This is a genomic window from Pseudomonas fluorescens, from assembly GCF_019212185.1.
GTDB lineage: Bacteria > Pseudomonadota > Gammaproteobacteria > Pseudomonadales > Pseudomonadaceae > Aquipseudomonas.
Window position 1 is genome coordinate 866,233 of sequence record NZ_CP078138.1, and the last position, 230,686, is coordinate 1,096,918.

Below are 230,686 nucleotides of genomic sequence, written 5' to 3' on the forward strand. Positions count from 1 at the left end.
GCTCAGCCAGGACCTGGAGCTGGAAGAAACCGCGCTGGATGCGCAGGGCGAGGTGTTGATCTCCCTGGATAGCAAATGGGCCGAAGCCAGGTCGCCGTTGCAGTTGATTGTCCAGGCCAGTTTGCAGGAGTCCGGCGGCCGTCCGATCACCCGCCGTGTGGTGCAGCCGGTGTGGCCGGCCGAGCGCATGCCGGGCTTGCGCGGGCTGTTCGAGGGTGAAGAAACCGATGGCGATGGTCCGGTCGAGTTCGAGCTGCTGGTGGCCGACAAGGAAGGCCACAAGTTGGCCGCCGACAACCTCAAGGTGCGCCTGGTCCGCGAGCGTCGCGACTACTACTGGAACTACTCGGATAACGACGGCTGGAGCTATCACTTCAACGAGAAGTTCCTCAACCAGGCCGAGGAAACCCTCAGCATCAAGGCTGGCGACACCGCCAAGGTCAGCTTCCCGGTGGAGTGGGGCCCTTATCGGGTGGAAGTCGAAGATCCGCAAACCGGCGTGATCAGCAGCGTGCGCTTCTGGGCCGGTTACCGGGCCCAGGACAACGCCGAAGGCGGCGCGGTGCGTCCCGATCAGGTCAAGCTGGCGCTGGACAAACCCGCTTATGGCGACGGCGATACCGCCAGCGTCACAGTGACGCCACCGGCTGCCGGCAAGGGTTACCTGTTGCTGGAGTCGGCGGACGGCCCATTGTGGTGGCAGGAAATCGACGTGCCGGCGCAGGGCAAGAGCTTTGCCATCAAGCTCGATCCGAATTGGGCGCGCCATGACCTGTACGTCAGCGCACTGGTCATTCGTCCCGGTGAACGCAAGGCCAATGTCACGCCCAAGCGTGCCGTGGGGGTGCTGCACCTGCCGCTGGAACGCAGCCAGCGCAAGCTCGGCCTGAGCCTCACGGCGCCGGAAAAAATGCGTCCCAAGCAGCCGCTGAAGGTGCAGATCCAGGCGAAGAACGCCGACGGCAGCGTGCCGAAACAGGTGCACGTGCTGCTGGCCGCAGTCGATGTCGGCATCCTCAATATCACCGAATACCCGACGCCGGATCCGTACTCCAGCCTGTTCGGGCGCAAGGCCTACGGCGCCGACCAACTGGACGTCTACGGGCAGTTGATCGAAGCCGGCCAAGGGCGCCTGGCGAGCCTGGCATTCGGTGGTGACGCGGCGCTGGCCAAGGGCGGCAAGCGCCCGGACACCAGCGTGACCATCGTCGCCCTGCAAAGCGCGCCGGTGACCTTGAATGAGCAGGGGGAGGGCGAAGTCAGCGTCGATATCCCGGACTTCAATGGCGAGCTGCGGCTGATGGCGCAAGCCTGGACCGATGAGCGTTATGGCATGGCCGAAGGCAAGACGGTGGTCGCCGCCCCGCTGATCGCCGAACTCTCGGCCCCGCGCTTCCTCGCCGGTGGCGACCAGACCACCTTAGCCCTGGACCTGTCCAACCTGTCAGGCAAGGCGCAGACGCTTACGGTGCAACTGAGTACCGAAGGACAGTTGGCATTGCTCAATGAGACCGCGCAAAGCGTGCAACTGACTCAGGGCCAACGCACCACGCTGCGGATTCCGGTGCACGCGCTCGGCGGATTTGGCCAAGGCAAAGTCAAGGTGCTGGTCAATGGCCTCGACCTGCCGGGCGAGAACCTGCCGCCCTTCAGTCGCGAATGGACTCTCGGGATTCGTCCGGCCTATCCGGCCTTGCTCAAGCATTACCGCGCAGTGCTCAAGGACCAGCCATGGAGCTTGCCGGAAGGGGCGCTGGCGCAGTTCGAACCGGCCGGGCGCGAGGCCTTGCTCAGCCTTTCCAGCCGACCACCGTTGAATCTGGGCGAGCAGATTCGCGCGCTCAAGGCCTACCCCTATGGGTGTGCCGAGCAAACCACCAGCGGCCTCTATCCGTCGCTCTATGCCGATGCCGCGAGCCTCAAGCGCCTGGGCCTGGAAGGCGAGCCGGACGCGACGCGCAAGCGCAAGATTGAGTTGGGCATCGAACGTCTGCTGGGCATGCAGCGCTACAACGGCAGCTTCGGCCTGTGGGGCGCCGACGGTGAAGAGGAATACTGGCTGACGGCTTACGTCACCGACTTCCTGCTGCGCGCTCGGGACCAGGGTTATGCCGTGCCGCCCGAGGCGCTGAAAAAGGCCAGCGAGCGTCTGTTGCGCTACTTGCAGGAGCGCAACCTGATTGAGGTCGATTACAGCGAAAATGCCGAGCACACGCGCTTCGCGGTGCAGGCCTATGCCGGCCTCGTCCTGGCTCGCAGTCAGCAGGCGCCGCTGGGTGCGCTGCGCAGCCTGTTCGAGCGCCGCAGCGATTCCCGCTCCGGGCTGCCGCTGGTGCAGTTGTCGATCGCTTTGCAGAAAATGGGCGATCAGCCGCGCGCCGACCAGGCCTTGCTCGCCGGGCTGGCCAGCACCCGCCAGGGCAACGACTGGCTGGCCGATTACGGCAGCCCGTTGCGCGACCAGGCGATGATCCTGGCCTTGCTGGAAGAGAATGACTTGGCCAAGGGCAAGCGTGAGGAGCGGCTGTTCGAGCTGTCCGATCTGCTCGCCAGCAACCCGTGGTTGTCGACCCAGGAACGCAATGCGCTGTTTCTCGCCGGTCGCGGCCTGCTGGGCAAACCCGAGACTGCCTGGAAGGTCGTGTTCGACGGCAGTGGCGGTGAATACCCGTTGAGCAACGAGCAGCCGGCGTTGGCCCTGGAAGGCCAGTTATTGTCGTCGGACATGAGCCTGCGCAACCAGGGCAGCGAGCCGGTCTATCAACAGCTGACGATCTCTGGCTACCCCGCGCAGGCGCCGCTGCCTGGCGGTGAAAACCTGAGCATTCGTCGCGAGTACCTGGGGATGAACGGCCAGCCTCTGGACCTCAAGGCACTCAATAGCGGTGACCTGGTGCTGGTGCACATCGCCGTGAATGCCAAGCAACGGGTGCCGGATGCGCTGGTGGTGGACTTGCTGCCGGCCGGCCTGGAGCTGGAAAACCAGAACCTGGCGCAAAGCGCTGCCAGCCTGGAAAACGCCAGCAGCAAGGTCAAGGAGTGGCGTGAATCGATGCAGAACGCCAGTCTCAAGCACCAGGAGTTCCGCGATGATCGTTATGTCGCGGCGCTCAACCTGGACGGCTACGGCACCACGCACCTGCTTTACCTGGCGCGGGCGGTGACTCCGGGGACCTACCGGGTGCCGCCGCCGCAAGTCGAGTCGATGTACCGGCCGAACTGGCAGGCGCTGGGTGAAACCGCGCCGCAGATGGTGATCAAGGGTCGCTGACGGCAGGCTGGGTGATCAATGGATCACCCAGCTCAACACCCACAAGCCCAGCACCAGCCAGATCACCCCGGCGATAATCGATGCACGCATGAAGGCGCGGATGGCCGAGTACAACAGAAGTAGGCCGACCACCAGGCTGATGATGCTGATCACCGAGGTGTCCATGCCCAATGCCTGCGACAGCCCTTCGACAAAGTTGCCGCCGGCGTGGGTCAGGGTATTGAACAAGCCACTGAGAATCTCGACGATAAAGCGGATGACCGATCCCAGTGCCTGGCCGAGCCATTCAAAAAAGCTTTCTACCTGCATGTGTGCGTCCTGATCAAAGAGTGGGTGTTGCCGTCGCTGCCGAGGCTTTGGCTGTGGTGTGAGCGGCCAAGTTCCCGAAGCATAGAGGTTTGCGCGTTTGAATTTTGCAAAAGCGGCGCGGCGTTTGTCTGTCAGCCGATTCCTGCGTCGGTTGATCGCTGGCGTGCTCCTGCTGGTGGCGCTGCTGTGGCTGGCCGATCGAATCTGGCCGCTGCCCTTGCCGAAGGACGACCTGGCGCGGGTGGTGCTGGCCGAAGACGGCACGCCGCTGTGGCGCTTTGCCGATGCCAATGGGGTGTGGCGCTACCCAGTGCGCACCGATGAAGTCTCGCCGTATTACCTCGACGCCCTGCTGACCTACGAGGACCGCTGGTTCTACCAACACCCCGGAGTCAACCCGCTGGCGCTGGGACGGGCGGCCTGGCAGAACCTCAGTGGCGGGCGCGTGCTGTCCGGCGGCAGCACCCTGTCGATGCAGGTCGCGCGTTTGCTCGATCCCCATTCGCGGACGCTGCCGGGCAAGCTGCGACAACTGTGGCGCACCGGGCAACTGGAGTGGCACCTGTCCAAGGAACAGATTCTCAACCTGTACCTCAATCGCGCGCCGTTTGGCGGCACCTTGCAAGGGGTGGCGGCGGCCAGCTGGGCCTATCTGGGCAAGTCGCCAAGGCACCTGACTCATGCTGAGGCGGCCATGCTTGCGGTACTTCCCCAGGCCCCCAGCCGTCTGCGTCCGGACCGTCACCCGGCACGAGCGCAGATCGCCCGGGACAAGGTCCTGCGCCGCCTCGCCGAGTTCAACGTGTGGCCGCAGGCGGCAGTCGACGAAGCCCTGGAAGAACCCTTGCTCCTGGCGCCCCGCCTGGAACCGAGCCTGGCGCCGCTGCTGGCACGGCGCCTGAACCGGCCGGACAGCCCGCCACTGATTCGCACCACCCTCGATGCCACCTTGCAACGGCGCCTCGAAGATTTGCTGCTGGGCTGGCGCGCGCGTTTACCGGAGCGCACCTCGGCGGCGATTCTGGTGGTCGAGGAGCAGACCATGGCGGTGCGCGCTTACCTCGGTTCGGTGGACATCAACGATGCCCGACGTTTTGGTCATGTCGACATGATCAGTGCCCTGCGTTCGCCCGGTTCGACACTCAAACCGTTCCTCTATGGCATGGCCCTGGATGCCGGGCTGATCCATTCCGAGTCGCTGCTGCAGGACGTGCCACGACGCTACGGCGATTACCGACCGGGCAACTTCTCCATGGGCTTCAGCGGCCCTGTGCCGGCCAGCAGTGCGTTGTCGACTTCGCTCAACCTGCCCGCCGTGCAATTACTCGAAGCCTACGGGCCGAAACGCTTCGCCGCCGAGATGCGCACCGGCGGCATGCCGCTGGCCTTGCCGGCCATGGCCGAGCCCAACCTGTCGTTGATCCTCGGCGGTGCGGGCAGTCGCCTTGAAGACCTGGTCAGCGGCTACCGCGCCTTCGCCCGTGGCGGCAAGAGCGCCAACATCCGTTTGCAGCCCGACGATCAACTGCGCGAGCGGCCCTTGCTGTCGCCCGGCTCGGCGTGGATCGTGCGGCGGATTCTCAGCGGCCAGGCGCGCCCGGACCGCGACCCGCGCGCCGAACTGGTTCAACGTCCGGTGCTGGCCTGGAAGACCGGCACCAGCTACGGCTTTCGCGATGCCTGGGCGATTGGCGTGGGGCCGCGTTATCTGATCGGCATCTGGATCGGTCGCCCGGACGGTACCCCGGTGCCGGGGCAGTTCGGCTTGGCCTCGGCGGCGCCACTGATGCTGCAGGTGCACGATGTGTTGACCAACCGCGACAGCCAGCGCGGCATTTCTGCCGCTGTGCAACCGGTGCCGGCCAACGTCTCGGTGGCGGCGATCTGTTGGCCCCTCGGTCAGCCCATGAGCCGCAGCGATCCGAACTGCCGGCGCCAGCGCTTCGCCTGGACCCTGGACGGCACCACGCCGCCGACCCTGCAGGCCATGGACCAACCGCTGGGCACCGGGTTGGTGGAAAACATCTGGGTCAACGCCAAGGGCCTGCGGGTCGACGCCAAGTGTCCGGGCGCAATGCCGCGTGAAATTGCCTTGTGGCCAGCAGCGCTGGAGCCCTGGCTGCCCAAGGTCGAACGGCGCGAGGCACGCTTGCCGGCCAATGACCCGGACTGCCCGGGGCCGATGCTGGCGCCATCCTCGCCGCTGTCGATCGTCGGCGTGCGCGACGGCGACCAACTGCGCCGCCCGGCGGCCAGCCAGGAGTTGCTGCGTCTTAAACTCTCGGCCCTGGGTGGCAGCGGCCGGCGCTGGTGGTTCGTCAACGGCACGCCGCTGGGCGACAGCGCCCATCAGGACAGCATCAACGCCACCTTCGAGCAGCTTGGCCGGGTCGAGTTGAGTGTGCTGGATGAAGGCGGACAGACGGCGCGGGTCGAGTTCAATGTTGTCGATTGAATGCCTTGCTTGATTGGCCAAATCGCCCGAAGCTATACGCCTTCTGGAGAACCCGATGAACCTTGTTGAACTGACCGAACGCCTGCACAGCATCCGCGACCGCAATGACTGGCGGCAATTTCACAGCCCGAAAAACCTGGCCATGGCCGCCAGCGTGGAAATGGCCGAACTGGTGGAAATCTTTCAGTGGCTGAGCGAAGACCAGTCACGCCAGTTACCCGCCGACAAACTCGCCCACGCCGGCCAGGAAGTGGGGGACATCGTGCTTTATCTGTTGCTGCTGTGCAGTGAGTTGGGATTGGACATGGAACAGGTGGTCCGCGCCAAACTGGCTGACAGCGAACGGCGGTTCAGCTGATGAGCGACCGTCATTTCGATCAGTTGGCGACCCGTTTCGCCGAAAAAATCTACGGCGGCGCCAAGGGCGCTATCCGCCTGGCGGTGCTCCAGGCCGACCTCGCGGAGTGCCTGCCGGACCGTCCGCTGCGGGTGTTGGATATCGGCGCGGGCCTTGGTCACATGTCGTTGTGGCTGGCCGAGCGTGGGCACCAGGTGACCCTGGCGGAACCGGCCGAACCGATGCTCGAAGGCGCCCGTCAGCGGTTCGCCGAGGCCGGTCAAAGCGCGACCTTCATCCAGGCGCCATGGCAGGAGTTGCTTGGACAACTCACCGAACCCTACGACCTGGTGCTGTGCCACGCGGTGCTGGAGTGGCTGGCCGAGCCCCATGCGATCCTGCCGGTGCTGCATCAACTGACCGCCGCGCAAGGTTGGTTGTCCCTGGCCTTCTACAACCGCGACGCGTTGATCTACCGCAACTTGCTCAAGGGCCATTTCCGCAAAATGCGCAAGAACGACATGGCCGGCGAGAAGCAAAGCCTGACCCCACAGATGCCCCTCGATCCACGGGAACTGGCGACGCAACTGCAGGGCCTGTGGACGGTCCAAAGTCAGAGTGGCGTACGGGTTTTCCATGACTACATGCCGGTGGAGTTTCAGGCCCGCGCCGAACTGCTCGACCTGCTGGAAATGGAACTGGCCCACCGTCGTCACCCGACCTTTGCCGGGCTCGGTCGTTACCTGCACTGGATCTGTCGTCCGGCCTGATCCCCGGACCTCTGGAGAGCACCATGAAACGCCGCTTGGGATTGATCCTGCTGTGCCTCGGGCTTGGCGCCTGCCAGGGCAGCAATCCGTATGTCGCCAGCTCAAAACCGTTGCCGCCGGCACCGCCAGAAGCGGCCAAGACCTTCGATCGCAGCGCCTATCCAGCCGCCCCGCGGGACTATGGCAAATACCGCAGTTGGACCTGGCTCGACGGCCGGGCGCCCAGCGGCTCGGCCTGGGCGGACTCGGCGCAGATTGCCGAAGTGGTGAGTAACGCCCTCGATCAACGCGGCTTGCGCCCGCTGCATGCTAACCAGAAGGCCGATCTGCTGGTCAGCGCCAACTTGCATCAGGAGACTCGTTTGCAGCAGGTACAGGATGACTACGGTTACGGTGCCTATGGTGGATACAACCGCTATAACAATGGCTACGGCAGTGGCGTTGGCATGTACAACAGCGTGCCGGTCGTGCGCACTTATCAGGTCCAGGTGTTGGTCGTGCAGGTCGAACTGTACGACGCCGCCAGCGGGCAACCGGTCTGGAGCGCCAGCGCCGAGACCAGCGTCAACGGCAATGAACGCGAGCGCGGTGATGCGTTAAGAACAGCTGTGGAAAAGGCAGTAGCGGCGTATCCTCCTTCTTAATGACTCGCATTCGTGTGCGGGTCTGAACCGGAGAATCATCATGTTCCGCCGACTCGCCTTGCTGGCCTGCGCTCTCTTGCTCAGCGCCTGCCAGTCCAACCAGATCAACAGTGATTTCGACGCCAGCCGCGACTTTGCTGCCTATCGCAGCTGGACCTGGAAAGAGCCCGCCCTGCAGTACCGCCCCGATGATCCGCGGATCAAGAGCGACCTCACCGAACAGCGCATTCGCCAGTCCGTCGCCGATCAACTCGACCAGCGCGGCCTGCGCCCGGCGGCGGGCAGCAGCCATGGCGATCTCGAAGTGCAGACCTACCTGATCATCGAAGAGCGCCAGCAACAGGTCACCACCAACTATGGCGGCGCCTGGGGCAATCCGTGGAACGGCTACTGGGGCGCGCCGATGTACAACGAAACCCGCAATATCAGCTACAAGGTCGCGACCATCCAGATCGACCTGCTCGACGGCAAGGACGGCAAACTGGTCTGGCGCGGCAGCGATGAGCAGATGCTCAGCAACTCTCCTGACCCCAGCAGCCGCAGCAACGCGATTCGCGAGACAGTCAGCCGCATCCTCAGCAACTACCCGCCCAAGCATTGAGATCGCAATCGCTAGCAGGCTCGCTCCTACAGGTCCTTGACGGCCGCTCACAAGACCGGCATCCACTCAGCGACAGCGCTGGCAACTAGCCAGCGCTGTCGCTGTACCTTGTCTACACTGCGATGACGATTGGAGGAAGCAAGGAGTGCTCGATGTCTCCCCGCTCGCAGTTTCGTGGCCCGGCGCACCAGCGCGGGGCGATTGGTCTGATGGCCGCCGCGACCTTTGGCCTGGCGCTGTTGTTTGCATTGTTGGTGGTCGACAGCGGTCGGCTGTACCTGGAGCAGCGCAAATTGCAGCGGGTGGCCGATACGGCGGCGCTGGAGGCGGTCAGTCGCGGCGGCACCTGCCTGCCGGGCCTGAGTGCTGCTACCTATGCCGGGCAGAGCGCGGTACGCAACGCCTTCATTGTTGGGCCGACTACCACACTGACCACCAGCTGCGGCACGCTGGTCACCGCCGCCAACAACCTGCGGACCTTTGCCCTGGATGCCAGTCAGTCGGCGGCGATTCGAGTGGTCGCCACCAATCGGGTGTCGACCAGTGTCGCCGGCGCACTGTTCGGTTTGTTCGGCGGCGGGGCAATCAGCGTCAATACGCAGCTGACGGCGACGGCGGTGGCCGCTAAACCCAAGCCGACCCTGGCGCAATTGAGCATCCGCAGCACCCTGCTGAGTGTCGATACGGCACGCTCCAATACTCTCAATCCGTTGTTTTCCGGCTTGCTCGGCGGCAACGTCAATCTCACGGCTGCGGGCTGGGATGGCCTGGTCAAGACCGACGTCAATCTGCTCAAGTTCATGGATCAACTGGCGATCAAGTTAAAGGTCACGGCAGGCGACTACACCAAATTGCTGACGACCGAGGGATCTGTCACTGACTTTCTCGAGGTCGCCGCGACCGTGGCACCGATCAACGGCGCGACGGCAGACGTCCAGGCCGCGCTGGCCAAGCTGCAGATAGGCGCGATCAACGCGCCCCCGATCAAGCTGGGAGACATCCTGCAACTGCAAACCGGCACCACGGCGGCTGGCCTGGATGCTGCGGTGCAGCTGTTTCAGTTGGTGCAGGCGTTCGTGCAACTGGCCAACAAAAATGCGGCAGCGGTGGCGGTACTACCGGTCAATGTGTTGGGGCTGCTGGGCCTGACCACCACGGTCAAAGTGATCGAGCCGCCGCAGTTTTCAGCGGTGGGTGATCCGGCGTTGGCCAAGGTCGCGGGGGAGTTCGGGGTTAACCGGATCTATGTGAAGACGGCTCAGGTGCGGGTGTTGAGTTCGGTGGATTTGTCGTTGGTGAGCAATTTGCTGAAGCTGGTGACAGACCTGTTGAACGGCGTCCTTGGCCTGATCGACACCTTGTTGGCGCCCGGTTGCCTGCTGGGTGGAACCTGTACCCAAACTGACCTGCAGGTGTTGCCCAACGCCAAGCTGGATGTGGGGCTGGAGGCCGGGGTGGGGAAAAGCTACGTGACGGATTACACCTGTGATCTGCCCAACACCAAGAGCCTGACGGCTACCACTGAGATCGCGGCTGTCAGCGTCAAGATCGGTCATATCGATCCGGCGATCTGGTTTTCGAGTTCATCCAAAGAACCATTAACGCCACTGACTCTGGTCGATGTGGGCAGCCAGTCGTGCAAAGGTCAACCGACAGGGTTGCTTTTGCCACTGTTCACCATCGCCTGCGGCACGCGCACGCCGTTCACCGGCGGCGGTGCCGAAATCATGATCAACAGTCCGATCCTCGGCACCAGCGACCCCAACTACCCCTACAGCAACCCGAAGGACGTTAACCTCACGCCTTCGCCGCTGCACACGGTGTCGGTCTCCGGAGTGGTGGGTGGCTTGAGCGCGACGCTGGGCGGGGTCAAGTTGATTACCCATGACCCGTCGCTTGGCTTCAGCTTGATCGGTGCATTGCTGGCGACGTTGAACGGGGTGTTGACCCAGGTATTCAATCTCCTGATCGCCACAATCAACGGCCTCCTGGCTCCCCTTGTCGACCCGCTGGTAAACGCCTTGCTCTTCAACCTCGGCATCGACGTCAACAAGGTCGACGTCGGCTTCAACCTGACCTGCGGCCAAAAGGGCAAAGCCTATCTGGTGATCTAAACCACCCCCACAATCGGCAGCTCAATACAAAACCGCGCCCCCTCAGCCGCGTTGCTGACGCTGAGGGTCCCGCCCATGTTCTCGACAATCCCATAACTCACCGACAGCCCGAGGCCGGTGCCGACGCCCACCGGCTTGGTGGTGAAGAAGGGTTCGAAGATCCGTTCCAGCAGGCGCGAGTCGATACCGCCGCCGTTGTCTTCCACCCACAGCCGGACCGAGCGCTCATCGCAGTCGGCTGCCAGGCTGATCCAGGGCGCAAATGCCGGATCCGTCTCGCGTCTGGCCAGCAGCGCGTCGCGAGCATTCACCAGCAGGTTGATCAACACCTGCTCCAGCTGATCGGCGTGGCCGCGCACCTGCACCGCAAAGCCGAACTCGCGGCTACGCAATTCCACACCCTTGCCCTGCATGCCCTCGGCCAGCAATGCGAGCGTACCTTCGACGGCCTGGGCCGGATCGAACGGCTGCTGTTCGATCTCCGAGCGCCGGCCGAATACCCGCATGTGGTCGACCACCCGGGCGGCACGCTGGATCTGCGAGTCGATGCGGGTGAGCTTGTCCTGCAGATAATCAATTTGTACGTCACCGTTGCTCAAGCGCTTGAGGGTGTTGACCACCGCCATGCGCATCACATTCAGCGGCTGGTTGAGTTCATGGGCCAGGCCTGTGGCCATTTCGCCGAGCGTCGCCATCTTCGCGCTTTGCAGCAATTGTTGCTGCGAACGCCGCACCTCGGTGTTGTCCCGACCCACGGCCTGGATCTCGACCAGCCGGCCGCACTCATCGAACACCCCGCGATCCGACCAGACCCACCAGGCGTGTTCGCGCCCGGGCAGTTGCAGGCTGATTTCCGCAGTGCTCACAGGAAACTCCGGGCTCAATTGCGCGATCCGCTGCACAAACGCTTCGCGCTGTTGCGCCGACAGCCATTGACCCAGATCGGCGCCGGGCAATTGCTCCGCAGCGGTTTCCAGGTACACCGCCAAGGGCCGGTTGGCGAAGGTCAGTGTCAGGTCGGGGCGGTAGCGGCAGATCATCGCCGGTGAGTCTTCCACCAGAATTCGGTAGCGTTCCTCGCTTTCCCTGACCTGCTCGGCGGCCAGGGTCGCTTCGGTGACGTCGAGCCACAAGCCGACCGCTTCCACCGGCAAGCCCAGGTCGTCGCGCAGCAGCCGGGCCTCATCGAGCAGCCAGTGGTAGTCGCCCTTGCGGTCGCGCAGGCGGTAGCGGGCGCGTACGTTGCCTTCGCGCAGCAGTTGCCGGCTGCGCTGGAAATACAGCTCGCGATCCTCGGGGTGAACCCGTTCGATCAAGGCGCTGTCGCTCAGATCGCTCAGTTGCCAGCCCAGCAGCGGCAGCAAGCTGGCGCTGAAAAAACTGGGGAGCAACGCGCCCTGGTCATAGCGCTGGACGTAGATCACCGCAGGCGAACTGGCGACCAGATTGTCCAGCCGGGCATGGGCGGCGGCGGCCTGCTGTTGCTGCTCCTTGATGTCGCTGATGTCGAGCATGAAACCCATCAGCCGCCGTTGCTTGCCGCTGCCCCGGACCTGGCCTTGCACGCGATACCAGAGCCCATCGGGATGTTGCAGGCGCACGCACATCAGCAATGGCGTGCCGTGCTGCTGGAGCATTTGCAGGCGGCTGGCGAGCTCCGGGCGATCGACCGGATGCAGCAGCGCCAGCCACTCATCCAGTGCCAGACGCGCATGGGGCAGGCCGAGGGTCTGGGCCAGGTGCGGAGCGAGGTGTATCTCGTCTGTACCCTCCGGGCATTCCCACCAACCGCTGCCGAGCAAGTCCTGCAAGGCGTCGAGACGTTCGAGCTGTTGCAGGTGCTGTTGCTCGCGCAAACGGCTGAGCAGCGGTTCGGCCAGGGCCGCGATCAGATGCAACCAGTCGCGCTCACCGAGCTGTGGCGCGCGTTGCAACACCGGATAGAAGCCGCAGAGCAGCCAGGCACTGGTGCCCCGGGCGTCGCGGTAGGGCACCAGGAAACCTTCGTGGTGGCCGAAGATGTCCAGCAGACGCGGGTCCTGGTCATCACTGTGGGCTGCACTGAGGTGCTGCGGGGTATGGCCGGCGAAACCCTCGAGCAGCGTGCCCAGGGGTTGTCCGTTGTGCCATAGATCGGCTGCATCGTGAGCGCGGTACTGGCTGAAAATTCGCCACCCGGGCGCGTCCTGATTCGGCAAGGCCAGGGCCACGCAGGGAATACGCAGCAGTTGGGCCAGGCTTTGCAGTTGCTCCAGCAGCACCTCGGGCAGACGCGATGTACTGCACAGGCGCAGTTGCTCAGCCGACTGTTCGGCAAACTGCTGACAGGCCACCCGGCCCTGTACCTGCTGGCGCTCACGCAACAGGTCGCCGATGTCCAGCAGTTGCAGGAGCCAGCCGTCGGGGTTCGGCTGGGTCCAGCCACGCAGATGCAAGGTGTCGCCCGCCGCGCGGGGAAAGTCCAGGTCCAGGCTTTGCCCCTGCCAATCCACGGGCACGCCTTCGACGGCCTGGCGACTGTGGGGCAGCAAGTAGTTCGCCAGGTGCCCGGCGCCGTCAGCAGGCAGATGCCGGGACAGCAGGTGGCGCAGCGGCCCGCTGAGGTCGACCACATGCCCCTGATGGTCAAGTTGCACATGCAGGCCAATGTTCTGCATCACCAGGCTGTGGGCGGTGGCCAACTCGGTTGAGGGTGGACGCCCGAGCAGGCGGGCGAAGAGCTTGTCCCCGGCCTTCAAAATTGCAGGCTCGATTGCGCGCTGAGGTTCACCGGCAGGCTGGGGACGCTGCCGACGCCGGGCAGGACCAGAAACGGAATCACCTGGTTGAGCTTGCTGGTGGGGTAATTGACGCTGGCGGTGAGCACGCCGGCGCTGTAGACCGCCTTGGCATCGCCGCCGTTGCCGTAGGTGATATTGAAGGCGTTGGGTACCCAGGACAGTTGTTGTTGCAGCACGCTGTTGGCCAGGGCGACCAGCGCCGTCGGGTAGTTGTTGGTATTGGGGTCGAGGGCGACGCTGCGGCGCACCGCTTCGGCGGTGGCTTCATTGAACGACTGCATGAGTAACAACGGAATGCTGTAGCTGACGATGCCGTAGAACACCGCGAAAAAAATACTGAAGACCAAAGCGAACTCAATCGCGACGGCGCCTTTTTGCTTGCGGGGGAGGTGTCTTCTCATGAGTGCGTCTACCCTGACATTTACTACGTGCTATCAGCATAGAATCATTCAGCCAATACGGACGGTTTATGCAGAGTTTTGTCTTACTGCTATGGCTGGCGCTCTGCGCGGCACAGGATATTCAGCAACGGCATATCGCCAATGGATTGACCCTCGGCGCGGGCCTTATCGCCCTGCTGTACATGCTCACCAGTGGCACCACCTGGCTGGGTTCGCCGGCCGAACAGGGAGGCTGGGCGCTGGTGCTGGCACTGCTGTTTACCCTGCCTGGTTACGCCACCGGGCGCATGGGCGCCGGTGATGTGAAACTAATGGCGACGATCGGTCTGGCCTCGGACCCTGTGCATTTATTAGGCAGTTTCATCGGCGCGGGTGTGTTGGGTGCGTTGTGGCTGCTGTTGGCGCCAAAGGTCTGGCCATATATGCCTCAAGGACTTAGGAAACGTATCCCACAGTTGGCACCCGAGCTGTCAAAAAAACCACCTTTTGCGCCTTTCGTCCTGATCGGGTTTTTGTTGACCATGGCGTGGATTCCTTAGGGCTGCCCTAACTTTTTAGTTATGTACAGAGTGATAAAGAGCGACTACTTTCAATGCAGAATTTGGACTGTTTTTCAGTCGATACTGGAACGATCAGTTCTCGGCCTGGACATGGAGTTGCGAGTGAACAAGTCCCTCTCTGCAGTAAAAGTATTGGTAGTCGACGATGAACCGCTGATCGTCGAAGAGCTTTGCGAATTCCTCGAAAACAGCGGCTATCAGTGTGTGCCTTGTGAGTCTGGAAAACAGGCGTTGGACAAGTTCTGTGAGGACCACGACATCGGTCTGGTGCTCTGCGATTTGCACATGCCTGACTTGAGTGGCATTGACCTGGTGCAGGCCCTGCAACACCTGGCGGGCAAGGAACGGATCTTCGAGGCGATCATGCTGACCGGGCGCGCCGACAAACAGGATGTGATCAAGGCCCTGCGTGCCGGTATCGCCGATTATTACCAGAAACCGATCGACCTCGATGAGCTGCTCGAAGGCGTGCAACGTCAGGAAGCGGCCTTGCAGGAACGGCAGAAAACCCTGCAACTGGGGCACCTCAACCAGAAGCTGCAAACCCTTTCCGAGTCCATCGACGACCTCTATCAGGATCTCGACAAAGTCCGCCGCACACCGTCCAGCGAGTCCGCCAGCGACAGCGCCGGCGATGTCGATCAGGTCGAGATTCCGGCCATCTTCAATCAGCTTTCACCCCGCCAGCTGGACGTCGCGCGTCTGGTCGGCAAAGGCCAGACCAACTATCAGATCGCCTGTGAATTGGGAATCACCGAAAACACCGTGAAGTTGTATGTCTCGCAGGTGCTGCGCCTGACCCACATGCACAATCGCACGCAGTTGGCGCTGGCCCTGTCGCCGAGCAACTCGGGAATACGCCAGCGGGTCACCGCGCACTGAAAGCTCGGGCACCGATGGCGCAGTGGCTCAATTGCTGCTCTGGATGTGCCCTTCCTGACCCTGCTCGAACAGGTCCGGAATGTCGTAGTTGAATTTCCTCAGCCAACGTTGCATCGCCAATTCGCGTTCGGTGGCCGTGGCCGTCTGCGGGATTGGCGAGGCGGCCTGATTGCTGATTTGCAGCTGCAACCAGCCTTCGGTTTCGGCCTGCTGAGGCGATGATGGGCCGGCCTCCAGGGCCATGGCTGGCAAGGGCAGGCCCAGCAGCCCGAGGCAGGCGAGAATCGGCAGTCTGTTCATGATCCTTCTCCGCTGCATTACTTGAGATGGCTGGTCTGGGTTTCGGCCACGGCGGCGACTTGATCGCCGGCGGTGGCCCTGGCTTTTTGCGGTGCCTTGAGCTGTTCGGCGCGGTCCTGGGCGATGCTGAATTGCTCGCGGCTCAAGCCTGACTGGCTGACCACTTCGGCGGCCTGCTGCCAGTTGTCCTGGTAGATCAGCAGGGTCACCAGGTTGATCGATGCCAGTTGGTCGCTCTGCTTCAGTTCAATGGCGGTGAGGAACTCAAATCGGGCCTCTTCCAGGCGCAGTTGATTGAGGTACACCACGCCCAGGTCGTTGCGGATTTTCTCGTTGGTTGGCGCCAGGCGTGCCGCGCGCTGCAAATGGGCCTGGGCTTGTCCATTGTCACCTCGCGCCGCGTACAACTGTCCGAGGCCTTGTTCGGCTTCGGCGCTGACACAGCCGCCCACCAAGCTGCGGTACAGCGGTTCCGCTTCGCTGCGCCCGAGCAGGCGGTAGACCCGGGCCTTGCGCAGGCGCACTTCGCTGAGGGAGTCCGGCAGCTTCTCCAGATTGGCCAGGCTGGCGTGCAGCTTGCCGTCATTGGCCATGTCATCGGCGAGGTTCACCGCCAGCTCCTGATCGGAACTCAGTTTGGCGCAACTGGCGCCGCCGCTGATGGCCGCCCAGGGCGTCTGGCCGTTGCTGGCGCAGCCGCTGAGCAACAGCAGGCCGGTTGCGATAATCAGTGCTTTCATCAGTTTTCCTCTAGGACGCAAAGGCCCGGGCGATGGCAGTGAAGGCCGGCCCGGCCAGGACAATCAGTAACGCCGGGAACAGGAACAGCATCATCACCACCGACATCTTGGCGGACATTTTCGAGATGTATTCCTGCAGGCGGGTCAGGCGTCGGTCGTCGAGCAACTGCTTGAGCGCCAGCAGCGATTTCATCGCGCCGCCGCCTTGCTGTAGCAGTTGCTGGAGGATCACGCAGGTGTCGGTGTACTCGTCCACCGCCAATAGCGCGGCGGATTGATTCAGCTCCTGGCCCAGCTCCAGGCCGGAGTCGACCCGGGCGAGGATCAGGCGCAATTCGCTGGTCAATTCCGGCAGCAATTTCCGTGCTTCGCTGCCGAGCACCCGCAGCGACTGCTCTACGGCCATACCTGACTCGAAAAGAATTCTGAGCAAGGGAATAAAGGTCGAGATCTCCAGGGCGATCCGTTTCTGCCGGCGACTCACGGCGTAGGCCAGCCAGCGCTTGGGCAGCAGATAACCAACACCGGCAGCCAGCACCGGCGCAATCCAGCGATTCTGCGCGCCGGGGAACAGCACTTCCTGGAGAAACAGCACCAACGCCAGCATCAGGAACGGCGTGCCGATCTGAAACGCGGCGAACAGCGAGCGCTCACTGGCCGAGCGCCAGCCAAGACGGGCGAGCAGGGTCTGGGTTTCGCCATCGATGCTCACCGAGCGCTGACCGAACCTGCTGTCGCCGAGGTGGCGCATCCAGGTTTCCAGGCTGTTGTCCCGCGACATCTGACCCTGCAGGCGACGGGCAACCTGGCGTGTCCGACGGCGCTGCGCAAGCAGATTGCCGAGGAGCAGCGCCACGGCGGCCAACAGCAGGATGATGCTCGCCAGGATCGCCATCTCAGATACTCCGCAACATGCGCGACAGCGCCAGGCAGCCGAAGACTTCCAGGCTCACGGCGGCAAGCAGCATGTGCTGGCCGCTGCTGTCGTTCCACATGCCCAGCAGGTAGGCGGGATTGGTCAGCATGAACCAGCCGGCAATCAACACCGGCAGGACACCGAGGACCCAGGCGGTCAGGCGGGTTTCGCCCGTCATTGCGCGCAGTTGCCGGGCGCCTTGCTCACGCTCGCGAATCAGTTTGATCAGGTTCTCCAGCAGCTCACTGGCATTGCCGCCGTAGCGGTGGTTGACCTTGAGTCCGAGGGCCAGCATGCGCAGTTCGTCCTGGTCGTAGAGCTCGGCAAAGTCGTTCACCGCATCCGGCAGATTGACCCCCAGTTGCACGTTGCGCTGGACCCGGCCCATGGCGCTTTTCAGCGGTTCGACGCTGCTGTCGATGCCGCCTAGCAAGGCATCGGCCAGCGTCCGCCCGGACTTGAGACTGCGAATAGTGTGATCGAGCATCGCCGGCAATTGCCCGATCATGCGTTTGAGCCGCAGCCGATAACGCAGGGAAATGTACAGGCGCAGCCCAAGCGGTGGCAGCAGGATCAGCAACAGCAATCCCGGCCAGTTACCGAGCAAAAAGCCCAGCAGGATGGCGCCTGCCCACAGCAGCAACCACAGGCTCAGGCGATCCGTGGGGGCGCCCAGTCCGGCGCGCAGAAATGCCCGTTCAAGGCCATTCCACGCCGGTTTCTCGACGATCAATTGTGGCTGTCCTGCGGCAAGGCGGTTGAGTACGCGCTCGGTGCTGGACTTGCGCATCCCCTGGTAAAACAGGCGGATCGACAAGCCCAGCAACAGCAGGCACAGCAGGCTGAGCACCCAGGCTCCCATGATCCGCCTCCTCAGGTCAGTTGCGCGTGAATGCTGCGCCGCAGCTTGTCGCCCGCTGGATTGACCGCTTCGCGCAGAAAGCCGAAGCCGGTACGCCGGTCCAGGCGGAACAGGGTATTGGTGACATACACGTCGTCGCGGATGCCCACCACCTCGACCACCTCGCTGACGCAACGGCGGCCATCGGGCATGCGAGTGAGTTGGATCACCACATCCAGCGCGGCGCAGATCATCTGCCGCAGGGTGCGCTCGGCAATCTGCCGACCGGTCAGGCCCACCAGGGTCTCCAGGCGCAGCAGTGCATCCTGGGCGTTGTTGGCGTGCACGGTGCTCATCGAACCGTCGTGGCCAGTGTTCATCGCGGTCAGCACGTCGAGCACTTCGACGCCACGAATCTCGCCGAGGATGATGCGGTCCGGGCGCATCCGCAGGGCGTTGCGGATCAGGTCGCTGGCCTTGACCTCGCCATGGCCCTCGGCATTTGGCGGGCGGGTTTCCAGGCGCACCACGTGTGGGTGATTCAATTGCAGTTCGGCGATGTCTTCGATCGTCACCAGGCGTTCGTGGGGGTTGATCAACTGGCTGAGAATGTTCAGCAGGGTGGTCTTGCCGGTGCCGGTGCCGCCGCTGATAAGAATGTTGCAGCGTCGTCCAACGGCTTCCTGGATAAAGTCGAAAATCGCCTGGTCGATGGTCTGCATCGCCACCAGGTCGCTGCTCTTGAGCATGTCCTTGCGAAACTTTCGAATCGACAGGCAGGGGCCGTCGAGGGCGATGGGCGGGATGATCGCATTGACCCGGCTGCCGTCGGGCATGCGTGCGTCGACCATCGGCGAAGACTCATCCAGGCGCCGGCCGAGGGGCGCGAGGATGCGTTGCATGACTCGCTCGACGTGGTGCGCGTCGATAAAACGCAGGTCGCTCTGGTGCAGCACACCGTCACGCTCAATGAATACCCGGTGCGGGCCATTGACCAGAATCTCGGTCACCGCCGGGTCGCGCAGCAGCACTTCCAGTGGGCCGAAGCCGGTCAATTCGTCGACGATTTCTTCGGACAGGCGCTCCATTTCGTAGCGGGAAATCGCCAGGTGCAGGCGCGCGGTGTACTCGGCGACCTTGTCCATGACGAACTGGGTCAGGACCAATCTGGAACCTTCCAGCAGGTTTTTCCCCGACTCTTCGATGGCGTCGATGATGTGCCGGTGCAGCACCAGCTTCAGGCTCTCGTGGTCGTGGCTGCCACCCGATTTCCGGGATTGCGCGCCGAACAGGTTGTCGCCGTTCATTTGCTGCCTCGCAGACGGTTCAGCCAATTGACCTTGGGTTTTTCCTGGCCGGCGGAACGCTTGGCCAGGCGCGTGCCGAGAGTGCGCAGGTGTTGGGTGAGGTTTTCCCGTGGCGCCAGTTCAAACAGGGTCAGCCCCTGGTTCTTGGCGTTGAGCCGGACTTCCGGGCTGTAGGCCAGGGTGGCGATGATTTCCAGGCCATAGGTCTTGCCCAGGGTGTCGGCATCCGGTGCGACGTTGCGCAGATAGCGATCCACCAAAAGCTTGGCGTGCTCAAGCTTCATGCCTTTTTCCCGCCAGCGATTGAGCACCGCCAGGTTGCGCCGGCAATCGAGCACGCTCTGGTCGGTGTACCAGAGGAGCTTGTCGCAATGACTCACAAAGGTGCGCACGGCTTCGCTGTCGGGTTGCCCGGCCAGGTTCACCACGATGTGCTGGAAGTGCTGGCGCAACGCGCTGAGCAACATGTACAGCTCGGCGGCGCTGGTGCGCTCCAGTGGCTCGTCGTTGTCGGCGTAGGCCAGGATGCGCAGGCCGGCGTCGGCGCTGGTGAAGGCGCTGTCGATCAGGGTCGCATCGAGGCGCCGCAGATGGCGCAGGGCGTCGCCGAAATGGAACGAACTTTCCAGCCCCAACAACGCCAGGCTGTCGCCCCGTGGCAAGCCGAGATCGAGCAGCAGGGTTTGCTGGCCGCTTTGCTGTACCACCAGTGCCAGATGGCTCGACAGTAAGGCACCGTCGGCGCTGCTTTGCGCGCCGTACAGCACGGTCAGACCGCCCAGTTGCGTATTCGGCGCGACTGGCGGCAGGCGCTTGCTCAGGCGTCGTACCAGCCCGGACACTTCACTGGAGCGTGAGCCATAGGCGACAAAATCCCGCGCCCCGGCGCGCATGGCATTGAGCACCAACTGGTTGTCCATGCCGTCGCCGAGGGCGACGATCGCCAGCATTGGCTTGGCCTCCAGCGCGCTCTCGATCATCGCGCACTGGGCCACCAGATGTTCACGGTCGAGACCGACAAACAGCAGGCTGGCGAAGGTCACGTCTACCAGCGCCAGCAGTTCGTCGAGGTTGTCCGTGCTGGTGCCGACCACCTGCCCCAGCGGCGCCAGTGCACCTTGCAGCCACTCCAGATCAGTGTTGTTGCGAGTGATGGCGAGGAAAGTCTGGCTCAGGCTCTGGCTCATCGCGACAGCCCGCTGCGTTTATCGAAGTCGCCGTTCTCGAGGAAAAACATGCGGTAGAAATTCGGGTCGTAGTTACGCAGTTTTTCGCCGGGAAGGGACGGCAGTTGGGCGTCGGCTGCCAGCGGCTGGACCAGGTGCGGAGTGACGATCATCAGCAACTCGCGCTCTTCGCGATTGATCGTCGAATCGCGGAAAAACGCGCCGAGCACCGGAATGTCGCCGAGCCCGGGGAATTTGTTGACCTGGGAGCTGTTGCGACTGCTGATCAAACCGCTGATGACGAAACTTTCGCCATCGGCCAGCGAGACGCTGGTGTCGGTGCGGCGGATAGTCAGGGCCGGGACGGTGGTACCGGCGATGACCACCGCATTGCTGAAGTCCAGTTCGCTGACTTCCGGCGCGACCTTCAGCGAGATCCGGTTACGGCCGACGATGGTCGGCGTCAGCGTCAGGCGAATGCCGAACTCCTTGTACTCGATGGACACGTTGTCGCTGCCGGAGCTGGGCACCGGAATCGGCACTTCACCGCCGGCGAGAAAGCTCGCGCTCTGGCCGCTCAACGCCACCAGGCTGGGCCGTGCCAGGGTGTAGGCAAATCCGCTGCCTTCCAGGGCGTTGATCATGACCATGGTCTTGCCGCCAATCCAGGAGAAGTTGAACTGGTCGTTGTTCACGGGCAGTCGTGGCTGAACCACGCCGTCAATGGTCGGCAGGGTTCTGGGAGAACCAAACAGAAAGTTGCCACGGGTACCGAAGATCGAGGCCGAGGCTTCCTTCAATTTGGTGCGGCTGACTTCGACGAAGCGAATATCGGTCTGCACCTGGCTGGGCAGCGACTCTTCCTCCGAGGGCAGGGTGCCGGTTAAGGCGACGCTGGCCTTGCCTTTGACGAACACCATGCTCTGGCGTGGCGCAGTCGCGCAGGCGGTCCAGACCATCAGGCTGGTGGCGCCCGGGGCAATGCCGGTGAGCAGGAAACTGCTGTTGCCGCTGGTTTGCACGTCGGCGATTTTCGGATCGCCAATGGCCAGGCGAGTAATGGCCACCGGCGACTGGATCTGTTGTTGCAGGCCTTCACCCACTTCGAGGGTGGCGGGCATTTGGTTCAGGGCGCTACAGGAGCTGGCGGCTGCCATCGCGATGTCGATGGGCAAACTGGCGAGCAACAGGGCGCAGCTGGCGCGACCAAGCAATGGCATGAGGCGACTGGACATCTCTGTGGATCCTTGCGCAATCAGGGAAGTTGTTGGGTGACCTGGTTGCCGCGGATCACTTCGATTCCGCGACGGGGGGCTGTGGTCGGCAGTGCGCTCACGGAGTTTTTCGGGGTGCTGGCAAAGGCCAGTTGGTTGAATTGCAGCAGTTGGCTGCTGGCCGCATCGAGGCGTGCGGGCGAGTCGCTTTCGCCGGCCCAGTAATGGGCCAGGCGTTGTTCTTCGCTGCTGCGCACGGCCAAACGCAAGGTACCGGCCTGGGCTGCCAGCATCAGGCGACTGAGCAGTTGCTCCGGCACGGCCAGTACCACGGTGCGGGCGGCGCCGCGACGTTGTTCCTGTTTGAGCTTTTCTTCCGCGTTCAGCGCCGGATTGGCGGGCTTGCCGTCGTTGGTCAGGCCGAGCTGATCACCGACCGCCAGTACGCGCATGGCCGGGATGGCGATTTGTGCCGATTGCTGCAGGTTGATGTTGTCCTGGCGCAGAAACAGCAGGACGTCGACGTAGTCGCCCGGCATCAACTGGCCGCCAGCCCCGATCACTTCGTCCACGGCCACCGCCAGTGCTCGTTCATCCTTGCGAATCATCCGCGCCAACGGGCCGCCGGCGTCGAAGCTGGCATCGCTCAGCCAGGTGCCGGCGCTGAGTGGGCGCCAAGGCGTGCGGCCGATGGCCTGGTCGAGAGTGTTGAGGCTGCCGGCGGGGGCGGTGTGGAGTTTTTCCACGGTCAGGTCGGCGGCGGTCAGGGCGGTGTAGGCGGGCACGTCACGGGCCAGGACCACGACGGCCTGACGCGTCTGATCCTCGGCACTGGCCACGGTCTGTTCCACCGCGCTCACTGCTGTTGGCGTCACGGGGGCGGCAACGGGTTCGGAAGAAGTTTGCGGGGAGTGACTGAGCACCAGGCCCCAATACCCCACAACAACGGCGGCGACCAAAAGCAGGCCAGCCAATCCCATGGTGACACGACTGTTCATGACGGCTCTCCCTATCCTGCTGCACGACTTGTCGTTGGCTTTCAACGAGTAAGCTCGCGTCCAGGCAGCTATGAACATTCAACTATTTCGCTATCTGACGTTAGCGCAGCTATTTCAAAATGCCATTACCGGTCAAAAAAATAACTCACGGGTTTATGACGCGCGTTGTTTTGCTGCGTATTTCTGGCGTCAAAGGAGCGTATATCACTTTGTGATTAGTCCTTTCTTACAGTTGCTGGTGTGGGATTTGTTAACGATGCTCCGGTGGCACAAAGCAATCACGTGTTTCCCGATGACGGTGCGCCCTGGCGCAAAGGAGTAGTCATATGAGCCTTAACTTCAGCTGTTTATTGGATGCTAGAGACCAGGGCAGCACCTCGCGAAACGGCTACCACGCTGGGGGGACGTCTTGACGATGCAGGGACGTGCAACTCAACCCCGGCCTATTTCCTGACAGGAATCGTACATGAACGCTTCTTCATTCCTGCGCCAACAACTGCTTCTGGTCGACGATGAAGAAGACGCGTTGCAGGAACTCGCGGAGTTGTTGGAGGGTGAGGGCTTTTGTTGCTTGCTGGCCACTTCGGTCAAGGTCGCTTTGCAGCAGTTGACCCGTCACCCGGATATCGCCTTGGTCATTACTGATCTGCGTATGCCGGAAGAAAGTGGCTTGGCACTGATTCGTCGCTTGCGTGAGCACACTTCGCGTCAGTATTTGCCAATCATTGTTATCTCCGGGCATGCCGCCGCGGAGGATGTCGACGAATTAAGGCGTATGCAGGTGTTAGGCCTGTTTCGCAAACCCATTTACCACGTTCGTTTGTTGGAGACCCTGAACACCCTGTTCCCTCAACCGATTTTGCATGTAGCGAATCTTTAGAACCTTTGAGCGTTTCTTTCCAGGCAGGAGAAGTCCCTATGTTGCTTAACTTCGTGCGTTATCTGTTCATCCGGGTGCAACTGTTCATGCGTCGTACCGAGGGTGCGTCGGCTATTGAGTATGCGTTGATTGTTGCGATGGTTGCGTTGGTTCTCGTTAATTTCGGCTCGGAGATAGGTACAAAAATTAACGATATCCTTACATCGGTATCCTCTGGATTGACCTCGGTGACGGGGGGGGGAACGAAGTAACGGCTTAGCGCCCCCCCTCCCAAACGACCCGCCACAAGCGGGTCGTTTGCCATCTACCCCCCCCTACAACTGATAACTGAAACTGACGCTATACCGAGGCCGCCGGTTGAAGGTATCCAGCGCTTCATCCGACATCGCCTTCCCGGCCTCCAGCGCAACGTTGTAGTACTTGGCATCGCCAAAGCGCAGGCCCAGGGCCACGGAGGACAAGTCGCTGCCCTGGATCGGCAACGTGTTGAACCAGGTTTTCGCCCGGTCCAGTACCACGTAGGGCTGCAGGATCCGCAGCCAGTTGCTGTCGCGATTGAAGCTGTAGTTCACCTCATAGGCCGCGCCCCAGCCCTTGTCGCCGGAGGCCTGGTCGTCGGGGTAGCCGCGCCCGAAGTTCTGCCCGCCGAACACCGCGCGTTCGCTGTCGGGCAACGTATCGTCACTCCAGTACAGCGCCGCCGACAGCACCCCTTGCCAGTGCTCGAAGAAGCTGTTGCTTTGCACCCCGGACAACCGCAGGCGGAAGAAATCCAGGTCGTAGGTCGGGTCGTCTGTGTGCGCGCCCATGCCGTCGGTGCCCTGGTAAAGGCCGGCGCTGATGATCTGCAGTTGCCGGGCATCGGCCTTGCGCCAGTCGCCTTCAAACGCCAGCGCACGGATGTCGGTCTTGAGGCTGATCTGCCGTGGGTCGTCGACCACTCGGTAGCGGGTCTTGTCGTCCACCGCATACAGCCGCGCTCCGGCGTTGAGTTGCTCGGTCGGCGCGGCGATCAGCGGGTGGTTGAAGCCTACGGAGTAGCGATCATTCTCGCGATGGGACTTGAGCTGCAGGCCGTTGTCCAGGCGCAGCAGGGTGGCCGGGTCGGCGCGATAACGCGAGCCGGACACCAGCAGTTGCGTGCCTTCGGCATTGAGGAATTGGCTGTAGTCCAGGCGATAGTATTTTTCCTCGTCGTCGCCCGGTGGAAACAGGCCGCTGAGGCTCAACTGTTCACCCATCGAGGTCTGTGAATTGCTGCTGACACCGAACAGCGCCTGGGTGCCTTTGCGGTTGTCGGCGGTGGTGCTCATGCTGCTGGTCCAGGGTTTGCGGCTGGCCTCGGCCACCAGGTAGGTCGCGCCATCGGTGGTGCCCGGCGGCGGCACCTGGGCTTGCAGGGTGACCCCGGGAATGCGGTTCATCAGGGTGGTGTAGCGCTCGAAGGTCTTACGCGTCAGCGGTCGTTCGGCGCTGAGTTTGGCCACCAGTTTGTCGAGCAGCGCCTTGGAGCGGCCGATGTCACCCTGCAGTTGGTAATCCTTGATGTAGCCCTCCACCAGCACCACGCGCACCAGGCCTTGGTCGAACGATTGCTGGGGCAGATAGGCATAGGACAGCAGGTAGCCGTCGTCCTGATAGCGCCGGGTGACGCTGCGGGTCGCCTCGATCAATTCGGCAACGGTTATCGGATGGCCCAGCAGCGGTTGGTAGACCTTGCCCACTTCGCTCAAGGGGTAGCGGGTACCGCCCTCGATCTGCAACTTGCGAATGGTCAGGGTGGTGCCCATGGTCAGCGGCTCGTCTGCACTGGCTGAGGGCTGCGGCACCTGCAAGGGCGCGGCGGCCGGACGGTAGGCGTCGGTGGGCAGGTTGGGAACTGGCAGGTTGCGGGTGGTCTGGTTGGTGTTGAGGTAACTGGGCAGGGAATCAGCGTGGGTGTAGCTGCAGCAGGTGAAAACCAACAGGCAAGCAATAGCGCGCATAGGACACTCCTTGGTCGAAACGGCAGCCTCGCCAGAGGAGCTTCAGTCCATTGATCCCTCAAGCGATTGGGAGCAACAGGCCCCTTGAAGAAAAGGTGGAAAGCCTTTGCGGCTTTCCACCTGCAACCAAGCGTAGGCGCTGAAAGGGCGGCCGGCGAACCGGTCAGGTGCAGCGTTAGTGTCTGTTGCCGGTGAGCGCACCGAGTCCGCCCGCCAAGCCACCGTTACCGGTGCCATTGGTCAAAGTGCCGACGGCGCCCAGGGTGTTGCCGACGGCCGCAACGGTAGTGCCGACGGCCTGGGTTACCGGGTTGGGCGCAGCGGCGGCGATGTTGGCGCCGACGCTGCTCACTGCGGCCCCGGCTTGAGCGGTGAGACCGGCGACTGGAGCACCAAGCCCGGTTGCACCGCCGACGGTCTGGGTCACGCTGGCGACACCACTGGTGACCGGATTGAGCGCGGTACCGATGGCATTACCGGCAGCGGCCAATGGTGCGGTGGCGGCGGTGTTGGCCAAGCCGGAGCCGCCCAGTACCGGACCAACCGTGGCCACTAGCGAACCGCCCGTACCCGCGGTGACGGCTGCCGAACTGACCAGCGCATTGTTGTTGCCGGCGTTCAAGCCATTACCCACATTGAGCACTGCGCCGCCGACGGTTTCCAGCAGGCCACCGCCATTGCCGCCATTGCCGGGCGCCGCCACCAGGCCGGTGGAGGTGTGCAGGGTGGTGGCGACGTTGGTCAGCACGGTGCCTGTGGTATCGGTCAGCGGATTGCCGTTGCCCGCCGTCTTGACCTTGCCGCCCAGATCAGCGACGCCACCGCTGACGCCGTTGAGCAGGCCGCTGACCGGAGCGCTCAGGCCGGTGGCGCCGGCGACTTTGCCGGTCAGGCCTTCAGTCAGGGTCACCACCGGCACCAGGACTTTGTTGCCGGCCTGATCGCTGAGCGAGCCCAGTTTTCCTGTGCTGGTGACAGTGGTCAGGGTGTCGCCAAGCATGCTGACTTTTTCACCGACGCCGCCGAGCACGGGGTCGACCTTGGAGATCACTCCGTTCACCAGTGGAATGCTGCCGGTGGCGGTAGTCAGCTTGCCGCTGAGGTCGGTCACGCCGTTGCCGACATCGGTCACCACATGGCCGGCCACCGCCGTGGTTTTGCTCACGGCCTGGGGATCGCTGCCGAGTTTGCCCAGGCCATTGCTCAGGTCGTCGCCCACGCTGCCCACCACATTGCCGGTGGTGTTGGTCACGCTTTGCACGACGCCGCCGACCACCGGCACCGCGGCGGCACCGTTACCAATCTGGGTCACGCCATCGCCGATGCCACTCACGGTTTTGCCGACGTCGCTGATCACATCGCTGGTGGTCAGTCCTGGCGTTGTTGTACCGCCACCGTTGCCGCCGCCAGGATTATCCGTGCCACCGCCAGTGCCACCGCCGGTGCCGCCACCCGTACCGCCGCCGGTGCCTGCGGTGCCATCACCCGCTCCGCCGCCAGTGCCGCCACCTGTGCCACCGGTCCCGGCCGTGCCATCGCCGCTGCCGCCCGAGCCACCGGAGCCACCGCCGTCTGCTGCACCCGCAGCACCGTCGGGCGATGAGCTGCCGGAGGTGCTGTGATGGCCGCCACCGCCACTGCTGCAACCGGTCAGACCCAAGCTCAAGACCAGGGCCAATGCTGTACTTGCCTTCAACCAAACGCGCGTGTTCATGAGGATATCCTTGCACCTATTACCACGATCACTGATTCGATGGCCTGCCGGTTCTGAATGCCGGTAATGCCTCGTCCGTCGCATACAGTTCTAATCCTCGTAGTGTTGTATTCCACTCTGCAGTTGGTATTAGGTCTTTCGATAATGGAGGCCGGTGGTGCGGAAAAAACCGCTGTAAATCAGGGCGCTGGATAAACCGCTGAGGACTTTCCCCACTTAAGTGATAAGCACAATTAAGCAGCCGGCTGCGGACGCTATACTGCGCGCCATATCTTTTCGTTGGAGAACAGCATGCCGGCACCTGTCTGGTGGTTACTTTGTCTGCCGTTGATTGCCGGGGCGTTTTTGCCGCTGCAAGCCGGTATTAATGGTCAGTTGGCCAAGCAGGTCTCCAGCGTGCTGGCCGCTGCCCTGATCTCGTTTTTTGTCGGCACCCTGGCCTTGCTGGTGCTGATGCTGATCCAGCGCGAAACACCGAGCCTGAGTGCGCTGAAGGGGCTGACCTGGTGGCATTGGAGCGGTGGCCTGCTGGGGGCGTTTTTCATCACCACGGCGGCGTTCGCTGGCCCGCGTATTGGCGCCATGCTGTTCATGGCGCTGGTCCTGGCCGGGCAATTGGGCATGGCCTTGGCCCTGGATCATTTCGGCTGGGCCGGGTTTCGCGAGGCGCCCATCAGCGCCGGCAAGATTGCCGGGCTGGTGTTGGTTCTGGCGGGGGTGTTCCTGATTCGTCGCGGCTGATTCGGCTCAGGGCAATGCTTGCCAGGTGCCGCGCATGTGTTCCAGATCACCGTGGCCGAGCAGTTGCACATCGCCCTGGGAACCTGCTGCGCTGCTCTGCAAAATGACTTCGCTGGGCAGGCGCACCGGCTTTTTGAACTGCACGGCAATCTCGAAACCACTGCCGGGCAGGTGCCCGCTCAACGCCGCCATTACCCGTGCCTTGAGCCACAGCCCATGGGCGATCGCCTTGGGAAATCCGAACAGACGGGCGCTGGCAGCGCTCAAGTGAATCGGGTTGTAGTCCCCCGAAACTCGTGCGTACTGCCGGCCAATATCGGCCGGTGCCCACCAGCGTGTCAGCTCATCCAGCGCCAGCGTTGCCTGCGGCAAGGGTTCGGCGGGCTCGCCATCGAGCTTCACACCTTTGCACAGCATCTGGCTTTCGGCCTGCCACAGTGGGCCAAGGGCATCCTCCAGGCTTGTCACCAGATCGAAAGTTGCTCCCTTGGCGTGGGGCTGCAGGTTCTGCACGTGGACGCTCACCTGCACCCGGCTGATCCCGCCGAGCGGTCGTATGACCCGAATGCGGTTGGCCAGGTGCACCAGTCCCAGCAGTGGAAAGGGGAAATCCTTGCCCGTGAGCAATTGCATTTGCAGGGCAAACGCCAGGACATGGGGATAAGTCGGCGGCAGCAGCGCGCTGTCGGGAAAACCGCAAACCTTGCGATAGGACGTCACATTCCGTGCATCGACCTCGACCCACGAGCGCAAGCCGTCATTCGGCAATTGCGTGCCGGTGATCTTGCGTCGGGTTGCCGCGCGCCAATACAGGCCGGACAGATGAGGGGTGCGGTGAAGTTGATGCCAGTCCGTGGTCATGTTCAGGCTCCCAGCACGCTTTGGCCGCAGACTCGCAGCGCCTGTCCGCTCACTGCACCACTGCCGGGCTGCGCCAGCCAGGCCACAGCTTCGGCGACGTCCTGGGGCAGGCCGCCCTGGCCCAGGGAACTCATGCGCCGCCCGGCTTCACGCAGGGCGAAGGGGATGTGGGCGGTCATCTGGGTTTCGATGAAGCCCGGTGCCACGGCGTTGATGCTGATCTCGCGTGCTGCGAGCGAAGGCGCCCAGGCCTCGGCAAGGCCGATCAGCCCGGCCTTGCTCGCGGCGTAGTTGGTTTGCCCCCGGTTGCCGGCGATACCGCTGATGGACGCGAGCAGGATCACCCGGCCGTTGTCGTGCAGGGTGCCGCTGTCGAGCAGGGCCTGGGTCAGCACTTGCGGTGCATTGAGATTGACCGCCAGCACCGCGTCCCAGAAGTCCGGGGTCATGTTGGCCAGGGTTTTATCGCGGGTGATCCCGGCGTTGTGCACGACGATGTCGATGCCCTCGGGCAACTGTTCAATCAGGCGGCTGGCGGCGTCTTCGGCGCAGATATCCAGGGTGATGCTCTTGCCGCCAAGGCGCGCAGCCAGGGCCTCGAGATCGTTTTTCGCCGCAGGCACGTCAAGCAGCACCACGTCGGCGCCGTCGCGGGCCAGGGTCTCGGCAATCGACGCACCGATGCCCCGAGCAGCACCGGTCACCAGCGCCTTGCGCCCTGCCAGTGGCCGGGTCCAGTCTTCGACTTGGGTTGCGCAGGCGTCGAGGTGCAGCACCTGGCCCGAGATGTAGGCGCTTTTCGGCGAGAGGAAGAACCGCAACGCGCCTTCCAGTTGATCTTCGGCACCGGCGCCGACATACAGCAGCTGCAGGGTACCGCCGCTGCGCAGCTCCTTGGCCAGCGAGCGGCTGAAACCTTCGAGGGCGCGCTGGGCGCTGGCGGCGAATGGGTCGCTGAGGCTTTGCGGGGCGCGGCCGAGAATCACCACATGGGCGCTGTGGTCGAGGTTTTTCAGCAGCGGCTGGAAGAATTCGCGCAACTGCTTGAGCTGCCCGGTGTGCAGCAGTTCGCTGGCATCGAACAGCACCGCCTTGAGCTTGGGGCCGTGCCCGGGAATCCACGCCTGGGCCACCAGCGGTTCGGGGCCGTAGCTGTAGATTTGCTCGGTGAGCTTGTGCGCGAACGCGCCGACGTTGCGCGTCAGGGCGCCGCCACCGATCAGCAACGCGCCATCCACCGGCCGCAGGCGCCCGGCTTGCCAGCGCTCCAGACGGACCGGCGAGGGCAGGCCAACGGCTGCGACCAGGCGATGGCCGAGGGACGAATTGGCGAAGTCGATATAGCGGTCAGACATGGAACGCGCTCCAAGAGTCGGGGTTCAAAGTGTGGACCACGGATTGTCATCAGTCGTTCGATCCGCGAGATAAGGCCTACGCTTGTGGGTCATGGCTGTCACAGAATAGGAGCTTTTCATGACCCAGTTGCGCCGCGTCGCGATCATTGGCGGTAATCGCATCCCTTTTGCCCGGTCCAACGGACCTTACGCCACGGCCAGTAACCAGGCGATGCTGACAGCGGCGCTGGAGGGCTTGATCGAGCGTTACAACCTGCACGGCCTGCGCATCGGTGAGGTGGCGGCGGGGGCGGTGCTCAAGCACTCCCGGGACTTCAACCTGACCCGTGAGTGCGTGCTCGGTTCGCGCCTGTCTCCGACCACTCCGGCCTACGACATCCAGCAGGCCTGCGGCACCGGGCTGGAAGCGGCCTTGCTGGTGGCCAACAAGATCGCCCTGGGGCAAATTGAGTGCGGCATTGCCGGCGGCGTTGACACCACCTCGGATGCGCCGATCGGGGTCAACGAGGGTCTGCGCAAGATTCTCCTGCAAGCCAATCGGGCGAAAACCACCGCCGACAAACTGAAAACGTTCCTGCAACTGCGGCCTCGGCACCTGGTGCCGGAGTTGCCACGCAACGGTGAACCCCGCACCGGTTTGTCCATGGGGCAACACTGCGAGCTGATGGCCCAGACCTGGAACATCCCGCGTGCGGAACAGGACCAACTGGCGTTGGAAAGTCATCAGAAAATGGCCGCCGCTTACGCCGAGGGCTGGCATAACGATCTGCTCACGCCCTTTCTCGGCCTGACCCGTGACAACAATCTGCGCCCGGACCTGACCCTGGAAAAACTCGCGGCATTGAAGCCGGTCTTCGAAAAAAGCGCCAAGGGCACACTGACCGCCGGCAACTCGACGCCACTGACCGACGGTGCTTCCCTGGTATTGCTGGGCAGTGAGGCTTGGGCGAAAGAGCGCGGGCTGCCGATCCTTGCCTACCTGCGCGATGGCGAAGCGGCGGCGGTGGATTTCGTCAACGGTGCGGAAGGTTTGTTGATGGCGCCGGTCTACGCGGTGCCACGCTTGTTGGCGCGCAATGGCCTGAGTTTGCAGGATTTCGACTACTACGAAATTCATGAAGCCTTCGCCGCGCAGGTGTTGTGCACGCTCAAGGCCTGGGAGGATGCCGATTACTGCAAAAGCCGCCTGGGACTGGATGCGCCGTTGGGCTCGATCGATCGCAGCCGGCTCAACGTCAAGGGCAGCTCCCTGGCCGCCGGCCACCCGTTCGCCGCGACCGGCGGACGCATCGTCGCCAACCTCGCCAAGCTGCTGGAGACGGCAGGGCAGGGCCGCGGCCTGATCTCAATCTGCGCCGCCGGCGGGCAGGGGGTGACCGCGATTATCGAACGGTGATACCCACAGGGATTGGCGGCGGTCCCGATATCCGGTGAACCTGTGGGAGCTAGCCTGCTAGCGATTGGGTCGGCACATTCGACTACTGCAGTGGCTGACACTCCGCTATCGCCAGCAGGCTGGCTCCCACAAGGGTGAACCCGGTTTATGTGCGGAACCGACGCACCAACCCATCCAACTCATTCGACAACCCCGCCAGGCTCTGCGAATCCAGGCGGGCCGAGTTGGCCAGTTCGGCCACCAACTGCGCGTCGCCATGGATCTGGCTGATGTGCCGGTTGATGTCCTCAGCGACTTGATGCTGCTCTTCGGCGGCGGTGGCGATCTGGGTGTTCATGTCGCGGATCACGTCCACCGATTCGCGAATCTGCCCGAAGCTGTTGCGCGCTTCGCCGATGCGGCTCACCGACTGTTGCGAGACCTCGAGGCTGGCGTGCATTTGCTGGGTCACTTGGCTGGTGCGCTTGGCCAGGTTGCCCAACAGGCCATCAATCTCTGCGGTGGAATCGGCGGTGCGCTTGGCCAGGGCTCGCACTTCATCGGCAACCACGGCGAACCCACGGCCCTGTTCGCCGGCCCGCGCTGCTTCAATGGCGGCGTTGAGCGCCAGCAGGTTGGTCTGTTCGGCAATCGAACGAATGGTGCCAAGGATCGACTGGATATCGTTGCTGTCGCGCTCCAGTTGCTGCATCGACTGCGCCGATTGCTCGATCTCTTGGCTCAGGCGATCGACGCTGCTCACGGCCGCATCGATCTGCAATTGACCCTCATGCGCCTGGCGCTGACCGCTATCGGCCGAATCGGCGGCCTGGCTGCAGGAGCGGGCGACTTCGTTGGCAGTGGCGACCATTTCGTGGAACGCGGTCGACACCATATCCACCGCCTCGCGCTGGCGCCCGGCGGCTTCGGCCATCTCGCCGGAGACTTGAGTGGCGTTGTGGGAGTTGGCGAGGATCTTGGTCGCGGCACCGCCGATGTGCTGGATCAAGCTGCGAATCGCCGCGAGGAACTGGTTGAACCAGTTGGCCAGTTGCGCGGTTTCGTCGCTGCCACGGATTTGCAGGTTGCGGGTCAGGTCACCTTCGCCCTGGGCGATGCCTTCCAAGCCACTGGCAACGCTGCGGATCGGCCGCACGATGAGGCTGGCGAAGCTCGCGCCGACCAGCGCAAATATGACCGCCAGCACAGCGGCGATGATTGCGATCAACCAGGTCAGTTGGGTCGCCGAGCTCATCACATCGGCCTGTTTGATCAGGCCAATGAAGGTCCAGCCCAGTTGCTCCGACGGCCAGACGTTCGCCATGTAGCGCTCGCCGTTCAACTCGACTTCCACCAAGCCCTTGCCGGCCTTGGCCAACTGCGCGTAGCCGTCACCCAGGCTGTTCAGTGGCTTGAAGTTGTGCTCCGGTTGCTTCGGATCAACCAGCACGGTGCCGTTGTTTTCCATCAGCATCAGGTAGCCGGTTTCGCCGAGCTTGATTTGCTTCACCAGCTCGGTCAGTTGGGTCAGCGTTACGTCGATACTGACCACGCCGCCCTGCGCCCCAAGCTTGTTATCGATGGTTCGCACGGTGCTGACGTAGGTGGTGTTGTTGTCGGTCCAGTAATAGGCTTCGGTGCGCAAAGGCTTGCCAGGGTTGGCCTGGGCGGCCTTGTACCAGGGCCGCTGGCGCGGATCGTAGTTGGTGAGTTGGGCATCGTCCGGCCACGAGACATAACCGCCGGCGCTGGTGCCGACAATGGCGTACGCATAGGCCGGGTGGCTGTTGCCCAGGTTCTCCAGCAGGGCGAATACCTGCTTGTCCATTTCGCCTTGAGGAATGCTCGCCGCGTTGGCACTCATGTACGTCTTGAGGCTGTCGTCGGTGTTCTTGATCAGTGGCAACGAGGCCAGATAGTTGACGTTCTGGCTGATGCCGTCGAAGAACATTTGCATGGCGTTGCTGACCTGGCGGATCTCTCGATCACTGGAGTCGACAAAGCCGGCCTTGGCATCGCTGCGCAGGTTCATGATCACCAGGGTCGCCACCAGCACCACTGGCAAACAGGCGATCACCGCGAACGCCCAGGTCAGTTTTTGTTTGATGTTCATCCGCGCTCCAGAATTTTTCTTATTGGCCGATTGTCAGACAAATCCATGTGTCCCTGAGGACTTCGGCTGCCAGCTGCGGAAATTGAGGGGTTGTATGAAAAAACCTACAAAATAATGGCTGGAGTACCTCGGGTTCTGTCGTAAATGCCTCCTCATCACATCGGCAACATGCGTTGAAGTCTCGGCTATGATCAGCGTCACCCGACAACTGGCCGTGAATTAATTTGGCACAGTGAGTGCATCCACAGGGTTCATAGGTCGGCAACCCCTCCCCGTGTCGAGAGGATTGCCGTATAACGAGTGACATTCGCGTGTTTGGTAATAAAGGACCCACAATAAAAGCTGATGAAGACTCCAAAACGCATTGAACCCCTGATCGAAGACGGTCTGGTTGATGAGGTGCTGCGCCCACTCATGAGTGGTAAAGAAGCAGCTGTTTATGTGGTGCGCTGCGGCAACGAACTACGTTGCGCGAAGGTCTACAAGGAGGCGAATAAACGAAGTTTCCGCCAGGCAGCCGAGTACCAGGAAGGCCGCAAGGTGCGCAACAGCCGTCAGGCGCGTGCCATGGCCAAGGGCTCCAAGTTCGGTCGCAAAGAGACCGAGGACGCCTGGCAGAACGCTGAAGTCGCGGCACTGTTCCGTCTGGCCAGTGCCGGGGTACGGGTGCCCAAGCCGTTCGACTTCCTCGAAGGCGTGCTGCTGATGGAGCTGGTGGCCGATGAATACGGCGATGCGGCGCCGCGTCTCAATGACGTGGTGCTGGAAGCCGATCAGGCCCGCGAGTATCACGCGTTCCTGATTTCCCAGATCGTGCTGATGCTGTGTACCGGCCTGGTGCACGGTGACCTGTCCGAGTTCAACGTGCTGTTGACGCCCGACGGCCCGGTGATCATCGACTTGCCGCAGGCAGTGGATGCGGCGGGCAACAACCATGCATTCAGCATGCTCGAGCGCGACGTCGGCAACATGGCTTTGTACTTCGGGCGTTTTGCCCCGGAGTTGAAGCGCACGCGCTACGCCAAGGAAATGTGGGCGTTGTATGAAGCCGGCACCTTGCACCCGGGCAGTGTGCTGACTGGCGAGTTCGACGATCCCGAAGAACTGGCGGATGTCGGTGGCATCATTCGCGAGATCGAAGCGGCGCGCCTGGACGAGGAACGTCGCCAGGCGATCCGCAAGGCCGACGACGCACCACCGAGCAAGGCCGAAGAGCCTCCACCCCCCTGGATGCAATGATCCACTTGCTCGTGGCGGGCTAGCTCGCCACGGGTTGCGTGCAACAGCCCGACGCCAGTTCCTTGAGGATCGGGCAGTCGGGGCGGTGGTCACCCTGGCAGTGCTCCACCAGATCCTGCAGGGTGTCGCGTAACTGGCCCAGTTCGCGAATCTTCTGATTCAGCTCATCGATATGCTGGCGCGCCAGGGCCTTGACGTCGGCGCTGGCCCGTTGCCGGTCCTGCCACAGGGTCAGCAGCTTGCCGACCTCCTCCAGAGAAAACCCCAGGTCCCGCGAGCGCTTGATGAAGGCCAGATTGTGCAGGTCTTCAGCGCTGTAGATGCGGTAGCCGCTGTCGGTGCGATGGGCTGGCTTGAGCAGGCCGATCGACTCGTAATAGCGAATCATCTTGGCGCTGAGGCCGCTGTGCCGGGCTGCTTGGCCGATATTCATTCGAGCTCCTCCAGTTGTTTCGGCTTCCAGGTCTTGAGCAGCAACGCATTGCTGACCACGCTGACGCTGGACAACGCCATCGCCGCACCCGCCATCACCGGGTTGAGCAGGCCGAAGGCCGCCAGCGGAATACCAATCAGGTTATAGACGAAGGCCCAGAACAGGTTCTGGCGGATCTTCGCGTAGGTCTTGCGGCTGATCTCCAGGGCGGCCGGGACCAGGCGTGGGTCGCCGCGCATCAAGGTAATGCCGGCAGCGTGCATCGCCACGTCGGTGCCACCCCCCATGGCGATACCGATATCCGCCGCCGCCAGCGCCGGGGCATCGTTGATGCCGTCGCCGACCATCGCCACCACCCCGGATTTTTTCAATTCGCTTACGGTCGCGGCTTTCTCGGCCGGCAGCACCTCGGCATGGACGTTGCGAATGCCCAACGCCTCGGCGACGACCCTGGCGCTGCCGCGGTTGTCGCCGGTCAGTAAATGGCTGCCGATCTGTTGTCCGTTCAATTCGCTGATGGCTTGCAAGGCGCCGGGCTTGAGGGTGTCGCCAAAGGCGAATAAGCCGAGCACCCGGGGTTGCGGACTTTGTTCGATCAGCCAGGACAGAGTCCGCCCTTCGGCTTCCCAGGCGCTGGCCGAGGTGGCCAGCGAACCGGCGTTCAAGCCGCTTTCCTCCAGCAGCCGGCGATTGCCCAGAGCCAACTGTTTGCCGTCCAGCGTGCCGGCAATGCCACGACCGGTCAGTGACTGGCTGGCACTCACGTCCGCCACCGCCAGGCCACGCTCGCTGCAGGCGTCGAGCACCGCCTTGGCCAGCGGGTGCTCGCTGCCGCGCTGCAGGGCGCCAGCCTGTTGCAGCAGGCGCGCCTCGTTGCCATCAATGGCCGTGAAGTGGGCGATGCGCGGGGTGCCGGAGGTCAGGGTGCCGGTCTTGTCGAACACCACCACGCTGACTTCATGGGCGCGTTCCAGGGCTTCGGCGTCCTTGATCAGAATGCCGTGGCGCGCCGCGACACCAGTGCCGGCCATGATCGCAGTGGGCGTGGCCAGTCCCAGTGCACACGGGCAGGCGATCACCAGCACCGCCACCGCGTTGATCACCGCGGTTTCCAGTGGCGCGCCGTACAGCCACCAGCCAACCAGGGTCGCCAGGGCCAGCACCAGCACCACCGGGACGAAGACCTGGCTGACCTTGTCCACCAGTTTTTGAATCGGCGCCTTGCCGGCCTGGGCGTCTTCCACCAGACGGATGATCCGCGCCAGCACGGTTTCCGCACCCAGCGCCTGAGTGCGCACCAGCAGCCGTCCTTCACCGTTGATGGCGCCACCCGTCACGCTGTCGCCGGGCTGCTTCGGCACCGGCAGGCTTTCGCCGCTGATCAGTGCTTCGTCGGCATGGCTTTGACCCTCGACGACTTCGCCATCCACCGGAAAACGCTCGCCGGGCTTGACCAGCACCAGGTCGCCGACGCGCAGGGCGCTGATGGCGACGTCTTGTTCGTGACCGTCGATTACCTGAATCGCTCGTTCCGGGCGCAATGCCTCAAGGGCGCGAATGGCGCTGGCGGTCTGGCGTTTGGCGCGGCTTTCCAGGTATTTGCCCAGCAGGACCAGGGCGATGACCACCGCCGAGGCTTCGAAGTACAGGTGGGGCAGGGTGCCGCTGCTGGCGGTGGCCCACAGGTAGATGCTCAGGCCATAACCGGCGCTGGTGCCGAGTGCCACCAGCAGGTCCATGTTGCCGGCGCCGGCGCGTACGGCCTTCCACGCGGCGACATAAAAACGCGCACCAAAGATGAACTGCACCGGTGTCGCCAGGGCGAACTGCGCCCACGCCGGGAGCATCCAGTGCAGGCCGAAGGGTTGCACCAGCATCGGCAGCACCAGCGGCAACGCGAGGATGACCGCGAGCAGGACGCTCCAGCGTTCGCGCTGCAGACGTTGCTGCTGATCATTATTGGCGACGTGTTCGGCTTGCCAGACGCTGGCGCTGTATCCGGCCCTGGTCACGGCGTTAATCAGCGTTTGCGGATCAACCTGACCCAGCAACTCCAGGTGCGCCCGTTCGTTGGCGAGGTTGACACTGACACTTTTGACCCCGGCAACCTTGTTCAAGGCGCGCTCGACCCGACCCGCGCAGGAGGCGCACGTCATGCCGCCGATACTCAGTTCGAGGCTCTGGGCCGGAACGCTGTAACCGGCTTGCTGCACCGCTTCCAGCAGTGCCGGCAAGCTGTCGCGAGGCGCCTCGACCCGCGCCTGCTCGGTCGCCAGATTGACGCTGACGGCGCGGGTGCCGTTGACTTTGCGCAGCGCCCGCTCGACACGTCCGGCGCAACTGGCGCAAGTCATGCCGGCAATCGGCAGATCGAAGGTAGTGGAATCGGACATCGGTCTTACTCCCTGTAGAAATGACCTACAGGATCAACCTTGCCACGCTGGCAAGGTCAAGCGCCATCCTCCACCGCGACTCAGTAACCCAGGCCAGCCTGTTTCAGGTACATGCCCTGGGCGTTCATGGCAATGCGGTATTTCTGGATATCGCCGGCGCGCAGGGTGATGTCCTGGGAACCCGGCGCGAGCATTCCAGGATTGCAACCGGGTGCCTGACCGGGCAACAGTTTCAGGCGCAGGGAAAAGCCGCCTGGGGGCAGGTTGAACGAGGTGCTCTGTTCCTGGAACAGGCGAGCCGACAGCTGATCCTGAATGTACACGCCGATTTCGCAGGGTGTCGCGACCTCCAGGCGTTCGCGGGAAATGATTAACACGCCATAGTCTTGCGCACTGGCCGGCGGGGCTGCGACACATAGACTGAGCAGGGCAAGTAGGCTGAAAGCGTGCCAGCGCATGGCTGAGTCTCCTGTTTCGATGTCATGAAGGGCCAAGCTTGGACGAGCGTGTCGCGTTATGCCAGCCCGGCAGCTGTGCAAAGAACTTGACCTTGCCACAGTGGCAAGCTCAAGACTGCTCGCAACCTCATAAAGGAGACGCCTCATGCAAGTATTCAACGTTCAGGGAATGTCCTGCGGTCACTGCGTTCGGGCCATTACCCAAGTGCTGCAAGCCGAGGACCCAGCGGCCAGTGTGCGCGTTGATCTCGCCGCCAAGGAAGTGGGTGTGGAAAGTCGGTTGACTGCCGAGCAGGTGATCAGTCTGATCAGCGCAGAGGGCTACGGGGTCCAACTCGCCGGGTAAAAAATAATAGTTAGCGACCTATCGGAATGTTCAAGGCGTCCCGGCACGGCTAGACTGTCGGGCTGTTGACTGATGTGAGCTGGACGCCTGATGAATTTTCGCACCATCCTGATTCTGGGCGCCTTGAGCGCTTTCGGGCCTTTGGCCATCGATTTCTACCTTCCGGCCTTTCCGGCGATGGCGGCGGCGTTCGGCACAGACGAACAGCACGTGCAGCTGACGCTGGCCGCGTACTTTCTCGGCCTGTCGATCGGGCAACTGGCTTACGGTCCGGTAGCCGATCGTTTTGGACGGCGTATTCCCTTACTCATTGGCGTGGGGCTGTTTACCCTGGCCTCGCTGGTCTGTGCCTTCGCCCCGAGCCTGGATTGGTTGATTGCCGCGCGGTTCGTGCAGGCTCTGGGTGGCTGTGCCGGGATGGTGATTTCCCGGGCGGTAGTCAGCGACAAATGTGACGCGGTGGGTTCGGCGAAGGTCTTTTCGCAACTGATGCTGGTGATGGGCCTGGCGCCGATTCTCGCGCCGATGCTCGGTGGTTTGCTGGTCAATCTGCACGGCTGGCAGTCGATCTTCATTGCCTTGACGGTGTTCAGTGCGGCGGCAGGGCTGGCGGTGGCCATGGGGCTGCCGGAGAGCATGCCGGCCTACCAGCCTCGACAACCCTTGTCCGGTGCGTTGCGCCAGTATGGGCGGTTGCTGTCGGACAAGGTGTACCTCGGGCACGCGTTGACCGGCGGAATCGCGATTGCCGGGATGTTTTCGTACATCGCCGGTTCGCCGTTCGTCTTCATCAAGCTGTATGGCGTGCCGGCCGAGCATTTCGGTTGGCTCTTTGGGGTCAATGCGGCTGGTTTCATCCTTGTGGCACAGATCAACGCTCGCCTGCTTTCCCGACGCGGACCGGCGTTCCTGCTGACGCGCACCGTGTGGCTTTACCTGGTCGCGGGTCTGGCGTTGCTGGCTGTCAGCGCGCTCCACACCGAGCATCTGTGGCCGCTGCTGATTCCGCTGTTTATCTGCATCTCCAGCCTGGGCTGCATCCTTCCGAATGCCTCGGCCTGTGCCATGAATGGTCAGGGTGCGCGCGCAGGCAGCGCTTCGGCGTTGCTCGGCTGCCTGCAATTCAGTGTCGCCGCCGGTGCGGCGGCGTTGGTCGGCGTGTTGCATGATGGCACCGCTGTGCCGATGGCAATGGTCATCAGCCTGTGCGGGATTCTGGTGGTGAGCGTGGCGATGCTCACCCGTCGCCTGCAGATTGCCCGGGCGGCGCAAGCCGAGGCTTGATTCAGCTTACGGCGCGTTGTGGCTGGAGCTCGGGCAAGTAATGAGGGGCGTGAATTCGGGTTTCGAGGGTGGTGGTGAATGCGCGGGCTTCGGCTTCGGAACGGAAGTTGACTGTCTGTTCGTCCAGGCGCACTTGCCACCGGGATTTTGCCATTTCTTTTATCAGGATCTTCATTGCTGACCTCCGTGCGTAAAAGAGTGCATTGCAGAAGCTGCGATTGTAGACCCGGAATTCGCCGACAAATATGACTATGATCAACTGTCGGACTGGTGGCTTAGAAGCAAAAGAGCGCAGGCTGCGCTCTTTTGTTCCAAGGCGGGTCAGAAGCCTTCGAGGACAATCTTGCCTTTCGCGGAACCGCTCTCAAGCAGTTCATGAGCGCGCCGCAGGTTGGTCGCATTGATGGTGCCAAAGTGCTCGCCAACCGTGGTTTTCAATGTGCCGGCGTCAATCAGTTCAGCCACGCGGTTGAGCAGTTTGTGTTGCTCCAGCATGTCGGCGGTTTCGAACAGCGAGCGGGTGTACATGAATTCCCAGTGCAGCGACAAACTCTTGCGCTTGAGCTGAGTGATGTCCAAAGCCTTTGGATCGTCGATCAGCGCCAGCTTGCCCTGCGGTGCCAGGGCTTCCACCAGTTGCGCGAAGTGCAGGTCGGTCTGGGTCAGGCTGGCGACGTGGGTGACGTTGGGCTGACCGGCGCGCTTGAGTTCTTCGCTCAGCGGCTGGCTGTGATCGATGACCAGGTCGGCCCCCAGCGCTTCGACCCAACTGCGGGTCTGCGCACGGGAGGCGGTGCCGATTACCTTGAGTGCGGTGAGTTGGCTGGCCAATTGGGTCAGGATCGAGCCAACCCCGCCAGCGGCACCGACGATTAACAGGCTTTGGCCTTCGGCAGCATTGCCTTCGCTGATCTGCAGGCGCTCGAACAGCAGTTCCCAGGCGGTAATAGCCGTCAGCGGTAGCGCGGCGGCTTCGGCAAAGCCCAGCGACTTGGGCATGTGGCCGACAATTCGCTCGTCGACTACGTGCAATTCGCTGTTAGCGCCGGCGCGGGCAATGGAGCCGGCGTAGTACACCTTGTCGCCAGCCTTGAACAGGCTGACTTCACTGCCTACCGCCTTGACCACACCGGCCACGTCCCATCCCAGTACCTTGGCCACGCCGCCTTCCGGCGAGACGTTCTGGCGAACTTTGGTGTCCACCGGGTTGACCGAGATGGCTTTGACCTCCACCAGCAAGTCCCGTGGGCCAGCGACGGGCTCCGGCAGTTCGATGTCTTGCAGCGCTTGTGGGTCGTTGATCGGCAGACTGGTGTAGTAGGCGATGGCTTTCATGGCGTCACGGACTCGGCTGTTTAGGAGAGGTGACACATGATTAGCTATTTATCTGCGAGATAAAACCGGCTAAAACCACAGTCTCTTTCAATAATTTTTTGATAATTGCAGGTGGCCTGATGCTGCGTTTTGATGATCTGCAGCTGTTTGTACGGGCGGCTGACCTCGGCAGCCTGTCAGCGGCTGCGCGGGGTATGGACATGTCAGCCGCCGTGGCCAGCGCGGCGCTCAAGCGTATCGAACAGCAACTGGGCGCTCGTCTGCTGGCGCGGTCTACCCGCAGCCTGCGCCTGACGGCGGAAGGCGAGGGGTTTGTGGAGTATGCCCGCGCAGCGCTGGGGCAGTTGGATGAAGGTCGGCGTTTGCTGGCGCGCGGGCAAGACCAGGTTAGCGGCGTATTGCAACTCTCGGCGCCATCGGACTTCGGTCGCAATCTGTTGCTGCCGTGGCTCAACGACTTCCAGCGCGAGCATCCCGGCCTCACGGTGCGCCTGTTGCTGGGTGACCGGATCGCCGACCTGTTCCGTCAGCCCGTGGACCTCGCCCTGCGTTACGGCGAACCGGAAGATTCCAGCCTGGTGGCGATGCCCATCGCGCCGGACAATCGGCGGGTGCTTTGTGCCTCGCCGCAGTACCTGGCGCGACGTGGCGAACCGCGTCAGCTGGAGCAATTGGCGCAGCACAACTGCCTGCTGTACATGCTCGGCAGCCGGGTGCATGACCATTGGAGTTTTCACGACGGCAAACGTGAAGTGAGCCTGACCGTCAGCGGCGACCGCTTCAGTGATGATGCCGATGTGGTGCGCCTGTGGGCGGTGGCTGGGGCCGGAATTGCCTACAAGTCGTGGCTGGATGTCTCGGCGGATGTCCTGGCCGGTCGCTTGAAAGTGCTGATGCCGGAGTTGCAGTGTGAGCGCGCACCGCTGAATTTGTTGTGCGCCCATCGCGCTCAATTGAGTAAGCCAGTGAACCTGTTGAAGGAAATGCTCAAGCGTCAATGCGCGTATTTGACCGGTCAATTTTCGACAAAAAATGTCACTGGCGGTTAATCGCAAGAACATAGCGAAATTTCTGTCTACCGCTGTCTCCTTTGGCGCTTTTCCAAAGACAGGATCCGTCGACCATCACGCTTATACTAGCGCCCGCCTGGGTTCGCACCATTGTCAGCGAACGCGTGCCGCCTTGCTCGATCCATGGGTCCGCGTGTGAGTTACAAATGCCCTGGGTCGAGGATTTCGAAGAAGTTTGTCGCTTTAGCTTGTTTTTTAGCCCGGTTTTTGGCGGATATCACGCCTTGGCCGGCACCTCATTACTGGTCAAGATGTTCGCCGAGCAGTAGACAAATGATTCAACAGGGAGTGAAGACATGGAACATGCACCTTGCATCAGCCAAATAGCGACGCTGCTGGCTGACCCGAAGCGTAGCGCGATGATGTGGGCCTTGATGGACGGCACTGCACGACAGTCGGAAGAGTTGGCGCTGCTGGCCGGTTTATCGCCCTCATCGGCCAACGCTCATCTGGGGCGTTTGTTCAGCGGTGGACTGCTGAAGCTCGAGGAGCGTGGACGCAAACGGTTCTATCGACTGGCGGCGCCTGAGGTCGGCGCGGCAGTCGAGGCATTGGCCAGCGCCACGCTGGTCAGCTCGCCAGGCAATATTGCCCCGGTGTTCAAACGCGGCAATCCGTTGGGCAAAACCCAGGCGGTGCCTTCTTCGGTGATGCGCGCCCGGCTCTGTGAGGAGCATTTTGGTGGAGCGCTGGCGGCCGATCTGTTTCAACGGCTGGTGGATGTCCGCTGGCTCGAACAGTCGGACAAATGCGTCAAGGTCACCCACAAAGGGGCCACCCGACTGGCGTCCCACGGCATCTTCATTCAGGCCCTGGCCCATCGCGATTCCCAGGTCGCCTGCGCCTGCCCTGACTGGAGTGAGCGTCGGCCGCACCTGGGTGGCACGCTGGGTGCGGCGTTGCTGCAACTGTTCATTCAGTCCGGCTGGTTGAGCTTGCCTGCTGACTCCCGCGCCTTGCAGGTGACGGCTGCCGGCGCCCGTGAGCTGGGGCGATTCGCCACTGAGACCGAGATGGAGCTTGCGCTCTAGTCATAGCGAACCGGCGGGAGCGAGCAGACTCCCTCCCGCCTGCGCTCAGGGTTTTACCAGGCGGGCATCCAGGCTGTTTTGCGCCAGACGTTTGGCCTGGTCCTGGGTCATGCCCAGGTGAGTGTGCAAGGCGTGGAAGTTTTCCGTCACGTAGCCACCGAAGTAGGCTGGATCATCGGAGTTCACCGTGACCTTCACGCCGCGCTCAAGCATGTCGAGGATGTTGTGCTGCGACATGTGGTCGAACACGCACAGCTTGGTGTTGGACAGCGGGCACACAGTCAGCGGGATCTGCTCGTCGATGATCCGCTGCATCAGGCGCTCGTCTTCGATGGCGCGCACGCCATGGTCGATACGCTGGATCTTCAGCAGATCGATGGCTTCCCAGATGTACTCCGGCGGACCTTCTTCACCCGCATGGGCAACGGTCAGGAAGCCTTCATGGCGAGCACGGTCGAACACGCGCTGGAACTTGCTGGGTGGATGGCCCATTTCCGAACTGTCGAGGCCGACGGCAACGAATGCATCGCGAAACGGTAGCGCCTGGTTCAGGGTTTTCTCGGCTTCTTCCTCGCTCAGGTGACGCAGGAAGCTGAGGATCAGGCCACTGGTGATGCCCAACTGTTGCTCGCCATCCTTCAACGCGCTGGCGATCCCGTTCAACACCACTTCGAAAGGCACGCCACGATCGGTGTGGGTCTGCGGGTCGAAGAAGGGTTCGGTGTGGATCACGTTCTGCGCCTTGCAGCGCAGCAGGTAGGCCCAGGTCAGGTCGTAGAAATCCTGAGACGTGCGCAATACATCGGCGCCCTGGTAATACAGGTCGAGGAATTCTTGCAGGTTGTTGAAGGCGTACGCCTTGCGCAGGGTTTCCACGTCGTCCCATGGCAGGGCGATCTTGTTGCGTTCGGCCAGGGCAAACAGCAGTTCGGGTTCCAGCGAACCCTCCAGGTGCAGGTGCAGTTCTGCCTTAGGCAGGGCGTTCAGCCAATCGTACATGTTCGGTTCTCATCAGATACTTATGCGCAGCATTCTACAGGGGCTAGTGGCAACAATTGGCAAAACCTGACCAAGCCACTCTGGACTAAGGTTCAACGGAACATGTGCGGGGCGTTGCAGTCAGTCGTTCATCGCCCAGGATTTGCCGGTTCCAGGAAAAGGCTGCGTCATGCTCACACTCTTCAAGCAAGAAAAATTCCTCCTGCTGGCCGTGCTGGCAGCCTGTGCCGCGTACCTGCTGGAACACTGGATGCTGAACAGTGGGCAGTTGATTGCGCTGCTCGGCGGGGTCGCGCTGATCGGCTTTATCGTCATTGCGTCGATGCGCGTCGCCCACCATGCGGAGTTGTTGGCGGAAAAGGTCGGTGATCCCTACGGCACGATGATCCTGACGCTGGCCGCGGTGCTGGTGGAGGTGGTGATCCTGGCGATCATGATGAGCAACGAGGCCTCGCCGACGCTGGTGCGCGACACCATTTACTCGGCGGTGATGCTCGACATCAACGGCATCCTCGGGCTCGCGGCGTTGATGGGCGGGATCAAGCATGGCGAACAGTCCTACAACGACGACTCGGCGCGTACGTACAGCGTGATGATCATGACCGCCATGGGTGTTTCTATGGTGGTACCGGAGTTCATTCCCGCAGCGGACTGGAAGATTTATTCGGCCTTCACCATCGGTGCGATGGTGGTGCTGTACACCCTGTTCCTGCGTATGCAGGTCGGCCCGCACAGCTACTTTTTCAGTTACAGCTACCCGCAAAAACGCCGGCGCAAGGAAGCGGTGCAGGAGGAACCGACGATCAGCCTCGGGCTGTCCATCGCGACCCTGGTGTTTGGCGTGGTGGTGATTGGTGCGCTGGCGGAAGTAATGTCCAAGACCCTTGATCTCGGTCTGGAGGGAAGCGGTGCGCCGCCGGTGCTGACGGCGATTGTGGTGGCAGCGATCTCGGCGGCGCCGGAAATCCTTACGGCGTTGCGCGCGGCGCTGGCCAATCGCATGCAGTCGGTGGTCAACATCGCTTTGGGGGCGTCGCTGTCGACGGTGATTCTTACGGTGCCAGTAATGGAAGCCATGGCGCTGTACACCGGTCAGCCCTTCCAGATGGCCATGACCCCGGTGCAAACGGTCATGGTGTTCATCACCTTGATTGTCAGTGCGATTAATCTCAACGATGGCGAAACCAACGCCATCGAAGGGATGACCCACTTTGTGCTGTTCGCGACCTTTATCATGCTGTCGCTGCTGGGGCTTTGAGTGCTGCACCGGCAAACATGCGTCGGCCGGTTCAGCGGGCGGGTCAGAGGTCGTTAATCAACTGGCGCGCGGCTTGGCTGTGATCCGCGATCAGGCCCTTGAGGTCCAGTCCTTCGACCTGACCATCAATGACCCGCCACTTGCCGCCGATCATCACCCGGTCAGCACGATCGGCACCGCACAGCAGCAGTGCGGAGATGGGGTCGTGACTGCCGGAGAATCGCAGCTCATCGAGTTTGAACAGGGCCAGGTCGGCCTGTTTGCCGACGGCCAGCTCACCAATGTCCGTGCGCCCCAGCAGTTTCGCCGATCCCTGAGTGGCCCAACCCAGCACGCCTTCCGGGGTGATTTTCTCTGCGCCGTAGCGCAAGCGCTGGATGTACAAGGCCTGGCGGGTTTCGAGAATCATGTTCGAGGCATCGTTGGAGGCCGAGCCGTCGACGCCCAGACCGACTGGCGCACCGGCCGCAATCAGGTCCAGGCTCGGGCAGATACCCGAGGCCAGACGCATGTTCGAGCTTGGGCAATGGCAGATGCCGGTACCGGCGGCACCGAGGCGGGCGATCTCATCCGGGTTGAAGTGAATGCCGTGGGCCAGCCAGGTGCGTGGGCCGAGCCAGCCGACGCTGTCCAGATAATCGACCGTGCGCAGGCCGAAGCGCTGCAGGCAGAAGTCTTCTTCGTCGAGGGTCTCGGCCAGATGGGTGTGCAGGCGCACGTCCAGCTTGTTGGCCAGTTCGGCGCTGGCGGACATGATTTCCGGGGTGACCGAAAACGGCGAGCAGGGCGCCAGGGCGATCTGGATCTGTGCGCCGTCACCGCGCTCATGGTACTCGGCGATCAGGCGCTGGCTGTCGGCGAGGATCACTCCACCTTCCTGCACGGTTTGTTGTGGCGGCAGGCCGCCGTCTTTTTCGCCGAGGCTCATCGAACCGCGGGTGAGCATGGCGCGCATGCCCAGTTCGCGGACGCTTGCGACTTGCACGTCGATGGCGTTTTCCAGGCCATCGGGGAACAGGTAGTGATGGTCAGCCGCCGTGGTGCAGCCCGACAGCAGCAATTCGGCCAGTGCCACTTTGGTTGCCAGCGCGAGTTTTTCCGGGGTCAGGCGCGCCCAGACCGGGTACAGGGTCTTGAGCCACGGAAACAAAGGCTGGTTGACCACCGGCGCCCAGGCGCGGGTCAGGGTCTGATAGAAGTGGTGGTGGGTGTTGATCAGCCCCGGCAGGATCACGTGCTCGCGGGCATCGAAGACTTGTCCACAGGGTGTCGCGGGTTGTTGGCCTTGCTTGAGTACTTCGACGATCACGCCGTCCTGCACGACCAGGCCGCCACGGGCATCGAGTGCGTTGGCAGTGAAAATCGCAAGGGGGTTTTTTAACCAGATACGGGTCGCAGGCATTTGCCGGCTCCTCTGAAAGTTGGGTTCAGGTTCGCCAGCTCAGTGTTGCCCTGTCTGCTGATCCAGGTTCGTCGCGGGGACGAGGTGCGCAGTGTCGGGCAAAAGGGCTTGGCAGGCAAGCCCGGCCCGACAGGACGAAATTACCAGGGAATGGTTTCGCCCTTGTAGTTGATGAAATGATGGCCGCCCTTGCCGGCATAGGCATTCACTTGGTCAATCAGTCCGCGGGTACTGGTCTGCACATCAAGGTCGGCACCTTCGCCGCCCATGTCGGTTTTCACCCAGCCCGGATGCAGCGACAACACCGTCGGCCGCGACTCGCCCAACTGGCTGACGAAGCTGTTGGTCATGGAATTGAGCGCCGCCTTGCTCGCCTTGTACAGCGCCAGTTCCGGGGCGTCGGGCATGGTCACGCTACCCAGCACCGAACTCATGAACGCCAGCACACCGCTCCCCGGGCGAATCTGCCCGACGAAACGCTGGGCGAGGTTGATCGGCGCCACGGCATTGGTAAAAAACAACTGACCGACTTCGGCCAACGTCGCACCGCCGTTGGGTGTCTGCACTTCCGGGCCCTTGACCCCGGCGTTGACGAACAGCAGGTCGAACACTTGGCCCTGGAGCTGCTGGCTCAAGGCGATCTGCGCCTGCTGGTCGTCCATGTCCAGTTGCTCAATCCGCACGTCGCCCAGCGCCTGCAAGGCTTCGCCTTTTTGCGGGTTGCGCACGGTGGCGGTGACTTGCCAGCCGTCGGCCAGCAGGGTTTTTACCAGGCCAAGGCCCAGGCCTCGGGAGGCGCCGATGATCAGTGCGGTTTTTGCGGTTGTCATGAGTGGCTTCCTTGTAAAAAGTCGGGGGGCAAGGCGTCGCGACTGACGGCGCTACCTGTGGGCTTGACCCTTGAGCATACTCCAGGCTTTGCCATTGACGCTCCTTGCGCAAAGTCACTATTCGACAATGTGGACCACATAGCATTACCAGCGGTTGGTGCGCAAAGGCGCCTGGTTAAAAAATGATCATCGTCCTGCACCCCATGCTGGCTATGCCACTGCGCGACCCATGAACGGCTTATCCACAGCTTGCTCCACAGTATTTGTGTGCAAGCCTAAAGCTTGGGCATAAGCCGGATATGGCTTTGATCCAAAGCTGCTAACGCGCGCTAACTGTTTGTTTTACGGTCGAATCGAGTCGCGTGCGGAGCAATTGGACAAAAACTGAGCAGTGCCCTCAAAGCCACGTGACAGAAGGGTTACAGCTCTGTGTGCTCAGGTTATCCACAGTCGGGTGCACAGCGGATGTGGGCAACTGTCAGTGAATCAGCGCTGCAACAGAATGCGCCCACGACTCAAGTCGGCCAACTGGCTTTGCAACAGCTCGATCTGCGCTTCACCCACGGCCAACTGAAGTTCTACGCCATTGGCCGTGAACTGTTCATCCACCACCAAACCGCCGGCCTCGGCGACGCGCAGTCTGACCAGGGCCAACTCGCTGAATCCGCAGTGGCAACTCAGCGGCTCACGGCTGATCAACTCGATCTTGGCTGCGCCCTGCAGGCACTTGTTGGCACCTCCTCCGTAGGCCCTCGCCAAACCGCCGGTGCCCAGTTGGATGCCGCCGTACCAGCGAATTACCAGCACCACCACCTGGTCGCAGTCCTGGGCTTCGATGGCGGCCAGTATCGGCCTGCCGGCAGTGCCGCCGGGTTCGCCATCATCGTTGCTGCGATACTGGTCGGCGAGTTTCCAGGCCCAGCAATTATGCGTCGCGTCGAGATCGCTGTGCTGTTCGATGAAGGCTTGGGCTTCGGCGGGGCTGGTGATAGGCGCCGCGAGGGTGATGAAGCGGCTCTTGCGAATCTCTTCCTGGTATTCGCAAAAACCGGCAAGGGTAAAGGGCATGGTAACGGTCTTAAATAGCGGGAGTGAGGCCGCAGCCTTTGAGAATGATGCGGATCAGGTTATTACCCGCATCGTCGATGTCCTGTTTGGTCAATTTGCTGCGCCCGGTGACGCGGCAGATCTGGGTGGAGAAGTCGGCGTAGTGCTGGGTACTGCCCCATAGCAGAAAAATCAGGTTGACCGGATCAACCGGGTCCATTTTACCGGCGTCGATCCACGCCTGAAACACACTCGCGCGGCCCTGGAACCAGGTCCGGTAGTCACGGTTGAAATACTCGCTCAGGCATTCGCCGCCACTGATGACTTCCATGGCGAATACCCGCGACGCCTGCGGATGACGACGCGAGAACTCCATCTTGGCGCGAATGTAGCGGGTCAAGGCCTCGGCCGGGTCATCGTCGGCGGTGAGGGTGTTGAAGGTGCTGTCCCACAACTGAATGATGTTGCTCAACACGCCGATGTACAGGCCCAGCTTGTTGGTGAAGTAGTAATGCAGGTTGGCTTTGGGCAATCCGGCGTTCTGCGCAATGGTGTTCATGCTGGTGCCTTTGAACCCATGCCGGGCGAATTCGACTTCCGCGGCCTTGAGAATTGCCTGTTCGTTCTTTTGACGAATACGACCGGCAGGTTTGCCGCTGTGCGCTGGGACTTCAAGGGTCATGGACGATTCCGGGCAGGTCAGTAGGGCATCAGTGCGTTGATAACGCACCAGCAGGCATCCGACAAGCCTTGGTGCGACAAAAAAGCCGGGTACTTCACCGAGTTGCCGCCAGGCTTTCGAGGAAGCTTTCCAGTACCAGGTTCGGGCGCCGGCCCTTGCGTGTGACCGATGCCAGGCTCAAGTCATAGAAGCGTGCATCAGGCTTGAGCGCCCGCAAGCGGCCCTGCTGCACCCACAGGCTGGCGTAGTGGTCGGGCAGATAGCCGATGTAGCGCCCGGTCAGGATCAGGAACGCCATGCCTTCGCGGTCCGAAGCGCTGGCGGTGCAATTGAGCGCCTGGTAATGGGCCTGGATCTCCGCCGGCAAGCGAAAAGTCGGGGCAATGGCGTCCTGAGTGTTGAGGCGCGCATCGTCCAACTGTTTGTCGTCGGCGTAGAACAGCGGGTGCCCGACCGCGCAATAGAGCAGTGAGCGCTCACTGTAGAGCGGCTGATATTCCAGGCCCGACAAGGCACTGGCCTGCGGCACGACGCCGACGTGCAGGCGACCATCGAGTACACCCTGTTCGACTTCATTGGGAGCAATCATGCGGATCTGGATCTGCACGTCCGGCCCACGCTCCTTCAATTGTGCCAGGGCATGGGTGATGCGCATGTGGGGCAGGGTGACGAGGTTGTCGGTCAGGCCGATCGTCAGCTCGCCACGCAGGTGCTGGTGCAGGCCGTTGACCTCGGTGCGAAAACTTTCCAGTGCGCTGAGCAACTGCAACGCCGACTGGTAGACCTCGCGGCCTTCTTCAGTCAGGGAAAAACCGGCGCGCCCGCGCTGGCACAGGCGCAGGCCCAGGCGTTGTTCGAGGTCGCTCATCTGCTGGCTGATGGCCGAACGGCCGATCCCCAGCACGCTCTCGGCGGCAGAGAAACCGCCGGATTCGACGACACTGCGGAAGATCCGCAACAGGCGGATATCAAAATCGCTGACTTGCGCCAGAGGGTCAGGTCGACGGCTGCTCATGGGGCGTGCTCGATAGTTTAGTGGTGATCTGACTAAAGGTTATAAATGTTGGATTTCACCGACTTTATCGCCGTGGCAATTTAGCTGCAACTAAGGTTTTCAATCCCTACGCCGTTTATTGCCTTGCGAGGTTTCGCTCATGAACTTGCCTGAAAACGCCCCGTCGTCCCTGGCCAGCCAGCTCAAGCTGGATGCTCACTGGATGCCTTACACCGCCAACCGCAATTTCCAGCGTGATCCACGCTTGATCGTCGGCGCTGAAGGCAGCTGGCTGATCGACGACAAGGGCCGCAAGGTCTACGACTCGCTGTCCGGTCTGTGGACCTGCGGCGCCGGGCACACCCGCAAGGAAATCCAGGAGGCGGTGGCCAAGCAGTTGGGCACCCTGGACTACTCGCCAGGCTTCCAGTACGGCCATCCACTGTCGTTCCAACTGGCGGAAAAGATCACCGACCTGACCCCGGGCAATCTCAACCACGTGTTCTTCACCGACTCGGGCTCCGAGTGTGCTGACACTGCGGTAAAAATGGTGCGTGCCTACTGGCGCCTGAAAGGCCAGTCGACCAAGACCAAGATGATCGGCCGTGCCCGTGGTTATCACGGAGTGAACATCGCCGGCACCAGCCTCGGTGGGGTCAACGGCAACCGCAAGTTGTTCGGCCAGGCGATGATGGACGTCGATCACCTGCCGCACACCCTGCTGGCCAGCAACGCCTATTCGCGCGGCATGCCGGAGCAGGGTGGTATTGCCCTGGCGGATGAACTGCTGAAGCTGATCGAACTGCACGACGCCTCGAACATCGCCGCCGTGTTCGTCGAACCCATGGCCGGTTCGGCTGGCGTGTTGGTGCCGCCACAGGGTTACCTCAAGCGCCTGCGCGAGATCTGCGATCAGCACAACATTCTGTTGGTGTTCGACGAAGTGATCACCGGTTTCGGCCGTACCGGCACCATGTTTGGCGCCACCACCTTCGGTGTCACCCCGGACCTGATGTGCATCGCCAAGCAAGTCACCAACGGTGCGATCCCGATGGGCGCGGTGATTGCCAGCTCCGAGATCTACCAGACTTTCATGAACCAGGCGACGCCGGAGTACGCAGTGGAGTTCCCTCACGGCTACACCTATTCCGCCCACCCGGTGGCCTGTGCCGCTGGCCTGGCCGCACTCGATCTGCTGCAAAAGGAAAACCTGGTGCAGAGCGTGGCGGAAGTCGCGCCGCATTTCGAGAATGCACTTCACGGTCTGAAGGGCACGAAAAACATCATCGACATCCGCAACTTCGGCCTGGCCGGGGCGATCCAGATCGCACCCCGTGACGGTGACGCCATCGTGCGTCCGTTCGAAGCCGGCATGGCCCTGTGGAAAGCCGGGTTCTACGTGCGCTTCGGCGGCGACACCCTGCAGTTCGGGCCAACTTTCAACAGCAAGCCGCAGGACCTCGATCGCCTGTTCGACGCTGTCGGCGAAGCGCTGAACAAAATCGACTGATTGCACTTACCTTCTTATATAAGCAGGCGTCCTTCAACGGGCGCCTGTGGACAACTTTTCAGGAGCCCTGCATGAGCCTTATCCCACATTTGATCAATGGCGAACTGGTGAACGATAACGGTCGCACCGCCGACGTGTTCAACCCGTCCACCGGTCAGCCGATCCATAAAGTGCCGTTGGCCAGCCGCGAAACCATCCAGCAGGCCATCGATGCTGCCAAGGCGGCGTTCCCGGCCTGGCGCAACACGCCTGCGGCCAAGCGTGCCCAAGTGATGTTCCGCTTCAAGCAATTGCTGGAGCAGAACGAAGCGCGTATTTCGCAATTGATCAGTGAAGAACACGGCAAGACCCTGGAAGACGCGGCCGGTGAGCTCAAGCGCGGTATCGAGAACGTCGAATTCGCCTGTGCCGCTCCGGAAATCCTCAAGGGTGAATACAGCCGTAACGTCGGCCCGAACATCGATGCCTGGTCGGACTTCCAGCCGCTGGGCGTGGTAGCGGGCATCACCCCGTTCAACTTCCCGGCGATGGTGCCACTGTGGATGTACCCGCTGGCCATCGTCTGCGGTAACTGCTTCATCCTTAAACCGTCGGAGCGTGACCCGAGCTCCACGTTGCTGATTGCTCAACTGTTGCTGGAAGCCGGTCTGCCGAAAGGCGTGATGAGCGTGGTGCACGGCGATAAGTCGGCGGTGGATGCACTGATCGAGGCGCCGGAAGTCAAAGCCCTGAGCTTTGTCGGATCGACGCCGATTGCTGAATACATCTACGCCGAAGGCACCAAACGCGGCAAGCGCGTCCAAGCGTTGGGCGGGGCGAAGAACCATGCCGTACTGATGCCGGATGCCGACCTGGATAACGCCGTCAGTGCACTGATGGGTGCAGCCTACGGTTCGTGCGGTGAGCGTTGCATGGCCATTTCGGTGGCGGTGTGCGTGGGTGACCAGGTGGCGGATGCGCTGGTGGCCAAGCTGACGCCACAAATCAAGGCGCTGAAAATTGGCGCGGGCACTTCCTGTGGTCTGGACATGGGGCCGTTGGTCACCGGCCAGGCGCGGGACAAGGTCAGCGGCTACGTCGATGACGGTGTGGCGGCGGGTGCCAAATTGGTGGTGGACGGTCGTGGCCTGAGCGTGGCCGGTCATGAGGAGGGCTTCTTCCTGGGTGGCTGCCTGTTCGACAACGTCACTCCTGAGATGCGTATCTATAAAGAAGAGATCTTTGGTCCTGTACTGTGTGTTGTCCGGGTCAACAGCCTGGAAGAGGCGATGCAACTGATCAACGATCACGAATACGGCAACGGTACCTGCATCTTCACCCGTGACGGTGAAGCGGCGCGGCTGTTCTGTGACGAGATCGAGGTGGGCATGGTAGGGGTCAACGTGCCGTTGCCGGTGCCGGTGGCGTATCACAGCTTCGGCGGCTGGAAGCGTTCGCTGTTCGGTGACCTGCATGCCTACGGTCCGGACGGCGTGCGTTTCTACACTCGGCGCAAGGCAATCACCCAGCGCTGGCCACAGCGTGCGAGCCATGAGGCTTCGCAATTCGCCTTCCCGAGCTTGTAAGGCGAAGTTGTGCAGTAGGCCGCGCCCTTGGGCGCGGCCTTCGCGTTTTTGGGGCGTTTCTGACTTATATGACAGAATTATGAAATTAGTGGTTGACGCGAGTTTTTATCTGTCTATAATTCGCCCCACTTCCGGCGCAGTCGAAACGGAAAACTCCTTGGTAAACAACGAGTTACGAAGTTTTCGGCAGTCAGTGTTTCAGGTCATCGAAGCGCGAAGGAAGTTGAAAAAGAGGTGTTGACAGCAGCGTGTAACGCTGTAGAATTCGCCTCCCGCTGACGAGAGATCGAAAGCGCAAGTGGTTGAAGTTGTTAAGGATTCCTTGAAAACTTCTGAAAATAATCACTTGACAGCAAATGAGGCTGCTGTAGAATGCGCGCCTCGGTTGAGACGAAAGATCTTAACCAACCGCTCTTTAACAACTGAATCAAGCAATTCGTGTGGGTGCTTGTGCAGTCAGACTGATAGTCAACAAGATTATCAGCATCACAAGTTACTCCGCGAGAAATCAAAGATGTAACCAACGATTGCTGAGCCAAGTTTAGGGTTTCTTAAAAACCCAAAGATGTTTGAACTGAAGAGTTTGATCATGGCTCAGATTGAACGCTGGCGGCAGGCCTAACACATGCAAGTCGAGCGGTAGAGAGAAGCTTGCTTCTCTTGAGAGCGGCGGACGGGTGAGTAATGCCTAGGAATCTGCCTGGTAGTGGGGGATAACGTTCGGAAACGGACGCTAATACCGCATACGTCCTACGGGAGAAAGCAGGGGACCTTCGGGCCTTGCGCTATCAGATGAGCCTAGGTCGGATTAGCTAGTTGGTGAGGTAATGGCTCACCAAGGCGACGATCCGTAACTGGTCTGAGAGGATGATCAGTCACACTGGAACTGAGACACGGTCCAGACTCCTACGGGAGGCAGCAGTGGGGAATATTGGACAATGGGCGAAAGCCTGATCCAGCCATGCCGCGTGTGTGAAGAAGGTCTTCGGATTGTAAAGCACTTTAAGTTGGGAGGAAGGGTTGTAGATTAATACTCTGCAATTTTGACGTTACCGACAGAATAAGCACCGGCTAACTCTGTGCCAGCAGCCGCGGTAATACAGAGGGTGCAAGCGTTAATCGGAATTACTGGGCGTAAAGCGCGCGTAGGTGGTTCGTTAAGTTGGATGTGAAAGCCCCGGGCTCAACCTGGGAACTGCATTCAAAACTGACGAGCTAGAGTATGGTAGAGGGTGGTGGAATTTCCTGTGTAGCGGTGAAATGCGTAGATATAGGAAGGAACACCAGTGGCGAAGGCGACCACCTGGACTGATACTGACACTGAGGTGCGAAAGCGTGGGGAGCAAACAGGATTAGATACCCTGGTAGTCCACGCCGTAAACGATGTCAACTAGCCGTTGGAATCCTTGAGATTTTAGTGGCGCAGCTAACGCATTAAGTTGACCGCCTGGGGAGTACGGCCGCAAGGTTAAAACTCAAATGAATTGACGGGGGCCCGCACAAGCGGTGGAGCATGTGGTTTAATTCGAAGCAACGCGAAGAACCTTACCAGGCCTTGACATCCAATGAACTTTCCAGAGATGGATTGGTGCCTTCGGGAACATTGAGACAGGTGCTGCATGGCTGTCGTCAGCTCGTGTCGTGAGATGTTGGGTTAAGTCCCGTAACGAGCGCAACCCTTGTCCTTAGTTACCAGCACGTTATGGTGGGCACTCTAAGGAGACTGCCGGTGACAAACCGGAGGAAGGTGGGGATGACGTCAAGTCATCATGGCCCTTACGGCCTGGGCTACACACGTGCTACAATGGTCGGTACAAAGGGTTGCCAAGCCGCGAGGTGGAGCTAATCCCATAAAACCGATCGTAGTCCGGATCGCAGTCTGCAACTCGACTGCGTGAAGTCGGAATCGCTAGTAATCGCGAATCAGAATGTCGCGGTGAATACGTTCCCGGGCCTTGTACACACCGCCCGTCACACCATGGGAGTGGGTTGCACCAGAAGTAGCTAGTCTAACCTTCGGGAGGACGGTTACCACGGTGTGATTCATGACTGGGGTGAAGTCGTAACAAGGTAGCCGTAGGGGAACCTGCGGCTGGATCACCTCCTTAATCGACGACATCAGCTGCTGCATAAGCTCCCACACGAATTGCTTGATTCCTTGTAGAAGACGAGAACAGCCCTGCGGTACGGGGGTTGTTGTGTGTCGTAAAGCTTAGAAATGAGCATTCCAGCGTGAATGTTGATTTCTGATCTTTAAGATTAGATCGTTCTTTAAAAATTTGGGTATGTGATAGAAAGATAGACTGAACGTTACTTTCACTGGTAACGGATCAGGCTAAGGTAAAATTTGTGTTCTAAATGCAAATTTTCGGCGAATGTCGTCTTCATAGTATAACCAGATTGCTTGGGGTTATATGGTCAAGTGAAGAAGCGCATACGGTGGATGCCTTGGCAGTCAGAGGCGATGAAAGACGTGGTAGCCTGCGAAAAGCTTCGGGGAGTCGGCAAACAGACTTTGATCCGGAGATGTCTGAATGGGGGAACCCAGCCATCATAAGATGGTTATCTTGTACTGAATACATAGGTGCAAGAGGCGAACCAGGGGAACTGAAACATCTAAGTACCCTGAGGAAAAGAAATCAACCGAGATTCCCTTAGTAGTGGCGAGCGAACGGGGACTAGCCCTTAAGTGGCTTTGAGATTAGCGGAACGCTCTGGAAAGTGCGGCCATAGTGGGTGATAGCCCTGTACGCGAAAATCTCTTAGTCATGAAATCGAGTAGGACGGAGCACGAGAAACTTTGTCTGAATATGGGGGGACCATCCTCCAAGGCTAAATACTACTGACTGACCGATAGTGAACTAGTACCGTGAGGGAAAGGCGAAAAGAACCCCGGAGAGGGGAGTGAAATAGATCCTGAAACCGTATGCGTACAAGCAGTGGGAGCCCACTTTGTTGGGTGACTGCGTACCTTTTGTATAATGGGTCAGCGACTTATTTTCAGTGGCGAGCTTAACCGAATAGGGGAGGCGTAGCGAAAGCGAGTCTTAATAGGGCGTCTAGTCGCTGGGAATAGACCCGAAACCGGGCGATCTATCCATGGGCAGGTTGAAGGTTGGGTAACACTAACTGGAGGACCGAACCGACTACCGTTGAAAAGTTAGCGGATGACCTGTGGATCGGAGTGAAAGGCTAATCAAGCTCGGAGATAGCTGGTTCTCCTCGAAAGCTATTTAGGTAGCGCCTCATGTATCACTGTAGGGGGTAGAGCACTGTTTCGGCTAGGGGGTCATCCCGACTTACCAAACCGATGCAAACTCCGAATACCTACAAGTGCCGAGCATGGGAGACACACGGCGGGTGCTAACGTCCGTCGTGAAAAGGGAAACAACCCAGACCGTCAGCTAAGGTCCCAAAGTTATGGTTAAGTGGGAAACGATGTGGGAAGGCTTAGACAGCTAGGAGGTTGGCTTAGAAGCAGCCACCCTTTAAAGAAAGCGTAATAGCTCACTAGTCGAGTCGGCCTGCGCGGAAGATGTAACGGGGCTCAAACCATACACCGAAGCTACGGGTATCATCTTAGGATGATGCGGTAGAGGAGCGTTCTGTAAGCCTGTGAAGGTGAGTTGAGAAGCTTGCTGGAGGTATCAGAAGTGCGAATGCTGACATGAGTAACGACAATGGGTGTGAAAAACACCCACGCCGAAAGACCAAGGTTTCCTGCGCAACGTTAATCGACGCAGGGTTAGTCGGTCCCTAAGGCGAGGCTGAAAAGCGTAGTCGATGGAAAACAGGTTAATATTCCTGTACTTCTGGTTATTGCGATGGAGGGACGGAGAAGGCTAGGCCAGCTTGGCGTTGGTTGTCCAAGTTTAAGGTGGTAGGCTGGAATCTTAGGTAAATCCGGGATTCTAAGGCCGAGAGCTGATGACGAGTTGTCTTTAGACGACGAAGTGGTTGATGCCATGCTTCCAAGAAAAGCTTCTAAGCTTCAGGTAACCAGGAACCGTACCCCAAACCGACACAGGTGGTTGGGTAGAGAATACCAAGGCGCTTGAGAGAACTCGGGTGAAGGAACTAGGCAAAATGGCACCGTAACTTCGGGAGAAGGTGCGCCGGTGAGGGTGAAGTACTTGCTACGTAAGCCCACGCCGGTCGAAGATACCAGGCCGCTGCGACTGTTTATTAAAAACACAGCACTCTGCAAACACGAAAGTGGACGTATAGGGTGTGACGCCTGCCCGGTGCCGGAAGGTTAATTGATGGGGTTAGCTAACGCGAAGCTCTTGATCGAAGCCCCGGTAAACGGCGGCCGTAACTATAACGGTCCTAAGGTAGCGAAATTCCTTGTCGGGTAAGTTCCGACCTGCACGAATGGCGTAACGATGGCGGCGCTGTCTCCACCCGAGACTCAGTGAAATTGAAATCGCTGTGAAGATGCAGTGTATCCGCGGCTAGACGGAAAGACCCCGTGAACCTTTACTATAGCTTTGCACTGGACTTTGAATTTGCTTGTGTAGGATAGGTGGGAGGCTTTGAAGCGTGGACGCCAGTCTGCGTGGAGCCATCCTTGAAATACCACCCTGGCAACTTTGAGGTTCTAACTCAGGTCCGTTATCCGGATCGAGGACAGTGTATGGTGGGTAGTTTGACTGGGGCGGTCTCCTCCTAAAGAGTAACGGAGGAGTACGAAGGTGCGCTCAGACCGGTCGGAAATCGGTCGTAGAGTATAAAGGCAAAAGCGCGCTTGACTGCGAGACAGACACGTCGAGCAGGTACGAAAGTAGGTCTTAGTGATCCGGTGGTTCTGTATGGAAGGGCCATCGCTCAACGGATAAAAGGTACTCCGGGGATAACAGGCTGATACCGCCCAAGAGTTCATATCGACGGCGGTGTTTGGCACCTCGATGTCGGCTCATCACATCCTGGGGCTGAAGCCGGTCCCAAGGGTATGGCTGTTCGCCATTTAAAGTGGTACGCGAGCTGGGTTTAGAACGTCGTGAGACAGTTCGGTCCCTATCTGCCGTGGACGTTTGAGATTTGAGAGGGGCTGCTCCTAGTACGAGAGGACCGGAGTGGACGAACCTCTGGTGTTCCGGTTGTCACGCCAGTGGCATTGCCGGGTAGCTATGTTCGGAATAGATAACCGCTGAAAGCATCTAAGCGGGAAACTAGCCTCAAGATGAGATCTCACTGGAACCTTGAGTTCCCTGAAGGGCCGTCGAAGACTACGACGTTGATAGGTTGGGTGTGTAAGCGCTGTGAGGCGTTGAGCTAACCAATACTAATTGCCCGTGAGGCTTGACCATATAACACCCAAGCAATTTGACTACTCGAAAGAGCATCAGATTGCGGTGTATGAAGACGAAGACACCGAAAGTTTGCAGTACACAAATTGATCACATACCCGATTTGCTGAAGCGTCGAAAGACGGTTCGGTACCCGAATTTCTTGACGACCATAGAGCATTGGAACCACCTGATCCCATCCCGAACTCAGCAGTGAAACGATGCATCGCCGATGGTAGTGTGGGGTTTCCCCATGTGAGAGTAGGTCATCGTCAAGATTAAATTCCGAAACCCCTATCTGCGAATGCAGGTAGGGGTTTTGTTTTTGCGCGCGGGAAAGTTGCCGACTTCCTGCGCTACCACAACCACCTGATAATGCTAAGGTTCGGCCTTGGTTTTGGCATTTCATCAAGGAAGCATTCATGGCGGACGCCTCGCGACTCAGTACTGGTTTCATGGTGGTTCACGGCAATCGCCTGGACGAGCTGCGCAGCCTGGTGGTCAGTTGGATGCGGCGCTACCCGCTGGCTCCCCTGGAAAATGAAATTGCCCTGGTGCAGAGCAACGGCATTGCCCAATGGCTGAAGCTGGCCTTGGCTGAAGACCCAGAGGCCGACGACATGGGCGGCTGCGGCATTGCAGCAGCCATTGATGTGCAGTTGCCCGGCAGCTTCATGTGGCAACTGTATCGGCAAGTCCTGGGCCGCGATGAAATTCCTGCCAAGTCCCTGCTCGACAAGGCGCCGCTGACCTGGCGGCTGATGCGCCTGTTGCCGGAGTTGATCGATCAGCCGCACTTTGAGCCTTTGCAGCGCTTTCTGACCCACGACAGCGACCTGCGCAAGCGCTATCAACTGGCCGAGCGCCTGGCCGACCTGTTTGACCAATACCAGGTGTATCGCGCCGACTGGCTCGAAGACTGGGCCGCGGGCCGACATCAGTTGCGCAACGCCAGGGGCGAAAGTCATCCCCTGACCCCGGCCAACTGCTGGCAAGCCGAATTGTGGCGCGCACTGCTGCTGGATGTCGGCGAGCAGGGCATGGCGCAAAGTCGCGCTGGCGTGCATCAACGCTTCATGGAAACCATCACTCGTCTCGCTGTCGCGCCCGCTGGCTTACCGTCCCGAGTGATCGTTTTCGGGATTTCCTCGCTACCGGCCCAAGCTCTCGAAGCCCTCGCCGGACTGGCGCGATTCAGTCAGGTGCTGCTCTGTGTACACAACCCTTGCCGTCACCATTGGGCGGACATCGTCGCCGATAAAGACCTGTTAAGGCACCAATACAAGCGGCAAGCGCGCAAGAACGGAATGCCGGTGGTGCTTGATCCGAACACCCTGCACCAACACGCCCACCCACTGCTCGCGGCGTGGGGTAAGCAGGGTCGCGACTACATCAACCTCCTCGACAGCTATGACGATCCCAACAGCTACCGCTCGGCGTTTCGCGATGGGCGCATCGACCTGTTCAGCGACAGTCAGCCATGGTCGATGCTCAACCAATTGCAGGACGACATCCTCGAACTGCGCCCCCTGAACGAAACCCGCGAGACCTGGCCTGCGGTCGACCTCGACAAGGACCCGTCGATCCGTTTTCACATTGCCCACAGTGCCCAGCGTGAAGTGGAAATCCTCCATGACCAGTTGCTCGCACGCTTCAGCGCCGATCCCCAGTTGCGCCCGCGTGATGTGATCGTCATGGTCCCGGATGTCGACAGCTATGCGCCGCACATTCGCGCCGTGTTCGGGCAACTGACCCGTGACGACCCGCGCTTTATCCCCTTTACCCTGACTGACCAGGGCCAGCGTGGCCGGGATCCTTTGCTGATTGCTGTCGAACACTTGCTCAAGCTGCCGGACAGCCGTTTCCCGGTCAGCGAGATTCTCGACCTGCTCGACGTCCCGGCATTGCGTGCGCGCTTCGGCATCGAAGAGCGGGACCTGCCGACCCTGCATCGCTGGATCGAAGGCGCCGGCATTCGTTGGGGCATGGATGCCGAGCAGCGTGCCGGCCTCGGTTTGCCGCAAGCGCTGGAACAGAACAGCTGGCGTTTCGGCTTGCGGCGCATGCTGCTCGGCTATGCGGTCGGCAGCGGACAGGCGTGCGACGGCATCGAACCCTACGACGAAATCGGCGGTCTCGATGCGGCGCTGATTGGCCCGCTTGTGGCGCTGCTCGATGCCCTGCAGATCGCCCACGATGAACTCACTCAAGCGGCCTCGCCTGAGCAGTGGGGCCTGCGCCTGCAAGCGTTGATGCAGGTGTTTTTCCTGGCGAGCAACGAGCACGATGATTATGTCCTGGCGCAGCTCGAACTATTGCGCGAAACCTGGCTGGAGACGTGCGAGGCGGTCGGGCTGTATGACGCACTGCCGCTGACCGTGGTCCGTGAAGCCTGGCTGGCCGGACTCGATCAGGGCCGTCTGTCTCAGCGGTTCCTCGCCGGGGCAGTGAACTTCTGCACCTTGATGCCGATGCGCGCGATCCCGTTCAAGCTGGTGTGTCTGCTGGGCATGAACGACGGCGATTACCCGCGTGCGCAACCGCCGCTGGACTTCGACCTGATGGGCAGCGACTACCGCCCCGGCGACCGTTCGCGCCGCGAAGACGACCGCTACCTGTTGCTCGAAGCCCTGCTCTCGGCGCGCGACCAGCTCTACATCAGTTGGGTCGGGCGCAGCATTCGCGACAACAGTGAGCGTCCGGCATCGGTGCTGATCGGGCAATTGCGCGACCACCTGGCCAATGGCTGGAAGCTGGCAGATGAGACAGAAGGGCTGCTGGAGTCGATGACCCAGGAGCACCCGCTGCAACCCTTCAGCGCGCGCTATTTTCATCAAGGCGATCCGCTGTTCAGCTATGCCCGCGAGTGGCAGTTGCTGCATGAGCAACAGGATCACCCAGCCCCCTCGACCTTGCTCGACCCCTACGTTCAGGAAGAACCCCTGAGCCTTGGGCAACTGCAGGATTTCCTGCGCCACCCGGTCCGGCATTTTTTTAGCCAACGGCTCAAGGTGTTCTTCGAAGCCGCCCAAGCGCCCCTGGCTGACGAGGAACCCTTCGTCCTTGATGCGTTGCAACGCTACAGCCTGAGCGACAACCTGCTGGCGGCAGCCCTCAGCGATCTCGACCAGGTCGAGCCGGTGTTGCAGGCGCAGGCGCGACGTCTGCAAGACAGCGGTTTGCTGCCCATGGCCGGTTTCGGTGAGTGCCTGCAACGCGAGTTGATTGAGCCGCTGCCGGACCTGTTGCAGCGCTATCAGCAACTGCTGGTGCTGTGGCCGACCCCGCAAACCAGCGCATTGCCGGTCTCCCTGCAACTGCATGGCGTGAGCCTTGAAGGCTGGATCGGTGGACTGCATCAGCGCAGCGACGGTGGACTGCTGTCGGTGACTACCATTCCCAACAGCATCGGCTCGATCAAAAGCCGCAAGTGGCATCGCCTGATCCGTCCGTGGGTCAATCATTTGGTGGCCTGTGCCAGCGGCTTGTCACTGACCACCGGGCTGGTTGCCAGTGACGACACGCTATTGCTCGATCCGCTGGAGCAAGATGTCGCCGCGCAGATCCTCGGCGACCTGATGCAGGCTTGGCAGGCCGGCATGCGCCAACCCTTGCCGATCGCGGTCAAGACCGCCTTCGCCTGGCTCGGTCAGAGCGATCCGAACAAGGCCGAGGCTGCCGCGCGCAAGGCCTACGACGGCGACGGTCAGAACAGCGAAGGCGAGCGCCGCGAAAGCCCGGCATTGGCTCGCCAGTTCAGCGATTACAACGCGCTGATCGCCGATGAGACGTTCACCCTCTGGTGCGATGCCCTTTACCGCCCATTGCACGCAGCGCCCTGGCGCTCACTGACCGGCGAGGAATCGCACTGATGACCGCGACGCTACCCCTGGCCCTGGCGTTTCCGCTGCGTGGCAGCCAACTGATCGAAGCCAGTGCCGGCACCGGCAAAACCTTCACTATCTCTGCGCTGTACCTGCGTTTGGTGCTGGGTCATGGCGACGCCAGCAGCGGCTTTGGCCGTGAATTGCTGCCGCCACAGATCCTCGTGGTGACCTTCACTGACGCCGCCACCAAGGAACTGCGCGAGCGGATTCGCACCCGGCTGGCGGAGGCGGCGCGCTATTTTCGTGACGAGACGCCCGCCCCCGATAGCCTGATTGCCGACCTGCGCGACGAGTACGAAGCGCAGCACTGGCCTGGCTGCGCCAACCGGCTGGACATCGCCGCACAGTGGATGGATGAAGCCGCCGTTTCGACGATTCACAGTTGGTGCCAGCGTATGCTGCGCGAACATGCTTTCGACAGCGGCAGCCTGTTCACTCAATCGCTGGAGACCGATCACAGCGATTTGCTCGGCGAAGTGGTGCGTGATTACTGGCGCCTGTATTGCTACCCGATGCAGGGCGATGCGCTGAACTGGGTGCGCAGCCATTGGGGCGGCCCGGCTGCCTTATTGAGTCGCGTGCGCGGTTTGTTCGACAGTGAGCGCGACGGCGTCGCAGGACGCGACCCTGCGGAATTGATCGACGAATGCCTGCAGCAGCGCCGCGAGGCCCTGATCTCCTTGAAGGCGCCCTGGATCGACTGGGCCCAGGAGTTGCGCGCGATCTGCCTGCAAGGCATCGCTGACAAGGCCGTCGACGGACGCAAGATGCAAGCGCGCTACTGCGAGCCCTGGTTCGAGAAAATTAGCGCCTGGGCCGCAGATGAAAGCCTCGAAGAATTGGACATCGGGACGGGTTTCACCCGTCTGACCCCTGACGGCATGGCCGAGGCCTGGAAAGGTCCAGCCCCGGACCATCCGGGGCTGGAAGCGATGGTCGGACTCAAGGCGCGCCTCGATGCGCTGCCGACCCCCGACGCGGCGGTGCTCAAGCATGCCGCGCAGTGGATCGGCGCGCGCTTTGAGGAAGAGAAGCGCCGGCGTGCGGAAATGGGCTTTGACGACATGCTGCTGCGCCTGCGTGCGGCGTTGCAGGCCGAAGGCGGAGAGCGTCTGGCGAGCCTGATCCGCGAGCAGTTTCCGGTGGCGCTGATCGACGAGTTCCAGGACACCGACCCGGTGCAGTACCGAATCTTCGAGAGCATTTACCGTATCGAGGACAACAACCCCGAATGCGGGCTGTTCCTGATCGGCGATCCGAAGCAGGCGATCTACGCCTTTCGCGGTGCCGATATCTACACTTACCTGCGCGCCCGCCAGGCCACCAGCGGTCGACTGCACACCCTGGGAACCAACTTCCGTTCCAGCCACGGCATGGTCGAGGCGGTGAACCACGTGTTCCATAGCGCCGAAGTGCGTGAGCAGGGGCGTGGTGCGTTCCTGTTCCGCGAACCGGATGGCGTCAACCCGGTGCCCTTTGCCCCGGTGCAATCCCAGGGTCGCAAGGAGGTTCTGCAGATCAATGGCGCGGTCACACCGGCGCTGAACATCTGGCATCTGGCAAGTGAGCAAGCGCTGTCCGGCGCGGTCTATCGTCAACAACTGGCCGCGGCCTGTGCCAGTGAAATCACCGCGTTGCTCAACGCTGGTCAGCAGGGCCAAGCCGGTTTTGTCCGTGACACGCAAGCGCTCAAGGGCTTGCTGCCGGCAGACATCGCGATCCTGGTGCGCGACGGCAAGGAAGCTCAGGCGGTGCGCAGCGAGTTGTCGGCGCGTGGGGTGCGTAGTGTCTATCTGTCGGACAAGGATTCGGTGTTCGCCGCCCAGGAGGCCCATGACCTGCTGAGTTGGCTCAAGGCGTGCGCGGAGCCCGATGTCGAGCGACCATTACGCGCGGCCCTGGCGAGCATCACCTTGAACCTGTCGCTGGTTGAACTGGAACGCTTGAATCAGGACGAACTGGCCTGGGAATCCCGGGTCATGCAATTCCGTGAATATCGCAGCCTGTGGCGCAGCCAGGGTGTGCTGCCGATGTTGCGCCGCCTGCTGCATGACTTCCGCTTGCCCCAGGCACTGATCGCGCGCAGCGATGGCGAGCGGGTGCTGACCAACCTGTTGCACCTCTCGGAGCTGCTGCAACAGGCCGCCGCCGAACTGGATGGCGAACAGGCGCTGATCCGTCATTTGTCCGAGCACCTGGCGTTGTCCGGGCAAGCCGGTGAAGAGCAGATCCTGCGTCTGGAAAGTGACGAGCAATTGGTCAAGGTGGTGACTATCCACAAGTCCAAGGGCCTCGAATACCCACTGGTATTCCTGCCGTTCATTTGTTCGGCCAAGCCGGTGGATGGCAGTCGCCTGCCGCTGCATTACCACGATGAACAGGGCAAGGCTCAGGTCAGCCTGAACCCGACGCCTGAGCTGATTGCCCTGGCCGACCATGAGCGCCTCGCCGAAGACCTGCGCCTGCTCTACGTGGCCTTGACCCGCGCCCAGCATGCCTGCTGGCTGGGTGTCGCCGACCTCAAGCGCGGCAACAGCAACAGCTCGGTGCTGCACCTGTCGGCGTTGGGCTATGTGCTCGGCGGCGGCCAGGTGTTGGCCGAGTCGGCGCAGTTGCAGCGCTGGCTGCTGGACCAGCAGCAAGGCTGCGCCGCCGTGCACCAGGAGCCGCTGCCCATCGCCACGGCCGAGCGCTACCAGCCGCCGCGCAACACCGCGCAGTTGCTGGCGCCTTTGCTGCCGACACGGCGTGCTGCGGAAAACTGGTGGATTGCCTCCTATAGCGCACTGCGCATCAGCGACAGCCTGGCCCCGGGCAGTGACGAAGCACCGGAAAGCCCGCAGGCGCAGAAACTCTTCGATGACGAGCGACTCGACCCCGATGCGCCCCGTGAAATGCTTGCCAGCGGCGGCGATATCCACCGCTTTCCCCGGGGGCCGAACCCGGGAACCTTTCTTCACGGTCTACTGGAGTGGGCAGGTGAGGAGCGCTTCAGTGCCGAGCCGAAGCTGATCGAGGATGCGATTGCCCGGCGCTGCAACCGTCGCGGCTGGCAGGGCTGGATCACCACCCTGAGCGACTGGCTGCAGCACCTGGTCCAGCTACCGCTGCCGGTGGGTTACGAGCAACCGCCATTGGTGCTGGGGCAGTTGCGCGAGTACCGGGTCGAGATGGAATTCTGGTTCGCCAGCCACAAGGTCGATGTGCTCAAGCTCGATGAACTGGTGCGCCAGTACACCCACGCCGGCGTTGCCCGGGCGGGGGCCGAGTCGGTGCTACTCAATGGCATGTTCAAGGGGTTTATCGACTTGACCTTCGAGCACGCCGGTCGCTATTACGTGGCCGACTACAAATCAAACTGGCTGGGCGCCGATGATTCGGCGTACAGCGAGCAGGCCATGGAGCAGTCGATCCTCGACCATCGCTACGACCTGCAGTACGTCTTGTACCTGCTGGCCCTGCATCGTCAACTCAAGGCGCGGCTGGCCGACTACGACTACGACCGCCACGTCGGCGGTGCCCTTTACCTGTTCCTGCGCGGCACGCGCGCGGCGAGCCAGGGCGCCTATTTCGCCCGTCCGCCACGTGAGCTGATCGAACGCCTGGACCGGATGTTCCAGGGCCAACCAGAGCCCCGGGCCGAAGCCGCCTGGGTGCAGGGTGAACTGCTATGAAACGCTCCTTCGCTGACCTGTTACCCACGCCTTTGACCGACGACAGCCTGGCGCAACTGGCACCGCTGAGCAGCGCCCGGGATTTGTTGCTGCTGCTCGAACGCTGGGTCGAGCGCGGCTGGCTGCGGGCGCTGGACAAGGCCTTCGTCGGCTTCCTCCACGAGCGTGCCCCCGACGGCGATCCGCTGGTGCTGCTGGCGGCGGCGTTGACCAGCCACCAACTGGGCCACGGTCACGTCTGTCTTGATCTGTTCGAAACCCTCAAGGAGCCGGATTTCGCCCTGTCTCTGCCGCCGGAAGGCGATGCCCAGGCCGGCGCTCAGTTGCTGCCTTCGCAATTGCTCGAGGCGCTGGAAGGCGCGCACTGGTGCAAAGTCCTGGCGAGCAGCCCGCTGGTGGCGCTGGCCGTCGATGCCAGCGCCGAAGCCGCGCAACGGCCGCTGATCCTTTCCGGCAAGCGCCTGTACTTGCGGCGCTACTGGGCCTACGAACGACGCATCGATGATGCCTTGCGCCAGCGTCTCTCGGCCGCTGAGCCGACACCGCCTGACTTGGCCGAACGCCTCACCGGGCTGTTCGGCGCGGCGCGTGCCGGTGCGGCGATCGACTGGCAAAAGCTCGCCTGCGCCTTGGCCACCCGTGGTGCGTTCAGCATCATTACCGGCGGTCCGGGCACCGGCAAAACCACCACCGTGGTGCGTCTGCTGGCATTGCTCCAGGGGCCTGCCGTGGAAGCTGGCACGCCGTTGCGCATTCGCCTCGCCGCACCCACGGGCAAGGCTGCCGCACGCCTGACTGAGTCCATCAGCCAACAAGTGCGCACCCTTCAGGTCGCCGCCGAAGTCAAAGACAAGATCCCCAGCGACGTGACCACGGTTCACCGACTGTTGGGCAGCCGTCCCGGCACCCGGCATTTCCGCCATCACGCCGGCAATCGCCTGCCGCTGGATGTGCTGGTGGTCGACGAAGCGTCGATGATCGACCTGGAAATGATGGCCAATCTGCTCGACGCCTTGCCCACCCATGCGCGGCTGGTGCTGTTGGGCGATAAGGACCAGTTGGCCTCGGTGGAAGCCGGTGCCGTGCTTGGCGATCTGTGCCGCGATGCCGAAGCCGGCTGGTACAGCCCGCAGACCCGTGCCTGGCTGGAGGCAGTCAGCCAGGAGTCATTGGCCGACAGCGGCTTGCAGCAAGACCAGGACGGCAGTCACCCACTGGCCCAGCAAGTGGTGATGCTGCGTCACTCTCGGCGGTTTGGCGAAGGCAGCGGCATCGGCCAACTGGCGCGCTGGGTCAATCAGCAGCAGGCCGACGAAGCGCGCAAGTTGCTCGCCGCGCGCAGCCACGCCGATCTGTATTCGCTGGCGCTCAAGGGAGAACAGGACCGAGCGCTGGAGCGCCTGCTGTTGGACGGTCATGGCGAGGGGCCGCAAGGTTACCGGCATTACCTCAGTCGCCTGCGCAGCCAACGGCCATCGCCCCAGGCAGCGGCCGATGATCCGTGCTGGGTCGACTGGGCGCGGGATGTGCTGCAGGCCTTCGACGCATTCCAGTTGTTATGCGCGGTGCGCAAGGGCCCCTGGGGCGTCGAGGGGCTCAACCAGCGGATTACCGCAGCGCTGCTCAAAGCCCGGCTGATCGACAGCGATCAGCAATGGTACGAAGGCCGCCCGGTACTGATGACCCGCAACGACTACGGCCTGGGCCTGATGAATGGCGACATCGGCATCGCCCTCAAATTGCCCGAACGTGACGCTGAGCAAGCGGGGCGGCAGGTGCTGCGGGTGGCCTTCGCGCGCAACGATGGCCAGGGCGGCGTGCGCTTCGTCCTGCCAAGCCGGCTCAACGATGTGGAAACCGTGTACGCGATGACGGTGCACAAGTCCCAGGGTTCGGAATTTACTCACACCGCATTGATCCTCCCGGATGCGCTGAACCCGGTGCTGACCAAGGAGTTGATCTACACCGGCATCACCCGGGCCAAGGACTGGTTCAGCTTGATCGAGCCCCGTGGCGGCGTGTTCGAGGAGGCGGTCAAGCGCAAGGTCAAGCGTTTGAGCGGGCTGATGCTGGAGCTTCACTAAACAGCGGCGCCCGTGGGCTGGCCTCGCCGCTGTTTTGGCGCTGTGCTATCGTTGCGGCATCATTTCGCAACGATCAACGAGAATGCCTGAATGAAGCTGACTGTCTTGATGACAGCGTGCATGGTCAGCTGCAAGCGATGGCTGCTGGCAGGCATTCTCTGTTTGTTCAGCGTGGCGGCCTGCGCCGACTCGTCCGCTCCAGTGAGCATGGCCGAGCAGCGCGCGCTGGCGGTCACCCAAGTGGTACTCGGTATCCTCAGCTACGCCCGCTGGCCGGTAGAGCCTGCGCAACTGCGCCTGTGCGTGATCGGCCCCACCGAATACACCGACGACCTGGTCAAGGGCACGATTCAGGCCACCGGGCGTCCGGTAGTGGTGCGGCGTTTTCTCACCAGCCATCCGGCCATCGCCACCGACTGCGAGGCGGTGTACATCGGCAAACTTTCCCAGCCAGAGCGCGAAACGTTGTTCGCCTCCCTGAGCGGGCGTCCGGTGTTGAGCATCAGTGAAGCGGACGACGCCTGTACGGTCGGCAGCCTGTTCTGCCTGCGGGTCAGCGACGCCCATGTGGCGTTCGACGTCAATCTCGACTCGGTAGCGCGCAGCGGCGTGCGGATTCACCCGAGTGTCCTGCAACTCTCGCGTCGCAAAACGGCGGCGCCATGAGGCTATTCGACAAAGACGGGCGAGCTACCCTGCGTGCGGTCATTGGCCGCGGCAACCTGATGATTGCCTTGGTAGGCGTGACCATGACCAGCTTGAGCCTGACCCTGCTCGGCGTCCTGGCCTTGCGCGCCTACGCCGATCACAACCTGGAACTGATTGCCCGCTCGATCAATTACACCGTGGAAGCGGCGGTGGTGTTCAACGACAACGTGGCGGCGACCGAAGCGCTGGCGTTGATCGCTTCGACTGAAGAGGTGGCGGACGCCCAGGTGTTCGACAGACGAGGGCAGTTGCTGGCGCGCTGGCAGCGACCGGAAAACGGCTGGGTGTCACAGCTGGAAATGCAGTTGGCGCGAGCGGTGTTGGAAAAGCCCATGCGCTTGCCGATTGTCCACGAGGGCCATGAGGTCGGCAGCATTCTGGTGGTGGGCCACGGTGCCAGTCTGCTGCGCTTTCTGCTTAGCGGACTTGCCGGGATCATCGCCTGCGCCGCCCTCAGTGCCTGGGTTGCGCTGTACCTGGCGCGCCACCAGCTCAAGGGCATCACCGGTTCGTTGCGCCGACTCGCGCAGGTGGCGCATGCGGTGCGCAGCGAGCGGGCCTTCGACCAGCGTGTGCCGCCGGCGCGGATAGCCGAGCTGGACAGCCTGGGCAACGACTTCAATGCCCTGCTCGATGAGCTCGAATCGTGGCAGACCCACCTGCAAAGTGAAAACGAATCCCTCGCCCACCAGGCCAGCCACGACAGCCTGACCGGCCTGCCGAACCGGGCATTTTTCGAGGGCCGCTTGATGCGCTCGCTGCGCACCGCGAAGAAGTACGACGAGCGGCTGGCGGTGTTGTTTCTCGACAGCGATCGCTTCAAGGACATCAACGATCAATACGGTCATGCCGCTGGCGACGCGGTGCTGACAGCGGTCGCCACCCGAGTGCGCGCGCAATTGCGCGAAGAGGACCTGGTGGGTCGCCTCGGCGGAGACGAGTTTGCGGTGTTGCTGACGCCGCTGCACAAGGTCGAAGATGCCGAACGCATCGCCGACAAAATCATCGCCAGCATGCAGGCACCGGTGCAATTGGCCGACGGCCAGACGGTGCAGACCTCGCTGAGTGTGGGAATCGCGATCTTTCCGGATCACGGTGCCACACCCGGCTCCCTGTTGCATGCCGCCGATGCGGCGATGTACCAGGCCAAACGCCTCTCCCGAGGCGGGCAATACACGGCAACGTCGGAGCACCTTGCCGCACCTTTGAAAAACAGGAGCTAACCCCCCGTGTCCCCAGTTTCCCAGCGTTCCCTTCGATTGTTCATGTTCTCGCTGTTCATGGCGATGCTCGCCCTGAGCGGCTGCCAGACCGCCCCGCAAAAAGGCCTCAGCCCCGCACAGATCGCGGTGCTCAAGCAGCAGGGGTTCGAATTGACCGATGAAGGCTGGGAGTTTGGCTTGTCCGGCAAGGTGCTATTTGGCAGCGACGTCGACAGCCTGAATGCGCAGAGCAGCGCCATCGTCCAGCGCATCGGCAAAGCCCTGCTGGACGTCGGCATCGACCGAGTGCGGGTCGACGGCCACACCGACGCTTCGGGTAAGGAAGCCTACAACCAGCAACTCTCGGTGCGCCGCGCCAAGAGCGTGAGCACCGTCCTGCAGCAGGTCGGCATGCGTGAAGAAAACATCCAGCTGCGCGGATTCGGCAGCAGCGTCCCGGTCGCCACCAACAAAACCGCCACCGGCCGCTATGAAAACCGTCGAGTGGCGATCGTCGTCAGCAACGACTAATCGGCGAAGTGCATTTCCCGCGTCTGCCCCATCAACAGCGCCTGGTTCTGCTCGGTGACGCTGCGGATGTAATCCCAGAGCAGGGTGATCCGCTTGAGCTTCCTCAAGTCTTCCCGGCAGTACATCCAGAACTGCCGTGTGATGTTGATCTCCTCCGGCAGCACCGGTAGCAGGCGTGGGTCCTGAGCCGCGAGGAAGCAGGGCAGGATCGCCAGCGAGCGGCCTTGCTGGGCGGCGACGAACTGGGCGATGACGCTGGTGCTGCGCAGGTTGGCGCTGGCGCCGGGCAGGACGTTGGCCAGATAAAGCAGCTCAGAGCTGAAGGCCAGGTCGTCGACGTAGCTGATGAATTGATGCCGGGCCAGGTCGGCCGGGCGGCGGATCGGCGGGTGTTGGTCGAGGTAGTCCTGGGTCGCGTACAGCTGCAGGCGATAGTCGCAGAGTTTGCAGCACACGTACGGGCCGTGTTCCGGGCGTTCGAGGGCGATGACGATGTCGGCTTCGCGCTTGGACAGGCTGATGAAGTGCGGCAGCGGCAGGATGTCCACCGAGATCGCCGGGTAGGCGTCGACGAAGTGACTCAACTGCGGAGTGATAAAGAAGCTGCCGAAGCCTTCGGTGCAGCCCATGCGCACGTGCCCGGACAACGCCACGCCGGACCCCGAAACCTGCTCGCAGGCCATGTGCAGGGTACTTTCTATTGACTCGGCATAACCCAGCAGGCGCTGGCCCTCGGCGGTCAGCACGAAGCCGTTGGTCCGCGATTTCTCGAACAACAAGGTGCCCAAAGCGCCTTCCAGCGAACTGATGCGTCGCGACACCGTGGTGTAGTCCACCGCAAGGCGCTTGGCCGCGGTGCTGGCCTTGCGGGTGCGGGCCACTTCGAGGAAAAACTTCAGGTCGTCCCAGTTCAGGGAGCCCAGGGATGTGATGTTTTTTTGCATGTTGGACCGGCTTTTATGTGCGTTCTTATTAGAAGTTTGCACATCTATACTCCAAAAACAGTCCGCTCACCACTTGCGGTACACGCCTCATCTCAAGGCGACCTCTGCGCCTTGGCTCCCAGCATAAATATAAGTACCGGAGACCCACATGAACGCATCGCTCACGCCCAACGAAACCACCGTGCAAACGGCCAAATTGCTGATCGACGGTCAGTGGGTCGAGTCTCAAACCAGCGAATGGCACGACATCGTCAACCCGGCCACGCAGGAAGTGCTGGCCAAGGTTCCGTTCGCTACCGCCGATGAAGTCGACGCTGCAATCAACGCTGCCCAGCGCGCCTTCCAGACCTGGAAACTGACTCCGATTGGCGCACGGATGCGCATCATGCTCAAACTTCAGGCGCTGATTCGCGAGCACTCCAAGCGCATCGCCGTGGTCCTCAGTGCCGAGCAGGGCAAGACTATTGCCGACGCTGAAGGCGACATTTTCCGTGGCCTGGAAGTGGTTGAACACGCCTGCTCTATCGGCACCCTGCAAATGGGCGAATTCGCCGAAAACGTCGCCGGCGGCGTCGATACCTACACCCTGCGCCAGCCGATCGGCGTCTGCGCCGGCATCACCCCTTTCAACTTCCCGGCGATGATTCCGCTGTGGATGTTCCCGATGGCCATCGCTTGCGGCAACACCTTCGTGCTCAAACCGTCCGAGCAGGATCCGCTGTCGACCTTGCTGCTGGTGGAACTGGCGATTGAAGCCGGGGTTCCGGCCGGTGTGCTCAACGTGGTCCACGGCGGCAAGGACGTGGTGGATGCGCTGTGCACCCACAAGGACATCAAGGCGGTGTCGTTCGTTGGTTCGACCGCAGTCGGCACCCACGTCTACGATCTCGCCGGCAAACATGGCAAGCGCGTGCAGTCGATGATGGGCGCGAAGAACCACGCCGTGGTGCTGCCCGACGCCAACCGCGAGCAGGCGCTGAATGCCCTGGTCGGTGCCGGTTTTGGTGCGGCCGGCCAGCGTTGCATGGCGACCTCGGTGGTGGTGCTGGTGGGCGCGGCCAAGCAGTGGCTGCCCGACCTCAAGGCGCTGGCGCAGAAACTCACGGTCAATGCCGGCAGCGAGCCGGGGACCGATGTCGGCCCGGTGATTTCCAAGCGCGCCAAGGCGCGGATTCTCGAGCTGATCGAAAGCGGCATCAAGGAAGGCGCCAAGCTCGAACTCGACGGTCGCGACATCAGCGTGCCGGGCTACGAGCAAGGCAACTTTGTCGGCCCGACCCTGTTCTCCGGGGTGACCACCGACATGCAGATCTACACCCAGGAAATCTTCGGCCCGGTGCTGGTGGTGCTGGAAGTCGACACCCTCGATCAGGCGATTGCCCTGGTCAACGCCAACCCGTTTGGCAACGGCACCGGCCTGTTCACCCAGAGTGGTGCGGCGGCGCGTAAATTCCAGAGTGAAATCGACGTCGGCCAGGTGGGTATCAACATCCCGATTCCGGTGCCGGTCCCGTTCTTCAGCTTCACCGGTTCCCGGGGTTCCAAACTCGGCGACCTCGGCCCGTATGGCAAGCAAGTGGTGCAGTTCTACACTCAGACCAAGACCGTCACCGCCCGCTGGTTTGACGACAACAGCGTCAACGACGGTGTGAACACCACCATTAACCTGCGTTAAGGAAGCCGAGATGAAGATCGCGTTTATTGGTCTGGGCAACATGGGCGCGCCGATGGCGCGCAACCTGATCAAGGCCGGCCACGCGCTGAACCTGGTCGACCTGAACAAGGCGGTGCTGGCGGAACTGGAGCAATTGGGCGGGCACATCAGCGGCTCGGCCAAGGAAGCCGCGCAGGGCGCCGAATTGGTGATCACCATGCTGCCGGCTGCGGCGCATGTGCGCAGCGTCTGGCTGGGTGAGAACGGTGTGCTGGCGGGAATCGGCGAGGGTGTGCCGGCAGTGGATTGCAGCACCATCGATCCGCAGACCGCGCGGGATGTCGCTGCGGCGGCGGCCGCGCAGGGTGTGAGCCTGGCGGATGCGCCAGTGTCCGGTGGCACCGGTGGCGCCGCTGCGGGCACCCTGACCTTCATGGTCGGGGCCACCCCGGAGTTGTTTGCCACCCTGCAGCCCGTGCTGGCGCAGATGGGCCGCAACATTGTGCATTGCGGTGCCGTCGGCACTGGGCAGATCGCCAAGATCTGCAACAACCTGCTGCTGGGAATCTCCATGGTCGGCGTCAGCGAAGCCATGGCCCTGGGCGATGCGCTGGGGATCGACACCGGTGTTTTGGCCGGGATCATCAACAGCTCCACCGGGCGTTGCTGGAGTTCGGACACCTACAACCCGTGGCCTGGCGTGATCGAAACCGCACCGGCCTCACGTGGTTACACCGGCGGTTTTGGTGCCGAGCTGATGCTCAAGGATCTTGGGCTGGCGACTGAAGCGGCGCGTCAGGCGCATCAACCGGTGGTGCTCGGCGCGGTGGCCCAGCAGTTGTACCAGGCGATGAGCTTGCGCGGTGAGGGTGGGCAGGATTTCTCGGCGATCGTTAACAGCTATCGCAAGCCGAAGTAAGCGGATCCAGGGTGGGATTGCAGGAGCTGGCAAGCCAGCTCCTGCAGGTTTTTTGCAGGTTCCGGTATCAAGCAAACACGAAATACTTGCGCACCGTCTCCACCACTTCCCAAGTCCCCTTCATGCCTGGCTCGACGACGAAGATGTCGCCCGCGCGCAGGTGGATCGGCGCCATGCCGTCCGGGGTGATCACGCAGTAGCCTTCCTGGAAATGGCAGTACTCCCACTTCACATAATCGACGCGCCACTTACCCGGCGTGCAGATCCAGGTGCCCATGATCTTGCTGCCATCTTCGCTGGTGTAGGCGTTGAGGTTGACGGTGTGCGGGTCGCCTTCGAGCTTTTCCCATTTGCAGGCATCGAGCACGGGCAGGGGATGGGTATCGCGAAGGACGGTAATCGGGGCGGTCATGCGGACTCCGGGCGTTGGGCAGGAATGAACCTGCACCCTATAGCGCCCGACCCCGGATCAGTTGTCTGGGGTCGACACTCAGCTGTCCAGAAACGCGCTTGCGCTCAGATCCGCTCCAGTGGGCAATCGCTCTGCACCTGTGCCAGGCTGGCCTGCAGTTCGCTCAGTTGGCGGACCTGACGGGTCATCTGCGCGATGCTCGCACTCAGCTGCTTCTTCTTCTCGCTGATCGCCTGCTGGGCCAGATTCCACGGCATGGCCTGGCCGTGGTAGTCCTGGAACATTGCCTGCATTTCCTTGAGCTTGAAGCCCAGTTGCTGGGCGCACTTGATGAAGCTCAGCAGCTCGACGCTCTGTTGGTCGTAGATGCGGTATTTGCCTTGGCGCTGGGCGGGCGGCAGCAGGCCGATGTCTTCGTAGTGACGAATGCTCTTGATGGTGGTGCCCGAAAGCTTCGCCGCTTTACCGATGTACATGAAAAGTCCCTTTTTCGTGGTTGACGCGGCGGATTATCTCCGAGACTTACCCCGCAGCGATAGCCTGGGCTTGCTTGAGCCAGGTTTCCCGTTGCCGTTCGGTGGAGCCGAGTATGGGGCCGAAAGTCAGGGTCTTGCGTGGCCGGATGCCGCAGAAGGCCAGGGTGGTCTTGCGCATCTGATGCAGGCCGGGCATGCGGTACACCCAGCGGTAGTACCAGGGCGGTGTGTCCATGGTCACCAGCAGGTCAGCGCTGCGCCCTCGCAGTAGCTGTTCCGGGAAGGCCTTGCCGGGGCGATACTTGAAGGCAAACCCGGGCAGGAACACCCGATCGAAAAAGCCCTTGAGCAGCGCCGGGATCGCGCCCCACCAGATCGGGTAGACGAACGTCAGGTGTTCGGCCCAGGTGATGTCCGCCTGGGCCTGCAGCAGATCGGCTTCCAGCGGCTGCACCTGGCGGTAGCCTTCGCGCAGGATCGGGTCGAAATCCAGTGAGCCCAGGCGCAGTTCGCGCACCTGGTGCCCGGCATCTTTCGCGGCCTGCACGTAACGCTCGGTGAGCGCGCCGCAAAAACTGTCGTGGGAGGGGTGACCGAGAATCACCAGGATGCGTTTGCTCATGGAAGTATCACTCAAGGACAAAAATGAGGTCCCTGTAGGCGCTGGCTTGCTAGCGATGAAGTTGATGCGGTGTAGCTGACGGCCTCATCGCGAGCAGGCTCGCTCCTACAAATAACCAAAACCGGAGGATAAAGTCGGCCCCATGGGGGAGAGTCAAGGGGCTCTTTCGGTGATTGAAATTTCCATCGCTCAAACTCGGTTTTTTTAGCAGTAAGTGCGAAACATTTGACCAGCGGCGGAGTTTTTCGCAAGAAAGTTCAGGGGTTTCGCTCGTATCATTCACGCGTGAGCAGGCCGAGATCAATACGATGAAAACAACACCCTCCTGGTGGGACATCAGCCCACCCTTGAGTACCGCCACCCCCACGTGGCCGGGCGATACACCGTTTCAGGAAGAGCGCGTCTGGACCTATGGGCCGGAGTGTCCGGTCAACGTCGGGCGCATCACCCTGTCGCCGCACACCGGCGCCCATGTCGACGCGCCGTTGCACTACAGCCCGGATGGCGCGCCCATCGGCGAAGTGTCGCTGGACACCTACATGGGCCCGTGCCGGGTCCTGCATTGCCTGGACAGCGGTGCGCTGGTCGAGCCCGAGCAGCTCGCCGGACGTCTCGGGCAGGTGCCCGAACGGGTGCTGTTGCGCACCTATCGCCGGGCCCCGCTGGCGACCTGGGACAGCGACTTCACCGCCGTGGCCAAGACCACTGTCGATTTGCTGGCGGGCCTCGGCGTGCGGCTGATCGGCATCGACACGCCGTCCCTCGACCCCCAGACCTCGAAAACCATGGATGCCCATAACGCGATCGCCCGGCACGGCATGGCTATCCTCGAAGGCATCGTCCTCGATGACGTGCCTGAAGGTGACTACGAGCTGATCGCCTTGCCGCTGCGCTTTGCCAACCTTGACGCCAGCCCGGTCCGGGCCATTTTGCGTCCCCTGAATAAATTGACACCTGAGGAGGCCGCCCAATGAGCCAATGTCCGTATTCCGCCGGTAACCAGAACGACGAATGGCATAACGCCGAGCTGAATTTTTCCGACTCCATGAGCTATGGCGATTACCTGGACCTGGGGCGCATCCTCAGCGCCCAGCACCCGCTGTCGCCCGACCATAACGAAATGCTGTTCATCATCCAGCACCAGACGTCCGAGCTGTGGATGAAACTGATGCTGCACGAACTCAAGGCTGCCCGCGAACACGTGCGCCTCGGCGAGCTGCCGCCCGCGTTCAAGATGCTGGCGCGGGTGTCGCGGATTTTCGACCAGTTGGTGCATGCCTGGACCGTGCTGGCGACCATGACCCCGACCGAATACCACGCGATCCGCCCGTTCCTCGGCCAATCGTCGGGCTTCCAGTCGTTCCAGTACCGCGAGATTGAATTCATCCTCGGCAACAAGAGCGCGACCCTGCTGCGTCCCCACGCCCATCGTCCGGAACTGCTGGCAGAACTGCAGAAGTCGATCGCCACGCCATCGCTGTACGACGAGGCAATCCGCCTGATGATCAGCGCCGGCCTGGATATCGATCCACAGCGCCTGAGCGTCGATCCAACCCTGCCGACTGCTCACGATGCCTCGGTCGAAGCGGCCTGGCGCGTGGTCTACAAGAATCCGACGCAGTACTGGGACCTGTACCAGTTGGCCGAGAAGTTCATCGACCTCGAAGACTCGTTTCGCCAGTGGCGTTTCCGCCATGTGACCACGGTCGAGCGGATCATCGGCTTCCAGCCTGGCACCGGCGGTACCGAAGGCGTGGGCTACCTGCGCAAGATGCTCGACACCGTGCTGTTCCCGGAACTGTGGCGCGTACGCTCCACGCTCTGAGTCAACAGGCATAAAAAAACCCCGGCATTCACTGAATGCCGGGGTTTTTTATGGGCTGAAGCTTACTGCGCGACCGATACATTCCCGGCGCGCGCCACCCGCAAGCGGTAGGCAACGTACAGGATCGCGATCCACACCGGGATCGCATACACCGAGGCGCTGATGCCCGGGATCATCAACATCACGCAGATGATCATGAACATGAACGCCAGGCACAGGTAGTTGGTGAAGGGCGACCAGAAGGCCTTGAAGCCCGGCACCACGCCTTTGGCCTGCATGGCCTTGCGGAATTTCAGGTGAGTCAGGCTGATCATCGCCCAGTTGATCATCAACGAGGCAACCACCAGCGCCATCAACAGTTCCAGTGCGCTATGCGGCGCCACGTAGTTGACCACCACGCAGAGCAGGGTCACCAGCGCCGACACGCACAGGGCACGGAACGGCACGCCGTTTTTGGTCAGTTTCATCAACGACTTCGGCGCATCGCCCTGGTCCGCCAGGCCGTACAGCATGCGGCTGTTGCAGTAGACGCCGCTGTTGTAGACCGACAGTGCAGCGGTCAGCACCACGAAGTTGAGGATCTGCGCTGCGGTGTCACTGCCGATCAGGGCAAAGATCTGCACGAACGGGCTGCTGCTGTAGGCATCGCCCGAGGCGCCGAGGGTCTGCAGCAGTTGGTCCCATGGGTACAACGACAGCAGCACGGTCAGGGCGCCGACGTAAAAGATCAGCACCCGGTAGACCACCTGGTTGATCGCCTTGGGAATCACTTTGCGTGGCTCGCTGGCTTCGGCCGCGGTGATACCCACCAGCTCCAGGCCACCGAAGGAGAACATGATGAAGGCCATCGCCATCAGCAGGCCGGTGGTGCCATTGGGGAAGAAACCGCCGTGGTCCCACAGGTTGCTCACCGAGGCTTGCGGGCCGCCGGTGCCGCTGAACAGCATGTAGCAGCCGAGGACGATCATGCCGATGATGGCCACGACCTTGATGATCGCGAACCAGAACTCCGCTTCGCCGAACACCTTCACGTTCATGGTGTTGATCAGGTTGACCAGCACGAAGAACACCGCCGCGCTGACCCAGGTCGGCACCTCGGGCCACCAGAACTGGATGTACTTGCCGACTGCCGTCAGCTCCGCCATGCCCACCAGCACGTACAGCACCCAGTAGTTCCAGCCGGACAGGAAGCCGGCAAAACCACCCCAGTAGTTATGGGCAAAGTGACTGAAGGACCCGGCGACCGGCTCCTCGACAATCATTTCGCCGAGCTGGCGCATGATCAGGAAGGCGATGAACCCGGCAATCGCGTAGCCGAGAATCATCGAGGGGCCTGCTGACTTGAGTACGCCAGCGGAACCCAGGAACAAGCCTGTCCCGATCGCACCACCCAAGGCGATCAGCTGAATGTGTCGATTTTTCAGCCCCCGCTTGAGTTCGCCCTGTTGCTGTATTTGTTCCGCCATCTGCTTACCTTCTAGTTGTTTTGGTCCGGCTGTGTTGCACCCCGACAGCTTATTCAATTGGCGCCCGTTTGTGGCCGTCAGACGTTGCTTTCGGTGAATTTTTCGTAATAAAGCTGCACGTTTTGCAGATTTTGCGCGATCAGCCAGCTCTTGATCGATTCGACCATCGGCGGTGGTCCGCACACATACATGTCGGCGGCGGCATCGCGCAGTTCGCTGGCCTCGAAGTGCTCAGTGAGGTAGCCGCGCTTGCCGCTCCATTCTGGCGTCGGCTCGCTGACCACCTCGGTGTAGCGAAACCCGGGAATGCGCTGGGCGTAGGCAAGGATGCGCGCGCGCTCGCACAGGTCGGCGGCATCGCGTACGCCGTAGTACAGGTGCACCGGTTGCTCGCAGCCGCGCTCGGCCATTTCGTCGAGCATGCCGAGCATCGCCGACAGCCCGGTACCGCCGGCCACCAGCAGCAGTGGGCGAGTGATGTGGCGCAGGTAAAACGCCCCGAGCGGTGCTTCCAGCTCGATCCGGTCACCGACCTGGCAGCGCTCGCGGATGTAGTTGCTCATCACCCCGTCGGGCAGCAGGCGAATCAGGAATTGCAGTTGGTTCGCCGCGCTGGGGCGGTTGGCGAAGGAGTACGAACGCTTGCTCTCGGTGCCGGGAATCAGCAGCCGGGCGTACTGCCCCGGGAGGAAGTCCAGCGCCGGGGTGTCTGTGCCAAGGTCCAGGTGCAGGATCGCCGTGCTCGCCGAGACCTGGGTGACCTGGGTCACCGTGCCGCTGAGTTGCGCCGGCCCGGCGGCGTTGCACAGGCTGGAAGCGAAATCGAAATAGAACGCCGCGTCGGATTTGACCCGGGTCTGGCAGGTGAGCATTTTGCGCTGCTGCAGGTCGAGGCTGGAGAGGGCTTCCTCGTCCACATAGTCCTGGCTGTAGTCGCCGGATTCGCAGCGACCCTGGCAGGTGCCGCACACGCCTTCGCGGCAGTCGAGGGGGATCTTGATGCCATTGCGCAGGGCGGCATCGAGCAGTATTTCGTTGGCCTGCACCGGAAAGAACAGCGTCTTGCCGTCGGCAAAGCTGAACGCAACCTTGTGGTTCATGCGCCGGTCTCCTCAGAGGTGGTAGAAATCGAGCACCGAGTTGATGGTGTCGTTGAGCAGCAGCACGTGCTTGCGGGCGATCAGCCAACTGCCGTCATGGGGCGTCAGGTGATAGGTGGCGGTGCCGTAGAACTGTTCGGAAGTGGCCAGGCGATAGAACAGCGTGTGCCAGTTCAAGCGCACTTCCAGCTCACCCTGGGGCAGTTCATTGATACGTACGTTGTTGATCAGGTGCAGGGTGCGCGGCAGCGGTGTGGCCGAGGCGGCCTTGCCGGTGCGCAGGCGGAACACCCGGTCTTCCAGGCCGGAACGGTTGGCGTAGTAGATCAGCGACATCTCGCGCTTGGGGTCCTGGGTATAGACGTGCTCCGAATCCCACTGCGGCAAGTGGAACTCGCTCTGCTCGGCGAACAGCTTGAGGTAGGCGTCCCAATCCTTGGCGTCGCACAGCTCGGATTTACGGTAGAAAAATTGCTCGATCTGGTACTGCAATTGCGCATTCATGGTTACACCTCACGGAGTTTCAGGGATTTCGCGTCCAGGCCGTCGAGCAGGAATTTCTGCCAGTTGGCGTGCTGGTTGACGTAAAGCCCCTCGTGGGTGAACTCGGTGCCGGTCATCGCCGGCTGAATGCCGATCGCCTCGCTGTTGGGCGTAGGGCCGGTTTCCCAGCGATGGCTGCCTCGGGAAATATCACTCCAGCGCTCCAGACGGGCCTGGAAACCGCGTTGGGCTTCGCGGAATTCCACCAGATCGTCCGGCGTGCCGAGCCCGGAGACGTTGAAGAAATCCTCGAACTGGCGGATGCGGTTTTCGCGGTCGGCGGCCGACTCGTTTTTCACCCCCAGGCACTGGCTGATGATTTCGGTCTTGTTCCACGCCACCGGGCGAATAATGCGCAGCTGCGAGCTGATCTGGTCGAGGAAGAACAGGCTCGGGTAGATGTTCAGGTTGCGCAGGCGATGCATCATCCACTCGGCTTTCTGCTGGCCGTATTCTTCGATCAGGCGCGGCATGATGGTCGCGTAGCCGGAGCGCACCGAGGGGTTGGGCATGTCGCTGAACAGCACACTGTGGCCGTTGTTGAAGGCGAACCAGCCGTCGTCGGTGTTGGCATCGCCGGCCCCCAGTTTGCTGTAGTCCAGGGTGCTGCCGTTGCTGGTGCCGTTGTCGCTGTTGACCTGCTGGCGGTGTTGCACGGTGGCCACGTAGTTATAGTGCACGGTGCTGACGTGGTAGCCATCGAGGCCGTTTTCGTTCTGCAGTTTCCAGTTGCCGTCGTAGGTGTAGGCCGACTTGCCGGGCAGCACTTCCAGTTCACCGGTGGGCGACTGGGCAACCATCATGTCGAAGAACACTTTCGAGTCGCCGAGGAAGTCTTCCAGGCTGTTGTCGCCATTGACGTCGAGGCTGATGAAGACGAAACCCTTGTAGCTCTCGATGCGAGCTTTTTTCAGGCCGCGAGTGGCCTTGTCGAAGCCTTCCGGGTATTCGCCCGGCGCCTTGACCTTGACCAGCCGGCCATCGCTTTTGTAGCACCAGGCGTGGAATGGGCAGGTGAAGGTCGACTGGTTGCCCTTGCCGACGCGGGTCAGGGTTGTGCCGCGATGCTGGCAGGCGTTGATCAGGGCGTTGAGCTGACCGTCACCGTCACGGGTGATGATCATCGGCTGGCGTCCGGCGCGCATGGTGATGAAGTCGTGGTTATTCGCCAGCTCGCTTTCGTGGCAGGCGTAGATCCAGTTCTTCTCGAAGATCAGTTCCATTTCCAGGTCGAACAGCTGCGGTTCGGTGAAGATGTCCCGGGCAATGCGGAACACCCCTTCGGCCGGACGGAAGTCCAGGCAGCCTTCGATAAATGATTTCCATTGCTCGACGTTTTTCTCGCCACTCATGGGTGTGTGCCCCTTGTTTTTGTTCAGGCTAATCGGTGCGCCCATTAGAGAGAGTGGGACGGGTGGGGGTCTATCCGCTTAGTCGGCGAAGGCAGTCCATAAAATTCACGGCTGCCTTAGTGCGCATTTTTGGCGGGTAACAACGGGTGCATTTTCTGGGCGGCGAATACTCAATTTCCTGCGCCAGTTGATGAACGGGCGCACTGATGTCGCGCATTGATGTACTGTTTTGCCCAGTCTTGAATGCGCGGGTCGGCTTCTGGGCGTGGCGTTATCCACTTAGTCGGTGATTGCTATCCATCGGCTCAGCGCGCGCGTTCGCTGGTCTGGAATTTGCTCTGTTCAAGCCAGAGGTGCGCCGTCAGAGCGCGCTGAAAAAATATTGCCGTGGGTGCGCCGTGATGAGTAGCAAAGCCGATCCGCAAAGTCGCGATATTCGTATCGATCACTATGACCTTGAAGGGGCCAGGACCTGGATGTCCGGTATCTGCGGCCCGCATCGCCTGGAAACCGCGACGCCAGAGCGGATTCGTTTTCACCACAGCGCAAACGTCTTCAAATCGATGGCCACCACCTTGGGCACCATCGAGTACGGCACCGACGTGACCGTCGATATCGAGGACGCTGAGCACTTCAGCAGCTACAGCCTCAGCCTGCCGTTGGTGGGGGAGCAGGAGCTGCGCAAGAACGGCGCCTTGCTCAGGTCCGATCGTGATCAGGGGGTAATCATTTCGCCCAACGAAAACCAGGTGCTGGCAATTTCCGGAGATTGCCGCAAGGTCCAGGTGGTGATCACCCGCGCGGCCATGAGCGAGTCACTCGAAGGCATTCTGCAACGCCCGCTGGACGCGCCACTGCGCTTCGAGCCGTTGATGGATGCGGTGGACGGTGCCTCGGCGGCGTGGTGGCGGATGGCGCGCTATTTCATCGCCGAGCTGGAGCACAACAGCGCGCTGTTCGATCAGGTGACCTTCACCCGCGACATCGAAAGCTCGCTGATCAAGGGCCTGATCCTCGCCCAGCCGAACAACTACTCCGATGAGCTGCGCGAGGTGCTGGGGGTCAAGGTGCCGCACTACCTGGTCCGCGCCAAACAGTACATCCACGACAACGCCCGCGAAGCGCTGTGCCTGGAAGATATCGAAATGGCGGCGGGGGTTTCGCGCTTCAAACTGTTCGAGGCGTTCCGCAAATACTTCGCGCTGTCGCCAATGGCCTATCTGAAGAAACACCGCCTGAACGCGGTGCGCCAGGACCTGCTGGAACACGGCCAGGCGCGCAACATCTCGGAAATCGCGATGGCCTGGGGCTTCACCCACATGGGCCGGTTCTCTGCTGAATATCGCAAGTTGTTCGAAGAGTCGCCCAGCGCCACGGTGCAGCGCAACGAGTCGCGGCGGATGCGTTGAGTCCGATTCCAACTGAACCCGGGTTTGGGCCCCTGTAGGAGGGGGGTTATTTGCGCACCACTAAATCCAGCAAATCATCACGCTCCTTGATCTTCTGCAGAACGATTTCCGAGCGGATATCGGTGACCCCCGCCGTGCGATTCAACTTGCCGACGATGAAGTCCGAGAAGTGCTTGAGGTTGCGCGCCTGGACCCGCAGTACATAGTTGCTGGCGCCCGTCACCACATAGGCGGTGGCGACTTCCGGCCATGACTGGACCTTCTTGATAAAGGTCTCGTGCCAGTCATCCACATCCTGGCGCAGCGACACATGAACGATCGCCTCCAGCTCCACGCCGAGGCGCTCGGCGCTCAGTTCGGCGCGATAGCCAGTGATGATTCCCTCACTCTCCAGCAAGCGCAAACGGCGCAGGCAGGCCGAGGGCGACAGCGAAACCTTCTCCGCCAATTCCTGGTTACTGATGCGGCCGTCCTGCTGCAGAAAGTGCAGGATCCGCAGGTCTGTCGAGTCGAGTGTCATGGTTTGAATAAATCCGCGTTTTTGTCGGTGGAATTCGAATTTTCTTCGAGATAACTACTATACGGCCTCGCACTTTGCACGAAAATTCTCCAATGCTTCGTTCATTATTTGCTCATCGTGCTGATGCTTGAACGCCTGTGAATACGGCGTGCACCGGCCGCATGACATTTAAAGAACAGGACCGACAATGACCACAAGAAACGATTGCCTGGCGCTCGATGCACAGGACACCCTGGCTCCCCTGCGTGATCAGTTTGCGCTGCCCGAAGGCGTGATCTACCTCGACGGCAACTCCCTTGGCGCACGTCCGAAGGCGTCCCTTGAGCGCGCGCAGGCGGTGATCGCCGAGGAGTGGGGCAACGGTCTGATTCGCAGCTGGAACAGCGCTGGCTGGCGCGACCTGCCACAGCGTCTGGGCGATCGTCTGGCCAGCCTGATCGGTGCCGGTGACGACGAAGTGGTGGTCACCGACACCACCTCGATCAACCTGTTCAAGGTCCTCGGCGCGGCTCTGCGGGTACAGGCCGAGCGTGCGCCGCAGCGCAAGATCATCGTCAGCGAATCGAGCAACTTCCCCACCGACCTGTACATCGCCCAGGGTCTGATGGACCTGCTGCAGCAGGGCTACAGCCTGCGCCTGGTGGATGCGCCCGAAGAGCTGACCCAGGCCATCGACCAGGACGTCGCCGTGGTGATGCTGACCCACGTCAACTACAAGACCGGCTACATGCACGACATGCAGGCCATGACCCAATTGATCCACGAGTGCGGCGCGCTGACCATCTGGGACCTTGCCCACTCGGCCGGCGCGGTGCCGGTGGACCTGCGCGGGGCCGATGCCGACTACGCCATCGGCTGCACCTACAAATACCTCAACGGTGGCCCAGGCTCGCAAGCCTTCGCCTGGGTCTCGCCGAAGCTCTGCAATCTGGTCGCGCAACCGTTGGCCGGCTGGTTTGGGCACACCCGTCAGTTCGCCATGGAGTCGGCCTACGAGCCAAGCCAGGGCATCGCTCGCTACCTGTGCGGCACCCAGCCGATCACCTCGCTGGCGATGGTCGAATGTGGCCTGGATATCTTCGCCCAGACCGACATGCAGAGCCTGCGTCGCAAGTCCCTGGCCCTGACCGATCTGTTCATCGAACTGGTCGAACAGCGCTGCGCCGCCCACGACCTGAAACTGGTGACCCCGCGTGAGCACGCCAAGCGTGGCAGCCATGTCAGCTTCGAGCATCCCGAAGGTTATGCGGTGATCCAGGCGCTGATCGCCCAGGGCGTGATCGGTGACTACCGCGAACCGCGGATCATGCGATTCGGCTTTACCCCGCTGTACACCAGCTTCACCGAGGTCTTCGATGCGGTGCAGATCCTCGGCGAAATCCTCGACCAGAAAACCTGGGCGCAAGCGCAATTCCAGGTTCGCCACAGCGTGACCTGACACCCCCGGGATGCCTCGATCCTGCTGCCGCTTTTGCCGGCAGCGGGATCTTGTCGTCTGAACAAAAGTTCTGTGCAAACACAATAATAAGGAGCACGCAGAATGAAATTGTCCCTTTGGCTCGCCTTGCCGCTCGCCATCAGCAGTAGCCTTGGTCAATGGGCGGTTGCCGCCGACAGCGGTTTCGTCGAAGACAGTAGCCTGACCCTGACCAACCGCAACTTCTATTTCTACCGCAACAACCTCAACAACCCCGGCGGCCAGAACTACCGGGAAGAGTGGGCCCACGGGATCATGCTCGACTACAGCTCCGGCTACACCCAGGGCAGCGTCGGGTTCGGCATCGACGCGTACGCGCAGTTGGGCCTCAAGCTCGACAGCGGCCGTGGGCGCACCGGCACCGGTTTGTTGCCGATCGACTCCGATGGCCGTCCCGAGGATGAGTACTCCGAGGCGGGCGGTGCAGTGAAAGCGCGTATCTCCCAGACCGAACTCAAGTACGGCAACCTGACCCCGCTCAACCCGGTGTTCGGCACCGGCAACGCGCGTCTGTTCACCCAGCATGCCAATGGCTTTCAACTGACCAGCCAGGAGCTGCAAGGGCTGCTGCTCGACAGCGGGCACTTCACCTCGGCCAGTGACAGCAACTCGAGCAACCACGACGGTGCGCTCAAGGCCCTGTACGCCGGAGTGGAAACCCGCAGCGTCGACTACCTCGGTGGTCGCTATGCACTGAGTGACCAGCTGAGCTTCAGCCTCTACGGTTCGGAGTTCAAGGACATCTGGCGGCAGTACTACGCCAACACCAACTACAGTTTCGCGCCCGGCGAAAACCAGTCGCTGAACGTTGATTTCAACCTGTACCGCACCGACGACACCGGGCAAAGCCTGGCCGGGAAAATCGATAACACCACCTGGTCGCTGGCCGCCGCCTACCAGCTTGGCGCCCAACGCCTGACCCTGGCCTACCAGCAGGTCGACGGTAATGAGCCGTTCGACTACCTGGGCTTCGATCGCCAGCCGGGTACGTCGATCTTCCTCGCCAACTCGATCCAGATTGTCGACTTCAACGCGCCCAACGAGCGTTCCTGGCAACTGCGTTATGACCTCGACATGGCCGCCTTCGGCGTGCCGGGGTTGAGCTTCATGTCGCGCTACGTCAACGGTGATCACATCGACGACAGCCACTACGATGGCGGGCCCAACGGCGCTTATGGGCGTTACGGCAGCGATGGCAAGCGCTGGGAGCGCGACATCGAGGCGCGGTATGTCGTGCAGTCCGGCAAGGCCAAGGACCTGTCAGTGCGGATCCGCCAGGCCAGCCTGCGCTCCAGCGCCCAGGTAGCCAGTGCCGACACCACCGACAACAACGAAGTACGGGTGATCATTGAATATCCATTGAATATTCTCTGACCCATGGCGGTATCGCCAGGGACTGGCTCTCTCCAAGAAAGACAAAATGCAGAGGCGTGAACGATGAGCGACAACCGCGGTTTCGAAACGATCTCCAACCGTGAGCAGGGCCTCAGGCGCCAGCTCACGTCGGGGCAGATGAGCATGATCGCCATTGGCGGGGCGATCGGTACCGGGCTGTTCATGGGCAGCGCCTACGCCATCGGCTATGCCGGGCCGAGCGTGCTGCTGAGCTATGCCATTGGCGCGATCATTACCCTGTTGTTGATGGGCTGCCTGGCGGAAATGACCGTGGCCCATTCCACCTCCGGTTCGTTCGGTGCCTATGCCGAGTTTTACATCAGTCCGCTGGCCGGCTTCCTGGTGCGCTACGCCTATTGGGCGGCGATTGTGCTGGCGGTCGGCACTGAAGTGACGGCGGTGGCGATGTACATGAAGTACTGGTTCGCCAACGTGCCGGAATGGATCTGGATCGTCTCGTTCTCCAGCGTGCTGATCGTGCTCAACGCGATCAGCGTCAAGACCTTCGGCACCTTCGAATACTGGTTCTCGACCATCAAGATCGGCGCGATTGTCGGCTTCATCATTCTCGCGGTGTACGTGGTGTTCGGCTCCGGCAACCCGGAGTACGGGGTGCAGAATTACACCGCTCATGGAGGCTTTTTCCCCAACGGTCTGAGCGGCATGTGGGTGGCGGTGATCGTGTCGATCTTCAGCTACCTCAGCGTGGAAATGATCGCGGTCGCCGCCGGTGAGGCCGAGGATCCGGAGCGCGCGGTGAAGAAAGCCTTTCGCGCGACCATCGTGCGCCTGGTGGTGTTTTACCTGCTGACCCTGGCGCTGATGCTGGCGATCGTGCCGTGGATTCAGGCGGGCAAGGCGCAGAGTCCGTTCGTCACGGTGATGCAGACCATCGGTATTCCTGGGGCTACCGGGGTGATGAACTTCGTGATTTTGATCGCCGCCTTGTCGGCGATGAACAGCCAGCTCTACATCACCACACGCATGATGTTCAGCCTGTCACGCGGCGGTTACGCACCTAAGTCCATGGGCGTGCTGAGCAAGAGCGGCATCCCGCTCAACGCCTTGCTGCTGTCGAGTTCGGGGATCGCCCTGGCGACACTGTTGAACCTGCTGTACCCGGAGAGCTCGTTCACCCTGATGATGGCGATCTCGATGTTCGGCGCGATCTTCACCTGGTTCATGATCTTCCTCACCCACTACTGTTTCCGCCGTTACCACCAGCGTCATGGCGAGAAAAAACTGTCGTTCCGCATGCGCTTTTTTCCCTACACCACGTTGCTGGGCCTGGTGCTGATGGGGGCGGTGATGATCACCACCTACTTCACCGACGCGTTCAAGATGACCCTGGTGTTCGGCGTGCCGTTCCTGCTGATCTTGTCGCTGGTCTACGCGCTGTTTTTCCGTAAGGGCAAAGCCGGTGCAACGCTGGGGACGGTGCCTGACGAGGCGTGATCGGCTAACTCCCCTGCTGCGGCTGCAAGGCGTGCAGCAGGGCCTGGGCGTAGCGCGGCAGGGCGTCGAAGTCACGGGCGCACAGCAGTAAGGTGCGCTGGGCCCAAGGCTCCTGCAGGGCGAAAAATTTGAACGGCAGTGGCGCGGGGCAACGCTGCACCGCCGCCAACGGCACAATTGCCAGCCCCGCGCCATGGGCGACCATGCGCAGCACCGCGTCGAAGCCTTCAGCGCGAATCCGTATCGGCATGCGCAACCCGGCATGCAACGCCTGCTCCTCCAGATAAATCGCCAGCGCGCTGTGGGCATTCAAGCCGACATAGTCGTGGCCCAGGCTTTGGCTGAAGGTCACGGATCGAGCCTCGGCCAGCGGGTGATCCTTGGCGCAGACCAGCACCAGCGGGTCGTCGCGAAACGCCCGGGTCTGCAAACCCTGGGTATCCACCGCGTCAGAGACAACACCCAACTCGGCGGCACCCTCGCGCAGGGCGTGGGTGATGCGTTGGCTTGGCAGCTCCTGCAGGTCGATGTCGAGGTTGGGGTGTGTGCGCAGGAAGTCGGCGAGCAGTTCCGGCAGGTATTCGCTGAGCGCCGTGGTGTTGCACAGCAGGCGCACCTGGCCTTTGACGCCCTTGGCGTACTCTGCCAGATCCTGCTGCAAGCGTTCGGCTTGCAACAGCATCAGTCGCGCATGCCGGGCCAGCGCCTTGCCGGCTGGGGTCGGGCTGACGCCACGGCGACCGCGTTCCAACAAAGTGATGCCCAGCGACGATTCCATCGCCCGAATCCGTGCACTGGCCGCAGCCAGCGAAAGATGGCTGCGCAGCGCACCGGCGGTGATATTGCCGGCTTCGAGGGTGTTCAGGTATAGCCGTAAATCTATCAAGTCGAAGTGCATGGAATGTTCCTGGCTCTGTTAAAACAAGAGGCAGGCTCAGTATATGGCGAATTTTCAGCGCACCGGCAACGTTCGACAATGGCGCTATGAATACTCTCCTGGCGTTTTATCAAGACCTCGGTCCAGCCCTGTCGTTGCTGGTGATTGGCACATTCCTGGTGGCGGGAATGATCAAGGGGGTGATCGGCCTCGGCCTGCCGACCATTGCCATGGGGTTGCTCGGCCTGGCTATGGCGCCGGTGCAGGCAGCAGCCTTGCTGATTATCCCGGCGACCCTGACCAACCTCTGGCAACTGGCATTCGGCGGCCACCTGCGGGCGCTGCTCGTAAGGCTGTGGCCAATGTTGCTGGCGATTTTTCTCGGCACCGGCGCTGGCACCCTATGGCTGGGCATCGACGAAGGCCAATGGGTGGTGCGCGCATTGGGTGCGGCGCTGGTGTTGTATGCCTTGAGCGGGTTATTCCTGCCGACGTTGCGGGTCGGCAGTCGCAGCGAGCGCTGGCTGGGGCCGTTGTGCGGGATGCTGACGGGCGTCATCACCTCGGCCACCGGGGTTTTTGTGATCCCGGCGGTGCCGTACTTGCAGGCACTGGGATTGGGCAAGGATCAACTGGTGCAGGCGCTGGGCTTGTCGTTCACCGTGTCGACCCTGGCTCTCGCGGGCGGGCTGATGTGGCGCGGTGCCCTGAGCGGCGGTGAACTCGGCGCCTCGATGCTGGCGCTGATCCCCGCCGTGCTCGGCATGCTGCTGGGGCAATGGCTGCGTCAACGGATCAGCGCCGTGTTGTTCAAGCGGGTATTTTTCATCGGCCTGGGCCTGCTCGGCGGCCACTTGTTGATCAGCGGCTAGCGGACGACGGGCTGAGCATGTCGATGCGGCGGATCTCGAAGTCGCGCTCCAGGTAGTCCATGCGTTTGTCGAAGAACGCCTTCATGTGCGGCAGGTTCGAGTGCGTGTCGAGATGGGCCTGGGACTCCCAGATTTCATAGAAGATGAACAGGCTCGGGTCCTGCTGATCGCGCAGCATGTGGTACTCGATGCAGCCAGGCTCGGCGCGGCTGGGTTCGACGTAGGCGCGGAACAGTGCCTCGAACGCGTCGGATTGTTCCGGGCGGGTCTTGGCCTGCAGGATGAAGCCGTGTTGCTGAGTCATGGGATTTCCTCTGAAGGGGTGTGAGGAAATTCTACGGCAACAATAGGTGCTTCATTCGTGCGTATAGGTCAAATGTGATTTGCCGGTTCGTGGCTTATTCAGCCGGACCTCCCTCGATATTCTGCTCGCCATCGAAACACACCTTCTTGATCCCGCGACTGATCCACAGCGCGGCGCATTCAATCCAGATGACGAGGCACTCCATGAAAAAAGTTCTGTTGCTCAACGGTGGCAAGAAATTCGCTCACTCCGACGGTCGCTACAACGCCACCTTGCACGACGCGGCGCTGGCGGTGCTGGATCGCGGCGGCATCGACGTCAAGGTCACTCATATCGACGAGGGTTACGACATCGCCGAAGAAGTGGCCAAGTTCCTCTGGGCCGATGTGATCATCTACCAGATGCCCGGCTGGTGGATGGGCGCGCCCTGGACCGTGAAAAAGTACATCGACGAAGTCTTCACCGAAGGCCACGGCAGCCTCTATGCCAGCGATGGCCGGACCCGTTCCGACGCCTCGCAGAAGTACGGCAGTGGCGGCCTGATCCAGGGCAAACAGTACCTGCTGTCGCTGACCTGGAACGCACCCCAGCAAGCCTTCGACGACCCAAGCGATTTCTTCGAAGCCCGTGGCGTCGACGCCGTGTACTTCCCGTTCCACAAAGCCAACCAGTTCCTCGGCATGACGGCCTTGCCGACTTTCCTCTGTGTCGACGTGATGAAGCGTCCGAACATCGAAGGCGACGTGGCGCGTTACGAGCAACACCTCAAGACCGTGTTCAACCTGCCGGCCTGACCTGCGCCGCGCCGCGTATCGAGCTACTATCGACGCCTTGGCCCGGGCTTCAGTGCCGGGCGGGTTCGACAGCGAGGGCAGCGGTGAAAGCCAGATCCGATGAGTTGCAGATTTTCGTCTGCGTGATTGAGTGCGGTTCGATTTCTGCTGCCGCCGAGCAGGTCGGGCAAACGCCCTCGGCGGTCAGTCGCACGCTGTCGCGCCTGGAAGCCAAGCTCGACACCACCCTGATCAACCGCACCACGCGGCGCATGGACCTGACCGAGGAGGGCAAGTACTTCTTCGAACAGGCCAAGCGCATTCTCGATCAGATGGAAGAACTGGAAGAGCGTCTGACCTCGCGACAGCAAACGCCTTCCGGACGGCTGCGGATCAACGCTGCGTCGCCGTTCATGCTGCACGCCATCGTGCCCTACATCGACGAATTCCGCCGGCTCTACCCGGACATCCAGCTCGAACTCAACAGCAACGACCTGATCATCGACCTGCTGGAACAAAGCACCGACATCGCCATTCGCATCGGCGCCCTGGCCGACTCGACCCTGCACGCCCGCCCGCTGGGCTGCAGCCCGTTGCACATCCTCGCCAGCTCGGCCTACCTGAAACAACACGGCACCCCGCGCAGCGTCGCCGAACTGGCCGGGCACTCGCTGCTCGGTTTCACCCAGACCGAAACCCTCAACCACTGGCCGCTGCGCCATGCGCACGGTGATCGCTGGGAAATCCAGCCGAGCCTCAGCGCCTCCAGCGGCGAAACCCTGCGCCAACTGGCACTGGAAGGCCAGGGCATCACCTGCCTGTCAGACTTCATGACCGCCGCCGACATCCAGTCCGGTCGCCTCATCCCACTGCTGGCCGAGGCCAACAGCGGCTACCGCCAGCCGATCAACGCGGTGTACTACCGCAACTCGCAGTTGGCGCTGCGGATTCAGTGTTTTCTGGATTTTATTCAGGGGAAGTTGGTGGGGTACGCGGGTGGAGGGTGATGCTGAAAATTTTGTCCAAGTAAATTCAGACGAAGCCCCTTTGCCGCTGGGAGACTGACATGCGGTACCACACCCTGATCCGCAACGCCTCGATCATTGACGGCAGCAACCGCCCGGCGTACTCGGCTGACGTCGGCATTCTGAACGGGCGGATCGAGCGTATCGGCGATTTGTCGGCCGACAACGCCGATGAGGTGGTCGACGCTCGCGGCCGGGTGCTGGCGCCGGGTTTCATCGACGTGCACACCCATGACGACACGGTGGTGATCCGTCAGCCGCAGATGCTGCCCAAGCTCAGCCAAGGGGTGACCACAGTGATCGTCGGCAACTGCGGGATCAGCGCCTCGCCGGTGAAACTGCGCGGCGATCCGCCGGATCCGATGAACCTGCTCGGCACTTCGGCGGCGTTCGTCTATCCGCGCTTCAGCGACTACCGCGCGGCGGTCGAGGCGGCTCGACCAACCCTGAATGTGGCGGCGTTGGTGGGGCACACGGCGCTGCGCAGCAATCATCTGGATGACCTGCAGCGCACCGCCAGCGCCGCTGAAATCAGTGCCATGCGCGAGCAGTTGCGCGAAAGCCTGGAAGCCGGTGCGCTGGGGCTGTCGACGGGGCTGGCCTATGCCAGTGCCTTTTCTGCATCCACAGATGAGGTGGTGCAACTGGCCACGGAGCTGGCGGCATTTGGTGCGGTCTACACCACCCATTTGCGCAGTGAGTTCGAGCCGGTGCTGGAGGCCATGGACGAGGCGTTTCATATCGGTCGCCAGGCCAAAAGCCCGGTAATTATTTCCCACCTCAAGTGTGCTGGCGCCGGCAACTGGGGGCGCAGTCCGCAGTTGTTAGCGGCGCTGGAGCAGGCGGCGCAGAGTCATCCGGTCGGCTGCGATTGCTATCCCTATGCCGCCAGTTCCTCGACCCTCGACCTCAAACAAGTCACCGATGCCCATCGCATCACCATCACCTGGTCCACACCCCATCCGCAGGTCAGCGGTCGCGACCTGATCGACATCGCTGCCGAGTGGGGCCTGTCCCTGGAGGATACGGCGCGGCGTCTGCAGCCGGCGGGCGCAGTGTATTACGGCATGGATGAGGCGGACGTGCGGCGGATCCTCGCGCACCCGCTGTCGATGGTTGGCTCCGATGGCCTGCCGGAAGACCCGTTCCCTCATCCACGGCTGTGGGGCGCCTTCCCCCGGGTGCTCGGGCACTTCAGTCGAGACCTCGGGTTGTTCCCGTTGCACACTGCGGTGCACAAGATGACCGGGTTGTCGGCGGCGCGTTTTGGCTTGAAGCATCGCGGCGAAATTCGCCAGGGCTATTGGGCCGACCTGGTGCTGTTCAACCCGGCGACGGTGCGCGATGTCGCGGACTTCAGCGACCCGCAGCGTTCGGCCGACGGCATCGACGGGGTGTGGGTCAATGGGGTGCGCAGTTACGTCGACGGGCAGGCCAATGGTCAGCGGCATGGGCGATTCCTGGCGCGAGAGGGCGACTTGCGCGCCGGCTTTAACGCCTGACACCTGATCGCACGGATTGTCTATGATGCTCTGCATTCAATCAGGGAGCATCACCATGGGTTTTGGAAAAATCACCCCGATCCTGCGGATCTTCGACGAGGCCAAGGCGCTGGAGTTCTACGTCGACTTCCTCGGCTTCAGTGTCGATTGGCAGCACCGATTCGAGGCCAATTACCCGCTTTATCTGCAGGTCTCGCGCGGCGGATGCGTGCTGCACCTCTCTGAGCACCACGGCGACGCCTCGCCGGGTGCGGCGCTGCGTATCGAGACCGATGCGCTGGACGCCTTTCACCAGGAACTGCTGGCGAAAAACTACCGCTATGCCCATCCTGGTATTGAGGACACGCCTTGGGATAGTCGGGAAATGAGCGTCAAGGATCCGTTTGGCAATCGGCTGGTGTTTGTCAGCACCTCGTAGGAGCGAGCCTGCTCGCGATGGCTGGGTATCTGATGTACCGCGGCGTCTGCATCGCTGGCAGGCCAGCTCCCACAGGGGCTGCGGTGTTCGCAATTCATTCGGCATGACACTAAACCTGTGGGAGCGAGCTTGCTCGCGAAGACGGCATGTCAGGCGAACCCACTTTGGCAGTTTGAATACTTCCGCTGGCAAGCCCCAAGCGCGAATGGTCCGACGGCCTTTGTGGGTTGTGCTGGATCTCGGCCACGGATACTCTTTGTGGGTCGCTGCCAATTCAGCGACCGGTTTTGACAGACCGAACAGATCTTGGCATGCAAGTGCCGCTATTCGAACCGTAGGCACTTTTTTTGTGTCCGCTGTTCTGATTTATGGCGGCTGTGCGTGGGGCACATTCGTGTGCGCCGGGTTCCTTGATCCTCGGTCTGTCAACCCGCGCACAGCTGCCACCCATTCTTGTTTGACAGCAGGTAGTGGCAGCTCCATCTGATCAAGGAGCTTCGCCATGAAAAAGATCACCCCCGATCCACCTGAATCCCTCGTCACTTCTCCCTATGCCTCCGATGACGCCGGCAAACTCCACGCCGCTGCCGAACGCGCACTCGATCACTACCTGAAGCCGACAGCGATGCGGGGCTCGGTTGCGAACAAATGCCCATCGAGCATTTTTGCTGTCATGCCTGGGTTGGACCGAGAACGCCTGTTGGCCCATGCCTCGGAGACCTTGGCTTCAGTGAATGTGATGGCCACTGACTTGGCGTTCGAACTTGAAGGTTCGCGTCGACAGGTGGCGTTGGCGATAGCGCAGATGATTTCGTTGGGGCAGTTGCTGGTGAATCGAGTGCTGGATGATGTGGATCAGCCACGAAGCTAGATAGTGATAACGCGTTGTCGTTCTTTGCTGTGATGCGCCATCCGACAGGCCAGCATCTACAGGGATCTAAGGTGTCCGAGATATCTGCGACATGCCGCAGACCTGTGGGAGCGAGCCTGCTCGCGAAGGCGGTATATCTGATGTTCCGAGGAGCCGGCTTGCCGGCGAAGGCGGTGCGTCTGATGTGCCGAGGCGTCTGGTTCGCTGGCAAGCCAGCTCCTTAAGGGCGTCAGCCACCCCACCACAATCTCAACCCTAATCCCCCTGCCGATGGGTCTGCCGAAACTCCCCCGGTGGCATGCCGCGGCGGCTTTTGAAGGTGCGGTGGAAGGAGCGGGGTTCGGTGAAGCCCAGGTATTGGGCGATGTCCTGGATCGGCAGAGTGCTGTTGAGCAGGTAGTGCTCGGCCAGTTCCTGGCGCAGGTCGTCGAGGATTTGCTGGTAGGTGGTGCCGGCCTGGTGCAGTTGGCGTTGCAGGGTGCGCACCGAGACGGCGAATTGTTCGGCGACCTGTTCCTTGCGCGGCAATCCTTCCTTGAGCAACTGGCGCAGGCAGCTTTTCACCCGCTGCTCCAGCGACGCGTCTTCCAGCGTCGCCATCAAGCCCAATGCATGTTCTTCCAGGGTGCGCAGCAATTGCGCATCGGCCTGGCGCAGCGGCAATTGCAGATAAGGCAGCGGCACGATCAGCGCCGAGTAAGGCTGATCAAACAACACCGGGCAATCGAAAAACGCCTCGTACTGCGCCAGCTCAGTGTTGGCCGGTAATGGATGTTCGAACCACACGGCGTCCGCTGACAGGTGCGTATCGGCAATCCAGCGCGCGTATTGCAGCCAGGAACCCAGCACGTTCTCCACCAGGTGGCGGCGGATGCGGGGGCGCTGGTGGCGGCAGGTCCAGATCAGGTGCACCTGTTGCCCCTGCAGTTCGGCACGGCTGACGCCCATGTCGCCCACCAGTTTCTCGAACGGCATGATCCGGTTCATTGCATCGCCCAGGGTCGCGCAGTTCATGGTGATGTAGCCCAGCACGCTCCAGGAGTTGGGCAAGACGAAGCGTGCCGAATTCAGCCCGAACAGTGGATCGCCGGAGTGCTCGCAGAAATAGTCGAGCAGACGCTCATGGGCTTCACCCGTTATGCGCAGGCTGTTGTCGCTCAATTGCTGCGCCTGCAACCCGGCTGCGGCCAACGCTGGCTCAATGGTCATCCCCAGGTGCTCGGCATGGCGCACGTATTTGAGCAGCGGCGGAACCGAGGTGAAGCCGAGGGATTGCATGATCGGGGTCCTTTGATCGGGGCAGGCGGGCACAGCGCAAGACCCTGAAAGGTAAATTGAAACCACAGCTAAAGTAAATGACTGGGAGCGGCGGCGCGGATTGACTCAATTGGCTACTCGAACTGGCCTGATGCGACCGTGACAGGTTTTGCCGGCTGGCTAGTATAGGCGCCAGAAATGTCACCTATAAGAACCGCAAAAGGACACACGCATGCGACGTTGGAACGGCTGGGGAGATGCAAGTACGGTGGTCGAACTGCCGGCGCAGGGCGCGGGATTTCTCGAGGCGCGGGTTGGCGCCGGTCGTGCGCTGCCCGACGCGACGCTTGAGTCGGCCCTGGCCCGCGTCCCGGCCTCGCGCTTGCCACAGCATTCGCTGTACAGCATCGAGCCCCAGGACCGCCTGATGCACGCCCGTGGCCAGAGCCTGCCGGACTGGCTGGCGCTGCGTGAAGGCGCGCCGGGAATCTATCCCGATGCGGTGGCTTTCCCGCAAACTGCCGAGCAAATCCGCAAGCTGCTGGCCCTCGCCGAAGAACGTGACCTGTGCCTGATTCCTTACGGCGGCGGCACCTCGGTGGCCGGGCACATCAACCCGCTGGACTCCGAGCGACCGGTGCTCACCGTTTCTCTGGCCCACATGAACCGCCTGCTTGACCTCGACGAGCAAAGCCTGCTGGCCACATTCGGCCCCGGCGCCTGCGGTCCGCAAGTGGAAAGCCAGCTGCGCGCCCGTGGCTACACCCTGGGACACTTCCCGCAATCCTGGGAGTTGTCGACGTTGGGTGGCTGGGTCGCCAGCCGTTCCAGCGGCCAGCAGTCGCTGCGCTACGGGCGCATCGAGCAGATGTTCGCCGGCGGCACCCTGGAAACCTTCGCCGGCCCGCTGCGGATCCCGACGTTCCCGGCCTCGGCCGCCGGCCCTGATCTGCGCGAAGTGGTGCTCGGTTGCGAAGGGCGCTTCGGGATCATTTCCGAGGTCAAGGTGCGGGTCACGCCGCTGCCGGCCGATGAGCGTTTTTATGGGGTGTTCCTGCCCAATTGGGACCAGGCCCTGCAAGCGATCCGCCAGTTGGCCCAGGCCCGTGTGCCGCTGTCGATGCTGCGCCTGTCGAACGCCGTGGAGACCGAAACCCAGCTCGCCCTGGCCGGCCATCCACAGCAAATCGCCTGGCTGGAGAAGTACCTGGCACTGCGCGGTGCTGGCGCCGGCAAGTGCATGCTGACTTTCGGCGTGACCGGCAACCGCCGGCAGAACGCGCTGTCCCTGAGCCAGGCGCGCAAGCACCTGAAAGCCTTTGGCGGGGTGTTCACCGGCACTTTGCTGGGCAACAAGTGGGCGCAGAACCGCTTCCGTTTTCCCTACCTGCGCGAGAACCTGTGGAACGCCGGCTACGTGGTCGACACCCTGGAGACCGCCACCGACTGGAGCAACGTCGACAACCTGCTGACGCGCATCGAAACCAGCCTGCGCGACGGTCTGGCGGCGCAGGGCGAGCGGGTGCACGTGTTCACCCACCTGTCTCACGTTTATGGCGAAGGCTCGAGCATCTACACCACCTACGTATTCCGCCCGGCCGCCGACTATCCGGCGACCCTGGCGCGCTGGCAGGCACTCAAGCACGCGGCCAGCCAGACCATCGTCGACCACCACGGCACCATCAGCCACCAGCACGGCGTCGGTAAGGACCACGCGCCATACCTGCTGCGGGAGAAAGGCGCGCTGGCGATGGACACCTTGCAGGCGCTGAGCCGGCATTTCGACCCGGCCGGGCGCCTCAACCCCGGCACGCTGTTGCAGGAGTGACGGCATGAGCCTGGATTGGAACGCCGCCTGGCGACAGCAGGTGCTGCCGACCCTGGCCGCCGAGACCTGGGACCTGATCGTCATCGGCGGCGGCATCAGCGGTGCCGGAATCCTTCGTGAAGCCGCCCGACGTGGCTGGCGCTGCCTGTTGCTGGAACAGCGCGACTTCGCCTGGGGCACCTCCAGCCGCTCTTCGAAAATGGTCCACGGCGGCCTGCGCTACATCGCCAAGGGCCAATGGCGGCTGACCCGCGACTCGGTCCACGAGCGCCAGCGCCTGCTCGACGAAGCGCCGGGGCTGGTGGAGCCGATGAGTTTCATGATGCCGCACTACCGGGGCGGCTTTCCCGGCCCACGGCTGTTCGGCGGCCTGCTGACGGTCTACGACTACCTCGCGGGACGGCGCAGTCACCGCTTCCATGATGCGCAGCAACTGCGCTTTCTGGCGCCGGGTCTGAAAGACGAAGCGCTGCTCGGTGGCACCTGTTTTGTCGATGCGTTGACCGATGATGCGCGCCTGGTGATGCGCGTCCTCAGTGAAGCCAGGGCCGATGGCGCGGTGGCGCTCAATGGTCTGCGGGTCGAGCAATTGCTGCGCGAAGACGGCCGGGTCTGCGGGGTTCAGGTTCACGACATCGAGGGCGGCGAATCGCTGCAGTTGCGCTGTGGCGTACTCGCCGTGGCCACCGGCGCTTGGGCCGAGCGCCTGCGCCCGAGCGATGCTGTGCGCCAACTGCGCCCATTGCGCGGCAGTCATTTGCTGCTGCCGGGCTGGCGTCTGCCAGTGGCGCAAGCCTTGACCTTTTTACACCGCCGCGACCGGCGCCCGGTGTTTGTCTTTCCCTGGGAAGGCGCCACGGTGGTTGGGACCACTGACCTCGATCATGAGACCGATTTGGACATCAGTGCGAGCATCAGTAGTGAAGAACTCGACTACTTGCTGGCCGCCTGCGCTCAGCAATTTCCTCATGCCGAGGTGGTCGCCGATGACGTGCTGTCGACCTGGTCGGGGGTGCGTCCGGTGGTCGGTTCGAGTGGCGCGCAACAAGGCCGGCCGTCCAACGAAACCCGTGAGCACGTGCTGTGGCAGGAGCCCGGGTGCGTGACCCTGGCGGGCGGCAAACTGACCACCTTTCGCCCGCAGGCCATCGAAGTACTCACGGCCTGCGCAGCGATGCTCGGGCGTGAACTCAGCGACGATGGCGCGCCGGTGTTTGCCGCTGTCGAGCCGCTGCCCATTGCCGGTTTGAGTGCCAGCCAATGGCGACGCCTGGCCGGACGGCATGGCCGCGACTTGCCGCGGCTGGCGCAGTTGATCGAGCAATTGGGCCGCGACAGCGTCGGTGCCACCGATACTTTATGGGTGGAACTGGCCCTGGCCTGTGACACGGAAATGGTTCTGCACCTGGACGACCTGCTACTGCGGCGTACCCGTCTTGGGCTGCTGCTGGCCGAGGGCGGGGCGCAGTATCTGCCGGCGATCAGGCGCCTGTGCCAGCCACGGCTGGGCTGGGATGACTCGCGTTGGGACGAAGAAGAGCAGCGTTATCGGGCACTGTGGCAACGTCATCATGGCCTGCCGCAGACCACGCAATGAAGGCCCATCGAAGAGAGCTCCATGGATAACCACAAGAATAAGCGCTACCTGCTGGCCATCGACAATGGCACCCAGAGCGTGCGCGCATTGCTGTTCGATCTGCAGGGCAATCTATTGGGCAAGGGCAAGGTCGAACTGCAGGCCTACTACTCGACGCAACCGGGCTGGGCCGAGCAGGATCCGGAGTATTACTGGGCCAAACTCGGAGAGGCCTGCGAGTTGCTGTGGCAGCAGACCGGAATCGATCGTACGCAGATCGCCGGCGTCTCACTGACCACCCAGCGCGGCACGCTGATCAACGTCGATGCCCAGGGCAAACCGCTGCGCCCGGCGATTCTCTGGCTTGATCAGCGCCAGACCGAGGTCGAGGGCGGCATCAAGGGGCCCTGGGGCTGGCTGTTCAAACTGGTCGGCGCCCAGGCCACGGTGGACTACTTTCGGGCCCAGGCCGAGGCCAACTGGATTGCCCGGCATCAGCCCGACGTGTGGGCCGGCACCGACAAATTGCTGCTGCTCTCGGGCTTTCTCACCCATCGCCTGTGCGGGCGTTTTGTCGACTCGGTGGGCGCCTGCGTCGGCTACCTGCCGTTCGATTTCAAGCGCCTGCGCTGGGCCGCGCCGTCGGACTGGAAATGGCAGGCGCTGGCGGTGCGCGCCGAGCAATTGCCAACCCTGCTCAAGCCCGGCGAAACCCTCGGCCACATCAGCGCCGAGGCCAGCCGGCATACCGGGATTCCCGAAGGCGTGCCGCTGATTGCCGCCGGCGCCGACAAAGCCTGCGAGGTGCTCGGCGCCGGGGTGGTCGACGAGTCGACTGTGTGTCTGTCCTACGGCACCACAGCGACCATCACCACCACCCGCCAGCGCTACCTGGAAATCGTACCGCTGATCCCGCCCTATCCGGCGGCGGTGCCCGATCAGTACAACTGCGAAGTGATGATCTATCGCGGCTACTGGATGGTCAGCTGGTTCAAGAACGAGTTCGGCCTGCGCGAAATGCAGCAGGCCAAAGAGCAAGGTATCGAGCCAGAGCAGTTGTTCGATGCGCTGGTCAACGCGGTGCCGCCGGGGTCCATGGGGCTGATGCTGCAACCCTACTGGTCGCCGGGGATTCGCGACCCCGGCGTCGAGGCCAAGGGCGCGATGATCGGTTTTGGCGACGTGCACACTCGCGCGCATATCTACCGGGCGATTCTCGAAGGCCTGGCCTATGCCTTGCGCCAGGGTAAGGAGCGCATCGAGCAGCGTTCCGGGCAGTCGATCCAGCGTCTACGGGTGGCCGGTGGCGGATCGCAAAGCGACGCGGCGATGCAACTGACGGCGGACATTTTCGGCCTGCCGGCGGAGCGTCCGCATGTCTATGAGGCGTCCGGCCTGGGCGCGGCGATCTGCTGTGCGGTGGGCCTGGGGCTGCATGCCGATTTCCCTTCGGCCATCGCCGCCATGACCCGGGTCGGCACGGTGTTTACTCCGCAACCGGAGGCGCAGCAGGTCTATCAGCGCCTGTACCAGGAGGTTTACCTGCGCATGTATCGCCAGCTCAAACCGCTGTACCAGAGTATTCGGCAGATCACCGGTTACCCGGCCTGAGGCGCTGAGTGACGCGCGTCGCTGGCGCTATTTGAGAGTTTTTATGGCGAGATTGGACAGTGTCAGGGTCGGGGTCGCTCTGTAGGCTCGCTCCTACAACACTTCCAATAAGAACCTCGAGCAATGAAGCTGACGTCACTCCTGTTGCTGCTCTGCGCCGTCGCCCCGACGGCCTGGGGTTGGTCCAACCACACGGTGGGCAGCTACCTGGCATTGCAGGCGTTGCCCGAGGTACAGGACGCGCCGCAGGTGGCCGTCGAACCGCTGGAAGCTTTCCTCGGCGCGCAATATCCGGCGATCGTCGAACTGCTCGAGCAACAGGAAGCCTTCGCCCGTGAGCATTTTGCCCAATACCCATCGCGCCCGGACAACCTGAAGTTGCCGGCCGCACCGGCGGACAATCTGCGCCACGCCTTCCTCATGGCGCTGCGGATCAATCCACAGATTCACTTGGCGATGGTCATCCAACCGTTGCCTGGCCAAGACCTGCCACAACGCGAACACCTCAAGGCTGATCAGGTGATGGTCGCGCAGACCCTGTCGCCGTGGAATCGCCAGCGCTTCATCGTCCTGGCGGACGGCGAACCAGTCAGCGCCCTCGCGGTACTGGCCAGCGCCGCCGACGAGCCGGACTACGGACACGACATCAACCTGTTCAGCGACAACCCGGGGGAGGTCGCGGCGCTCTATGGCTTCGGCCCGCAGTCGTTTGGCGACGAGCGTTTTGAGTACAGCTCCCAGGCGCCGTTTCACATGGGCTTCTTCCACGAAAACCCGGTGGTGTATGCCGCCGCCGGATTTCTCGCGCGCAGTTGGCCGGACTGGCGCGCCTATCAATATATGGGCCTGGCGCGCCTGGCGTTCGCCACCGGTCATCCCTATTGGGGCTATCGCTTTCTCGGCTGGGGCCTGCACCACGTCCAGGACCTGACCCAGCCGTACCACGCCAAGCCGCTGCCCGGCGTCGAGTTGGCGAGCATGTTGCTGATGGAGGGTAAGGCCCTGGCCGGTTACGGCGACGACAAGCTGGCGGCGGTCGAGCGCGTCGCCACCCGGCACATGGAAGTCGAGAAATACCAGGCGGCCTGGCTGTATCGCTTGCTGCGAGGCGGGCAACAGGTGCACCCGATGCTCCAGGCTTACGTCGACACGGCCGAGGATGGGGTCTATCCGCCGTACTCGGTGGACTACCTGCGCGAGGTGGTCAGCGCCCAGTCCGCTGCTGCGGGGGCGGGGTTCGATGAGGCCATCGGCCAATGGCTGGCCACGGCGCCGGCCACCAACAGTTTCAGCGCCGGTAATCAGGTGCAGCGTGAAGACTACGACCATCCGTTGCTCAACCAGCAACTGTTCCAGTTGCTGGGGCATTTCGGTGCGCATAGCCGCAATTTTGTGCGGGCTGGGTTGGGTAAATGATGCCCCCCCCCTGTAGGAGCGAGCCTGCTCGCGAAGAAGGTCAACGATAACGCGGACATTCTGGATAAACGCGGCGCTCTCAGGTTTTTCGCGAGCAGGCTCGCTCCTACAAGGGTGCGGCGTGAGCAGGTCTTTAGCGGCGCTATGTGGACAAAAAAACAACAAAATCAGGGAAGGGAGGAACACCGCATGAACATTCGACTACGCCAGTCTGGCGCAGCGATTTCCGGGGTAGGGCTGGTGGGGCTGTTGCAACTGTGCGCGGTCGATGGCGTGCAGGCGGCCGAGTTCAAGGTGCTGGACAATCAGGTCACCGGCTCGTTCGACAGCACGCTGTCCTATGGCCGTTTGTGGCGGGTGCAGGGTCGCGACAAAACCAACGATGACGTCAACACCAACGATGGCAATCGCAACTTCGACACCGGCCTGGTTTCCGAGGTGTACAAGATCACCTCGGAGCTGGAAGCCAACTACCAGAACTACGGCGTGTTCATGCGCGGCACTGCGTTCTACGACACCCAGTTGATGGACAAGCGCAACGATTATTACCGCAACAACAACCCGTCGCAGCCGAGCCAGAGCAACCCCCACGACGACCATTTCACCGAGCAGACCCGCGACATCGCCGGTAGCCGCATCGAGATGCTCGACGCCTATGTCTACGGCAACTGGGACGTGGCACAAATGCCGGTCACCGCGCGGCTGGGGCGTCAGGTGTTCAACTGGGGTGAGGGGATTTTCTATCGCGGCGGGGTCAACACCACCAACCCGGTGGACGCGGCCAAATACCGCTTGCCGGGCGCCGAGGTCAAGGAAGTACTGATGCCGGTGGAGGCGGTCAGTTTCAACATCGGCCTCACCGATAACCTGACCATGGAAAGTTTCTACCAGACCAACTGGAAAGAAACCCGCATCGACCCGGTCGGCACTTTTTACTCGCAGACCGATCTGTTCGCCGACGGTGGCAACACTGCCTACAACGACTTCACCGGCACCGCCCTCGACACCCCGGTACCGGGCTTCGGCAACGTGATTGACCTGTATGGTGCGCTGGGCAACAACCCGTTCCTCAAGCAGGCCCTGGGTACCACCGGCCTGTACGCCAACGGCGTGACGCCGGCGTTCGGCAACACCCTCAAGGTCGCCTCGGTGGGCAAGGACTACAACGCGCGCAACGACGGCCAGTTCGGTTTCGCCTTCCGCTACATCGCCGAGGAGCTCAACAGCACCGAATTCGGCCTGTACATGGTCAACTACCACGCCAAGGAACCGACCATCTCCGCTGACCTCGGCGGTTACCAGGGCGTCGACATTGACGCCCTGACCAACCTGTTGTCCGGCGTCGCTGGCAGTCAGGCCGGGGCCTTGGCCAACGGCCTGGTCACCGCCGACGTGATGGGCAACATCCAGGCGCACCGGCGCTACGCCGAAGACATCCGCATGTACGGTTTCAGCTTCAACACCACCCTCGGCCAGGCCTCGGTGTTCGGTGAAGTGGCGTATCGACCGAACCTGCCAATCGGAGTGGCTGCCACCAACGACTTGATCGGTGACTTGGCCAACGGCGCTGCCGCCGCGGCGTCCGGCAAGACCATCAACATCGGTGGGCAGATGGTCCAGCTCGACAGCCAGATCAACAACGCCGAGCGCGTCGAAGCCTTCAACACCTCGCTGGGCAGCATCTACAACTTCGGTCCGAGCCTGTCCTTCGACTCGATGTTCGGGGTCTTCGAGCTGGCCTCCGAGCACTTGCGTGGCAGCAGCCTGCAATACACCGCCTACGACGGCAGCCGCCGTTACTACGCGGGCACAGGTAACTACTCCTATGTGTCCGGTGGCGACCGTGGCGACCAGGTCAATCGCAACTCCTACAGCTACACCGCGATGTTCAACGGCACCTGGAACGACGTGTACGCCGGGGTCAACGTCTCGCCTTACGTGGTCTACAAGGACGACTTCAAGGGCAACAGCTACCAGGCCGGCAACAATATCGAAGGGCGCAAGGCCTACACCCTGGGGGTCAAGGCCAACTACCAGAACCGTATGGAAGCCGAGCTGCAATACACCGAATTCTACGGCGGCGGCCAGAACAACGGCATTCGCGACCGCGACAACATCGGCTTCAACCTCAAGTATTTCTTATAGGCCTCGAATCGCCCGAGCGCCGCTGTGCCCGGGCATTTGGCTCTATTTCGGAGAACCGCAATGCTGCATTCACCACGATTGATCAAGACCACCCTGGCGCTGGTCCTCAGCCTGGCGGCGGGTAGCGCACTGGCGGCGCTGACACCCCAGGAAGCCCAGCAATTGAAAACCAGCCTGACCCCGCTGGGTGCGGAGCGCGCGGGCAACGCCGCCGGGACCATTCCGGCCTGGGACGGCGGCATTACCCAGGCCCCGGCGGGCTATGTCAAAGGCAAGCATCACCTCGACCCGTTCCCAGGCGACAAGCCGCTGTTCACCATTACCAAGGCCAACCTGGAACAGTACAAGGGCCAGCTGACGGCGGGCCAGATCGCCCTGTTCAACAGCTACCCCGACAGCTTCCAGATGCCGATCTACACAAGCCGTCGCTCCGGTTCGGCGCCGCAATGGCTGTATGACAACACCCTGAAAAACGCCACCTCGGCGAAGCTGCTCGATGGCGGCAACGGTTTCTCCGACGCTTACGGTGGCGTGCCATTCCCAGTGCCAAAAAGCGGTGTCGAGGCCCTGTGGAACCACATCACCCGTTATCGCGGGATCTATGTGGTACGACGTGCTTCCGAGGCACCGGTGCAGCGCAACGGCAGCTTCGCCCTGGTGACTTCGCAGCAGGAAGGGTTGTTCACCTACTACCGCCCAGGCGGCCAGTTCGGTGATCTGAAGAACATCCTGTTCTACTACCTGGCCTTCGTGAAAAGCCCGGCGCGCCTGGCCGGTGGCGCGGCGCTGGTGCATGAGACCCTGGATCAGATCAAGGACCCGCGCCAGGCCTGGGTCTACGATGCCGGTCAGCGTCGGGTGCGGCGTGCGCCGAACCTGGCCTACGACACGCCGATTGCTTCGTCCGATGGCCTGCGCACGGCGGACGACACCGACCTGTTCAACGGCTCGCCGGATCGCTATGACTGGAAACTGGTGGGCAAGAAGGAAGTCTACATTCCGTACAACAACTACAAGGTGTCCAGCCCCGAGGTGAAGTACGCCGAGCTGCTCACGCCCGGGCACCTCAATCCCAAGTACACCCGTTATGAGCTGCACCGGGTGTGGGTGGTCGAAGGCACGCTGAAGCCCGGGGCACGGCATATCTATTCCAAACGCACCCTGTTCCTCGACGAGGACAGCTGGGGCGCTGCAGTGGTCGATCAGTACGACGGGCGCGGGGAGTTGTGGCGGGTGTCGATGGGCTACTTGAAGAACTTCTACGATCTGCCGACCACCTGGAGTGCGCTGGACGTGTTCCACGACCTGCAGGCCCGTCGTTACTACGTGCAGAACCTGGACAACGAAGAATCCGACACCGTGGACTTCGCCCAACCGGTGCCGGAAGACGCCTACTTCATGCCGTCGGCATTGCGCCAGCGCGGGACACGGTAGACCTGTGAACCTTGTGGGAGCTGGCCTGCCAGCGATGAAGTTGATGCGGTGTAGCTGATGGCCTCATCGCTAGCAGGCTAGCTCCTACAGGTTTTGTGATCGATCACTACCCCCTGTGGGAGCCGGCCTGCCGGCGATGGCGGTGTTTGCTACACCGCCATCGTCCGCGTCAAACCCTGAAATGGCTGACCATCATTTGCAACTGATTCCCCAGCCGCGCCAACTCGATGCTGGAGGCGGCGGTTTCGTCGCTGGCGGCGGCGGTCTGTTCGGAGACGTCGCGGACGTTAACGATACTGCGGCTGATCTCTTCGGCCACAGCGCTTTGCTGCTCGGCGGCAGCGGCGATTTGCTGGTTCATCGACTGGATGTTCGACACCGTGCGGGTGATGTTCTCCAGGGATAGCCCGGCCTTGCGCGTCAGCTCGACGCTGCTGTCGGTCAGGCTACGGCTGTTGCCCATCACCGTCGCCACTTGCTGGGTGCCGTTCTGCAACGCGGCCACCAGGCCTTCGATTTCTTCGGTGGACTTCTGCGTGCGCTGCGCCAGGCCGCGTACTTCGTCGGCAACCACGGCGAACCCACGCCCGGCTTCACCGGCCCGCGCAGCTTCAATGGCGGCGTTCAGCGCCAGCAGGTTGGTCTGTTCGGCAACGGCCTTGATCACGTCCATCACGCTGCCGATCTTGTCACTTTCCTTCTGCAGCACGCTCATGGCTTCGGTGGAACGCGCCACTTCGTCGGCCAGGCGTTCGATCTGGGTGATTGCTTCGTTGACCACCCGATCGCCTTGACGGGCTTCGCCATCGGCGGCCGCAGCAGCTTGCGATGCTTGCTCGGCGTTACGTGCGACTTCCTGCACGGTGGCAGTCATTTCGTGCATCGCGGTGGCGACCTGATCGGTCTCGACCTTCTGGCTGTTGACTCCGGCACTGGTTTCTTCGGTCACCGCTGAAAGCTCTTCCGCGGCACTGGCGATCTGGGTAACGCCGTCGCGAATGCCGCTGATCAAGTCGCGCAAAGTCACGCCCATGCGTACGATGCCTTGCTGCAAGACACCCAACTCGTCGCGACGGGTGACGCGAATATTCTGCGTCAGGTCGCCACCGGCAATGCGCTCGACCACCGCCAGGGTTTCCTGCAGCGGGCGGGTGATCTGGCGGGTGATGAGCACGGCGGCGAGCACACCGACCAACAGTGCCAGCAGGGTGCTGATCAACTGCAGGGTGCGGGCCTGGGCGCTTTCGCTGTCGCGGCGATCCAGTTGAATCTGATACAGCGCATCGCTGCGGGTGACGATGTCGCTGCCTTGCACGGTCATTTCCTGGCGCGCGGTGATTGCTTCGCCGGTGGCCGCTTTATACGCCTGCACCGCGCTGCGGTAGCGGGTCAGCGCTTGCTCCAGCTGACGCAGGGCATCGGCGTGGCTGTCGAAGAAATGGCTGCTCAGCGACTTCAGGCTGGCCAGCGCGGCATCCAATTGTGCGGCGGCTTTTTGCTCGTTAGCCGGGTTGCTGTCGGCGATGTAGCCACGCACTTCATAACGGGCCAGCAGGAACTGTTCCTTGGCCTCGGAAATGGCCTGGAACTGCTCGAAGCGCTGATCGCTCAACGGCATCTGACGCACACGGGTGCTGAAATCGTTGATCAGGGTGGTAGCGCTTTCGGCGTTATCGGCCATGGCCTGGCGCGCACTGCTCGCGGTGCGGTAAGCATTGCGCATCTTGTTCAGCGACTGCTGGTAGGCGTCGATGACCACCGCCTGCTCCCTGAGCAGCTTGAGATTGTCCGGGCTTTTGAACGAGGCCAGGAGCGACTGCTGCTGGGCCTTGAAATCATCAAGGGACGCCTGCACGGTCTGCGCCACGGTTTCGTCGCCGTTGGCCAGCATGTATTGCAGGCGGGTGATGCGCAGCTTGGTCAGGCCGGCGTTGAGCTGGGTGATGTCGCTCATCCAGTTGCTGCGGTCGATCAGCCCGCCCAGGCTGGTCCAGCCGGTGAGGGCGAGGATGCAGGTCAGGGCGAGGACCAGGCCAAAACCCAGGCCCAGCTTGAGGTTGACGCTGATATTGGCGAACCAGCTATTCATAAACAATTCCTCCAGGAACGTTGCGCTTCTTGATCGTCGGTGGGCTGGAAGTTGTTGTTTTTCGTAGCCAGCAAGGGGGGTGTAGATCGCCTGTATCGGCAGCCTGGGCGATTGCTGAACCGGTTTTTGTCACGAGCCGCCAGACGGTTGGCGGGGGCGATCGCCCGTCACGTTTTTTTTCACATTCATTTCACCGGCCTTCAACCTGCCTGTCGTTATTGTCCGGCCACACTGGCGTTATAGGCATTGGCTGTTCAACGTGGCGCAGCGATAGAGGCGATAAGGGCGTGGCATCAAGAATCGAAGCGGTCAATGTTCGGCCGAGTTTTGGGCTGGCGGACATCCGACGTTACAAAAACACCCTGATGACCCTGCTGCTGGCGCTGTGCGTGCTGGCGGCAACGGTCTATCTGACGCGCCCGGCTGCGGTAGTCAACTTGGGCCAGGGCAATCCATCGGGGCTGGCGCAGTTGCACGCGGATTGGGCGGCGGGCGGGATGATCGTGCTGGTGCGGCATGTCGAGCGTTGTGACCACTCCAAGGCGCCCTGCCTGAATGCCGCCGACGGCATCACCGACCGCGCGCGCAGCGTGGCCGTGGGCCTGGGCGCGCAATTCGAACGCCTGGGGCTGGCCCATACCGATATTTACAACAGCCCGGTGCTGCGTGCCGTGCAAACATCCAGCTACATGTTCAACTCGACCACCGCCAATCAGGACTGGTTGTTCAACTGCAAGGGCACGCTGTTGCGTGATGCCCTGGCGCACAAGGTCGCCGGACGCAATCTGGTGCTGGTGACCCATAGCGAATGCATGGCCGAGCTGGAAAAACAATTGAAGGTGCCGAATTCGACCTTCGGTTACGGCTCGGCGCTATTCCTCTCCACGGCCAAGGGCAACACCCGGTCACAGTGGGTGGGCTACCTCGACGCCTCGGACTGGCGCGCCGTGTTCAATCCATCATCCACCCCTCTCAAATGAGAAACTCGATGCAGATCTTTGCGCGCCAGCGATTCTATTGGGTGAATTTCGGTGTACCGCTGCTGTGTGCGGCGGCGGTGTTCATGCTGTTCGACATGACCCGTATCGACATTGCGTTCAGCAACCTGTTGTTCGATCCGCTGAGCCAGACATTCCCCATCGACCACATCCGCATTTTTGAGCAGTTCACCCACAAGTGGGCGCGGATCGTGCCGAACTGGACCGCGGAAATTGCCCTGATCGGCGGGCTGTTGTCCTTCGTCTGGCCGCGCATCAAACCGCACAAGCACCCGCGCCTGGGTAACTTTCTGGAGCGCAGCAAGGCTGGCCCGTTGCTGCGTTTCACCCATGAACATCGTCGCGACTTCTGGTTCGTGGTGTTTGCCTTCGCCCTCTGCACCGGGGTGATCCACTTCCTCAAGGCCCACACCAGCGTCTATTGCCCGATTGAAACCACTCTGTACGGCGGCCAACTTCCGCATATCGAGTGGTACAACAACTTCCAGTTGTTCCACGAAGCCGGCGAAGGCCGCTGCTGGCCCGGCGGCCACGCCTCGGGCGGCTTTACCATGCTCGCCCTGTACTTCGTCGCCCGCCGTCATCAATGGCGCTTCGCCAAGGCGATCCTCTGGGGCTCACTGCTGCTGGGCTTCATCTATGGCACCACGCGGGTTCTGCAAGGCTGGCACTACATGTCCCACACCTTCTGGGCGGGGATCTTCGTCTGGCTGTCGTGCCTGCTGACGGCGCTGGCGTTTTATGGTCGGGCGCGGCTGGATGTGCCGGTGCGTGAGTCTGCCGAACGTGAAGCTGCAGAGCTTTACTGCCCTACGAAGTAATACGCCTGACGCCCCACCATCATCTGCTTTAACACTTTAAGCGGCGGCGCCGGTTCGCTATCACTGGCAATCAGCGCCACGTGAATCGGCGAAGCGGCGAGGAAGCGGTTGAGCTCGTCGTCAGTCTGCAAATCCTTGAGCAGGCTGTGGGTGTAGAACACCGTCGCCCCGGCCGTGCGTTCGTTGGCCTGAAACAGTGCCACCTCGTTACCTTTGGCTTGCAGTGTCTGGATCTGCTCGGTCAGTGGCAGGAACGACAGCTTGCGATCGGCCCGGGGCGCGGCCCATTGGGCGGCGGCCAGGTAGGCGAGGATGATCAGGCCGAGTAGACCGATGGCCAGATAACGACGCTGACGGGCGACTTTGCCGAGCAGCCCCGTACCCTGAGTGTGCTGGCGCAAGCGCTCATAGAGTACTGCGGCATATTCCGCGGCGATCACCGCCGCCGCAGGTGTCAGCGACATCAGGTACACCGTGCGCTTGCTCGACGCCAGCGACAGCATGACGAACTCGGCCAGCAGCCACAGGCTGAAGAACAGCAGGTAGCGGTTGCTCGCCAGGCTTTTGCGAAAGTGCCACAGCCCCAGGTACACCAAAATGTTCCACGGCAGGAAGGCTTCCGGCAGTTTTGCCAGGTAGTAATAGAAGGGCTCGTAGTGCCCGGCCTCGACGAACGAACCGCTGAAACGTCCGACGCTGTTGGTCAGCAATACTTCGGCCACCGCCGCCGAGCCGCCGCGCTGATAGAGCATCAACAGCCAGATCAGCAAGGGAATCAGCCCCAGCAGCGTCAACAGTCCAGGACGCAGCCAGTCACCGGGCTTGAGGCGTTTGTCGAGCAGGCTTGTACACAGCAGATAGGCAAAGATCACCACCCCCGGCATCGCCAGGCCAAGTACGCCTTTGCTCAAGGTTGCGATGGCGATACCGCCGACAAACAGCGCAGCATTGCCCAGTGTCGCCCGGCGATGCCCTTGAAAAAACGCCAGCAGCGCCATGCTCACACCCAGTGCCAGCAACGCGTCTTCACCGACGCTGCGCGAGTTGACCCAGTAACTGGCCATGGTCGCCAGCAGAATTGCGGCGGTCCAGGCGATCTCCCTGGGCCTGCCGAAGCGGCGCAACATGGCGTACAGCAGCATCACGCTGAACAGCCCGGCAAACGCCGAAGCCAGGCGCACCGCCCAAGGCGTGCCGCCGAACGCCCGAATGGCGCCGGCATCAAGCCACAGGCTCAGCGGTGGTTTTTCCAGGAAAGGTTGGCCGAACAGGCGTGGGGTCACCCAGTCATTGTCCAGGTGCATCTGCATGGCGATGCCGGCCACCCGTGCTTCGGTGGAGCCTTGCAGTTGGTGGTTGCCGAGGGCGAAGAAGAACAACAGGGCAGCGAGCAGAAACAGCAGCGGGGCAGGGCGCGTCATGTGCTTTGGGCTACCGGAGGCGAGTGCGGGAGGGCTGGAAGTATAGGGCGGCGAATCTGAACAAATAGTGAACGCCCTGTGACAGCTTGCGTTTCGTCGTCGGTATCAGGGCAGATGGTCGGCGGCGAAATCGGCTTCCGAACGCGCCAGCAAACGGCCCGTGCGACAGGCGTGCTGGAAACGCTCGAAATCCTGCTCGTTCTGGTCACTGTAGGCTTGGGCGTATTTGAACAGTGCGTCGGCGAGGGTGTCGCTTTTGCCGATGTAGCCGCTGATCAACGCGGCCTGCCCGGAGGCCTTGGCGTGGGCTCGGGCCAGTGCGCGGCCGCAGGTTCTGGCATAGGCGCAGAAGGTCTCGGCATCGAAGGTCTCCAGCTCCGCCGAGATTTTCATGTCGCGCAACTGGCGCAGGTAAAAGTGCCGACCGTGAGGGCCGCTGGTCCAACCGAGGAACAGGTCGCTGGCGGACTGCATCAAACGCTGCCCCTCCACCACCCGCTGCCCGTTGTGGCGCACCCGGGATTTGTTTTTGACGTAGTCGGCCAGCACCGAGCGCCGGGCCTCCTTGATTTGCAGAAACAGCGGACGCTCCTGATTGTCGGTCAGCAACGCCACCATGCAGCGGGTGCCGACACTGCCGACGCCGACCACTTTGAACGCCAGATCCTGCACCTCGAAACGCGCCAGCAACTCCCGGCGATCCCCGGCCAGCGTCCCGCGATAATCGCGCATCAGGGTGTCGTACAGCGGACGCCAATCGGCCAGGCGCAACCATTCATCCTCGGCATCGAGCAAGGTGGTGGTGTTATGCAGATGGAAAATCTCCGGCAGATCATCGCGGATCAACAACCGGCCCTGGGCATCGCGCTCGCAGATCTTCGGTAGCAACTCGGCATGGGTGCGCCGCGCTGCCTTATCGACTGCACGCTGCACATGCTGCAGGGTGGTCTCCGACTGCGCCCGCTGCAGCAGGTCTTCGTAACTGATGGAGTCGTACCAGATCTCCAGCGCGCTTTGCTCGGCGCACGTCGCCATGCTGCGCTGATAGGCGCCAATTAACTCCCGACAGACCGCTTCCTCCACCGTTGCGCCATGACGCAAATCGCGAGCGGCAATCAGAAAACTCGCCACCAGCCGTTTCAAATCCCACTCCCAGGGCCCGGGATGCACCTCGTCGAAATCGTTGACGCTGAACAACAGATTGCGCTCCGGCGTGGCAAACCCGCCGAAATTCATCAAATGACAATCCCCACAAATAATCGAGCGCAACCCCATATCCGGCGTCTTCGACAAATCGTGGGCCTGCAACAGCGCATTGCCGCGATAAAAGGTGAAAGGCGACACCAGCATCCGCCCATACCGCAAAGCCACCAACGACTGCACCCGCCCCTCACTCGACGCCTTGATCAACGGAATCGGATCGCGCTCGCTTTTTGCGTGCAGGGCCTGGGAACTGCGTGGGCAGTCTTTGCGTGCTTCCTTGCCTTGTTTCAGGCGATCTTTGAGGGTGGTCATGGCGGCCCTGCGTGGCGTGCTGGAGTGAGTGGAACGCTAGCAGGGATACGGGGGTTAGCCACCAGCCTCATCATAAAGAGAGCCTTAACCTTCACGAGCAGGATTACGCGACTCAGGTGTTGTGATATCAAATGGCTTTGTGCCCAATGAAAGTAACTACTGTGGGCAAAGGCGATTTGGGGCGCGATTGCTCTGACAAGACAAAAAGGGGCAAGGATTGTGGCAGCGGATCTAAAGGACAACGCAACTCTCAAGGCAGCCTGTGACGCGGTATTGGCGCATCACCGTGAGCTGCCTTGGTACCAGAACTGGTTGGAACGGCTGGCGGAGTTTCTTCATAAAGTCCAGGAGGCTGACAAGGAGGAGTTTTGCAGTCCTGCGTTCCAAGAGTTGCTGTGGGAAAGTGACGTCATCACTACAACGGGTATGGGCACGGTCAACGTGTCGGAGGTGATCACCGATCCTGGCGTCGCCGAGTGTCTTTGGAATCTTCGTGCATCGCTAAAAACGCGTGACGTTTGCCTGCAGGATCAGGCGCTCCAGGAAAGCTGGCGCGAACTGAATCAACGCGTCGCTCCACCCCTTGTGCGACGCAATCCCCGACTTAAAAAGTATCGGCTGTTCGCTGCGCTGTGCCCAACTGAAATGACCACGCTTGCCCACTACCCGAAATTGCGTACGTTGGCGTCGTTGATTGGTGTGGGCAGCGCGGATCGAGAGCTTTCTCTGCATAAGGTCGTGCTTGAGCGTTTGGATGGTGTTTTGGCGGCGCCTGAGAATGGGTTGCCAACATCGGCGCTGGAGCGCATGACGCTGCCGTGGTTGCTTTACATGAAGTTCGTTCAGGAACAGGAGGTCGAAGCCACGGAAATCGCTGACCCCGCAACGGGCCAGGAACGCTTGAATCCTCTGCCCGCTGAGCGCCGTCGTCGCGGCATGCTTGCCATAGGTGGTGGGGTCGCGACCATCAGGGCGATCATCGAGTTCGCCAAAGAGGGTTGCAAGCGTGAAGATCTGATGGAGCACATGCGCTCGATCAACCCAAGCCACATGCCCTCGACTATCCGAACCCAGCTCAATTCGCTCATTGCTGAATGGGGCGTTCTACGGGCTCAAGGTGACGAGATTTATCTGACACCACGAGGTGAGGGGCTGCTGGATTCTGGCGAACCTGACGAAGTATCGGATTGGTTGCTGACTCGCGTGCTCGGGTTCGATCACATGCTTTATGCATTGCGCAACGGCGCAATATCGGTCAGTGCGTTGAATAATGCGTTGAGAAAGGTCAATCCTGGCTGGACCAGTGATCGAGCTTTGACCAGCCTGACCTTTTGGCTGCGCGCCCTGCAGTTGGTCGAAACCCGTGGAGACAAACTGCTGTATCTGACTGAGCTCGGTGAAACCTGGGCAGCGCAAATCTACTGGGAGCCCCAGTCACTGACTTCGGACGCAGGGGCTGTCACAACCAGCGTGATTCCCTCCAGTGAGGAGCCCGCGTTTTTCGAGCGCCCCGCGCTGGAATCCATTCAGAAGAGTTTTTCCGCAGATATTGCGTTCCCGATCAGCCTGGTTGCCCGACTCGACGCCGGTTTGTGGAGTCACCCACGCCGTCACTTCGCAGTACTTACCGGCCTCAGCGGAGCCGGCAAAACGGTACTGGCTCGAGGATATGCGCTTGCGTTGCATGAAGGGCAAGCGCACCCGTCGGAGGGTCTGCTTACCGTTCCGGTTCAGCCTGGATGGCATGACCCCTCCTGCCTGCTGGGTTACGTCAATCCATTGAATAGCGATAGCTATGTACGCACAGCATTCGTCGATTTTCTGCTCAGAGCCAGTACAGACCCCGAACGGCCCTACACCGTCGTGCTCGACGAAATGAATCTTTCGCACCCGGAGCAATATCTGGCGCCCCTGCTTTCAGCCATGGAAACCGGCGGGGACATTGATCTGCACGCTCAGGATACCGACATCAGTGGCGTGCCGGCGACCATCCCATACCCGAGTAACCTTGTGATCATTGGTACTGTGAACATGGATGAAACAACCCATGGTTTGAGTGACAAGGTCCTGGACCGGGCGGCAGTGATCGAATTCTGGGACATCGATGTCGAAGCCTTTCCCGGTTGGAAAACCAGTGTTTTGTCTGACGCGCAAATGACCAAAGTGCGCGACACGCTCAAGGGGTTAGTCAAGGCCTTGCGCTCGGCTCGCCTGCATTTCGGCTGGCGCACTATCCACGATGTCATTGGCTATATCGAGCAGGCCGAACGCGGTGGTGTGATTGACTTTGATGCGGCTCTGGATCAAGCCATCTATGCCAAAGTCCTGCCCAAACTTCGTGGTGAGGACACTCCTCGGGTTCAAGCTGCTTTTGCGGACAGCCGCACCCTGTTGCGTGACATGGGCCTCACAGAATCGGCAAACAAAGTCAGTGAGCTGCAGGACGACTTGCGCTCACTCGGTTCCGCCCGGTTCTGGCGCTGAATCATGGCGATTATTCGATGCATTGATAAACAAGGCGGAACGTTCTCGGTCAGCCCTGAAGTATTGGTTTCGGGGTTCATGGAGCGCGGCACTTATTATTTCGAGATTGTTCCTGAGTCACGCCTGTTTGTTGATGATGAGCCGTTGGCGATCTCCCGACATGAGGCATTTGATGCATGGCGATGGGAGCCGGGTTTTTATGCGGGCAAAGTCATCGCTGAATTGGTGAGTGCCGGCGGCAAACTATTGGCGACCTATCATTTCGATGTGGCGGCGGATCAAAACAAGCTTGGTGAACTTTCGTTTGCTGCGATGCTCGATGAGCTTCTTGCCTTTGATACACGTTTGTTGATGGGCAACGAATACGCTCAGTTGGAAGTAGGGCGTGAAGGTCGAACCAGCAACCCGCACCTGCAATATGCCCGCTTGAAGCGCTACGGTCCGGCATTGTTGTCGGCATTTGCTGAGGTTGTGCGCAAGCCGCTGACAAGACTGCACCGAGAGCGCACATTGCGGCCAGCGCACCAACTGCGTCGTATTGATCGCCAGACCTTGCGTCGAGCTTTGCAAGACCCTGCGGCAACAGCGTTGCTCTACAAACCGGAACAGGACCGTACCAGTAGCGAGTTATTGCAATTCGATGTGCCGACCGTGTTCGAGAATCTGGATAATCCAGCCAATCAGGCGTTGGCCGTGGTCCTTGGCGAAACCCTGCGACGTAGCCGTCACGTCATCGCTGCCTTGCAAGCGATCATTGAAAAGGAACGCGACACGGGGGCTCGATCCGCATTGGCCCCCAGGCTTGGCCGGCGGATAGAGTTCCTTGAAGGCTTGCACAGAGACCTTCGCAGAATTCAACGCATAGACCCGTTCCGCTCTCTGCGTCAGCCCCGGATTTCTGCTGCAGGGCTCAACGCAATTTCAGCTCATCCGACGTACGCCCGGGCCTATCGTCATGGTTGGTATGTGCTGCGCCCCGGTATTGACGGTAGTAGCGAGGGAGAGCGCATGTGGATCAGCCCAACCTGGGAGATTTACGAGCGTTGGTGCTATCTCCAGGTGGTTGCCGTGATCAAGTCGATTTATCCCAACCTGCAGTGGTGTGATCGTTGGCCAGGCTCGCGCATGGACGTTATACGGTGCGAAGGAAGGAGTGCTGACATTCGGGTCGACGTGCTGCTGCAGGTCCGTTGTCCAGCGTTTGACCAACCTGCCAGCCACGGTTTCTCCAGCATCTCAGGGGAGCGCTACCCCGATATTGTGGTCACAGTGGAGAGTCCTGCGGGGAACTCGTTCATCGTGATGGATGCCAAGTATCGGGTTGAACGTAAAGGTGTGTTGGAGAGCATGGTGTCTGCGCACGTGTATCGGGACTGTTTACGCTGGAAAGGTCTCAAGCCGGACTTATCGATATTGCTGGTGCCTCGGGCAGGCGGTGCGCCGTTGTTGGAAACGCCGACCTACCAGAAAACCAACGGTGTCGGCGTAGCGGTGCTGAGTGTTGGACAAAACCGGTTGCTGGGTGTGTTAAGTCCCTTCCTGATTGGCTGCACAGGTTCGAATACTGCGGGTCCGCATATGGCCGCTATGCCACAGGCACTGATCTGAAATCTACATAACCCTGAAAAGGAGGCGCGATGACAACAATAATTACAAAGGCTCAAGCCGAGTTGGAACTTGCACTCATGCAAGCCGAAAGTGACTCCTTGGCCAGTGGCGATATTTATATCTGGCTACGCGAATGCGGTCTCTCACCCGAGATTGCTGTACGTCTCAAAGAGTTGGTGAGCGTGACTCAGCGAACCTACCCACAATGAGCGTTTTATCGCCATCCTCGGGGAGCATTTTCCAACCTGGCTTGAAGCTCGGGCCGAGTTGAATGAGTTGCCGCTGGCGGCTGAGATCTGGAAAGAGTGAGGCAACGTCAGGAGAAACTGAGGAGAAAACGTTGTGTTTAATGGATTTCGGCCACACAGAAGACTTCTGTGGACATCTGATATTGATTCTTGAATGGGCTGGGCGGGGTGTATGGGGCTGGGTGGGGCGTTGTGATTTTATGATTAAAGTGCGCGCTGATGGCTTTTTGCCTTTATCTGCACAGTCAGTCTGGATAGTGTGACATACGGCACATAAATCGGCAGCGATGGGGCGGGCGGCAGGTATTGCCCCAACACAAAAAAAATCTAAGCTGCCTCGTCACGAAGTTGGTATGGAAAGGGATTGGGAGTCGCTGCTGGATGAGCTGTGGGGGCATGGCTCATCGGATCCAGTTGAGCTTGAGACGAGGATTCGTGCATGCCTCGTCACCACAAGCGCGCTATCACCGAATCATCTCATTCTTATAGTGATGACCTGACCACCAATGGACAATCGACTGGCTGGCTTCCCGATACCTCAAGGGTCTCGATCAGGTGCCGGGCAGCCTGGCGACCGATCTCATAATATGGCAGTTGCACTGTGGTCAGCGGCGGGATGAACAGCTCGGCGATACCGATCATGTTGTCGTAGCCGAGCACGGCGACATCGTCGGGAATTTTCAGGCCACGGCCGAACAACAGCTGATAGGCACAAAAGGCAATGCGGTCGTTGCCGCAGATCAGAATGTCGAATTGCGGGCGACCGTCGATGAGGTGTCGGTCGAGGATGGCTGCGGTTTCACCATAGGCGTCATGATCGGAAAGGTCGTATTGCAGGAGTGCGTCAGGCGCCAGGCCGAATGCCTCACAGGCACGCTGCAGGCCTTTTTGTCGCAGGCCCCAGGCCAGGCTCTGTCTTGGAAGATTGATACACAGGGGGCGCTTATAACCGAGGCTCAACGCGTGGTGTACTGCCCGATACTGCCCCATTTCGTCGTCTGGCACATAACTGACCAACTGACTGTCATCCGCCATGCAATTGGCGAGTACCAGGGGTTTGCTCTTCAAGCGCTCGGGAATGCACACCTGGCGAAACCCCATGGCGCTGAAGATCAACCCGTCGGGACGGTGCGACAACATCAGGTCGATGTTCTGGTCGGTGGGCGGGTTGCTCAACAGGTTGAGGATAAAGACGTTCCAGCCGGCTTGCTGTGCGGTCTGTTCGATGGACAGCAGCAGCTCGACCGCGAACGGTGTGGTCGCGGTGTCCAGCGCGAACACACCAATGGTTCGGGACTGGAGATTGTCGCCGCGCATTTTGCGCGCCGACAGGCTCGGCACGAATTGCAGTTCATCAATCGCTTGGCGCACCCGCTGCAGGGTTTCGGGGCTCAACTTTTCCGGATTATTGAGCGCTCGAGAAACGGTCATCAGAGACACGCCGGCCAGCTGTGCAACGTCTTTCACTGAAGTCATGCGAGGCGAAACCTGTCAGGTTGACGCAGAATCATGCCACATGCCCCGCGCTTCTCGCGACCCGAATGACGCGCCTCACAACCAGCCCGAGGCAAGAGGCCATGCCTTGGGAATGGAGACGCGCCCGCCACTTCCACTGGCAAGCAGCTTCACGCCCAGACTGTCTGGCCGCGGATAAAGGCGACTGCTGAGGGTGAAGTGCCCGTTTTCGTCGAACACCTCGATGGACGAGCGATCGAGGAACACATGCAACTCCAGGCGCTCCTGTGCAGGGTCTATCGCCACGCTGCGCTGACCGCTGACTTGGGCACCCGAGCGGCTGCGGTCAAGCACCAGTCGATGCAGGGCCGCATCGTAGTAGAGCAGCGTCTCCTCCTGGCCGTCCTCACTGCAACGCAAGGCGACGCCCAAGTGCCCGGTGCAGTCGAGCAGATCCAGATGCACATGGATTTCGAGCATGTCGCCATTCACCTCCGGCACCCAGCGGGTTCCCGATTCATCCCACCACGGCGTACCCGGCAATGGCGCTTTGCGCAGAGCGGTGAGCTCCCGTGCCGGATACATGTAAAGGCGATCGGCGCACAGTTCCAGTTCGCGCGGCAAACCGAGCATGCCACACCAGTGATGGGCCTGGCTCGGCATCGGGCTTTCCCACATGTCGAGCCACGCCCACACCAGGCGCCGACCGTCGGCGGCGATTAGGGTTTGCGCGGCATAGAAATCATGGCCGTTATCCAGCTCGATAAAAGGTCCGCCCGTGAAGTGCCATTCGCTGTCGAGTCGGCCCACTCGATAACCGGTCTGGTACTTGTTGAGCCGGTCGAAACCTTCGGATTGCATGCCCTGGGGAGAGTACAGCAGCACATCGCGTCCGTTCAGTCGGAACAGATCCGGGCACTCCCACATATAGCCATCACCCTCGCTGCCGCTGGACACATAGTCGAGGAACTCCCAGGTATGCAGATCCGTGGAGCGGTACAGCGGGAGCAACGGCACATCGCCCAGGCGGGCGCCGGCAATCAGGTACCAGGCGTCATTCTCCTGCCATACCTTGGGGTCACGAAAATGCATGATAGCGTCTTGCGGCGCGCGCTCGATAACGACGCCATGCTTGACGAACCGGATGCCGTCGCTGCTGGTGGCCAGGCACTGGACTTGACGGATGAAACGCTCGTCACCGACTTCCCCCAGCCAGGTGTGCCCGGTGTAGATCAGCGCCAGGGTATCGCCACAGACCACCGCGCTACCGGAAAAACAGCCGTCACGGTCGAAGTCATCGCCGGGTGCCAATGCAATGGGCAGATGCTGCCAATGGACCAGATCGGCACTCTTTGCATGCCCCCAATACATCGGGCCCCATTTCGCGTCGAACGGGTAATGCTGATAGAAAACGTGATATTCGCCACGAAAGTACACGACCCCGTTAGGGTCGTTCATCCAGCCCACTGGAGGGGCAATGTGATAACCGGGTCGATAATCGTGGATGACGCGAGACAGGCCGTCACGCAGCGCATGCTGCGCAAGCTCAAGGGCACCAGACATGGGAACGCTCATGGGATTCAAGGACTCAGTCATAGGACGCCTGCTCTTGCCGAGCGCAGAGGGGCGCCATCTGATGGGGTTTCAATCGTCTGTGGGTGGCGCTTCAAGGCCGTGCCGTCGGCGTCGAACAGGTGCAGATGGGCGATCTCCAGTTGCAGCTCGACCCGGTCGCCGACTTGCCATCCGGCGCTGACCTCGCAACGACAAACCAGCGGTTCGTCCTGCGCTGTCTTGAGGTGCACATAGGTTTCGCTGCCCAGGTATTCGACCCCGGTCACGGCGATGCCAGCGCTGCCCGTGGCCGCCTTGAGTGACATGTGCTCCGGGCGAATCCCCAGGCTCAGCGGCGTGCTCGGCGCCAGATGCGAGCTGTCGAAGGGCAGGGACGTGATGCCCCATACAAGGGTATCGACCAGGCTGTTTTCGCCGGGTGCCAGCAGGAGGGCTGGCAGAAAATTCATCGTGGGAGAACCCAGGAAGCCTGCGACAAAGCGGCTGGCCGGGCGCTCATAGAGTTCGCGCGGTGAGCCGACCTGTTCGACGCGACCACCATTGAGCACGACAATTTTGTCGGCCAGGGTCATCGCTTCAACCTGATCGTGGGTGACATAGATCATGGTCGAGCCCAGCCGATCATGCAGCCGGGCGATTTCGTTGCGCATTTGTACGCGCAAGGATGCATCCAGGTTGGAGAGCGGCTCATCGAACAACAAAATGTCCGGTTCCCGCGCCATGGCCCTGCCCATGGCCACACGCTGACGTTGTCCTCCAGACAGCTCCCTTGGCTTGCGTTGCAGCAGTTTGTCCAATTGCAGGATTTGCGCAGTTTTCAGCACGCGTTCGCGCAGGCTGCTCTTTTCCGTCTTGGCCAGTTTGAGACCAAAACTGATGTTGTCGTAGACGCTCATGTGCGGGTACAGCGCATAAGACTGAAACACCATGCCGACGCGACGTTCGCGTGGCTCCAGGTCGTTGACACGCCGCCCGTCGATCAGCAGGTCGCCGCCGCAGATCGAATCCAGTCCGGCGATCAGTCGCAGCAGGGTCGACTTTCCGCAGCCCGAAGGACCGACGAACACCACGAATTCACCCGCCGCGATTTCGAGGCTGACGTCGCGCAGAATCCGCGCGCCGCCCAATTGTTTGTTCACGTTGTCTAGCTTCAATTTGATCACGATGCTGTTCCTTGTCTTTGTTGGGCATCAACCCTTTAACGCGCCGGCAGTGAGACCGGAAACGATTCGGCGCTGGAAGATCAACACCAGAATCACCAGTGGGACGGTGACCAGCACCGAGGCGGCCATCAACAACCCCCAAGGCAACTCGTGGGGGCTGCCGCCGGAAATCAGGGCAATGGCGACCGGCACTGTGCGTTGCGTGTCGGTGAGGGTGAAGGTCAGGGCAAACAGGAACTCGTTCCACGCGGCGATGAACGCCAATAAGCCAGTGGTGACCAGTGCGGGCCAGAGCAGCGGCAACAGCACCCGGGTCAACGTGACCCAGGGGGACGCGCCATCCATGATTGCCGCTTCCTCCAGTTCATGGGGCAGTTGTCCCATGAACGTAGTCAGCACCCAGACGGTGAAGGGCAGGGTGAAAATCGTGTAGCTCAGGATCAATGCCCAGGACGTGTTGTACAGGCCCAGCGCGCGAATCACCTCGAACAGCCCCGACAGCACCGCGACCTGGGGAAACATCGACACGCCCAGGACCATCATCAAGACCACGCCGCGGCCACGGAACTTCACCCGGCCCAAGGCATAGGCGGCGGTCAGGCTGAGGAATAGCGCCAGCATCACCACGGACAGAGCAACCACCAGCGAGTTACCGATTGCCTGCAGGAACGAGGCTTGATGCAGCACTGCAGCGTAATTGGAGAAGTCGGGGTTTTTGATCCAGTAGCTCACCTCGAACAAGGCGCTGGACGGCTTCAGCGACGTCACGATGGCGTAGTAGAAAGGGAAGACCGCATACAGCAGCAATACCCCGATCAGGCACCAGAAACCGAGGCGCAACAGTGCTTTTTTCAGTAGACGCGGGCTCATGAGCGCACCTCCAATTGACGACGTCCGAGGTAGAGGTAAAGCAGGGCGATGACCGCAACCACCAGGAACAGCAGCGTCGAGGCCGCGCTGCCGTAGCCGACGTCCTGAAACTCCACCAGATGCTGGCGGGCGTAGACCGACATACTCATGGTGCTCGATGAGTTCGAGGTCAGCACGTAGATAACGTCGAATACCCGCAGCGAGTCGAGGATGCGGAAGATCGCCGCCACCAGCAGGGCGGGCATCAGCAGGGGAAGCGTGACACGCCAGAACACCCTCAGCGGGTGAATGCCATCGACCCTGGCGGCCTCGTAGCAATCGCTCGGTAACATCTGCAAGGCCGCCAGCATCAGCAGCGTGACAAAAGGCACGGTCTTCCAGACATCGACGATAATCACCGCCCACATCGACAGATCCGCATCGGCCGTCCAGGCCAGGGGCGCATCAATCAGGCCGAGGCTGAGCATCATGTGATTGATGATGCCGAACTGGTCGTTCAGCATCCATGACCAGATTTTCGCCGAGACAATGGTTGGAATTGCCCAGGGAATCAGAATCAACGCACGCACCAGAGAGCGTCCGGTGAACTTGACGTTGAGCAGCAACGCCACCAGCAATCCCAGGACGATTTCCAGGCCCACCGACACCACGGTGAAATGCAAGGTGTTGCGCACCGCGTTCCACCATTGAGGATCAACCAGGATGCCCGACCAGGAGGAACCGTTGTGGAACAGGTAATTGCTCAAGCCGACGAAGGATCCGCCATTGGTGTCCGCCAGGTTGGCGTCGGTCAGGCTGAACCAGAATGTGCGCAGTAGCGGCCAGGCTGCCACCAGGGCCAGACACAGCAGCATGGGTGTCAGAAACAACCAGGCAGCGCGCACTCGGCGACGTTGTACGGGCGTTTCCCGGGTGAGCAGGAGCTCGTCACCGGGGGCATGGGTAGCGGAGACAGACATGGTGGTTTCCTTCCTTTGACTTACCAGTTCCGGCGTTTGATGCGTGTGAGTTCGCTTTCCAGGTCTGCCAGCGCCTGATCAACAGGCAGCTCGCCCGCCAGCACGCCATGCACTCGATCGAAGAACGCATTGGAAACCCGTGGATAGCGATCGGCAGTGACTGAGGCGGGGCGCATGACTCCAGCGTTGAGAATGCTGTGCAGTTGGCTGTAGTAAGGCATTGCCGCGAGCAATTCGGGGTCCTGGTAGAGCGACTCGACAACCGGGTTATAGGCGCCTATCAGGGCACGACGTTTTTGCTCTTGGGCACTGCTCAGGTAGCTCACCAACTCGGCGGCAAGTTTTGGCTGGGCGCTGTAACGCGATACCGCCAGGCCCCAGCCACCGAGGGTTGATGCATGGCTGCCAGCGTCGCCGCCGCGGGGCAGGGGCGCGACGCCGACCTTGTCTTTTACGGCGCTGTCCTGGCTTTGCACCAAGGCCCAGACATACGGCCAGTTACGCATGAACAGCGCATTTCCCGACTGGAATACGCCACGGCCTTCTTCCTCGGTGTAATTGAGCACGCCCCGTGGGGAGATGTCGCCGACCCAGCTTTTCGCCAAGGTCAGCGCCGTTCTCGAGGCCTGACTGTTGACCACGATATCGCCTCGTGAATTGACCAGCCCGCCTTCCGGTTGGCTGCTGATCCACTCCAGCGCATTGCAGGTCAGGCCTTCGTAGGCGCGCCCTTGAAAGATGTAACCCCACGCATTGGGGTTCCCGGCCGTGCGCTCGGCCTGTTGAATACTCCTGGCGGTAGCGGTCATTTCCTCCCACGTCTGGGGAACCGGCAGGTTGTACTTCTCGAGCAAGTCCTTGCGGTAATACAGCAGACCCGAGTCGGTAAACCACGGCATCGTCACCAGCCGTCCGTTCACCGTGGCGTTATCCACCTGTGCCTGGAAATAGCCTTGGGTTGCATTGGCTGGCAGCACCTCGCGCAGATCCATCAGGTGTTTGGCGAGCATCCCAGGCCAGACCATATCGATTTGAATGATGTCGATGTCGGCGGACTGCGCACTGAGGATCTGCTGGTAGAACGACAACCTCTCGGTCGCCGAATTCGGCGTGGAAACCACCTCGACGTGGTGACCGGTCTGTTTTGACCATGCCTCGACAGCCTCCTTGCACAGTTGCAATTCCGCACCCACCGCACCGCAGGAGATCGTCAGATCGGCTGCGTTCGAGAGGGAGGGAAGCCCGGCACAGAGGGTGAGCAGTGCTGCTGGAAAGAGAGATTTGAGCAGTTTCATAAAGGCCCCTTTATTTTTGTTTTTATAAAAGTTAACGTTAACATCGCCAAATGTAGCAGCGTATTTGCGATGAGGCATCCTTTTTTTCGTGGTTTCTGACAAATCGTCATTCGCGAAAAAAGGCCAGTCGCGGCAGCAACAACAATAAAAACAACACAGGAAATCCACATGCAGAAAGCATCAAGCTGGCTACTCGCAGGTGTGCTTGGCACCTCGGCGGCAACCTCCCAGGCGGCGACGCTGGAACAACGCATGGCCGCGTTTGAAGCCCGTGCCAGCGCAGCGGAACAACGCGCTGCCGCCGCCGAGCAGCAAACCCAGGCACTTGCCAGAGAATTGCAACAGATCAAGCTTGCCACTCCCGCCTTGCAGCCCGCAGCGTCGACGGCTGCAGCCAGTTCGGCGCCGGCCCTGGACACCCGAGTGGCAAAACTCGAAGCTCGTCAGCAAAGCCTGGAAAAACAGGGCAGCAGCGGACATCTCACCGACGGCTTCAGCTTCAAGGGCTATGCCCGTTCCGGATTGCTGGTCAACGATGGGCTCGGTGGTGGTCGTGGCGGCCCTTACACAACCCCTGCCGGTTCAGTCGGTGGTGCCGTCGGACGACTTGGCAACGAAGACGACACGTACATGCGCATCGACCTGTCGAAAGAGACCTATGCGCAAAACGGCACCCGTGCCAAATTCACCGTGTCCATCGCCGATGGCGTGGAGAGTTCCAACGACTGGACGGCCGACGAGAGCAACCTCAACGTGCGTCAGGTATTCACTGAACTCGATCATCTCGCCGCCTTCAAGGGCAACTCCGTGTTCGAGAACTCCACCTTGTGGGCAGGCAAACGATTCGACCGGGATAACTTCGATATCCACTGGCTGGACTCGGACGTCGTCTTCCTGGCCGGCACCGGCGGTGGCATCTACGATGTGCAGATGAACCCGGACTGGCGTTCGAATTACTCCCTGGTCGGGCGTAACTACGGCGATTTTAGTGAGGGCGGTGTCGATGCCGATGTGGAAAGCTACATCCTGACTTCCAACCAGTTCTTCGACAGGGGGCAGTGGCAGTGGATGTTCAATGCCATTGGTGCAAAGAAAAACGACATTTCCATCCGCAGCAATGAAGCGGGTCTGTCGCCTGCGGATTCCGGTTTGCAGAGCATGCTGGTCAATCACCAGAAAGACTTTTTCGGCCGGCAAGGCTTCTTCAAGACGGCGCTGCTCTATGGGCAAGGCCTGGGGGCAGAGGTCAAGAACATCGGCTCGGATGGCGAACTGATCGACGACGCCCGCGCTCTGCGATTGGCGGTTTACGGCGAGACACCGATCGCGCCGGGCTGGCGCATCGGCCCCAGCCTGTTGGCCGAGCAAAGCAAGGACCGGTACGTCAAGGGTGACGATTACCGCTGGATGACCCTGAACGTACGGTTGGCCAATGAAATCAACCGCAATTTCGAGATGGCCTACGAAGTGAGCTGGCAAACCATGGACCTCGACCCCAAGGGCTACCTGCAACGTAATGCGGTCGACGGTGACTTCTGGAAATTCACCATCGCCCCGACATTCAAACCGGATGTTGGCGACCTGCTCACACGTCCCGAACTGCGCGTGTTCGCAAGCCTCATGGACTGGTCTTCGGACCTGGACAGATACAGCACCTCTGACTCCTTCGGCAGGTCGGACTTCAGTGCTGGAGGCGTGTGGCAGTACGGCATACAGATGGAAACCTGGTTTTAATAGTTGAACGCGTCCGGCCAACACCAAGACGCCAAGGCGTATTGAGTCAGTGATTACCGGTCGAAGCTGATTAGCCAGCAGTTACCTACGATAAAGTATTGAGGAAATGACGATGGTATTGCCGCGCGCATTAGTATTTGGCGAAGCTCTGACCGACCTTGTCCAAGGCACTCCTGGACAGTGGAAGGGCTACCCAGGTGGTGCTCCATGGAACGTTGCACGAGCGCTAAGTCGCTTGGGTGTTGGCTGCGCTTTTGCTGGGTCGGTGAGCATGGACTCACTGGGTGACGAGATAGTTTTGCAGTCGGAAGCGGCAGCGTTGGATATGAGGTTTATCCAACGGGTAGACCGAACTCCTTTGGTCGCCATCGTTCCATCAAGCAGCCCTCCAAAATACTTTTTTGCTGGAGATGCCGATCTGTTTTTTGATCCCGATCTAATGCCCGAGGGATGGATCAACCAAGCAGAGCTGTGTCATTTCAGCTGCATCAGTTTGGCTCGACAGCCACTCGCAGACAGGCTGGTCAACATTGCTCAGCAGGCAAAAGAAGCGGGTAAACGGATTAGTTATGATCCGAACTGGCGCAATTTAATGGATGGCCATTATCGGGAGCATACCTTCCCTACGATGACGACCCTTGCTGACATGATTAAGCTTTCCGACGAAGACCTTCGGCACATTTATCCAGGGCTGACCGAACACCAGGCAATGGATGAGCTTCGCGCTCTCAACCCTCAGGCGCATATCTTGTTTACCCGAGGGGAGCACGGGATGATTCTCCACACCCCGGACAGCCAACTCGAGCAGCCGGCTATTGCCGTGAAAGTGCAAGACACGGTGGGAGCAGGAGACGCTTGTATGGCGGGTTGGTTGGCGGCGGACTTGCTGGGGATCTCAGACTTGAGCGCGCGCCTGCGATTTTCAGCGGCTTGCGCCTCCATCTCTTGCCGCTATCCCGGAGCCCATGCTCCAGCGCTAACTGATGTGGAAGGTTTGCTGCGGGTGATAGCAGGTACCTGATCATGGTTGTCGGCGCCGGGGAATTGTCTGGGTACGCGGGAATTCAAAAGCCCCTGGCAGCGCTGAGATCCGTGTATTTACTGGATTTCAGGCACAAAAAAAGACGTCCGTGGACGTCTTTGTTTGATCATTTGGTGGGCCGGGGTAAGTTGAATTCGTTAGGTAGCATATTGATTTATATGAATAATTCTTAGTTTTTCTTTTGGCAGGAATACCAATTGGAATACGATGCGAAATCGCCCGCCACTTGACCACCCGTTTGAATTCGATCTGACTACCGATTGGAGCTGTGTTGACCAGCTCGCTTCGTAATCATAATTGGTAAACAACTGACCACAGCGGCGAGCCATCCCGTCTACGAAACAATGGACGACTCAATCAGGCCTATGCGCCTCCCTCGTTGAACCGAATCGCCAGAGGGCGGAGTCTACGGTTGTTGGGCCATATCCTACATTTCGGTTTCTAGGTGCTTTTGACGTTGCCTCTTGTCCGTTGCACCGACGCACATACGTCGCTCCAGCACAGATGGGAGCTTACTCAGCTTGCTCGCGCTAACGCTTGGCGGATACATTCGCGTGTAGGCATCTGGGAATGGCGTGACCCTGACGGCACGCCCACTCCAGGCAGGGCATCTCAGAATTAGCACCGGGGAAATGAGCACGTTTCATTCAGGCATCAGCTGTGATCTGCTGTGAGGCAGGCGAGCTCTACCGGCTCAGCGCCAGGGTTCAACGATGTTCAACTTTCATAATTACCAAGCCAGCTAGGACGCATCGTGACTACCGTATACACCAAGATTCTTTCAAATACTCGATTCCGAACCTCCGAAGTTTCCGATCGTCATATTTTATTGGAGGCTGAAAGCGACAGGGGACGGCTTTTGTTCTGTCCGGCTTTCAGGAGGCTCCAGCAAAAGGCACAAGTCTTTTCGATGGAGTCCAACGCTTCGGTAAGGAGCCGGTTGACGCACTCCTTAGAAGTTGCTCAGGTTGGCCGTTACATTGCTGATCAGATTTCCATACAACTCATGGAGAAGAAGCTTGCCGAGAAAGAGGAATGTGCTGCTTTGACAACATTCGTCGAGACGGCGTGCTTGATGCATGACATTGGAAATCCACCATTTGGCCATTTCGGTGAGTTTGCAATTTCTGAGTGGTTCAAGATTAATGGTGTAGATGCGCTGAAATGCGCGTTTGAAGCGTCAGGTGTAGCGGGGGCTGAGACATATAAAAACCAAGCGCTTGCTGATTTTATTGAGTTTGACGGCAATCCCCAAGGGATAAGGATTGTCACTAAGCTCCAGCGGAATAATGATGAGTTTGGTTTGAATCTAACCAAAACCACGTTAGCAGCCTACCTGAAATACGTGCGTACCAGCGGCATTAAGCCGGAAGAAGTTGAATCTCCATTTGTTAAAAAGTGTGGTTACTTCTCGACGGAGGTAGACATCGTCGAGAGTGTGTGGCGAGAGTTCGGCTACAATATCCCGCAGCGGTATCCTCTTGCATATATCATGGAGGCTGCTGATGATATCGCTTACTGTATCAGTGATCTCGAAGACTCGATTGAAAAGGGGTTATTGAACCAGTCTTCTGCATTGTCTGATATCGACAGCCAATGGCGGAGTGCTGGTTACGATAAATTAGAGTTCTCAAGTATCATCACAGCGGCGCTTACTAACGCCGCCAATGGTGAGAAACCAGATGGGAAGCCATATACGTTCACGGATTTTCGCACAAACCTGAATCGGGCGTTGGTTAATCATGCTGCGGAACAGTACATCATCCATCATGACGAGGTGCTGAGCGGGGCGATGTCTTCGTTAATTTCTGCGGAGTCGGCTTACGGAAAGATTCTCGAGCTGTTGAAAGATTATTGCCGGGACCGGGTCTACTGCCACGAGAGCGTCCAGAAAATTGAGCTGGCTGGCTATAAGGCAATATCTGGCTTGCTTGAGCAATTCTCGTGCCTCCTTAAAATTGGTGAGGAGCGTTTTGCTCTGGCTTTGGATGGTCAAAAGAAAGATGAGCAAGGTCATAAGATTGTTATCGAATCTAAATTGTTATCACTCTTTCCAAAAAGATATATTCAGGCTTATCGCGATGATCTGGCCAGGCTCTCTAGAGACGAAAGCTTCCATGTAAAAGAATGGGTGCTGAGGGCTCATCTGGTTACTGATTTCATTTCCGGTATGACAGATGACTTCTCGATTGATACCTATCAAACTCTGTCTGGAATCAAATTGTGATATTACGCTCCAAGGAACATCCCTACTGGCATGTGGCGGCTATGGTTGTCTTAAATGCCCAGCCAGTTGAGGCGGTAGAGTTAAGCTTCTATCACTACCTACCTCAATCATTGACCGATACAAGGCATGTGGTGACCGTTGGGGTAGAGAATTTTTTGGACTTGATTTATATGGAGAGGTTAATAAAAAGCTGTCCGGCAGGAGCGGAGGTAGCGATTCATTCCAGAGTAAAAATGCTGAATGGCGAAATCAAGCATATTCCAATGATTGATCTGTCAACGGCGGCAGTGGCTCACCTTTCCAAACTCAGGCCGTTCCTCGATGAGGATTTCGAAGGATTTGCATGGTTCAAAAGCGGTCGGTCATATCATGGTTACGGGGGTAGGTTCATCAACTCCGAAGAGCTCATAGACTTAATGGGACGGCTGCTCTTGGCTAACCAGATTGGAATGCCGCCAACGGTAGATCCGCGATGGGTCGGCCATCGTCTAATCGCTGGATATGCCGCTCTTCGATGGACGAAGAATACCTCCCAATACACCGACATCCCTCGCCGAGTTTTTCCGGTGTAGAAGTGATCTAGGCCGCCCGGCTTGCTCCCGTCACCGCTTAAGGCGAGGCGAGCCAGCCGAGGTCACCAATCCAACAGCCTAATTCCTCCCGCTTTCCAATCAAAGTATGGTGGGTGAGCATCTGTAGCGGTCGTCTTGTGTGGTCTCCCCCTAGTACTTGGCGTTGGTGGCTATAAGGGCCAGTTTCAGGCCTGTGCGAGTGCAGCTCGCACTGGTAGACTTCAGCCGATTTAAAACGACTATGAGAGTGTTAGGCTGAGCTATGAGTACCGAGCCTTGGGTCACTGCTGAGCAGGTCGCCCTCCATTTGGGGGTTGCCAAAGATACGGTCTATCGCTGGCGTGAGCGGCGGGGCATACCGGCTCATCGCATTGGCAGACTCTGGAAATTCCAGCTCTCCGAGGTGGATGAATGGGTCCGGGCTGGTGGCGCGGATGATGCCTCTGACACCGTGGCGCAACATAACTAGCGTATTGCATTAAGGATGAGCACACCTGATGGTTTTCAGTGAAGATTCGCGCGTCAAGATTCCCTGCATCTTGCACCTGGTTCGCCTGGGTTACAGCTACCTATCCCTGAAGGGTGCTTCCTGGGATCAGCAAACCAATATCTTTCCGGCGCTTTTTTGTTCTTCGCTGGCCAGGATCAACCCTGGCGTGGAAACCGATGACATCGACCGCCTGCTGGCGGAAGTCAAGCTCTTGCTGGACAACGAAGACCTCGGCAAGGCTTTCTACGACAAGCTCACCGAGCGCTCTGGCATCCGCCTGATCGACTTCGAGAATTTCGACAACAACAGTTTCCACGTTGTGACCGAGCTGCCATGCCGAAATGGTGATGATGAGTTCCGGCCCGACATCACCCTGCTTATCAATGGCATGCCGCTGGCCTTCATTGAGGTCAAGAAGCCCAACAACCGCGAAGGCGTGTTGGCTGAACGCAACCGCATCATCATGCGCTGTCGCAATCAGCGCTTCCGTCGTTTCATCAACATCACGCAGTTGATGGTCTTCTCCAACAACATGGAGTATGAAGACGGCTCGCCGCAGCCAATCGAAGGTGCCTTCTATGCCAGCCCTTCGTATGATTTGCCAATCTTCAACTACTTCCGTGAAGAGGAAGCATTGAATCTGGCCAAGCTGCTGGTTGCCGAAAATGACGACGTCGAGAACGCGGTTCTGCGCGACAACAATCTCAACGTCATCAAGCACAGCCCTGAATTTCTCAGTAACAAAGATCCTGATGCACCGACCAACCGCATATGCACGTCATTGTTCAGCCGACAACGGCTGGCGTTTCTACTGCGTTTTGCACTTGTCTATGTCAACGAGGCTGATGGGCTGCAAAAGCACGTCATGCGCTACCCGCAGCTTTTCGCCACTAAGGCAATTGAGAAGAAACTCGATGCTGGCGTACGCAAAGGCATCATCTGGCACACCCAGGGCAGCGGTAAAACCGCGCTTGCCTATTACAATGCTCGCTTTCTGACGGACTACTTCCAGCGCAAAGGCATCATCCCCAAGTTCTATTTCATCGTCGATCGGCTCGATCTGCTCACCCAGGCCCAACGCGAATTTGTTGGTAGGGGGCTGATTGTACACAGCATTGACACTCGTGAAGCCTTCGCTCGCGACATCAAGGCCACCCAGGTGCTGCACAACCACAGCGGCAGGTCAGAGATCACCGTGGTCAACATCCAGAAGTTCCAGGATGACCCGGACGTGGTGCGTACTGAGGATTACGACGTCAACATCCAGCGTGTTTACTTCCTTGATGAGGTGCATCGCAGTTACAACCCGCAGGGCAGTTTTCTCGCCAACCTCAGCCAGTCAGACCGTAATGCCATCAAGATTGGTCTTACCGGCACCCCATTGTTAGGTGACGATCGTAACTCCCGGGCTTTGTTCGGTGACTACATCCACAAGTACTACTACAACGCATCCATCGCCGACGGCTACACCCTGCGACTGATCCGTGAAGAAATTGCCACCAACTACAAGCTGGTCCTTCAGGAGGCGCTGGCCGCTGTCGAACTGCAACAGGGTGACATTGACCGCAAGCTTGTCTACTCCCACCCAAAGTTCGTCGAGCCTATGCTCGAATACATCGTGCGTGATTTCGAAAAGAGCCGCGGTGCGCTGGCCGACGCCAGCATCGGCGGTATGGTGATCTGCGACAGCGCCGAGCAGGCCCGGCAGATGTTCGAGATATTCAACGACGCTCATGCCAGGCAGGGCCAGCCTACCCCCAAGCTCCAGAACTCCTCTCAAGTCTTGATCGCCGCCGAGCAGCGAGGCAGCTACGTCGCCCGTAGCCTACAGGAAAATCGCGTCAAGTCTGCCGCTCTGATCCTGCACGACATAGGCAGTAAGGAAGAGCGCAAGCAATGGGTGGAAGACTTCAAGGCGGGCAAGATCGACTTGCTGTTCGTCTACAACATGCTGCTCACCGGCTTCGATGCCAAGCGCCTAAAAAAGCTTTACCTCGGTCGGGTGATTCGTTCGCACAACCTGTTACAGGCACTCACCCGCGTCAATCGTACCTACAAGGATTTCCGTTACGGCTATGTGGTCGATTTCGCCGATATCCGTAAGGAGTTCGACGCCACCAACAAGGCCTATTTCGACGAGCTTCAGGCCGAGCTAGGCGACGAGGTCGAGCACTACTCCAATTTGTTCAAATCTGCTGAAGAAATCGCCGAGGAAATCGAAGCGATCAAGGACATCCTATTCAGTTTCAACGTCGAAAACGCCGAAGAGTTTTCACGGCAAATCACCCAAATTCAAGATCGCGCCACGGTGCTGGCGCTCAAGAAGGCCCTGGCCGACGCCCGCAGCCTCTACAACCTAATTCGTCTACAGGGTGACTACACGCTCCTGCAACAGCTTGATTTTCAGAAGCTAAACCAGCTCTACCGCGAAACCTGCAACCACCTTGACCTGCTCAACCTGAAAGAGAGTATCGAATCCAGCACCGATACCGGTAACCTGCTCAACGTCGCATTGGAAGACGTGCTGTTCATGTTCAGAAAGGTCCGAGAAGAAGAGCTGGTACTGGCTGACAAGCTCAAGAACACTCTGCGCCAGACCCGCGAGGCCTTGGCTGATAACTTCGACCAGCAAGACCCCAAGTTCATTACTCTCAGGGAAGAACTGGAGCGACTGTTCAAGAAAAAGAAACTCAACGAAGTCACCCAAGACGAAATGACTGCCAACATCGGCGCGCTCAACGCGATTCACGATCAGGTCAAAGAACTCAATCGGCAGAATAATCAGCTGCGCGCCAAGTACCAGGGTGACGCGAAATACACCCGCATCCACAAACGTCTGCAAGAGCGCGGCGGTCTCACCCAAACCGAACGCCGCCTGTTTGAGGCACTCTCCGGTGTCAAACAGGCCGCCGACGAGCAGGTACTGCAGAACACCCAGTTAGTGAATAACGAAAGCTACTTCGAAGGGATGATGATGCCGCTTGTAATTGGCGAGTTCCAAATTCGCCAGAGAATCCAGCTCACTCCAGACGCTTCCCGCGCCATTAACCAGTTGGTGGTGGCCGAATACATCAATGAATTTGCCTCCGGCACTCGAACAGGAACACGTACGTGGTAACGCAAGAGTTTGAGCAACGCACCCGCCAACTGATCGACAGTCTCAAGGGCATCTGCGCTGCCTATGGCCTGGGCAACGATGGCAACGAATTCAAGATCATCACCCAGGTCTTTCTCTATAAGTTTCTCAACGATAAATTCACCTTCGAAGCCAAGAGAATCCGCCCCGAGCTAGGCCAGGCCCTCACTTGGGAGCAGGCTATGGCTAGTCTTAGCATTGATGAGTTGGAGATGCTGCAACTGCAGATGGGTCCGGATACGGCCCGCCTGAAGCCTGAACACTTTCTAGCCCATCTGTTCGGTCGGCAGAATGCTCCCGAGTTTGCCAAGCTGTTTGACGACACTCTGCAAGATATTGCCTTTACCAATAACGATATCTTTGCAGTGAAAACCGACGGCGGCGAGAAGATCAGGCTTTTTGATCGAGTCAGCGAATTCATCTCCGATCCGTCCAAGCGCGACAACTTTTGCCGCGCACTGATCAACAAACTGGTGGAGTTCAGCTTTGAGCGCATCTTCACCCAGAAGTACGACTTCTACGCAGCGCTTTTCGAATACCTGATCAAGGATTACAACAAGGACAGTGGTGGCAAATACGCCGAGTATTACACCCCGCACGCCGTGGCCAAGATCATGGCGGCCATCCTGGTGCCGGAGACTGCGCGCGGCAAAATCAGGAACGTGAGCTGCTATGACCCCTCCGCCGGCTCCGGCACCCTGTTGATGAACATCGCCCACGCCATCGGGGAGCAGCGTTGCAGCATCTATTCGCAGGACATCTCACAAAAGTCCTCCAGCCTGTTGCGCCTGAACCTGATTCTCAACAACCTGGTGCACTCCATCCCTAACATTATCCAGGGCAACACCATGCTCCACCCCTACCATCGGGAGGGCAAGGCGCTTAAAAAATTCGACTATATCGTCAGTAATCCACCGTTCAAGATGGATTTCAGCGATTTCCGTAACGAACTGGACAGCAAGGAGCATCTGGAACGCTTCTTCGCCGGAGTGCCGAGCATTCCCAAGCAGGCCGTCGACAAAATGGCCATCTACCAGCTGTTCCTGCAGCACATCATCCATTCACTTAAACCCGGCGGTAAAGCGGCTGTGGTAGTCCCCAGCGGCTTTATCACCGCGCAAAGCGGTATCGACAAAGCTATCAGGCAGCACCTGGTGGATAACAGAATGCTGGCAGGCGTAGTCTCAATGCCCAGCAACATCTTCGCTACGACCGGAACCAACGTATCCATCCTGTTCATTGATGCCGCCAACAAAGAAAATGTGGTTCTAATCGACGCATCCGGCCTCGGCACCAAGGTCAAGGACGGCAAGAACCAAAAAACCTTGCTCTCAGACGCCGAGGAAGACCGGATCATTGCCGCCTTCAATGGCAAGCAAGCGGTGGAGCATTTCTCGGTAGTGGTGAGTTATGACGATATTAGCGCCAAAAATTACAGCCTGAGTGCCGGGCAGTATTTTGAGGTGAAGATCGAATACGTCGACCTGACGCCTGCACAGTTCGCCGCAAAGTTGCATGGATTTACTCACAATTTGGATAAATTGTTCAACGAATCAGCCGGGCTGGAACAGGATATCCGAAAAAAATTGGCGGGGTTGCGATATGAATAATTGGCAACCAATGACCATTGGTCATTTTTTATCGCTGCAGCGGGGATATGATCTAACTGGAGATGAACGAGAAGTTGGCAATATTCCCGTAGTGGGTGCCGCCGGTCAGAATGGCTTTCACAATAAAGCGCTTGCGTCAGCGCCGGGCATTGTTGTGGGTCGATGCGGGGGATCATTTGGTCAGGTGTACTTTTCAAAGGAAGACTTCTGGCCGCACAACACCGCAATGTTCGTTACGGACTTCAAGGGCAATGATCCGTATTTTGCTTATTACCTCCTGAAGAACATTGACTTTAGCAAGCTGAATTCAGGTAGCGCGCAGCCTTCCCTGAATCGAAATTATGTCTACCCAATAAAAATTACTGTTCCCAAACCGCCTGAACAAAGAAGAATCGCCGCCGTCCTTTCCGCTTTGGATGCCAAGATCGACTGCAACAATCGTATCAACGCCGAACTGGAGATGATGGCTAAGACGCTGTACGACTACTGGTTCGTGCAGTTCGACTTCCCTGATGCCGATGGCAAACCCTACAAGTCCTCTGGCGGCAAGATGAGCTATAACGCCACCCTGAAGCGCGCGATCCCCGAGGGCTGGATGGATGGCACCTTGAATGATCTCGGACAGATTGTCGGCGGTAGCACGCCGTCAACGAAAAAGCCGGATAACTTCACTACCAATGGTACGCCGTGGATCACTCCTAACGACCTGTCCGATAATCAGGGCAACAAGTTCATCACCCGAGGCGCACAAGACGTTTCCTTCAATGGAATTAAGGACGCATCGCTGAAAAAATACCCTCCAGGAACAGTTTTGCTCAGTTCCCGTGCACCTATTGGTTATATGGCTATCGCCCGAGCTGAGCTGACCACAAATCAGGGCTTCAAATCTTTTATTCCCAGCAATGGCTACTCTTCCGCATTCATTTACTACACCGTCATGAACTCCTTGAAAGCCATTACTCAGTACGCATCTGGATCAACCTTCAAAGAGGTATCTGGGGCTGTCTTGAAAACAGTGAAAATCACGCGGCCAGAGCGGAGTCCTGTCGAGGAATTCACTAAGCGTGTAGAGCCGTTTTTTCGGCGGCAAGATTTGCTCGAACAGGAAAACCAGCAACTCACCCAGCTTCGCGACTGGCTGTTGCCCATGCTGATGAACGGCCAAGTCACGGTGGCTTAATGTAGTCTGCCGTGACTGAGAACCACAGAAACTCATTCGCAACCTTGCTGCGAAGCTTCTGATATTCATTGGTAAGGCGTGTTTACCGGGCACTCACGGAGCGGTTCGCACATTGGTATCTGCTACGGGCATCGAATGTGTGATCAAGAGCCATGTGACGGGAGATTGTCACGTACGGTTCTGTGAGCAGCCGAGAGGTGAAACTCCCTTTGGCCCGGCTCGCTACGCAGCGATCAACGTGCATCGGCGCTGATGAGCCTGATCCAGTCGGCCAAGCTCAACGGGCATGATGCACATGCTTATTTGAAGGACGTCCTCACTCGCCTGCCGACGCAAAGGGCGAGTGAAATCGGAGAGTTGTTGCCGCATCGTTGGCCACCGGCTTCGTTACGCAACACGGGATGCCCGACCGCTTACCGAGCGCCCAAGGTTGTATCTGGTTGTCAGGTAGTCAGACGCGGTTGCCAGCGCCTAACCCTTGAGAACCGTGCATGTGAGTTTCCTAGCACACGGCTCAAGCCTCTGCTAAGGCGCCACTTTTCGTTTACCGATTCGGGCATCAGTTGCGTAACGCAGAAAATCGTTGTGGGCGGACGATTGAACCAAAGTTGCCACGAAGTTCGGCTTTGGCACGGGCGGCGGCTATTTCAAGCATCTGACGGTCAGCCGCATAGACAGCGTCCACCTGACGGTCACGTGAGCTGCTTTTAGGGTCTTCATCTCCACTACCCATAAGGGTGGAAATTAAGCTTGGTTTTGAGATTAGCACGCTCAGCCGGGGCATTTGCAGCTGAAGAGCTTTGATCGCAAGGCTTTACCCGACGAGAGTAAGCATACGGCCAACTCACCTTGCGTAAGTCAGGCCGGCACCCACTGATGCGGCAGCAGTTGCTCGATCTCACTTGCTCGCTGCTTCGGCAGCCGCGATAGCACATCTTTGAGAGAGGCATACGGGTCGTGCCCATTCATGCGTGCCGACTGGATCAAACTCATGATCGCCGCCGCCCGTTTGCCGCGCCTCGTGACTACGGCACGATAAGCTGTCCTTCGTCTGAATCGTAAAATGGCCTACGATCAAACAAGATGGGTACTGCTCTTTCTTTTTGCTTTCAATTCTTCGAGCTGCGTTTTGGAACCTGAAATAACAACTTCTACTGCTTTTTTCTCAATTAGTTCATTAATAGCGTCAATATTGATTTTTTCTATATCTTTGTCCGAGCCAAGTAGTAGAAGCTCTTTTGAAAACGGAAAACAAAATGATTGAAAAGAAAAAAGTTTTTCAAGATTGTCGTATATGACAGGTCTGTCAGAAGAGAAAAACATTCTGCTTTGAGGGGCTACATATAATTTGAAATTAAGCGCGATTTTGGATAGATCAAACGATAATAGTGGCAATAATAAAAACTGAATCACTTTTATTGAGTCATCTTTTTGGGCACGCTTACTCATGAATTTAATGAATTTTCGGTCGAAGCCAAGCAGCTCTTTGATCTCGGTTTCCGAGCGATCATAAAGCTCTAAGAGCCTAGTAGAGTACTCCATAGCAAGGTTTTTTTTACAGGGTGTTCGCCAAAATTGGATTGCAATGATGAGTTTTGCAATTCTGAAAAAATTATCATCTTGGCTAAGTGTGACTGCAAAGTTAGAGCTATTTATATTGTTTTTTAGTAGGTCTATGTATTTTGAAAATTGTCCCTCGATCTGGGAGTAAAAAGTTTCAATAGCTAGTGTTTTCTCTTTTCCTAGCGTTATTGTATGCAAATTATCTTTGTACAAGATTTGCGCTGGGCTCCACTCTTTTAGCCCACCAAAGGTTTTTTTGTAAGCATAGAGGTTTCCTTCGTCGGAGCAAAATCCTTTCTGATAGAACTCTGGAACAAAGTGATGCCGCTTGGGTGGGTTTGTCATGAAGGGGCTCTGAATTCGATTGTATTTAATGTTATAACTGTTCGCGCACTTTGCTATTTCGGAGGTTTGCATAAATAGCCGTGCCGTTTTTATTTGGGGTTCTGAAAAACATGTAGGTAATTGGCTTTCCGATCTAGATGATGGGTGGGAGGCGACCAAGCGCCTCCATCTATTGTTTTCGTTGGAGGTTTATCCAGAGGGCGAGCGGATGGCTCCGTTTCAGTGTGGTTCGGGCGCTTAGCCAAATCAGGACTTGTCGGGAAGCGCTTCCTCCTTCGGTATCGAGGTGTTAATCATCCTGTTCCACCATTCACCGAGGATCTGATCCATACGGAATGCAACGTCACTAATTTGCGAGTCTGTAGAAGTTTTTACGATTGACGCCACTGTCTTCAAGCGCCAGGCGAGGAAGACCAGCTCTTCATCTAACGCATACCCTACAAGCTGCTCGAACTCTTTCGGACGCCATGATGCATGGGAGTACATCGCTTGCATTATGGGCTCGACAATTCCGCTTGACGGACATAATAGCGAGCCAATGCCGGGAACCTCATGGGAGTGTAGGCCAGGAAACTCAGCGAAGTTGCTTGGCGACGGCCTGTAGATAAGATCTTCATGGTTGCCGAGTTTGGCAAAAATTTTCATGTTCACTGACGCGCCATCGTCACCAAAGTCCGCGGGAAATGCGGAAAGATGGCTCAGAACAAGCCATGGTTGCATATCCCCAGGGATTCGTTCATTCATACCCTCTCCGAAATGAAGGCGAATACCCTTTTTATCCTTGGCCAACAGTTCGATCACTGCGCCTTCTCTCAGCCAAGACTCTTCTGGTAGGTACTCAGTGAGAGCTTCAAATATCAAGGCGAGACGTTGGTCATTGTCGATACGGATTATCGCGGCAGCAGCGCAGAGGTCACCATAGGGCACAATATGCGAATGCTGAAGAATCCGATTGAGTACTACCAAAATCATTTCATCATCTGCGCTACGCAACGCAGTTGTCCAGTGTAAAGACACGTGATGTGCCAAGAGTTCTGGAAAGCGCAGCACCAGTCTAGGGCCCAGTGTTCGCGTATCGGACCAATGAATCATGCCTTGCTTGGAAAGTCGCTCAATTCGTTGCTCCCCAAGGGCTCGCTCCAAAATATCGGGATCGACTGAGGGCACGCCATAGGTTTCCACCATACGATTCTTGTCTGAACCGTTCTCTTCAACATCAGTCAGGAATGCGGATGCCAGCCGCGACAAGTCATGCTTCAGTTTTGCATCGGCACCAAAAAGCATGCTTGCTCTTTCCAGCATCTTTACGCCAGGTATCGGGGGGAGAGCGTTGCTGGTTATGTACTCATCTCCAGACTCTGTTTTACGTATCTGGCGGGGGGCATTTGGCGGAACCTGCGAGGCCACGATTCGCAGATGACGAGGACTGCGCAAGTCGGGAACAAGCTCAGCGCCGGGTAGAAAGACCGCATTGGATGAGTTAAACAGGAGTTTGCAAGCGATTTCGAATTCACCTGCCGATAACTCTGTTAGCACCACTTCTTCGGCCAAACGACCTAGAGTGGTTTCTTCGGCTCGCCCAGGCAGCATGCGTAGGGACTCAAAGCTCCAGCTATCCATGCCAAATACTAGATGTAGCGAATTGGCTTCTGCCAGTTGAAGCAATTCCTCAAGCCCGCTGGAGGGGGCACTATCAATTAGCAGCGTCAATCCAGATAGAGACTGGCCAGTGATAAGCCATTGCCTCACGTCGTCTCTGGAAATTCCTATGGATAACTCGCGGCTAAGGCGGCCGGCGATAAACTGCAGAATATCTCCGGCGTTTCTACTATCGATGTAGATGCAGCCAGCAAATGTGAGCGCCTCCACCATTTGAGCCATGGCGCAAGTCACCCCCGAAAGTGGAGGCCCATGCAGAACGACAACCTTTGCTCCCTTGTTGAGCATACCGTTGACTACACCAACAGCTTCGCGCGGAATCTGAAAATTCTCAGCAATTGCACGACGGAAATCACCCAACGCTCCTTTGCGTCTACTGATTTCTTCCAGATTCCATTTGTTTATTATTTCTTTCCATACTGCCGGTTCGCTTCCCAGCAAGCCTCGAATAGCGCTGTCTACTGAACTGGCTGCCAAAGCAGATGCAGCGGAAAGGATCTTGTTAAGACCATCTGAATCAGTGCGATCATGTGACAGCAACGATCCGTCATAAGTCAGGACCAGCCGAGTGCTCTCCTGGTCTCCATTTGTCACCAACACCAACGGAACCATCGGTTGATGTAGGCGAGCGTAGGAAAGCCCTTGAGCTACGTCCTCGTCGGTGATCGGTACATTGGGAGCTTTCAGCTCAGCCAATAACAGCGGCTTGTCATCTCGGAAGACAACTACATCAGATCTCCCTTTAAGGCCTTTTTTCTGTTCACTGAGACCATTCACTGTGACTTCATGATGCCCCAGCTTCAGGTGTAGGTATCGCTCCGCACGAATATCTGATGGCAGTAAAGGCAACGCCTCGCGAAGACGGGTGATAATAGATGCTTGGAAATCTGCTTCATTAATCGCCGGTTTTGGGGGGCGCTGCTTCGAGGAGTCTGTCTTTTTCCCTGCCATATCGTCCTTCACAAACTGCATTGAGTTGGCCGAAGCTCAGTCGGGGCCCGGTCGATTGTCCTGCTCTGTTAGTAGCATACCTGTAGACAGAGCGGCTGGAACTGGCCTAGACCAGATTGATTGACAGTCGGCCAGTCACTATGGATTCTCAGTCTGCTTCTGATCCGATTCTGTTGAATAAGTCGGGCATGGTTTGCGCGTCGGAAAAGTACGCGTCCGAGATTGAAATATTTACTTTTGGCAGAGGCTTCCAGGCGCGGATTTCACGTAGCAGCGTGCAAAAAAGGCGTTTTCACCCGTCAATGGTCAGGCAGTTTGTGCAGACCGACTTTTTCAACAGAATCGATCCGAAAGCAACCTTTCAAGCTGGCTGCCATTCATCCAAGCGATCAACAGAATTAGCACCCTGAGGCCAATCTCAAAAGCACTCAATTGCTGGCGCGAAAATTGAGCACCTTGGACACCTCGTAGCTTACGACGCGTGCCTTGATGCCCGTCCTTCTCTACTGGCCGTTTTTTGCCATTGCGGCGGTGTGCTTCGAGCAGGTTCATTCAGCAAGAGAATGTCCACGCTGAGATAGATGAAGGTGGACAAGCGAGCCTGGAGGGTTGCCTATCCATGATTCGAGCGTTAGATCAGCATTTCTCCGTCATTCCCTAATCGCTTCCAGATCAGTAGAGCGGTGAGTCGATAGTAATATTGGGTGGCGTCGGAATGGTCTTTCAGGTGCTGATTGAGAAACCAGCGCACATGCTTGAGCTGCCAGGTCCAAGGATTATCTCGCTGCCATCGCTGTTGAATGGCCGCTTGCATGACTCGTGCTTGGCGTAGGTGACGTTGCTGCGTGGCCTTCGATCCGGTCAGTACGCCACTCAGGAACAGCGCCATATTGAAGGGTTTGGTCATGCTCTGCCTCCAATGTAGGCCGACACTACATCAATCCGGTTATGCCCGAGCTCAAGGCTGATTTGTTGGCGTGCCTGTTGATCAAGGTCGCGGTCAATGCGATAGCAGTGGCCGCCATTGATCGGTGCGGCGTGGCCAGTGAGCTGTTCGTAACGCTCGCAGGCGTAGGCTGCGCGCAGTTCATGAAAACCCTTCAGCCCGTGTTCATGTAGCGTTTCGCGGGCGGGAAGCACTGTCCGTTGCAGGAGCGCGGCGTAGCTTTCGTCTTGGGCCAGCAAGTTGCGGCTGCCGGGCGGCGATGCCTGACGAGCCAACTGCAGCGTCGCTTTCACTGCTTTATTAGCCTCGATCCATCGCGGCGCTGATGCCCCTGAACGGCCGCCTTTGGTGCCGTCCTGGATGTTGATGCGGCCTAAGTGTTCGGCTTCGCGTTGCAGTCGTGGCAGGTCAGCCAGGATCGCTTCGCGCAGGCGCATACCGGTTGTTCGGGCCAAAAGGACAATCGCTGCCAACCGCTCGTGTTGCTGTTCGACAAGCGCCTCAATCACTCGCCGCACCTGTTGGTGGTCTTGGCCATCTGGCGCGCGGGTGCGTACGGTCGAACGCTTCTGTCCCAACGCCTGACTCGGGCTGGCGATCCTCACGTCCTGATCACCGCGCAGCGCCGCGAGGGTGCGGTTGACGCTGCTCAGGCGGTTCTGCGCGGTAGCGATGCAGAGTTCACCTTGCTGGATCTGCTGGCGCAGATACGCGGCATAGTCTTGCAGCGTCTGTCGATCGATCTGACGCGCATCGTTGTAACCGGGGCCGTCTTCTGACCGACACCAACGCACGAACGCTTGCCAGCGATCGCTATGCGCTTTAACCGTGGCGAAGTGGCCACCGGCAAACAAATCCTTGAGAGCTTGCGGGCCGGCGTAGCTCAGCTGGCGGCCATAGCCAAAGTTGCGACCATCACGCCGACCGACCAGAGCCATCGTCATCACCGTGTTCGTTTGTTTGCAGAAAGAGCAGCAGGGCTTTCCAGTGAGGGCTGAGCCGGTCCACCTGCTGCCAGTGTGTCGGGCGGATCAGGAGGGCGTTCTCCTGATGTTGCAGTAGTGCTCCTTCCTCACGCAGTTGCTCGATCAGCAGGGCGAGGTGGGCAGGCTCCAGGTGTGGTGTGGCGACAGCGGCGACAGTGGCGACAACCTGCGTCGTTTCTGGCCTGGCACGTGGCGACAGGGTGGCTACAGTGGCGGCGACACGCCGCGATGCTGGTTGCGATTGATGTTGCGCCTGATAGCGGCGCACCGCGTCATTGAGGCGAAACATGGTGGACCTCGAAAGTTTTTCCATCACGGCTGCTCAGCCAGCGATGAGTGATCAGCACGACCAATAAAGAGGCGGTATGGCTCGCGCTCTTGCGGGCAAAACGAGGACCGTTGCGATTGACGTCGCGGATGGTGAAGTGGGTCCAGTCTTTCTGCACCAACCAGCGCAGCAGTCGATCCGCCTCTTCGCGTCGGTTATTGACCGGCTCCTGTTCGGTCAAGCGCTGGATCTCGGCCAGGTAGTAATCCATCAGCGTGGAGGCGCGCTGGATGTGTGCCTCCTCCAACGAACTGGCCTCTTCCACCATGGCCAGCACGCCCGCGATACGCAGTACATTCGCCGCCGCTTTGCCCGCGACAGGCTGGATGCCGGCCAGTTCGCCGAACTCCCCAGACTGACATTCGATGGTGTCGTGAATATCAATCCAGGCCCAACGGGCACGGGCAGTCAGCTCCAGGGTGGTGGGATTGAGTGAGCCATCCCTGTGAAGCGACCAGGGCTGTTGCAGCAGGGCGGTGATCCGCTTTTGGTAATGCTGGACTTTGGCATCCCGGCTCAGGTCGATCGCCTTGTAAAGCCGCTGGCCGACCAGGCGCTCGGGCCAACTAATCAGGCAACGACCGAGGATGCCTTGGCCATTGATCACCGGGTCTTTGAACAGCTGGTTGGCCAGGTAGGGCTGCAGCATCAGGTGCAGGCTGAGGCGGCGATCATAGGCACGTAAGCTTTCCCCTGCCATGGAGCGCGCCCGGTCGATCGGGCTGCCATCCCAGAGTGTCGACAAGGTGGTGATCGCCTTGAGCAGGTTCTCTTTACTCATGGTGCTGCTGCCCAGAAACTGGCCCCCTTCATCATTGAACAAGCCCATGCTGGGCAAGCCATGGCACAGGCTTTTGACCAGGGCCTCGATGGTGGGCTCGGCAATGATCAGTCTTGGCGGTACCGGTTCGGATAACTCACCGCCTTCCTCCTCCGCGCGTTTCTTTGAGGTTTTGGGTTTGGCCATGATGCTGGTAGTGGCGCGATAGGCTTTGAGCTTTTCCGCATACAGGGTCCACTGCTGTCGTTCCCAGTCGCGCGCCGCTTTCAATGCCAGTTGATCCACCGCGCTTTTGCGATCACCCGAGGACGCCACCGTCAGGAGGTAGAGGGACAGCGGATAAGTTCGACCGTCGAGTCGGACATTGGCATGACCCTGGCTCACCAAGGCAGTGGTAGCCAGCACCGATTGCGCTGCCATGGCGCAGGGCACGCCGATCACTTCGGCCAGTCGTTGGACCGTAGGGCCCAACAGTTCTCCCAGTGCTTCGACGGGGTAGGGCAGTGGCACCTGCTGGTATTCCAGCAATGGTTGTGGTGGCTCGAACGCTTCGCACAGTTGCATCGCTATTCTCCTCAGATTATCGACTTCGTCCTCACTCATCCCGCCACGGTTGTTGAGTGTTATCAGGGATCAAGGCCCCTGCGACCTGTGAGGGTTGTCCTCTCACGCGGGACTGACGGCTCCTTACGACCGGGAGCTTGGGCATCTCATGATCTGGCTTCCTGAACACTTCCGAAGAAGTGGGCGGGTGGAGGCTGCACTGGCTGACGAGACCGGCCGCGAGATCCTGAGTCAGGTGAAGGCAGTGAGGCGATGACTGGGGCATGCCTGACTGTCAGTCAGGTGCAGTCCATTCCTTGGGTTGCGGCACCATCATCGGCATCGCTGTGGCGAGTGAGCATTCGGTGTTTGTCACGCCGATTGTCACGAGGGGGAAAGCCGCAAAGGCCCGTGTGAGCAGGGCTGCAGCAGTGTTAGGAGCGCCCGTCTCTTTAGGGGGCAAAGAGACGGGCAACAGGTTGGCGCAAGGAAATGGCCAAGCGGATAGGTTGCTGCAGGGCAGCTATAAAGGGGTATGAGTTGCCGCAGTGGCACTCTGGTAGAAGTAGGCATCCATCACATCACTGTGAGCGTGCGAGCCGCCGGACGCTAATCGCACTTGGGGAGAACCACCACGATGTGGCGTAGCCTCAAAGGTTCTGGCTACCTGGGTGCTGTCGAGGACAGCGCTGGTACAGTTCTGGTTTAGCGCTCGTTCTGCTCGCGGTCAACCGTATTTTGGGGGTGGCTGTTGCGCCAATCGGTAGCGCTGGAAGACCTAGGAGGCCGGTGGCTTTCCATGGCCGGGGTAGTCGTTCATCGGGATTTAATATGAGCCTGCGTAATTGCATGGACTTGGCCACCCATTTACATCGTCACTGACCATTCAATTGCATTCGACCTGACCAGCACACGCCGTAGTGACGACTGGCGGAGAACGGCCGATTGTGTTGAAAAAATCGGCCATGGTTTTTAAGGCAGAAAAGTACGCGTCGGAGATTGAAATCCTGAATGTCCGCAGAGCCTTTCAGGCTGAGATTTCACGAAGAAGCGTGCTGAAGAGGCGCTTTTACCTACCCATCCTGCGGCATCCTGAGAAACCCGACTTTTTCAACAGAATCGACCAAAAGCAGACCTTCACGTTTTACTCTGGTACGAGAATGCGCCCGCTGACCCAATTGTTTTTTCTCGCACCGCTCAAGCCAGTCGAGGATGTGCTCCCGGTACGACAGTCGACGGTAGCTCGCGTCGCAATGACTGGTTGCGTGCGCCTCCGTGCCTTTCTTTGTCAGGTACCACAACTGCCAATTCTTGCCTGAGGCCTTGCCAATATCGTCATAACGCTTCAGTTGTTGGTTGCCGTCGAGGGCGTCGATCTTGTTTTCAATAAGGATGAGGTGATCCCTCAGGTGAATCACCACATCAACACGACCATACCCCGCGAACGTCTGCTCCTTTTGCACCCTAGCCTCGCTGAGGCTGCATTCATGCGCAAACCCCATTGTCGACAAGAACAGTTCGAGGAAGTGCACGCCTTGACCGTGACGGCCCTCGGGGCTTAATAGTTCTGCGATCATCGCCGAATGAGTGTTGACCTCGGCCCGCTCGATTCGGGTGATGCTGAAGAGGTTGAACAGCTCACCGCTTGCTGCGAGCTTGGTCTTCGCCTCCCTCACCAGGCCGCCGGCCTGATCCAACAACAACTGTACTTTCTCCATGCTCACTTACACTCCGTTGTGCTGATGGATGGCGTAGCTGGGGGCAAGCATGTCACTCCAGGGTGGTCAATGACTAGACGCCACTAGAGGTCCTGTGCCAAGTCTGGCTGACGAGGTCTTTTCCAAAGCTGTGACCAACTGAAAACCGGCCTTCTGATACAGCTTGCGGGCCTCGCGAAGCACGTCGTTTGACCAAACGCGCCGCAGTGACGACCGACAGAGATCGGCCAAAAGCAGGCGATTGATAAAGGGCTCCTTCAAGCCAGAGGCGGCCTGAAAGATGTGGTTAGAAACCCGCAAGCTAACTAGGACTCGCAACTATATTTGGTCGCACGAGCATCATCGACCAAGCCAACGCTCTTGCTTCTGTCTCGGGATTCAGTGAGGAATGATTTTCATTGAGTTTGTGCGAACAAAGCTTTCCAATAGCAACGAGATGGCTAGTTGCCAGACATCGCTAAGGACTGCCCTTTGACTGACCAGGAACCAAAGACCCGCCATGTACCATGACGATCGCGAAATAACTGCCGAGAAGCAGATCGAAACGCTTGAAGCACAGGTGATGAAACTTACGGATATTCCGGATGAAGCGCGGCTCATGCTAATGCTGATTCTCATCGCAAGATTCGCAAAAAATTCCTATAAGTTGCAGGAGTTGTCCGATAAGTTGTTGCTTGAGAACCCTGTCCTTGCTTCGATCACCGGCAACACATTCGACCAGCTTCTGTTTGAAAGCCAGCGCATCGTCGGATTTAGTGATGACGCCAACTACTTGCTCACCCATTTAGCTGCGAAATCGATTTCATCCGAATTGGGCATCGACTATCGTCACCCCAAACTAGTCGCTGCATTCGTCGGGACAGTGCAATCGACATTATCGACCCCTCTATTCGAGGCCATGCCAAACACCGGGGAGCTTTCGCTTGGGCTTCTCGGTGCCTATTCAAAAGATTCTTTTCTGATGTTTGGCGGCATTCCAGAGCGCCAGCGTGATCTAATCAGCATCCGTCTGGAAGCGATCGACGTTAGAGCTAACTTTACGTCCATTAACTACCGTCAAATTCCTCAATCAACTGTGCTGTTGGACGCGCCCTACACTAATTTCTCGCTTGCGATTGAGGAGGTGCTGAAAAACCACGTGCAAGGTCGATTGGTGCTCATTCAAAACTGGGCCCGCGCAGAAACCGGTGAGATCTGGCAAAAGTTGATGGCAATGATCAAACACCGCGGTGTAGAGACAATCATCAATTTTAGTAGTTTGCCCACAACTTCAGACCAGTGCACGGCAATCATTATCAATACCAGCCCCGTCCATCGCGAAACCCTGTACATCGATGTTTCCATGTCAAACAAATCGTTGCCTCCACTGGATGGTATCGAGCGCATGCTTCTGGCCGGGTGTATCTATAACCTGTGGCAAGGACGTCTTGCCCACAGTAATACCGATTATCTTTCCGACAACGTTTCGCGCTTTCTCAACAGTTATTTCAGCGAAGGTTTCAGGCCGATCTCAGGACTGTGCAACACCGTAGACAAACGGCCTAAGACTATCTCGAAAACGCGTTTGGTCAGCCGCGCATTTCTTAAGGCGGCGCCAGGCGAATCCTCTCGGCCAACGCAGACTAATAACAGCAGCATGATTCGAGAGACGCTGAAGCGGCGCGGAGATCGTTGCTGTGTTTATGTCATTGGCAACAATGGCGAAGGCAAAAGCTTCTTGCTCAGAGATATCGTGTATCAGCTAGAAGAGGCCCAAAAACGTAGCATTGGTCTTCCAATGTCTCACGCTGACCGCTTCCCAATTACGGACAAGTCAATCAATCGCTTCTTCGAGTACAAAGGTGCGCGTAAGACCCAGATCGTGAAAGAAGTAGGAATGATTTCGTCCCAGCCGCGCAAAATTGGTTTGCTGAGCGAATGCCTGGAGTTGATCGGATTCGGTGTGCAAATTTACCTAACCTTGAAATCGGAACTGAGTCATGACCGTTTCGGCGAGCCGAGGAAAAATACGCTCGACCTGGGTAACGAAGGCGATATGCGGTATCTCAACAGGGATAAAGCCTCGATCAGCAAATATGAAGTCAACTTCATCCGCAAAGGGCACCGTACTGTCCTTTTCGATAATCTCAGTTCCGGGGAGCAAAGCATCCTTAGCTTGCTGATCAAAATCATCGCCTCGGACGCCGAACACGCGACCTTTTTGATCGATGAGCCGGAAATCAGCCTGCACGTCAGTTGGCAGCAAACGCTCCCACGGATCCTCAGCCTCCTGAGCAGTCGCCTGAATGCATCCTTCGTAGTCGCTACTCACTCGCCAATCCTAATCGCCAACGCTGCGGACGACGATGTCTGCTACGTGTCGAGGATAGGCAGATTGGCTGAAATCCCCATCGCTGAACGCCATTCAGTGGAAACACTGCTGATGGACGGTTTTGAGACCTATACCCCACATAACCGGGAGGTGCACGAGCGTTGCGCGAAGCTGGTAGCGTATCTTATCTCGGCTTCCAACAAATCCGATTCAGTTGGACAGGCTAACGAGGCAATCGCAAAACTCGAAACATTCAAAGCAACCATCGAGAAAAACAGATTTGATGTAAACAACAAGCGCAAAGCCAGCGATCTTGATCTCGTCGAAAAGACCATCGGAGCGATCTCGATGCTACGTGATGAAAGCAGGCCGCGTAATGGCTGAACTTACCCAGGAAGCCATGGCATCCGTGCTCGTGCGGTATAAAAACGAGTGCCATGAGCGCAAAGCACATCGCGAAAACACGTTGTTGCATTTTGCGGCCCAGAATGCTCGGGCAATTGATGAGTTCAAACGGCGCCAAAGAAGATTACCTGCCTCCAACACAGATCTGTGGGCTGAGTTAACCAGGTACGAGAAGGATAAAAAATCAGGCGTGACAGGCCCGCTGATCCGCAAAGCCCTGCGCGCATTCCTTGAGAAAGAACAGAACAGTCTGTGCTGCTATTGCCAACGTCCACTGGTCAATATCGCCCATGCTAAACCTATCGAGCACATTCTCCCGCGCGTAGATTTTGTCCAATACACCTTCCACTTTTGGAACCTGGCGGTTGCCTGTTTCGACTGCAACCAGATCAAGCTTGACGATGTCTGGGTCAATGACGATAAACGTGACTTGGAGACCTACCCGGCCCCGGCTACATTCACCGAGATGTACCATCCCAGGTTCCACACGTTCGCCGAGCATGTACGGTTCATTCGGGTACAGACCAATGAGCAAATTATATCGATCTACGTTGGCATCACGGTCCAAGGTCAGCAGTTGTGTCTTAAGCTGCTCAAGGATCTCTCGGCCCGCGAGATAGTGCTCAATAGCAATCCGGAACTCAAAGCGGCGCTGGAAGTAATAAACATCCACGCGTCCACGAATGAGGGCTCACTGCCCCCGGAACTGGAGGCCTTCCACAAGGCGCTAGCGGAATCAACGTCGCAGTTGATTAAAACCAGCACCAGATAGCGCGGTTTTTTATGAATCGCAAAGGGTTTGTTGCCTCGTTGGGAGTGATATCTGGTTTTGTAGTCAATCCGGAAGTCCAGTTGGAGGGAGCTCGCTAACCACGAGACATGCCCCATCAAAAGGGGCTCACTCAGCCCCTTTTTTATCACGCGTTTGCCAACATCTGAATCGCTCCTGATTTCGTAGACGTCAAATGGCCGCTTTTGACCGAGGCTGTGTAAAAACGTTTTCGATCGGTAGGCCTAAGCGGAATCACTCGAAAAATCGTGTTCCTTCGCAAATTTCAGGTCTGCGGAGCGGAGCCGCCGATCGTCAGTAGATTTGCATAGGAACGCATGCATCAACACCGGCAGCGCGTTTTTTCACAACCTCGGCCGGTTGCAGTCCTTCAGTGCTTGGCTGACGCACTCGCGCTGAGTGGCACCCGCTGACACCCATCAACTGCAAGCGGCTGGTCAGCGCGAATGCAAATGACTGGTCAAGTCGGATGCAAACGACTGGTCAATGGCAATGCAATTAGGTGGTCAAGTGAGATGCAATTACGCAGAGCCCATGCGAGTGGGAATGCGGAGCCTTCCCGCTCGCGTGGGCTTGGCCGAGAAAGCCCAAAGAGCGAGGCTTGCAGCGGCGACAGTCGCCACTTCTGTCGCCATGCTGCAGACCAGGTATTACGCGGGTTGTCGCCGGTGTCGCCGCTGTCGCCAAATCATCCATCACTCCATCTGGGGAGTCATTTTCGGTTACCGGCGGCGTCCGGTGAACGCTCACCGTATCGGCACGACGTTGTGGTCCCTGGTTTGATTGATCGCAGATGCCGACAGGTTTCCAGTGGCCGCTTTTTGGATGTGCTCACTCCACCAAGCCATCATCGGACGCCGGCGTTCGATGTAGTCAGCTCGGTTGTAAGCGCTTCGGACTTCGTCCTTGTCGACATGCGCCAGTGCGACTTCGATCAGCTCCGGATCCCACCCATGCTCGTTCAGGATGGTGCTGGCCATGGAGCGCATGCCGTGGCTGACCAAGCGGTCCTGGAAGCCCATGCGTTTCAACGCCATGTTGGCGGTCTGGCTGTTGGCGTGGGTGCGCGGATTTCTATCTGCCGGGAACACGTATTCCCTGTGGCCGCTGAGGGGCTTGAGCGCCTCCAGTAACGCGAGTGCCTGTTCGGTCAGCGGGATGGTGTGCGGACGACGCTTTTTCATGCGCTCCGGCGGGATGGTCCAGATGCGTTTGTCAAAGTCGATGTCTACCCATCGGGTGGTAGCCGCCTCGGCAGGACGGGTCATCGTGTGCAGTTGCCATTCGATCAGGCAGCGAGTGATCCGCTTGATGCTGGCATTCGCGATTTCCAGAATGAGCTCCGGAAGCTCATCAGGTGCAAGCGCAGCCATATTCTCTTTCTTCGGCTTCTTGAATACCGCCCGGATACCGCTGAGGGGATTCGCGAAGATCATTCCTGAGTTGACCCCGTAGGTCATGATCTCGTTGAGCCGTTGGCTCAGCCGTTTCACTGTTTCCAGGCTGCCTTTGGCTTCGATTGGACGAAGGAGCTTGACCACCATCGGTGCGCTGACTTCCGAGATCGGTGTCGATTTCATGCTCGGAAAAACGTGCAGTGTGAGTGAGCGCCAGATGTCTTCAGCATACGCCGGCGTGACCGAGTCCTTCTTCAGCTCGAACCAGGCGGTGGCCACATTCTCGAACGTGTGTTCTGTCTCCGCTCGTTTGGCTTGCACCAGCTCGTTGCGTTGAGCTTTGGGGTCGATGCCTTGCGCCAACAGCTCTCTGGCCTCAACCGCTTTCTTCCGGGCTTGCGCCAGAGAAACCTCGGGATAGGAGCCGAGCGCCATGTTGATTCGATTCTTGGTAACGGGATGCCGGTAGTTGAAGTTCCACTGCATCGAGCGATTGACTCGGACGCGGAGCTGAAGCCCGTCACCATCGGTGAGGACGTAGTCCTTGTCTTTGGGTTTGACAGCCTTGAGCTGACGGTCCGAGAGGCGGGCGGTTTGAGCGCGCATGAGGAGTACTCCATGTCACCTTTTGGTATTCCCAAGATTAGCGCTGGGTAGCCGGGAATACCAATGGGAATACCAATGTGGCTGGAACTCAAAAACCCTCTGCGGAGCCCAGTAGCGCTTAACCCTTTGATTTCACTGGATTTCAGGCACAAAAAAAGACGTCCGTGGACGTCTTTAGATGATTAAGTGGTGGAGCCGGGGGGATTTGAACCCCCGTCCGCCAGTACTCCGCTGTCGGTACTACATGCGTAGCCGTGTCTATTAAGTTAACCCTCAGCGACCCGACGGGCAGGGTGCTTTGGGCGAGTTGTGTAAGTTTTAGCCGCTTCGTCCACAACGTACTGCACGGCGATTCTGTTCTATATGACAATCACTTTGGGTTTACAGACATCCCCTGGTGATTGCTGGACCCGAAGGTACCAGAAGCTCAGGATCTAAGGCTGCTTACGCAGCGATAGCGAATTCCTGGCCGTAGTTTTCGTCATTGGCAACTATAAGAAGTTGCAACAGTGGATTTACGAGTTCTGTTACCAACTCGGCATGCACCTAAAGTTTCGCAACCAGCGTCGAATCCAAAACGGCCCCGAGCCTGCTGCTCTGCGAAACATTTTGAGCAGCAAGCCTGCGTAGTGTACGCCAACGCGGGGGATAAGGCCAACCCGAAGGTTGGCCTGCGCATGCATCAGCCTTTGCTAGGTTCGCGGAGCTGGATTTTTTCCAGCATGCCGGTGGAGATGGCGATGCAGTCCTTGTCGTTGCCGGCAGCCTGGGCTGCTTTGGCTTTGTCCAATGCAGCTTTGACGTTGTCGAGGGAGTTTTCACCGACAGCCATCCCGGCGTCGACGGTATTCTGGAGTTTCTGGATGTTGGTGGCGCACAGATCTTCCGCAGCAAACACCGGTGAGGCCAACAGTGCCGCGGTGATGAACATTCCAGCCAATGCAGAGTGCTTCATGGGTATCTCCTTGTGCATGAGGGCTCGGTGCGGCCGGTCGATGGGGCTGCTGGCCGAGGGGGGCTTTAAGCTCTTTGGCAGGGCTTAGCTAAATGACTATAGCCGGGCGTAGGAATTCGGTTTTTTTTTGCTTGGTTGATGGGGGGAGGGGTGGGCTTGCTGGCGAAGGGCGTCAACGGAGGCGCGTTATCGTTGACGTTTTTCGCTGGCAAGCCAGCTCCTACAAGGGGCGGGGTTGGGTTACGCGGTCTACGAGGTAGACCAGGCTGTGGTAGTCGATGCCGCCGTGTTGGGTCAGGCCGATTTCGCAGGTGCGGCTGGTGGAGATGCCTTCGCTGCAGTACTGCACGGCGTCCTTCAGGCTGCGCAGGGAGTGGGCGTTGAGTTCCGGGGTGGTGAAGCCTTTGTCGCCGGCGAAGCCGCAGCAGTGGATGCCTTCGGGGATGACGACGTTGTTGCTGCAGCGTCGGGCGAGGTCGATCAGTGCCTGGCTTTCGCCCAGGTGCTGGGTGCTGCAGGTCACGTGCACGGCGATCGGCGCGTCCTGTGGGGTGAAGTCCAGGCGCTGCATCAGGTGGGTGCGGATGAAGCGCACCGGGTCGTACATATCGAGACGGACTTCGCCCAGGTCCTGGACCAAGCGCAGGGTGCAGGGGCTGGTGTCGCAATAGATCGGATCAAGCCCGCCGCGACTGGCGTGCAGCAGCGCGCCGAGCAGTTCCTGGCGCTTGTGTTCGGCCTGTTCGGCGTAGCCTTTGGAGGCGAACGGCTGGCCGCAGCACAGGCTGTCGAGGTTATCCGGGAGGACTACCTGATAGCCGGCTTTTTCCAGCAGGCCACGGGTTTTGTCGTACAGCGACATCTGCTCCTTATCACCCGCCGCCGGGCCCATGGCGCGTGAGACGCAGGCCGGCAGGTAGACCACCCGGGGGCGCTGGTCGTTGATCGTCGGGCTGAAACGGATGGCCCGTTCCGGCTGCGGCATGGCGTTGGTCCACTGCGGGATTTGTCCCTTGGATAGCTTGTTCAGGCTCGCCGTCAGCTTGCTCAGGCGCGGCGCACCCAGGAGCATGCGCGCACCGTTGGCGACGTGCAATGTGAAGCGCGCGCCTTGCAGGGCGGTGGCGAAATTGCTCTCAATCCAGTTGGCGGTTTTCTGATGGGTAGCGGTGCGCGCCCGCAGTTTTTTCACCAGCTCGCCGGTGTTGATGCCTACCGGGCAGCGTTGCGCACAGAGGCCGGTGGCGGCGCAGGTGTCGAGGCCCTGGAATTCGTAGGCCTGTTCCAGCTCTTGGGTGTTGATGCCGGCGCGCTTTTTCGCCTGGATGTCGCGCCAGATCACGATGCGCTGACGCGGGCTCAGGGTCAGTCCTTTGGACGGGCAGACCGGCTCGCAGAAGCCACATTCAATGCACTTGTCGACGATCTCGTCGGCGGCCGGCAGAGGTTTCAGGTGCTTGAGGTGGATCTGCGGATCCTCGCTGAGGACCACGTCCGGGTTGAGAATACCGTTGGGGTCGAGCAGGCGCTTGAGCTGCCACATCAACTGGTAGGCATCGCTGCCCCATTCCAGTTCGACGAAGGGCGCCATGTTGCGCCCGGTGCCGTGTTCGGCTTTCAGCGAACCACCGAACTCCACGGCCACCAGTTGCGCGACGTCGTCCATGAACGCCTGGTAGCGTGCGACTTCTTCCGGGTTGTTGAAGCCTTGGGTGAAGACGAAGTGCAGATTGCCTTCCAGAGCATGTCCGAACAGGATCGCTTCGTCGTAATGGTGTTTGTCGAACAGCTCGATCAGGCGGTTCACGCCGATGGCCAGTTGCTCTACCGGGAAGGTCACGTCTTCGATGATCACTGTGGTGCCGGTCTTGCGCACCGCGCCAACGGCCGGGAAGGTGTCTTTGCGGATCGCCCAGAGCCGCGCGTTTTCCGCCGGGTCTTCGCTGAAGTCGACTTGCTTCTCCACCGGGAATGCCGCCAACGAGGCCATGATCTGCGCCAGTTGTTCGTGCAACAGCGCAGAAGAGGCGGCGCGGGATTCGATCAGCAGCGCGCAGGCGTTGTTCGACAGCTCGCGGACGAAGGCCGGCATCCCGGGTTTGTCCTGCACTGAGCGCAGGCTGCGGCGGTCGAGCAATTCGACGGCGGAAACCGGTTGGTTTTTCAGCACGGAAACGGCGTTGCAGCAGGTTTCCACATCCGGGAAAACGATCAGCGCCGACGCCTTGTTCGGGTGGTCGAGCACGGTGTCGTAGGTCACCGCGCTGATGAAGCCCAGGGTGCCTTCGGAGCCGACCAGCAGATGGCTCAAGATATCCACAGGCTCGTCGTAATCCACCAGGGCGTTGAGTGACAGGCCGGTGGTATTTTTCAGACGGTATTTGTGGCGAATTTTTGCAGCGAGATCGGTGTTGGCGCGGGTCTCGCGGCCCAGTGTTGCCAGGCGTTCGAGCAGGTCGGCGTGGCTGGCGCGGAAGGCGGCGACGCTGCTGGGATCTTCGGTGTCGAGACGGCTGCCATCGGCCAGCACTAGGCGAATCCCTGCCAGGGTGTGATAGGTGTTTTGCGCGGTGCCGCAGCACATGCCGCTGGCGTTGTTGGCGACGATGCCGCCGATCTTGCAGGCATTGATCGACGCCGGATCCGGGCCGATCTTGCGCCCGAACGGTGCCAGCCAAGCGTTGGCCTGGGCGCCAATGACGCCGGGCTGCAGGCGAATCTGCGTGCCTTGGTGGCGAATCTCGCGGCCGTTCCAGTTATCGCCGAGGACGATCAGCACCGAGTCGCTGATGGCCTGGCCGGAAAGGCTGGTGCCGGCGGCGCGGAAGGTCACGGGGACACGGTCGCGCTGGGCCAGGTGCAGCAGGGCGACCACTTCGTCTTCGGATTCGACGCGGATCACCAGCTGCGGGATCAGCCGGTAGAAGCTGGCATCGGTGCCAAAGGCCAGGGTTGAGAGCGGGTCGTCGAAGCGTCGCTCCTGGGGAATCAGTTGCTGCGCATCTCGCAGGAAAGCCGCTGGCAATGTCATTGGTCCTCCAGGATCAGCACCACCAGGTCTTTCGGGCCATGGGCGCCGTAAGCCAGGACTTGTTCGATGTCAGCGGTTTTCGACGGGCCGGACACCAGCAAGGCGTTGGTCGGCATGCCCTGGGCCCAGTTGAACTCCTGCTGCACCTGATAGAAGTTGTCGCGGATTTCGCTGGCCTTGAGCAGGGCGAAATGCACCGGAGGCACCAGGCTCATCAGGCGCGGTTCTTCGCGAGTCGGCCAGATAATCAGGCTACCGGTGGCGGCGATGGCGCCGAGGGTAGTGGTGAGGCTGGCCGGGGTGTCGTTGAACAGTTCGGCTTTCCACTCTTCCACGGGACGGTCGTAGGCTTTCAGTGTTGGCAGTGCAGGTTGGTTCGCCCAACATTGTACGACACGTTGTCCATGGGCCGTACTCGGTGCGATCAACAGGCTGGGAATCTGCCGATCCAGCAGCAATTGCCCGAGCAGTTGTGGCCAATTGGCGCCTGAGGTCAGGTGGATTTCGGTGTGCACCGCTTCCATCAGCTTGCGCAGCTGTGGGATGCGTTGCTCAGCGGTGTAGGTGTAAGGCTCGGTCACCAGCGCTTCGTCGAAATTGTCGACGACCGGCGTAGTCCCGCTGAGGCTGTTGCGCAGCTTGGCGAGGATGTTTTGTTTGGCGCTCATCAACGATCTCCCTGTTTGGCCAAATGCTCGCGGGCCATGTCGTGCAGCGAGCGAGCGGCCGGTTTCGGCGCGCTGTGGTTTTGCGTCCAGGGGCCGACATTGTTCGGCGCGAGGGCGCGCAGGCGGGTGGCGAGCACGGTGAACAGGCGATACAGCTTCGGCGAGCTGTTGAGCTGCGCCCAGGCGTTCCAGATCAGGCGTTCCTTGTGCGAATATTTGCTGCCCTGGCCGCGCATCACTTGGTGCGGGCTGTCCGGAGCCTTGACGTTTTCTTCGCGCAGGCGCCGCAGCAGGGCCGGTATCGGAATTTTTACCGGGCACACTTCGCCGCAGGCGCCGCATAGCGACGAGGCGCTCGGATGGTCCGGGACTTTTGCCAGGCCGACCATGTGCGGGGTGATGATCTTACCGATCGGTCCCGGGTAGACCTCGCCATAGGCGTGACCGCCGATGCGGGTGTAGACCGGGCAGTGGTTCATGCAGGCGCCGCAGCGGATGCAGTTGAGGGTCTGGCGCAGTTCGCTGTCGGCAAACGCCTGGCTGCGGCCGTTGTCCAGCAGCACCAGGTGCACTTCTTGCGGGCCGTCGAGTTCCTCGGCCTTGCGCGGGCCGGAGATCATGTTGACGTAAGTAGTGATCGGCTGGCCGAGGGCCGAGCGGGTCAGCAACGACAGCAGCGGCACCACGTCACGCAGGTTTTCCACGACTTTTTCAATGCCGGTGACCGCGATGTGCACCGGCGGCACGGTGGTCGACATGCGGCCGTTGCCTTCGTTTTCCACCAGCAGCAGGGTGCCGGTTTCGGCCACCGCGAAGTTGACGCCGGAGACGCCGATGTCGGCTTCGAAGAATTTCTGCCGCAAGACTTTGCGACCGATCTGAATGAGTTGGTCAACGTCCTTGGTGTATTCCACGCCAAGTTTGTCGTGGAACAAGGACGCGACCTGACCGGCATTCTTGTGGATCGCCGGCATAATAATGTGTGAAGGCTTCTCGTGGTCGAGCTGGACGATGAACTCGCCCATGTCCGATTCCAGGCATTCAATGCCCTGTTCAGCGAGGACATGGTTCATTTCCATCTCTTCGCTGACCATCGATTTGCCCTTGATCACTTGCCGCGCCTCGTGAGCGCGGATGATCGAAAGGACGATGCCATTGGCCTCGTCCACCGTTTCCGCCCAGTGCACGGTCACACCGTTGCGGGTCAGGTTCTGTTCCAGTTGCTCGAGCAGGTCGGGCAATTTGGAGAGCGCGCGGGCTCTTACTGCATTGCCCAGGACGCGCAGGTGTTCTCTTTCATGGGCATCGCTGAACGACGTTGCCCGCTTGGTCATCAGTGAATCCATGGCACTGCGAAAGTTATTTCGCAGTTGCTGGTCACCCAGGGCGGTATGGGCCCGGGTGCGAAAATCTTCCTCGACGGCGACCGTCGGGATCAAGGTCGGGGCGCTCATCGGGCACCTCCGGTACGTTGCCAGATGAAACTGGCCAGGTGTTGGCCGCGCAACGCTTGCTGCTGTTTTTCCAAGGCGCCATTGATATTCATCAGGCAGCCGCAATCGGCACTCAGCACCTGGTGTGCGCCGGATTCCCTCAGGGCGCGGGTCTTATCGGCGACCATCGCTCCGGAAATGTCTGGCATACGGACGCTGAAAGTCCCACCGAAGCCACAGCATTCGCTTTCATGGCTGTGTTCGACTCGCTCCACGTTGCCCAATTGCGCCAACAACTCGCGACCGTGCAGGTGGGTGTTCATTTCCCGGCGCGCCGAGCACGAGGTGTGCAGGGCCACCTTGACCGGCTCACCGCTGTCCTTGAGCTGCACCTTACAGACAAACAGCAGGAATTCCGCCAGTTCATAGGTCCGGGCCGCCAGGGCCTGGACTTGTTGCAATGTCTGCGGCTCGTCCTTGAACAAGTCGGCGTAATGTTCGCGCAGCATGCCGGCGCAGGAACCGGACGGCACCACCACCGGGTAGTCGCCGGCAAACAACGCCAGTTGCGAGCGCGCCACGGTCCTCGCCTGCTCGGTGTAACCCGAGGTGTAGGCCGGTTGGCCGCAGCAGCTTTGCCCTTGCGGGTACTCCACGCGAATGCCTTCGCGTTCCAGCAGGTGAATCGCGTCCATCCCGGCTTCGGGATAGAACAAGTCGACCACGCAGGTGCCGAACAGGTAGACCCTCTGCGGTTTTTCGCTGGGGTACTGACGCGGTTCGCGCAGGGGCGGGGCGACACGGGTCGCATTGGGCACGGCGTTGTAGAAAAGCTCGCTCATCAGGCGTGTCTCCGGGTGGTCCCGGTTATCCGTCGGCGGCGGTTGCTGACACTAAAGCAACAAGCTTTCAGCAACCTTGCAGACCGGGTGGTGAGTCGCAGACGCCGGGAACGTGGCCCGGCGTCGGTTCTTTCGTGTTGCGTGCTGCTTAGTGCACCAGCATGCCAGTGAACCAGTAAGCCTGGGCCAGGGTGATCAGGCCGACAATGGTTGCAAAGAATAGGCTGTGCTTGAGGGTGAAGCGGAACAGATCCGATTCCTTGCCCACCAGACCGGTCGCGGCGCAGGCCACGGCGATCGATTGTGGCGAGATCATTTTGCCGGTCACGCCACCGCTGGTGTTGGCGGCGACCAGCAAGGTGTCGTTGACGCCGATCTGGTGCGCGGTGGTGGCTTGCAGCGAGCTGAACAGGGCGTTGGACGAGGTGTCCGAGCCGGTCAGGAACACGCCCAGCCAGCCAAGGAATGGCGAGAAGAACGGAAAGGCCGCACCGGTGCCGGCCAGTACCAGGGCCATGGTCGAAGACATGCCCGAGTAGTTGGTGACGAAGGCGAAGGCCAGCACCATGCCGATCGACAGGATTGGCCAGCGCAGTTCGTAGAAGGTCTCTTTCAAAGTGGTAAGACCAGTTCTGATGTTGATCTTCAGGACCAGCATCGAGATCAGCGCGGAGAAGAAAATCGCCGTGCCAGTGGCCGAGATCGGGTCCAGCTTGAATACGGCCGGGATCGCGGTCGGGTTGGTGACGATTGGCGCGACCTTGATCACCATTTGATCGAGGTGCGGGATCGCAAAGTTGAACACCCAGCTGTACATCGAGCCGCCGGCGGCGAACATCGCCTTGAACGGCTTGAGGGTCCAGATGGTCACCAGCACGGTGAGGATCAGGAATGGCGACCAGGCCTTGATGATTTCACCCAGGCTGTAGGGCGAAACCAGGGTCGCGCGTTTCAGGCCGAAACCACCGGCACTGGCGGTGACCACGGCATCCGAGGTCACACCGGCGATCTGTGCGCCAGCGGTACGCTGTGGCTGCCAAACTTTCAGGAACAGAGTCAGGGAGATCAGGCTGGCCAGGGCCGAGGTGATGTCCGGCAGTTCAGGGCCGATGAAGTTCGAGGTGAAATACTGGGTGATGGCAAAGCTCAGGCCGGCCACCAGGGCTGCAGGCCAGGTTTCACGCACGCCGCGCAGGCCGTCCATCATGAACACCAGCCAGAACGGTACGAACAGCGACAGCAACGGCAGTTGGCGGCCGGTCATGGCGCCGATCTTGAAGGCGTCGATGCCGGTGACCTGGCCCGCGACGATGATCGGGATGCCCAGCGCGCCGAACGCGACTGGCGCGGTGTTGGCAATCAGGCACAGGCCGGCGGCGTACAGCGGGTTGAAGCCCAGGCCCACCAGCAGCGCGGCGGTGATCGCGACCGGCGCGCCGAAGCCGGCGGCACCTTCCAGGAATGCACCGAAGCAGAAGCCGATCAGCAGGACTTGCAGGCGCTGGTCGTCGGTAATCGACAGCACCGAGCTGCGGATCACTTCAAACTGGCCGCTTTTGACCGTCAATTTGTACAGGAACACGGCGGCGACGATGATCCAAGCGATCGGCCAAAGTCCGTAGGCAAATCCATAGCCCGCGGCGGCGAAGGCCATGTCGACCGGCATCTGGAAGGCGAAGATCGCAACCAGGATCGACAGCGCCAGGGTAATGCTCCCGGCGACGTGACCCTTGAGGCGGAACACGGCCAAGGCCAGGAAGAAAAATACGATGGGGATGACGGCTGCGAGAGCGGACAAGCCGAGACTGCCGAGCGGGCTGTAGAGCTGTTGCCAGGTTTGCATATGGGGTGGCCCCTAATTGTTGTTGGTCAGGCACTGCATAGCGGTCTTGGATAATTGGTAAGACCAATTTACAATCGCTGTGGGCTAGGTTAAAAGCCTTGTGGGCGGTGTGTCAATTTGCCGCCCTAAAACTTTTGTCGAATGAGCGGTGCAGAGATCATCTGATCCGCTCGATCAATTGCGTCCTGATAGGTGCTGGCGCGGCGCCAATGGGCCAGAATAGAGAGCCCGGCGAGGTGTCGGGATGGTGGAGAACGAGTGATGGGTTTTGATCAGGTGCGGCAGCGCCGTTTGTCCGACGATATTGTCGAGCAGCTTGAAGGCATGATCCTTGAGGGCACGCTGAAGTCCGGCGAGCGCTTGCCGGCAGAGCGCGCCCTGGCCGAGCAGTTCGGTGTGTCACGGCCGTCTTTGCGCGAGGCGATCCAGAAATTGACCGCCAAAGGGCTTCTGGTCAGTCGTCAGGGCGGCGGTAACTATGTGGTCGAATCCCTCGGATCGACCTTCAGCGATCCGCTGCTGCACTTGCTGGAAAGCAATCCCGAAGCGCAGCGCGATCTGCTGGAGTTCCGGCACACCCTGGAAGCGTCCTGTGCCTATTACGCGGCATTGCGCGCCACGGATGTCGATCGCGAGCGTCTAAGCGCGGCATTCAATGAGCTGCAGGATTGCTACACCCGCCACGATGAAGTGAGTCGTGCAGAAGAGGGCGCGGCGGACGCGAAGTTTCACCTGGCAATTGCCGAGGCCAGTCATAACGCGGTATTGCTGCACACCATTCGCGGGCTGTTCGATCTGCTCAAGCGCAACGTGGTGACCAACATCGGCGGCATGTACAAGCAGCGCACGGAAACCCGCGACATGCTGATTACCCAGCACCGGGAACTGTATCAGGCGATTATCGAAGGGCGCGCCGAGCAGGCACGCGAGGTTTCCAGCCGGCATATCCTGTATGTGCAGGAAGTACTGGAAGAGGTGCGTCAGGAAGTACAGCGCATGGCTCGGGCGGAGCGGCGCAAGGGGATTTAACCTTTGTTGACGAAGGTTCCCACGCCTAAGTGGGAGCCTTCGTCAGCGGGCAAGTCAGTCTTCCTTGCCTTTGTTGCGGACTGCGCGCTGCAGTTCGCGACCGGCGTCGCGTTCGCGCTCGGTGTCACGCTTGTCGTATTCCTTCTTGCCCTTGCCCAGGGCGATCTCGCACTTGACCATGTGCTTGCTCCAGTACCAGGACAGGCAGACGCAGGCATAGCCTTTCTGCTGTACGGCAGCGGAGAGTTTTTCCAGCTCGCGCCGGTTGAGCAGCAGTTTGCGGGTGCGCACCGGGTCGGCAATGACGTGGGTGCTGGCGGTGGTTAACGGCGTGATGTGACTGCCGAGCAGCCAGGCCTCGCCATCTTTGAGCAGCACGTAACTGTCGACCAGTTGCAGCTTGCTCGCCCGCAGACTTTTTACTTCCCAGCCGGCCAGGACCAGACCAGCCTCGAACCGATGTTCGATGAAGTAATCGTGTCGCGCCTTTTTATTCTGCGCGATGGTCCCTGTTGGGTGTTTCTTCTGTTTAGCCATAGGGGCGGCATTATAGGCAGTTGCGCGTCAGTCGGCTACGGGGTTGCTGCGTGCTTGAGCGCTTTGGTTGAATCCCGGACAATGCGCGCACTTTTTTCTGGGTTGGACGTGGTAACGATGTCGTCAGACAAGGTTTCAGTCCACGGCAGTTGGGCCAGTCGCTGGGTATTTATCTTCGCGGCGACCGGTTCAGCCGTGGGCCTGGGGAGCATCTGGAAATTCCCCTATATGGTCGGCGTCTACGGCGGCGGTGCGTTTGTCCTGGTGTTTCTGGCGTGTATTGCGCTGATCGGCTTGCCGGTGATGCTCGCCGAAACCCTGATTGGCCGGCGCGCCCGTCAGGCTCCGGCGAATGCCTTGAAGGTCCTGGCGCTGGAGGCCGGGCATTCGGCTAAATGGTCCTGGGGTGCCTTTGCCGGAATGATCACGGCATTGCTGATTCTGTCTTTCTATAGTGTGGTCGGCGGCTGGTCGCTGGACTACATCATCAGCATGGGGAGTGGTCAGTTTCAGGGGGTGGCGGCCGATCAGGTCGGTGCCTGGTTCGAACGAGTGATTGCCGATCCCTGGCGCCTGACGCTTTGGCATACCTTGTTCATGCTGCTGTCGGCAGCGGTGATCGCCAAAGGCGTGGTGGCGGGGCTGGAGCGCAGCTTGCGGATCATGATGCCGTTGTTGTTCGTGATGTTGCTGGTGCTGCTGGGCTACAGCATGACCACCGGGCACTTTATGGAGGGCGTGCATTTCATGTTCGACTTTGACTCGGCCAAGGTACTCGGCGGGTTGTTGCCCGCCATGGGCCATGCGTTCTTTTCTTTGAGCGTGGGTGTCGGTTCCATCATGATTTATGGCGCTTACATGCCTAAGGATTCATCGATTTCCGGCACTGTGGTCGGCGTTGCTTTGCTGGACACCTTCGTTTCGTTGCTGGCGGGTCTGGCATTGTTTCCAATTGTGTTTGCGGGCGGTTTGAACCCCAGCGAAGGGCCTGGCCTGATGTTTGTCAGCCTGCCTTTTGCCTTTGGTAATGTGGCCTTCGGCCAGTTGATGGGCGTAGTGTTTTTCGTGTTGGTGGCGATTGCCGCCTGGAGTTCGGCGATTTCCTTGCTTGAGCCGATGGTGGCGTATCTGGTCGAACGGACCCGTGTCAGCCGGGGTTGGGTGACGTTCTGGCTGGCCTTCAGCTGCTGGTTCGTTGGCTTGGGCACGGTGTTTTCCTTCAATATCTGGAAGCAGGCCAGGTTTTTTGTGAACGATGGTGCCGGGTTTCACCTCTATCAATGGGGGGCGAACAGCGGGCTGGACTTCTTTGGCGTGATCGATTTCTTCACCTCGCGGATCATGTTGCCGCTCGGTGGTTTGTGTTTTGTGGTGTTTGCGGGTTGGGTGATGAACCGGGAAGCGGTGCGCGACGAGCTGTCGATTCGCAGCCCAGTACTGTTCGGCCTGACCTTGTTTTTGATGCGCTATGTGGCGCCCCTCGGCATTCTCGTAGTGTTTGCCGCCCAGTTTTGGAAGTGACGCTGACATGACGACACACATTCAACGTTCGGCCCTGTTGCCGTATCCGGCTCAAGCGCTTTACGACCTGGTCAACGACGTGGCGCGCTATCCGGAATTCCTGCCCTGGTGTTCCGATGCCAAGGTCATTGAAAGCTCAGCCGAGCACATGCGCGCCAGCGTCGGAGTGGCCAAGGGCGGGTTGAGCCAGCATTTCGTCACGCGCAACACTCTGGTGCCGGGGCATTCGATCGAGATGAATCTCGAGGAAGGGCCATTCACTCAGTTGCATGGCGTCTGGGTGTTCAAGCCGTTGGGCGAGAAGGCCTGCAAGATCAGCCTGGACCTGACCTTTGATTACGCCGGGCCGATTATTCGCGCGACCCTGGGGCCATTGTTCAACCAGGCGGCCAATACCCTGGTCGATGCGTTCTGCCAGCGCGCCAAGCAACTGCATGTCTGAGTCAATGATCGAGGTCGAGGTGGTGCATGCCGCCGTTGCTCGTCAGGTGCTGCTAAAGGTACTTGTGCCCAAGGGGGCCACTGTTCGTGGGGCCTTGTTGCGTTCAGGGATCGCCGAGCAGTTCCCGGAACTCGATCTGACGAACTGCGCTATCGGGATCTTTGCCAAGGCTGTGGCGGATCCGGATAGCTATGAGGTTCAGGCCGGTGATCGCATCGAAATTTACCGCCCCTTGTTGGCCGACCCCAAGGAAGTTCGGCGGTTGCGCGCGGCGAAGGCGGCCCAGGCCAAAGCCCGGGAGCAGTAGTTTTCTCGGAGCGCAGACAAGAAAAAGCCCGGCGTGCCGGGCTTTTTCTTGTGTCGCAAAAAATTATTGCGTGGTGTCCAGCGGTTCTGGTGTTGGCACCGGAACGGTCTCTACGCCGTCGACGTCTTTCTGGATCTGGTCCAGTAGCGAACCCGGCTTGACCGGTTTCTCCGGCTTCGGCGGCTCGACGTTTTCCACTGGCGCGGAGACAGGCGTGGCGCTGTCCTTGCCCATCAGCGCTTCGTCACGGCTTACACCGGGCATGAAGTCGCCCGACAGGCCGATCAGTTGGTCGTCAGGGCTGAAGGTTACGCTGATGCGTTCCTGCTGGCGTTCACCGCCACCTGGCTGCAAGCTGTACAGGTAATCCCAGCGATTGGCATGGAATGTGTCGGTCAGCAGAGGGTTACCCATGATAAACCGTACTTGCCGACGGGTCATTCCGGGGCGTAACTGGTCTATCATGTCCTGCGTGACGACATTGCCCTGTTGGATGTCGATTTTGTAAACCCCGGGGAATGAACAACCGGCGAGTGCGAGCAGTCCCACGAAGGTGAAACTGGTTAGCAAGAGCTTGGTGTTTTGCATCGGTGGGCGACTTCCACTATCTTGGCTGGGACAACGTAAACGCCGATCATACCCGCATTAAGAGAAGCTGCGAAGCAGCATCGCGAGAAAGCTGACCATGGTTGAAAATAGCGAACTACGCAAAGCCGGCCTCAAAGTGACCCTGCCACGGGTCAAGATTCTGCAAATGCTGGACTCCGCCGAGCAGCGTCACATGAGCGCCGAGGACGTCTACAAGGCCCTTATGGAAGCTGGCGAGGATGTCGGTCTGGCCACGGTATACCGTGTCCTGACCCAATTCGAAGCGGCTGGTCTGGTGGTCCGTCATAACTTCGATGGCGGCCATGCAGTCTTCGAATTGGCTGACGGCGGTCACCACGACCATATGGTCAACGTGGATTCCGGTGAAGTGATCGAATTCTTCGACGAAGAAATCGAAAAACTTCAGAAGGCGATCGTCGAAAAGCATGGCTTCGAGTTGGTGGATCACAACTTGGTGCTATACGTACGCACTAAAAAGTAAGCATGTCGCGCGGATCCAGGTCCGCGAAACGAACGAAGGCGACCCAAGGGTCGCCTTCGTGCTGTCTGCTGCCTTTTAAGCTTTTGCAGTGACGACCATTTTCTTCGCGTGCGCCAGGGATTCCTTGGTCAGGTCGATCCCGCCCAGCATCCGTGCCACCTCTTCTATACGTTCGTTCTTGCTCAGTTTGGACACCGCGGTGCGAGTCGCTTCCTCATCGCGGACCTTGTGCACAAACAGATGCTGATGCCCTTGGGAGGCCACTTGCGGCAAGTGGGTGACGGTCAGTACCTGGCCGCGCTCGCCCAAGCGACGCAAGAGTTGGCCGACAATCTCCGCTGTTGGCCCACCGATGCCCACATCCACCTCATCGAAGACCAGGGTTGGAATGCGCGAGGTTTGCGCGGTGATCACCTGAATAGCCAGGCTGATACGTGACAACTCGCCACCGGAAGCCACTTTGGCCAGCGCCTTGAGCGGTTGGCCGGGGTTGGCGCTGACCAGCAGTTCTACCTGTTCCAGGCCGTTGGGCAATAGCTCGGCGCTGGTGTTGGGGCGCAATTCGATGGTGAAGCGTCCGCCTGGCATGCCCAAGCGCTGGATTTCCTGCTCGACGGCGTGGGCCAGGTCGGTAGAGGCCTGGTGTCGCAAGTCGCTCAGTTCGCGGGCTTTTTCCTGGTAATGACGGGCGAACGCCCCCAGTTCTTCGCTGAGGCGCTCGATGGATTCGTCGTTGGCATTCAGGGTTTCGATCTCGTCCAGCAGTCGTTGCTGCAACTCGGTAACCTCGGTGGGCTGGATCCGGTGTTTGCGCGCCAGGGTATAGATAGTGTCCAGGCGCTCCTCGAGTTGCTGCAGGCGTGCAGGGTCGGCGTCGAAGTGGTCGAGGAAGCGATTCAGTTCGCCGACGGCTTCTTCAACCTGGATCTGTGCGCTGGTCAGCAGATTGGTAGCCTCGCCCAGAGCATTCGACGAGCCATTGACGCTGGACAGGCGATTGAGGCTGGCGGTCAGGGCATTCAGGACGTTGCCCGAATCGCTCTCGCTGCACTGCTCGACGACCTGGCGGCAAATACCCAGCAGGGTTTCGGCGTTGGTCAGGTTCTTATGCTCTTGCTCAAGCTGTTCCAGTTCGTTATCGCCGAGGGCGAGGTTTTCCAGCTCTTCGAGCTGATAGCTGAGCAATTGGTGGCGGGCGCGCTGCTCGTCACCGGAGTTGGACAGGCGCTCCAGCTCCTGGCGGGTCTGCCGCCAGCGCTGGGCGGCCAGTTGCACCTGGCGGGCGAGGTCGGTGGCGCCGGCATATTCATCCAGCAGTCGGCGATGAGTCTCGGTCTTCAGCAGTGACTGGTGTTCATGCTGGCTGTGAATGTCGATCAGCAGCTCGCCGAGGGCCTTGAGATCACCCAGCGGACAGGTGGTGCCATTGATGTAGCCGCGCGAACGGCCCTCGGCGGTAATCACCCGGCGCAGGATGCATGGGCCGTCGCTGTCGAGGTCGCGTTCGGCCAGCCAGGCGCGGGCTTCGGGGATGTCTACCAGATCGAAGGTGGCGAGGATGTCGGCCTTTTCGGCGCCTGGACGAACCACGCCGCTGTCGGCTCGATCGCCCAGGGTCAGGCCCAGGGCGTCAAGCATGATCGACTTGCCGGCGCCGGTTTCCCCTGTGATCACGCTCATCCCGCGATCCAGTTCCAGATCGAGATGTTCAACGATGGCGTAGTTGTGTACGGACAGGTGCACCAGCATAAAGGCCGCTCCCAAGCAAAATGTCTGGTTATTTATACAGTAGTTTATTTGCGCCTGACAATGCCTGCGTTTAGCTCGATTTGCTTGGTTCCGAGGTTTTTTTAAAACCTGCCCCGGGCAAAACAGGTCTTTTTATGTGGGTAATGCAATTGCTCGCATAGCGAGCCCTTGAACCGGCGAATTGCGACCCCATATACCGGGGCAGAAGCGCGAGTCGAGATCGCGCACGATTTTGAAAGGAGAAATCTATGGCTGACGAACAGACTCTGGATACGCAAAACCCAGACGCCAATCAGGCTTCCCAAGCATCGGGTGAAGACCTGGTGGCTCGTGTACAAGTGCTCGAAGAGCAACTGGCTGGCGCTCAGGATCAAGCTTTGCGTGTTGCGGCTGATCTGCAGAACGTCCGCCGTCGCGCCGAGCAGGATGTAGAAAAAGCGCACAAATTCGCCCTGGAAAAATTTGCTGGCGACCTGCTGCCGATCATCGACAGCCTGGAGCGCGGCCTGGAGTTGTCCAACCCGGACGACGAAAGCATTCGCCCAATGCGCGAAGGGATCGAACTGACCCTGAAAATGTTCCAGGACACCCTGAAGCGTTATCAGTTGGAAGCGATCGATCCTGAAGGTGAGCCCTTCAATGCCGAGCACCATCAGGCGATGGCCATGCAGGAAAGCGCCGACATGGAACCCAACAGCGTGCTGAAGGTGTTCCAAAAGGGCTACGTGCTCAACGGCCGCCTGCTGCGCCCGGCCATGGTTGTGGTCAGCAAGGCGCCTGCGCCGGTTTCGCCTTCGATTGACGAGCAGGCTTGAAATCCGCCGCAAGGCCCCCATTTATAAGTCAAGCGTTTAAGTATTACCGCAGTTAGCCACCACTGCTGCGGCAACCAAATCCAAAGTTTCGGGAGAGTGAACATGGGCAAAATTATCGGTATCGACCTGGGGACCACCAACTCCTGCGTCTCCATTCTTGAAAACGGCAACGTCAAAGTTATCGAAAACGCCGAAGGCGCGCGCACCACGCCATCGATCGTGGCTTACGCCAACGACGGCGAAATCCTGGTTGGCCAGTCGGCCAAGCGTCAGGCAGTGACCAATCCGCACAACACCCTTTACGCGGTGAAGCGTCTGATCGGTCGTCGCTTCGAAGAAGAAGTGGTACAGAAAGACATCCAGATGGTCCCTTACAAGATCGTCAAGGCTGACAACGCCGACGCCTGGGTTGAAGTGAACGGCCAGAAAATGTCGCCGCCACAGATCTCGGCTGAAATCCTGAAGAAAATGAAGAAAACCGCCGAAGACTACCTCGGCGAAGCAGTGACTGAAGCGGTGATCACCGTTCCTGCTTACTTCAACGACAGCCAGCGCCAGGCGACCAAAGACGCCGGCCGTATTGCTGGTCTGGACGTGAAACGTATCATCAACGAACCTACCGCCGCTGCTCTGGCTTACGGTATGGACAAGGCCAAGGGCGATCACACCGTGATCGTTTATGACCTGGGTGGCGGTACCTTCGACGTTTCGGTGATCGAGATCGCCGAAGTTGATGGCGAGCACCAGTTCGAAGTATTGGCGACCAACGGTGACACGTTCCTCGGCGGTGAAGACTTCGACATTCGTCTGATCGACTACCTCGTTGACGAATTCAAGAAAGAAAGCGGCATGAACCTCAAAGGTGACCCGCTGGCGATGCAGCGCCTGAAAGAAGCCGCTGAAAAAGCCAAGATCGAGCTTTCTTCGAGCCTGCAGACCGACGTCAACCTGCCGTACATCACTGCAGATGCGACCGGTCCTAAGCACTTGAACGTGAAAATCTCCCGCGCCAAGCTGGAAGCGCTGGTGGAAGACCTGGTTCAACGCACCATCGAGCCTTGCCGCATCGCTCTGAAAGACTCGGGTATCGACGTTGGCGCGATCAACGACGTGATCCTGGTCGGTGGCCAGACTCGTATGCCGCTGGTACAGAAAGCGGTGACTGATTTCTTCGGTAAAGAAGCACGTAAAGACGTGAACCCGGACGAAGCAGTGGCCATGGGTGCTGCTATCCAGGGCGCGGTACTGGCTGGTGACGTGAAAGACGTCCTGCTGCTCGACGTCAGCCCGCTGACCCTGGGTATCGAAACCATGGGCGGCGTGATGACTGCGCTGATCGAGAAAAACACCACGATTCCTACCAAGAAATCGCAAGTGTTCTCGACTGCCGATGACAACCAGGGCGCTGTGACCATTCATGTGCTGCAAGGCGAGCGTAAGCAAGCGGCGCAGAACAAGTCTCTGGGCAAGTTCGACCTGGCCGAGATTCCACCTGCACCACGTGGCGTGCCACAAATTGAAGTGACCTTCGACATCGACGCCAACGGCATTCTGCACGTAGGCGCCAAGGACAAGGCCACCGGCAAGACCCAGTCGATCGTGATCAAGGCTAACTCCGGTCTGTCCGAGGAAGAAATTCAGCAAATGATTCGCGATGCTGAAACCAACGCCGACGAAGACCGCAAGTTCGAAGAGCTGGCATCCGCCCGTAACCAGGGTGACGCGCTGGTCCACTCGACTCGCAAAATGATCGCCGATGCTGGCGACAAAGTGAGTGCTGAAGAGAAGACTGCAATCGAAGCCGCAGTGGTTGCCCTGGAAGCCGCCGTCAAAGGCGACGACAAGGCTGCCATCGAAGCCAAGGTTGAAGAGCTGTCGAAAGTCTCCGCTCCAGTGGCGCAGAAGATGTACGCCGAGCAGGCTCAGCCAGCTGAAGGCGCAGCCGCGCAAGGTGAGTCGGCCCAGAAGGCGGACGACGTTGTCGATGCTGAGTTCGAAGAAGTAAAAGACCAGAAGTAAGTTGTTGGTCGGCCGGTTGACTGCCTTTGTGCGGTGACTGGTAGGATGTCGCCGCGCGGGAGCTTGCTCCCGCGTTGGCGTGTCTGGAGTAGAGGAATTTTTACAGCATGCGACGATGTTCGGGTGCTGGCGGTGCGCTCGGGGATGCTCCTGCTTCCCGGCTCATGAGTACCGCATCTGCAGGGCGCTGATCCTGCAGCCATCAAAGACCAGGATCGTTGAATTGACGTGAGTTGGGTCCGGGCCTGTATTGGGGCTCAACGAGTTTGGCAAGGCTCAGGAGGGGTTTGCCGAACGTCCTTAAGAGTGCAAAGACTTATGGCAAAGCGTGACTATTACGAAGTGTTGGGTGTTGAGCGTGGCACAAGCGAAGCAGACCTGAAGAAGGCCTACCGCCGCCTGGCGATGAAGCACCACCCGGACCGTAATCCTGACGATAAAGCGTCGGAAGAACTGTTCAAGGAGGCCAACGAGGCCTACGAAGTGTTGTCCGATTCCAGCAAGCGCGCGGCGTATGACCAGTATGGTCATGCCGGTGTCGATCCAAGCATGGGCGGCGGCGGTGCCGGCTTTGGCGGGCAGAACTTCTCCGACATCTTCGGTGATGTGTTCAGTGATTTCTTCGGCGGTGGTCGCGGCGGTTCCCGTGGCGGCGCCCAGCGCGGCAGCGACCTGCGCTACACCCTGGAGCTGAACCTGGAAGAAGCGGTGCGCGGCACCACCGTGAATATCCGTGTGCCGACGCTGGTCAACTGCAGCCCTTGCGACGGTTCCGGCGCGAAGAAGGGCTCCTCGCCAGTGACCTGCCCAACCTGTGGCGGCATCGGTCAGGTGCGCATGCAGCAAGGCTTCTTCTCGGTGCAGCAGACCTGCCCGCGTTGCCATGGCCAGGGCAAGATCATTTCCGACCCGTGCAACTCCTGCAACGGCGAAGGGCGTGTCGAAGAGTACAAGACCCTGTCGGTGAAAGTGCCGGCTGGCGTCGATACCGGCGACCGCATTCGTTTGTCGGGCGAAGGCGAGGCGGGCACTCAGGGTGGGCCGACTGGCGACCTGTATGTGGTGATCAACGTGCGTGAGCATGCGATCTTCCAGCGTGACGGTAAGCACCTGTTCTGCGAAGTGCCGATCAGCTTCGTCGACGCGGCATTGGGTGGCGAGCTGGAGATTCCGACCCTCGATGGTCGGGTCAAGCTGAAGATCCCTGAGGGCACCCAGACCGGCAAGCAGTTCCGCGTTCGCGGCAAAGGCGTTGCGCCGGTGCGTGGCGGCGGTGCGGGCGATTTGATGTGCCGCGTTGCGGTGGAGACTCCGGTCAACCTGAGCCGTCGTCAACGCGAATTGCTGGAAGAATTCCGCAGCTCGCTGGCGGACGACAATAGCCACTCGCCGAAAACCACTGGCTGGTTCGAAGGCGTGAAGCGTTTCTTCGGCGACCTGTAAGGAAACTGGTATGCGACGTATAGCTGTGATGGGCGCCGCCGGGCGCATGGGCAAGATTCTGGTGGAGGCGGTGCAGCAGCGCGCGCCGCTGACCGGCCTGACTGCGGCCATCGTGCGCCCCGGCAGCACCTTGATTGGCGTCGATGCCGGTGAGCTGGCATCGCTGGGCCGCATCGGGGTGCCGCTGGTGGGTAACCTGGAGGCGGTGGCGGACGAATTCGATGTGTTGATCGATTTCACCCTGCCGGAAGTCATGCTGAAGAACCTCGCGTTCTGCCGCAAGGCGGGCAAGGCCATGGTCATCGGCACTACTGGGCTGGACGTGGCGCAGAAGCAGTTGCTGGCAGAGGCTGGCAAGGACATCCCGATCGTCTTCGCGGCCAACTTCAGTGTCGGCGTCAACCTGTCGCTGAAGCTGCTCGACATGGCGGCGCGGGTTCTGGGGGATGAGGCTGATGTGGAAATCATCGAGGCTCATCACCGGCACAAGATCGATGCGCCGTCGGGTACCGCGTTGCGCATGGGTGAGGTGATTGCCGATGCCCTGGGTCGTGATCTGCAAGAGGTCGCGGTCTATGGTCGCGAAGGGCACACCGGTGCACGTGATCGCCAAACCATCGGCTTTGCCACGGTTCGCGGTGGTGATGTGGTGGGCGATCATACGGTGCTGTTCGCCTGTGAGGGCGAGCGCCTGGAAGTGACGCACAAAGCGTCGAGTCGCATGACCTTCGCCAAGGGTGCAGTGCGTGCAGCCCTGTGGCTGGATGCGCGCGAACCAGGCCTGTATGACATGCAAGACGTGCTCGAATTGCGTTAAGATGCGCCCGAAATCGGGCTTGAACTGCAGGTTCGGGCCCGGTTTTACTTCGCCAAGCGACGACCTGTCGCATTCTCAGGCCTTTCAGGCTCATTGGCGGTAGACCGAAAAGCCCTTTTTCTGTAAGCTACAGCTTTAGTGTGTCCACTAAAAGCGCGCAGAATAATTCAGTGAAAAAAGCGGGGTGACGTGTCCATACGTCACTCCGCTTTTTTACAACCTGCGATCGCCCCTTCAGGCTTTATTTACGGGAGGTCTTCTTGACTAAGCCAGCCATACTCGCCCTTGCTGATGGCAGCATTTTTCGTGGCGAAGCCATTGGAGCCGACGGCCAGACCGTTGGAGAGGTGGTGTTCAACACCGCCATGACCGGCTATCAGGAAATCCTTACCGATCCTTCCTACGCCCAGCAAATCGTTACCCTGACTTACCCGCACATCGGCAACACCGGCACCACGCCGGAAGACGCCGAGTCCAACCGTGTATGGTCTGCCGGCCTGGTCATTCGTGACTTGCCACTGGTTGCGAGCAACTGGCGTAACACGATGTCCCTGTCCGACTACCTGAAAGCCAACAACGTGGTGGCTATCGCCGGTATCGACACCCGCCGTCTGACGCGCATCCTGCGTGAGAAAGGCGCGCAGAACGGCTGCATCATGGCCGGTGACAACATTTCCGAAGAAGCGGCGATTGCAGCGGCCCGTGGCTTCCCTGGCTTGAAGGGCATGGACCTGGCGAAAGTCGTCAGCACCAAAGAGCAATACGAATGGCGCTCGACTGTCTGGGATCTGAAGACCGACAGCCACGCGACCATCGATGCCAGCGAACTGCCGTACCACGTCGTGGCCTACGACTACGGCGTCAAGGTCAACATCCTGCGCATGCTGGTCGAGCGCGGCTGCCGCGTGACTGTGGTGCCGGCGCAAACCCCTGCTGCCGACGTGCTGGCCCTTAATCCGGATGGCGTGTTCCTGTCCAACGGCCCGGGTGACCCTGAGCCTTGCGACTACGCGATCCAGGCGATCAAGGAAGTGCTCGAGACCGAGATTCCGGTATTCGGCATCTGCCTGGGTCACCAATTGCTGGCCCTGGCGTCCGGCGCCAAGACCCTGAAAATGGGCCACGGCCACCACGGTGCCAACCACCCGGTGCAGGACCTGGATTCCGGTGTGGTGATGATCACCAGCCAGAACCACGGTTTCGCCGTGGATGAAGAAACCCTGCCGGCCAACGTGCGAGCGATCCACAAATCGCTGTTCGACGGCACCCTGCAAGGTATCGAGCGTACCGACAAGAGCGCCTTCAGCTTCCAGGGTCACCCTGAAGCCAGCCCTGGCCCGAACGACGTGGCGCCGCTGTTCGATCGCTTCATCAACGAGATGGCCAAGCGACGCTGATCGCTGGCCTTGATGGAATGAAGCTTGAGGGCGGTCCCGACAACGGCGGCCCCCTCAAGTCAAAGATTGAACAAGACGGCTTGCCGACTGACCTGCGGATTTGAGTGACAAACCCATGCCAAAACGTACAGACATTAAAAGCATCCTGATTCTCGGCGCTGGCCCGATCGTGATCGGCCAGGCCTGCGAATTCGACTACTCCGGCGCCCAGGCTTGCAAAGCCCTGCGCGAAGAGGGTTACCGCGTCATCCTGGTGAACTCCAACCCGGCCACCATCATGACCGACCCGGCCATGGCCGACGCCACCTACATCGAACCGATCAAATGGCAGACCGTTGCCAAGATCATCGAGAAAGAGCGTCCGGACGCACTGCTGCCGACCATGGGTGGTCAGACCGCTCTGAACTGCGCCCTGGACCTGGAGCGCGAAGGCGTCCTGGAGAAGTTCGGCGTAGAGATGATCGGTGCCAATGCCGACACCATCGACAAGGCTGAAGACCGTTCGCGTTTCGACAAGGCGATGAAATCCATCGGCCTGGCGTGCCCGCGTTCCGGTATCGCCCACAGCATGGAAGAAGCCAATGCGGTCCTCGAGACCCTGGGCTTCCCGTGCATCATCCGTCCGTCCTTTACCATGGGCGGCACCGGTGGTGGTATCGCCTACAACCGTGAAGAATTCGAAGAAATCTGCTCCCGCGGCCTCGACCTGTCGCCGACCAAAGAGCTGCTGATCGACGAATCGCTGATCGGCTGGAAAGAATATGAGATGGAAGTTGTCCGCGACAAAAAGGACAACTGCATCATCGTCTGCTCGATCGAAAACTTCGACCCGATGGGCGTGCACACCGGTGACTCGATCACCGTGGCTCCGGCACAGACCCTGACCGACAAGGAATACCAGATCCTGCGTAACGCCTCGTTGGCGGTATTGCGCGAGATCGGCGTTGAGACTGGCGGTTCCAACGTGCAGTTCGGTATCTGCCCGGACACCGGCCGCATGGTCGTGATCGAGATGAACCCGCGTGTATCGCGTTCCTCGGCCCTGGCTTCGAAAGCCACCGGCTTCCCGATCGCCAAGGTCGCGGCCAAGCTGGCCGTGGGTTATACCCTTGATGAGCTGTCGAACGACATCACCGGCGGCAAGACCCCGGCGTCCTTCGAGCCGTCGATCGACTACGTCGTGACCAAGCTGCCACGTTTCGCCTTCGAGAAATTCGCCAAGGCTGATGCGCGCCTGACCACCCAGATGAAGTCGGTGGGCGAAGTCATGGCCATCGGCCGGACCTTCCAGGAATCCCTGCAGAAAGCCCTGCGTGGCCTGGAAGTGGGTGTTTGCGGCCTGGATGAGAAGCTCGATCTGAAAAACCCGGAAAGCATGAGCGTGCTCAAGCGCGAACTGACCGTGCCGGGCGCCGAGCGTATCTGGTACGTGGCGGATGCCTTCCGTGCCGGCATGACGGTCGAGCAGATCTTCGGCATGAACATGATCGACCCTTGGTTCCTGGTGCAGATCGAAGACCTGATCAAGGAAGAAGAGAAGGTCAAGACCCTGGGTCTGTCGGCAATCGACCGCGACCTGATGTTCCGTCTCAAGCGCAAAGGCTTCTCCGACATGCGTCTGGCCAAGTTGCTGGGTGTAACCGAGAAGAGCCTGCGTGCTCACCGTCACAAGCTGGAAATCTTCCCGGTCTACAAGCGCGTCGACACCTGCGCGGCCGAGTTCGCCACCGACACCGCCTACCTGTACTCGACCTACGAGGAAGAGTGCGAAGCAGCGCCTTCGGGTCGCGACAAGATCATGATCCTGGGTGGCGGTCCTAACCGTATCGGCCAGGGTATCGAGTTCGACTACTGCTGCGTGCACGCGGCACTGGCGCTGCGCGATGACGGTTACGAGACCATCATGGTCAACTGCAACCCGGAAACCGTCTCCACCGACTACGACACCTCCGATCGCCTGTACTTCGAACCAGTGACCCTGGAAGACGTGCTGGAAATCGTTCGCGTCGAGAAGCCGAAAGGCGTGATCGTCCAGTACGGCGGCCAGACCCCGCTGAAACTGGCGCGTGCCCTGGAAGCCGCTGGCGTGCCGATCATCGGTACCAGCCCTGACGCGATCGACCGTGCCGAAGACCGTGAGCGCTTCCAGCAGATGGTTCAGCGCCTGAACTTGCGTCAGCCGCCAAACGCCACCGTGCGCAGCGAAGACGAAGCGATTCGTGCCGCCAGCAAGATCGGTTACCCGCTGGTGGTCCGTCCGTCCTATGTACTGGGCGGCCGTGCGATGGAAATCGTTTACGAAGAGGAAGAGCTCAAGCGCTATCTGCGTGAAGCAGTGCAAGTGTCCAACGACAGCCCGGTGCTGCTGGACCACTTCCTCAACTGCGCCATCGAAATGGACGTCGATGCGGTCTGCGACGGCAAAGATGTTGTGATCGGCGCGATCATGCAGCACATCGAGCAGGCCGGTGTTCACTCCGGTGACTCCGCATGCTCGCTGCCGCCGTACTCGCTGCCGGCGCACATCCAGGACGAGATGCGTGAACAGGTCAAGAAAATGGCCCTGGAACTGGGTGTTGTCGGCCTGATGAACGTGCAGTTGGCGCTGCAAGGCGACGACATCTATGTCATCGAAGTCAATCCGCGCGCTTCCCGTACTGTGCCGTTCGTGTCCAAGTGCATCGGTGTTTCCCTGGCAATGATCGCGGCTCGCGTCATGGCCGGTAAGACCTTGAAGGAAATCGGCTTCACCGAGGAAATCATCCCGAACTTCTACAGCGTGAAAGAGGCGGTGTTCCCGTTCGCCAAATTCCCTGGCGTTGACCCGATCCTCGGCCCAGAGATGAAGTCGACCGGTGAAGTGATGGGCGTGGGCGACACCTTCGGTGAAGCATTTGCCAAGGCCCAGATGGGCGCCAGCGAAGTGCTGCCGACCGGCGGTACTGCGTTTATCAGCGTTCGCGATGATGACAAGCCGCTGGTTGCCGGTGTTGCGCGTGACCTGATCAGCCTCGGCTTCGAAGTGGTTGCGACCGCGGGTACTGCCAGGCTGATCGAAGCTGCCGGCCTGAAAGTACGTCGTGTGAACAAGGTGACCGAAGGTCGTCCGCACGTGGTCGACATGATCAAGAATGACGAAGTCACCCTGATCATCAACACCACCGAAGGCCGTCAGTCGATCGCTGACTCCTATTCCATTCGTCGCAACGCCTTGCAGCATAAGATCTACTGCACCACCACCATTGCTGCTGGCGAAGCGATCTGCGAAGCACTGAAGTTCGGTCCCGAGAAGACCGTGCGTCGCTTGCAGGATCTGCATGCAGGATTGAAGGCATGATCAAATACCCAATGACCGTCCAGGGCGCCAAAGCCCTGGAAGAGGAGCACGCCCATCTGACCAAGGTCGTTCGTCCGAAGCTGAGCCAGGACATCGGAACGGCCCGCGAGTTGGGCGACTTGAAGGAAAACGCCGAATACCACGCTGCTCGCGAGCAGCAGGGTATGGTCGAGGCGCGGATTCGTGACATTGAAGGCCGGATTCAGAATCAGGTCATCATCGACGTCACGACCATTCCTCACACCGGCAAAGTGATCTTCGGCACCACCGTCGAAATCGCCAACGTCGAGACTGATGAAAGCGTCACTTACCACATCGTGGGTGAGGATGAAGCTGACTTCAAACTCGGCAAGATTTCCGTCGGCTCCCCCCTGGCCCGTGCTTTGATCGGCAAGGAAGAGGGTGATGTGGTTGCGGTGAAAACGCCAAGTGGCGTTATCGAGTACGAGATTGTTGAAGTCCGCCATATCTGAAGGCTGGCGCTCGCTTCGTGCGGGCGCGATGCTTTGGCAACTGGCCCAGATGTTGTGGGTCGGTGGCCTGTGGCTGTTGCATATCGGTCTGCTGCCGGTGCTGGGTCGAATTGGCCTGGCGCCGCTGCTGATCGACGAAATCTCAAGCATGCTGAGTGCGCTGCTGGTTGGATTTTCAGCGGCGTGCGTGATTTCTCAGGTCTTGGTGCTGGTTCAGGCCAAGGGCCTTGTCAGTCTATGGCGCGATATTCGCGGGCAACTGCTGTTGATGGCGCTGTACGCAAGCACGATGTATTTCGTGGTGCGTATCCAGTGGCCCGAGGCGCAGCAGTGGGCACTGTTCAGCTATCTGGTGCTGGGTTTTTCCGGTTTGCTGCTGGTATTGCAGCCGGTCCCGGGATGGGGTGGCAGGGTGCGCGAAGCACACCCTTGACCCGTTTCATTACTTGAAGCGGTGGACGTTCGACAGTTGCTTGTTTACGCTGAAGTTCTTGCGATAAATCAGCGCCATCTTGCCGATGACCTGGACCAGGTCCGCTTTGCCGACCTTGCACAGTTCTGCAATGGTGGCCAGGCGCGATTCGCGGTCGAGGATGTTGAGCTTGATTTTGATCAGCTCGTGATCCGCCAAGGCGCGTTCAAGTTCGGCTAATACACCTTCAGTCAAACCGTTGTCTGCCACAATCAGAACTGGTTTCAGATGGTGGCCAATGGATTTGTACTGTTTCTTCTGCTCTGGAGTGAGCGGCATAATCTGACCCTTTCGTCTGGATTCTGTAAAATGGCGGCCATTTTACCCGAGGGCTCGTTGATCCGCCCAACTAATCACGACCCTAATCATCGAGGTGCCCAGTGGCGCGTTCCAAGACCAGCCTTGGTTGGCTGAAAAGACATGTCAATGATCCCTATGTGAAGCAGGCACAGAAGGATGGTTACCGCTCGCGTGCGAGCTACAAGCTTCTTGAAGTCCAGGAGAAATACAAACTGATCCGTCCGGGGATGAGTGTTGTCGACCTGGGTGCTGCTCCTGGTGGCTGGTCGCAGGTCACCAGTCGGCTGATCGGCGGTCAGGGCCGTTTGATCGCTTCGGACATCCTGGAAATGGACAGCATCCCGGACGTCACCTTCATTCAGGGGGACTTCACCGAGGACGCAGTACTTGCGCGCATCCTGGAAGCCGTCGGTAATTCGCAAGTGGACCTTGTGATTTCCGATATGGCCCCCAATATGAGTGGTACGCCTGAAGTGGATATGCCCAAAGCCATGTTTCTTTGTGAGCTGGCGCTTGATCTGGCGGAGCGAATCCTCAAGCCGGGCGGCAATTTTGTGATCAAGATTTTTCAGGGTGAGGGGTTCGACGTTTACCTGAAGGATGCCCGCAAGAAGTTCGACAAGATCCAAATGATCAAGCCGGACTCTTCCCGTGGCAGTTCCCGTGAGCAATACATGCTGGCCTGGGGCTTTCGCGGCGCAGGCGAGTAAAGCGAGTTTTTTTGGCGGGGCGATAGGATTTTCGTATTTCGCCTCGTGTGCATAAGCGAATATTGTGTAGGAAGAGTTTCACAAAGGGTTACAGACGGCGCCTGCCAGAGCTGTACGTAATGTAGTAAGTTAGGCCGGTGAATATCATGCGAAGCGCGCGCCAGTTGCGGAGCTTGCTTCAGAGGGTAGTTAATTGAACGATATGGCAAAGAATCTTATCCTGTGGTTGATCATCGCAGCTGTCCTCGTGACAGTGATGAACAACTTCTCCAGCCCTAACGAGCCGCAGACCCTCAACTACTCCGACTTCATCCAGCAAGTCAAGGATGGCAAGGTCGAGCGCGTAGCGGTTGATGGCTACGTCATTACAGGCAAGCGCACGGATGGCGACAGCTTCAAGACCATTCGTCCGGCGATCCAGGACAACGGCCTGATCGGTGATCTCGTGGATAACCACGTTGTCGTCGAAGGCAAGCAACCTGAGCAGCAAAGCATCTGGACTCAATTGCTGGTAGCCAGTTTCCCGATCCTGGTGATCATCGCCGTGTTCATGTTCTTCATGCGCCAGATGCAGGGCGGCGCAGGGGGCAAGGGCGGGCCGATGAGCTTTGGCAAGAGCAAGGCACGCCTGCTTTCCGAAGATCAGGTGAAAACCACCTTGGCTGACGTTGCTGGTTGCGACGAAGCCAAGGAAGAAGTCGGTGAACTGGTCGAGTTCCTGCGCGATCCGGGCAAGTTCCAGCGCCTGGGTGGTCGCATTCCTCGTGGTGTGCTTATGGTCGGCCCGCCAGGTACTGGTAAAACCCTGTTGGCCAAGGCGATTGCCGGCGAGGCCAAAGTGCCTTTCTTCACCATCTCCGGTTCCGACTTCGTCGAAATGTTCGTCGGTGTCGGTGCCAGCCGTGTTCGTGACATGTTCGAGCAGGCGAAAAAACACGCTCCTTGCATCATCTTCATCGATGAGATCGATGCCGTCGGTCGTCACCGTGGTGCTGGCATGGGCGGTGGTCACGACGAGCGTGAACAGACCCTCAACCAGTTGCTGGTAGAGATGGATGGTTTCGAAATGAATGACGGCATCATCGTCATCGCCGCGACCAACCGTCCGGACGTTCTGGACCCTGCGCTGCTGCGTCCTGGTCGTTTCGACCGTCAGGTGGTCGTAGGCCTGCCGGATATTCGTGGTCGCGAACAAATCCTCAAGGTTCACATGCGCAAAGTGCCAATGGGTGACGACGTGGCTCCGGCCGTGATCGCTCGTGGTACGCCTGGTTTCTCCGGTGCCGACCTGGCCAACCTGGTCAACGAAGCGTCGCTGTTCGCTGCCCGTGCCGGCAAGCGCATTGTCGAGATGAAGGAATTCGAACTGGCCAAGGACAAGATCATGATGGGCGCCGAGCGCAAATCCATGGTCATGTCCGAGAAAGAAAAACAGAACACTGCCTATCACGAAGCGGGTCACGCGATCGTTGGTCGAGTGGTGCCTGAGCACGACCCGGTCTACAAGGTGTCGATCATTCCGCGTGGCCGTGCGCTGGGTGTGACGATGTTCCTGCCTGAGGAAGATCGCTACAGCCTTTCCAAGCGTGCACTGATCAGCCAGATCTGCTCGCTGTACGGCGGCCGAATTGCCGAAGAGATGACCCTGGGCTTCGATGGCGTCACTACCGGTGCTTCGAACGACATCATGCGCGCCAGCCAGATTGCGCGGAATATGGTGACCAAGTGGGGTCTTTCGGAAAAACTCGGACCGCTGATGTACGCCGAGGAGGAGGGCGAGGTGTTCCTGGGTCGTGGCGGCGGTGGTCAACACGCCAGCTTCTCCGGCGAAACGGCCAAGCTGATCGACTCCGAAGTGCGCAGCATCATTGACCAGTGCTATGGCACGGCCAAGCAGATCCTGACGGATAATCGCGACAAGCTGGATGCAATGGCTGATGCGCTGATGAAATACGAAACCATCGATGCCGAGCAAATCGAAGACATCATGGCAGGTCGTCCGCCACGCGAGCCGCGTGACTGGTCGGGCGGCACGGGTACTTCCGGTACTCCGCCAGTGGTACAGGATGAGCGTCCGCAAACCCCTATCGGTGGCCCGGCTGCCGACGTTTAAGGCTTGAAATGAACTCTGTTCAGTCCTCGACCCGGTTGCCTTGCGGCAACCGGGTTCTTGATTTGGCCCATGCACATGTCATGGGTATTCTCAATGTCACTCCCGATTCCTTCTCCGATGGTGGTCGTTTCAGTCAGCTCGATGCAGCTTTGAAGCACGCCGAGGCGATGGTGTCTGCTGGCGCTACCCTGATTGATGTGGGGGGCGAATCGACCCGGCCAGGTGCTCGCGCGGTCTCGCCGCTGGAGGAGCTGGAGCGCGTTGCGCCCATCGTCGAGCGGATCCATCGTGAACTTGATGTGATTATTTCGGTCGATACCTCCACTCCGGCGGTCATGCGCGAAACGGCGCGGCTCGGTGCGGGTTTGATCAATGACGTGCGCTCCCTGCGCCGCGACGGCGCCCTGGATGCTGCAGCGGCCACTGGCCTGCCGGTGTGCCTGATGCACATGCTCGGCGAGCCGGGAGATATGCAGGACAATCCCCACTATGCTGATGTAACGCGCGAGGTTGGCGAGTTTCTCGCTGAGCGCGTTGCGCAGTGTGCTGTCGTGGGTATTCCTGCGGAGCGGATAATCCTCGATCCGGGGTTTGGCTTCGCGAAAACCCTGCAACACAACTTGAGCCTGTTCAAGCATATGGAAGACCTGCATCAGCTTGGTCGTCCGCTGCTGGTCGGGGTATCGCGCAAAAGCATGATCGGCCATGCGCTCAATCGCCCTGTTGGCGAGCGGTTGCATGGCGGCCTGGCACTCGCCGCGCTGGCGTTGACCAAGGGTGCGCGCATTCTGCGGGTGCATGACGTGGCCGAAACAGTGGACGTGGTACGGATGATCGCAGCAGTAGAATCAGCCGAATAAGAATGATGGAGCACTTATGACTAAGAAATATTTTGGCACCGACGGCATTCGCGGTCGGGTCGGTACATACCCAATCACTCCTGACTTCATGCTCAAGCTCGGCTGGGCTGCTGGCATGGCGTTTCGCAAGATGGGTGCCTGCAAGGTGCTGGTCGGCAAGGACACGCGTATCTCCGGCTACATGTTTGAGTCGGCACTGGAGGCGGGTCTGACGTCCGCAGGCGCAGATGTGATGTTGCTGGGGCCGATGCCTACACCCGCCATCGCCTATTTGACGCGTACCTTTCATGCGGAGGCGGGCATTGTTATTAGTGCTTCGCATAATCCCCATGACGACAATGGCATCAAGTTCTTTTCCGGCCAGGGCACCAAGCTGCCGGACGAGATCGAGTTGATGATCGAAGAGCTGTTGGATACGCCGATGACGGTGGTTGAGTCGAGCAAGATCGGCAAGGTATCGCGGATCAACGATGCGTCGGGTCGCTACATCGAATTCTGTAAGAGCAGCGTGCCCACCGGCACCAGCTTTGCCGGTTTGAAAATCGTTATCGACTGCGCCCATGGCGCCGTCTACAAGGTCGCCCCCAGCGTCTTTCGCGAGCTCGGTGCCGACGTTGTCGTGCTTTCTGCGCAGCCCAATGGCCTGAACATCAATGACAATTGTGGTTCGACCCACATGGGGCAACTGCAAGCCGCCGTTTTGGCTGAGCAGGCCGATCTGGGTATCGCCTTCGATGGCGATGGTGATCGGGTTTTGATGGTTGATCACACCGGCGCGATTGTCGATGGTGACGAGTTGCTGTTCATCATCGCTCGTGATTTGCACGAACGTGGCCGTTTGCAGGGCGGCGTAGTGGGTACCCTGATGAGCAACCTGGGCCTGGAACTGGCGCTCGAAGAGCTGAAAATTCCTTTTGTGCGAGCCAACGTGGGCGATCGCTACGTGATTGCCGAGTTGCTGGAGCGTGACTGGAAGGTCGGTGGCGAAAATTCGGGGCATATCGTTTGCTTCAATCACACCACCACCGGTGATGCGATCATTGCCGCGCTGCAAGTGTTGATGGCCTTGAAAGATCACGATCAGGGACTGGCTCAGGCGCGTCAGGCATTGCGCAAGTGCCCTCAAGTCCTGATCAATGTGCGTTTCGCGGGCGGCGTCAATCCCGTGGAGCATGCGTCCGTCAAGGAAGCCTGCGAGCGTGTTACCGCCGCGATGGCGGGGCGTGGTCGGGTGTTGTTGCGCAAGTCCGGAACGGAGCCGTTGGTGCGAGTAATGGTCGAAGGCGAGGACGAAACTGTCGTTCGTGGCTACGCCGAAGAGCTGGCAAAACTGGTTGCTGAAGTTTCTGTCTGATTTCGGCTTGCCAGCGCTGATGTGGTTGGGTAACATCTGCGCCCACTTTGACCGACGAGGTACAGCATGCGTCGCCCTATGGTAGCTGGTAACTGGAAGATGCACGGTACCCGCGCCAGCGTCGCTGAGCTGATCGACGGCCTAAGTGACTTGGCCTTGCCGAGCGGTGTTGATGTAGCGGTATTCCCGCCTTTGTTGCATATCAGCCAAGTGGTTGATGGCCTGAAAGGCAAGTCGATTTCAATCGGCGCGCAGAATTCTGCGGTGGAATCCGGACAAGGCGCACTGACCGGTGAGGTCTCGCCAACTCAGTTGGTGGATGCAGGTTGCTCCCTGGTGCTTGTTGGGCACTCCGAGCGCCGCCAGATAATGGGCGAGCAGGACGAAGTGCTGATTCGCAAGTTTGCAGCGGCACAGGCAAGTGGTTTGATTCCGGTGTTGTGCATAGGGGAAACCCTGGAGCAGCGCGAAGCCGGCAAGACCCTTGAGGTTGTCTCGCAGCAGCTGGGCAGCATCATCGGTGAGTTGGGTGTTGGTGTGTTTGCAAGCGCAGTAATTGCTTATGAGCCGGTCTGGGCCATTGGTACCGGGCTGACTGCTTCACCGCAACAAGCGCAGGATGTGCACGCAGCCATTCGCGCGCAGTTGGCGGCAGAGAATTCTGAAGTGGCACAAGGTGTGCGACTTCTATACGGCGGCAGCGTGAAGGCGGCCAATGCGGTCGAACTGTTCGGCATGCCGGATATCGATGGGGGGCTCATTGGTGGGGCTTCCCTGAATGCAGATGAGTTCGGTGCGATTTGTCGCGCCGCGGGAAACTGAGAAAATGCTGGAAACAGTCGTAGTCGTTTTTCATCTGCTGGGTGCATTGGGCGTAGTAGCTCTGGTATTGCTGCAGCAGGGTAAGGGTGCGGACGCTGGCGCGTCTTTCGGAGCAGGTGCTTCAAATACTGTGTTCGGAAGCCAAGGTTCCTCTACCTTTCTTAGTAAGTTTACTGCTATACTTGCCGCAGGTTTTTTCATAACCAGCTTAGGGTTAGGTTACTTTGCTAAAGAGAAAGCTCACCAGCTGACTCAAGTAGGTTTGCCAAACCCAGCGGTTCTGGAAGTTCCAGTGCAAAAACCGGCTTCTGATGATGTACCGGTGCTTGAAGAGCAAAAGTCGGCAACTAATGCGACTGACGTACCTCCAGCTCAAGAGCAAAAGTAAGAAGGGTTTCAAACGTAGTATTGCCGAGGTGGTGGAATTGGTAGACACGCAACCTTGAGGTGGTTGTGCCCATAGGGTGTAGGGGTTCGAGTCCCCTTCTCGGTACCAATTAGTCAGGAGAGCCCGCTGTTGCGGGCTTTCTTGCAGGTGGAAGGTTACATTGACCCTGTAGGGGATCGGTCGTATACTTCCGCCCCAGCTTTGTCGCGGGGTGGAGCAGTCTGGTAGCTCGTCGGGCTCATAACCCGAAGGTCGTCGGTTCAAATCCGGCCCCCGCAACCAGTTTCAGGAGCCCCTTTTAAGGGGCTTTTTGTTAGCTGGACACTTTCAACGCCGCTATTCGGCGGCGTTTCAAGGATGGGCATTACGCCCATTTTTTTATTTTCATGGCATGCACATACATGCACTAGGGGGTTCAGGTGTCGAGCAAGCTAGAAGAGTTGCAGGCCTTGCTGGCCCCGGTGGTCGTGGCCCTAGGCTATGAATGCTGGGGTATCGAGTTTTCGGCTCAGGGTCGTCACTCGATGTTGCGCGTTTATATCGATAAAGAAGGCGGAGTGCTGGTGGACGATTGCGCCATTGTCAGCCGTCAGATCAGCGGCGTCCTGGACGTAGAAGATCCAATCTCCGTTGAATACACCCTTGAAGTTTCCTCGCCTGGCATGGAACGCCCGCTGTTCACTCTTGAGCAGTTTGCAAAATTTGCCGGTGAACAAGTGAAGATCAAGCTGCGCTCGCCTTTTGAAGGTCGACGCAACTTTCAGGGCCTTCTGCGCGCTGTAGAAGAGCAGGACGTCGTGGTGCAGGTAGATGACCATGAGTTCCTGTTGCCGATCGAGATGATCGACAAGGCCAACATTATTCCCAGTTTTGACTGAGACGTGCCAGAAACTGCGGATCCCGCGGATCCAATGGCTTGCGAAAGGCGAGGCGTACGATGAGCAAAGAAGTACTGCTGGTTGTTGAGTCGGTATCCAACGAAAAGGGTGTACCGGCAAACGTGATTTTTGAAGCGCTCGAGCTGGCTCTGGCCACTGCTACGAAGAAGCGTTTCGAGGACGAAGTCGATCTGCGTGTGGAAATCAATCGCCACACCGGTGCTTACGAGACATTCCGTCGCTGGACGGTGGTCGAGGAAGACGATCTTGACGATCCTGCCATTGAAACCTGGCCAAGCAAGGTTGCCGAGACGCACCCTGGCGCCAAGGTCGGTGATGTCGTCGAGGAAAAAATCGAATCGATCGAGTTCGGTCGTATCGCTGCACAGACTGCCAAGCAAGTCATCGTGCAGAAAGTTCGCGAGGCTGAGCGTGCCCAGGTGGTTGACGCTTACCGCGAGCGCCTGGGGGAAATCATCTCCGGCACTGTAAAAAAGGTCACCCGCGATAACGTGATCGTCGATCTGGGTAACAACGCCGAGGCGTTGCTGGCTCGTGAAGACATCATTTCTCGCGAAACTTTCCGAGTTGGCGTGCGTTTGCGTGCGCTGCTCAAGGAAATCCGCACCGAGAACCGCGGCCCGCAGTTGATCCTGTCGCGTACCGCACCGGAAATGCTGATCGAGCTGTTCCGCATCGAAGTGCCGGAAATTGCCGAAGGCCTGATCGAAGTAATGGCTGCGTCCCGTGATCCGGGTTCGCGTGCCAAGATCGCCGTCCGCTCCAAGGACAAGCGCATCGACCCGCAAGGTGCCTGCATTGGTATGCGCGGTTCGCGCGTTCAGGCGGTATCCGGTGAGTTGGGCGGTGAGCGTGTGGATATCGTTCTTTGGGACGATAACCCGGCGCAGTTCGTGATCAACGCCATGTCCCCGGCCGAGGTTGCGGCAATTATCGTTGACGAAGATGCCCATGCCATGGACATCGCCGTTGGCGCAGACAATCTGGCTCAGGCCATCGGTCGTGGTGGTCAGAACGTGCGTCTGGCGAGCCAGTTGACTGGCTGGACCCTGAACGTGATGACCGAATCGGACATCCAGGCCAAGCAGCAAGCAGAAACCGGCGACATCCTGCGCAACTTCATCGACGAGCTGGAAGTCGACGAAGATCTGGCCCAGGTGCTGGTTGATGAAGGCTTCACCAGCCTGGAAGAGATTGCCTACGTACCGTTGGAAGAAATGCTCAACATCGATGGCTTTGACGAAGAAACCGTCAACGAGCTTCGCGCTCGTGCCAAGGATCGCTTGTTGACTAAAGCCATCGCTACTGAGGAAAAGCTGGCAGACGCCCATCCGGCCGAAGACCTGCTCTCGCTTGAGGGTATGGACAAGGATTTGGCGATGGAACTGGCGGTGCGCGGCGTAGTTACCCGCGAAGACCTGGCCGAGCAGTCTATTGACGACCTGCTCGACATCGACGGCATTGACGATGATCGTGCCGGCAAGTTGATCATGGCCGCCCGAGCCCATTGGTTCGAGTAATAGGCGCGGCCTGAGGAGAGAAGTGCATGACGCAAGTCACGGTGAAACAACTGGCCTTTGAGGTCAAAACACCGGTAGAGCGCCTGCTGCAGCAGATGCGTGAGGCAGGTCTGCCGCACACCGCCGCCGATGAACATGTGACCGACAGTGAGAAGCAGTCCCTGCTGACTCACTTGAAAAGCAGCCACAAGGCGAAAGTGGAAGAACCGCGCAAAATCACGTTGCAGCGTAAAACCACCAGCACCCTGCGTGTTGCTGGCAGCAAAAGCATCAGCGTTGAAGTTCGCAAGAAGAAAGTCTTCGTACAGCGCAGCCCGGAAGAAATTGAAGCCGAGCGCAAGCGTGAGCTGGACGAACGCCGCGCGGTAGAAAATGCTGCTCGTCAGAAGGCTGAAGAAGAAGCCAAGCTGCGCGCCGAAGAAGAAGCGCGTCGCCAGCCTGCTGCTGCGCAAGCTGCTCCGGCGGCGGCTGTTGCCGCTCCGGCGCCAGTGGCCGAGCCAGTGCGTGAAGCACCGGTGGCTGCTGCACCGGCTCCTGACGCACGCAAGCGTGACGAACAGCGCCGTCCGGACAAACCGCGCGCAGACGATAACAATCGTCGTAGCGGCGGTGGCGATGGCGAGCGCAAAAACGCTCCGCATCGTGCTTCGGTCAAAGAGAAAGCGCCAGCGCCACGTGTTGCGCCACGGACTACCGACGAAGAAAGCGATGGCTTCCGTCGTGGTGGTCGCGGCAAGGCCAAGCTGAAGAAGCGCAACGCTCACGGTTTCCAGAGCCCAACCGGCCCTGTCGTGCGTGAAGTGAAGATCGGCGAAACCATCACTGTTGGCGACCTCGCTCAACAGATGTCGGTCAAGGCTGCTGAAATCATCAAGTTCATGTTCAAACTGGGTACTCCAGCGACCATCAACCAGGTACTGGATCAGGAAACTGCCCAACTGGTTGCCGAGGAGCTGGGCCACAAAGTGACCCTGGTCAGCGACACCGCCCTGGAAGATTCCCTGGCTGAGTCCCTGAAGTTTGAAGGTGAGGCGGTTTCCCGTGCACCAGTCGTGACCGTAATGGGCCACGTTGACCATGGTAAAACCTCCCTGCTCGACTACATCCGTCGTGCCAAGGTTGCTGCTGGCGAAGCCGGTGGCATTACCCAGCACATCGGTGCATACCACGTTGAAACCGACCGTGGCATGGTGACGTTCCTCGATACCCCGGGTCACGCCGCGTTTACCGCAATGCGTGCCCGTGGTGCCAAGGCGACCGACATCGTGATCCTGGTGGTTGCGGCGGACGACGGCGTAATGCCGCAGACCATCGAAGCCGTCCAGCACGCAGTAGCGGCTGGTGTGCCACTGGTGGTTGCAGTGAACAAGATCGACAAGCCGGGTGCAGACCTCGATCGCATCCGTAGCGAACTGTCGGTTCACGGCGTGACCTCGGAAGAGTGGGGCGGCGACACTCCATTCGTACCGGTTTCGGCGAAGATGGGTACTGGCGTCGACGAACTGCTCGAAGCCGTTCTGCTGCAAGCCGAAGTTCTGGAACTGACCGCAACTCCGTCGGCTCCTGGCCGTGGCGTTGTGGTTGAGTCCCGCCTGGACAAGGGCCGTGGTCCGGTTGCAACCGTACTGGTTCAAGACGGTACTCTGCGCCAGGGCGACATGGTGCTGGTCGGTTCGAACTACGGCCGCGTGCGTGCCATGCTCGACGAGAACGGCAAGCCAATCAAGGAAGCCGGTCCGGCTATCCCGGTCGAGATCCTCGGCCTGGACGGTACCCCGGACGCTGGCGACGAGATGAGCGTGGTTGCCGACGAGAAGAAAGCCCGTGAAGTGGCTCTGTTCCGTCAAGGCAAGTTCCGCGAAGTCAAACTGGCTCGCGCTCACGCCGGCAAGCTGGAAAACATCTTCGAGAACATGGGCCAGGAAGAGAAGAAGACGCTTAACATCGTCCTCAAATCCGACGTCCGTGGTTCGTTGGAAGCTCTGCAAGGCGCTCTGAACGGCCTGGGCAACGACGAAGTGCAAGTGCGCGTTGTCGGTGGCGGTGTCGGTGGTATCACCGAGTCCGACGCCAACCTGGCACTGGCCTCCAACGCGGTACTGTTCGGCTTCAACGTGCGTGCCGATGCTGGCGCACGCAAGATCGTCGAGCAGGAAGGTCTGGATATGCGTTACTACAACGTGATCTACGACATCATCGAAGACGTCAAGAAAGCCCTGACCGGTATGCTCGGCAGCGACGTTCGCGAGAACATCCTGGGCGTGGCCGAAGTGCGTGACGTGTTCCGTTCGCCGAAGTTTGGCGCGATCGCCGGTTGCATGGTGATCGAAGGTGTTGTTCACCGTAACCGTCCAATCCGTGTACTGCGCGACGACATCGTTATCTTCGAAGGCGAGCTGGAATCTCTGCGCCGCTTCAAGGATGACGCTTCCGAAGTACGTGCCGGCATGGAATGCGGTATCGGCGTGAAGAGCTACAACGACGTCAAAGTCGGTGACAAGATCGAAGTCTTCGAGAAGGTTCAGGTTGCTCGCAGCCTCTAACTCGCGCACTTCAAGAGCCGCGATGGGCAGCCGCATGCAAATGCACGGCGCATCGCCCGGCCTCTAAACGCAACGCCCGGTCTGGCATTTGTCAGGCCGGGCGTTTGCCGCTTTCAGACCACACGGGTTTCACCGTGAGGCAGTAACAGGTAACAAGACATGGCAAAAGAATACAGCCGTACCCAACGTATCGGCGATCAGATGCAGCGTGAGCTCGCTCAACTGATCCGTCGCGAAGTCAAAGACCCGCGCGTCGGCCTGGTCACCATTACCGCTGTTGAAGTCAGCCGTGACGTCGGTCACGCAAAGATCTTCATCACTGTGATGGGGCAGGACGGCGCAGAAGAAATCGGCCAGAGCATCAAGGTGCTGAACTCCGCCGCCGGTTTCCTGCGCATGCAGTTGGCGCGCGAAATGAAGCTGCGCAGTGTGCCGCAATTGCATTTCCACTACGACGAAAGCGTCGTGCGTGGCGCGCACCTGTCGGCATTGATCGAGCGTGCTGTGGCTGAAGACAGCCAGCATTCGGTTGCGGCAGAAGCCGAAGACACCAAGGAGTAATCGGTGGCTCAGGTCAAGCGTATCCGTCGTAACGTCAGCGGCATCATCCTGCTCGACAAGCCGCTGGGGTTCACCTCCAATGCGGCCTTGCAGAAAGTCCGCTGGCTGCTCAATGCTGAAAAGGCCGGTCACACCGGCAGCCTCGATCCATTGGCGACTGGCGTTCTGCCGTTGTGCTTTGGTGAGGCCACCAAGTTCTCGCAATACCTGCTCGATTCCGACAAGGGCTATGAAACCCTCGCGCAATTGGGCAAGACCACCACCACGGCCGATGCCGAGGGTGAGGTTTTGCAGGAACGTCCGGTGACCGTTGGTCGCACCGATATCGAAGCGGTTTTGCCCGGTTTTCGTGGGCAAATCAGTCAGATACCGCCGATGTACTCGGCGCTCAAGCGTGATGGCCAGCCGTTGTACAAGCTTGCACGTGCAGGTGAAGTGGTGGAGCGCGAACCGCGATCTGTTACTATTGCGCGCTTGGATTTGCTGGCCTTTGAAGGCGACACTGCGCGTTTTGCCGTGGATTGCAGCAAAGGCACCTATATCCGTACCCTGGTGGAAGATATTGGTGAGCAGCTCGGTTGTGGCGCCTACGTTGCAGAACTGCGACGTACCCAAGCCGGTCCATTCAGCCTGGCCCAGACGGTCACGCTGGAAGAGTTGGAAGCGGTACATGCCGAAGGCGGCAACGAAGCGGTTGATCGCTTCCTGATGCCATCGGACAGCGGCCTGCTGGATTGGCCTCTGCTGCAGTTTTCCGAGGCAAGCTCGTTCTACTGGCTCAATGGCCAGCCGGTACGTGCCCCGGACGCGCCGAAATTTGGCATGGTACGCGTACAGGATCACAATGGTCGCTTCATCGGAATCGGTGAAGTGAGCGAAGACGGGCGCATCGCGCCGCGTCGACTGATTCGGTCGGAATGACCGAAAACCGGTCTGTGTAACAGCAGGCTGGCGAGTGTGGCTGTTAACAGGCACGGTCAACACTCATTTATAGATACAGGGATTTGTCCCTGGCCTGTTGAAACTGTTTTTCTGAAACAGTTTCCTGATAAAAGGATTGCCTCATGGCTCTCGACGTTCAAGAAAAAGCTCAAATCGTAGCTGACTACCAGCAAGCCGTTGGTGACACTGGTTCTCCAGAAGTGCAAGTTGCACTGCTGACCCACAACATCAACAAGCTGCAAGGTCACTTCAAGGCCAACGGTAAAGATCACCACTCCCGTCGTGGTCTGATCCGCATGGTAAACCAGCGTCGTAAGCTGCTGGACTACCTGAAAGGCAAGGACGTGAGCCGTTACAGCGCTCTGATCGCTCGCCTGGGTCTGCGTCGCTAATCAGCGATTGCGCTAGAGGTTGGTTGTCTGTCTTGCGTCAGTGGGTTTCCCACGGGCGCAGGGCAGGCTCCCAGCCTCAAGTTTTATCTGGACACACGTTTTACCAGGACAATACAGGCCGGGCCGATTCCCGGGGTTGCCCAAGAATTTCGCAAGAAACCAGTTCCCCCAAGAGCCACAAAGAAGGTAGGACACCGTGAACCCGGTAATCAAAAAATTCCAGTTCGGTCAGTCGACCGTTACCCTCGAGACTGGCCGTATCGCCCGTCAGGCCTCCGGCGCAGTATTGGTCACCGTTGACGACGACGTCAGCGTATTGGTGACCGTGGTTGGCGCCAAGCAAGCCGATCCAGGCAAGGGCTTCTTCCCTCTGTCTGTTCACTACCAGGAAAAAACCTACGCCGCCGGCAAGATCCCTGGCGGTTTCTTCAAGCGTGAAGGCCGTCCTTCCGAGAAAGAAACCCTGACTTCCCGACTGATCGACCGTCCGATCCGTCCGCTGTTCCCGGAAGGCTTCATGAACGAAGTGCAGGTTGTCTGCACCGTCGTTTCCACCAGCAAGAAGACCGATCCGGACATCGCTGCGATGATCGGTACCTCGGCTGCCCTGGCTATCTCCGGTATTCCTTTCGATGGCCCGATCGGCGCTGCCCGCGTTGCCTTCCACGAAAGCACCGGCTACCTGCTGAACCCGACTTACGAGCAACAGAAAGCTTCGAGCCTGGACATGGTCGTTGCCGGTACCTCGGAAGCGGTACTGATGGTTGAATCGGAAGCCAAAGAGCTGACCGAAGACCAGATGCTGGGCGCGGTACTGTTCGCCCACGACGAGTTCCAGGTGGTGATCAACGCCGTCAAGGAACTGGCAGCCGAAGCGGCCAAGCCAACCTGGACCTGGGCTCCACAACCGGAAGCCACCGAACTGCTGGGCGCTATCCGTGCCGAGTTCGGCGAAGCGATCTCCCAGGCCTACACCATCACCATCAAGGCCGACCGCTATGCGCGTCTGGGCGAGCTGCGTGACCAGGTCGTTGCCAAGCTGTCCGGCGAAGAAGGCCAGCCTTCTTCCAGCGAAGTCAAAGCGGCTTTCGGTGAAATTGAATACCGCACCGTTCGCGAAAACATCGTTAACGGCAAGCCACGTATCGACGGTCGCGACACCCGCACCGTGCGTCCGCTGAACATCGAAGTCGGCGTTCTGCCAAAGACCCACGGTTCGGCACTGTTCACCCGTGGCGAAACCCAGGCACTGGTTGTTGCAACCCTGGGCACCGCCCGTGACGCGCAACTGCTGGACACCCTGGAAGGCGAGAAAAAAGACCCGTTCATGCTGCACTACAACTTCCCTCCGTTCTCGGTGGGCGAGTGTGGTCGCATGGGTGGCGCTGGTCGTCGCGAAATCGGTCACGGCCGTCTGGCCCGTCGTTCGGTTCAGGCCATGTTGCCTGCCGCTGACGTGTTCCCGTACACCATTCGTGTGGTGTCGGAAATCACCGAATCCAACGGTTCCAGCTCGATGGCTTCCGTTTGCGGTGCTTCCCTGGCCCTGATGGACGCCGGTGTGCCGATGAAGGCGCCGGTTGCCGGTATCGCCATGGGTCTGGTTAAAGAAGGCGAGAAATTCGCAGTCCTGACCGACATCCTGGGTGACGAAGACCACCTGGGCGACATGGACTTCAAAGTAGCCGGTACCTCGAAAGGTGTGACCGCGCTGCAGATGGACATCAAGATCAAGGGCATCACCGAAGAGATCATGGAAATCGCTCTGGGCCAAGCCCTGGAAGCGCGCCTGAACATCCTCGGCCAGATGAACCAGATCATTGGCCAGTCGCGTACCGAGCTGTCGGAAAACGCTCCGACCATGATCGCGATGAAGATCGATACCGACAAAATCCGTGATGTTATCGGTAAAGGCGGCGCGACCATTCGTGCGATCTGTGAAGAAACCAAGGCTTCGATCGACATCGAAGACGACGGTTCGATCAAGATCTTCGGTGAAACCAAGGAAGCGGCTGAAGCGGCACGTCAGCGCGTACTGGGCATCACCGCTGAAGCCGAGATCGGCAAGATCTACGTCGGCAAGGTTGAGCGCATCGTCGACTTCGGCGCGTTCGTCAACATCCTGCCAGGTAAGGACGGTCTGGTTCACATCTCGATGCTGAGCGACGCTCGCGTTGAGAAAGTGACCGACATCCTGAAAGAAGGCCAGGAAGTGGAAGTGCTGGTACTGGACGTGGACAACCGCGGTCGTATCAAGCTGTCCATCAAGGACGTAGCAGCAGCCAAGGCGTCGGGCGTTTAATCACCCCCAACGTTTGAGCGCTACAACCTTGTAAGAAATGCCCCGCACCGAAAGCTGCGGGGTATTTTTTTGCCCGCAGGAAAATCACACCTCGGGGAAGTTGCCTGGCCTCAAGGTCAGTGCTAGGTTTAGCCCACCGCCCGTGTAGCTCAGCCGGTAGAGCAGCGCACTCGTAACGCGAAGGTCGCAGGTTCGATTCCTGTCTCGGGCACCAGGCACCACTTGTTTTCAAATGATCCCGAATGGTTCTGAAGGCCAGGTAAGCCAGATAGCACGCGGTTTATTTGCGTCAGAGAGATCCTTGATGATCCACATCCATCTTCCATTCCCCAGATCAACGAGAACGTCATGACCGACAAGACATTGACCCAAGAAGCCAGGCACGAGAAAGCACTCAAGCAGTACGCACTGGAAACGCCTGATTTGATTGAAGAGATCAAGGACTTGAGTCCTGACGATCAGAAAGACCAGATCCAGTGGGCGTTCGAGGATGAGGCCGAAGCTCAGGGCTTGCAGCCGTGGGAGCTGACCCTCAAGTACACCTCGACGCCAGAGGAATTCGAAGCGCAGCGTCTTGTATTGCACAAGGAGGCGGCAGAGGTGCTGGGTGTCGAGTGGGATGAGTACTGCGAGATGAATAATCTTGTAGTTTAGAAGCAGTTGCGAGCGGCAAGTCAGCAGCAAAGCTGCTTCGAACTTGCCGCTTGTAGCTGTTCTCAGATCGCCAGGCGCATCGAAAGATCGACTGCTTTAACATCCTTGGTCATCGCGCCAATTGAGATGTAGTCCACACCGGTCTCGGCAATTGGCCGCAAGGTGCTTTCATTGACACCGCCGCTGGCTTCCAGCTTGGCCTTGCCCGCGTTCAGGCGCACGGCTTCGCGCATGTCATCCAGGCTCAGTTCATCAAGCATGATGATGTCGGCACCCGCCGCCAGGGCTTCCTTGAGCTCCGACAGATTCTCCACTTCCACTTCCACCGGCTTGCCTGGGGCGATCTTGTGCGCGGCGGCGATGGCTTGGGCGATACCGCCGCAAGCCGCGATGTGGTTTTCCTTGATCAGAAACGCGTCGTACAAGCCAATACGGTGGTTGTGGCAGCCGCCGCAGGTCACCGCGTATTTTTGCGCCAGACGCAGTCCCGGCAGGGTCTTGCGGGTGTCGAGGAGTTTGACCTGGGTATCGGCGACGAAGTCGGCCAGGTATTGCGCGCGGGTAGCAACACCAGAGAGCAGTTGTATGAAGTTCAGCGCGCACCGCTCGCCAGTCAGTAGCGAACGGGCCGGACCTTCGAGGTGAAATAGCACTTGATTGGGATTCACTCGCTCACCGTCGCGCACCTGCCAATGGACGGCAACCCGCGGGTCGAGCTGGCGAAACACCGCGTCGACCCAGGCAGTACCGCAGATGACTGCGGCGTCACGGGTGATGATGGTGGCCTTGGCCAGGCGCTCGGCGGGGATCAACTGGGCGGTGATGTCGCCGCTGCCGATGTCTTCCAGCAACGCACGGCGCACGTTGGCTTCGATTTCGGCGGTCAGGTCGGCGAGGCGTAGATTCGGCATAACGTGCTCCACAAACAAAGTGGCCCGATTATAGGGCAAGTGATCGCAACCGGGGGGGCGATCGCGGCATACTGAACGCTGTCAAAGTCGTTGTCGAAGGAACCCGTATGCAGTTGGACCGCGCGAGCGGTTGGTTTGATGGTGTGCATCATTGCCCGTCGCCCAACTTCAATGCCCGCCCCTCAGGTGAAGTCTCCCTGCTGGTGATCCACAACATCAGCCTGCCCCCGGCGCAATTCGCCACGGGCAAGGTGCAGGAGTTTTTCCAGAATCGCCTGGATGTCACCGAACATCCCTACTTTGCAGGGATCGCCGACCTGCGCGTTTCTGCACACTTTCTCATCGAACGTGACGGCGCGATCACGCAGTTTGTCTCTTGTCTTGATCGCGCCTGGCATGCCGGCGTTTCGCGGTTTGACGAGCGTGAAGGGTGTAATGATTTTTCCCTGGGCATCGAGCTGGAGGGCACTGATGATTTGCCGTTCAGCGACGCCCAGTATCAGGCTCTGACGGATCTGACCCGGCAGTTGCAGGCGGCGTTCAGTGCCATTACCACCGAACGTATCCAGGGCCACAGCGATATCGCGCCTGGACGCAAGACTGACCCGGGACCGGCATTCGACTGGACGCGTTATCGCGCCGCGCTGAAGCAAGGAGAAGCACAATGAGTTTTGTGGTGTTGTTGCTGGCCGTATGGATCGAGAAATTCTCGGCGCTGCGCCATCGGCTGCAGCGTGACGGTGGTTGGCTGCGTGAGCTGGGCAAGCTGGAGAGCAGTCCCCGGCTGGCCAATCGTCCGTGGCTGGTGCTGGTGCTGACGATTTTGATACCGGTGGCCTTGCTCGGCTTGTTGCTGGTGGTGCTGGATCCAGTGGCCTATGGCTTGCTGGCCTTGCCTGTGCATTTGCTGGTGGTGATCTACAGCCTGGGTCGCGGCGACCTGCTCGGCGAACTGGGACCCTTTCGTGATGCCTGGCGCCGTGAAGACCTGCAAGCAGCGGCGCATGTCGCCGAGCGTGACCTGGGTATCTGCGCCGACAGTGGGGAGCAGTTGCTGCAGCAGGTGCAGAGCCATTTGTTGTGGCAGGCCTATCAGAGCTTTTTCGCGGTGATTTTCTGGTATTTCCTGCTCGGGCCGGTGGCAGCGCTGAGCTACCGCTTGCTGGCCCTCGCCGCCGAGCACAGCCGCAATCCGGCGGTCGCCGAGCGCGCTGCCCAACTGCGGCATGCCTTCGACTGGTTGCCGGTGCGGCTGTTGGCGGCAAGTTTTGCCCTGGTTGGCAACTTCGTCGCGGTCAGCCGGGTCATGCTCCATGAACTGTTGAACTGGAATATCAGTGCCGCACAATTGATCGACAAGGCCGGCAAGGTTGCCGGCGAGATACCGGCGCCGGTGGCGGGGCCGGAGGGCATCAACAGTCTGGATCAGTTGTGGGAGTTGCTGCTGCGCGCAGCTATTGTCTGGTACGCCGGCTTTGCCCTGTGGACCGTATTGCTCTGAAACGTTTTTAGTCCCCCTTTCAGTCAGCGAGACGCCCCATTCGGCGTCTCGCGCCGACCGTTAACCTTAAGTTACAAAACCTCCCGCCGATTTAAGTTATACAGAGGCAGCGCGCCGTAGTGGCTATCTGCTTGCTCTGTGCTGCCTGCTCATAAAAATAAGAAACGCAAAGGGGGACTTCTTTTGAAGAGTTTGCTCTATCCCGCCGTGGCCCTGATGAATCGCTTGAGCTTCGGCATGAAGTTCAGTCTGATCAGTGTGCTGTTCCTGGTGCCCATGCTGGTGACCAACTTCTACCTGGTGCGCGATTCCTATCGTGAATTCCGGGGCACCCAGGTTGAATTGCACAGTCTGGACCTGCTCGGGAGTGGCCTGGCCCTGCGCCACGACCTGGAAACCCTGAACAATCTGGTGCAGATCAACACCACTCTCGGGCAATCCGGCAAAGCCGGGGCGATCGAGACCACGATCTACACCCTTGAGCAGACTATTCTCAATCGCCTGCAAAACCTTACGGCGATCAGCAGCGACCTGGAGCAGGTCCGCGTCTTCGAGAGCAAGCGCGACGACATGCTCGCTGCGTTCAAGGCGCAGCAGGCGGAAACCTCTCTGCAAAGCAAAAGCGCGTTGATCGGCAAGCTGCTCGGCAATGCGCAGATCTTCGGGCAACTGATTGCCAGCCAGGCGGGTCTCAGTCGCGATAATCAAGGTGATATCCGGCAGTTGAGCGAACTGCTGACTGCCGTCACTCCGCGCATTACCCAGACCATCGGTGAAGGGCGGGCAATGGGTGCCTATTCCCTGGGCCAGGGCTTCCTCAATTCCGCGTCGTCGACTCGGTTCGATGAACTGCTGGCGCAGCTTGAGAAGCTCCAGGCGGAGTATGGGCTCAAGGTTCAGGATGCGCTGGGTGCCAGCACCGCCTCACGCCAGGCACTTGAGTCTGCGGCCAATGCCAGCCACGCCACGCTCAAACAAGCCAGTGAGCTGTTTGAGGAGCAGGTGGTGATGGCCGATACCCTCGATGCGCCCTGGCAGGGCTTCTACGATCAAGTGACCGGGCTGATGGAAAAGACTTATCAGCTCAATGAGGCGACCTTGAAGTATCTTTCCGTGCAGTTGCAGCAGCGCCTGGAGCAGAACCGCACGCACATGGTCCTGCAGGTCGGGGCGTTGTCCGTGGTGTTCGTGCTGATTTTCTACCTGTACGGCGGTTTCTACGCATCCACCCGCACCACCCTCAAACGCCTGGGGGGCGTCATGGACAAGGTCGCTGGCGGTGACATGACGGTGACCTTCAACGCCCACAGCCGCGATGAGCTAGGTGAGTTGGGCAATGTGTTCAATGGCACCGTGGCGAAGATTCATGACCTGATCGAGCTGGTGGGTAAAACCGTCAACGAGGTCGAGCGCCAGGCCGGGCAAGTGCAGAACGTATCGGCCCAGAGCAACCAGGCGGTGGCCGGCCAGCGCTCGCAAATCGAGCAAGTGGCGACGGCCATGAACCAGATGTCGGCCACCGCGCAAGAGGTCGCCCGCAGTGCTGCAGCGGCGGTGAGCAGTGCTCAGAGTGTCAACGATGAAACCATCAGCGGGCGTGTGCTGGTCGAATCCCAGCAAGGCAGCATCGCCCAACTGGCCCAGGAAATCGACGCCTCGGTGCAGGTGATCAATCAGTTGGCCAGCGACAGCCAGTCCATAAGCCGCGTGCTGGAGGTGATCAAGAGCATTGCCGAGCAGACCAATCTGCTCGCCCTCAATGCGGCCATCGAGGCGGCGCGTGCCGGTGAGCAGGGTCGCGGTTTTGCGGTGGTGGCCGATGAGGTGCGGACCCTGGCCAAGCGCACTCAGCAGTCGACCGAAGAAATCGAGCAAATGATCGGCAAGCTGCACGGTGGCGTAGGCGCGGCGGTGAAAGCCATGGGCATCAGTCATCAAATGGCCAGTGGCACGGTCGGCCAGTCGGAAAAAGTCCAGAAAGCCTTGGAAAACATCCTCGGCGCGGTGGGCATGATCGTCAATCAGAACCAGCAAATTGCCGCTGCTGTCGAGCAGCAGACCGCCGTCGCTCATGACATCGACCAGAACATCGTCGAGATCAATCACGCCGGTGAGCGCACCGCCGAAGGCGCGCACCAGACTGAGGATGCCAGCCGCGCTTTGTCGGCCCAGGTAGTGCAATTGAAGCAGTTGATTGGTGCGTTTCGGGTATGAGCCAATGAAGAGGCTGTAGTACAGGTTACTTGTACGAGTGGTCCCGATCCTGTTTTACGGCAGGATCGGGATTGTCGTCTTCAATGAAAGGACGTTCACCGTTCTACTGACTGCCCATCGATGTGCAAAACTCTGAAGGACATGGCCATGACAGCTGCATTTCTGGGTATCAAGGGGCGTTGCGCCCACTGCCAGTTCACCCTGGAACTCAAGACATGGGAGCTCAACGCCATGGCCATCAATGAGAGCTTTGCCTGCAGTCACTGTCAGAAATCTCTGCGCCTCAGTTGTCCGACCCAGATAAGGCGACTCAAGGCGCTCGACTCGCTGGCGATGCTGCGCGCGAGCCTGCGGGTGATGATCGCCACGGCGTTATTGGTGGCCCTGGTCATGGAGTGGGTGGGGATGCTGACGGGTATCGAGCAACTGAATTTTTCGCTGATCGCCGTGTTGATCTACTTCGCGGTCATGCTCATTGCCCGGCGGCGCCAGCACGTGACCTTGATCCTGCAAGCTGCCAAGGCTCACACCGACACCTTTACCAGTTGAACAACTGACAGGCGTTGGCGGTACTGGCGGCGGCCAGCTGCTCCGGGCTGATGCCCATGATCGCGGCCAGGGCGGCGCAAATTGCCGGCAGGTGGGCAGGGCTGTTGCGTTGCCCGGGGTACATGGCCGGCGCCATGTCGGGTGAATCGGTTTCCAGCACCACCGCGTCCAGCGGCAAACCGGCGATTACCTTATGCATGCGCAAGGCTTGCGGCCAGGTGGCGGCACCGCCCAGGCCCAGCTTGAAGCCGAGCTTGATGTACTCCAGTGCTTCCTCCCGGCTGCCGGCGAAGGCGTGGATGATCCCGCCGCGTTGCAGCTTGAAGCGTTTCAAGGTGGCAATGACCTGAGCATGACTGCGCCGTACGTGCAGCAGCGCCGGTAGCTGGAAGTCGCAGGCCAGTTGCAGTTGCGCTTCGAACAGCGTTTGCTGGCGCTGGCGATCCAGTGTCGGTAAGTAGTAGTCCAGGCCGAACTCGCCTACCGCACAGAGTTGCCGATGCCCGGCCAGTCGGCTCAACCAGTCAGCCAGTTGCCGCAGATCGTCGGGCTGGTGTTCGTCGAGGTAGACCGGGTGCAGGCCGAAGGCAGCATGCAGGTCTGGATCACTTTGCACCAGGTCCCAGACCCGCTGCCAGTTGCGTTGATAGACCCCTAGCACCACCATGCGCCGCACCCCCAGGGCGCGGCTTTGAGCGAGCAGCGCCTGGCGGTCGTCATCGAAGTCGGCGAAATCCAGATGGGTGTGGCTGTCGATCAGCTCCACGGCTCAGTCCCGGTGTATGCGCTGCTTGAACGTCCGGCCGATGGCTTGCACGCCCGGCTGGTAATGATCGTTTTCGACAGCGGCGAGGGCCAGTTGCAGGGCTTTGTCTGCGATCAGTTGGTGCTGTTGCGCCATGGCGTTGACCGGCAGCGGCAGGAAGTCCAGCAACTGCGTATCACCGAAAGTGCCCAAGCGTAGCGGGCGGTTTTTCAGCGGGTAATCGTGCAGCGCATCGAACACCCCCTGCAGGAGCACGTAGGAGGTGGTGACTAGCGCATCCGGTAAATGTCCCAGGCGTTGCAGCAGCTCTTCCATCATCTGACGGCCGCCTTCGCGGCTGAACGATTCGCCATGTTCGATCATGACCTGGCCCTTGAAGTCGACCAGTGCCTGCTGGAAGCCGGCGGCGCGATCCTGGCTGATGCTCAGCTCGGGGCGTGCGCCCAACAGCACGATCTGCCGCGGTTCAGGTTGCAACAGGCTGCGGGTGAGTTGCAGGCTGGCTTCCCGGTCGTCGCTGATCACCGAGCAGAAGTGCTCAGGCTCCATGACCCGGTCGATGGCAATGATCGGCAAGCCCTTGGCCTGCAGCTGACGATAGCTGTCGTCGCTGGCCGGCAGGCAACTGGCGACGAACAAGGCATCGCAGCGTCGGGCACGGAACAGCTTGAGCAACTGGCGTTCGCTGTCCGGGGCGTCATCGGAGCTGGCGATCAGCAATTGATAGCCACGGGCCCGGGCGCCTTGCTCCAGCAACTTGGCAATGCGCGCGTAACTGGGGTTTTCCAGGTCGGGCAGAATAAAGCCCAGAGTGCGGGTGTGCCGGCTGCGGAGTCCGGCTGCCTGGGGATTGGGCGTGAAACCATGCTGCTCGACGACGGCGCGTACGCGTTCGACCGTGGCATTACTGATGCGCTGCTGTTCGGCCTTGCCATTGATGACGTAGCTGGCGGTGGTCACGGACACACCGGCCAACTGGGCGATATCACTGAGTTTCAACTCGGGAATTCCTTGTTTTTTCGAGCTTGCCCCGACATTTTCGTCAATCCTACCTGAATAAGGCAGCAGACCAATGTCGCACGCATCCGACCGATTGGGCTTCAGGCTTGAGAGATTATCGAGTAACGTGCGCACTTCGCTAGATTAAACGTTTCAGCAAGCGTATTTTCTACAGTATTCGCCCTTTTGTCGGTGCTGCCGCGAAACCGCCAAAGGATGCCTCGAAAAACTGTTCGCATTAAAGCCTAAGCTGATTCATTCAAAACAATACCTGGTGCCCCGGCACCAAAAAGGAGAAAGCATGCTCGAGCTCACTATAGAGCAGATATCCATGGGCCAGAGCGCTGTGGATAAAGCCGCTGCATTGCACCTGCTGGCCGACAAACTGGTCGCCGACGGCCTGGTGGCCGAGGGTTACCTCGCGGGTTTGCAGGCGCGTGAAGCCCAGGGCTCGACGTTTCTCGGCCAGGGCATCGCCATCCCCCACGGCACCCCCGACACCCGCGAGCTGGTGCACACCACCGGCGTGCGCTTGCTGCAGTTCCCTGAAGGGGTGGACTGGGGCGACGGGCACATCGTCTACCTGGCCATCGGCATTGCGGCCAAATCCGATGAACACCTGCGCCTCCTGCAATTGCTCACTCGCGCCCTGGGTGAAACCGATCTGGGCCAGGCCTTGCGCCGGGCCAGCAGTGCCGAAGCCTTGCTCAAACTACTGCAGGGCGCACCCCAGGAGTTGGCGCTGGATGCGCAGATGATCGGCCTGGGTGTGTCCGCTGACGATTTCGAGGAACTGGTGTGGCGTGGCGCCCGCTTGCTGCGCCAGGCCGATTGCGTCAGTAACGGGTTCTCGGCGGTGCTGCAGCAGGTCGAAGCGCTGCCCCTGGGCGATGGCTTGTGGTGGTTGCACAGCGAGCAGACGGTCAAGCGCCCCGGTTTGGCATTTGTCACGCCGGACAAACCGATCCGCTACCTGGGCCAGCCGTTGAGCGGACTGTTCTGCCTGGCCAGCCTGGGAGAAGCTCATCAAGCCTTGCTCGAACGCCTGTGCGCGCTGCTGATCGAAGGCCGTGGCCACGAACTGGGGCGCGCCACCAGCCGCCGTGCAGTGCTGGAAGTCCTCGGCGGTGAGCTGCCTGCCGACTGGCCCAGCGCGCGAATCGCCCTGGCAAACGCCCATGGCTTGCACGCCCGGCCGGCGAAAATCCTCGCGCAGTTAGCGAAGAGTTTTGAGGGTGAAATTCGCCTGCGCATCGTTGATGGCCAGGACAGTGCAGTCTCGGCCAAAAGCCTGAGCAAATTGTTGAGCCTGGGCGCCCGTCGTGGCCAGGTGCTGGAATTGATCGCCGAGCCGAGCATTGCCTCCGATGCGCTGCCGGCTCTGTTAGCCGCCATTGAAGAGGGGTTGGGCGAGGAAGTCGAACCGCTGCCGGCATTCAACGAGCCGCGCGAGGTCCTGGCCGACATTGCCGAGGTGCTCATTGCACCGGCATCCGGCAGCCAGATTCCGGCCATCGCAGCGGCTCCAGGCATTGCTATTGGCCCGGCGCATATCCAGGTCCAGCAGGCGATTGATTATCCGTTGCGCGGTGAATCCACCCCCCATGAGCGTGAGCGTCTGCACGGTGCATTGGCCGAAGTACGCAGCGACATCGAAGGGTTGATCCAGCGCAGCAAGGCCAAGGCGATTCGGGAGATTTTTATCACCCACCAGGAGATGCTCGACGACCCGGAGCTGACTGACGAAGTCGACACCCGCCTCAAGCAGGGCGAAAGCGCCGAGGCGGCATGGATGGCCGTCATCGATGCCGCAGCGCGGCAGCAGGAGTCTTTGCAGGACGCCTTGCTCGCCGAACGTGCGGCGGATTTGCGGGATATCGGTCGTCGGGTGCTGGCGCAACTGTGCGGGATCCAGACCCCGAGTGAGCCGGACCAGCCGTACATCCTGGTGATGGATGAAGTCGGCCCTTCCGACGTGGCTCGCCTCGACCCGACGCGGGTGGCCGGCATTCTCACCGCACGCGGTGGCGCCACAGCCCATAGCGCCATTGTCGCCCGGGCCCTGGGGATTCCGGCGCTTGTGGGCGCCGGTGCCGCGGTGTTGCTGTTGGCCCCGGGCACGCCACTGTTGCTCGACGCGCAGCGCGGTCGCCTGCACGTCGATGCCGACGCCGCCACCCTGCAGCGTGCCAGCGAGGAGCGTGACACCCGCGAGCAGCGCCTCAAGGCCGCCGCCGAACAGCGTCATCAGCCGGCAGTGACCCGCGACGGGCATGCCGTCGAAGTGTTTGCCAACATTGGTGAAAGCGCCGGCGTCACTGGCGCGGTGGAGCAGGGTGCCGAAGGCATTGGCCTGTTGCGCACCGAACTGATCTTCATGGCCCATCCGCAGTTGCCGGACGAAGCCACTCAGGAAGCAGAATACCGTCGAGTGCTCGATGGCCTCGCTGGGCGGCCGCTGGTGGTGCGGACCCTGGATGTGGGTGGCGACAAGCCGCTGCCGTATTGGCCGATTGCCAAGGAAGAAAACCCGTTCCTCGGTGTGCGCGGGATTCGCCTGACGTTGCAGCGCCCACAGGTCATGGAGGCGCAACTGCGTGCCTTGCTGCGTGCCGCCGACAATCGTCCGTTGCGGATCATGTTCCCCATGGTCGGCAGCGTTGAAGAATGGCGTCAGGCGCGGGATATGACCGAGCGTCTGCGCCAGGAAATACCCGTGACGGACCTGCAACTGGGGATCATGATCGAGGTGCCGTCGGCTGCTTTGCTGGCGCCGGTGCTGGCCAAAGAGGTGGACTTTTTCAGCGTCGGCACCAATGACCTGACCCAGTACACCCTGGCCATCGACCGTGGTCACCCGACCTTGTCGGCCCAGGCTGATGGCTTGCACCCGGCGGTCCTGCAACTGATCGACATCACCGTGCGCGCTGCCCATGCCCATGGCAAATGGGTGGGCGTATGCGGCGAACTGGCGGCCGACCCGCTGGCGGTGCCGGTGCTGGTCGGACTGGGCGTCGATGAGCTGAGCGTGGGCGCGCGCAGCATCGGTGAGGTCAAGGCGCGGGTGCGCGAGTTGAGCTTGCCCCAGGCACAAGAATTGGCCCGCCAGGCTTTGGCCGTGGGCAGCGCGCAGGAAGTGCGCACGCTAGTGGAGACGCAGTAATGGCACGTATTTTAACCCTGACCCTCAACCCGGCCCTGGACCTCACGGTGCAGTTGCCGCGTCTTGAGGCCGGTCAGGTCAATCGCAGCACGGCGATGCACACCCACGCGGCCGGCAAGGGTGTGAATGTCGCCCAGGTGCTGGCCGACCTGGGTCATCAAGTGACCGTCAGTGGCTTTCTCGGCGAGGACAATTTACAGGCGTTTGAGGCGCTGTTTGCCCGTCGCGGGTTTGTCGATGCCTTCATCCGGGTCGCCGGGGAAACCCGCAGCAATATCAAATTGGCCGAGGCCGATGGACGCATCACCGACCTCAATGGTCCAGGCCCGGTGATCAGTGCCGCTGCCCAGCAGGACTTGCTCGATCGCCTTGAGCAGATTACCCACGGCCATGACGCCGTTGTCGTTGCCGGCAGTCTGCCCCGTGGTGTCAGCGCGCAGTGGTTGCATGCCTTGGTGCTGCGGCTCAAGGCCAAGGGCCTGAGGGTCGCCCTCGACACCAGTGGTGAAGCGCTGAAGGCGTGCCTTGGTGCCGGTCCGTGGCTGATTAAACCCAACACTGAAGAACTGGCCGAAGTGCTCGGTTGCGCCGTGGTTTCGTCCAAGGCCCAGGCCGAAGCGGCGAGCCGCCTGCACGCCCAGGGCATCGAGCATGTGGTGATTTCCAATGGCGCCGAGGGCGTGAACTGGTTCAGCGTCAGCTCGGCGCTGCATGCCACACCACCACGGGTCAGCGTCGCCAGCACGGTCGGTGCCGGTGACTCCTTGCTGGCGGGCATGCTCCACGGCCTGCTGAGCGCCGATACGCCGGAGCAGACGCTTCGCACGGCCACCGCTATTGCGGCATTGGCAGTCACCCAGATCGGTTTCGGCATCAACGATGCGGCGCATCTGGCGCAGCTCGAACAGGGGGTGCGTGTTCGTCCCCTGACAGAACAATAAGAGGGTTGGTCATGAAGTTAGCCATTGTTACTGCCTGCCCCAACGGCATGGTCACCAGTGTGCTCTGCGCCCGCTTGCTGGATGCGGCGGCGCAGCGCCAGGGGTGGAGCACCAGTGTCGAAGTGCACGATGCGGCGCATCCGGAGCGCCAATTATCAGCCGCGACCCTCGATGAGGCGGAGTGGGTGTTGCTGGTCAGCACAGGGACGCTGGACCTGTCGCGATTCGTCGGCAAGCGTCTGTTCCAGAGCACACCGTCCCAGGCCCTGCAGGACGTCGATGCAGTGTTGCGTCGGGGTGCTGAAGAGGCGCAAATCCATAGCCCGGTGCAAGCGCTGGCCGAACCCGTAGCGCAAGCGCAGGTCGCACCACGTCTGGTGGCCGTCACCGCCTGCCCGACCGGTGTCGCCCACACCTTTATGGCCGCCGAAGCCTTGCAGCAAGCCGCGAAACGCCTGGGCTACGAGCTACAGGTGGAAACCCAGGGCTCGGTCGGCGCGCGCAATCCGTTGAGCGCCGAGGCCATCGAAGCGGCCGACGTGGTGCTGTTGGCGGCGGACATTGAAGTGCCGACCGAGCGTTTCGCCGGCAAAAAAATCTATCGCTGTGGCACTGGTATCGCCCTCAAGCAGGCCGAGGCGACGCTGAATAAAGCGCTCGCCGAAGGCAAGCAGGAGAGCGCCGCCAGCGCTGGCAAGGTGGCCTCCAAACAAGAGAAGACCGGGGTCTACAAGCACCTGCTGACCGGTGTGTCGTTCATGTTGCCAATGGTCGTTGCGGGCGGCTTGTTGATCGCCCTGTCGTTTGTGTTTGGCATCGAAGCTTTCAAAGAACAGGGCAGTCTTGCAGCGGCGCTGATGCAGATCGGTGGCGAGAGCGCTTTCAAATTGATGGTGCCGTTGCTGGCGGGCTACATCGCCTATTCGATCGCCGACCGCCCTGGCCTCGCGCCGGGCATGATTGGCGGGCTGCTGGCGAGCACCCTGGGCGCCGGGTTTATCGGCGGGATCATTGCCGGTTTCCTCGCCGGCTACGCGGCGCAGGCGATCAATCGTTATGCGCGTTTGCCACAGAGCCTGGAAGCGCTGAAACCGATTCTGATCATTCCGCTGCTGGCGAGTCTGTTCACCGGTCTGGTGATGATCTATGTCGTGGGTAAACCGGTGGCCGGGATGCTTGCCGGCCTGACCCACTTCCTCGACAGCATGGGCACCACCAACGCGATTCTGCTGGGGGTGTTGCTCGGCGGCATGATGTGCGTCGACCTCGGTGGGCCGATCAACAAGGCCGCCTACGCATTCTCGGTGGGGCTGCTGGCCTCGCAGAGTTATGCGCCGATGGCCGCGACCATGGCCGCCGGTATGGTGCCGCCTATTGGTCTGGGCATCGCCACCTTCATCGCCCGCCGCAAGTTCGCCCAGACCGAGCGTGAGGCGGGCAAGGCGGCATTGGTGCTGGGGCTGTGCTTTATCTCCGAAGGCGCGATTCCGTTTGCCGCCAAAGACCCGCTGCGGGTGATTCCGGCGAGCATTGCTGGTGGCGCCTTGACCGGTGCGCTGTCGATGTACTTTGGCTGCAAACTGATGGCGCCACACGGTGGCCTGTTCGTGATGCTGATCCCGAATGCGATCAACCATGCGTTGCTGTATTTGCTGGCGATTGTTGCCGGCAGTCTGTTGACGGCGGTGGTGTATGCGTTGGTCAAGCGACCGGAAGCGGTAGAGCTGACGGTCGAACCCGCCAGCGCCTGATTTCTCCCCCCTCTGTAGGAGCGAGCAAGCTCGCTCCTACAGATACGGGTAGGTGGATCAGTACACGTCCCGGCGATATCGCCCTTGCTCGATCAAACGCTCAACCTCGTCAGGGCCAAGCACCTCGTTGAGCACCTGATCCACCCCCGACGCCATCCCCTGCAAACTGCCGCAGATATAAATCACCGCACCCTCCGCCAGCCACTTTTTCAATAGCACCGCCGATTCGCGCAACCGATCCTGGACGTAGATTTTCTCAGCCTGATCCCGTGAAAAAGCCAGGTCCAGGCGCTCCAGGTCACCCTCGATCAGCCAGCTCTCCAATTCGTCGCGGCACAGGTAGTCGTGTTCCCGATTACGCTCGCCGAACAGCAGCCAATTGCGTGTCTGGCCGTCGGCTATTCGTGCTTTCAGCAGGCTGCGCAGACCAGCAAGGCCGGTGCCGTTGCCCAGCAGAATCATCGGCACCGGGGTCGGCGGCAGATGGAAGCCGCTGTTGCGCCGTACCCGCAGGCTGATTGGCGAGCCCAGTGGTGCGTGCTCGGTCAGCCAGCCCGAACCGATGCCCAGGCTGCCATCGGCATGCCGTTCCTGGCGCACGATCAACTCCAGCACACCGTCGGCGGCAATCGAGGCGATCGAATATTCGCGCATGGCCAGTGGCACCAGCGCATCGACCAGCGCCTGGGCATGCAGGCCCACCAGATGTGCGCGGTTGTTCGGCAACTGACGGCTGGCCAGGGCTTGCTCAAGGGTTTCCAGCAGACCATCGAGTTGCACCGAGGTGTTGCCGGGGATGCCAAGGCCATCGAGGAAATGCTCAATCGCCCACGGACAGTTGCGTGGCAGCACTTCCACCAGGTCACCTGCCAGCCAACTGCTGTTATCGGGTGCGCTCAAGCCCAGCAAGTACACGCCTGAACCACTGCTATCCGGGTTCATCAGCTCGCGCCGATCAAGGGTCCAGTTGTTGTAGCCAGGGGCCTGCCAAAGTTCGGCCGGGGCCTGCCCGGTCAGATGACCGAGTTGCTGTTGCCAGTGACGCAGGGCATAGGGATCGCCGCTGTCGACTTCAACCGGGGCAAACAGCGTGGTGCCGCCGTGCTGCGCCAGCCACTGGTGCAGGCGCCGGGCGAAACCGCAGAAGTGCTGGTACTGGCGATCACCCAGGCCGAGCACCGCATAGTTCAGGCTGCCCAGGCTGGCTGCCTGGCCCAGGACCTTGCGCTCGAAACCACGGGCACTGTCCGGCGCTTCGCCGTCGCCGAAGGTGCTGACCACGAACAATGCGTTGTTCGATTCACGCAGGTCTTGCTCGCTAACGGACGCCAAGGGCTGGACCTTGACCGGCATGCCGGCCGCTTGCAGTTGGCTGGCGGTCTGCCAGGCCAATTGTTCGGCAAACCCACTCTGGCTGGCGAAGCCGATCAACCAGGCCGGAGTGTTGCTATTGCTCGGCGCAAGGTCTTTACGCGCCTGCTTGATCTGGCGTTTCTTGCGTCGACGGTCGAGGTAGAGCAGCCAGCCGGTGATAAAGAACAGCGGCATCAGCAACGAGGTGACCATCAAGATGATGCGTCCGGCGAGGCCGAAATAACTGCCGACGTGCAGCGCGTACACGCTGGTCAACAGTTGCGCCTTGAAGCTCTTGTCGCTGTAGCGATCGTGACGCTTGATCACTCCGGTGGCCGGGTCGAGGCTGATCTGGTTCAACGCACGCTCATGGGGCGAGGTTTTCAGCAGGTAGAACACGGTCGCGGGTTGGCCGGCCACTGGCGGCATACGCACGTTGTAGGCGCTCAGGTCCGGCCCGGCGGCGCTGTAGATGCTGCTCCAGATCGCGTTGTAGTCAGCCACCGGGGGCGGTCCCGCCGGTGGTCGCGCACCGCGACCCTGGCGCACGCGCTCGTTCTGCGGAGCGTCGGACAGCAGTCGGGTCACACCCTTGTTGTACCACTCGTACGACCAGGTCAGCCCGGTCAGGGCCGCCAACAGGTAAGCCAGCAAGCACCAGGTGCCGGCCACCGAGTGCAGGTCCCAATTGAAGCTGCGGCCTTTCTTCTTCCAGTCCAGGGTCAGCCAGGCGCGCCAGCTTTGCCACTGGCGCGGCCAGCGCAGGTAGAGCCCGGACAGGCAGAAAAAGATCAGGATCAGGGTGCAGGCGCCGGTGATCTGCCGACCGGTATCGCCCATCGCCAGGAATCGGTGCAGCTGCAGCATCAGGCCGAAGAAGTCCTGGCCCACGGCATCGCCGGTGAATTCGCCGGTGTACGGGTTGACGTAGCGCATCTGCCCGCGCCGCTCCCCCGGCGGCGGAGTGAAGAACAGGCGCGCGGCATAGCCACTGTCGGTGTCGACCCAGAGCATCGCGACTTTCTTGCCTTCGATGGCCTCGGCCTTGGCCACCAGCTCAACCGGCGGCAACACCCCGGCCGGGAGTTTTTCCACCCGCAACACCTGGGGGTTGATGGCCCGCATGATCTCGTCCTGAAACGACACCGTGGCGCCGGTAAAGCCCATCAAGGCCAGTACCAGGCCTGCGCTGATGCCGAAGAACCAGTGCAGCTGGAACAGGGTTTTCTTCAACACATCGACCGCCTTGTTTCGTTCAAAGAATTTTCACGGCGCGCATTATGCCGTGGGTTGTCTGCAGGCTTTGCCTTTTACGCACAAAGGCCCCGCTCATCGAGATGAACGGGGCCCTGGTGTTCACGCTTCCATCAGAAGTGGAAGTTAGTGCTCAGCAATGCCGTACGGCCCGCCGCCTGGTTGGCGAAGTGGGTCGAGAAAGCCTTGTCGTAGTAGGTTTCGTCGGTCAGGTTCTGCACGTTCAGTTGCAGGTCGATGTTTTTGGTCAGCTTGTAGGCGGCCATTGCATCGTAGCGAACGTAGGAATCAACCATGGTGGTGTTGGCCACGCTGCCGAACACGTCGTCGACGTAGAACGCGCCGCCACCGACGGTCAGCTTCGGCGTGATCTGGTAAGTGGTCCAGACGCTGGCGCTGTTTTTCGGGGTGTTCGGCAATTCGTTGCCGTCGGTCACGCTGAGCGGGCCGCCGTCAACTTGCTCGCTGTCCATGTAGGCGTAGCCGGCGAACACTTGCCACTTGTCGGTGATCTTGCCGGTGGCCGACAACTCGATACCTTGAACGCGGGTTTTGCCGGCGTTTTCATAGGTGGTCGAGTCAACCTGAACGCGGGCGTTGTCTTTCTCGGTACGGAAGATATCGGCGGTCAGCGACAGGCGATCGTTCAGCAGGTCCCACTTGGTGCCGATTTCGTAGTTCTTGGTGGTTTCCGGCTCCATGTCGCTCTTGATCTGGTTACCCGAACGGTCGGGTGTACCACCCAGGGCGTTGCCTTCCTGGCCTTCACCGACGTAGTTGCCCGGTGGGGTCGCGGAAGTGGCGTAGGACGCGTAGATGCTGCCGTTCTCCGCCGGCTTGTAGACCACGCCGAACTGACCGGTGATGAACTCGCTGGTGTCCTTACCTTTGTAGGTAGTTGCGCCGGCAGCGGTGTAGGACTTGTATTGGGTGTCGAAGTGGTCGTAGCGCAGACCCATGTTCACCAGCCATTGTTCGGACAACTCGAGGGTGTCGAACAGATAGATGGCGCGGGTGTTGGCATCGGTGTCGGTGCCGGCGTAGTTGCGCGAGATCGCGCCGTTCCACGGATCGCTCGGCGTCGGGTTGGACAGCGAGGTGCAGTTGAAGCCGCTGGATGCGCCGACCATCGCCGGGGTGCAGTTGCTGTTGGCAGCGCCGCCAGGCACGGTGTCGGTGTTGACGTTGTAGCTGGACTTTTCGCTTTCCTCGCGGCTGAACTCGATACCGGTGGAGAAGCTGTTCTTGAAGCCAGCGATGTACACGTCACCAAACAGATCGGTCTGGTTGGTGGTGGTGTCGGTGTTGCTGACGCGGGTGTTGGCGCGGCGCCACACCGTACCGTTGTTGACGTTGCCCTTGCTGTCGTCTGGCTGGGTCAGGATGTAGTCCTGCATGCTGCTGCCGTGACGCAGGGTGTTCTTCACGGTCAGCGCGTCGTTCAGGTCGTGCTCGATGGCGAAGGTCGCGGTGTCGGTACGGGTCTTGCGGAAGTCGCGGTTGTCCAGGCCGTAGAAGTTGCTGCTGTCACCGCCGGCGTAGGGCTTGTCCGGATTGGACTTGGTGCGCGCAGCCGAGCCGCCGGCCGGGATGGTGTAAGGAATGCCCGAATCTGGCGTGTCGTTGCTTTCCAGATGGTAGTAGTCGAGGTTGACGCGGGTATCGGTGCCCAGGCCGAAGACCAGGGATGGCGCGACGCCCCAGCGGTCGTAGTCGACGCTGTCACGGCCGGCCACATTGCTTTCGTGGCTCATCAGGTTCAAACGGCCAGCGGCGCTGTCACTGAACTGGTAGTTGCCGTCCAGGGTGTAGCGGCGGGTCTGGTCGGAACCGTAGGTGAAGCCACCGTCGAACGAATCGCCCAGATGCGCCTTCTTGCTCACCAGGTTGATGGTGCCGCCGGCTGCGCCACGACCGCCAATGGCGGAGTTCGGGCCTTTGCTGACTTCGATCGATTCAACGGCGAAGATTTCGCGGCTCTGCGAACCGGTGTCGCGCACGCCGTCGAGGTAGGTATCACCCTGGGCGTCGAAGCCGCGGATAAACGGACGGTCGCCTTGCGGGTTGCCGCCTTCGCCAGCGCCGAAGGTGATGCCGGGAACGGTGCGCAGGGCGTCCTGCATGTTCAGGGCGCCAGTGTCCTTGAGGACTTGTTGCGGAATCACGGTCACGGAACGTGGGGTGTCAACCAACGGCGCGGTGTACTTGGGCGAGGATGCCTTTTCAACCTGGTAGGACGTTGAGTCCTGCGCCTCACCGGTAACGCTGGTGGCGTCCAGCGCGATCGCATTGCCGGAAGTCTTCGCGTCGGTCTTTTCTGCGGCGAAAACCATCTGGCCGGCGGAGCCGGCGGTGATCGCCACGCCGATGGCGGAAGCGAGCAAGCGCGGCGTGCTGACGGGTGATTGTGGTAGTTGACGTGACATGGTGAATTCCCCTCCCCAAGGATTTGAGGACGCGGAATATAGGGTAAACAGGTATTTCTAACAATTGCGATTTATTGCTATTTGCACTGAATTTACATTCTTTACAATTTGTCCTTACGGTTTTTACGTTCTCGTTCGTCATGCCGGTTTTACTTCATCAATAAGAATCAATACCATTACCACCCTCTTGACTTTCAGGTATCGCGCCATGCTGCTGCACATTCCCGGCTTGTTCTCCCGTGAGGAGGTGCAGCGCATTCGCGAGGCTCTGCAACAGGCCGATTGGGCGGATGGCAAGATCACCGCCGGGTTCCAGTCGGCGAAGGCCAAGCACAACCTGCAATTGCCCGAAGGCCATGCGCTGGCTCAGGAAATCGGCGCGGCGATGCTCGACCGGTTGTGGAAAAATCCGCGCTTCATGTCAGCCGCGCTGCCGCATAAGGTGTTTCCGCCGCTGCTCAACTGCTACACCGCCGGCGGCAGTTTCGACTTTCATATCGACAACGCCGTGCGCCAGCCCAAAGGCAGCGTCGAGCGGGTGCGCACCGACCTGTCGTCGACCCTGTTCTTCAGCGATCCGGACGAATACGACGGCGGCGAACTGGAGATCCAGGACACCTTCGGCACCCAGCGCGTGAAGTTGCCTGCCGGCGACATGGTGCTATACCCGGGCACCAGCCTGCACAAGGTCAACGCAGTCACTCGCGGCACGCGTTACGCCTCGTTCTTCTGGACCCAGAGCCTGGTCCGCGAGGACAGCCAGCGTGCCTTGTTGTTCGAGATGGACGAGGCGATCCAGCAATTGACCGCCGACATGCCCGATCACCCCTCGTTGATTCGCCTGACCGGCACCTACCACAACCTGCTGCGGCGCTGGGTCGAGGTGTAAGTGACCGATTTTCGTTTACGCCGCGAAGAAACCCTCGACGCCGAGCGCCTGCGCGCCATGCTCGACGAAAGCCCGGCCCGCGCGGCCCAGGCGATTCTGATCGCCGCCCGCGAAGGTGAACTCGAGGCCCAGGCCTTGCTCGGGCAGATTCTGCTCGACGGCCAGGGCATCGCCCAGGATCAGGCGCTGGCCATGCGTTGGTTCGGCATCGCGGCGCAACAGGGCCACCTGATGGCGCGCAACATGCTCGGCCGTTGTCATGAGCACGGTTGGGGGTGTTCCGCAGACGCTGCCGTTGCCGCGCGACACTATCGAGTCGCCGCCGAAGCGGGCCTGGATTGGGCGATGTATAACCTCGCCAACCTGCTGGCGACCGGGCGCGGGGTGCTCGAGGATCAGCCCCAGGCACTGGGCTTGTATCGTCGTGCCGCTGAACGGGGCCACGCCAAGTCGATGAACCTGGTGGGGCGCTATCTGGAGGAAGGGCGGTTTTGTCCGGCCGATCCGGCGGGCGCGGTCGAGTGGTACCGGCGTTCGGCACTGGGCGGGGATTTTCGCGGGCAGTTCAGCTATGCAGCAGTGCTGGCCGGCCAGGGGCAGATAGAGGCGGCGCTGGGATGGCTGCGTGAGGCGCTGGCGGGTGGCAACCTGAAGTTTCTCGCGGTGGCGAGTCAGGCGCTGGAGAGTGCGCAGGATGTGCGGATTCGGGCGATGGCGGAGGATTACAGGCTACGTATGGAGCAGTTGCAGGTAGCGTAGCAACGCGTTCAGTTTGGGTGAACGCGTTGCTCTCTGGTTTTTCGCGAGCGGGCTCGCTCCTACAGGTCGCTATTAAACGTAGAACGACTTCAGTGGCGGGAAGCCGTTGAATTCAACTGCGCTATAGCTGGTGGTGTAGGCACCGGTGGACAGCCAGTACAGGCGGTCGCCGATGGCCAGGTTCAGCGGCAGGCCGTACTTGTAGTTCTCGTACATGATGTCGGCGCTGTCGCAGGTCGGGCCGGCGATGACCACTTCTTCCATCTCGCCTTTCTTCTCGGTCCAGATCGGGAACTTGATGGCTTCGTCCATGGTTTCGATCAGGCCGGAGAATTTGCCCACGTCGGTGTACACCCAACGCTCGACGGCAGTGCGCGATTTCCGTGCAACCAGCACCACTTCGCTGACCAGGATGCCGGCGTTGGCAATCAACGAACGGCCCGGCTCGAGGATGATTTCCGGCAGGTCGTCGCCGAAGTCTTCCTTGAGGAAGCGGATGATTTCCTCGGCGTAGGTTTCCAGGCTGTTGGTACGGGTGATGTAGTTGGCCGGGAAGCCGCCGCCCATGTTGATCAGCTTGAGGACGATGCCGTCTTCTTCTTTCAGACGCTCGAAGATCACTTTGACCTTGGCGATCGCTGCGTCCCAGACGCTGATGTCACGCTGTTGCGAACCGACGTGGAACGACACGCCGTACGGCACCAGGCCGAGGTCGCGAGCGAGGATCAGCAGGTCCATGGCCATGTCGGTCTGGCAGCCGAATTTTCGCGACAGTGGCCAGTCAGCGGTGGTCGAGCCTTCGGTAAGGATGCGCACGTAGACTTTCGAACCCGGTGCGGCCTTGGCGATGTTGCGCAGGTCGGCTTCGGAGTCGGTGGAGTACAGGCGCACACCTTTGTCGTAGAAGTAGCGGATGTCCTTGGACTTCTTGATGGTGTTGCCGTAGCTGATGCGGTCGGCGCTGACACCGCGAGCCAGGACCTTGTCCAGTTCGTAGATCGAGGCGATGTCGAAGCTCGAACCCTTTTCCTTGAGCAGATCAATGATCTCGACGGCCGGGTTGGCCTTGACCGCGTAGTAGACCTTGGCGAATTCGAAACCGGCGCGCAGGTCATCATAGGCCTGGGCGATCATCGCGGTGTCGATCACCACGAATGGGGTCTCTTGCTTGTCGGCGAACGCCTTCATTTTCTGAAAGGTATCGCGCGCGAAATAGTCTTCGACCTGGATCGACATATCGGGAAGCTCCTACTGGCAAACGTTAGAAATCAATGGGTGCAAATGAACGTCCTCCGTATCCCCACTTTGGTTCGCCTACTTCCCAAGGCATGTCGCCGAAAGCAAAAAGGCCATGGGATGTTCAGCTTTTCCCTTGGCCTTGCTGTCTCGTCGTCAGTACTTGAGCCGGATGGATCGTTTCCAGCATGGACGTTCGGCGCGAACTTTAGGGCGTGAGGGGCTTGAGAGCAACAAAAAATGTCGCGTTTTTGCACGCTTCTGACGTGCGTCCTCCACAGCACTCTTTGTAGCCGACTCAGATGACGGGCAGATGTTCCCGGAAAATTTTCGGGTGTTAAAAATACCTGCACGTTCGATGCTGATGTGCGCTCGATCATGGGTAAGTGCGATGGGCGCAACATCGGCGACGTTGGCGGCTAGAAAGTTTTCTATGAGGGATTTTGCGGTTCAAAGTGTGGTTTTTTGCAGTGCCGAGTGTTGAGATTTTTTTCCGGTGGATGCTTTGCTGAGAATGACACGATACCTGTGGGAGTGAGCCTGCTCGCGATAGCAATTTCACAGCTGATACTTTCTTCAGCTGACATTGCGCCATCGCGAGCAGGCTCGTTCCTGCAGGTTTTTGCGGTTTAACAGATGGTAAGTGTGATCAAACCGCCGCCACCTCGGCCGGCGACACGATATTGGTCTTCATCCCCCGCGAACGCCCCGAACTCAGGTACGCCGCAATCGACTCCTGCGTCACCTCGCCCAGGAAAACCCGCTCTGCATCCATTACCGGCAGCCACGAGCGGTTGAATTCGTACATGCGCGACAACAGGATGCGCAGGTGCTCGTCGTAGGCCGCCGTAGCGTTGAACTCGCGCAGGTACTGGCCGCAGGTGCCGGTCTGACGGTGCAGGTCGCGACGTCGTACATAACCCAGTGCCTTGTTCTCGGCGCAGGTGACCACCACGTAGCGACGGTCGTGTTCGTCCATCAGTTCCAGTGCGTCGGCCACCGGAGTCTCGGGACTGACGGAGGGCGCGTTGTCTGCCGCGTCTTCGGCCTTGACCAGCAGCAGGCGCTTGAGGGTGCTGTCCTGGCCGACGAAGTTGCTGACAAAGTCATCCGCCGGGTGCGCCAGCAGGGTGTCCGGGTGGTCGATCTGCAGCAGTTTACCGGCGCGGAAGATGGCGATCTTGTCGCCGAGCTTGATCGCTTCGTCGATGTCATGGCTGACCATGATCACCGTCTTGTTCAGCGCTCGCTGCATTTCGAAGAACTCGTTCTGGATCATCTCGCGGTTGATCGGGTCGACCGCACCGAAGGGTTCATCCATCAGCAACAGCGGTGCATCGGCGGCGAGGGCACGAATCACCCCGATCCGCTGTTGCTGGCCACCGGACAATTCACGCGGGTAGCGATGCAGGTACTGCTTGGGCTCGAGCTTGATCATGCTCATCAGCTCGCGGGCGCGGTCGTGGCATTTCTGCTTGTCCCAGCCCAGCAGCTTGGGCACCACCACAATGTTTTCTTCGATGGTCATGTTGGGAAACAGGCCGATCTGCTGGATCACGTAGCCGATGTTACGGCGCAGGGTCACCGCGTCCAGATCGGTGGTGTCTTCGCCGTTGATCAGGATCTTGCCCGAGGTCGGCTTGATCAGGCGATTGATCATCTTCAGCGTGGTGCTCTTGCCGCAGCCCGAGGGGCCGAGGAATACGCAAATTTCGCCTTCGTTGACGGTCAGGCTTACGTCGTTGACGGCGGATACGGTCTTGCCGTTGCTTTGAAAAGTCTTGGTCAGGTTTTGAAGTTCGATCATTTGAGCAGTCCTTTTGGAGTCAGCGAGCGTTGCAGCCATTGCAGGAGCAGGTCGGCGAAAATGGCCAGGAGACTGACCAGCAGCGCGCCGACGATCAGCATCGACATGTCGCTGCGACTGATGGAGGCGAGGATCAGCACGCCGAGGCCGCCGGCGCCGATGGTGGCGGCAATGGTCATCACGCCGATGTTCATCACCACGGCGGTACGCACGCCGGCGAGGATCACCGGCACCGCGATCGGCAGTTCAACCATGCGCAGGCGTTGGCCGAAGGTCATGCCGATGCCGCGCGCGGCTTCGCGAATCCCCGGTTCGACGCCGGTCAGCGCCAGGTAGGTGTTGCGCATGATCGGCAGCAGGGAATAAAGGAACACCGCGGTAATCGCCGGCAGCGGTCCCAGGCCCTGGCCGAATTTCGAGTAGAACGGCAGCAGCAGGCCGAACAGGGCAATCGATGGCACAGTCAGCAGTACGGTGGCGCTGGCCTGCAGCGGTCCGGCAAGCGCGGGGAAGCGGGTCATCAGGATGCCCAGCGGCACGCCGACGACAATCGCCAGGGTCACCGCGATGCCGACCAGGGTGATGTGTTGCCAGGTCAGGTGCAGGACCTGTTGCCAGTCAAGGTGGGAAAAAGCGTTGAAGAAGTCCATGACGTTTTCTCCTCAGTTGATCGGGTGTTGGCGCAGGAAGTCAGCGGCAACCACGGAAGGGCTCTGGTGATCGACATCGACCCGGGCATTGAGCTGGCGCATGGTCTCGTCGTCGAACAGTTCGGCCAGCGGCTTGAGTTGTGCGGCGAGTTGCGGGTGCTGGTCGAGAAACGCCTGACGTACCACTGGGGCAGCGGTGTAGTCCGGGAAGTAGTGTTTGTCGTCTTCCAGCAGCTTGAGCCCGAACGCATTCAGGCGACCGTCGGTGGTGTAGACCAGTCCGGCAAACACCTGGCCGTTGCGCAGCGCGGTGTAGACCAGGCCGGCGTCCATCTGCCGGATGTTCTTGCGCGTCAGGTCCATGTCGTAGAGTTTGACCATGCCAGCCAGACCGTCCGAGCGATTGGCGAACTCAGTGTCCAGCGCCACCAGGTTGTTGCTTTTATTCTCTTGGCGCAGGACCTGGTTGAGGTCACTGATGCTGTTGATCTGCGGGTATTCCTGCGCCACTTTCTGCGGCAGGGCGAGGGCATAGGTGTTGCTGAATTTCGATGGCGTCAGCCAGACCAGGCCTTTTTTCGCGTCGAGTTCTTTCACTCGGGCGTAGGACTGCTCGCTATCGAGTTTCTCAGTGACATGGTTGTAGGCCACCAGCGAAACGCCGGTGTATTCCCAGAGCATGTCCAACTGGCCGCTTTCGTGGGCACTGCGCGCCAGATTACTGCCCAGGCCGCCGGTGACTTGCACCTCGTAACCCTTGGTGCGCAGGTATTGCGAGGTGATTTCGGCGAGCAGGGTCTGTTCGGTGAACACCCGGGCGCCAATGCGGATCAGCGGTTTTTCCGCAGCTTGGGCAAATCCTGCGAACAGCAGGACGCAGCCTAATAAAAAGCTAGTGGTTTTCATGACGATTCCTTTGCCGGGGCTTAAGACGGGCGCAAGCCGCGTTCGAGCCAGAGACGGCTGGCAAGTGTCACCAGGCCATCGAGCAACAACGCCAGCAGGGCGGTGCAGGCCGCGCCGAGCAGCAATTGCGGCTGATTGTTCAGGGCGATGCCGGGGAAAATCAGACTGCCCAGGCTATTGGCGCCGATCAGGAACGCCAGCGGTGCGGTCCCGACGTTGATCGCCAGCGCGACGCGCACGCCACCGATGATGATCGGCACAGCGTTGGGCAATTCGACCTGCCACAGCACCTGGCGCGGGGTCATGCCGATGCCGGTGGCGGCTTCCTTGAGTGAAACCTGGACGTTTTTCAGGCCTTCGTAGGTGTTGCGCACGATGGGCAGCAGGGAGGCGAGGAACAGGGCGAAAATCGCCGGGCCGCTGCCAATCCCGAGGATCCCCAGGGCGATTGCCAGGACGGCCAGGGGCGGTACGGTGTTGCCGATGTTGAACACTTGCATGAAGCGTTCGGCGCGACCGGCCATGCTTGGGCGGCTGAGCCAGATACCGGCGGGGATGCCGACGACGAGTGCGGCCAGCATGGACGCGAGAACCAGGATCAGATGAGCTTGCAGGTAAAACAACAAATCGTCGCGGTACAGTTCGATCGTGTTGATGCCGATCCAGTGGATCAGCAGGGCCAGAAGGGCGATTACCAGCGCGCCTCCTATCAGCCCTTTGCCATAGCGAATAGCCACAGGCGGACTCCTTTTTTCAGTCGGCGGACACATTCCCGTGTGGCAACGCCATGCCTGGCGGCCGGGAAAATGTTCACGAAGAGCAGCTCGCCAACGCCGGTAAGAACGGCAGGAGGTCGAGCCATGAGCACAGCCTCGTCAGGCTGATTTTGCAGATGTTTCAGTCCCTGACGAATGGTCGTAACAGGGGAGTGGACGTCTCTACGCTTTAAAAGGTTCCCATCTCAGGCAGCATTTGGCCACCCCTGATGTGCTCAACGGTTCGGTTATTGATTCAAGTTGGGCTATAATCTGCGCCCTTTTTTGAATCACCTGCCAGGCGATTTCCCATGACCAACCAGGCCGCCGAAGTCGCGAAACGCCGCACTTTCGCCATCATTTCCCACCCCGATGCGGGTAAAACCACCATCACCGAGAAACTCTTGCTGATGGGCAAGGCGATTGCGGTTGCCGGCACGGTGAAATCTCGCAAGTCCGACCGCCATGCCACCTCCGACTGGATGGAAATGGAAAAGCAGCGGGGTATCTCGATTACCACGTCGGTCATGCAGTTCCCGTATCGCGAGCACATGATCAACCTGCTCGACACCCCGGGCCATGAAGACTTCTCCGAAGATACCTACCGCACCCTGACCGCGGTCGACTCGGCCTTGATGGTCCTCGACGGCGGTAAGGGTGTAGAGCCACGGACCATCGCGCTGATGGATGTCTGCCGTCTGCGTGACACGCCAATCGTGAGCTTCATCAACAAACTCGACCGCGATATCCGTGACCCGATCGAGCTGCTCGATGAAATCGAAGCGGTCCTGAAGATCAAGGCTGCGCCTATCACCTGGCCGATCGGTTGCTACCGTGACTTCAAGGGTGTCTATCACCTCGCCGACGACTACATCATTGTCTACACCGCTGGCCACGGTCACGAGCGCACCGAAACCAAGATCATCGAGAAACTCGACTCGGACGAAGCCCGCGCCCACCTGGGTGACGAGTACGAGCGTTTCGTCGAGCAACTGGAACTGGTGCAGGGCGCTTGCCACGAATTCAACCAGCAGGAGTTCCTCGACGGTCAGCTGACCCCGGTGTTCTTCGGTACAGCACTCGGCAACTTTGGGGTCGACCATGTGCTCGACGCCGTGGTCGACTGGGCGCCGAAACCGCTGGCACGGGTGGCCAACGAGCGCACCGTGGAGCCGGTGGAAGAGAAATTCTCGGGCTTCATCTTCAAGATCCAGGCGAACATGGACCCGAAACACCGCGACCGTATCGCCTTCATGCGCATTTGCTCCGGCAAATACGAAAAAGGCATGAAAATGCGCCACGTGCGTACTGGCAAGGATGTGCGGATCGGCGATGCGCTGACCTTCTTCTCCTCCGAGCGTGAGCAGTTGGAAGAGGCCTACGCCGGCGACATCATCGGCCTGCACAACCACGGCACCATTCAGATCGGCGACACCTTCAGCGAAGGCGAAGTCCTCGGTTTCACCGGCATCCCGCACTTCGCCCCGGAATTGTTCCGCCGTGTGCGCCTGCGCGATCCGCTGAAGTCCAAGCAACTGCGCCAGGGGCTGCAGCAACTGGCCGAAGAAGGCGCCACCCAGGTGTTCTTCCCGGAACGCAGCAATGACATCATCCTCGGTGCCGTCGGTGTGCTGCAGTTCGACGTGGTCGCCAGCCGCCTGAAAGAGGAATACAAGGTCGAATGCTCCTACGAGCCGATCACCGTTTACTCGGCACGCTGGGTTGATTGCAGCGACAAGAAGAAGCTTGAGGAATTTTCCAACAAGGCCGTGGAAAACCTCGCGGTCGACGGCGGCGGTCACCTGACCTACCTGGCTCCGACCCGGGTCAACCTGGCGTTGATGGAAGAGCGCTGGCCCGACGTGAAATTCCGCGCGACCCGTGAGCATCACTAAGCGCTGAGCGGCAATACCAAAAACCCCGCACGCGAGAGCTGCGGGGTTTTTTGTTGGCTTCAACTCAATCTGTGGGCTGCACTCCCGCTTGCGACTCGCAGCGGGTGCTGGTTGGCTGGACCCGATTCTCTAATGAGGGAGCGGGCCCGCTCCGGGCGGCGATCCGACGATGAACCTGAGGGCACCGCGTTTCGTCAGGATGCACGCGTCATCGTTGACGCTCTTCGCTGACAAGCCAGCTCCAGTGTTCAGCGGTGTTAGCAAGTTTTGATATAGGTGTTATTCAAATCCAGTCTCTGTGTTTCCGGCATTTCTTTCCATTAGTAAGCGTCCTACCTGATGAACCGCGCTAGATTTTACTCAGCGCCAGTCAGGCACTTTACGAAAGGAAGGGAGCGGCTATGAACAGGTTGCTGCGGGTGTTGTTGATGTTGAAGGTGTTGGTGATGTTGTCGTTCGGGACGTCGATGGCCTGGGCCGAATGCACGCAGCACGATACCCAGGCGTCGAGTGGGCAGGTCGGACACAGTGGGTTGATGTTGGCCAAGTCGGAATCGGAGCCGGGGGATCAGGGGCAGGGTGGCGCGGGCAATGATGATGACTCGACCACTGATGAGCCTGATTCCGATGATCCGGATGAGGGCGATAGCCAGACGTAGGTTGCCGATAAAAGAAAACCCCGTCGCTGCCGATTGATGCGCAATCGGCAGGGACGGGGTTGATGAACGCTATGGTGTCCCCTGTAGGAGCAGTTTCAGGCAGCCCCCTCCACAAACTGCTCCGCGTAATGACACGCCACCTGCCGACTGTCCACCAGCCGCAACGCCGGCTCTTCACTGCTGCAGCGCTGCGTCGCATACGGGCACCGCTTGTGAAACGCACAACCCGGTGGCGGGTTCAGCGGGTTGGGCAGTTCGCCGACGATCTTGATTTTCGGCTTGTCCGGGTCGGGTGGATGGTGGGGGTGGCGGACAGCAGCGCCTGGGTGTAGGGGTGCAGGGGGCGGGCGTAGATGTCGTGCTTGGGGCCGATTTCCACCGGGCGGCCGAGGTACATGACCATCACGTCGTCGGCCACGTGTTGCACCACGGCGAGGTTGTGGGAGATGAACACGTAGCCGGTGTTGAATTCCTGCTGCAGGTCCATGAACAGGTTGAGCACCTGGGCCTGGATCGACACGTCGAGGGCCGAAGTCGGTTCGTCCGCCACCAGCACTTTCGGTTGCAGCATCATTGCCCGGGCGAGGGCGATCCGTTGCCGCTGGCCGCCGAGAGAACATGTGCGGGGTAGCGCTGGTAATGCTCGGGGCGCAAGCCGACCTGCTTCATCATCGCCTGGACTTTCTCGCGGCGTTCGGCGGCTGATAGTTGGGTGTTGATCAACAGCGGCTCCGCCAGTTGATCGCCGATTTTCTGCCGTGGATTGAGCGAGGCGTACGGGCTCTGGAACACCATCTGCACGTCTTTGCGCAGCTGCTTGCGCTGGGCCTTGTCGGCGCCGGCGACTTCCTGGCCGGCGATTTTCAGTGAGCCTGAGGACGGCTCTTCGATCAGCGTCAGGGCGCGGGCCAGGGTGGATTTGCCGCAGCCCGATTCGCCGACCACGGCCAACGTTTTGCCGGCCTCCAATTCGAACGACACGCCGTTCAGCGCGCGCACGGTGGCGTGGCCCTTGAACAGGCCACGGGAGACTTCGTAGTGACGGGTCAGGTCACGGGCGGTAAGGACGACGGCCATTACGCCACCTCCTGATTCAAGGGATAGAAGCAGCGGGCGAGGCTGTGGCTTTTCGGGTCGAGGGTCGGGCGCTGGGCGCGGCAGCTGTCCTGTACGTACGGGCAGCGCGGCGACAGCAGGCAGCCTTGGGGACGGTCGTAGCGGCCCGGGACGATGCCCGGCAAGGTCGCCAGGCGCGTCGAGCCGAGGCTGTGCTCGGGAATCGCCTTGAGCAGTGCCTCGCTATAAGGGTGCGCCGGGATGTCGAACAACTGCGGCACCTGGCCGACTTCCACCGCCTGGCCGGCGTACATCACGCAGACGCGCTGGGCGGTTTCGGCGACGACGGCGAGGTCGTGGGTGATCAGCACCAGGCCCATGTCCTGCTCTTTTTGCAGGGCCAGCAGCAGGTCCATGATCTGCGCCTGAATGGTCACGTCGAGGGCGGTGGTCGGTTCGTCGGCGATCAGCAGTTTCGGTTCGCCGGCAATCGCCATGGCAATCGCCACGCGCTGGCTCATGCCGCCGGACAGTTGATGCGGGTAGGCGTCCATGCGGCTGGCGGCGCCGGGGATCTCGACTTTTTCCAGCAGTTCGATGGCGCGTTTGCGCGCGGCGCGGCCGGACATTTTCAGGTGCAGGCGCAGCACTTCCTCGATCTGGAAACCGACGGTGTAGCTCGGATTCAGTGCCGTCATCGGGTCCTGGAAGACCATGGCCAGGTCCTTGCCGACGATCTTGCGGCGCTGGCGGTTGCTCAATTTGAGCATGTCCTTGCCGTCGAAGCTCAGGGCGTCGGCGGTGACGATGCCGGGGTGTTCGATCAGGCCCATCAGCGCCATCATGGTCACGGATTTGCCCGAGCCCGACTCGCCAACGATGGCTAACACTTCACCCTTGTCGACATTGAGGTCGAGGCCGTCGACCACCGGCACGGCGGTCTTGTCGCCAAAGCGCACGTTGAGATTCTTGATTGCTAACAGTGACATGGGAATCTCCTCAGGCGGCGTTCTTGAGCTTCGGATCCAGCGCATCGCGCAGGCCGTCGCCCATCAGGTTGATTGCCAGCACGCTGAGCAAAATGGTCAAACCGGGCAGGCTGACGACCCACCAGGCGCGTTCGATGTAATCGCGGGCCGAAGCCAGCATGGTGCCCCACTCAGGGGTCGGCGGTTGCACGCCCAGGCCGAGGAAGCCCAGTGCCGCAGCATCGAGGATCGCCGAGGAAAAGCTCAAGGTGGCCTGGACGATCAGCGGCGCCATGCAGTTGGGCAGCACGGTGATGAACATCAGGCGCGGCAGGCCGGCACCGGCCAGGCGTGCGGCGGTCACGTAGTCGCGGTTCAGTTCGCCCATCACCGCAGCACGGGTCAGACGCACGTAGGACGGCAACGAGACGATGGCGATGGCAATCACGGTGTTGATCAGGCCAGGGCCGAGGATCGCGACAATGGCCACGGCCAACAGCAGCGACGGCAGGGCGAGCATGATGTCCATCAGGCGCATGATGGTCGGGCCGAGCAGGCGCGGGAAGAAGCCGGCGAACAGCCCGAGGAGGATCCCGGGATCAGCGACATGACCACCGACGACAAACCGATCATCAGCGACAGACGCGAACCCTGGATCAGTCGCGACAGCAGGTCACGACCCAGTTCGTCGGTGCCCAGCAGGAACTGCATCTGCCCGCCTTCGAGCCAGGCCGGCGGGGTCAGGAGAAAGTCGCGGTACTGCTCGCTGGGGTTATGCGGCGCAACCCAGGGCGCGAAGATCGCGCAGAAGATCACCAGCAGCATGAACATCATCAGCCCGGCCACGGCGCCCTTGTTGCGGAGAAGGCGTGCCAGAATTCTTTGTATGGGGATGGGTACAGCAGGCTTTGATCGACTGCTGACACTTGAGTTGGACTAGTCATGGTCATGATCTCAGCGCTGGTGACGGATGCGTGGGTTGGCAAAGCCGTAGAGGATGTCCACCACGAAGTTGACCAGGATCACCAGGCAGGCGATCAGCAAAATACCGTTTTGCACCACCGGATAATCCCGGGCGCCGATGGCCTCGATCAGCCATTTGCCGATGCCCGGCCAGGAGAAAATGGTCTCGGTCAGCACTGCACCGGCAAGCAGCGTACCGACCTGCAGGCCGACCACCGTCAGCACCGGATCAGCGCGTTGCGCAGGCCGTGGACGAACACCACGCGCGCCGGCGAGAGGCCTTTGGCCTTGGCGGTGCGGATGTAATCTTCGCGCAGCACTTCGAGCATCGAAGAACGGGTCATCCGCGCAATCACCGCCAGCGGGATGGTGCCGAGGACGATGGCCGGCAGAATCAGGTGGTGCAGGGCGTCGAAAAACGCGTCCGGCTCGTCGGCCAGCAGGGTATCGATCAGCATGAAACCAGTGCGCGGCTCAATGTCGTAGAGCAGGTCGATCCGCCCGGACACCGGGGTCCAGCCCAGGCTCACGGAGAAGAACATGATGAGGATCAGGCCCCACCAGAAGATCGGCATCGAATAACCGGCGAGGGAAATCCCCATCACCCCATGGTCAAACAGCGACCCTCGCTTGAGCGCCGCAATCACCCCGGCCAGCAGGCCGAGGATGCTGGCGAACAACAGCGCAGCCATGGACAGCTCGAGAGTCGCCGGGAACAGCGAAGTGAACTCGGTCCACACGCTCTCGCGGGTACGCAGCGATTCACCCAGGTCGCCCTGGGCCAGTTTGCCGACGTAGTCCAGGTACTGGGCGTACAGCGGCTTGTTCAATCCAAGGCGTTCCATTGCCTGAGCGTGCATTTCGGGGTCGACACGGCGTTCGCCCATCATGACTTCCACGGGGGTCGCCGGGGATCATGCGAATCAACGCGAACGTCAGCAGGGTGATGCCGAAGAACGTGGGGATCAGCAGTCCCAGTCGGCGGGCAATAAAACTAAACATCTTCAGGTGTACCTCATCAGCCGGTTAGGCGTACCGGCCAGCCCCAGGGTGCGGGTTGGCCGGGGTTTTTTTCTACTTCACCTGGGTGGTGGCGAAGTTATTGTTGGTCAGCGGATTCATGTGATAACCGTCGACATTCTTGCGCATGGCGGTAAACATTTTCGGGTGCGCCTGGTCGATCCACACCACTTCGTCGTGGAGGATGGCCAGGGCTTTTTCATAGAGAGCAGCACGCTCGGCGGTGTCGGTGGTGGACCGAGCCTGGGTGATCAGTTCCTGAAATGGCTGGTTGCACCAGCGGCTGTAGTTTTCGCCGTTTTTGGCGGCTTCGCAACTCAGCAGCGGGGTCAGGAAGTTATCCGGATCACCGTTGTCGCCGCTCCAGCCGGCGGATACCAGGTCGTGTTCGCCTTTCTTCGCGCGCTTGAGCATTTCGGCCCATTCCATGACTCGGATGTCGATCTTGATACCGACTTTGGCCAGGTCAGCCTGGATCAACTGCGCACCCAGTTGCGGGTTCGGGTTGGTCGGCCCACCGGCGTTGCGGGTGTACAGGGTGAAGACCGTACCTGGCGGTACCCCGGCTTCCTTGAGCAGGGCGCGAGCCTTGTCGAGGTCCTGGGGCGGGTTCTGCAGTGCCGTGTTGTAGCCTAGCAGAGCCGGCGGATACGGGTTGACCGCGGCAATCGCGTTGCCTTTGCCGTACAGGGTGTCGACGTAGGTCTGCTTGTCCAGCGCCAACTCGATGGCCTGGCGCACGCGCACATCGCTCAGGTATTTGTGGCTGGTGTTGATCGCGGTGTAGCCGGTGGACATTGAGGCGATACCCACTACCTGCAGGTTCGGATCGGCCTGGATGCTCGGCACGTCATCGGGTTTCGGGTATAGCGCGACCTGGCATTCGTTGGCCTTGAGCTTTTGCAGGCGCGTGTTGTTGTCCGGGGTGATGGCGAAGATCAGTGGATCGGCCGGCGCCTTGCCACGGAAGTATTCCGGGTTGGCCTTGTAGCGGACCTGGGCATCCTTGCGTAGCGCTGGAAGATGAACGGTCCGGTGCCAATCGGTTTGCTGTTGAGGTCGGCCATTTTATTGGCCTTGAGCAACTGATCGGCGTACTCGGCCGAGTGGATCGAAGTGAAGGCCATGCCGAGGTCGAGCAGGAATGGCGCCTCGGGACGGTTCAGGGTGAACTTGACCGTCAGATCGTCGACTTTCTCGACGCTTTTCAGCAGGTTCTGAAAGTCCATGCTTTCAAAGTACGGGAAACCGACAGTGGACTGCTTGTGCCACGGGTGGTTCGGGTCCAGCTGGCGCTGGAAGCTCCAGACCACGTCGTCGGCATTCAGTGGCCGCGTCGGTTTGAAATAGTCGGTGGTGTGAAAGGTCACGCCCTGGCGCAAGTGGAAGGTGTACTGCAGGCCGTCCGGGCTGATTTCCCAGCGTTCGGCCAGCGCCGGCTGGATCTCGGCGGTGCCGGGCTTGAAGTCGACCAGACGATTGAACAGGGTTTCCGCTGCCGCGTCGGCGGTCACGGCGGTGGTGTAGAGCACCGGGTCGAAACCCTCCGGGCTGGCTTCGGTGCAGACCACCAGGGGTTTTGCCGAAGCGCCGATCGCTGTCGCCAGCAGGGTGGCGGCGAGCGCGGCGCGCAAGGGAAGCATATTCATGTAAACCCTCCGTAACCAATGAGGCAGATTAGTCGTTGAGGCCGATTCGTCGAATTGGCCTCGGTGTTGTTGCGACTTACAGGATGTTGAACGGAATGGTGGTGACCAGACGGAACTCGTTGATGCTGCCGTCAGCCTGGTTCTCGCTCGCCCGGTGCGCGGTGTAGGTGCCGCGTACGGTGGTGGCTTTCAGCGGACCGCTCTGCACCGCGTAGGTTGCACCGATGCCATATTCATAGTGGTGCTCGCCGTCCTGCGCCTGGATGCCGTCGTAGCCGGTACCGGTGTAGTGTGTACCGTCGATGCCCCAGCCGCGCGCCTGGTAGATGTTGAACTTCAGGCCCGGTACGCCGTACTCGGCCATGTTCAAGCCGTAGGCAACCTGGAAGGATTTCTCGTTCGGGCCGTTGAAGTCCGACAGCAGGGAGTTGGCCAGGTAGATGCCGTTGGTTTCGTGCAGATAGTCGAAGTACTCGTTACCGTTCACTTGCTGGTAGGAGAAGGTCAGGGTGTGTGCCTGGTGGGTCAGGCCGAACGACAGCGAGTAGGTGTCGTTGTCGATGTTGCCCAGCTTGGCTTTGCCTTCTTCCTGGGTCTTGTAGTAGTTCAGGCCGGTGGTCAGGCTCACGACCGAGCTGTCGCCCAGCACGTGGGTGGCGCCGAAGTAGTACTGGTTCCACAGGTCTTCAGCCTGGGTCGCCCAGAGGCTGGTGGTCAGGCTGGCCAGCGGCGAGTAGCTGATGCCGGCGGTGTTGACGTGATCGGCTTCGGCATTGATGTCGCCGTATTCGGAGCGAAATTTGCTCAGACTCTCTTCGGTACGCGGTGAGTTGCGATCGAAGGTGGCGAGGTCAAAGGCCAGGTTGTTCAGCTCTTCGCTGTGCAGCGCCACGCCCTGGAAGCTCGAGGGCAGGGCACGGTTGCCGATCACGTCGACCTGCGGGCTGCTGAAGTTCATGCGGCCGGCGGTCAGGGTGGTGTTGGACATGCGTGCCTTGACGTTGGCCAGGCCCAGCTTGCTCCACTGGCCCTGGGCGTCGCCGCCTTCCTTGGTCAGGGTGCGGTTGTTGCCCGCGCCTGGACGAGTGCCCGGTGCGCCGCCGTTGTTCGAGGCGAGGTTTTCCCGATCACGTTCCAGGGCGATGGCGTTGTACGCCGCCAGCTCGGTGCTGAAGCCCACGGTGCCTTCGGTGAAACCGGAGTTGTATTTGATGATGGTGCCCTGGACCCAGTTGATACGACGATCAGTCGGGGTCGAAAACACCATCTTTCTTGTAGGCGAACTTGCCGCCGCGCTTCAGTTGTTCGTTGGCGTACCAGTTACGGGTACTGCCGTCGATCTTCTGGCCTTCGACGAAGCCGGTGGCCTCGGATTGGGCGTTGCCGGTGTTCACAGTCACCGGGTTGAACGCCTGGCTTTGTGGTTCGGCGTAAGCGGTGGCGGTGATGCTGCTGATGGCCAGGGCCAGCAGTGCGGTGTTGCTCAGTTTCATCAGTGAAGCTCCTTACTTTCTTTTTATAAACACCGGTCTTTGTGGTTGATCCGGTTAGGTGGTTAACGCATACAAGGCATCGCAAACGTTTGCATGAGGGCAGATCGCCGATTTCAGGCAGCAGTGTGGCGTGAGGGCGAATTTCGCCCCCAGGTTTGGTTAATGGGTTTATTGGTCTATACCGACACCGGAGAACACGTTGCGGCCGAAGGGACTGACCTTGAAGCCTTCGACTTTGGCGCTCAAGGGCTGGTTGACCGTCGAGTGGGCAACCGGGGTGATCGGCACTTGCTGCTTGAGCAACTGCTGGGCCTGTTTGTAGAGCACCGTGCGCTGGTCACGGTCGGTGACGATCTTGGCTTGCTTGATCAGCTTGTCGTACTGGGGGTCGCACCACATGGAGTAGTTGTTGCCGCCAATCGCGTCGCAGCTGTACAAGGTGCCCAGCCAGTTGTCCGGGTCACCGTTATCGCCGGTCCAGCCGATCAGGCTGATGTCATGCTCGCCGTTCTTGGTGCGCTTGATGTACTCGCCCCATTCGTAGCTGACGATCTTCACTTTCAGGCCGATTTTTGCCCAGTCGGCCTGGAGCATTTCCGCCATCAGTTTGGCGTTGGGGTTGTACGGACGCTGCACCGGCATGGCCCACAGGGTGATCTCGGTGCCTTCCTTGACACCGGCAGCGCGGAGCATTTCCTTGGCTTTTTCCGGGTTGAAGGCGGCGTCCTTGATGGTCTCGTCGTAGGACCACTGGGTTGGCGGCATGGCGTTGACCGCCAACTGGCCGGCGCCCTGGTACACGGCATTGAGGATGCCTTGCTTGTTCACCGCCATGTCCAGCGCCTGGCGCACTTCGAGCTGGTCGAACGGCTTGTGGCGCACGTTGTAGGCGATGTAGCCGAGGTTGAAGCCGGGTTTTTTCGATCAGTTGCAGTTTCGGGTCTTTCTTCAGTGCCTCGACGTCCGCCGGGCGCGGATGCAGAGTGACCTGGCATTCACCGGCCTTGAGTTTCTGCACGCGCACCGAGGCGTCGGTGTTGATCGCAAAAATCAGCTGGTCGAGCTTGACCCGGCTTGGGTCCCAGTACTGTTTGTTGCCCGCGTAGCGGATCTGCGAATCTTTCTGGTAGCGCTGGAACACGAACGGCCCGGTACCGACCGGCTTCTGGTTGATTTCGCTGGGTTTGCCGGCGGCGAGCAACTGGTCGGCGTATTCGGCAGATAGGATCGAGGCGAAACTCATGGCGATGTTCTGGATGAACGCGGCGTCTACCGTATTCAGGGTCATGACCACCGTCAGCGGCCCGGTCTTCTCGACCTTGGCGATGTTCTTGTTCAGGCTCATCCCGTTGAAGTAGGGGAACTCGGTGGGGTAAGCCTTGCGGAAGGGGTGC

General features: G+C 60.1%; 179 protein-coding genes, 3 tRNA genes, 3 rRNA genes, 1 other RNA gene and 11 pseudogenes (2 of these 197 running past the window's edge). 107 read left to right on the forward strand and 90 right to left on the reverse strand.

Annotation, left to right across the window (positions count from 1 at the left end):
• Positions 1 to 3,271: the 3' portion of an alpha-2-macroglobulin family protein gene (locus tag KW062_RS03690; RefSeq protein WP_105753963.1), read on the forward strand. The gene continues 1,631 nt to the left of window position 1, outside the view; only the last 3,271 of its 4,902 coding nucleotides appear in the window; the start codon falls outside the window, past its left edge; its stop codon occupies positions 3,269 to 3,271.
• Positions 3,272 to 3,286: 15 nt separating this feature from the next.
• On the opposite strand, the gene KW062_RS03695 is transcribed toward KW062_RS03690, so the two are convergent.
• A complete protein-coding gene (locus KW062_RS03695; protein ID WP_027617629.1) occupies positions 3,287 to 3,580 on the reverse strand; it encodes a hypothetical protein in 294 nt (97 codons plus the stop codon).
• 142 nt (positions 3,581 to 3,722) lie between these two features.
• On the opposite strand from KW062_RS03695, the gene pbpC reads away from it, so the two are divergent.
• The 6 genes from pbpC to KW062_RS03725 all read left to right on the forward strand — a co-directional run bounded on the left by pbpC (position 3,723) and on the right by KW062_RS03725 (position 10,501).
• On the forward strand, positions 3,723 to 6,035 hold the full coding sequence (gene pbpC, locus KW062_RS03700; RefSeq protein WP_105754122.1) for a peptidoglycan glycosyltransferase PbpC: 2,313 nt from the start codon (positions 3,723 to 3,725) through the stop codon (positions 6,033 to 6,035).
• 55 nt (positions 6,036 to 6,090) lie between these two features.
• On the forward strand, positions 6,091 to 6,393 hold the full coding sequence (locus KW062_RS03705; protein WP_027617631.1) for a MazG-like family protein: 303 nt from the start codon (positions 6,091 to 6,093) through the stop codon (positions 6,391 to 6,393).
• The gene (locus KW062_RS03710) at positions 6,393 to 7,142 is read left to right on the forward strand and encodes a methyltransferase (protein ID WP_027617632.1); all 750 of its coding nucleotides are present in this window, start codon (positions 6,393 to 6,395) and stop codon (positions 7,140 to 7,142) included. Before KW062_RS03705 ends, KW062_RS03710 begins: the two co-directional genes overlap by 1 nt.
• A gap of 23 nt (positions 7,143 to 7,165) precedes the next feature.
• Complete coding sequence (locus tag KW062_RS03715; RefSeq protein WP_027617633.1) at positions 7,166 to 7,786, forward strand: DUF4136 domain-containing protein; 621 nt, start codon at positions 7,166 to 7,168, stop codon at positions 7,784 to 7,786.
• A 40-nt stretch (positions 7,787 to 7,826) separates the two neighbouring features.
• Entirely contained in the window at positions 7,827 to 8,387 is a 561-nt protein-coding gene (locus KW062_RS03720; protein ID WP_105753962.1) for a DUF4136 domain-containing protein, read from the forward strand.
• A 152-nt stretch (positions 8,388 to 8,539) separates the two neighbouring features.
• Positions 8,540 to 10,501: a pilus assembly protein TadG-related protein gene (locus tag KW062_RS03725; protein WP_105753961.1), complete on the forward strand. Its 1,962-nt coding sequence runs from the start codon at positions 8,540 to 8,542 to the stop codon at positions 10,499 to 10,501.
• Here KW062_RS03725 and KW062_RS03730 read toward each other — a convergent pair.
• Positions 10,498 to 13,239, reverse strand: a complete 2,742-nt coding sequence (locus tag KW062_RS03730; protein WP_105753960.1) for a PAS domain-containing sensor histidine kinase — start codon at positions 13,237 to 13,239, stop codon at positions 10,498 to 10,500. The two genes, KW062_RS03725 and KW062_RS03730, sit on opposite strands and share 4 nt — an antisense overlap.
• Entirely contained in the window at positions 13,236 to 13,682 is a 447-nt protein-coding gene (locus KW062_RS03735) for a TadE/TadG family type IV pilus assembly protein (RefSeq protein ID WP_105753959.1), read from the reverse strand. The genes KW062_RS03730 and KW062_RS03735 overlap by 4 nt, the downstream gene beginning before the upstream one ends.
• 68 nt (positions 13,683 to 13,750) lie before the next feature.
• Between KW062_RS03735 and KW062_RS03740 the strand changes: the two genes are divergently transcribed.
• Together KW062_RS03740 and KW062_RS03745 are read left to right on the forward strand one after the other, a co-directional pair.
• Positions 13,751 to 14,221 (forward strand): prepilin peptidase, encoded by a 471-nt coding sequence (locus tag KW062_RS03740; RefSeq protein ID WP_027617638.1) that lies wholly within the window; start codon positions 13,751 to 13,753, stop codon positions 14,219 to 14,221.
• A 123-nt stretch (positions 14,222 to 14,344) separates the two neighbouring features.
• On the forward strand, positions 14,345 to 15,124 hold the full coding sequence (locus KW062_RS03745; RefSeq protein ID WP_027617639.1) for a response regulator transcription factor: 780 nt from the start codon (positions 14,345 to 14,347) through the stop codon (positions 15,122 to 15,124).
• Between the two features lie 27 nt (positions 15,125 to 15,151).
• Here KW062_RS03745 and KW062_RS03750 read toward each other — a convergent pair whose 3' ends face one another.
• From KW062_RS03750 to cpaB, 8 genes are read right to left on the reverse strand one after another with little or no spacing between them, the layout of a single operon-like run.
• Complete coding sequence (locus KW062_RS03750; protein ID WP_105753958.1) at positions 15,152 to 15,424, reverse strand: DUF3613 domain-containing protein; 273 nt, start codon at positions 15,422 to 15,424, stop codon at positions 15,152 to 15,154.
• Positions 15,425 to 15,441: 17 nt separating this feature from the next.
• Complete coding sequence (locus KW062_RS03755) at positions 15,442 to 16,164, reverse strand: tetratricopeptide repeat protein (RefSeq protein ID WP_105753957.1); 723 nt, start codon at positions 16,162 to 16,164, stop codon at positions 15,442 to 15,444.
• A 10-nt stretch (positions 16,165 to 16,174) separates the two neighbouring features.
• Positions 16,175 to 17,059, reverse strand: a complete 885-nt coding sequence (locus KW062_RS03760; RefSeq protein ID WP_105753956.1) for a type II secretion system F family protein — start codon at positions 17,057 to 17,059, stop codon at positions 16,175 to 16,177.
• Position 17,060: 1 nt separating this feature from the next.
• Complete coding sequence (locus KW062_RS03765) at positions 17,061 to 17,942, reverse strand: type II secretion system F family protein (protein ID WP_105753955.1); 882 nt, start codon at positions 17,940 to 17,942, stop codon at positions 17,061 to 17,063.
• 11 nt (positions 17,943 to 17,953) lie between these two features.
• Positions 17,954 to 19,228 carry a CpaF family protein gene (locus tag KW062_RS03770; protein WP_105753954.1) on the reverse strand — a complete coding sequence of 425 codons (1,275 nt, stop codon included), beginning with the start codon at positions 19,226 to 19,228 and terminating at the stop codon, positions 17,954 to 17,956.
• Positions 19,225 to 20,415: an AAA family ATPase gene (locus KW062_RS03775; RefSeq protein ID WP_027617645.1), complete on the reverse strand. Its 1,191-nt coding sequence runs from the start codon at positions 20,413 to 20,415 to the stop codon at positions 19,225 to 19,227. Before KW062_RS03775 ends, KW062_RS03770 begins: the two co-directional genes overlap by 4 nt.
• Positions 20,412 to 21,614 carry a type II and III secretion system protein family protein gene (locus tag KW062_RS03780; RefSeq protein ID WP_177433241.1) on the reverse strand — a complete coding sequence of 401 codons (1,203 nt, stop codon included), beginning with the start codon at positions 21,612 to 21,614 and terminating at the stop codon, positions 20,412 to 20,414. Before KW062_RS03780 ends, KW062_RS03775 begins: the two co-directional genes overlap by 4 nt.
• A 35-nt stretch (positions 21,615 to 21,649) precedes the next feature.
• A complete protein-coding gene (gene cpaB / locus KW062_RS03785; RefSeq protein ID WP_105753952.1) occupies positions 21,650 to 22,606 on the reverse strand; it encodes a Flp pilus assembly protein CpaB in 957 nt (318 codons plus the stop codon).
• A 466-nt stretch (positions 22,607 to 23,072) separates the two neighbouring features.
• Between cpaB and KW062_RS03790 the strand changes: the two genes are divergently transcribed.
• Entirely contained in the window at positions 23,073 to 23,486 is a 414-nt protein-coding gene (locus KW062_RS03790; protein WP_105753951.1) for a response regulator, read from the forward strand.
• Positions 23,487 to 23,524: 38 nt separating this feature from the next.
• The gene (locus tag KW062_RS03795) at positions 23,525 to 23,737 is read left to right on the forward strand and encodes a Flp family type IVb pilin (protein WP_105753950.1); all 213 of its coding nucleotides are present in this window, start codon (positions 23,525 to 23,527) and stop codon (positions 23,735 to 23,737) included.
• A gap of 63 nt (positions 23,738 to 23,800) precedes the next feature.
• Here the strand turns inward: KW062_RS03795 and KW062_RS03800 are convergent, their stop codons facing one another.
• Together KW062_RS03800 and KW062_RS03805 are read right to left on the reverse strand one after the other, a co-directional pair.
• The gene (locus tag KW062_RS03800) at positions 23,801 to 25,471 is read right to left on the reverse strand and encodes a ShlB/FhaC/HecB family hemolysin secretion/activation protein (RefSeq protein ID WP_105753949.1); all 1,671 of its coding nucleotides are present in this window, start codon (positions 25,469 to 25,471) and stop codon (positions 23,801 to 23,803) included.
• A 175-nt stretch (positions 25,472 to 25,646) separates the two neighbouring features.
• Positions 25,647 to 27,185, reverse strand: coding sequence for a collagen-like triple helix repeat-containing protein (locus KW062_RS03805; RefSeq protein ID WP_105753948.1), 1,539 nt, complete (start codon positions 27,183 to 27,185; stop codon positions 25,647 to 25,649).
• A 291-nt stretch (positions 27,186 to 27,476) separates the two neighbouring features.
• Between KW062_RS03805 and KW062_RS03810 the strand changes: the two genes are divergently transcribed.
• The gene (locus tag KW062_RS03810; RefSeq protein ID WP_027617652.1) at positions 27,477 to 27,926 is read left to right on the forward strand and encodes a DMT family transporter; all 450 of its coding nucleotides are present in this window, start codon (positions 27,477 to 27,479) and stop codon (positions 27,924 to 27,926) included.
• A 6-nt stretch (positions 27,927 to 27,932) separates the two neighbouring features.
• Here the strand turns inward: KW062_RS03810 and KW062_RS03815 are convergent, their stop codons facing one another.
• Complete coding sequence (locus KW062_RS03815; protein ID WP_105753947.1) at positions 27,933 to 28,787, reverse strand: MaoC family dehydratase; 855 nt, start codon at positions 28,785 to 28,787, stop codon at positions 27,933 to 27,935.
• Between the two features lie 2 nt (positions 28,788 to 28,789).
• Positions 28,790 to 30,142: a 3-oxoacyl-ACP reductase gene (locus KW062_RS03820; RefSeq protein WP_105753946.1), complete on the reverse strand. Its 1,353-nt coding sequence runs from the start codon at positions 30,140 to 30,142 to the stop codon at positions 28,790 to 28,792.
• A gap of 118 nt (positions 30,143 to 30,260) precedes the next feature.
• Between KW062_RS03820 and KW062_RS03825 the strand changes: the two genes are divergently transcribed.
• Complete coding sequence (locus tag KW062_RS03825) at positions 30,261 to 31,538, forward strand: acetyl-CoA C-acetyltransferase (RefSeq protein WP_027617655.1); 1,278 nt, start codon at positions 30,261 to 30,263, stop codon at positions 31,536 to 31,538.
• Positions 31,539 to 31,683: 145 nt separating this feature from the next.
• On the opposite strand, the gene KW062_RS29175 is transcribed toward KW062_RS03825, so the two are convergent.
• Entirely contained in the window at positions 31,684 to 32,451 is a 768-nt protein-coding gene (locus tag KW062_RS29175) for a methyl-accepting chemotaxis protein (protein WP_371321442.1), read from the reverse strand.
• A gap of 90 nt (positions 32,452 to 32,541) precedes the next feature.
• Positions 32,542 to 33,630, reverse strand: a pseudogene (locus KW062_RS29180) (cache domain-containing protein); the annotation flags it as partial.
• A 345-nt stretch (positions 33,631 to 33,975) separates the two neighbouring features.
• Between KW062_RS29180 and KW062_RS03835 the strand changes: the two are divergent.
• Entirely contained in the window at positions 33,976 to 34,869 is an 894-nt protein-coding gene (locus KW062_RS03835; RefSeq protein ID WP_027617657.1) for a PA4780 family RIO1-like protein kinase, read from the forward strand.
• A 19-nt stretch (positions 34,870 to 34,888) separates the two neighbouring features.
• On the opposite strand, the gene cueR is transcribed toward KW062_RS03835, so the two are convergent.
• The 3 genes from cueR to KW062_RS03850 all read right to left on the reverse strand — a co-directional run bounded on the left by cueR (position 34,889) and on the right by KW062_RS03850 (position 38,153).
• Positions 34,889 to 35,302 carry a Cu(I)-responsive transcriptional regulator gene (gene cueR, locus KW062_RS03840; RefSeq protein WP_027617658.1) on the reverse strand — a complete coding sequence of 138 codons (414 nt, stop codon included), beginning with the start codon at positions 35,300 to 35,302 and terminating at the stop codon, positions 34,889 to 34,891.
• Entirely contained in the window at positions 35,299 to 37,695 is a 2,397-nt protein-coding gene (locus tag KW062_RS03845) for a heavy metal translocating P-type ATPase (RefSeq protein ID WP_105753944.1), read from the reverse strand. Before KW062_RS03845 ends, cueR begins: the two co-directional genes overlap by 4 nt.
• Positions 37,696 to 37,775: 80 nt before the next feature.
• Positions 37,776 to 38,153 (reverse strand): hypothetical protein, encoded by a 378-nt coding sequence (locus KW062_RS03850; protein WP_027617660.1) that lies wholly within the window; start codon positions 38,151 to 38,153, stop codon positions 37,776 to 37,778.
• Between the two features lie 145 nt (positions 38,154 to 38,298).
• Here KW062_RS03850 and KW062_RS03855 point away from each other — a divergent pair, with 145 nt between their 5' ends.
• Both KW062_RS03855 and KW062_RS03860 read left to right on the forward strand, forming a co-directional pair.
• On the forward strand, positions 38,299 to 38,499 hold the full coding sequence (locus KW062_RS03855) for a heavy-metal-associated domain-containing protein (protein ID WP_027617661.1): 201 nt from the start codon (positions 38,299 to 38,301) through the stop codon (positions 38,497 to 38,499).
• A 90-nt stretch (positions 38,500 to 38,589) separates the two neighbouring features.
• Complete coding sequence (locus KW062_RS03860; RefSeq protein WP_105753943.1) at positions 38,590 to 39,783, forward strand: multidrug effflux MFS transporter; 1,194 nt, start codon at positions 38,590 to 38,592, stop codon at positions 39,781 to 39,783.
• 1 nt (position 39,784) lies between these two features.
• On the opposite strand, the gene KW062_RS03865 is transcribed toward KW062_RS03860, so the two are convergent.
• Positions 39,785 to 39,958, reverse strand: a complete 174-nt coding sequence (locus KW062_RS03865; protein WP_177327216.1) for a hypothetical protein — start codon at positions 39,956 to 39,958, stop codon at positions 39,785 to 39,787.
• 146 nt (positions 39,959 to 40,104) lie between these two features.
• Complete coding sequence (locus KW062_RS03870; RefSeq protein WP_027617663.1) at positions 40,105 to 41,118, reverse strand: zinc-binding alcohol dehydrogenase family protein; 1,014 nt, start codon at positions 41,116 to 41,118, stop codon at positions 40,105 to 40,107.
• A 119-nt stretch (positions 41,119 to 41,237) separates the two neighbouring features.
• On the opposite strand from KW062_RS03870, the gene KW062_RS03875 reads away from it, so the two are divergent.
• Both KW062_RS03875 and KW062_RS03880 read left to right on the forward strand, forming a co-directional pair.
• On the forward strand, positions 41,238 to 42,167 hold the full coding sequence (locus tag KW062_RS03875) for a LysR family transcriptional regulator (protein ID WP_027617664.1): 930 nt from the start codon (positions 41,238 to 41,240) through the stop codon (positions 42,165 to 42,167).
• Positions 42,168 to 42,484: 317 nt separating this feature from the next.
• Complete coding sequence (locus KW062_RS03880) at positions 42,485 to 43,219, forward strand: ArsR/SmtB family transcription factor (RefSeq protein WP_105753942.1); 735 nt, start codon at positions 42,485 to 42,487, stop codon at positions 43,217 to 43,219.
• A 45-nt stretch (positions 43,220 to 43,264) separates the two neighbouring features.
• Here the strand turns inward: KW062_RS03880 and KW062_RS03885 are convergent, their stop codons facing one another.
• Positions 43,265 to 44,218, reverse strand: a complete 954-nt coding sequence (locus KW062_RS03885; protein WP_105753941.1) for an adenosine deaminase — start codon at positions 44,216 to 44,218, stop codon at positions 43,265 to 43,267.
• A 169-nt stretch (positions 44,219 to 44,387) separates the two neighbouring features.
• Between KW062_RS03885 and KW062_RS03890 the strand changes: the two genes are divergently transcribed.
• The gene (locus KW062_RS03890; RefSeq protein WP_105753940.1) at positions 44,388 to 45,476 is read left to right on the forward strand and encodes a calcium:proton antiporter; all 1,089 of its coding nucleotides are present in this window, start codon (positions 44,388 to 44,390) and stop codon (positions 45,474 to 45,476) included.
• 43 nt (positions 45,477 to 45,519) lie between these two features.
• Here the strand turns inward: KW062_RS03890 and KW062_RS03895 are convergent, their stop codons facing one another.
• The 5 genes from KW062_RS03895 to KW062_RS03915 form a co-directional block, all read right to left on the reverse strand.
• Positions 45,520 to 46,878 carry an 8-oxoguanine deaminase gene (locus KW062_RS03895; protein WP_105753939.1) on the reverse strand — a complete coding sequence of 453 codons (1,359 nt, stop codon included), beginning with the start codon at positions 46,876 to 46,878 and terminating at the stop codon, positions 45,520 to 45,522.
• A 140-nt stretch (positions 46,879 to 47,018) separates the two neighbouring features.
• A complete protein-coding gene (locus KW062_RS03900; protein WP_027617669.1) occupies positions 47,019 to 47,708 on the reverse strand; it encodes an SDR family oxidoreductase in 690 nt (229 codons plus the stop codon).
• 486 nt (positions 47,709 to 48,194) lie between these two features.
• Positions 48,195 to 48,776, reverse strand: coding sequence for an IMPACT family protein (locus KW062_RS03905; protein ID WP_027617670.1), 582 nt, complete (start codon positions 48,774 to 48,776; stop codon positions 48,195 to 48,197).
• Between the two features lie 10 nt (positions 48,777 to 48,786).
• A complete protein-coding gene (locus KW062_RS03910; protein WP_027617671.1) occupies positions 48,787 to 49,437 on the reverse strand; it encodes a TetR/AcrR family transcriptional regulator in 651 nt (216 codons plus the stop codon).
• Positions 49,438 to 49,531: 94 nt separating this feature from the next.
• Positions 49,532 to 50,452: a LysR family transcriptional regulator gene (locus KW062_RS03915; protein ID WP_027617672.1), complete on the reverse strand. Its 921-nt coding sequence runs from the start codon at positions 50,450 to 50,452 to the stop codon at positions 49,532 to 49,534.
• A gap of 139 nt (positions 50,453 to 50,591) precedes the next feature.
• Between KW062_RS03915 and KW062_RS03920 the strand changes: the two genes are divergently transcribed.
• From KW062_RS03920 to KW062_RS03970, 11 genes are all read left to right on the forward strand, one after another.
• Complete coding sequence (locus tag KW062_RS03920) at positions 50,592 to 51,941, forward strand: aspartate aminotransferase family protein (RefSeq protein ID WP_027617673.1); 1,350 nt, start codon at positions 50,592 to 50,594, stop codon at positions 51,939 to 51,941.
• Between the two features lie 71 nt (positions 51,942 to 52,012).
• Positions 52,013 to 53,506 (forward strand): CoA-acylating methylmalonate-semialdehyde dehydrogenase, encoded by a 1,494-nt coding sequence (locus tag KW062_RS03925; RefSeq protein WP_027617674.1) that lies wholly within the window; start codon positions 52,013 to 52,015, stop codon positions 53,504 to 53,506.
• 571 nt (positions 53,507 to 54,077) lie between these two features.
• A 16S ribosomal RNA gene (locus KW062_RS03930) occupies positions 54,078 to 55,614 on the forward strand.
• Between the two features lie 308 nt (positions 55,615 to 55,922).
• Positions 55,923 to 58,815: ribosomal RNA gene (locus KW062_RS03935) — 23S ribosomal RNA — on the forward strand.
• Between the two features lie 141 nt (positions 58,816 to 58,956).
• Positions 58,957 to 59,072 (forward strand): 5S ribosomal RNA (gene rrf / locus KW062_RS03940).
• The 16S, 23S and 5S rRNA genes sit together here, the layout of an rRNA operon.
• 144 nt (positions 59,073 to 59,216) lie before the next feature.
• Positions 59,217 to 62,666 (forward strand): exodeoxyribonuclease V subunit gamma, encoded by a 3,450-nt coding sequence (gene recC / locus KW062_RS03945; RefSeq protein ID WP_105754890.1) that lies wholly within the window; start codon positions 59,217 to 59,219, stop codon positions 62,664 to 62,666.
• Entirely contained in the window at positions 62,666 to 66,355 is a 3,690-nt protein-coding gene (gene recB / locus KW062_RS03950; protein WP_105754889.1) for an exodeoxyribonuclease V subunit beta, read from the forward strand. Before recC ends, recB begins: the two co-directional genes overlap by 1 nt.
• Positions 66,352 to 68,439 carry an exodeoxyribonuclease V subunit alpha gene (gene recD, locus KW062_RS03955; RefSeq protein ID WP_105754888.1) on the forward strand — a complete coding sequence of 696 codons (2,088 nt, stop codon included), beginning with the start codon at positions 66,352 to 66,354 and terminating at the stop codon, positions 68,437 to 68,439. Before recB ends, recD begins: the two co-directional genes overlap by 4 nt.
• 90 nt (positions 68,440 to 68,529) lie before the next feature.
• Positions 68,530 to 69,105: a YfiR family protein gene (locus tag KW062_RS03960; protein ID WP_027619278.1), complete on the forward strand. Its 576-nt coding sequence runs from the start codon at positions 68,530 to 68,532 to the stop codon at positions 69,103 to 69,105.
• Positions 69,102 to 70,370: a diguanylate cyclase domain-containing protein gene (locus KW062_RS03965; RefSeq protein ID WP_105754887.1), complete on the forward strand. Its 1,269-nt coding sequence runs from the start codon at positions 69,102 to 69,104 to the stop codon at positions 70,368 to 70,370. The genes KW062_RS03960 and KW062_RS03965 overlap by 4 nt, the downstream gene beginning before the upstream one ends.
• Positions 70,371 to 70,412: 42 nt before the next feature.
• Complete coding sequence (locus KW062_RS03970) at positions 70,413 to 70,880, forward strand: OmpA family protein (protein WP_105754886.1); 468 nt, start codon at positions 70,413 to 70,415, stop codon at positions 70,878 to 70,880.
• On the opposite strand, the gene KW062_RS03975 is transcribed toward KW062_RS03970, so the two are convergent.
• Entirely contained in the window at positions 70,877 to 71,824 is a 948-nt protein-coding gene (locus tag KW062_RS03975) for a LysR family transcriptional regulator (protein ID WP_027619281.1), read from the reverse strand. The two genes, KW062_RS03970 and KW062_RS03975, sit on opposite strands and share 4 nt — an antisense overlap.
• Positions 71,825 to 71,972: 148 nt before the next feature.
• Between KW062_RS03975 and KW062_RS03980 the strand changes: the two genes are divergently transcribed.
• Positions 71,973 to 73,499 carry a CoA-acylating methylmalonate-semialdehyde dehydrogenase gene (locus KW062_RS03980; protein WP_105754885.1) on the forward strand — a complete coding sequence of 509 codons (1,527 nt, stop codon included), beginning with the start codon at positions 71,973 to 71,975 and terminating at the stop codon, positions 73,497 to 73,499.
• A 10-nt stretch (positions 73,500 to 73,509) separates the two neighbouring features.
• Entirely contained in the window at positions 73,510 to 74,397 is an 888-nt protein-coding gene (mmsB, locus tag KW062_RS03985; RefSeq protein WP_027619283.1) for a 3-hydroxyisobutyrate dehydrogenase, read from the forward strand.
• 67 nt (positions 74,398 to 74,464) lie between these two features.
• Here the strand turns inward: mmsB and KW062_RS03990 are convergent, their stop codons facing one another.
• From KW062_RS03990 to KW062_RS04000, 3 genes are all read right to left on the reverse strand, one after another.
• A complete protein-coding gene (locus KW062_RS03990) occupies positions 74,465 to 74,809 on the reverse strand; it encodes a cupin domain-containing protein (RefSeq protein ID WP_003177747.1) in 345 nt (114 codons plus the stop codon).
• A gap of 104 nt (positions 74,810 to 74,913) precedes the next feature.
• Positions 74,914 to 75,285 (reverse strand): MerR family transcriptional regulator, encoded by a 372-nt coding sequence (locus KW062_RS03995; RefSeq protein WP_027619284.1) that lies wholly within the window; start codon positions 75,283 to 75,285, stop codon positions 74,914 to 74,916.
• A gap of 46 nt (positions 75,286 to 75,331) precedes the next feature.
• Positions 75,332 to 75,907, reverse strand: coding sequence for an NAD(P)H-dependent oxidoreductase (locus tag KW062_RS04000; protein WP_027619285.1), 576 nt, complete (start codon positions 75,905 to 75,907; stop codon positions 75,332 to 75,334).
• A gap of 308 nt (positions 75,908 to 76,215) precedes the next feature.
• Here KW062_RS04000 and kynB point away from each other — a divergent pair, with 308 nt between their 5' ends.
• Both kynB and kynA read left to right on the forward strand, forming a co-directional pair.
• Positions 76,216 to 76,881, forward strand: coding sequence for an arylformamidase (gene kynB / locus KW062_RS04005; protein ID WP_105754884.1), 666 nt, complete (start codon positions 76,216 to 76,218; stop codon positions 76,879 to 76,881).
• Positions 76,878 to 77,732, forward strand: a complete 855-nt coding sequence (gene kynA / locus KW062_RS04010) for a tryptophan 2,3-dioxygenase (protein WP_027619287.1) — start codon at positions 76,878 to 76,880, stop codon at positions 77,730 to 77,732. The genes kynB and kynA overlap by 4 nt, the downstream gene beginning before the upstream one ends.
• A 62-nt stretch (positions 77,733 to 77,794) precedes the next feature.
• On the opposite strand, the gene KW062_RS04015 is transcribed toward kynA, so the two are convergent.
• From KW062_RS04015 to antA, 4 genes are all read right to left on the reverse strand, one after another.
• The gene (locus tag KW062_RS04015; protein WP_027619288.1) at positions 77,795 to 79,198 is read right to left on the reverse strand and encodes an amino acid permease; all 1,404 of its coding nucleotides are present in this window, start codon (positions 79,196 to 79,198) and stop codon (positions 77,795 to 77,797) included.
• A gap of 77 nt (positions 79,199 to 79,275) precedes the next feature.
• Positions 79,276 to 80,298 carry an anthranilate 1,2-dioxygenase electron transfer component AntC gene (gene antC / locus KW062_RS04020; RefSeq protein ID WP_027619289.1) on the reverse strand — a complete coding sequence of 341 codons (1,023 nt, stop codon included), beginning with the start codon at positions 80,296 to 80,298 and terminating at the stop codon, positions 79,276 to 79,278.
• 12 nt (positions 80,299 to 80,310) lie between these two features.
• Complete coding sequence (gene antB / locus KW062_RS04025; RefSeq protein ID WP_105754883.1) at positions 80,311 to 80,802, reverse strand: anthranilate 1,2-dioxygenase small subunit; 492 nt, start codon at positions 80,800 to 80,802, stop codon at positions 80,311 to 80,313.
• A gap of 2 nt (positions 80,803 to 80,804) precedes the next feature.
• A complete protein-coding gene (antA, locus tag KW062_RS04030; protein WP_105754882.1) occupies positions 80,805 to 82,193 on the reverse strand; it encodes an anthranilate 1,2-dioxygenase large subunit in 1,389 nt (462 codons plus the stop codon).
• Positions 82,194 to 82,594: 401 nt separating this feature from the next.
• Here antA and KW062_RS04035 point away from each other — a divergent pair, with 401 nt between their 5' ends.
• Positions 82,595 to 83,602, forward strand: a complete 1,008-nt coding sequence (locus tag KW062_RS04035) for an AraC family transcriptional regulator (RefSeq protein ID WP_027619292.1) — start codon at positions 82,595 to 82,597, stop codon at positions 83,600 to 83,602.
• A gap of 46 nt (positions 83,603 to 83,648) precedes the next feature.
• Here the strand turns inward: KW062_RS04035 and KW062_RS04040 are convergent, their stop codons facing one another.
• Complete coding sequence (locus KW062_RS04040; RefSeq protein WP_027619293.1) at positions 83,649 to 84,122, reverse strand: Lrp/AsnC family transcriptional regulator; 474 nt, start codon at positions 84,120 to 84,122, stop codon at positions 83,649 to 83,651.
• A gap of 187 nt (positions 84,123 to 84,309) precedes the next feature.
• Here KW062_RS04040 and kynU point away from each other — a divergent pair, with 187 nt between their 5' ends.
• The 3 genes from kynU to KW062_RS04055 all read left to right on the forward strand — a co-directional run bounded on the left by kynU (position 84,310) and on the right by KW062_RS04055 (position 88,449).
• Positions 84,310 to 85,560 carry a kynureninase gene (gene kynU, locus KW062_RS04045; protein WP_027619294.1) on the forward strand — a complete coding sequence of 417 codons (1,251 nt, stop codon included), beginning with the start codon at positions 84,310 to 84,312 and terminating at the stop codon, positions 85,558 to 85,560.
• Positions 85,561 to 85,662: 102 nt separating this feature from the next.
• Entirely contained in the window at positions 85,663 to 86,973 is a 1,311-nt protein-coding gene (locus KW062_RS04050; protein ID WP_105754881.1) for an OprD family porin, read from the forward strand.
• 63 nt (positions 86,974 to 87,036) lie between these two features.
• Positions 87,037 to 88,449: an amino acid permease gene (locus KW062_RS04055; RefSeq protein ID WP_027619296.1), complete on the forward strand. Its 1,413-nt coding sequence runs from the start codon at positions 87,037 to 87,039 to the stop codon at positions 88,447 to 88,449.
• Between the two features lie 4 nt (positions 88,450 to 88,453).
• Here the strand turns inward: KW062_RS04055 and KW062_RS04060 are convergent, their stop codons facing one another.
• Positions 88,454 to 89,347 carry a LysR substrate-binding domain-containing protein gene (locus KW062_RS04060; protein ID WP_105754880.1) on the reverse strand — a complete coding sequence of 298 codons (894 nt, stop codon included), beginning with the start codon at positions 89,345 to 89,347 and terminating at the stop codon, positions 88,454 to 88,456.
• An 86-nt stretch (positions 89,348 to 89,433) separates the two neighbouring features.
• Here KW062_RS04060 and KW062_RS04065 point away from each other — a divergent pair, with 86 nt between their 5' ends.
• The gene (locus KW062_RS04065) at positions 89,434 to 90,198 is read left to right on the forward strand and encodes a sulfite exporter TauE/SafE family protein (RefSeq protein WP_105754879.1); all 765 of its coding nucleotides are present in this window, start codon (positions 89,434 to 89,436) and stop codon (positions 90,196 to 90,198) included.
• Here the strand turns inward: KW062_RS04065 and KW062_RS04070 are convergent.
• Entirely contained in the window at positions 90,188 to 90,502 is a 315-nt protein-coding gene (locus tag KW062_RS04070) for a putative quinol monooxygenase (protein WP_027619299.1), read from the reverse strand. The two genes, KW062_RS04065 and KW062_RS04070, sit on opposite strands and share 11 nt — an antisense overlap.
• Positions 90,503 to 90,705: 203 nt before the next feature.
• Between KW062_RS04070 and KW062_RS04075 the strand changes: the two genes are divergently transcribed.
• The 5 genes from KW062_RS04075 (at position 90,706) to KW062_RS04095 (ending at position 95,091) form a co-directional block, all read left to right on the forward strand.
• Positions 90,706 to 91,296, forward strand: coding sequence for an NAD(P)H-dependent oxidoreductase (locus tag KW062_RS04075; protein WP_027619300.1), 591 nt, complete (start codon positions 90,706 to 90,708; stop codon positions 91,294 to 91,296).
• 83 nt (positions 91,297 to 91,379) lie between these two features.
• On the forward strand, positions 91,380 to 92,282 hold the full coding sequence (locus KW062_RS04080; RefSeq protein WP_105754878.1) for a LysR family transcriptional regulator: 903 nt from the start codon (positions 91,380 to 91,382) through the stop codon (positions 92,280 to 92,282).
• A gap of 59 nt (positions 92,283 to 92,341) precedes the next feature.
• Complete coding sequence (locus KW062_RS04085; protein ID WP_105754877.1) at positions 92,342 to 93,802, forward strand: N-acyl-D-amino-acid deacylase family protein; 1,461 nt, start codon at positions 92,342 to 92,344, stop codon at positions 93,800 to 93,802.
• Positions 93,803 to 93,857: 55 nt separating this feature from the next.
• Positions 93,858 to 94,220 carry a glyoxalase superfamily protein gene (locus KW062_RS04090; RefSeq protein WP_027619303.1) on the forward strand — a complete coding sequence of 121 codons (363 nt, stop codon included), beginning with the start codon at positions 93,858 to 93,860 and terminating at the stop codon, positions 94,218 to 94,220.
• Between the two features lie 502 nt (positions 94,221 to 94,722).
• On the forward strand, positions 94,723 to 95,091 hold the full coding sequence (locus KW062_RS04095; RefSeq protein WP_027619304.1) for a DUF6124 family protein: 369 nt from the start codon (positions 94,723 to 94,725) through the stop codon (positions 95,089 to 95,091).
• Between the two features lie 255 nt (positions 95,092 to 95,346).
• Here the strand turns inward: KW062_RS04095 and gliR are convergent, their stop codons facing one another.
• Positions 95,347 to 96,369 carry an AraC family transcriptional regulator GliR gene (gene gliR / locus KW062_RS04100; protein WP_105754876.1) on the reverse strand — a complete coding sequence of 341 codons (1,023 nt, stop codon included), beginning with the start codon at positions 96,367 to 96,369 and terminating at the stop codon, positions 95,347 to 95,349.
• 211 nt (positions 96,370 to 96,580) lie between these two features.
• On the opposite strand from gliR, the gene KW062_RS04105 reads away from it, so the two are divergent.
• The 6 genes from KW062_RS04105 to KW062_RS04130 all read left to right on the forward strand — a co-directional run bounded on the left by KW062_RS04105 (position 96,581) and on the right by KW062_RS04130 (position 106,358).
• On the forward strand, positions 96,581 to 98,176 hold the full coding sequence (locus tag KW062_RS04105; RefSeq protein ID WP_105754875.1) for an FAD-binding oxidoreductase: 1,596 nt from the start codon (positions 96,581 to 96,583) through the stop codon (positions 98,174 to 98,176).
• A gap of 4 nt (positions 98,177 to 98,180) precedes the next feature.
• Positions 98,181 to 99,773: a glycerol-3-phosphate dehydrogenase/oxidase gene (locus tag KW062_RS04110; RefSeq protein WP_105754874.1), complete on the forward strand. Its 1,593-nt coding sequence runs from the start codon at positions 98,181 to 98,183 to the stop codon at positions 99,771 to 99,773.
• A gap of 21 nt (positions 99,774 to 99,794) precedes the next feature.
• Entirely contained in the window at positions 99,795 to 101,363 is a 1,569-nt protein-coding gene (locus KW062_RS04115; protein ID WP_027619308.1) for an FGGY-family carbohydrate kinase, read from the forward strand.
• Positions 101,364 to 101,486: 123 nt separating this feature from the next.
• A complete protein-coding gene (locus KW062_RS04120) occupies positions 101,487 to 102,779 on the forward strand; it encodes a phospholipase (protein ID WP_105754873.1) in 1,293 nt (430 codons plus the stop codon).
• A 189-nt stretch (positions 102,780 to 102,968) separates the two neighbouring features.
• Positions 102,969 to 104,924 (forward strand): DUF1302 domain-containing protein, encoded by a 1,956-nt coding sequence (locus tag KW062_RS04125; protein WP_027619310.1) that lies wholly within the window; start codon positions 102,969 to 102,971, stop codon positions 104,922 to 104,924.
• A 60-nt stretch (positions 104,925 to 104,984) separates the two neighbouring features.
• Positions 104,985 to 106,358: a DUF1329 domain-containing protein gene (locus KW062_RS04130; RefSeq protein WP_105754872.1), complete on the forward strand. Its 1,374-nt coding sequence runs from the start codon at positions 104,985 to 104,987 to the stop codon at positions 106,356 to 106,358.
• 169 nt (positions 106,359 to 106,527) lie between these two features.
• Here KW062_RS04130 and KW062_RS29185 read toward each other — a convergent pair whose 3' ends face one another.
• A complete protein-coding gene (locus tag KW062_RS29185; RefSeq protein ID WP_371321443.1) occupies positions 106,528 to 107,391 on the reverse strand; it encodes a methyl-accepting chemotaxis protein in 864 nt (287 codons plus the stop codon).
• A gap of 42 nt (positions 107,392 to 107,433) precedes the next feature.
• Positions 107,434 to 108,447 (reverse strand): annotated as a pseudogene (locus tag KW062_RS29190) (methyl-accepting chemotaxis protein); the annotation flags it as partial.
• A 287-nt stretch (positions 108,448 to 108,734) separates the two neighbouring features.
• Here KW062_RS29190 and KW062_RS04140 point away from each other — a divergent pair.
• Both KW062_RS04140 and KW062_RS04145 read left to right on the forward strand, forming a co-directional pair.
• Positions 108,735 to 109,427 carry a histidine phosphatase family protein gene (locus KW062_RS04140; protein ID WP_105754870.1) on the forward strand — a complete coding sequence of 231 codons (693 nt, stop codon included), beginning with the start codon at positions 108,735 to 108,737 and terminating at the stop codon, positions 109,425 to 109,427.
• A gap of 8 nt (positions 109,428 to 109,435) precedes the next feature.
• Complete coding sequence (locus KW062_RS04145) at positions 109,436 to 110,266, forward strand: phosphatase PAP2 family protein (protein ID WP_105754869.1); 831 nt, start codon at positions 109,436 to 109,438, stop codon at positions 110,264 to 110,266.
• Here KW062_RS04145 and KW062_RS04150 read toward each other — a convergent pair.
• Together KW062_RS04150 and KW062_RS04155 are read right to left on the reverse strand one after the other, a co-directional pair.
• Positions 110,248 to 111,687, reverse strand: coding sequence for an ArnT family glycosyltransferase (locus KW062_RS04150; RefSeq protein WP_105754868.1), 1,440 nt, complete (start codon positions 111,685 to 111,687; stop codon positions 110,248 to 110,250). The two genes, KW062_RS04145 and KW062_RS04150, sit on opposite strands and share 19 nt — an antisense overlap.
• Positions 111,688 to 111,792: 105 nt before the next feature.
• Positions 111,793 to 113,202, reverse strand: a complete 1,410-nt coding sequence (locus tag KW062_RS04155) for a DUF2252 domain-containing protein (protein WP_105754867.1) — start codon at positions 113,200 to 113,202, stop codon at positions 111,793 to 111,795.
• A 219-nt stretch (positions 113,203 to 113,421) separates the two neighbouring features.
• Between KW062_RS04155 and KW062_RS04160 the strand changes: the two genes are divergently transcribed.
• Together KW062_RS04160 and KW062_RS04165 are read left to right on the forward strand one after the other, a co-directional pair.
• Positions 113,422 to 115,686: an McrB family protein gene (locus tag KW062_RS04160; RefSeq protein ID WP_105754866.1), complete on the forward strand. Its 2,265-nt coding sequence runs from the start codon at positions 113,422 to 113,424 to the stop codon at positions 115,684 to 115,686.
• 3 nt (positions 115,687 to 115,689) lie between these two features.
• Positions 115,690 to 117,294: a DUF2357 domain-containing protein gene (locus KW062_RS04165; RefSeq protein ID WP_105754865.1), complete on the forward strand. Its 1,605-nt coding sequence runs from the start codon at positions 115,690 to 115,692 to the stop codon at positions 117,292 to 117,294.
• A 731-nt stretch (positions 117,295 to 118,025) separates the two neighbouring features.
• On the opposite strand, the gene KW062_RS04170 is transcribed toward KW062_RS04165, so the two are convergent.
• From KW062_RS04170 to KW062_RS04195, 6 genes are all read right to left on the reverse strand, one after another.
• Positions 118,026 to 119,018, reverse strand: coding sequence for a LacI family DNA-binding transcriptional regulator (locus tag KW062_RS04170; protein WP_105754864.1), 993 nt, complete (start codon positions 119,016 to 119,018; stop codon positions 118,026 to 118,028).
• A 75-nt stretch (positions 119,019 to 119,093) separates the two neighbouring features.
• Entirely contained in the window at positions 119,094 to 120,593 is a 1,500-nt protein-coding gene (locus KW062_RS04175) for a glycoside hydrolase family 32 protein (protein ID WP_105754863.1), read from the reverse strand.
• Complete coding sequence (locus KW062_RS04180; protein WP_105754862.1) at positions 120,590 to 121,735, reverse strand: ABC transporter ATP-binding protein; 1,146 nt, start codon at positions 121,733 to 121,735, stop codon at positions 120,590 to 120,592. The genes KW062_RS04175 and KW062_RS04180 overlap by 4 nt, the downstream gene beginning before the upstream one ends.
• Before the next feature lie 27 nt (positions 121,736 to 121,762).
• Positions 121,763 to 122,605 carry a carbohydrate ABC transporter permease gene (locus KW062_RS04185; protein ID WP_105754861.1) on the reverse strand — a complete coding sequence of 281 codons (843 nt, stop codon included), beginning with the start codon at positions 122,603 to 122,605 and terminating at the stop codon, positions 121,763 to 121,765.
• On the reverse strand, positions 122,602 to 123,564 hold the full coding sequence (locus KW062_RS04190; RefSeq protein WP_105754860.1) for a carbohydrate ABC transporter permease: 963 nt from the start codon (positions 123,562 to 123,564) through the stop codon (positions 122,602 to 122,604). The genes KW062_RS04185 and KW062_RS04190 overlap by 4 nt, the downstream gene beginning before the upstream one ends.
• A gap of 20 nt (positions 123,565 to 123,584) precedes the next feature.
• Positions 123,585 to 124,859, reverse strand: a complete 1,275-nt coding sequence (locus KW062_RS04195; protein ID WP_103394067.1) for an ABC transporter substrate-binding protein — start codon at positions 124,857 to 124,859, stop codon at positions 123,585 to 123,587.
• Between the two features lie 168 nt (positions 124,860 to 125,027).
• Here KW062_RS04195 and KW062_RS04200 point away from each other — a divergent pair, with 168 nt between their 5' ends.
• The 9 genes and pseudogenes from KW062_RS04200 to KW062_RS04240 form a co-directional block, all read left to right on the forward strand.
• Positions 125,028 to 126,593 (forward strand): carbohydrate porin, encoded by a 1,566-nt coding sequence (locus tag KW062_RS04200; protein WP_105754859.1) that lies wholly within the window; start codon positions 125,028 to 125,030, stop codon positions 126,591 to 126,593.
• 112 nt (positions 126,594 to 126,705) lie between these two features.
• A complete protein-coding gene (locus KW062_RS04205) occupies positions 126,706 to 127,614 on the forward strand; it encodes a carbohydrate kinase family protein (protein ID WP_105754858.1) in 909 nt (302 codons plus the stop codon).
• Positions 127,615 to 128,389: 775 nt separating this feature from the next.
• Positions 128,390 to 129,862 (forward strand): dGTPase, encoded by a 1,473-nt coding sequence (dgt, locus tag KW062_RS04210; protein ID WP_105754857.1) that lies wholly within the window; start codon positions 128,390 to 128,392, stop codon positions 129,860 to 129,862.
• Positions 129,859 to 130,434 (forward strand): primase 1D-like protein, encoded by a 576-nt coding sequence (locus KW062_RS04215; protein ID WP_146118222.1) that lies wholly within the window; start codon positions 129,859 to 129,861, stop codon positions 130,432 to 130,434. Before dgt ends, KW062_RS04215 begins: the two co-directional genes overlap by 4 nt.
• 262 nt (positions 130,435 to 130,696) lie before the next feature.
• Complete coding sequence (locus tag KW062_RS04220) at positions 130,697 to 130,903, forward strand: helix-turn-helix domain-containing protein (RefSeq protein WP_105754855.1); 207 nt, start codon at positions 130,697 to 130,699, stop codon at positions 130,901 to 130,903.
• Positions 130,904 to 130,931: 28 nt separating this feature from the next.
• Positions 130,932 to 134,042: a type I restriction endonuclease subunit R gene (locus tag KW062_RS04225; RefSeq protein ID WP_105754854.1), complete on the forward strand. Its 3,111-nt coding sequence runs from the start codon at positions 130,932 to 130,934 to the stop codon at positions 134,040 to 134,042.
• Positions 134,036 to 135,670 (forward strand): HsdM family class I SAM-dependent methyltransferase, encoded by a 1,635-nt coding sequence (locus tag KW062_RS04230; protein ID WP_105754853.1) that lies wholly within the window; start codon positions 134,036 to 134,038, stop codon positions 135,668 to 135,670. Before KW062_RS04225 ends, KW062_RS04230 begins: the two co-directional genes overlap by 7 nt.
• On the forward strand, positions 135,663 to 136,850 hold the full coding sequence (locus tag KW062_RS04235; protein ID WP_105754852.1) for a restriction endonuclease subunit S: 1,188 nt from the start codon (positions 135,663 to 135,665) through the stop codon (positions 136,848 to 136,850). Before KW062_RS04230 ends, KW062_RS04235 begins: the two co-directional genes overlap by 8 nt.
• Positions 136,851 to 137,051: 201 nt before the next feature.
• Positions 137,052 to 137,231 (forward strand): annotated as a pseudogene (locus tag KW062_RS04240) (transposase domain-containing protein); the annotation flags it as partial.
• 477 nt (positions 137,232 to 137,708) lie between these two features.
• Here KW062_RS04240 and KW062_RS04245 read toward each other — a convergent pair.
• The 9 genes and pseudogenes from KW062_RS04245 to KW062_RS04285 form a co-directional block, all read right to left on the reverse strand.
• Positions 137,709 to 137,870: pseudogene (locus KW062_RS04245) on the reverse strand (transposase domain-containing protein); the annotation flags it as partial.
• Positions 137,871 to 137,924: 54 nt separating this feature from the next.
• Positions 137,925 to 138,758: a DUF4238 domain-containing protein gene (locus KW062_RS04250; protein ID WP_105754895.1), complete on the reverse strand. Its 834-nt coding sequence runs from the start codon at positions 138,756 to 138,758 to the stop codon at positions 137,925 to 137,927.
• A gap of 246 nt (positions 138,759 to 139,004) precedes the next feature.
• Positions 139,005 to 141,389 carry a type I restriction enzyme HsdR N-terminal domain-containing protein gene (locus KW062_RS04255; protein WP_105754851.1) on the reverse strand — a complete coding sequence of 795 codons (2,385 nt, stop codon included), beginning with the start codon at positions 141,387 to 141,389 and terminating at the stop codon, positions 139,005 to 139,007.
• A 312-nt stretch (positions 141,390 to 141,701) separates the two neighbouring features.
• The gene (locus KW062_RS04260; protein WP_158261845.1) at positions 141,702 to 141,920 is read right to left on the reverse strand and encodes a hypothetical protein; all 219 of its coding nucleotides are present in this window, start codon (positions 141,918 to 141,920) and stop codon (positions 141,702 to 141,704) included.
• 79 nt (positions 141,921 to 141,999) lie between these two features.
• Positions 142,000 to 142,275: a hypothetical protein gene (locus KW062_RS04265; protein WP_105754850.1), complete on the reverse strand. Its 276-nt coding sequence runs from the start codon at positions 142,273 to 142,275 to the stop codon at positions 142,000 to 142,002.
• Positions 142,272 to 143,252: an integrase domain-containing protein gene (locus KW062_RS04270; RefSeq protein WP_105754893.1), complete on the reverse strand. Its 981-nt coding sequence runs from the start codon at positions 143,250 to 143,252 to the stop codon at positions 142,272 to 142,274. Before KW062_RS04270 ends, KW062_RS04265 begins: the two co-directional genes overlap by 4 nt.
• The gene (locus tag KW062_RS04275; RefSeq protein WP_105754849.1) at positions 143,230 to 143,589 is read right to left on the reverse strand and encodes a hypothetical protein; all 360 of its coding nucleotides are present in this window, start codon (positions 143,587 to 143,589) and stop codon (positions 143,230 to 143,232) included. The genes KW062_RS04270 and KW062_RS04275 overlap by 23 nt, the downstream gene beginning before the upstream one ends.
• Positions 143,573 to 144,973 (reverse strand): YfjI family protein, encoded by a 1,401-nt coding sequence (locus KW062_RS04280; protein ID WP_105754848.1) that lies wholly within the window; start codon positions 144,971 to 144,973, stop codon positions 143,573 to 143,575. The genes KW062_RS04275 and KW062_RS04280 overlap by 17 nt, the downstream gene beginning before the upstream one ends.
• Positions 144,974 to 146,025: 1,052 nt before the next feature.
• Entirely contained in the window at positions 146,026 to 146,670 is a 645-nt protein-coding gene (locus tag KW062_RS04285) for a PDDEXK-like family protein (RefSeq protein WP_105754846.1), read from the reverse strand.
• Between the two features lie 499 nt (positions 146,671 to 147,169).
• Here KW062_RS04285 and KW062_RS04290 point away from each other — a divergent pair, with 499 nt between their 5' ends.
• Complete coding sequence (locus KW062_RS04290) at positions 147,170 to 149,365, forward strand: AAA family ATPase (protein WP_105754845.1); 2,196 nt, start codon at positions 147,170 to 147,172, stop codon at positions 149,363 to 149,365.
• Positions 149,358 to 150,158, forward strand: coding sequence for an HNH endonuclease (locus KW062_RS04295; RefSeq protein ID WP_105754844.1), 801 nt, complete (start codon positions 149,358 to 149,360; stop codon positions 150,156 to 150,158). Before KW062_RS04290 ends, KW062_RS04295 begins: the two co-directional genes overlap by 8 nt.
• 764 nt (positions 150,159 to 150,922) lie before the next feature.
• On the opposite strand, the gene KW062_RS04300 is transcribed toward KW062_RS04295, so the two are convergent.
• The 8 genes from KW062_RS04300 to KW062_RS04335 all read right to left on the reverse strand — a co-directional run bounded on the left by KW062_RS04300 (position 150,923) and on the right by KW062_RS04335 (position 160,951).
• Complete coding sequence (locus KW062_RS04300; protein WP_105754843.1) at positions 150,923 to 152,179, reverse strand: integrase domain-containing protein; 1,257 nt, start codon at positions 152,177 to 152,179, stop codon at positions 150,923 to 150,925.
• A 187-nt stretch (positions 152,180 to 152,366) separates the two neighbouring features.
• Positions 152,367 to 152,764: a transfer-messenger RNA gene (gene ssrA / locus KW062_RS04305) on the reverse strand.
• Positions 152,765 to 152,861: 97 nt separating this feature from the next.
• Entirely contained in the window at positions 152,862 to 153,152 is a 291-nt protein-coding gene (locus KW062_RS04310) for a hypothetical protein (RefSeq protein ID WP_327192024.1), read from the reverse strand.
• 202 nt (positions 153,153 to 153,354) lie between these two features.
• On the reverse strand, positions 153,355 to 156,165 hold the full coding sequence (locus tag KW062_RS04315; protein WP_105754841.1) for an FAD-binding and (Fe-S)-binding domain-containing protein: 2,811 nt from the start codon (positions 156,163 to 156,165) through the stop codon (positions 153,355 to 153,357).
• Positions 156,162 to 156,833: a LutC/YkgG family protein gene (locus KW062_RS04320; RefSeq protein ID WP_105754840.1), complete on the reverse strand. Its 672-nt coding sequence runs from the start codon at positions 156,831 to 156,833 to the stop codon at positions 156,162 to 156,164. The genes KW062_RS04315 and KW062_RS04320 overlap by 4 nt, the downstream gene beginning before the upstream one ends.
• Positions 156,833 to 158,287: a LutB/LldF family L-lactate oxidation iron-sulfur protein gene (locus KW062_RS04325; RefSeq protein ID WP_105754839.1), complete on the reverse strand. Its 1,455-nt coding sequence runs from the start codon at positions 158,285 to 158,287 to the stop codon at positions 156,833 to 156,835. The genes KW062_RS04320 and KW062_RS04325 overlap by 1 nt, the downstream gene beginning before the upstream one ends.
• Complete coding sequence (locus tag KW062_RS04330; protein ID WP_027619332.1) at positions 158,284 to 159,108, reverse strand: (Fe-S)-binding protein; 825 nt, start codon at positions 159,106 to 159,108, stop codon at positions 158,284 to 158,286. The genes KW062_RS04325 and KW062_RS04330 overlap by 4 nt, the downstream gene beginning before the upstream one ends.
• Before the next feature lie 148 nt (positions 159,109 to 159,256).
• Positions 159,257 to 160,951 (reverse strand): lactate permease LctP family transporter, encoded by a 1,695-nt coding sequence (locus KW062_RS04335; RefSeq protein ID WP_027619333.1) that lies wholly within the window; start codon positions 160,949 to 160,951, stop codon positions 159,257 to 159,259.
• 261 nt (positions 160,952 to 161,212) lie between these two features.
• Here KW062_RS04335 and KW062_RS04340 point away from each other — a divergent pair, with 261 nt between their 5' ends.
• Entirely contained in the window at positions 161,213 to 161,980 is a 768-nt protein-coding gene (locus KW062_RS04340) for an FCD domain-containing protein (protein ID WP_027619334.1), read from the forward strand.
• Positions 161,981 to 162,034: 54 nt separating this feature from the next.
• Here KW062_RS04340 and smpB read toward each other — a convergent pair whose 3' ends face one another.
• A complete protein-coding gene (smpB, locus tag KW062_RS04345; RefSeq protein ID WP_027619335.1) occupies positions 162,035 to 162,517 on the reverse strand; it encodes an SsrA-binding protein SmpB in 483 nt (160 codons plus the stop codon).
• Between the two features lie 117 nt (positions 162,518 to 162,634).
• Here smpB and KW062_RS04350 point away from each other — a divergent pair, with 117 nt between their 5' ends.
• Genes KW062_RS04350 through KW062_RS04360 form a run of 3 tightly spaced genes read left to right on the forward strand, consistent with a single transcriptional unit; the run spans position 162,635 to position 164,787 of the window.
• Positions 162,635 to 164,038 (forward strand): sodium-dependent transporter, encoded by a 1,404-nt coding sequence (locus KW062_RS04350; protein ID WP_027619336.1) that lies wholly within the window; start codon positions 162,635 to 162,637, stop codon positions 164,036 to 164,038.
• A gap of 7 nt (positions 164,039 to 164,045) precedes the next feature.
• A complete protein-coding gene (locus KW062_RS04355; protein ID WP_027619337.1) occupies positions 164,046 to 164,480 on the forward strand; it encodes a type II toxin-antitoxin system RatA family toxin in 435 nt (144 codons plus the stop codon).
• Positions 164,473 to 164,787, forward strand: a complete 315-nt coding sequence (locus tag KW062_RS04360) for an RnfH family protein (protein WP_027619338.1) — start codon at positions 164,473 to 164,475, stop codon at positions 164,785 to 164,787. Before KW062_RS04355 ends, KW062_RS04360 begins: the two co-directional genes overlap by 8 nt.
• Positions 164,788 to 164,850: 63 nt before the next feature.
• Here the strand turns inward: KW062_RS04360 and KW062_RS04365 are convergent, their stop codons facing one another.
• The gene (locus tag KW062_RS04365; RefSeq protein ID WP_027619339.1) at positions 164,851 to 165,375 is read right to left on the reverse strand and encodes an outer membrane protein assembly factor BamE; all 525 of its coding nucleotides are present in this window, start codon (positions 165,373 to 165,375) and stop codon (positions 164,851 to 164,853) included.
• Between the two features lie 97 nt (positions 165,376 to 165,472).
• Between KW062_RS04365 and fur the strand changes: the two genes are divergently transcribed.
• Positions 165,473 to 165,877: a ferric iron uptake transcriptional regulator gene (gene fur, locus KW062_RS04370; protein WP_007920840.1), complete on the forward strand. Its 405-nt coding sequence runs from the start codon at positions 165,473 to 165,475 to the stop codon at positions 165,875 to 165,877.
• A gap of 75 nt (positions 165,878 to 165,952) precedes the next feature.
• On the opposite strand, the gene recN is transcribed toward fur, so the two are convergent.
• Positions 165,953 to 167,626, reverse strand: a complete 1,674-nt coding sequence (gene recN / locus KW062_RS04375; protein ID WP_027619340.1) for a DNA repair protein RecN — start codon at positions 167,624 to 167,626, stop codon at positions 165,953 to 165,955.
• Between the two features lie 248 nt (positions 167,627 to 167,874).
• Here recN and grpE point away from each other — a divergent pair, with 248 nt between their 5' ends.
• The 8 genes from grpE (at position 167,875) to KW062_RS04415 (ending at position 178,360) form a co-directional block, all read left to right on the forward strand.
• A complete protein-coding gene (gene grpE / locus KW062_RS04380; RefSeq protein WP_027619341.1) occupies positions 167,875 to 168,441 on the forward strand; it encodes a nucleotide exchange factor GrpE in 567 nt (188 codons plus the stop codon).
• Between the two features lie 102 nt (positions 168,442 to 168,543).
• Positions 168,544 to 170,460 carry a molecular chaperone DnaK gene (dnaK, locus tag KW062_RS04385; protein ID WP_027619342.1) on the forward strand — a complete coding sequence of 639 codons (1,917 nt, stop codon included), beginning with the start codon at positions 168,544 to 168,546 and terminating at the stop codon, positions 170,458 to 170,460.
• Between the two features lie 318 nt (positions 170,461 to 170,778).
• Positions 170,779 to 171,903: a molecular chaperone DnaJ gene (gene dnaJ, locus KW062_RS04390; protein WP_027619343.1), complete on the forward strand. Its 1,125-nt coding sequence runs from the start codon at positions 170,779 to 170,781 to the stop codon at positions 171,901 to 171,903.
• Positions 171,904 to 171,913: 10 nt separating this feature from the next.
• The gene (dapB, locus tag KW062_RS04395) at positions 171,914 to 172,720 is read left to right on the forward strand and encodes a 4-hydroxy-tetrahydrodipicolinate reductase (protein WP_027619344.1); all 807 of its coding nucleotides are present in this window, start codon (positions 171,914 to 171,916) and stop codon (positions 172,718 to 172,720) included.
• 260 nt (positions 172,721 to 172,980) lie between these two features.
• Entirely contained in the window at positions 172,981 to 174,117 is a 1,137-nt protein-coding gene (gene carA, locus KW062_RS04400; protein WP_027619345.1) for a glutamine-hydrolyzing carbamoyl-phosphate synthase small subunit, read from the forward strand.
• A 115-nt stretch (positions 174,118 to 174,232) separates the two neighbouring features.
• A complete protein-coding gene (gene carB, locus KW062_RS04405; RefSeq protein WP_105754838.1) occupies positions 174,233 to 177,454 on the forward strand; it encodes a carbamoyl-phosphate synthase large subunit in 3,222 nt (1,073 codons plus the stop codon).
• Entirely contained in the window at positions 177,451 to 177,927 is a 477-nt protein-coding gene (gene greA, locus KW062_RS04410) for a transcription elongation factor GreA (protein ID WP_003221530.1), read from the forward strand. The genes carB and greA overlap by 4 nt, the downstream gene beginning before the upstream one ends.
• 28 nt (positions 177,928 to 177,955) lie before the next feature.
• Positions 177,956 to 178,360 carry a hypothetical protein gene (locus KW062_RS04415; RefSeq protein WP_027619347.1) on the forward strand — a complete coding sequence of 135 codons (405 nt, stop codon included), beginning with the start codon at positions 177,956 to 177,958 and terminating at the stop codon, positions 178,358 to 178,360.
• A 9-nt stretch (positions 178,361 to 178,369) separates the two neighbouring features.
• Here the strand turns inward: KW062_RS04415 and KW062_RS04420 are convergent, their stop codons facing one another.
• A complete protein-coding gene (locus KW062_RS04420; RefSeq protein ID WP_027619348.1) occupies positions 178,370 to 178,678 on the reverse strand; it encodes a YhbY family RNA-binding protein in 309 nt (102 codons plus the stop codon).
• 101 nt (positions 178,679 to 178,779) lie between these two features.
• Here KW062_RS04420 and rlmE point away from each other — a divergent pair, with 101 nt between their 5' ends.
• The 17 genes from rlmE (at position 178,780) to KW062_RS04505 (ending at position 194,759) form a co-directional block, all read left to right on the forward strand.
• Complete coding sequence (gene rlmE / locus KW062_RS04425; RefSeq protein WP_027619349.1) at positions 178,780 to 179,409, forward strand: 23S rRNA (uridine(2552)-2'-O)-methyltransferase RlmE; 630 nt, start codon at positions 178,780 to 178,782, stop codon at positions 179,407 to 179,409.
• A gap of 202 nt (positions 179,410 to 179,611) precedes the next feature.
• Complete coding sequence (gene ftsH, locus KW062_RS04430; RefSeq protein ID WP_033866247.1) at positions 179,612 to 181,522, forward strand: ATP-dependent zinc metalloprotease FtsH; 1,911 nt, start codon at positions 179,612 to 179,614, stop codon at positions 181,520 to 181,522.
• Between the two features lie 8 nt (positions 181,523 to 181,530).
• On the forward strand, positions 181,531 to 182,382 hold the full coding sequence (gene folP, locus KW062_RS04435; RefSeq protein ID WP_027619351.1) for a dihydropteroate synthase: 852 nt from the start codon (positions 181,531 to 181,533) through the stop codon (positions 182,380 to 182,382).
• 16 nt (positions 182,383 to 182,398) lie between these two features.
• On the forward strand, positions 182,399 to 183,736 hold the full coding sequence (glmM, locus tag KW062_RS04440; protein WP_027619352.1) for a phosphoglucosamine mutase: 1,338 nt from the start codon (positions 182,399 to 182,401) through the stop codon (positions 183,734 to 183,736).
• A gap of 66 nt (positions 183,737 to 183,802) precedes the next feature.
• Positions 183,803 to 184,558 carry a triose-phosphate isomerase gene (gene tpiA / locus KW062_RS04445; RefSeq protein ID WP_105754837.1) on the forward strand — a complete coding sequence of 252 codons (756 nt, stop codon included), beginning with the start codon at positions 183,803 to 183,805 and terminating at the stop codon, positions 184,556 to 184,558.
• A 4-nt stretch (positions 184,559 to 184,562) separates the two neighbouring features.
• Positions 184,563 to 184,946: a preprotein translocase subunit SecG gene (secG, locus tag KW062_RS04450; protein ID WP_081786369.1), complete on the forward strand. Its 384-nt coding sequence runs from the start codon at positions 184,563 to 184,565 to the stop codon at positions 184,944 to 184,946.
• Between the two features lie 22 nt (positions 184,947 to 184,968).
• Positions 184,969 to 185,054 (forward strand) — tRNA-Leu (locus KW062_RS04455).
• A 97-nt stretch (positions 185,055 to 185,151) separates the two neighbouring features.
• Positions 185,152 to 185,228, forward strand: a tRNA-Met gene (locus KW062_RS04460).
• 137 nt (positions 185,229 to 185,365) lie between these two features.
• Complete coding sequence (gene rimP / locus KW062_RS04465) at positions 185,366 to 185,824, forward strand: ribosome maturation factor RimP (RefSeq protein ID WP_027619354.1); 459 nt, start codon at positions 185,366 to 185,368, stop codon at positions 185,822 to 185,824.
• A gap of 59 nt (positions 185,825 to 185,883) precedes the next feature.
• A complete protein-coding gene (gene nusA / locus KW062_RS04470; RefSeq protein WP_027619355.1) occupies positions 185,884 to 187,365 on the forward strand; it encodes a transcription termination factor NusA in 1,482 nt (493 codons plus the stop codon).
• A 26-nt stretch (positions 187,366 to 187,391) separates the two neighbouring features.
• Positions 187,392 to 189,908 (forward strand): translation initiation factor IF-2, encoded by a 2,517-nt coding sequence (gene infB, locus KW062_RS04475; RefSeq protein WP_027619356.1) that lies wholly within the window; start codon positions 187,392 to 187,394, stop codon positions 189,906 to 189,908.
• 159 nt (positions 189,909 to 190,067) lie between these two features.
• Positions 190,068 to 190,469, forward strand: coding sequence for a 30S ribosome-binding factor RbfA (gene rbfA, locus KW062_RS04480; RefSeq protein ID WP_027619357.1), 402 nt, complete (start codon positions 190,068 to 190,070; stop codon positions 190,467 to 190,469).
• 3 nt (positions 190,470 to 190,472) lie between these two features.
• Entirely contained in the window at positions 190,473 to 191,390 is a 918-nt protein-coding gene (gene truB, locus KW062_RS04485; RefSeq protein WP_105754836.1) for a tRNA pseudouridine(55) synthase TruB, read from the forward strand.
• Between the two features lie 143 nt (positions 191,391 to 191,533).
• Entirely contained in the window at positions 191,534 to 191,803 is a 270-nt protein-coding gene (gene rpsO / locus KW062_RS04490) for a 30S ribosomal protein S15 (protein ID WP_003197723.1), read from the forward strand.
• 196 nt (positions 191,804 to 191,999) lie between these two features.
• The gene (gene pnp, locus KW062_RS04495; RefSeq protein WP_027619359.1) at positions 192,000 to 194,105 is read left to right on the forward strand and encodes a polyribonucleotide nucleotidyltransferase; all 2,106 of its coding nucleotides are present in this window, start codon (positions 192,000 to 192,002) and stop codon (positions 194,103 to 194,105) included.
• 138 nt (positions 194,106 to 194,243) lie between these two features.
• A tRNA-Thr gene (locus tag KW062_RS04500) sits at positions 194,244 to 194,319 on the forward strand.
• 134 nt (positions 194,320 to 194,453) lie between these two features.
• A complete protein-coding gene (locus KW062_RS04505) occupies positions 194,454 to 194,759 on the forward strand; it encodes a DUF6388 family protein (protein WP_027619360.1) in 306 nt (101 codons plus the stop codon).
• 62 nt (positions 194,760 to 194,821) lie between these two features.
• Here KW062_RS04505 and nadC read toward each other — a convergent pair whose 3' ends face one another.
• Positions 194,822 to 195,670, reverse strand: a complete 849-nt coding sequence (gene nadC / locus KW062_RS04510; RefSeq protein WP_027619361.1) for a carboxylating nicotinate-nucleotide diphosphorylase — start codon at positions 195,668 to 195,670, stop codon at positions 194,822 to 194,824.
• 107 nt (positions 195,671 to 195,777) lie between these two features.
• Here nadC and ampD point away from each other — a divergent pair, with 107 nt between their 5' ends.
• The 5 genes and pseudogenes from ampD to KW062_RS04530 all read left to right on the forward strand — a co-directional run bounded on the left by ampD (position 195,778) and on the right by KW062_RS04530 (position 199,934).
• On the forward strand, positions 195,778 to 196,338 hold the full coding sequence (gene ampD, locus KW062_RS04515; protein WP_027619362.1) for a 1,6-anhydro-N-acetylmuramyl-L-alanine amidase AmpD: 561 nt from the start codon (positions 195,778 to 195,780) through the stop codon (positions 196,336 to 196,338).
• Positions 196,335 to 197,171 (forward strand): regulatory signaling modulator protein AmpE, encoded by an 837-nt coding sequence (gene ampE / locus KW062_RS04520; RefSeq protein ID WP_105754835.1) that lies wholly within the window; start codon positions 196,335 to 196,337, stop codon positions 197,169 to 197,171. Before ampD ends, ampE begins: the two co-directional genes overlap by 4 nt.
• A gap of 1,152 nt (positions 197,172 to 198,323) precedes the next feature.
• Positions 198,324 to 198,527, forward strand: a pseudogene (locus KW062_RS29195) (HAMP domain-containing protein); the annotation flags it as partial.
• Between the two features lie 153 nt (positions 198,528 to 198,680).
• A complete protein-coding gene (locus KW062_RS29200) occupies positions 198,681 to 199,385 on the forward strand; it encodes a methyl-accepting chemotaxis protein (protein WP_442757351.1) in 705 nt (234 codons plus the stop codon).
• Positions 199,386 to 199,532: 147 nt separating this feature from the next.
• Complete coding sequence (locus tag KW062_RS04530; RefSeq protein ID WP_105754892.1) at positions 199,533 to 199,934, forward strand: hypothetical protein; 402 nt, start codon at positions 199,533 to 199,535, stop codon at positions 199,932 to 199,934.
• On the opposite strand, the gene KW062_RS04535 is transcribed toward KW062_RS04530, so the two are convergent.
• Together KW062_RS04535 and cra are read right to left on the reverse strand one after the other, a co-directional pair.
• Positions 199,924 to 200,700, reverse strand: a complete 777-nt coding sequence (locus KW062_RS04535) for a TatD family hydrolase (protein ID WP_027619366.1) — start codon at positions 200,698 to 200,700, stop codon at positions 199,924 to 199,926. The genes KW062_RS04530 and KW062_RS04535 overlap by 11 nt on opposite strands.
• Before the next feature lie 3 nt (positions 200,701 to 200,703).
• Positions 200,704 to 201,699 (reverse strand): catabolite repressor/activator, encoded by a 996-nt coding sequence (gene cra, locus KW062_RS04540; RefSeq protein WP_027619367.1) that lies wholly within the window; start codon positions 201,697 to 201,699, stop codon positions 200,704 to 200,706.
• A gap of 301 nt (positions 201,700 to 202,000) precedes the next feature.
• On the opposite strand from cra, the gene ptsP reads away from it, so the two are divergent.
• Genes ptsP through KW062_RS04555 form a run of 3 tightly spaced genes read left to right on the forward strand, consistent with a single transcriptional unit; the run spans position 202,001 to position 207,554 of the window.
• Entirely contained in the window at positions 202,001 to 204,862 is a 2,862-nt protein-coding gene (gene ptsP, locus KW062_RS04545) for a phosphoenolpyruvate--protein phosphotransferase (RefSeq protein WP_105754833.1), read from the forward strand.
• Entirely contained in the window at positions 204,862 to 205,803 is a 942-nt protein-coding gene (gene pfkB / locus KW062_RS04550; RefSeq protein WP_105754832.1) for a 1-phosphofructokinase, read from the forward strand. Before ptsP ends, pfkB begins: the two co-directional genes overlap by 1 nt.
• Positions 205,804 to 205,814: 11 nt before the next feature.
• On the forward strand, positions 205,815 to 207,554 hold the full coding sequence (locus KW062_RS04555; protein ID WP_105754831.1) for a PTS fructose-like transporter subunit IIB: 1,740 nt from the start codon (positions 205,815 to 205,817) through the stop codon (positions 207,552 to 207,554).
• 57 nt (positions 207,555 to 207,611) lie between these two features.
• Here the strand turns inward: KW062_RS04555 and KW062_RS04560 are convergent, their stop codons facing one another.
• Both KW062_RS04560 and KW062_RS04565 read right to left on the reverse strand, forming a co-directional pair.
• The gene (locus KW062_RS04560) at positions 207,612 to 210,143 is read right to left on the reverse strand and encodes a PepSY domain-containing protein (RefSeq protein WP_105754830.1); all 2,532 of its coding nucleotides are present in this window, start codon (positions 210,141 to 210,143) and stop codon (positions 207,612 to 207,614) included.
• 131 nt (positions 210,144 to 210,274) lie between these two features.
• A complete protein-coding gene (locus tag KW062_RS04565; protein ID WP_027619372.1) occupies positions 210,275 to 212,587 on the reverse strand; it encodes a TonB-dependent receptor in 2,313 nt (770 codons plus the stop codon).
• A gap of 208 nt (positions 212,588 to 212,795) precedes the next feature.
• On the opposite strand from KW062_RS04565, the gene KW062_RS04570 reads away from it, so the two are divergent.
• Positions 212,796 to 213,476, forward strand: a complete 681-nt coding sequence (locus KW062_RS04570; protein ID WP_105754829.1) for a Fe2+-dependent dioxygenase — start codon at positions 212,796 to 212,798, stop codon at positions 213,474 to 213,476.
• The gene (locus tag KW062_RS04575) at positions 213,477 to 214,235 is read left to right on the forward strand and encodes a tetratricopeptide repeat protein (RefSeq protein ID WP_256350888.1); all 759 of its coding nucleotides are present in this window, start codon (positions 213,477 to 213,479) and stop codon (positions 214,233 to 214,235) included.
• Positions 214,236 to 214,307: 72 nt separating this feature from the next.
• Here the strand turns inward: KW062_RS04575 and KW062_RS04580 are convergent, their stop codons facing one another.
• The 5 genes from KW062_RS04580 to KW062_RS04600 all read right to left on the reverse strand — a co-directional run bounded on the left by KW062_RS04580 (position 214,308) and on the right by KW062_RS04600 (position 219,604).
• Entirely contained in the window at positions 214,308 to 215,471 is a 1,164-nt protein-coding gene (locus KW062_RS04580) for a type III PLP-dependent enzyme (RefSeq protein WP_027619375.1), read from the reverse strand.
• A 649-nt stretch (positions 215,472 to 216,120) separates the two neighbouring features.
• On the reverse strand, positions 216,121 to 217,278 hold the full coding sequence (locus KW062_RS04585; protein ID WP_027619376.1) for an osmoprotectant ABC transporter ATP-binding protein OsmV: 1,158 nt from the start codon (positions 217,276 to 217,278) through the stop codon (positions 216,121 to 216,123).
• Entirely contained in the window at positions 217,275 to 217,928 is a 654-nt protein-coding gene (locus tag KW062_RS04590; protein WP_027619377.1) for an ABC transporter permease, read from the reverse strand. Before KW062_RS04590 ends, KW062_RS04585 begins: the two co-directional genes overlap by 4 nt.
• A gap of 12 nt (positions 217,929 to 217,940) precedes the next feature.
• Positions 217,941 to 218,834 carry a glycine betaine ABC transporter substrate-binding protein gene (locus KW062_RS04595; RefSeq protein WP_027619378.1) on the reverse strand — a complete coding sequence of 298 codons (894 nt, stop codon included), beginning with the start codon at positions 218,832 to 218,834 and terminating at the stop codon, positions 217,941 to 217,943.
• Between the two features lie 20 nt (positions 218,835 to 218,854).
• Positions 218,855 to 219,604, reverse strand: coding sequence for an ABC transporter permease (locus KW062_RS04600; protein ID WP_371321428.1), 750 nt, complete (start codon positions 219,602 to 219,604; stop codon positions 218,855 to 218,857).
• A gap of 296 nt (positions 219,605 to 219,900) precedes the next feature.
• Here KW062_RS04600 and KW062_RS04605 point away from each other — a divergent pair, with 296 nt between their 5' ends.
• Together KW062_RS04605 and KW062_RS04610 are read left to right on the forward strand one after the other, a co-directional pair.
• Positions 219,901 to 221,484: a peptide chain release factor 3 gene (locus KW062_RS04605; protein ID WP_027619380.1), complete on the forward strand. Its 1,584-nt coding sequence runs from the start codon at positions 219,901 to 219,903 to the stop codon at positions 221,482 to 221,484.
• Positions 221,485 to 221,885: 401 nt separating this feature from the next.
• A complete protein-coding gene (locus KW062_RS04610) occupies positions 221,886 to 222,143 on the forward strand; it encodes a hypothetical protein (RefSeq protein ID WP_105754827.1) in 258 nt (85 codons plus the stop codon).
• 95 nt (positions 222,144 to 222,238) lie between these two features.
• Here the strand turns inward: KW062_RS04610 and KW062_RS29205 are convergent, their stop codons facing one another.
• From KW062_RS29205 to KW062_RS04645, 9 genes and pseudogenes are all read right to left on the reverse strand, one after another.
• Positions 222,239 to 222,415, reverse strand: coding sequence for an oligopeptide/dipeptide ABC transporter ATP-binding protein (locus tag KW062_RS29205; RefSeq protein ID WP_371321444.1), 177 nt, complete (start codon positions 222,413 to 222,415; stop codon positions 222,239 to 222,241).
• The gene (locus KW062_RS29210; protein ID WP_371321445.1) at positions 222,382 to 222,717 is read right to left on the reverse strand and encodes an ABC transporter ATP-binding protein; all 336 of its coding nucleotides are present in this window, start codon (positions 222,715 to 222,717) and stop codon (positions 222,382 to 222,384) included. The genes KW062_RS29205 and KW062_RS29210 overlap by 34 nt, the downstream gene beginning before the upstream one ends.
• A gap of 15 nt (positions 222,718 to 222,732) precedes the next feature.
• Positions 222,733 to 223,220 (reverse strand): annotated as a pseudogene (locus tag KW062_RS29215) (ATP-binding cassette domain-containing protein); the annotation flags it as partial.
• Positions 223,220 to 224,188, reverse strand: a complete 969-nt coding sequence (locus tag KW062_RS04620) for an ABC transporter ATP-binding protein (RefSeq protein WP_218424821.1) — start codon at positions 224,186 to 224,188, stop codon at positions 223,220 to 223,222. The gene KW062_RS04620 and the pseudogene KW062_RS29215, both read right to left, overlap by 1 nt.
• Positions 224,189 to 224,198: 10 nt before the next feature.
• Positions 224,199 to 225,111, reverse strand: a pseudogene (locus tag KW062_RS04625) (ABC transporter permease subunit).
• Positions 225,112 to 225,121: 10 nt separating this feature from the next.
• A pseudogene (locus tag KW062_RS04630) lies at positions 225,122 to 226,132 on the reverse strand (ABC transporter permease subunit).
• Between the two features lie 72 nt (positions 226,133 to 226,204).
• Positions 226,205 to 227,799 (reverse strand): annotated as a pseudogene (locus KW062_RS04635) (ABC transporter substrate-binding protein).
• Between the two features lie 76 nt (positions 227,800 to 227,875).
• Positions 227,876 to 229,292 (reverse strand): annotated as a pseudogene (locus tag KW062_RS04640) (OprD family porin).
• A gap of 168 nt (positions 229,293 to 229,460) precedes the next feature.
• Positions 229,461 to 230,686 (reverse strand): annotated as a pseudogene (locus KW062_RS04645) (ABC transporter substrate-binding protein); it runs 381 nt beyond the window's last position.

Coding starts and splice junctions, on each gene's coding strand:
- KW062_RS04340 (WP_027619334.1), top strand. CDS start 161,213: ATGGGTTTTGATCAGGTGCGGCAGCGCCGTTTGTCCGACGATATTGTC.
- KW062_RS04330 (WP_027619332.1), bottom strand. CDS start 159,108: ATGAGCGAGCTTTTCTACAACGCCGTGCCCAATGCGACCCGTGTCGCC.
- recN (WP_027619340.1), bottom strand. CDS start 167,626: ATGCTGGTGCACCTGTCCGTACACAACTACGCCATCGTTGAACATCTC.
- KW062_RS03905 (WP_027617670.1), bottom strand. CDS start 48,776: ATGCCCTTTACCCTTGCCGGTTTTTGCGAATACCAGGAAGAGATTCGC.
- KW062_RS04570 (WP_105754829.1), top strand. CDS start 212,796: ATGCTGCTGCACATTCCCGGCTTGTTCTCCCGTGAGGAGGTGCAGCGC.
- KW062_RS04120 (WP_105754873.1), top strand. CDS start 101,487: ATGAAGCTGACGTCACTCCTGTTGCTGCTCTGCGCCGTCGCCCCGACG.
- rpsO (WP_003197723.1), top strand. CDS start 191,534: ATGGCTCTCGACGTTCAAGAAAAAGCTCAAATCGTAGCTGACTACCAG.
- kynB (WP_105754884.1), top strand. CDS start 76,216: ATGAAAACAACACCCTCCTGGTGGGACATCAGCCCACCCTTGAGTACC.
- KW062_RS03795 (WP_105753950.1), top strand. CDS start 23,525: ATGTTGCTTAACTTCGTGCGTTATCTGTTCATCCGGGTGCAACTGTTC.
- KW062_RS03705 (WP_027617631.1), top strand. CDS start 6,091: ATGAACCTTGTTGAACTGACCGAACGCCTGCACAGCATCCGCGACCGC.
- KW062_RS03995 (WP_027619284.1), bottom strand. CDS start 75,285: ATGTACATCGGTAAAGCGGCGAAGCTTTCGGGCACCACCATCAAGAGC.
- antB (WP_105754883.1), bottom strand. CDS start 80,802: ATGAATGCGCAATTGCAGTACCAGATCGAGCAATTTTTCTACCGTAAA.
- KW062_RS04225 (WP_105754854.1), top strand. CDS start 130,932: ATGGTTTTCAGTGAAGATTCGCGCGTCAAGATTCCCTGCATCTTGCAC.
- KW062_RS04125 (WP_027619310.1), top strand. CDS start 102,969: ATGAACATTCGACTACGCCAGTCTGGCGCAGCGATTTCCGGGGTAGGG.
- KW062_RS04250 (WP_105754895.1), bottom strand. CDS start 138,758: ATGACAAACCCACCCAAGCGGCATCACTTTGTTCCAGAGTTCTATCAG.
- cueR (WP_027617658.1), bottom strand. CDS start 35,302: ATGAATATCGGCCAAGCAGCCCGGCACAGCGGCCTCAGCGCCAAGATG.
- KW062_RS03695 (WP_027617629.1), bottom strand. CDS start 3,580: ATGCAGGTAGAAAGCTTTTTTGAATGGCTCGGCCAGGCACTGGGATCG.
- KW062_RS04590 (WP_027619377.1), bottom strand. CDS start 217,928: ATGGACTTCTTCAACGCTTTTTCCCACCTTGACTGGCAACAGGTCCTG.
- KW062_RS04255 (WP_105754851.1), bottom strand. CDS start 141,389: ATGCAGTTTGTGAAGGACGATATGGCAGGGAAAAAGACAGACTCCTCG.
- KW062_RS03790 (WP_105753951.1), top strand. CDS start 23,073: ATGAACGCTTCTTCATTCCTGCGCCAACAACTGCTTCTGGTCGACGAT.
- smpB (WP_027619335.1), bottom strand. CDS start 162,517: ATGGCTAAACAGAAGAAACACCCAACAGGGACCATCGCGCAGAATAAA.
- KW062_RS04600 (WP_371321428.1), bottom strand. CDS start 219,604: ATGTGTCCGCCGACTGAAAAAAGGAGTCCGCCTGTGGCTATTCGCTAT.
- KW062_RS04565 (WP_027619372.1), bottom strand. CDS start 212,587: ATGTCACGTCAACTACCACAATCACCCGTCAGCACGCCGCGCTTGCTC.
- KW062_RS03960 (WP_027619278.1), top strand. CDS start 68,530: ATGAAGCTGACTGTCTTGATGACAGCGTGCATGGTCAGCTGCAAGCGA.
- KW062_RS04185 (WP_105754861.1), bottom strand. CDS start 122,605: ATGAGCCCGCGTCTACTGAAAAAAGCACTGTTGCGCCTCGGTTTCTGG.
- greA (WP_003221530.1), top strand. CDS start 177,451: ATGATCAAATACCCAATGACCGTCCAGGGCGCCAAAGCCCTGGAAGAG.
- KW062_RS04085 (WP_105754877.1), top strand. CDS start 92,342: ATGCGGTACCACACCCTGATCCGCAACGCCTCGATCATTGACGGCAGC.
- recC (WP_105754890.1), top strand. CDS start 59,217: ATGGCGGACGCCTCGCGACTCAGTACTGGTTTCATGGTGGTTCACGGC.
- KW062_RS03800 (WP_105753949.1), bottom strand. CDS start 25,471: ATGCGCGCTATTGCTTGCCTGTTGGTTTTCACCTGCTGCAGCTACACC.
- KW062_RS03895 (WP_105753939.1), bottom strand. CDS start 46,878: ATGCCTGCGACCCGTATCTGGTTAAAAAACCCCCTTGCGATTTTCACT.
- KW062_RS04300 (WP_105754843.1), bottom strand. CDS start 152,179: ATGCGCGCTCAAACCGCCCGCCTCTCGGACCGTCAGCTCAAGGCTGTC.
- KW062_RS04115 (WP_027619308.1), top strand. CDS start 99,795: ATGGATAACCACAAGAATAAGCGCTACCTGCTGGCCATCGACAATGGC.
- KW062_RS04015 (WP_027619288.1), bottom strand. CDS start 79,198: ATGGCGGAACAAATACAGCAACAGGGCGAACTCAAGCGGGGGCTGAAA.
- KW062_RS29175 (WP_371321442.1), bottom strand. CDS start 32,451: ATGGCCGAAGCCGCCGGGCGCCAGCGCGAGGCGGTGGATATGGTGTCG.
- KW062_RS04060 (WP_105754880.1), bottom strand. CDS start 89,347: ATGCACTTCGACTTGATAGATTTACGGCTATACCTGAACACCCTCGAA.
- recB (WP_105754889.1), top strand. CDS start 62,666: ATGACCGCGACGCTACCCCTGGCCCTGGCGTTTCCGCTGCGTGGCAGC.
- KW062_RS04325 (WP_105754839.1), bottom strand. CDS start 158,287: ATGAGCGCCCCGACCTTGATCCCGACGGTCGCCGTCGAGGAAGATTTT.
- KW062_RS04530 (WP_105754892.1), top strand. CDS start 199,533: ATGACAGCTGCATTTCTGGGTATCAAGGGGCGTTGCGCCCACTGCCAG.
- KW062_RS04605 (WP_027619380.1), top strand. CDS start 219,901: ATGACCAACCAGGCCGCCGAAGTCGCGAAACGCCGCACTTTCGCCATC.
- KW062_RS03975 (WP_027619281.1), bottom strand. CDS start 71,824: ATGCAAAAAAACATCACATCCCTGGGCTCCCTGAACTGGGACGACCTG.
- KW062_RS04580 (WP_027619375.1), bottom strand. CDS start 215,471: ATGTCGATCCAGGTCGAAGACTATTTCGCGCGCGATACCTTTCAGAAA.
- KW062_RS03925 (WP_027617674.1), top strand. CDS start 52,013: ATGAGCCTTATCCCACATTTGATCAATGGCGAACTGGTGAACGATAAC.
- KW062_RS03765 (WP_105753955.1), bottom strand. CDS start 17,942: ATGGGAGCCTGGGTGCTCAGCCTGCTGTGCCTGCTGTTGCTGGGCTTG.
- KW062_RS03825 (WP_027617655.1), top strand. CDS start 30,261: ATGACCCAGTTGCGCCGCGTCGCGATCATTGGCGGTAATCGCATCCCT.
- KW062_RS03820 (WP_105753946.1), bottom strand. CDS start 30,142: ATGTCTGACCGCTATATCGACTTCGCCAATTCGTCCCTCGGCCATCGC.
- KW062_RS04170 (WP_105754864.1), bottom strand. CDS start 119,018: ATGACTTCAGTGAAAGACGTTGCACAGCTGGCCGGCGTGTCTCTGATG.
- KW062_RS03750 (WP_105753958.1), bottom strand. CDS start 15,424: ATGAACAGACTGCCGATTCTCGCCTGCCTCGGGCTGCTGGGCCTGCCC.
- KW062_RS03850 (WP_027617660.1), bottom strand. CDS start 38,153: ATGCGCTGGCACGCTTTCAGCCTACTTGCCCTGCTCAGTCTATGTGTC.
- nadC (WP_027619361.1), bottom strand. CDS start 195,670: ATGCCGAATCTACGCCTCGCCGACCTGACCGCCGAAATCGAAGCCAAC.
- recD (WP_105754888.1), top strand. CDS start 66,352: ATGAAACGCTCCTTCGCTGACCTGTTACCCACGCCTTTGACCGACGAC.
- KW062_RS04075 (WP_027619300.1), top strand. CDS start 90,706: ATGAAAAAAGTTCTGTTGCTCAACGGTGGCAAGAAATTCGCTCACTCC.
- KW062_RS04320 (WP_105754840.1), bottom strand. CDS start 156,833: ATGAGCGCCAAACAAAACATCCTCGCCAAGCTGCGCAACAGCCTCAGC.
- KW062_RS29185 (WP_371321443.1), bottom strand. CDS start 107,391: ATGGGCGTGACTTTGCGCGACTTGATCAGCGGCATTCGCGACGGCGTT.
- KW062_RS03890 (WP_105753940.1), top strand. CDS start 44,388: ATGCTCACACTCTTCAAGCAAGAAAAATTCCTCCTGCTGGCCGTGCTG.
- antA (WP_105754882.1), bottom strand. CDS start 82,193: ATGAGTGGCGAGAAAAACGTCGAGCAATGGAAATCATTTATCGAAGGC.
- KW062_RS04000 (WP_027619285.1), bottom strand. CDS start 75,907: ATGAGCAAACGCATCCTGGTGATTCTCGGTCACCCCTCCCACGACAGT.
- KW062_RS29210 (WP_371321445.1), bottom strand. CDS start 222,717: ATGATGCTGCAACCGAAAGTGCTGGTGGCGGACGAACCGACTTCGGCC.
- KW062_RS03990 (WP_003177747.1), bottom strand. CDS start 74,809: ATGACCGCCCCGATTACCGTCCTTCGCGATACCCATCCCCTGCCCGTG.
- KW062_RS04150 (WP_105754868.1), bottom strand. CDS start 111,687: ATGACGCGCCCTGCCCCGCTGCTGTTTCTGCTCGCTGCCCTGTTGTTC.
- KW062_RS03710 (WP_027617632.1), top strand. CDS start 6,393: ATGAGCGACCGTCATTTCGATCAGTTGGCGACCCGTTTCGCCGAAAAA.
- KW062_RS04365 (WP_027619339.1), bottom strand. CDS start 165,375: ATGCAAAACACCAAGCTCTTGCTAACCAGTTTCACCTTCGTGGGACTG.
- KW062_RS03835 (WP_027617657.1), top strand. CDS start 33,976: ATGAAGACTCCAAAACGCATTGAACCCCTGATCGAAGACGGTCTGGTT.
- KW062_RS04155 (WP_105754867.1), bottom strand. CDS start 113,202: ATGACCACCCTCAAAGATCGCCTGAAACAAGGCAAGGAAGCACGCAAA.
- rbfA (WP_027619357.1), top strand. CDS start 190,068: ATGGCAAAAGAATACAGCCGTACCCAACGTATCGGCGATCAGATGCAG.
- KW062_RS03735 (WP_105753959.1), bottom strand. CDS start 13,682: ATGAGAAGACACCTCCCCCGCAAGCAAAAAGGCGCCGTCGCGATTGAG.
- KW062_RS04270 (WP_105754893.1), bottom strand. CDS start 143,252: ATGGCTCTGGTCGGTCGGCGTGATGGTCGCAACTTTGGCTATGGCCGC.
- KW062_RS03815 (WP_105753947.1), bottom strand. CDS start 28,787: ATGACCACGGACTGGCATCAACTTCACCGCACCCCTCATCTGTCCGGC.
- KW062_RS03775 (WP_027617645.1), bottom strand. CDS start 20,415: ATGAGCCAGAGCCTGAGCCAGACTTTCCTCGCCATCACTCGCAACAAC.
- KW062_RS04350 (WP_027619336.1), top strand. CDS start 162,635: ATGTCGTCAGACAAGGTTTCAGTCCACGGCAGTTGGGCCAGTCGCTGG.
- KW062_RS04555 (WP_105754831.1), top strand. CDS start 205,815: ATGAAGTTAGCCATTGTTACTGCCTGCCCCAACGGCATGGTCACCAGT.
- KW062_RS03755 (WP_105753957.1), bottom strand. CDS start 16,164: ATGAAAGCACTGATTATCGCAACCGGCCTGCTGTTGCTCAGCGGCTGC.
- glmM (WP_027619352.1), top strand. CDS start 182,399: ATGACTAAGAAATATTTTGGCACCGACGGCATTCGCGGTCGGGTCGGT.
- KW062_RS03900 (WP_027617669.1), bottom strand. CDS start 47,708: ATGACAACCGCAAAAACCGCACTGATCATCGGCGCCTCCCGAGGCCTG.
- ampD (WP_027619362.1), top strand. CDS start 195,778: ATGCAGTTGGACCGCGCGAGCGGTTGGTTTGATGGTGTGCATCATTGC.
- KW062_RS29200 (WP_442757351.1), top strand. CDS start 198,681: ATGTCGGCCACCGCGCAAGAGGTCGCCCGCAGTGCTGCAGCGGCGGTG.
- KW062_RS04415 (WP_027619347.1), top strand. CDS start 177,956: ATGCTTTGGCAACTGGCCCAGATGTTGTGGGTCGGTGGCCTGTGGCTG.
- KW062_RS04090 (WP_027619303.1), top strand. CDS start 93,858: ATGGGTTTTGGAAAAATCACCCCGATCCTGCGGATCTTCGACGAGGCC.
- KW062_RS03965 (WP_105754887.1), top strand. CDS start 69,102: ATGAGGCTATTCGACAAAGACGGGCGAGCTACCCTGCGTGCGGTCATT.
- KW062_RS04335 (WP_027619333.1), bottom strand. CDS start 160,951: ATGCAAACCTGGCAACAGCTCTACAGCCCGCTCGGCAGTCTCGGCTTG.
- KW062_RS03870 (WP_027617663.1), bottom strand. CDS start 41,118: ATGAAAGCCATCGCCTACTACACCAGTCTGCCGATCAACGACCCACAA.
- carB (WP_105754838.1), top strand. CDS start 174,233: ATGCCAAAACGTACAGACATTAAAAGCATCCTGATTCTCGGCGCTGGC.
- KW062_RS04195 (WP_103394067.1), bottom strand. CDS start 124,859: ATGAAACTGCTCAAATCTCTCTTTCCAGCAGCACTGCTCACCCTCTGT.
- KW062_RS04175 (WP_105754863.1), bottom strand. CDS start 120,593: ATGACTGAGTCCTTGAATCCCATGAGCGTTCCCATGTCTGGTGCCCTT.
- KW062_RS03715 (WP_027617633.1), top strand. CDS start 7,166: ATGAAACGCCGCTTGGGATTGATCCTGCTGTGCCTCGGGCTTGGCGCC.
- secG (WP_081786369.1), top strand. CDS start 184,563: ATGCTGGAAACAGTCGTAGTCGTTTTTCATCTGCTGGGTGCATTGGGC.
- KW062_RS03920 (WP_027617673.1), top strand. CDS start 50,592: ATGAACTTGCCTGAAAACGCCCCGTCGTCCCTGGCCAGCCAGCTCAAG.
- tpiA (WP_105754837.1), top strand. CDS start 183,803: ATGCGTCGCCCTATGGTAGCTGGTAACTGGAAGATGCACGGTACCCGC.
- KW062_RS04110 (WP_105754874.1), top strand. CDS start 98,181: ATGAGCCTGGATTGGAACGCCGCCTGGCGACAGCAGGTGCTGCCGACC.
- dapB (WP_027619344.1), top strand. CDS start 171,914: ATGCGACGTATAGCTGTGATGGGCGCCGCCGGGCGCATGGGCAAGATT.
- kynA (WP_027619287.1), top strand. CDS start 76,878: ATGAGCCAATGTCCGTATTCCGCCGGTAACCAGAACGACGAATGGCAT.
- KW062_RS04235 (WP_105754852.1), top strand. CDS start 135,663: ATGAATAATTGGCAACCAATGACCATTGGTCATTTTTTATCGCTGCAG.
- KW062_RS03845 (WP_105753944.1), bottom strand. CDS start 37,695: ATGTCCGATTCCACTACCTTCGATCTGCCGATTGCCGGCATGACTTGC.
- KW062_RS04505 (WP_027619360.1), top strand. CDS start 194,454: ATGACCGACAAGACATTGACCCAAGAAGCCAGGCACGAGAAAGCACTC.
- KW062_RS04315 (WP_105754841.1), bottom strand. CDS start 156,165: ATGACATTGCCAGCGGCTTTCCTGCGAGATGCGCAGCAACTGATTCCC.
- KW062_RS04220 (WP_105754855.1), top strand. CDS start 130,697: ATGAGTACCGAGCCTTGGGTCACTGCTGAGCAGGTCGCCCTCCATTTG.
- KW062_RS04165 (WP_105754865.1), top strand. CDS start 115,690: ATGGCGATTATTCGATGCATTGATAAACAAGGCGGAACGTTCTCGGTC.
- KW062_RS04105 (WP_105754875.1), top strand. CDS start 96,581: ATGCGACGTTGGAACGGCTGGGGAGATGCAAGTACGGTGGTCGAACTG.
- fur (WP_007920840.1), top strand. CDS start 165,473: ATGGTTGAAAATAGCGAACTACGCAAAGCCGGCCTCAAAGTGACCCTG.
- KW062_RS04200 (WP_105754859.1), top strand. CDS start 125,028: ATGCAGAAAGCATCAAGCTGGCTACTCGCAGGTGTGCTTGGCACCTCG.
- KW062_RS03770 (WP_105753954.1), bottom strand. CDS start 19,228: ATGAACGGCGACAACCTGTTCGGCGCGCAATCCCGGAAATCGGGTGGC.
- KW062_RS04280 (WP_105754848.1), bottom strand. CDS start 144,973: ATGCAACTGTGCGAAGCGTTCGAGCCACCACAACCATTGCTGGAATAC.
- KW062_RS03910 (WP_027617671.1), bottom strand. CDS start 49,437: ATGACCCTTGAAGTCCCAGCGCACAGCGGCAAACCTGCCGGTCGTATT.
- KW062_RS04040 (WP_027619293.1), bottom strand. CDS start 84,122: ATGACACTCGACTCGACAGACCTGCGGATCCTGCACTTTCTGCAGCAG.
- KW062_RS03865 (WP_177327216.1), bottom strand. CDS start 39,958: ATGAAGATCCTGATAAAAGAAATGGCAAAATCCCGGTGGCAAGTGCGC.
- KW062_RS03720 (WP_105753962.1), top strand. CDS start 7,827: ATGTTCCGCCGACTCGCCTTGCTGGCCTGCGCTCTCTTGCTCAGCGCC.
- mmsB (WP_027619283.1), top strand. CDS start 73,510: ATGAAGATCGCGTTTATTGGTCTGGGCAACATGGGCGCGCCGATGGCG.
- KW062_RS04290 (WP_105754845.1), top strand. CDS start 147,170: ATGTACCATGACGATCGCGAAATAACTGCCGAGAAGCAGATCGAAACG.
- KW062_RS04055 (WP_027619296.1), top strand. CDS start 87,037: ATGAGCGACAACCGCGGTTTCGAAACGATCTCCAACCGTGAGCAGGGC.
- KW062_RS04360 (WP_027619338.1), top strand. CDS start 164,473: ATGTCTGAGTCAATGATCGAGGTCGAGGTGGTGCATGCCGCCGTTGCT.
- ftsH (WP_033866247.1), top strand. CDS start 179,612: ATGGCAAAGAATCTTATCCTGTGGTTGATCATCGCAGCTGTCCTCGTG.
- KW062_RS04610 (WP_105754827.1), top strand. CDS start 221,886: ATGAACAGGTTGCTGCGGGTGTTGTTGATGTTGAAGGTGTTGGTGATG.
- infB (WP_027619356.1), top strand. CDS start 187,392: ATGACGCAAGTCACGGTGAAACAACTGGCCTTTGAGGTCAAAACACCG.
- KW062_RS04275 (WP_105754849.1), bottom strand. CDS start 143,589: ATGTTTCGCCTCAATGACGCGGTGCGCCGCTATCAGGCGCAACATCAA.
- KW062_RS03740 (WP_027617638.1), top strand. CDS start 13,751: ATGCAGAGTTTTGTCTTACTGCTATGGCTGGCGCTCTGCGCGGCACAG.
- KW062_RS03810 (WP_027617652.1), top strand. CDS start 27,477: ATGCCGGCACCTGTCTGGTGGTTACTTTGTCTGCCGTTGATTGCCGGG.
- KW062_RS04355 (WP_027619337.1), top strand. CDS start 164,046: ATGACGACACACATTCAACGTTCGGCCCTGTTGCCGTATCCGGCTCAA.
- KW062_RS04420 (WP_027619348.1), bottom strand. CDS start 178,678: ATGCCGCTCACTCCAGAGCAGAAGAAACAGTACAAATCCATTGGCCAC.
- dnaK (WP_027619342.1), top strand. CDS start 168,544: ATGGGCAAAATTATCGGTATCGACCTGGGGACCACCAACTCCTGCGTC.
- KW062_RS03970 (WP_105754886.1), top strand. CDS start 70,413: ATGTTCTCGCTGTTCATGGCGATGCTCGCCCTGAGCGGCTGCCAGACC.
- KW062_RS04285 (WP_105754846.1), bottom strand. CDS start 146,670: ATGGAGAAAGTACAGTTGTTGTTGGATCAGGCCGGCGGCCTGGTGAGG.
- KW062_RS04065 (WP_105754879.1), top strand. CDS start 89,434: ATGAATACTCTCCTGGCGTTTTATCAAGACCTCGGTCCAGCCCTGTCG.
- KW062_RS04190 (WP_105754860.1), bottom strand. CDS start 123,564: ATGTCTGTCTCCGCTACCCATGCCCCCGGTGACGAGCTCCTGCTCACC.
- KW062_RS03915 (WP_027617672.1), bottom strand. CDS start 50,452: ATGAGCAGCCGTCGACCTGACCCTCTGGCGCAAGTCAGCGATTTTGAT.
- KW062_RS03760 (WP_105753956.1), bottom strand. CDS start 17,059: ATGGCGATCCTGGCGAGCATCATCCTGCTGTTGGCCGCCGTGGCGCTG.
- KW062_RS04310 (WP_327192024.1), bottom strand. CDS start 153,152: ATGCACAAGGAGATACCCATGAAGCACTCTGCATTGGCTGGAATGTTC.
- KW062_RS04095 (WP_027619304.1), top strand. CDS start 94,723: ATGAAAAAGATCACCCCCGATCCACCTGAATCCCTCGTCACTTCTCCC.
- ptsP (WP_105754833.1), top strand. CDS start 202,001: ATGCTCGAGCTCACTATAGAGCAGATATCCATGGGCCAGAGCGCTGTG.
- KW062_RS04070 (WP_027619299.1), bottom strand. CDS start 90,502: ATGACTCAGCAACACGGCTTCATCCTGCAGGCCAAGACCCGCCCGGAA.
- KW062_RS04585 (WP_027619376.1), bottom strand. CDS start 217,278: ATGATCGAACTTCAAAACCTGACCAAGACTTTTCAAAGCAACGGCAAG.
- kynU (WP_027619294.1), top strand. CDS start 84,310: ATGACCACAAGAAACGATTGCCTGGCGCTCGATGCACAGGACACCCTG.
- folP (WP_027619351.1), top strand. CDS start 181,531: ATGAACTCTGTTCAGTCCTCGACCCGGTTGCCTTGCGGCAACCGGGTT.
- KW062_RS04260 (WP_158261845.1), bottom strand. CDS start 141,920: ATGAACCTGCTCGAAGCACACCGCCGCAATGGCAAAAAACGGCCAGTA.
- KW062_RS04130 (WP_105754872.1), top strand. CDS start 104,985: ATGCTGCATTCACCACGATTGATCAAGACCACCCTGGCGCTGGTCCTC.
- KW062_RS03805 (WP_105753948.1), bottom strand. CDS start 27,185: ATGAACACGCGCGTTTGGTTGAAGGCAAGTACAGCATTGGCCCTGGTC.
- pfkB (WP_105754832.1), top strand. CDS start 204,862: ATGGCACGTATTTTAACCCTGACCCTCAACCCGGCCCTGGACCTCACG.
- KW062_RS03980 (WP_105754885.1), top strand. CDS start 71,973: ATGAACGCATCGCTCACGCCCAACGAAACCACCGTGCAAACGGCCAAA.
- KW062_RS04265 (WP_105754850.1), bottom strand. CDS start 142,275: ATGACCAAACCCTTCAATATGGCGCTGTTCCTGAGTGGCGTACTGACC.
- KW062_RS03780 (WP_177433241.1), bottom strand. CDS start 21,614: ATGCCATTGCTTGGTCGCGCCAGCTGCGCCCTGTTGCTCGCCAGTTTG.
- KW062_RS03885 (WP_105753941.1), bottom strand. CDS start 44,218: ATGTACGATTGGCTGAACGCCCTGCCTAAGGCAGAACTGCACCTGCAC.
- KW062_RS03725 (WP_105753961.1), top strand. CDS start 8,540: ATGTCTCCCCGCTCGCAGTTTCGTGGCCCGGCGCACCAGCGCGGGGCG.
- gliR (WP_105754876.1), bottom strand. CDS start 96,369: ATGCAATCCCTCGGCTTCACCTCGGTTCCGCCGCTGCTCAAATACGTG.
- KW062_RS04620 (WP_218424821.1), bottom strand. CDS start 224,188: ATGTCACTGTTAGCAATCAAGAATCTCAACGTGCGCTTTGGCGACAAG.
- KW062_RS04295 (WP_105754844.1), top strand. CDS start 149,358: ATGGCTGAACTTACCCAGGAAGCCATGGCATCCGTGCTCGTGCGGTAT.
- KW062_RS03860 (WP_105753943.1), top strand. CDS start 38,590: ATGAATTTTCGCACCATCCTGATTCTGGGCGCCTTGAGCGCTTTCGGG.
- KW062_RS04595 (WP_027619378.1), bottom strand. CDS start 218,834: ATGAAAACCACTAGCTTTTTATTAGGCTGCGTCCTGCTGTTCGCAGGA.
- dnaJ (WP_027619343.1), top strand. CDS start 170,779: ATGGCAAAGCGTGACTATTACGAAGTGTTGGGTGTTGAGCGTGGCACA.
- ampE (WP_105754835.1), top strand. CDS start 196,335: ATGAGTTTTGTGGTGTTGTTGCTGGCCGTATGGATCGAGAAATTCTCG.
- KW062_RS04050 (WP_105754881.1), top strand. CDS start 85,663: ATGAAATTGTCCCTTTGGCTCGCCTTGCCGCTCGCCATCAGCAGTAGC.
- antC (WP_027619289.1), bottom strand. CDS start 80,298: ATGAACCACAAGGTTGCGTTCAGCTTTGCCGACGGCAAGACGCTGTTC.
- KW062_RS04205 (WP_105754858.1), top strand. CDS start 126,706: ATGGTATTGCCGCGCGCATTAGTATTTGGCGAAGCTCTGACCGACCTT.
- cpaB (WP_105753952.1), bottom strand. CDS start 22,606: ATGAACAGTCGTGTCACCATGGGATTGGCTGGCCTGCTTTTGGTCGCC.
- KW062_RS04035 (WP_027619292.1), top strand. CDS start 82,595: ATGAGTAGCAAAGCCGATCCGCAAAGTCGCGATATTCGTATCGATCAC.
- nusA (WP_027619355.1), top strand. CDS start 185,884: ATGAGCAAAGAAGTACTGCTGGTTGTTGAGTCGGTATCCAACGAAAAG.
- grpE (WP_027619341.1), top strand. CDS start 167,875: ATGGCTGACGAACAGACTCTGGATACGCAAAACCCAGACGCCAATCAG.
- KW062_RS03875 (WP_027617664.1), top strand. CDS start 41,238: ATGCTGCGTTTTGATGATCTGCAGCTGTTTGTACGGGCGGCTGACCTC.
- KW062_RS04145 (WP_105754869.1), top strand. CDS start 109,436: ATGCAGATCTTTGCGCGCCAGCGATTCTATTGGGTGAATTTCGGTGTA.
- KW062_RS03880 (WP_105753942.1), top strand. CDS start 42,485: ATGGAACATGCACCTTGCATCAGCCAAATAGCGACGCTGCTGGCTGAC.
- KW062_RS03855 (WP_027617661.1), top strand. CDS start 38,299: ATGCAAGTATTCAACGTTCAGGGAATGTCCTGCGGTCACTGCGTTCGG.